The 230,686-nt window shown below is 62.6% G+C and carries 188 protein-coding genes and 2 pseudogenes (2 of these 190 only partly in view); 88 read left to right on the top strand and 102 right to left on the bottom strand.

Annotated features, from left to right (window positions below; all coding sequences use genetic code 11):
- The 6 genes from AC57B1_RS29420 to AC57B1_RS29395 form a co-directional block, all read left to right on the top strand.
- Window positions 1–418, top strand: partial view of an NAD(P)/FAD-dependent oxidoreductase gene (locus AC57B1_RS29420; RefSeq protein WP_496419440.1) — the final stretch only. Its footprint begins 719 nt before the window's first position; only the last 418 of its 1,137 coding nucleotides appear in the window; the start codon falls outside the window, past its left edge; the stop codon is at window positions 416–418.
- Between the two features lie 7 nt (window positions 419–425).
- Window positions 426–797, top strand: a complete 372-nt coding sequence (locus AC57B1_RS29415; protein WP_091804458.1) for a (2Fe-2S)-binding protein — start codon at window positions 426–428, stop codon at window positions 795–797.
- The gene (locus tag AC57B1_RS29410; RefSeq protein WP_408187672.1) at window positions 787–2,205 is read left to right on the top strand and encodes an FAD-dependent oxidoreductase; all 1,419 of its coding nucleotides are present in this window, start codon (window positions 787–789) and stop codon (window positions 2,203–2,205) included. The genes AC57B1_RS29415 and AC57B1_RS29410 overlap by 11 nt, the downstream gene beginning before the upstream one ends.
- A complete protein-coding gene (locus AC57B1_RS29405; protein WP_408348664.1) occupies window positions 2,198–3,370 on the top strand; it encodes an NAD(P)/FAD-dependent oxidoreductase in 1,173 nt (390 codons plus the stop codon). The genes AC57B1_RS29410 and AC57B1_RS29405 overlap by 8 nt, the downstream gene beginning before the upstream one ends.
- A gap of 78 nt (window positions 3,371–3,448) precedes the next feature.
- A complete protein-coding gene (locus AC57B1_RS29400; protein ID WP_496419439.1) occupies window positions 3,449–3,802 on the top strand; it encodes a RidA family protein in 354 nt (117 codons plus the stop codon).
- Window positions 3,803–4,000: 198 nt separating this feature from the next.
- On the top strand, window positions 4,001–5,344 hold the full coding sequence (locus AC57B1_RS29395; protein ID WP_496419438.1) for a TAXI family TRAP transporter solute-binding subunit: 1,344 nt from the start codon (window positions 4,001–4,003) through the stop codon (window positions 5,342–5,344).
- A 69-nt stretch (window positions 5,345–5,413) separates the two neighbouring features.
- Here AC57B1_RS29395 and AC57B1_RS29390 read toward each other — a convergent pair whose 3' ends face one another.
- Entirely contained in the window at window positions 5,414–7,084 is a 1,671-nt protein-coding gene (locus tag AC57B1_RS29390) for an electron transfer flavoprotein-ubiquinone oxidoreductase (RefSeq protein WP_496419447.1), read from the bottom strand.
- Between the two features lie 701 nt (window positions 7,085–7,785).
- Between AC57B1_RS29390 and AC57B1_RS29385 the strand changes: the two genes are divergently transcribed.
- The 4 genes from AC57B1_RS29385 (at window position 7,786) to AC57B1_RS29370 (ending at window position 13,372) form a co-directional block, all read left to right on the top strand.
- Window positions 7,786–9,075 carry an MFS transporter gene (locus tag AC57B1_RS29385; protein WP_496419437.1) on the top strand — a complete coding sequence of 430 codons (1,290 nt, stop codon included), beginning with the start codon at window positions 7,786–7,788 and terminating at the stop codon, window positions 9,073–9,075.
- Window positions 9,076–9,153: 78 nt separating this feature from the next.
- Window positions 9,154–10,842: a GMC family oxidoreductase gene (locus tag AC57B1_RS29380; protein ID WP_496419436.1), complete on the top strand. Its 1,689-nt coding sequence runs from the start codon at window positions 9,154–9,156 to the stop codon at window positions 10,840–10,842.
- 153 nt (window positions 10,843–10,995) lie between these two features.
- Window positions 10,996–11,916, top strand: coding sequence for a TauD/TfdA dioxygenase family protein (locus AC57B1_RS29375; RefSeq protein WP_408348676.1), 921 nt, complete (start codon window positions 10,996–10,998; stop codon window positions 11,914–11,916).
- Between the two features lie 34 nt (window positions 11,917–11,950).
- Entirely contained in the window at window positions 11,951–13,372 is a 1,422-nt protein-coding gene (locus AC57B1_RS29370; RefSeq protein ID WP_496419435.1) for an aldehyde dehydrogenase family protein, read from the top strand.
- Between the two features lie 74 nt (window positions 13,373–13,446).
- Here the strand turns inward: AC57B1_RS29370 and AC57B1_RS29365 are convergent, their stop codons facing one another.
- A complete protein-coding gene (locus AC57B1_RS29365) occupies window positions 13,447–13,797 on the bottom strand; it encodes a BON domain-containing protein (RefSeq protein WP_408183816.1) in 351 nt (116 codons plus the stop codon).
- Between the two features lie 99 nt (window positions 13,798–13,896).
- Window positions 13,897–15,060 (bottom strand): porin, encoded by a 1,164-nt coding sequence (locus AC57B1_RS29360; RefSeq protein ID WP_408348680.1) that lies wholly within the window; start codon window positions 15,058–15,060, stop codon window positions 13,897–13,899.
- A gap of 384 nt (window positions 15,061–15,444) precedes the next feature.
- Between AC57B1_RS29360 and AC57B1_RS29355 the strand changes: the two genes are divergently transcribed.
- The 9 genes from AC57B1_RS29355 to AC57B1_RS29315 all read left to right on the top strand — a co-directional run bounded on the left by AC57B1_RS29355 (window position 15,445) and on the right by AC57B1_RS29315 (window position 26,512).
- Window positions 15,445–16,062, top strand: coding sequence for a DUF2889 domain-containing protein (locus tag AC57B1_RS29355; protein ID WP_496419434.1), 618 nt, complete (start codon window positions 15,445–15,447; stop codon window positions 16,060–16,062).
- 130 nt (window positions 16,063–16,192) lie between these two features.
- The gene (locus AC57B1_RS29350; protein ID WP_496419433.1) at window positions 16,193–19,039 is read left to right on the top strand and encodes a winged helix-turn-helix domain-containing protein; all 2,847 of its coding nucleotides are present in this window, start codon (window positions 16,193–16,195) and stop codon (window positions 19,037–19,039) included.
- A gap of 210 nt (window positions 19,040–19,249) precedes the next feature.
- Window positions 19,250–21,130: a feruloyl-CoA synthase gene (locus tag AC57B1_RS29345; protein WP_496419432.1), complete on the top strand. Its 1,881-nt coding sequence runs from the start codon at window positions 19,250–19,252 to the stop codon at window positions 21,128–21,130.
- Window positions 21,131–21,175: 45 nt separating this feature from the next.
- Window positions 21,176–22,315: an acyl-CoA dehydrogenase family protein gene (locus AC57B1_RS29340; protein ID WP_091804502.1), complete on the top strand. Its 1,140-nt coding sequence runs from the start codon at window positions 21,176–21,178 to the stop codon at window positions 22,313–22,315.
- 31 nt (window positions 22,316–22,346) lie between these two features.
- Window positions 22,347–23,531: a lipid-transfer protein gene (locus tag AC57B1_RS29335; protein WP_091804505.1), complete on the top strand. Its 1,185-nt coding sequence runs from the start codon at window positions 22,347–22,349 to the stop codon at window positions 23,529–23,531.
- A 27-nt stretch (window positions 23,532–23,558) separates the two neighbouring features.
- Window positions 23,559–23,999, top strand: coding sequence for a MaoC family dehydratase N-terminal domain-containing protein (locus AC57B1_RS29330; RefSeq protein WP_408348695.1), 441 nt, complete (start codon window positions 23,559–23,561; stop codon window positions 23,997–23,999).
- A gap of 12 nt (window positions 24,000–24,011) precedes the next feature.
- Complete coding sequence (locus tag AC57B1_RS29325) at window positions 24,012–24,428, top strand: MaoC family dehydratase (RefSeq protein WP_496419431.1); 417 nt, start codon at window positions 24,012–24,014, stop codon at window positions 24,426–24,428.
- Window positions 24,429–24,453: 25 nt separating this feature from the next.
- The gene (locus AC57B1_RS29320; protein ID WP_091804514.1) at window positions 24,454–25,278 is read left to right on the top strand and encodes an SDR family NAD(P)-dependent oxidoreductase; all 825 of its coding nucleotides are present in this window, start codon (window positions 24,454–24,456) and stop codon (window positions 25,276–25,278) included.
- Between the two features lie 157 nt (window positions 25,279–25,435).
- Window positions 25,436–26,512: an MBL fold metallo-hydrolase gene (locus AC57B1_RS29315; protein ID WP_496419430.1), complete on the top strand. Its 1,077-nt coding sequence runs from the start codon at window positions 25,436–25,438 to the stop codon at window positions 26,510–26,512.
- Between the two features lie 72 nt (window positions 26,513–26,584).
- Here the strand turns inward: AC57B1_RS29315 and AC57B1_RS29310 are convergent, their stop codons facing one another.
- The 15 genes from AC57B1_RS29310 to AC57B1_RS29240 all read right to left on the bottom strand — a co-directional run bounded on the left by AC57B1_RS29310 (window position 26,585) and on the right by AC57B1_RS29240 (window position 46,897).
- Window positions 26,585–27,529, bottom strand: coding sequence for an electron transfer flavoprotein subunit alpha/FixB family protein (locus AC57B1_RS29310; RefSeq protein ID WP_496419429.1), 945 nt, complete (start codon window positions 27,527–27,529; stop codon window positions 26,585–26,587).
- A 10-nt stretch (window positions 27,530–27,539) separates the two neighbouring features.
- Window positions 27,540–28,289, bottom strand: coding sequence for an electron transfer flavoprotein subunit beta/FixA family protein (locus AC57B1_RS29305; protein ID WP_496419428.1), 750 nt, complete (start codon window positions 28,287–28,289; stop codon window positions 27,540–27,542).
- A gap of 40 nt (window positions 28,290–28,329) precedes the next feature.
- Window positions 28,330–29,490: a CaiB/BaiF CoA transferase family protein gene (locus AC57B1_RS29300; protein ID WP_496419427.1), complete on the bottom strand. Its 1,161-nt coding sequence runs from the start codon at window positions 29,488–29,490 to the stop codon at window positions 28,330–28,332.
- 206 nt (window positions 29,491–29,696) lie between these two features.
- Complete coding sequence (locus tag AC57B1_RS29295; RefSeq protein WP_496419426.1) at window positions 29,697–31,265, bottom strand: AMP-binding protein; 1,569 nt, start codon at window positions 31,263–31,265, stop codon at window positions 29,697–29,699.
- A 152-nt stretch (window positions 31,266–31,417) separates the two neighbouring features.
- Entirely contained in the window at window positions 31,418–32,776 is a 1,359-nt protein-coding gene (locus AC57B1_RS29290; protein ID WP_496419425.1) for an MFS transporter, read from the bottom strand.
- A gap of 415 nt (window positions 32,777–33,191) precedes the next feature.
- Window positions 33,192–34,748 carry an acyl-CoA synthetase gene (locus tag AC57B1_RS29285; protein WP_496419424.1) on the bottom strand — a complete coding sequence of 519 codons (1,557 nt, stop codon included), beginning with the start codon at window positions 34,746–34,748 and terminating at the stop codon, window positions 33,192–33,194.
- Window positions 34,749–34,837: 89 nt separating this feature from the next.
- Complete coding sequence (locus tag AC57B1_RS29280) at window positions 34,838–35,923, bottom strand: NAD(P)H-dependent flavin oxidoreductase (protein WP_496419423.1); 1,086 nt, start codon at window positions 35,921–35,923, stop codon at window positions 34,838–34,840.
- On the bottom strand, window positions 35,916–36,710 hold the full coding sequence (locus AC57B1_RS29275) for a crotonase/enoyl-CoA hydratase family protein (protein ID WP_408348722.1): 795 nt from the start codon (window positions 36,708–36,710) through the stop codon (window positions 35,916–35,918). Before AC57B1_RS29275 ends, AC57B1_RS29280 begins: the two co-directional genes overlap by 8 nt.
- A gap of 87 nt (window positions 36,711–36,797) precedes the next feature.
- Window positions 36,798–37,796 carry an acyl-CoA dehydrogenase family protein gene (locus AC57B1_RS29270; protein WP_496419422.1) on the bottom strand — a complete coding sequence of 333 codons (999 nt, stop codon included), beginning with the start codon at window positions 37,794–37,796 and terminating at the stop codon, window positions 36,798–36,800.
- Between the two features lie 26 nt (window positions 37,797–37,822).
- Window positions 37,823–38,980 (bottom strand): acyl-CoA dehydrogenase family protein, encoded by a 1,158-nt coding sequence (locus AC57B1_RS29265; protein WP_408183777.1) that lies wholly within the window; start codon window positions 38,978–38,980, stop codon window positions 37,823–37,825.
- Window positions 38,981–39,028: 48 nt separating this feature from the next.
- Complete coding sequence (locus tag AC57B1_RS29260) at window positions 39,029–40,597, bottom strand: acyl-CoA synthetase (RefSeq protein ID WP_496419421.1); 1,569 nt, start codon at window positions 40,595–40,597, stop codon at window positions 39,029–39,031.
- Window positions 40,598–40,633: 36 nt separating this feature from the next.
- Window positions 40,634–41,569: an SDR family oxidoreductase gene (locus AC57B1_RS29255; protein ID WP_408183773.1), complete on the bottom strand. Its 936-nt coding sequence runs from the start codon at window positions 41,567–41,569 to the stop codon at window positions 40,634–40,636.
- A gap of 75 nt (window positions 41,570–41,644) precedes the next feature.
- The gene (locus AC57B1_RS29250) at window positions 41,645–42,832 is read right to left on the bottom strand and encodes a lipid-transfer protein (RefSeq protein WP_496419420.1); all 1,188 of its coding nucleotides are present in this window, start codon (window positions 42,830–42,832) and stop codon (window positions 41,645–41,647) included.
- A gap of 26 nt (window positions 42,833–42,858) precedes the next feature.
- Window positions 42,859–43,998 (bottom strand): acyl-CoA dehydrogenase family protein, encoded by a 1,140-nt coding sequence (locus tag AC57B1_RS29245; RefSeq protein ID WP_408482224.1) that lies wholly within the window; start codon window positions 43,996–43,998, stop codon window positions 42,859–42,861.
- Window positions 43,999–44,152: 154 nt separating this feature from the next.
- Window positions 44,153–46,897, bottom strand: a complete 2,745-nt coding sequence (locus AC57B1_RS29240; RefSeq protein WP_496419419.1) for a winged helix-turn-helix domain-containing protein — start codon at window positions 46,895–46,897, stop codon at window positions 44,153–44,155.
- 330 nt (window positions 46,898–47,227) lie between these two features.
- Here AC57B1_RS29240 and AC57B1_RS29235 point away from each other — a divergent pair, with 330 nt between their 5' ends.
- On the top strand, window positions 47,228–48,247 hold the full coding sequence (locus AC57B1_RS29235) for an SGNH/GDSL hydrolase family protein (RefSeq protein ID WP_408183766.1): 1,020 nt from the start codon (window positions 47,228–47,230) through the stop codon (window positions 48,245–48,247).
- Between the two features lie 215 nt (window positions 48,248–48,462).
- Window positions 48,463–49,134: a hypothetical protein gene (locus AC57B1_RS29230; protein WP_496419418.1), complete on the top strand. Its 672-nt coding sequence runs from the start codon at window positions 48,463–48,465 to the stop codon at window positions 49,132–49,134.
- 16 nt (window positions 49,135–49,150) lie between these two features.
- Here the strand turns inward: AC57B1_RS29230 and AC57B1_RS29225 are convergent, their stop codons facing one another.
- On the bottom strand, window positions 49,151–49,726 hold the full coding sequence (locus tag AC57B1_RS29225) for a cytochrome b (protein WP_408348742.1): 576 nt from the start codon (window positions 49,724–49,726) through the stop codon (window positions 49,151–49,153).
- Between the two features lie 241 nt (window positions 49,727–49,967).
- Between AC57B1_RS29225 and AC57B1_RS29220 the strand changes: the two genes are divergently transcribed.
- The 3 genes from AC57B1_RS29220 (at window position 49,968) to AC57B1_RS29210 (ending at window position 52,532) form a co-directional block, all read left to right on the top strand.
- On the top strand, window positions 49,968–51,284 hold the full coding sequence (locus AC57B1_RS29220) for a PQQ-dependent sugar dehydrogenase (RefSeq protein WP_496419417.1): 1,317 nt from the start codon (window positions 49,968–49,970) through the stop codon (window positions 51,282–51,284).
- Window positions 51,285–51,593: 309 nt separating this feature from the next.
- Entirely contained in the window at window positions 51,594–51,863 is a 270-nt protein-coding gene (locus tag AC57B1_RS29215; RefSeq protein ID WP_408348747.1) for a hypothetical protein, read from the top strand.
- A gap of 18 nt (window positions 51,864–51,881) precedes the next feature.
- On the top strand, window positions 51,882–52,532 hold the full coding sequence (locus AC57B1_RS29210; RefSeq protein WP_408348750.1) for a hypothetical protein: 651 nt from the start codon (window positions 51,882–51,884) through the stop codon (window positions 52,530–52,532).
- Window positions 52,533–52,572: 40 nt separating this feature from the next.
- On the opposite strand, the gene AC57B1_RS29205 is transcribed toward AC57B1_RS29210, so the two are convergent.
- The 5 genes from AC57B1_RS29205 to AC57B1_RS29185 form a co-directional block, all read right to left on the bottom strand.
- Window positions 52,573–53,226, bottom strand: coding sequence for a response regulator (locus AC57B1_RS29205; protein ID WP_408348753.1), 654 nt, complete (start codon window positions 53,224–53,226; stop codon window positions 52,573–52,575).
- 334 nt (window positions 53,227–53,560) lie between these two features.
- On the bottom strand, window positions 53,561–54,943 hold the full coding sequence (locus AC57B1_RS29200; protein ID WP_408348756.1) for an MFS transporter: 1,383 nt from the start codon (window positions 54,941–54,943) through the stop codon (window positions 53,561–53,563).
- A gap of 239 nt (window positions 54,944–55,182) precedes the next feature.
- The gene (gene glyA / locus AC57B1_RS29195) at window positions 55,183–56,442 is read right to left on the bottom strand and encodes a serine hydroxymethyltransferase (RefSeq protein WP_408348759.1); all 1,260 of its coding nucleotides are present in this window, start codon (window positions 56,440–56,442) and stop codon (window positions 55,183–55,185) included.
- 79 nt (window positions 56,443–56,521) lie between these two features.
- The gene (locus AC57B1_RS29190; protein WP_408348762.1) at window positions 56,522–57,736 is read right to left on the bottom strand and encodes a M24 family metallopeptidase; all 1,215 of its coding nucleotides are present in this window, start codon (window positions 57,734–57,736) and stop codon (window positions 56,522–56,524) included.
- 137 nt (window positions 57,737–57,873) lie between these two features.
- On the bottom strand, window positions 57,874–58,884 hold the full coding sequence (locus tag AC57B1_RS29185) for a GlxA family transcriptional regulator (RefSeq protein WP_408348765.1): 1,011 nt from the start codon (window positions 58,882–58,884) through the stop codon (window positions 57,874–57,876).
- A 304-nt stretch (window positions 58,885–59,188) separates the two neighbouring features.
- On the opposite strand from AC57B1_RS29185, the gene AC57B1_RS29180 reads away from it, so the two are divergent.
- Together AC57B1_RS29180 and AC57B1_RS29175 are read left to right on the top strand one after the other, a co-directional pair.
- A complete protein-coding gene (locus AC57B1_RS29180) occupies window positions 59,189–59,539 on the top strand; it encodes a DUF4148 domain-containing protein (RefSeq protein ID WP_408183746.1) in 351 nt (116 codons plus the stop codon).
- A 142-nt stretch (window positions 59,540–59,681) separates the two neighbouring features.
- Entirely contained in the window at window positions 59,682–60,467 is a 786-nt protein-coding gene (locus tag AC57B1_RS29175; protein ID WP_496419446.1) for an alpha/beta hydrolase, read from the top strand.
- Window positions 60,468–60,576: 109 nt separating this feature from the next.
- Here the strand turns inward: AC57B1_RS29175 and AC57B1_RS29170 are convergent, their stop codons facing one another.
- Window positions 60,577–60,966, bottom strand: a complete 390-nt coding sequence (locus AC57B1_RS29170) for a hypothetical protein (protein ID WP_496419416.1) — start codon at window positions 60,964–60,966, stop codon at window positions 60,577–60,579.
- A 430-nt stretch (window positions 60,967–61,396) separates the two neighbouring features.
- Here AC57B1_RS29170 and oxlT point away from each other — a divergent pair, with 430 nt between their 5' ends.
- The 8 genes from oxlT (at window position 61,397) to AC57B1_RS29130 (ending at window position 71,898) form a co-directional block, all read left to right on the top strand.
- Entirely contained in the window at window positions 61,397–62,728 is a 1,332-nt protein-coding gene (gene oxlT, locus AC57B1_RS29165; protein ID WP_408183740.1) for an oxalate/formate MFS antiporter, read from the top strand.
- 64 nt (window positions 62,729–62,792) lie between these two features.
- Complete coding sequence (oxc, locus tag AC57B1_RS29160) at window positions 62,793–64,535, top strand: oxalyl-CoA decarboxylase (RefSeq protein ID WP_408348775.1); 1,743 nt, start codon at window positions 62,793–62,795, stop codon at window positions 64,533–64,535.
- A gap of 25 nt (window positions 64,536–64,560) precedes the next feature.
- On the top strand, window positions 64,561–65,811 hold the full coding sequence (gene frc / locus AC57B1_RS29155) for a formyl-CoA transferase (RefSeq protein ID WP_091804609.1): 1,251 nt from the start codon (window positions 64,561–64,563) through the stop codon (window positions 65,809–65,811).
- 104 nt (window positions 65,812–65,915) lie between these two features.
- The gene (locus AC57B1_RS29150; protein ID WP_091804612.1) at window positions 65,916–66,347 is read left to right on the top strand and encodes a PAS domain-containing protein; all 432 of its coding nucleotides are present in this window, start codon (window positions 65,916–65,918) and stop codon (window positions 66,345–66,347) included.
- Window positions 66,348–66,516: 169 nt separating this feature from the next.
- A complete protein-coding gene (locus tag AC57B1_RS29145) occupies window positions 66,517–67,443 on the top strand; it encodes a LysR family transcriptional regulator (protein WP_496419415.1) in 927 nt (308 codons plus the stop codon).
- A 354-nt stretch (window positions 67,444–67,797) separates the two neighbouring features.
- Entirely contained in the window at window positions 67,798–69,015 is a 1,218-nt protein-coding gene (locus tag AC57B1_RS29140) for a YbfB/YjiJ family MFS transporter (RefSeq protein ID WP_496419414.1), read from the top strand.
- A gap of 201 nt (window positions 69,016–69,216) precedes the next feature.
- Window positions 69,217–70,446 carry an MFS transporter gene (locus tag AC57B1_RS29135; RefSeq protein ID WP_496419445.1) on the top strand — a complete coding sequence of 410 codons (1,230 nt, stop codon included), beginning with the start codon at window positions 69,217–69,219 and terminating at the stop codon, window positions 70,444–70,446.
- A 411-nt stretch (window positions 70,447–70,857) separates the two neighbouring features.
- Window positions 70,858–71,898 carry a CHAD domain-containing protein gene (locus tag AC57B1_RS29130; RefSeq protein WP_496419413.1) on the top strand — a complete coding sequence of 347 codons (1,041 nt, stop codon included), beginning with the start codon at window positions 70,858–70,860 and terminating at the stop codon, window positions 71,896–71,898.
- Between the two features lie 60 nt (window positions 71,899–71,958).
- Here AC57B1_RS29130 and AC57B1_RS29125 read toward each other — a convergent pair whose 3' ends face one another.
- Window positions 71,959–72,996 carry a transporter gene (locus AC57B1_RS29125; RefSeq protein WP_496419412.1) on the bottom strand — a complete coding sequence of 346 codons (1,038 nt, stop codon included), beginning with the start codon at window positions 72,994–72,996 and terminating at the stop codon, window positions 71,959–71,961.
- 306 nt (window positions 72,997–73,302) lie between these two features.
- On the opposite strand from AC57B1_RS29125, the pseudogene pstS reads away from it, so the two are divergent.
- Window positions 73,303–74,322 (top strand): annotated as a pseudogene (gene pstS / locus AC57B1_RS29120) (phosphate ABC transporter substrate-binding protein PstS); the annotation flags it as partial.
- 65 nt (window positions 74,323–74,387) lie between these two features.
- Here pstS and AC57B1_RS29115 read toward each other — a convergent pair.
- Window positions 74,388–76,982 (bottom strand): DNA-binding protein, encoded by a 2,595-nt coding sequence (locus AC57B1_RS29115; RefSeq protein WP_496419411.1) that lies wholly within the window; start codon window positions 76,980–76,982, stop codon window positions 74,388–74,390.
- A gap of 389 nt (window positions 76,983–77,371) precedes the next feature.
- Between AC57B1_RS29115 and AC57B1_RS29110 the strand changes: the two genes are divergently transcribed.
- Window positions 77,372–78,004, top strand: a complete 633-nt coding sequence (locus AC57B1_RS29110; RefSeq protein ID WP_496419444.1) for an arylsulfatase — start codon at window positions 77,372–77,374, stop codon at window positions 78,002–78,004.
- Between the two features lie 378 nt (window positions 78,005–78,382).
- Window positions 78,383–79,015: a helix-turn-helix domain-containing protein gene (locus AC57B1_RS29105; protein WP_408183711.1), complete on the top strand. Its 633-nt coding sequence runs from the start codon at window positions 78,383–78,385 to the stop codon at window positions 79,013–79,015.
- A 31-nt stretch (window positions 79,016–79,046) separates the two neighbouring features.
- Here the strand turns inward: AC57B1_RS29105 and AC57B1_RS29100 are convergent, their stop codons facing one another.
- Both AC57B1_RS29100 and AC57B1_RS29095 read right to left on the bottom strand, forming a co-directional pair.
- Window positions 79,047–82,046 carry an FAD-binding and (Fe-S)-binding domain-containing protein gene (locus AC57B1_RS29100; RefSeq protein WP_496419410.1) on the bottom strand — a complete coding sequence of 1,000 codons (3,000 nt, stop codon included), beginning with the start codon at window positions 82,044–82,046 and terminating at the stop codon, window positions 79,047–79,049.
- 40 nt (window positions 82,047–82,086) lie between these two features.
- Window positions 82,087–83,124 carry a DUF1338 domain-containing protein gene (locus tag AC57B1_RS29095; protein ID WP_496419409.1) on the bottom strand — a complete coding sequence of 346 codons (1,038 nt, stop codon included), beginning with the start codon at window positions 83,122–83,124 and terminating at the stop codon, window positions 82,087–82,089.
- 165 nt (window positions 83,125–83,289) lie between these two features.
- On the opposite strand from AC57B1_RS29095, the gene AC57B1_RS29090 reads away from it, so the two are divergent.
- On the top strand, window positions 83,290–84,222 hold the full coding sequence (locus AC57B1_RS29090; RefSeq protein WP_177205131.1) for a LysR substrate-binding domain-containing protein: 933 nt from the start codon (window positions 83,290–83,292) through the stop codon (window positions 84,220–84,222).
- A gap of 19 nt (window positions 84,223–84,241) precedes the next feature.
- Here the strand turns inward: AC57B1_RS29090 and hppD are convergent, their stop codons facing one another.
- Together hppD and pcaQ are read right to left on the bottom strand one after the other, a co-directional pair.
- A complete protein-coding gene (gene hppD, locus AC57B1_RS29085) occupies window positions 84,242–85,375 on the bottom strand; it encodes a 4-hydroxyphenylpyruvate dioxygenase (RefSeq protein ID WP_091808987.1) in 1,134 nt (377 codons plus the stop codon).
- 259 nt (window positions 85,376–85,634) lie between these two features.
- Window positions 85,635–86,630: a pca operon transcription factor PcaQ gene (gene pcaQ / locus AC57B1_RS29080; protein WP_091804659.1), complete on the bottom strand. Its 996-nt coding sequence runs from the start codon at window positions 86,628–86,630 to the stop codon at window positions 85,635–85,637.
- Between the two features lie 108 nt (window positions 86,631–86,738).
- On the opposite strand from pcaQ, the gene pcaH reads away from it, so the two are divergent.
- On the top strand, window positions 86,739–87,443 hold the full coding sequence (gene pcaH / locus AC57B1_RS29075; protein WP_408348810.1) for a protocatechuate 3,4-dioxygenase subunit beta: 705 nt from the start codon (window positions 86,739–86,741) through the stop codon (window positions 87,441–87,443).
- A gap of 3 nt (window positions 87,444–87,446) precedes the next feature.
- Window positions 87,447–88,034 carry a protocatechuate 3,4-dioxygenase subunit alpha gene (pcaG, locus tag AC57B1_RS29070; protein ID WP_091804667.1) on the top strand — a complete coding sequence of 196 codons (588 nt, stop codon included), beginning with the start codon at window positions 87,447–87,449 and terminating at the stop codon, window positions 88,032–88,034.
- Window positions 88,035–88,193: 159 nt separating this feature from the next.
- On the opposite strand, the gene AC57B1_RS29065 is transcribed toward pcaG, so the two are convergent.
- Entirely contained in the window at window positions 88,194–88,457 is a 264-nt protein-coding gene (locus AC57B1_RS29065; RefSeq protein ID WP_091808990.1) for an H-NS family nucleoid-associated regulatory protein, read from the bottom strand.
- A 465-nt stretch (window positions 88,458–88,922) separates the two neighbouring features.
- Here AC57B1_RS29065 and AC57B1_RS29060 point away from each other — a divergent pair, with 465 nt between their 5' ends.
- The 3 genes from AC57B1_RS29060 to AC57B1_RS29050 all read left to right on the top strand — a co-directional run bounded on the left by AC57B1_RS29060 (window position 88,923) and on the right by AC57B1_RS29050 (window position 90,575).
- Window positions 88,923–89,558 carry a LysE family translocator gene (locus AC57B1_RS29060; RefSeq protein WP_408348813.1) on the top strand — a complete coding sequence of 212 codons (636 nt, stop codon included), beginning with the start codon at window positions 88,923–88,925 and terminating at the stop codon, window positions 89,556–89,558.
- 298 nt (window positions 89,559–89,856) lie between these two features.
- Complete coding sequence (locus AC57B1_RS29055; protein WP_007178877.1) at window positions 89,857–90,060, top strand: cold-shock protein; 204 nt, start codon at window positions 89,857–89,859, stop codon at window positions 90,058–90,060.
- Window positions 90,061–90,350: 290 nt separating this feature from the next.
- The gene (locus AC57B1_RS29050) at window positions 90,351–90,575 is read left to right on the top strand and encodes a hypothetical protein (protein ID WP_091804673.1); all 225 of its coding nucleotides are present in this window, start codon (window positions 90,351–90,353) and stop codon (window positions 90,573–90,575) included.
- Window positions 90,576–90,707: 132 nt separating this feature from the next.
- On the opposite strand, the gene AC57B1_RS29045 is transcribed toward AC57B1_RS29050, so the two are convergent.
- Window positions 90,708–92,339, bottom strand: a complete 1,632-nt coding sequence (locus tag AC57B1_RS29045; RefSeq protein ID WP_496419408.1) for an acyl-CoA synthetase — start codon at window positions 92,337–92,339, stop codon at window positions 90,708–90,710.
- 167 nt (window positions 92,340–92,506) lie between these two features.
- Between AC57B1_RS29045 and AC57B1_RS29040 the strand changes: the two genes are divergently transcribed.
- Window positions 92,507–93,253 carry a Crp/Fnr family transcriptional regulator gene (locus AC57B1_RS29040; RefSeq protein WP_091808992.1) on the top strand — a complete coding sequence of 249 codons (747 nt, stop codon included), beginning with the start codon at window positions 92,507–92,509 and terminating at the stop codon, window positions 93,251–93,253.
- Between the two features lie 200 nt (window positions 93,254–93,453).
- Window positions 93,454–95,013 carry a methyl-accepting chemotaxis protein gene (locus AC57B1_RS29035; RefSeq protein ID WP_496419407.1) on the top strand — a complete coding sequence of 520 codons (1,560 nt, stop codon included), beginning with the start codon at window positions 93,454–93,456 and terminating at the stop codon, window positions 95,011–95,013.
- A gap of 111 nt (window positions 95,014–95,124) precedes the next feature.
- On the opposite strand, the gene AC57B1_RS29030 is transcribed toward AC57B1_RS29035, so the two are convergent.
- The 11 genes from AC57B1_RS29030 to AC57B1_RS28980 form a co-directional block, all read right to left on the bottom strand.
- A complete protein-coding gene (locus tag AC57B1_RS29030; RefSeq protein ID WP_496419406.1) occupies window positions 95,125–95,478 on the bottom strand; it encodes a transposase in 354 nt (117 codons plus the stop codon).
- Window positions 95,479–95,773: 295 nt separating this feature from the next.
- Window positions 95,774–96,907: a porin gene (locus AC57B1_RS29025; RefSeq protein ID WP_091804688.1), complete on the bottom strand. Its 1,134-nt coding sequence runs from the start codon at window positions 96,905–96,907 to the stop codon at window positions 95,774–95,776.
- A gap of 913 nt (window positions 96,908–97,820) precedes the next feature.
- Window positions 97,821–98,015: a hypothetical protein gene (locus tag AC57B1_RS29020; protein WP_408348825.1), complete on the bottom strand. Its 195-nt coding sequence runs from the start codon at window positions 98,013–98,015 to the stop codon at window positions 97,821–97,823.
- A gap of 202 nt (window positions 98,016–98,217) precedes the next feature.
- Window positions 98,218–98,424: a hypothetical protein gene (locus AC57B1_RS29015; RefSeq protein ID WP_408348828.1), complete on the bottom strand. Its 207-nt coding sequence runs from the start codon at window positions 98,422–98,424 to the stop codon at window positions 98,218–98,220.
- A 321-nt stretch (window positions 98,425–98,745) separates the two neighbouring features.
- Window positions 98,746–99,276 carry a c-type cytochrome gene (locus tag AC57B1_RS29010; RefSeq protein ID WP_408348831.1) on the bottom strand — a complete coding sequence of 177 codons (531 nt, stop codon included), beginning with the start codon at window positions 99,274–99,276 and terminating at the stop codon, window positions 98,746–98,748.
- A 226-nt stretch (window positions 99,277–99,502) separates the two neighbouring features.
- Window positions 99,503–100,366: an NmrA family NAD(P)-binding protein gene (locus AC57B1_RS29005; RefSeq protein WP_496419405.1), complete on the bottom strand. Its 864-nt coding sequence runs from the start codon at window positions 100,364–100,366 to the stop codon at window positions 99,503–99,505.
- A 605-nt stretch (window positions 100,367–100,971) separates the two neighbouring features.
- A complete protein-coding gene (gene rpoD, locus AC57B1_RS29000; protein ID WP_408183680.1) occupies window positions 100,972–103,374 on the bottom strand; it encodes an RNA polymerase sigma factor RpoD in 2,403 nt (800 codons plus the stop codon).
- A 92-nt stretch (window positions 103,375–103,466) separates the two neighbouring features.
- Window positions 103,467–105,332, bottom strand: a complete 1,866-nt coding sequence (gene dnaG, locus AC57B1_RS28995; protein ID WP_091804703.1) for a DNA primase — start codon at window positions 105,330–105,332, stop codon at window positions 103,467–103,469.
- An 82-nt stretch (window positions 105,333–105,414) separates the two neighbouring features.
- Window positions 105,415–105,861 carry a GatB/YqeY domain-containing protein gene (locus tag AC57B1_RS28990; protein WP_091804708.1) on the bottom strand — a complete coding sequence of 149 codons (447 nt, stop codon included), beginning with the start codon at window positions 105,859–105,861 and terminating at the stop codon, window positions 105,415–105,417.
- A gap of 223 nt (window positions 105,862–106,084) precedes the next feature.
- Window positions 106,085–106,297, bottom strand: a complete 213-nt coding sequence (gene rpsU, locus AC57B1_RS28985; protein ID WP_028196180.1) for a 30S ribosomal protein S21 — start codon at window positions 106,295–106,297, stop codon at window positions 106,085–106,087.
- Window positions 106,298–106,365: 68 nt separating this feature from the next.
- Window positions 106,366–107,583, bottom strand: a complete 1,218-nt coding sequence (locus AC57B1_RS28980) for a BaiN/RdsA family NAD(P)/FAD-dependent oxidoreductase (RefSeq protein WP_091804711.1) — start codon at window positions 107,581–107,583, stop codon at window positions 106,366–106,368.
- 122 nt (window positions 107,584–107,705) lie between these two features.
- On the opposite strand from AC57B1_RS28980, the gene tsaD reads away from it, so the two are divergent.
- A complete protein-coding gene (gene tsaD / locus AC57B1_RS28975) occupies window positions 107,706–108,734 on the top strand; it encodes a tRNA (adenosine(37)-N6)-threonylcarbamoyltransferase complex transferase subunit TsaD (RefSeq protein WP_408183676.1) in 1,029 nt (342 codons plus the stop codon).
- A 72-nt stretch (window positions 108,735–108,806) separates the two neighbouring features.
- On the opposite strand, the gene folE2 is transcribed toward tsaD, so the two are convergent.
- The 4 genes from folE2 to AC57B1_RS28955 form a co-directional block, all read right to left on the bottom strand.
- The gene (gene folE2, locus AC57B1_RS28970; RefSeq protein WP_091804716.1) at window positions 108,807–109,613 is read right to left on the bottom strand and encodes a GTP cyclohydrolase FolE2; all 807 of its coding nucleotides are present in this window, start codon (window positions 109,611–109,613) and stop codon (window positions 108,807–108,809) included.
- A gap of 255 nt (window positions 109,614–109,868) precedes the next feature.
- Entirely contained in the window at window positions 109,869–111,776 is a 1,908-nt protein-coding gene (gene dxs / locus AC57B1_RS28965; protein ID WP_091804719.1) for a 1-deoxy-D-xylulose-5-phosphate synthase, read from the bottom strand.
- Between the two features lie 85 nt (window positions 111,777–111,861).
- Complete coding sequence (locus AC57B1_RS28960) at window positions 111,862–112,743, bottom strand: polyprenyl synthetase family protein (protein WP_408348843.1); 882 nt, start codon at window positions 112,741–112,743, stop codon at window positions 111,862–111,864.
- Entirely contained in the window at window positions 112,740–113,048 is a 309-nt protein-coding gene (locus tag AC57B1_RS28955; protein WP_007178839.1) for an exodeoxyribonuclease VII small subunit, read from the bottom strand. Before AC57B1_RS28955 ends, AC57B1_RS28960 begins: the two co-directional genes overlap by 4 nt.
- A 287-nt stretch (window positions 113,049–113,335) precedes the next feature.
- On the opposite strand from AC57B1_RS28955, the gene AC57B1_RS28950 reads away from it, so the two are divergent.
- Window positions 113,336–114,442 carry an aromatic ring-hydroxylating oxygenase subunit alpha gene (locus AC57B1_RS28950; RefSeq protein ID WP_091804723.1) on the top strand — a complete coding sequence of 369 codons (1,107 nt, stop codon included), beginning with the start codon at window positions 113,336–113,338 and terminating at the stop codon, window positions 114,440–114,442.
- Between the two features lie 120 nt (window positions 114,443–114,562).
- Window positions 114,563–115,432 (top strand): sulfurtransferase, encoded by an 870-nt coding sequence (locus tag AC57B1_RS28945; RefSeq protein ID WP_091804726.1) that lies wholly within the window; start codon window positions 114,563–114,565, stop codon window positions 115,430–115,432.
- Window positions 115,433–115,556: 124 nt separating this feature from the next.
- Here AC57B1_RS28945 and AC57B1_RS28940 read toward each other — a convergent pair whose 3' ends face one another.
- The 3 genes from AC57B1_RS28940 to polA all read right to left on the bottom strand — a co-directional run bounded on the left by AC57B1_RS28940 (window position 115,557) and on the right by polA (window position 120,792).
- On the bottom strand, window positions 115,557–116,429 hold the full coding sequence (locus AC57B1_RS28940) for a dienelactone hydrolase family protein (protein WP_408348846.1): 873 nt from the start codon (window positions 116,427–116,429) through the stop codon (window positions 115,557–115,559).
- 103 nt (window positions 116,430–116,532) lie between these two features.
- On the bottom strand, window positions 116,533–117,882 hold the full coding sequence (locus AC57B1_RS28935) for an NAD(P)/FAD-dependent oxidoreductase (RefSeq protein WP_408348849.1): 1,350 nt from the start codon (window positions 117,880–117,882) through the stop codon (window positions 116,533–116,535).
- Between the two features lie 168 nt (window positions 117,883–118,050).
- Window positions 118,051–120,792, bottom strand: a complete 2,742-nt coding sequence (polA, locus tag AC57B1_RS28930; RefSeq protein WP_496419404.1) for a DNA polymerase I — start codon at window positions 120,790–120,792, stop codon at window positions 118,051–118,053.
- Window position 120,793: 1 nt separating this feature from the next.
- On the opposite strand from polA, the gene AC57B1_RS28925 reads away from it, so the two are divergent.
- A complete protein-coding gene (locus AC57B1_RS28925) occupies window positions 120,794–121,537 on the top strand; it encodes an LOG family protein (RefSeq protein ID WP_091804736.1) in 744 nt (247 codons plus the stop codon).
- 65 nt (window positions 121,538–121,602) lie between these two features.
- On the opposite strand, the gene AC57B1_RS28920 is transcribed toward AC57B1_RS28925, so the two are convergent.
- Window positions 121,603–122,520, bottom strand: coding sequence for a transcriptional regulator GcvA (locus AC57B1_RS28920; protein ID WP_408348855.1), 918 nt, complete (start codon window positions 122,518–122,520; stop codon window positions 121,603–121,605).
- Between the two features lie 97 nt (window positions 122,521–122,617).
- Here AC57B1_RS28920 and AC57B1_RS28915 point away from each other — a divergent pair, with 97 nt between their 5' ends.
- On the top strand, window positions 122,618–123,187 hold the full coding sequence (locus AC57B1_RS28915; protein ID WP_408183664.1) for a chromate transporter: 570 nt from the start codon (window positions 122,618–122,620) through the stop codon (window positions 123,185–123,187).
- Window positions 123,184–123,714, top strand: coding sequence for a chromate transporter (locus AC57B1_RS28910; protein WP_091804741.1), 531 nt, complete (start codon window positions 123,184–123,186; stop codon window positions 123,712–123,714). Before AC57B1_RS28915 ends, AC57B1_RS28910 begins: the two co-directional genes overlap by 4 nt.
- A gap of 54 nt (window positions 123,715–123,768) precedes the next feature.
- Here the strand turns inward: AC57B1_RS28910 and AC57B1_RS28905 are convergent, their stop codons facing one another.
- On the bottom strand, window positions 123,769–125,295 hold the full coding sequence (locus tag AC57B1_RS28905; protein ID WP_091808998.1) for an AMP nucleosidase: 1,527 nt from the start codon (window positions 125,293–125,295) through the stop codon (window positions 123,769–123,771).
- Between the two features lie 199 nt (window positions 125,296–125,494).
- Between AC57B1_RS28905 and AC57B1_RS28900 the strand changes: the two genes are divergently transcribed.
- The 7 genes from AC57B1_RS28900 (at window position 125,495) to AC57B1_RS28870 (ending at window position 131,147) form a co-directional block, all read left to right on the top strand.
- Window positions 125,495–125,890, top strand: coding sequence for a hypothetical protein (locus AC57B1_RS28900; protein WP_091804744.1), 396 nt, complete (start codon window positions 125,495–125,497; stop codon window positions 125,888–125,890).
- Window positions 125,891–126,115: 225 nt separating this feature from the next.
- Window positions 126,116–127,111: a homoserine kinase gene (locus AC57B1_RS28895; RefSeq protein ID WP_091804746.1), complete on the top strand. Its 996-nt coding sequence runs from the start codon at window positions 126,116–126,118 to the stop codon at window positions 127,109–127,111.
- Window positions 127,102–127,908: a BPSS1780 family membrane protein gene (locus AC57B1_RS28890; protein WP_091804748.1), complete on the top strand. Its 807-nt coding sequence runs from the start codon at window positions 127,102–127,104 to the stop codon at window positions 127,906–127,908. The genes AC57B1_RS28895 and AC57B1_RS28890 overlap by 10 nt, the downstream gene beginning before the upstream one ends.
- Window positions 127,909–128,077: 169 nt before the next feature.
- On the top strand, window positions 128,078–128,530 hold the full coding sequence (locus tag AC57B1_RS28885) for a MarR family winged helix-turn-helix transcriptional regulator (RefSeq protein WP_091804751.1): 453 nt from the start codon (window positions 128,078–128,080) through the stop codon (window positions 128,528–128,530).
- Window positions 128,531–128,704: 174 nt separating this feature from the next.
- On the top strand, window positions 128,705–129,124 hold the full coding sequence (locus tag AC57B1_RS28880; RefSeq protein ID WP_091804754.1) for an organic hydroperoxide resistance protein: 420 nt from the start codon (window positions 128,705–128,707) through the stop codon (window positions 129,122–129,124).
- Window positions 129,125–129,365: 241 nt separating this feature from the next.
- Complete coding sequence (locus tag AC57B1_RS28875; protein WP_496419403.1) at window positions 129,366–130,865, top strand: cryptochrome/photolyase family protein; 1,500 nt, start codon at window positions 129,366–129,368, stop codon at window positions 130,863–130,865.
- 54 nt (window positions 130,866–130,919) lie between these two features.
- Window positions 130,920–131,147, top strand: coding sequence for a hypothetical protein (locus AC57B1_RS28870; protein ID WP_177205132.1), 228 nt, complete (start codon window positions 130,920–130,922; stop codon window positions 131,145–131,147).
- Here AC57B1_RS28870 and AC57B1_RS28865 read toward each other — a convergent pair.
- Together AC57B1_RS28865 and AC57B1_RS28860 are read right to left on the bottom strand one after the other, a co-directional pair.
- A complete protein-coding gene (locus AC57B1_RS28865; protein WP_074766744.1) occupies window positions 131,144–131,320 on the bottom strand; it encodes a DUF3563 family protein in 177 nt (58 codons plus the stop codon). The two genes, AC57B1_RS28870 and AC57B1_RS28865, sit on opposite strands and share 4 nt — an antisense overlap.
- A gap of 106 nt (window positions 131,321–131,426) precedes the next feature.
- Window positions 131,427–132,623 (bottom strand): extracellular catalytic domain type 1 short-chain-length polyhydroxyalkanoate depolymerase, encoded by a 1,197-nt coding sequence (locus tag AC57B1_RS28860; protein WP_408348868.1) that lies wholly within the window; start codon window positions 132,621–132,623, stop codon window positions 131,427–131,429.
- Window positions 132,624–133,016: 393 nt separating this feature from the next.
- Here AC57B1_RS28860 and AC57B1_RS28855 point away from each other — a divergent pair, with 393 nt between their 5' ends.
- The 4 genes from AC57B1_RS28855 (at window position 133,017) to AC57B1_RS28840 (ending at window position 136,043) form a co-directional block, all read left to right on the top strand.
- A complete protein-coding gene (locus AC57B1_RS28855; protein WP_408482273.1) occupies window positions 133,017–133,718 on the top strand; it encodes a phosphatase PAP2 family protein in 702 nt (233 codons plus the stop codon).
- Between the two features lie 148 nt (window positions 133,719–133,866).
- Window positions 133,867–134,637: a molybdate ABC transporter substrate-binding protein gene (modA, locus tag AC57B1_RS28850; protein WP_408348874.1), complete on the top strand. Its 771-nt coding sequence runs from the start codon at window positions 133,867–133,869 to the stop codon at window positions 134,635–134,637.
- Window positions 134,638–134,659: 22 nt separating this feature from the next.
- A complete protein-coding gene (modB, locus tag AC57B1_RS28845) occupies window positions 134,660–135,334 on the top strand; it encodes a molybdate ABC transporter permease subunit (protein WP_012428598.1) in 675 nt (224 codons plus the stop codon).
- A 1-nt stretch (window position 135,335) separates the two neighbouring features.
- Window positions 135,336–136,043, top strand: a complete 708-nt coding sequence (locus AC57B1_RS28840) for an ATP-binding cassette domain-containing protein (protein ID WP_496419402.1) — start codon at window positions 135,336–135,338, stop codon at window positions 136,041–136,043.
- Window positions 136,044–136,134: 91 nt separating this feature from the next.
- Here the strand turns inward: AC57B1_RS28840 and AC57B1_RS28835 are convergent, their stop codons facing one another.
- The gene (locus tag AC57B1_RS28835; RefSeq protein ID WP_408348883.1) at window positions 136,135–136,971 is read right to left on the bottom strand and encodes a TOBE domain-containing protein; all 837 of its coding nucleotides are present in this window, start codon (window positions 136,969–136,971) and stop codon (window positions 136,135–136,137) included.
- A 204-nt stretch (window positions 136,972–137,175) separates the two neighbouring features.
- Here AC57B1_RS28835 and AC57B1_RS28830 point away from each other — a divergent pair, with 204 nt between their 5' ends.
- Window positions 137,176–137,970 carry an SDR family NAD(P)-dependent oxidoreductase gene (locus AC57B1_RS28830; protein ID WP_091809000.1) on the top strand — a complete coding sequence of 265 codons (795 nt, stop codon included), beginning with the start codon at window positions 137,176–137,178 and terminating at the stop codon, window positions 137,968–137,970.
- An 84-nt stretch (window positions 137,971–138,054) separates the two neighbouring features.
- Here the strand turns inward: AC57B1_RS28830 and AC57B1_RS28825 are convergent, their stop codons facing one another.
- Complete coding sequence (locus tag AC57B1_RS28825) at window positions 138,055–138,438, bottom strand: tautomerase family protein (protein WP_091804777.1); 384 nt, start codon at window positions 138,436–138,438, stop codon at window positions 138,055–138,057.
- A 104-nt stretch (window positions 138,439–138,542) separates the two neighbouring features.
- Between AC57B1_RS28825 and AC57B1_RS28820 the strand changes: the two genes are divergently transcribed.
- A complete protein-coding gene (locus AC57B1_RS28820) occupies window positions 138,543–139,394 on the top strand; it encodes a LysR family transcriptional regulator (protein WP_496419401.1) in 852 nt (283 codons plus the stop codon).
- A 134-nt stretch (window positions 139,395–139,528) separates the two neighbouring features.
- Here the strand turns inward: AC57B1_RS28820 and AC57B1_RS28815 are convergent, their stop codons facing one another.
- Window positions 139,529–140,212 carry a hypothetical protein gene (locus AC57B1_RS28815; protein ID WP_496419400.1) on the bottom strand — a complete coding sequence of 228 codons (684 nt, stop codon included), beginning with the start codon at window positions 140,210–140,212 and terminating at the stop codon, window positions 139,529–139,531.
- A gap of 112 nt (window positions 140,213–140,324) precedes the next feature.
- Between AC57B1_RS28815 and AC57B1_RS28810 the strand changes: the two genes are divergently transcribed.
- Both AC57B1_RS28810 and AC57B1_RS28805 read left to right on the top strand, forming a co-directional pair.
- Complete coding sequence (locus tag AC57B1_RS28810) at window positions 140,325–140,762, top strand: MbcA/ParS/Xre antitoxin family protein (protein WP_177205133.1); 438 nt, start codon at window positions 140,325–140,327, stop codon at window positions 140,760–140,762.
- Window positions 140,759–141,460, top strand: a complete 702-nt coding sequence (locus tag AC57B1_RS28805; RefSeq protein ID WP_496419399.1) for an RES family NAD+ phosphorylase — start codon at window positions 140,759–140,761, stop codon at window positions 141,458–141,460. The genes AC57B1_RS28810 and AC57B1_RS28805 overlap by 4 nt, the downstream gene beginning before the upstream one ends.
- Before the next feature lie 41 nt (window positions 141,461–141,501).
- Here AC57B1_RS28805 and AC57B1_RS28800 read toward each other — a convergent pair whose 3' ends face one another.
- The 4 genes and pseudogenes from AC57B1_RS28800 to AC57B1_RS28785 form a co-directional block, all read right to left on the bottom strand.
- Window positions 141,502–142,239 carry a metallophosphoesterase gene (locus AC57B1_RS28800; RefSeq protein WP_177205134.1) on the bottom strand — a complete coding sequence of 246 codons (738 nt, stop codon included), beginning with the start codon at window positions 142,237–142,239 and terminating at the stop codon, window positions 141,502–141,504.
- A gap of 145 nt (window positions 142,240–142,384) precedes the next feature.
- Window positions 142,385–143,809 (bottom strand): annotated as a pseudogene (locus tag AC57B1_RS28795) (c-type cytochrome).
- Window positions 143,810–143,828: 19 nt separating this feature from the next.
- Window positions 143,829–145,430, bottom strand: coding sequence for a GMC family oxidoreductase (locus AC57B1_RS28790; protein WP_496419398.1), 1,602 nt, complete (start codon window positions 145,428–145,430; stop codon window positions 143,829–143,831).
- A 157-nt stretch (window positions 145,431–145,587) separates the two neighbouring features.
- Window positions 145,588–146,181: a sugar dehydrogenase complex small subunit gene (locus AC57B1_RS28785; protein WP_496419397.1), complete on the bottom strand. Its 594-nt coding sequence runs from the start codon at window positions 146,179–146,181 to the stop codon at window positions 145,588–145,590.
- Window positions 146,182–146,540: 359 nt separating this feature from the next.
- Between AC57B1_RS28785 and AC57B1_RS28780 the strand changes: the two genes are divergently transcribed.
- From AC57B1_RS28780 to treY, 8 genes are all read left to right on the top strand, one after another.
- Window positions 146,541–147,203: a DUF1345 domain-containing protein gene (locus tag AC57B1_RS28780; protein WP_496419396.1), complete on the top strand. Its 663-nt coding sequence runs from the start codon at window positions 146,541–146,543 to the stop codon at window positions 147,201–147,203.
- Window positions 147,204–147,670: 467 nt separating this feature from the next.
- Entirely contained in the window at window positions 147,671–151,123 is a 3,453-nt protein-coding gene (locus AC57B1_RS28775; RefSeq protein WP_496419395.1) for a maltotransferase domain-containing protein, read from the top strand.
- Window positions 151,120–154,584, top strand: a complete 3,465-nt coding sequence (treS, locus tag AC57B1_RS28770) for a maltose alpha-D-glucosyltransferase (RefSeq protein ID WP_496419394.1) — start codon at window positions 151,120–151,122, stop codon at window positions 154,582–154,584. The genes AC57B1_RS28775 and treS overlap by 4 nt, the downstream gene beginning before the upstream one ends.
- Window positions 154,577–156,787: a 1,4-alpha-glucan branching protein GlgB gene (gene glgB, locus AC57B1_RS28765; RefSeq protein ID WP_408348917.1), complete on the top strand. Its 2,211-nt coding sequence runs from the start codon at window positions 154,577–154,579 to the stop codon at window positions 156,785–156,787. The genes treS and glgB overlap by 8 nt, the downstream gene beginning before the upstream one ends.
- A 105-nt stretch (window positions 156,788–156,892) precedes the next feature.
- Complete coding sequence (glgX, locus tag AC57B1_RS28760) at window positions 156,893–159,112, top strand: glycogen debranching protein GlgX (protein WP_408348920.1); 2,220 nt, start codon at window positions 156,893–156,895, stop codon at window positions 159,110–159,112.
- A 130-nt stretch (window positions 159,113–159,242) separates the two neighbouring features.
- Window positions 159,243–161,165: a malto-oligosyltrehalose trehalohydrolase gene (gene treZ, locus AC57B1_RS28755; RefSeq protein WP_496419393.1), complete on the top strand. Its 1,923-nt coding sequence runs from the start codon at window positions 159,243–159,245 to the stop codon at window positions 161,163–161,165.
- Entirely contained in the window at window positions 161,162–163,372 is a 2,211-nt protein-coding gene (gene malQ / locus AC57B1_RS28750; protein WP_496419392.1) for a 4-alpha-glucanotransferase, read from the top strand. The genes treZ and malQ overlap by 4 nt, the downstream gene beginning before the upstream one ends.
- The gene (gene treY, locus AC57B1_RS28745) at window positions 163,369–166,227 is read left to right on the top strand and encodes a malto-oligosyltrehalose synthase (protein ID WP_496419391.1); all 2,859 of its coding nucleotides are present in this window, start codon (window positions 163,369–163,371) and stop codon (window positions 166,225–166,227) included. Before malQ ends, treY begins: the two co-directional genes overlap by 4 nt.
- A gap of 119 nt (window positions 166,228–166,346) precedes the next feature.
- On the opposite strand, the gene AC57B1_RS28740 is transcribed toward treY, so the two are convergent.
- From AC57B1_RS28740 to AC57B1_RS28730, 3 genes are all read right to left on the bottom strand, one after another.
- Window positions 166,347–167,069 (bottom strand): sulfite exporter TauE/SafE family protein, encoded by a 723-nt coding sequence (locus AC57B1_RS28740; RefSeq protein ID WP_091804832.1) that lies wholly within the window; start codon window positions 167,067–167,069, stop codon window positions 166,347–166,349.
- Between the two features lie 99 nt (window positions 167,070–167,168).
- Window positions 167,169–168,512 carry a hemolysin family protein gene (locus AC57B1_RS28735; protein WP_496419390.1) on the bottom strand — a complete coding sequence of 448 codons (1,344 nt, stop codon included), beginning with the start codon at window positions 168,510–168,512 and terminating at the stop codon, window positions 167,169–167,171.
- A 92-nt stretch (window positions 168,513–168,604) separates the two neighbouring features.
- A complete protein-coding gene (locus tag AC57B1_RS28730; protein ID WP_496419389.1) occupies window positions 168,605–169,411 on the bottom strand; it encodes a sensor histidine kinase in 807 nt (268 codons plus the stop codon).
- A gap of 188 nt (window positions 169,412–169,599) precedes the next feature.
- On the opposite strand from AC57B1_RS28730, the gene AC57B1_RS28725 reads away from it, so the two are divergent.
- Window positions 169,600–169,941 (top strand): FKBP-type peptidyl-prolyl cis-trans isomerase, encoded by a 342-nt coding sequence (locus AC57B1_RS28725; RefSeq protein WP_027803023.1) that lies wholly within the window; start codon window positions 169,600–169,602, stop codon window positions 169,939–169,941.
- Between the two features lie 38 nt (window positions 169,942–169,979).
- Window positions 169,980–170,759, top strand: coding sequence for a helix-turn-helix domain-containing protein (locus AC57B1_RS28720; protein ID WP_496419388.1), 780 nt, complete (start codon window positions 169,980–169,982; stop codon window positions 170,757–170,759).
- A 310-nt stretch (window positions 170,760–171,069) separates the two neighbouring features.
- Here AC57B1_RS28720 and AC57B1_RS28715 read toward each other — a convergent pair whose 3' ends face one another.
- From AC57B1_RS28715 to AC57B1_RS28600, 24 genes are all read right to left on the bottom strand, one after another.
- The gene (locus tag AC57B1_RS28715) at window positions 171,070–172,260 is read right to left on the bottom strand and encodes an O-succinylhomoserine sulfhydrylase (protein ID WP_091809005.1); all 1,191 of its coding nucleotides are present in this window, start codon (window positions 172,258–172,260) and stop codon (window positions 171,070–171,072) included.
- 306 nt (window positions 172,261–172,566) lie between these two features.
- On the bottom strand, window positions 172,567–174,117 hold the full coding sequence (gene purF, locus AC57B1_RS28710; RefSeq protein ID WP_091804841.1) for an amidophosphoribosyltransferase: 1,551 nt from the start codon (window positions 174,115–174,117) through the stop codon (window positions 172,567–172,569).
- A 163-nt stretch (window positions 174,118–174,280) separates the two neighbouring features.
- Window positions 174,281–174,775, bottom strand: a complete 495-nt coding sequence (locus AC57B1_RS28705; protein WP_496419387.1) for a CvpA family protein — start codon at window positions 174,773–174,775, stop codon at window positions 174,281–174,283.
- Between the two features lie 7 nt (window positions 174,776–174,782).
- The gene (locus AC57B1_RS28700) at window positions 174,783–175,703 is read right to left on the bottom strand and encodes an SPOR domain-containing protein (RefSeq protein ID WP_496419386.1); all 921 of its coding nucleotides are present in this window, start codon (window positions 175,701–175,703) and stop codon (window positions 174,783–174,785) included.
- Between the two features lie 29 nt (window positions 175,704–175,732).
- Complete coding sequence (folC, locus tag AC57B1_RS28695) at window positions 175,733–177,043, bottom strand: bifunctional tetrahydrofolate synthase/dihydrofolate synthase (RefSeq protein WP_496419385.1); 1,311 nt, start codon at window positions 177,041–177,043, stop codon at window positions 175,733–175,735.
- Between the two features lie 314 nt (window positions 177,044–177,357).
- The gene (accD, locus tag AC57B1_RS28690; RefSeq protein ID WP_091804851.1) at window positions 177,358–178,230 is read right to left on the bottom strand and encodes an acetyl-CoA carboxylase, carboxyltransferase subunit beta; all 873 of its coding nucleotides are present in this window, start codon (window positions 178,228–178,230) and stop codon (window positions 177,358–177,360) included.
- Between the two features lie 81 nt (window positions 178,231–178,311).
- Window positions 178,312–179,124, bottom strand: a complete 813-nt coding sequence (gene trpA / locus AC57B1_RS28685; RefSeq protein WP_496419384.1) for a tryptophan synthase subunit alpha — start codon at window positions 179,122–179,124, stop codon at window positions 178,312–178,314.
- Between the two features lie 46 nt (window positions 179,125–179,170).
- Window positions 179,171–180,076 (bottom strand): DNA-methyltransferase, encoded by a 906-nt coding sequence (locus tag AC57B1_RS28680; protein WP_091804853.1) that lies wholly within the window; start codon window positions 180,074–180,076, stop codon window positions 179,171–179,173.
- Window positions 180,077–180,087: 11 nt separating this feature from the next.
- Window positions 180,088–181,281: a tryptophan synthase subunit beta gene (trpB, locus tag AC57B1_RS28675; protein ID WP_091804856.1), complete on the bottom strand. Its 1,194-nt coding sequence runs from the start codon at window positions 181,279–181,281 to the stop codon at window positions 180,088–180,090.
- 60 nt (window positions 181,282–181,341) lie between these two features.
- Window positions 181,342–182,055, bottom strand: a complete 714-nt coding sequence (locus AC57B1_RS28670; protein ID WP_496419383.1) for a phosphoribosylanthranilate isomerase — start codon at window positions 182,053–182,055, stop codon at window positions 181,342–181,344.
- Window positions 182,052–182,864 (bottom strand): tRNA pseudouridine(38-40) synthase TruA, encoded by an 813-nt coding sequence (gene truA, locus AC57B1_RS28665; RefSeq protein WP_408348951.1) that lies wholly within the window; start codon window positions 182,862–182,864, stop codon window positions 182,052–182,054. Before truA ends, AC57B1_RS28670 begins: the two co-directional genes overlap by 4 nt.
- The gene (locus tag AC57B1_RS28660) at window positions 182,861–185,437 is read right to left on the bottom strand and encodes a FimV/HubP family polar landmark protein (RefSeq protein WP_496419382.1); all 2,577 of its coding nucleotides are present in this window, start codon (window positions 185,435–185,437) and stop codon (window positions 182,861–182,863) included. Before AC57B1_RS28660 ends, truA begins: the two co-directional genes overlap by 4 nt.
- 139 nt (window positions 185,438–185,576) lie before the next feature.
- The gene (gene asd, locus AC57B1_RS28655) at window positions 185,577–186,698 is read right to left on the bottom strand and encodes an aspartate-semialdehyde dehydrogenase (protein ID WP_027805102.1); all 1,122 of its coding nucleotides are present in this window, start codon (window positions 186,696–186,698) and stop codon (window positions 185,577–185,579) included.
- 360 nt (window positions 186,699–187,058) lie between these two features.
- Entirely contained in the window at window positions 187,059–188,126 is a 1,068-nt protein-coding gene (gene leuB / locus AC57B1_RS28650; RefSeq protein WP_408183577.1) for a 3-isopropylmalate dehydrogenase, read from the bottom strand.
- A 71-nt stretch (window positions 188,127–188,197) separates the two neighbouring features.
- Window positions 188,198–188,851, bottom strand: a complete 654-nt coding sequence (gene leuD, locus AC57B1_RS28645) for a 3-isopropylmalate dehydratase small subunit (RefSeq protein ID WP_408348957.1) — start codon at window positions 188,849–188,851, stop codon at window positions 188,198–188,200.
- 87 nt (window positions 188,852–188,938) lie between these two features.
- Window positions 188,939–189,097, bottom strand: coding sequence for an entericidin A/B family lipoprotein (locus AC57B1_RS28640; protein ID WP_040124161.1), 159 nt, complete (start codon window positions 189,095–189,097; stop codon window positions 188,939–188,941).
- Window positions 189,098–189,103: 6 nt separating this feature from the next.
- The gene (leuC, locus tag AC57B1_RS28635) at window positions 189,104–190,513 is read right to left on the bottom strand and encodes a 3-isopropylmalate dehydratase large subunit (RefSeq protein WP_091804879.1); all 1,410 of its coding nucleotides are present in this window, start codon (window positions 190,511–190,513) and stop codon (window positions 189,104–189,106) included.
- Window positions 190,514–190,842: 329 nt separating this feature from the next.
- The gene (gene gltA / locus AC57B1_RS28630; RefSeq protein WP_011490488.1) at window positions 190,843–192,144 is read right to left on the bottom strand and encodes a citrate synthase; all 1,302 of its coding nucleotides are present in this window, start codon (window positions 192,142–192,144) and stop codon (window positions 190,843–190,845) included.
- 81 nt (window positions 192,145–192,225) lie between these two features.
- A complete protein-coding gene (locus tag AC57B1_RS28625) occupies window positions 192,226–192,498 on the bottom strand; it encodes an FAD assembly factor SdhE (protein WP_091804882.1) in 273 nt (90 codons plus the stop codon).
- A gap of 1 nt (window position 192,499) precedes the next feature.
- Window positions 192,500–193,204, bottom strand: coding sequence for a succinate dehydrogenase iron-sulfur subunit (locus tag AC57B1_RS28620; RefSeq protein WP_012428644.1), 705 nt, complete (start codon window positions 193,202–193,204; stop codon window positions 192,500–192,502).
- Between the two features lie 24 nt (window positions 193,205–193,228).
- Window positions 193,229–195,004 (bottom strand): succinate dehydrogenase flavoprotein subunit, encoded by a 1,776-nt coding sequence (gene sdhA, locus AC57B1_RS28615; RefSeq protein ID WP_496419381.1) that lies wholly within the window; start codon window positions 195,002–195,004, stop codon window positions 193,229–193,231.
- Between the two features lie 4 nt (window positions 195,005–195,008).
- Window positions 195,009–195,377: a succinate dehydrogenase, hydrophobic membrane anchor protein gene (gene sdhD, locus AC57B1_RS28610; RefSeq protein WP_091804890.1), complete on the bottom strand. Its 369-nt coding sequence runs from the start codon at window positions 195,375–195,377 to the stop codon at window positions 195,009–195,011.
- 3 nt (window positions 195,378–195,380) lie between these two features.
- Window positions 195,381–195,797 carry a succinate dehydrogenase, cytochrome b556 subunit gene (gene sdhC, locus AC57B1_RS28605; protein ID WP_091804894.1) on the bottom strand — a complete coding sequence of 139 codons (417 nt, stop codon included), beginning with the start codon at window positions 195,795–195,797 and terminating at the stop codon, window positions 195,381–195,383.
- A 168-nt stretch (window positions 195,798–195,965) separates the two neighbouring features.
- Entirely contained in the window at window positions 195,966–196,766 is an 801-nt protein-coding gene (locus tag AC57B1_RS28600) for a GntR family transcriptional regulator (protein ID WP_091804898.1), read from the bottom strand.
- A gap of 495 nt (window positions 196,767–197,261) precedes the next feature.
- On the opposite strand from AC57B1_RS28600, the gene AC57B1_RS28595 reads away from it, so the two are divergent.
- From AC57B1_RS28595 to acnA, 7 genes are all read left to right on the top strand, one after another.
- On the top strand, window positions 197,262–198,245 hold the full coding sequence (locus AC57B1_RS28595) for a malate dehydrogenase (protein WP_496419380.1): 984 nt from the start codon (window positions 197,262–197,264) through the stop codon (window positions 198,243–198,245).
- A gap of 270 nt (window positions 198,246–198,515) precedes the next feature.
- Window positions 198,516–199,532: an HpcH/HpaI aldolase/citrate lyase family protein gene (locus tag AC57B1_RS28590; protein ID WP_496419379.1), complete on the top strand. Its 1,017-nt coding sequence runs from the start codon at window positions 198,516–198,518 to the stop codon at window positions 199,530–199,532.
- Entirely contained in the window at window positions 199,529–199,696 is a 168-nt protein-coding gene (locus AC57B1_RS28585) for a hypothetical protein (protein WP_496419378.1), read from the top strand. The genes AC57B1_RS28590 and AC57B1_RS28585 overlap by 4 nt, the downstream gene beginning before the upstream one ends.
- On the top strand, window positions 199,693–200,880 hold the full coding sequence (gene prpC, locus AC57B1_RS28580; protein WP_091804904.1) for a bifunctional 2-methylcitrate synthase/citrate synthase: 1,188 nt from the start codon (window positions 199,693–199,695) through the stop codon (window positions 200,878–200,880). Before AC57B1_RS28585 ends, prpC begins: the two co-directional genes overlap by 4 nt.
- Window positions 200,881–200,983: 103 nt before the next feature.
- A complete protein-coding gene (locus tag AC57B1_RS28575) occupies window positions 200,984–201,490 on the top strand; it encodes a hypothetical protein (protein ID WP_091804907.1) in 507 nt (168 codons plus the stop codon).
- Between the two features lie 25 nt (window positions 201,491–201,515).
- Window positions 201,516–202,967 carry a bifunctional 2-methylcitrate dehydratase/aconitate hydratase gene (locus tag AC57B1_RS28570; RefSeq protein WP_496419377.1) on the top strand — a complete coding sequence of 484 codons (1,452 nt, stop codon included), beginning with the start codon at window positions 201,516–201,518 and terminating at the stop codon, window positions 202,965–202,967.
- 40 nt (window positions 202,968–203,007) lie between these two features.
- Window positions 203,008–205,725, top strand: coding sequence for an aconitate hydratase AcnA (gene acnA, locus AC57B1_RS28565; RefSeq protein ID WP_496419376.1), 2,718 nt, complete (start codon window positions 203,008–203,010; stop codon window positions 205,723–205,725).
- A gap of 105 nt (window positions 205,726–205,830) precedes the next feature.
- Here acnA and AC57B1_RS28560 read toward each other — a convergent pair whose 3' ends face one another.
- From AC57B1_RS28560 to AC57B1_RS28525, 8 genes are all read right to left on the bottom strand, one after another.
- Window positions 205,831–206,892 carry a hypothetical protein gene (locus AC57B1_RS28560; protein WP_496419375.1) on the bottom strand — a complete coding sequence of 354 codons (1,062 nt, stop codon included), beginning with the start codon at window positions 206,890–206,892 and terminating at the stop codon, window positions 205,831–205,833.
- Window positions 206,889–207,905, bottom strand: a complete 1,017-nt coding sequence (locus AC57B1_RS28555) for a sensor histidine kinase (protein ID WP_496419374.1) — start codon at window positions 207,903–207,905, stop codon at window positions 206,889–206,891. The genes AC57B1_RS28560 and AC57B1_RS28555 overlap by 4 nt, the downstream gene beginning before the upstream one ends.
- Before the next feature lie 12 nt (window positions 207,906–207,917).
- Window positions 207,918–208,526 carry a response regulator gene (locus tag AC57B1_RS28550; protein ID WP_496419373.1) on the bottom strand — a complete coding sequence of 203 codons (609 nt, stop codon included), beginning with the start codon at window positions 208,524–208,526 and terminating at the stop codon, window positions 207,918–207,920.
- A gap of 191 nt (window positions 208,527–208,717) precedes the next feature.
- Window positions 208,718–209,785, bottom strand: coding sequence for an OmpA family protein (locus tag AC57B1_RS28545; protein WP_496419372.1), 1,068 nt, complete (start codon window positions 209,783–209,785; stop codon window positions 208,718–208,720).
- A 152-nt stretch (window positions 209,786–209,937) separates the two neighbouring features.
- A complete protein-coding gene (locus tag AC57B1_RS28540) occupies window positions 209,938–210,777 on the bottom strand; it encodes an ABC transporter permease (RefSeq protein ID WP_091805049.1) in 840 nt (279 codons plus the stop codon).
- A 15-nt stretch (window positions 210,778–210,792) separates the two neighbouring features.
- The gene (locus AC57B1_RS28535; RefSeq protein WP_177205196.1) at window positions 210,793–212,061 is read right to left on the bottom strand and encodes an ABC transporter permease; all 1,269 of its coding nucleotides are present in this window, start codon (window positions 212,059–212,061) and stop codon (window positions 210,793–210,795) included.
- 176 nt (window positions 212,062–212,237) lie between these two features.
- Window positions 212,238–213,287, bottom strand: coding sequence for an ABC transporter substrate-binding protein (locus AC57B1_RS28530; protein ID WP_091805055.1), 1,050 nt, complete (start codon window positions 213,285–213,287; stop codon window positions 212,238–212,240).
- Window positions 213,288–213,397: 110 nt separating this feature from the next.
- A complete protein-coding gene (locus AC57B1_RS28525; protein WP_091805058.1) occupies window positions 213,398–214,495 on the bottom strand; it encodes an ABC transporter ATP-binding protein in 1,098 nt (365 codons plus the stop codon).
- Window positions 214,496–214,624: 129 nt separating this feature from the next.
- Here AC57B1_RS28525 and pdxR point away from each other — a divergent pair, with 129 nt between their 5' ends.
- Window positions 214,625–216,172, top strand: coding sequence for a MocR-like pyridoxine biosynthesis transcription factor PdxR (pdxR, locus tag AC57B1_RS28520; protein WP_496419371.1), 1,548 nt, complete (start codon window positions 214,625–214,627; stop codon window positions 216,170–216,172).
- 19 nt (window positions 216,173–216,191) lie between these two features.
- Here the strand turns inward: pdxR and AC57B1_RS28515 are convergent, their stop codons facing one another.
- Together AC57B1_RS28515 and AC57B1_RS28510 are read right to left on the bottom strand one after the other, a co-directional pair.
- Window positions 216,192–219,965, bottom strand: a complete 3,774-nt coding sequence (locus AC57B1_RS28515; RefSeq protein ID WP_496419370.1) for a DUF748 domain-containing protein — start codon at window positions 219,963–219,965, stop codon at window positions 216,192–216,194.
- A 261-nt stretch (window positions 219,966–220,226) separates the two neighbouring features.
- Window positions 220,227–221,645, bottom strand: a complete 1,419-nt coding sequence (locus tag AC57B1_RS28510; protein WP_408294517.1) for a DUF1254 domain-containing protein — start codon at window positions 221,643–221,645, stop codon at window positions 220,227–220,229.
- A 297-nt stretch (window positions 221,646–221,942) separates the two neighbouring features.
- Between AC57B1_RS28510 and AC57B1_RS28505 the strand changes: the two genes are divergently transcribed.
- The 3 genes from AC57B1_RS28505 (at window position 221,943) to AC57B1_RS28495 (ending at window position 227,227) form a co-directional block, all read left to right on the top strand.
- A complete protein-coding gene (locus AC57B1_RS28505) occupies window positions 221,943–222,614 on the top strand; it encodes an FMN-binding negative transcriptional regulator (RefSeq protein ID WP_496419369.1) in 672 nt (223 codons plus the stop codon).
- 139 nt (window positions 222,615–222,753) lie between these two features.
- On the top strand, window positions 222,754–225,090 hold the full coding sequence (locus AC57B1_RS28500) for a heavy metal translocating P-type ATPase (RefSeq protein WP_496419368.1): 2,337 nt from the start codon (window positions 222,754–222,756) through the stop codon (window positions 225,088–225,090).
- Between the two features lie 163 nt (window positions 225,091–225,253).
- Complete coding sequence (locus AC57B1_RS28495; protein ID WP_496419367.1) at window positions 225,254–227,227, top strand: methyl-accepting chemotaxis protein; 1,974 nt, start codon at window positions 225,254–225,256, stop codon at window positions 227,225–227,227.
- Between the two features lie 85 nt (window positions 227,228–227,312).
- Here AC57B1_RS28495 and AC57B1_RS28490 read toward each other — a convergent pair whose 3' ends face one another.
- Window positions 227,313–227,966 (bottom strand): glutathione S-transferase family protein, encoded by a 654-nt coding sequence (locus AC57B1_RS28490; protein ID WP_408352411.1) that lies wholly within the window; start codon window positions 227,964–227,966, stop codon window positions 227,313–227,315.
- A gap of 218 nt (window positions 227,967–228,184) precedes the next feature.
- Between AC57B1_RS28490 and AC57B1_RS28485 the strand changes: the two genes are divergently transcribed.
- On the top strand, window positions 228,185–229,645 hold the full coding sequence (locus AC57B1_RS28485; protein ID WP_408352409.1) for a polyhydroxyalkanoate depolymerase: 1,461 nt from the start codon (window positions 228,185–228,187) through the stop codon (window positions 229,643–229,645).
- 111 nt (window positions 229,646–229,756) lie between these two features.
- Here AC57B1_RS28485 and AC57B1_RS28480 read toward each other — a convergent pair whose 3' ends face one another.
- Window positions 229,757–230,191 (bottom strand): cupin domain-containing protein, encoded by a 435-nt coding sequence (locus AC57B1_RS28480; protein WP_408467987.1) that lies wholly within the window; start codon window positions 230,189–230,191, stop codon window positions 229,757–229,759.
- Between the two features lie 169 nt (window positions 230,192–230,360).
- Window positions 230,361–230,686 carry the 3' portion of a flavin reductase family protein gene (locus AC57B1_RS28475; protein ID WP_496419366.1) on the bottom strand. Its footprint extends 286 nt past the window's final position, so 326 of the gene's 612 nt are visible here — the last part of the coding sequence; its start codon lies beyond the right edge, outside the window; the stop codon is at window positions 230,361–230,363.

The raw sequence follows: 230,686 nt of genomic DNA, 5'->3' as shown, positions 1-230,686 counted from the left end.
CGAGCGCGTCGCACCGTTTCTCGAGTATCCGACGCTCAATGTACGCCAGACCGACGAAGGCAGCGTGCAGTTCGGCGATTCGATGGAAGAAGTCGGCTTCAACGATTTCACGACCACGCATGTGCTCGCCGACATCGCCCGGCGCGGCGTGCGCGCGTTCCCGATGTTGCATGACGTGCGGCTCGTGCGCATGTGGGCCGCGTTGCGCGTCTACAGTCCCGACGGTTTTCCGATCTATGACCAGTCCGAGGCACACCCCGGCGCATTCGTCGTCACCTGCCATAGCGGCGTGACGCTGGCGGCCGCGCATGCGCTGCGCGTCGCGCCGTGGATCATGGGCGCGCCGATGCCCGAGGAATTGCCCACTTTCTCCGCGCGCCGCTTCGAGCACGCCGGAGAACTGACTCCCGCTCATTGAATTCGACATGACTACCCAATCGACTCACACACTCTTCAAGCCGCTGCCGGACGCGCAAGGCGCAGCCGTTGCGAGCGTCGACATCTGGTTCAACGACCGGCCGCTGTCCGTGCCGGGCGCCCGCTCCGTGGCGGCGGCGCTGCTCGCCGCAGGCGTATCGCGCTTTCGTGCGACGCCCGTGTCGGGCGCAGCGCGCGCGCCTTTCTGCATGATGGGCGCGTGCTTCGAATGTCTCGTCGAAATCGATGGCGTGCCGAGCCGCCAGGCCTGCATGGTCGAAGTCAAAGCCGGCATGCGAATCCGCTCGCAGGAAGGCGCGCGCGACCTGCCGCCCGCAAACCTGACCGACGCACCGTTGGAGAACGCCCATGGCCGCTGATTTCGCATCCGATTTCGCTTCCGAAGCCGTCGACGTGGTCGTGGTGGGCGCCGGCCCCGCGGGCATGAGCGCGGCGACGCGCGCGGCGCGTGCCGGCCTCAAAACCGTGCTGATCGACGAACAGGACGCCGTGGGCGGCCAGATCTATCGCGGCATCGGCCGCGCCGATGCGCGCCGCAAGGAGATTCTCGGGCCGGACTACGCAGCGGGCTCCGCCATTGCCGATGCGTTCGCCGCCTCCGGCGCGCGCCACGTGACCCATGCGACGGTGTGGCAGGTCACGCGCGAGCGCGGCGTCAATTATCTGAAGGACGGCAAGATCGGCAGCGTCGACGCGCAATGCGTGATTCTCGCGAGCGGTGCGTTGGAGCGGCCCTTCCCGATTCCGGGCTGGACGCTGCCCGGCGTGCTGACGGCGGGCGCAGCGCAAATTCTGTTGAAGAGCGCGGGCGAAGTGCCGGCCGCGCCGCCGGTGCTGGCGGGCTGCGGGCCGCTGCTGTATCTGCTCGGCTGGCAGTATGTGCGCGCCGGCGTGCCGATCCGCGCGCTGGTCGATACCACGCGTCACGAGGACCGCTGGCGCGCGAAGCGTCACGCGCTGGCGGCGCTGCGCGCGTGGCCGTTTCTGAGTAAAGGCTTGCAACTGATCCGCACGCTGCGCGAAGCGGGTGTGCCGATCTTCGAGGCGGCGGACGATCTGCGCGTGGAAGCGCGCATCGGCACAGATCACGTCGAGCGCGCCGCCGCGCTTCACTTCACGACACAAGGCACGGCGCATCGTATCGAAGCCGATGTGATCCTGCTGCACCAAGGCGTCGTGCCGAACACGCAATTCACGCAAGCGCTGCGCGCGTCGCACCGCTGGGACAACGCGCAGCTCTGCTTCACCCCGAAAGTCGATGCATGGGGCGAACTGGACGTGCCCGGCATTTTCGTCGCGGGCGATGGCGCGGGCATCGGCGGCGCGCAGGCAGCGGCCTTGCAGGGCACGCTCGCAGGTCTCGCGGCGGCCGCGCAACTCGGCGCGATCACCCCGGCGACACGCGACGCGGAAGCCGTCGCGCATCGCCGCGCACTGGCGGGCGTGATGCGCATCCGGCCTTTTCTCGACAGCCTGTATCGTCCGCGCGACGTCAATCGCATTCCGCGCGACGAGACTATCGTGTGCCGTTGCGAGGAAGTCACCGCGGGCGAGTTGCGCAAGTTCGTCGAACTCGGCTGTGTCGGACCGAATCAGGCGAAGTCGTTCGGACGCTGCGGCATGGGTCCGTGTCAGGGACGCATGTGCGGCCTCACCGTGACGGAAGTGATCGCCGACGCGCGCCGCGTCTCGCCCGCCGAAGTCGGCTACTACCGCATCCGTCCGCCGATCAAGCCGCTCACGCTCGGAGAACTCGCTGGTGAGTGACACGACCGAGATTCAGGAAGCCGATGTCCTCGTGGTCGGCGGCGGGCTGCATGGCACGAGCAGCGCGTTCCACATGGCGCGGCGCGGCGCGAAGGTGATCGTGCTCGAAGCCGACTACGTCGCGCGTCATTCGTCGGGCGTGAATGCAGGCGGCGTGCGCACGCTGGGCCGTCCATTGCCCGAGATTCCGCTTGCGCTGATGTCGCGGGAAATCTGGCACGGCATGACCGATCTGCTCGGCGAGGATGGCGGCTTCGTTCCTTCCGGTCAGTTGAAGATCGCCGAAACGGATGACGAACTCGATGCGTGCCGCGAGCGCGTCGCCCTGCTCGAATCGCATGGATTCACGCACGAAAAGGTCATCGACCGGGAGACCGTGCTCGAACTCGAACCGGCGCTCGCGCGGCATGTCACTGGCGGAATCTGGGTGGAGCACGACGGCTACGCACTGCCCTATCGAACCACCACGGCATTCCGGCTCGCCGCGCAACGACTCGGCGTGCTGTTTCTGGAAGGCACGCCGGTGCGCCGCATCGAACAGCGTGGCACGCGATGGTTCGCCGTCACGTCACACGGCACGTTCAGCGCGCAAAAGCTGCTCGTCACCGCGGGCGCGTGGTCCGGCGAATTGGCGAAGCAGATCGGCGAGCCCGTGCCGGTGCACCCCGAAGGTTTGATGCTGATGGTCACGCATCGTGTTGCACCGTTCTGCTCCGCGACGCTCGGCGCAACGGGCAGGCCGCTGTCTTTCAAGCAGTTCGACAACGGCACCGTGGTAATTGGCGGCAAGCTGATCGGCATTGCGGATCTTGCCAATCGTCACGGCGAAGTCGATTTCGTTCGTCTCGTGCGCAGTGCGCGCACCGTGACCGATCTGTTTCCTCATCTGCGCAATCTTGGCGTGAACCGCGCGTGGGCCGGCGTCGAAGCGTTTACCGAAGATGAACTGCCGGTCATCTCCGCGAGCCGCAAGGCGTCGGATCTGTATTACTCGTTTGGCTATTGCGGCAGCGGCTTTCAGCTCGGGCCGGGCTGCGGCAAGCTCGTGTCCGAACTGATGCTCGACGGCGCGCCGTCGATTTCGCTCGATGCGTTTGCCATCGATCGCTTTGGCCGCACCGCGGAGTCGTCCTTTAGCGGTGCTTCGTCTCTAGCGACGCATTAAACGCTGTTATTTCTTTGCGCCGTCGTGCGAGCAATCAGCGCGCGGCGACTTCGTTCGACTTCAACTGGAGAGAGTGTCATGACCGATATCGTTCGTATCGAAACCAATCAACGCATGAGCCGCGTCGTCAAGGCGGGCGGCCTCGTATTCGTCGGCGGCCAGACTTCCGCCGATCACACCCCTGACGTGAAACTCCAGACCGCTAAGGTGCTGGAGAAGATCGACAATTTTCTGGAGAAGGCCGGCATCGACAAGACGCGACTCGTCTCCGCACAGATCTGGCTCGCGGACATTACCCGCGATTTCGCGGGAATGAACGAGGTATGGGACGCATGGGTTCCGCAAGGTAGCGCACCTGCGCGCGCCACGGTGCAAGCGAAGCTTGCCGCGCCCGAGTTCCTCGTCGAAATCGCGGTGGTGGCACTTGCCTGAGAGGCGCTGCTGGCGCGGGTGTTTATCTGGCGCCTGAGGGTTCGCCGACAAACGCCTTCTACCTGGTTGATTGCCGATACAGCGCAGGAAGAAAGCGCCTGCCGGATTGTTGACATGAAGCCGGGTAGCCTGCAGTCTACGCACGTTAGGGCAGCGTTGTGCTCCTCCCGTCCGGAGGACTGACCAAAGAGACCAAACGTGCCAAGGAACAGCCCCGTTCTCCATCGCGCCCGGAAAGGACCCATCAGGCCAAGGCGCCCGTGGCTCTTCATCACGGGTGCGATTCTGCTGGTGGCCGTGTCGGGCTGGTTGCTGGCGATCATTCTCGAACCCGCGTTTCAACATACGATCGTCATTACATCCGGAGCGGACGAGGGAATCTATCGCGGCTTTGCGGACCGCTACGGCCCGATCCTGAAACGCAAAGGCGTGACGCTCGATATCCGCAGTTCTTCCGGTTCGATCGAAAATTATCAGCGGCTGAAGGATCCAGACAGCGCTTACCAGGTCGGCTTTATCCAGTCAGGCACGACGAGTCCGAAAGAGACCGACAACCTCAAAACGATCGCCGCGGTCTCGTACGAACCGATCTGGGTGTTCTATCGCGGCGACACCACGATTGACCGGTTGGCGCAATTGCGTGGCAAGCGGATTTCCATTGGCGTTCCTGGCAGTGGTCTGCTCAACGTCGCGCTGCAATTGCTCGCCTACAGCGGTGTCTCAGGCGACGACGCCAAGCTGTTGCAAATGGACGCTACCAAAGCGTATCAAGGTCTCGAAACGGGACAACTCGATGCGGCGTTCTTTATTGGCAGGCCGGATGCCGATATGCAACGAACCCTGCTCAACAGCAATCTGAAGCTAATGAGCTTTGCTCAGGCCGACGCGCTAGCCCAAAAATTTCCGGCACTCTCCAAAGTCATTTTTCCGCGCGGCTCGACGAGCATTGCCAATGATCGTCCGTCGGCGGATGTCACCCTGCTCGCCGCAACGGCTTTGCTCGTGGCGAAAGACTCGTTGCACCCGGCCTTCGTCTATCTGTTGCTGGATGCGGCCAGCGCTGTCCATGGCCGCGAAGATTACTTCACGCCACTCGGCACGTTTCCCAACGTCAACACCGACGAATTTCCCGTTTCCGACGAAAGCATTCGCTACTTCAAATCTGGCCGTCCGTTCCTGCAACGCTACCTTCCGTTCTGGCTGGCCAGTTTTATCGAGCGGCGTCTTCTGATTCTTCTGCCCTTCGCGGCTTTGCTGCTTGGCGTGCTTCAGGCGTTGCCCCGAATCGCGGAGACACGGATCAAAAACCGCCTCGTAGTCTGGTATCGCGAAGTGAAACTGCTGGAAGATGAGATATGGCGAAGTGAACGGCCGAGCCAGGAACAGATCTCGCAATGGAGCGCCGAGATCGAACAGATCGACGCGAACGCTAACCAGATACGCATGCCGCAGCGTTATCTTCCAGATGTGTACGCCCTCAAGCTGGCAATTGAAGTCGTTAGAGGGCGGATTTCCCACATGGCTGCGCAGATAAATAAATAGCCTGACAGGAAAGTCGAAGGGCTCGGATCCCACGCGAGGCGGCCATGTTCGGTCGCCCTGCGAGATCGACTACATGTTCGGATAATTCGGACCGCCGCCGCCTTCAGGCGTCACCCACACGATGTTCTGCGTCGGGTCCTTGATATCGCAGGTCTTGCAGTGCACGCAGTTCTGCGCGTTGATCACCAGGCGCTCGGTGTTGTCGTCGTTCTTCACGAACTCATACACTGCTGCCGGACAGTAACGTGACTCCGGGCCGGCGTAGGTCTGCCAGTTCACGTTCACTGGCACCGAAGGATCTTTCAGCGTCAGGTGAGCGGGCTGGTTCTCTTCGTGGTTCGTGTTCGAGATGAACACTGAAGAGAGCCGGTCAAACGTCAGCTTGCCATCGGGCTTCGGATAGACGATCGGCTTGCATTGCGAAGCCGGCTTCAGCATCTCGTGATCTGAATGTTGGTGATGCAGCGTCCACGGCACATTGCCGCCCAGCAGCTTCTGCTCGATGCCCACCATCAGCGTGCCGAGGTAGAGACCCTTGCTCATCCACTGCTTGAAGTTGCGCGCACGATGCAGTTCGGTATGCAGCCACGAGGTCTTGAAGCTCTCCGGATAGGCGGTGAGTTCATCACTGGTGCGTCCAGCCTGCACAGCTTCAAAAGCGGCGTCGGCGGCCAGCATGCCGGTCTTGATCGCCGCATGTGAGCCCTTGATCCGCGATGCATTCAGGAAGCCCGCATCGTCGCCGACCAGTGCGCCGCCCGGGAACACCAGTTTCGGCAGCGACATCAGACCACCGGCCGTGATTGCCCGTGCGCCGTACGACACCCGCTTGCCGCCTTCGAGCACAGCACGGATTGCCGGATGCGTCTTGTAGCGCTGGAATTCCTCGAACGGCGACAGGTACGGATTCGTGTAGCCAAGTCCGACCACAAAACCCACCACCACCTGGTTGTTATCCATGTGATAGAGGAACGAGCCTCCGTACGTGTCGTTCTCCAGCGGCCAGCCGGCGGTGTGCATCACCAGACCCGGCTTGTGCTTCGACGGATCGATCTCCCACAGTTCCTTGATGCCGATACCGTAGACCTGCGGATCGACGCCTTCGCGCAGTTTGAACTTGTCGTTCAGCTGACGGCCGAGGTGCCCACGCGCGCCTTCGCAGAACAGCGTGTACTTCGCGTGCAGCTCCATGCCGAGCTGGAAGTTCTCGGTCGGTTCACCGTCCTTGCCGATCCCGAGGTTGCCGGTGGCGACGCCTTTGACCGAACCGTCGTCGTTATAGAGGATTTCAGCCGCAGGAAAGCCCGGGAAAATCTCCACGCCCAGCGCCTCGGCCTGCTGACCCAGCCAGCGCGTCACATTCGCGAGGCTGATCACGTAATTGCCGTGATTCTTGAAGTTATCCGGCAATGCCCACACCGGCACGCTCTTCGAACCGGTTTCGGTCAGGAACAGGAACTTGTCTTCGGTCACATCCACGGTCAGCGGTGCGCCTTTTTCTTTCCAGTCCGGAATCAGCTCGGTCATGGCGCGTGGATCCATGACCGCGCCCGAGAGGATATGCGCCCCGATCTCCGAGCCTTTTTCCAGTACGCACACGCCAATCTCGACGCCTTGTTCCGCCGCCAGCTGCTTCAGGCGAATCGCCGCGGACAGGCCGGCCGGGCCGCCGCCGACGATCACGACGTCGTATTCGATTGCTTCGCGGGCGAACTCATCGTCGCCCAGGAATGTCGGGATTGACACAGCACCGATCTCCAATATTTTCTAGTTGATAACGCAACAACATGCCGCGCCTGAGCAAACGATTCAAACCCGTCGATCTCCGGCGTCCACCTCGAAGAGGACGCCGCTCAACCTGGCGACGCAACCGGTCCTGCCGCGCCGGGCAATACCGGCATGCGCGCCACGTTCATTGACGGCCGCTTTGTTTCCGGGGGGAACACCGACCACGAACCATCGTCGTGGCGGAAGAAAAAAATCGACAGCTCACCGGTCGCCCGCCTCGACGCCACGCACACATAACGCCACCGGCCGGCACGGGAGTGACTGAAAAGCGTCACCCGTGCCCGCATTTGCGATTCAGGTCCAAACCACTTTTCGACGAGACCGCGCAACGATGTTTCCCGGGTATTCACTGCCTCTCCTCTCATGAAGGCTGACACGGATCGGAACCGCGATCCCGCTCGATACTTCATGGACTCACAGTAAGGCAATGCGCTTCCCGTGCCACCACCCCGGTGGGGTAGAACGCCTTTCCTCCGCGGCAACACCACATGAATAACGGGACATTTCCCCATCCAGGGCAACAAGGTTTTCCCTAGCCTACCTGTTCCGGGTGGTTGCCCACCCTCGCGCACCCTTTACCGTGGCGCTACAAAGTCCGCATTACCGGCCAGGACAGCGAAGTCCGCCGGGAGCAGGACTACCGGAGACAACCTATGACCGCTTCCCCTGATTTCCAGGTAAAGTCCGCGTGGACGATGACCTTCCTGCTGACGGGGCTCGCCCTCATCAATTTCCTGGACAAGATCGTGCTCGGTCTAGTGGCCGTGCCGTTGACGGCCGAACTGCACCTGTCTCCGGAAAAATTCGGACTTGTCGCCGGCAGCTTCTTCTGGCTCTTTTCCATTTCGACAGTCCTCGTGGGGTTTCTTTCGAACCGCTTCCAGACCCGCTGGCTATTGCTGGCAATGGGTCTCAGTTGGGCGGTACTTCAATTGCCGCAGGCCATGGCGACGAGCGCGCTGGGGCTGCTCATCTGCCGCGTGATCCTGGGCGCCGCCGAAGGCCCGGCGTTTCCGGTTTCCGTGCATGCGTTGTACAAGTGGTTCCCCGACCGCAAACGCAATCTGCCCGTCGCCATCATCAACCAGGGCGCGGCTTTCGGCATGCTGCTGGCCGGCCTGCTGATTCCGCTCGTCACGAGACAGTGGGGATGGCGTATGAACTTTCTGCTCCTCGGCGCGATAGGCGCGACGTGGAGCGTACTGTGGGCATGTTTCGGGCGCGAGGGCGGCCTCGGTAAGCAGCAAGCCGCGCCGATCGCGCGAAACCGCACGTCGCGGCTACCATATCGGAGAATCCTCACGGACCGTTCGGTCCTCTCGGTGTTCGCACTCGGATTCACCGCCTACTGGACCTTGGGCCTGAGCCTGACCTGGATCCCCACCTACCTCGAAAAAGGGCTCGGATTCAGCGGTGTCGATGCGGGTCGTTGCTTCGCCGTGGTGGTCGCGACCGCCACTCCGGTCAACGTGGGCCTGAGCTGGTTATCCCAACGCATGCTCGGACGCGGCGTGTCCACACGCAAGGCGCGTGTCCATCTGATCTGTTTGTCGGCGGTTGCCGGGGCTCTGCTGTATATCACCCTCATGCTGCTTCACCTGCCGCCGTTGCAGAAAGTGGCGCTACTCGCGGTGGCCGGCGCATTGCCGACGTTGAGCTTCACGCTGGCTCCCGCGCTGCTCGCCGAAATGGTCCCGGACATTCAGCGCGGGGCGCTCGTCGCCATCCACACGGCACTCGCAAGTCTTGGCGCCGCATTCGCACCGGCCGTGATGGGACGGATCGTACAGGTCTATGGCGGCGGCAACAGCCATGCCTATGAACTCGGCTTCACGGTCAGCGCCGTCCTGCTGATCGCGGCCTCTCTCGCCGCCGTGCGCTGGCTTCATCCTGATCGCTCGCACAGAACACTCAATCACTTCGCAACGCAAGCCGCGACTTGATCGATCTGGCTATGGCAGCAGCGATAAAGACAACAGCCGCTGCGCGTGCACACATTCCTTTCAACGAACAGAGGCGCCATGATCAGACCTGGTAACAACGCTCGCAGCAGCATGATCGCGGCCGAGTACGACTATATCGTCGTCGGCGCAGGCTCCGCGGGCTGCGCGGTGGCCGCCAGACTGGCGGAGGATCCATCAGTCACGGTCGCTCTGCTCGAGGCCGGTCCGCATGACCATCACATGAGCGTATGGGTGCCGATCGGTCTGGCATCGACTGTGCAAAAGGCCGGTCCGCGCAACTATGCTTATTTCACGGAACGTCAGCCCGGCCTTAACGAACGCCCGTCCTTTCAGCCGCGAGGACGCGGACTGGGCGGCAGTTCGTCGATCAATGGCATGGTCTACATTCGTGGACATCGCAACGATTACGACGAATGGGCCGCTCTGGGTTGTACGGGTTGGGGCTACGACGACGTCCTGCCCTACTTCCGCCGCAGTGAATGCAACCAGCGCCACGCCGGACGTACTGACGATCCGTGGCACGGTGGCGACGGTCCGCTGCACGTGAGCGACCTGCGAACGCCCAACCCGTTCTCGCATCGTTTCGTGAATGCCGCGCTGCAAGCCGGATTGCCGCTGAACACGGACTTCAACGGCGCGGAGCAGGAAGGCGCCGGCCTCTATCAGGTCACGCAGTTCAATGGCGAACGCTGGAATGCCGCGCGTGCCTACCTGCACAACGGCAATGCGAAAGATCCGGACCTGAACGGCGGCCGCCCGAACCTGCACGTGCTCCCGGACACGCAGGTGTTGCGTCTTGTCATCGAGAACCAACGTGCGCGCGGCGTCAGCGTGGTGCGGGCAGGCGTCGAGCAAACCTTGCGGGCGCGGCGCGAAGTCGTGCTCAGTTGTGGCGCCTTCAATTCGCCGCAGTTGCTGATGGCCTCGGGCATCGGTGCGGCCGGGCATCTGCGCAGCCACGGTATCGAGGTCGTGCAGGATCTGCCCGGCGTGGGCGAGAATCTGCAGGACCACCTCGACGTGATCGTCAACAAACAGGTCAAATCCAACGACCTCTATGGCTACTCCGCAGGCGGCTTTCTGCGGCTCGCATCCGGCATGTGGCGTTACCGGCGCGATCGCAGCGGCATGGTCAGTTCCAATTTCGCGGAGGCAGGCGCCTTTGTGAAAAGCCGCCCCGACCTGGCCATACCGGACGTGCAGTTAGCTTTCGTTCTCGCCCTGCTCGGCAATCGTAACGTGGCGAAACGCCGCAAACTCGGACATGGCTATTCCTGTCACGCCTATATTCTGCGGCCGCAGAGCCGCGGTCACGTGCGTCTACGTAGCGCGGACATGCGCGACGCGCCGTCGATCGATCCACGCTTTCTGTCAGCGGAAGCCGACATGGAAGCGCTGGTCGCCGGTGTCAGGATCGTCCGCCGTATTTTCGCGCAGCCGGCGCTGGCCGAAGCGGGCGGAAAGGAACTGTTGACGGACGATTTCGGACCGGACGATTCGAACGAAGAAGCGATCCGGGCGTTCGTGCGCAGCCATGCCGACAGCGTCTTTCACCCGGTGGGCACCTGCAAGATGGGAATCGACGCAATGGCCGTGGTCGACCCGAGCCTGCGCGTGCGCGGCATTGAAGGGCTGCGCGTGGCCGACGCGTCGATCATGCCGACGCTGATTGGCGGCAACACGAATGCACCGGCCATCATGATCGGCGAGAAAGCCGCTGATCTGATTCGCGCCGACCACCGCTAGACGGCCGCCCCGCGCGCTGAAGCGGCGCGCAAACGGCGTCGCACGAAACCAGAACCCGGCATACGCGCCCCGCGTGCGCCTGTGAAACCGTCCCAACTGCCGCGAGCCCCACGCGCCGCGGCACATGCGGGCCCTGACAAATGGAGACATGACATGCAAGCAACAGAGATCGCGCCCGATTCGACAGCGGTGCACGCCAATTCCGACAACGCCTGGCCGTTCGCCGTCGAACGCTATACACCGACTATCGGCGCGGAGATTCGCGGCGTCGATCTGCGCGATCCGCTCGACGACGACACTTACGCTGCATTGCGCCGCGCACTGCTGAAGTTCAAGGTTCTGTTTTTCCGCGACCAGGACATCAGCCCAGCCCAGCACGTCGCCGTGGCAAAGCGATTCGGTGAACTGGAGATTCATCCCGCGTTTCCGCATCACCCGGAGCATCCGGAACTGGTGATCCTCGGCCGCAACGATACCAAGCGCGGCCGGGAGAACCTGTACCACTCCGACGTATCGTGGCGCGAGATTCCCTCCATGGGCTCCATGTTGCGATGCGTGCAATGCCCCGAGGTCGGCGGCGACACCATGTGGATCAACATGGTCGCGGCCTACGAGAATTTGCCCGGCGACGTGAAGGCGAAAATCGCCGGCCTCAAGGCGGTCCACGACTTCCTTCCGCTATTCGGCATTGCGGTGCCCGTGGACCAGCACGCAACGATGCGCGCGAAGTTTCCGCCCGTCGAGCACCCGGTCGTGCGAGTCCACCCCGAAACTGGCGAGAAGATCCTCTACGTCAACGAAGCGTTTACCACGCATCTGTCGAATTACGGCCATTTGACCGCGAAGGAGTATCGCGTCGGCTTCGACTACAAGCTCGCCGAAATGGAACTGCTGCAGTACCTGTTCCGCCAGGCCCAGGCGCCGGAATATCAGGTCCGCCTCAAGTGGCGCCCGAACACGATCGCCTTCTGGGATAACCGCTCGTGCCAGCACTATGCGGTCCAGGACTACTTCCCGGCGCCGCGCCACATGATGCGTGCGACGGTGATCGGCGATCGTCCGGTGGCAGCCTGAGTTCGACGCGCCCCACAGAATCCCAGGAAACGAAATGAAAACGCTGAACACCTTCTATATCGGCGGCCAATGGGTCGAGCCGTCCGCCGGCAGCACGCAGACGGACATCGTCAATCCGGCCACCGAGACGCTGACCGGCCAGCTCACGATGGGAACCGCGCAAGACGCGGATCGCGCCGTCGCCGCGGCGCGATCCGCCTTTCCGGTCTGGTCGGAATCGAGTCGCGCCGAGCGGGTCGCGCTGCTCGAGCGGATCATCGAATGCTACCGCGCGCGGCTCGACGACATTGCCGAGGCGGTCCGCATCGAGATCGGCGCGCCCATTACGCTATGCAAGCATCTGCAGGCCGCGATCGGCCTCTCGCAGCTTCAGGCCGCAGTGGAGACGTTGCGCCATTTCGAGTTCGAGACTCAACACGACAAGAGCTACGTGCGCCGCGAAGCGGTCGGCGTCGCGGCGCTGATCACGCCGTGGAACTGGCCGTTGAACCAGATCGCCGCCAAAGTCGCGCCGGCCCTGGCAGCGGGCTGCACCGTCGTGCTGAAGCCTTCCGAAATCGCTCCGCTCGACGCTGTGATCTTCGCCGAAATCATGCACGAAGCGGGCACGCCGCCCGGCGTCTTCAACATGATCTTTGGCGAAGGGCGCATCGTCGGCGCACGGCTGTCGTCGCATCCCGACGTGGACATGGTGTCGATTACCGGCTCGACGCGTGCCGGCGTGGAAGTGGCGGTAAGCGCTGCGCCCACGGTCAAGCGCGTGGCGCAGGAACTCGGCGGCAAGTCGCCTCTGCTGATTCTCGACGACGCCGATCTGCAGGCCGCTGTGACGAGCGGCGTGGCCCAGTGCATGGTCAATTCCGGACAGACCTGTGTTGCGCCGACCCGCATGCTGGTGCCACGCGAACGATACGACGAGGCCATGGCGATTGCCGCGGCGGTCGCCAATGGGATCGTTGTCGGCGATCCCGCGGACCCGGCCACCAAGATGGGCCCGATCTCGAACCGAGCGCAATACGAGAAGGTGCAGCACATGATCCGGGCCGGCATCGAGGAAGGCGCGAGGGTAGTTGCCGGCGGCCCCGGCAGGCCCGAAGGAATCGCGCAGGGCTTCTACGCGCGCCCGACTGTTTTCGCGGATGTTCGCAACGACATGAAGATCGCGCGCGAGGAAATTTTCGGACCGGTGCTGGTGATGATTCCATACGACAGCGAGGAACACGCCATTACGATGGCCAACGACACGGAATACGGACTCGCCGCCTATATCGCCACCAGCAACCCGGAACGCGCCCGCCGTGTGGCCGCGCGCCTGCGCGTGGGGTCGGTGCGGATCAACGGCGCGATGCTGGACATTACGGTTCCCTTCGGCGGCTATAAGACATCCGGGAACGGACGCGAGTATGGTCGAGAAGGGTTGGCCGAGTTTCTCGAATGCAAATCGGTGACAGGCTAAACCCCTGAACAAAGGGCCCGCTCACACACCGCGAGCGGGCCCCGACCTCACTGCAGGAACGCAAGAAATACGCTTTACAACGTGGATAACGTCAACGCGTTCGTGACTGAGGCCACGCCTTCAACCCCTTCAGCAGCCTGAGTCGCCAGACCGACCTGCGACTGTTCCGGCACCGTTCCTTCCAGTATTACCACGCCGTTATGCGCCCGCACCGTAATCGTGGTGGCCCTCAGCCCTTTCGTTTTGCTCAGCGCGCGAACCACGTTCTTCTGAAGCGCGCGGTCGGCGGCCTTGACGGCTTTCGCGTCCGACGCATATGACCGGCCGGATGCAGGGGCCGCAGCGCTGCTCTGCGCGTGCACGTCGAGTGATGCCAGAACGAGCAGCGCGCTGCCTACCAGCGTGAATACCTTGTTTTGTTTCATCGATGTTTTCCTGTTGTGATATCGGACCCGCTGAAGACCGTGACACAGTGCTCACGAACGACGCCGCCTCGCGGCGTCTTTCGTGAACGCATGCTGTCGTCAGAAACGATGTGTCATGCCGAGCACCGCAAGAACCTGCTTCGAACCGCTGGCGACGCCCGTCACACCAGGCCAGCTCATGTTCGCACTGCCATTGTTCTTCAGGTAGCCCGCGCGCATGTAGAGACTCGTACGCTTTGACAGACTGTGGTCGACGCCGACTTCGATACCCGGCGTATTGTCGTGAACGCCACGCACATCCCGTTCGATGCCGGCGATTTCGATCACGTCCGCGGGTGTGGCCTGGATCGTCGCGCCCAGCTCGATAATGCTGTACGAGTGAACCAGCGAAGCGAGCGGCAACTTGACTGCCGGCGTGATGGTGACGAGCGAGCCGGCAGGTGCATCCTTCGGCCGGTTATACGAATAGTTGAACTGGAAATTCACGATGCCCAGCCGGTATGCCAGCGCGCCGGTGAAGTGCTCCGTTCCCATCAGATCGAATGTGGTCAGCAGCGTCGGCGCGGTGGGCACCAGCGGCGCACTCTCCTGCGATCCGTGCTGATACTGGTAGCCCACGCCCGCATAGAAGCCGTAGCCCGAATAGTTCGCGGCCACGTCGACCATCGCGCCGGAGCGCACGGGCACGGGTTGCGTGACGGTGCTTGGCATCGCGTACATGGCGTAGACGTGCACGCCTCGCATGTCGGGTGACGAATAGAAGATCGAATTGCTGGTTCGCCCGGACACGTACTGCGTTGCGAGCGTGGAGCGGTCGGTTGCGCCGGCGAGGTCGGCCGCTGCCAGCGGCGACATGACTTCGTTACCGCGGAACGGGTCGGTGAAGTAGACGGCCCAGAAGCTCGGTTGATACTGACGCCCAAAGCTCAGTTGGCCATACGAATCGTGCTTCACTCCCACCCACGATTGCCGGTAGAACATCGCCGTGCTGTCCGCGAAGAAGCCTCCGTTGTTGATGTTGAAGCCGGTTTCGACGTCGAACACCGCCTTCAGACCGTTACCGAGGTCTTCGGATCCCTTCAGGCCGAACAGGGAACCCGTGGAGCCGCCACTTCGTTCGGAAAACGAATGTTTTCCGCCGTTATCCAGGTACTGGACGAACACGTCCGCCACCCCGTATAGCGTCACGCTCGACTGGGCCGCCGCTCCTCCGGCGGCGAGAATCAATGTAGCTCCGCAAATGCTCTGACTCATGAAACGCATGCATGTCTCCTCTTTGTGTTTGCCGTGCCCCACGGACACGGGTAAAGCAAACTCATGCAGATGTGCGACGGGACGACGGCCGGCACCAGCCCGGCCGGTCGTTGCGAGGCCATATTGCAGGGACGTCCGGGCAGATGACCTACCCAAACAGAGGGGGGACGGGAATACCCCGAGCGGTGAAAGATGTGGCGACATGCATCGAACTCGCCCCCCCGGTGCAGGGGGCGGCTGGCGTTCGGCGCTCAAATAGGCTCCGTGATATCGATCGCTCAAGGGCCCACGTGCTCCTCTCGCTGAACCACGAGATGTCCGTGTGTTTCGATCAACACCCGGCCTGATTCGTCTTCCATCAATCGAATGACTGCTTCTGTCAACGAGGTACCTATGCCTGCCATCCCATCGAATCCTTTAACGCGGCGGCTCGTTCACACCCGCCGGGTCGAGTGCATGGGCTTCGAACGAAGCGACGGCCTGTTCGATATCGAAGGTCGCATCCGCGATACGAAGGCGGAAGATGCCGATCTGCTCTTCAAGACCGTGCCGGCCGGCTCACCGATTCACGACATGCGCATCGTGGTCACGATCGATTCAAATCTCCTGATCCATCGCATCGAGGCGCATACCGACTCCTCGCCGAGCCGCTACTGCACGGAAATCAACGAGGCTTATGCCGGCTTACAGGGCGTGACCATCGGCGCGGGCTTCATGAAGGAGGTCAAGAGCCGCCTTACCGGTCCGAAAGGCTGCACGCATCTGACCGAGCTGCTCGGTCCCATTGCCACGACAGCTATCCAGACGCTGATGGGTTGGCGCAAAGGCGCCCCCGCCAACGCCGAGTCCGCCGACGGGGCAAACAACGTTCAGGCTCATCCCATGACCGACACCTGTCATGCGTGGCGCGCGGGTGGCGACGTCGTGCAATTCGTGTCGCGGCGCAAGCAGGAATCCGTGCGCGATACAGCACACACCGCCGGCGCGACCCGCCTGCCGGACCCAGGCTGATCCGGGAAGACACTCCCCTGTCCAACGTGAAAACGCTGCGAGCGCTGCGCTACAATGTGCCGATTATCATTTCGCCCTTTGGCCCTCGCCGACCCGGCGCGAAGCCAGGGCGCGCAAGGCGCAGGTCACGATGTCGCAGAATTCCCCTCCCGTGGACCCACGCCGCTCCCAAGGCGGCTCCGCGGACTCCCGAGCTGATCCCCGATTGATTCCGCCACGTAATACCGCCCGCGTCGTCGCGCGCGAACGTCTGCTGGCCCAATTACTCGACGCCCGGCGCAACCGTTGCGTCGTGCTCCAGGGCCCGGCCGGCTGCGGCAAGACGAGCCTGCTGATCGCGTGGCGCGAAGCCTTGCTTTCGCTCGGTTTCGACATCGCCTGGTTGACACTCGCACCGGAAGACAACGAACTCGCGCACTTTCTCGACTACCTCGTCGCGAGCCTCGCCCAGGTCGACCCGGCGATGTGCCATGAAGCGGCTCTGCTAGGCGGCCGCGGCATGGACGACGAAGCGGTCGAGCGCACGATCATCGCGCTCGTGCGCGGTATCGCCGCTCATTCGAACGACGTCACGCTGGTGCTGGACGACCTGCATCACGTTGCCAATGCGCGCAATCACGAAGCATTGCAATGGCTGCTCGACTACGCGCCGGCGAATCTCCATCTCGTGCTCGTCTCGCGTGGCACCGTGCCGCTTTCGCTGGGACGCCCGCGCGATCAGGGCCTCGCCCTGGAACTGGACATGCGCGATCTGCGCTTCACGGCCACCGAATCCGAGGCGTTTCTCAAAGCGCAGCTGGGCGAGATCGGCCAGCGCGAAGCGCGCCATATGCATGAACTGACCGACGGCTGGGTGGCGGGGCTGCAACTCTTCGCGATGCGTCTGAAGAGAAAAAAACAGGGCGCAACGGACCTCGCGCCGTCAGACCCGCTCGCGAACGCCCAACTGCTGGACGCCCGCGGGTTTGCAACGTATTTCGAACGCGAGGTGTTGTCGCGCCTTGCGCCTTCCGAAGTGGAAATGCTGGTCCGCATGGCAAGTTGCACGCGCGTCTGCGCGCCGCTGTGCATCGCCTTGATCGGCGACGAGCAGTCGCCTGCCGAAGTGCGTGCGTTGCTGACGAGACTGGAAAACGACAACCTGTTCATCGCCCCGATCGAGAGTTCGGGCAGCGAGACGTGGTATCGGCTGAACCCGCTTTTTCGCGAGACGCTGCTCGAGCGTTTTCGCGCGCGCAGCGAACTGCACCAACGCGAGGTGCATCTGGCGGCGTGGATCTGGTTTCGCGACCACCGCCAGCACGACGACGCCGTGCGGCACGCCTTACTCGCGGGCGAGTCGGCGGCGGCCGCCGATCTCGTGCTACGCGTCGCGCGGACCATGCAGATCGAAGGCGACCTGCGTAAGCTCGTCGGGCTGATCCGCCTGCTCCCGCTCGCCGAAGTCCAGGCGCGCATCGGATTGCGCCTGTGGATGGTGCACCTGCAACTGTATGCACGCGAATTCGACGCGTGCGCCGCGGCTATCGCGCGCCTGCAAACCGATATCCCCGAAAGCGATGCGAATTCGCGCTATCGCCTCATCCTGTTACGCGCAGCGCTCGCCGTTCAGCGCGACGACACGGACGAGGCGATATCGGTCTTGCCGGACATGCGGCAAATTCCCGCTCACGCCGACAGCCTCACCGTGGGCGGCCGCAACAACCTGCTCTCGTGGATTCACATGCGCCGCGGCGAGTACGATGAAGCGCGGCGTGTTCAGAGCGAGGCGCCGCAACTTCTCGTGGACGGCGCGCCGCTCATGGGCACCTCGGCCGGCACGCTGAACGGCCGCTGCATTGCGGGGTTCAGCTATGCGTTGGAGGGCAAGTTCATCCAGGTCGAGCGCATCAGTCGCGACGTGCTGTTCGAGGCGGATCAACACGGCAGCGCCACCGCCGAAGCGGCATGTTTCGCGGCAGCGCTGCTCGGCGAAGTGCTGTACGAATTCAACGAACTGGACGCGGCACGCAAACTTCTGGAGGACCGCGTCGACGTGCTCGAACGCGTGTCCATTCCGGACTCCGTATTGCGCGTCCTGACCGTGCTGTCAGCGGTCCATTGGGCCGCGGGACACCGGCTCGATGCCTTCGCCTATCTCGAACGTCTCGAAGAATACGCGACCCAATACGGTTTGCAGCGGCTCATCGCGCATAGTGTGGCCGAGCAGATTCATCGCCATCTGCTGAGCGGTCAGTTCGACGCAGCGGAAGCCGGGCTCGCGCGGCTCGACATGATCGTGGCGCGCGTGGTGAGCACACCGGTGGCCAGCACGGCGGGCACCGCTGCGGAAATCCACGCGATGGCGGAAAGCTCGCACATCAACTGGTGTATCGCTCACGAGGATTTCGAAGGCGCCGCGAGCCGTCTTCAGGCGCTGATTCCGTTCTGCGAGGCGCGCGGCTGGCAACGGCACCTTGCGCACTTCCAGATGCAAGCTGCGGTGGTCGACGCCCGTCGAGGCCGGGCCGAAGCCGCGCGCGAAGCCGTGCTCGCCGCGTTGCGCCGGGGCCACCGGCTGGGTCTCGTCCGCAGCCTGCTCGACGCCGATCCCGGCGCGCTGGACCTCATTACCGCCGTGGTGCAAGGCGAAGCGCACGATCCGGTCTTGTCCTTCTATGTGAGCCGGCTCCAGGCCGCGCACAAGGCCACCTCGGCGAGCGACGCGGAACCGGCTTTCAAACCCGCCAACCGTAACTCGCAGCCCACCGCCGCCGAAACGCTGAGCGAGCGCGAAGCCCGGGTTGTGGGCCTGCTTGCGCAGGCGTTGCCCAACAAGAAAATCGCCCGCACGCTCGGCATTTCGCCTGAGACCGTCAAGTGGCATCTGAAGAACATCTACGGCAAACTCGGCGTGACCAGTCGTGACGAAGCGGTCGCACGCGTCCGCGACCTCGAACTGGGCTCGACGCCCGTTGCCGGCGAAGAGACCGACTGACGCACCCGCGTCCTGACGTGCTCCGCCGGGTAGTCCTTCCTCGTTCGGCTCCATCCCTCCTCGCCACCCACCTCGGGTGGTTCGCTCGTCGCCACGAGCCACTATGCTCTAAGTCAAGGGGTCGCGCGCAGCCGTTCACGGCGTGCGCGCCTCACACAACAAACGCCGGTGCGCACCCTGTCGCGCGCTGAAGCTCAGGAGACAAGCGTAATGAGTACGCTCATGGCTAGTGAATACACGGCAGCCCCTTACCGTCCCGTACGCTTTCCGGAACGGCGTCCGCTCGTCGAACGCCGCGCCGACGGCACGTTGATGCTGAGTTCCGCCAGTCCGCCCCCCGACATCGCACACAACAGCTTCGCCGATTTCATCCCCGAATGGGCCGAGCGCCGCGGTGATAGTCCGGCATTCTGCGAACGCGATAGCAGCGGCGCCTGGCGCACGATCAGTTGGCGCGACCTGTGGCATCAGGTGCAAACGGTCGCTGCCTGCCTGCTGGAAATGGGCCTCGGCCAGCAGCACCCGCTGGTTCTGCTCTCGGGCAATTCGATCGAGCAGGCCGTGCTTCTGCTCGCAGCCGAGTATGTAGGCATTCCCGCTGCACCGGTTTCGCCCGCCTATTCCACGCTCAGCAAAAACTTCGCACGTCTGAAGGGCGTGCTCGAACTGGTGCCGCCGGCGGCGGTGTTCGTGCAGGACGCGGCGTCGTTCGAACGCGCGCTCACGATCACCGAACTGGCGGCAACGCCGGTCATCGCGGTACGCAACGCCCAGCCTTCACAACACGCATGGGCCGACCTGCTTGCCGTCGACATGACGCCGGCACGCGCCGCCGCCGTTGCCGCAGCGCACGCGGCGATCCGCAAGGACGATACCGTGCGCGTCCTCTTCACGTCGGGTTCGACTGGAACGCCGAAAGGCGTGCCGCTCGCTTACAGCAACTTCAAGGCAGTCGCCGCCTATTACGCCGACAATCTCGGCTGGCTGGGCGAATCGCAGCCGGTGTTCCTCGACTGGCTGCCGTGGCACCACGGCCTTGGCGGCGTGCTGAACATCGGCCGCTCCGTCCAGTTCGGCGCGACGCACTATATCGACGACGGACGCCCGCTGCCTGGCATGATCGAGCGCACCGTGCGCAACCTGCGTGAAGTGTCGCCCACGGTCTTTACCAGCGTCCCCTCCGCATGGGCCGTGCTGGCCGGCGAACTCGAGCGCGACCCCGTGCTCGCGCGCAGCCTGTTCGCCAATGTGCAGTACTTCGGCTATGGCGGAGCAAGCTTGCCGACGGACGTGTGGCATCGCATCCAGCGCGTGGCGGTGGACACGATCGGCAAGCGCATCGTCTTTTCGACAGGCCTTGCCTGCACCGAGACGAGCGGAATGGGCACCTACTGCGGCTGGCCCGCGACCGATCTCGGCAACATCGGCGGCCCTGTGCCGGGTTCGGAAGTGAAGCTGCTGCCGCTCGAAGGCGGCGACGGCCGCTACGAAATCCGCATGCGCGGCGCGAACGTGTTCGGCGGCTACATCGGCAATGCGGCGCTCACCGCCGCCGCTTTCGACGAAGAAGGTTACTTCCGGCTCGGCGACGCCGTGCGCCTCGCGAATCCGGACGATCCGGCGCAAGGCCTGCTGTTCGCAGGGCGGGTGGTCGAGGACTTCAAGCTGACGAACGGCACCTGGGTTCGAACCGGCGCGGTGCGGCTCGGTTTGCTCGATCAATGCGCCCCGCTCATTTCAGATGCCGTGATCTGCGGCCATGACCACGAATTTCTCGCCGCGCTCGCCTGGCCTAACGTGGCCGCCTGCCGGCGCCTCGCGCCCGAACTCGCCGAGCTCGACGCGGCTGCGCTGGTCGAGCATCCGCTCGTGGTCGCCGCGCTGCGCGAACGCCTCGCCGGCCACAAAGGCGGCGGCGCGAGCCGCACGATCGAACGCCTGATGCTGATGGCCGAGCCCCCGTCGATCGACGCCAATGAGATCGCCGAGAAAGGCTACGTGAACCAGGCCGTGACCCGCGCGCGCCGCGCTCATCTGATCGAACAGCTCTACCACACCGAACCTGCGGCACATATCGCCTGCGCGCGATAACGCCATCTATCCGCTCATGCCGCACTCATCCTCAGGAATTTAGTGATGCAAATTACCCGTACTGTTTTTCGTGACGATCATGAAATGCTACGCACCACGGTGCGTCGCTTCCTGGAACGGGAGTGCGCTCCCAAACAGGCCGAGTGGGACAAAGCCGGGCGCGTCGACCGCGAGACGTGGCTGAAGGCAGGCCGCGAGGGTCTGCTGTGCCTGACGCTGCCGACCGAATACGGTGGTGGCGGCGGCGACTTCGGCCACGCGGCGATCCTCAATGAGGAAACCAATCGCGCCGGGCTGAGTGGCCTCGGCTTCGGCGTGCACTCCGACGTGATTGCACCGTATATCGCGCGCATCGGCAATGAAGAGCAGAAGCAGAAATGGCTGCCGAAAACGTGTACCGGCGAATCCATTCTCGCGATCGGCATGACCGAGCCCGGCACCGGCAGCGACCTGAAGGCGATCCGCACCACCGCCTTGCGCGACGGCGACGAGTATGTGATCAACGGCAGCAAGACCTTCATCAGCAATGGCCTGAACGCCGACCTCATCATTCTGGTGTGCAAGACCGATCCTAGCGCGGGCTCCAAGGGCGTCAGCCTGATCGTCGTCGAGGCGACCCGTGAGGGATTCCGCCGTGGCCGCAAGCTCGACAAGGTTGGCATGCACTCGCAGGACACCGCTGAACTGTTCTTCGACAACGTGCGCGTGCCGGTTGGCAATCGTCTCGGTGAAGAGGGCAAAGGCTTCGCTTATCTGATGGGCGAACTGCCGCAGGAGCGTCTTTCGATTGCGATCGGCGCCGCCGCAAAACTCGAAGCCTGTCTCGAGCACACGATCAATTACGTCAAGGACCGCAGGGCCTTCAATCAGACCGTGTGGGACTTCCAGAACACCAAGTTCAAGCTGGCCGACATCAAGGCGCAGGCAACCGCGGTGCGCGTGCTGGTCGACCACTACCTCGCTGAACACGTGCGCCGGCGCCTGACGCTGGAGGAAGCCGCGATCGCCAAGCTGTTCGCCACGGAATCGCTCGGCAAGGCACTCGACGACATGGTGCAACTGCACGGCGGTTACGGCTACATGCTGGAGTACCCCGTGGCCCGCGCGTTCGCCGACGCCCGCGTCAACCGCATCTATGGCGGCACGAGCGAGGTCATGCGCGACCTCATCTCCCGCAAGCTGTAATTCGAACATTCCATTTCCAAGGAGCAGTGATATGACTCGTAACGTGTTCGTCGCCGGCGTCGGCATGATTCCGTTCAAGAAGCCCGGCACCAGCGACCCCTACGACGTGATGGGCGCGGGCGCCGTGCGCGAAGCACTCGCCGATGCCGGAATCGACTACGCGGATGTGCAGCAGGCCTACGCCGGCTATGTGTACGGCGACTCGACCTGCGGTCAGAAAGCGCTTTATCACGTCGGCATGAGCGGCATTCCCGTCATCAACGTGAACAACAACTGCGCGACGGGTTCGTCGGCGCTGTTCCTCGCGCGTCAGGCGGTGCAAAGCGGCGTGGTCGATTGCGCGCTCGCCGTCGGATTCGAATTCATGCAGCCGGGCGCGTTGTCGTCGAAGTGGAGCGACCGTGCGCCGGCGCTCGAACGTGCGCTGAATCTGGTCAACGAACTGGTGGATCGCACCGATCTGCCGAGCGCGATCCGTCAGTTCAGCGGCGCGGGCCGGGCTCACATGGAAAAGTACGGCACGAAGCTGGAAACGTTCGCGAAGATTCGCGCGAAGGCGAGCCGGCACGCGGCGCGCAATCCGCTCGCCGTGTTCCGCACCGTCGTAACGCCGGAAGAAGTGCTCGCCTCGCCGATGATCTGGGAAGGCGTGCTCACGCGTCTGATGGCCTGCCCGCCGACCTGCGGCGCGGCCGCGGCCATCGTGGTGTCGGAGGAATTCGCCCGCAAACGCGGCCTGCGCACCGACGTGCTGATTGCGGGCCAGTCTCTCACTACCGATCTGCCCAGCACGTACGACTCGCGCGACATGATCCGTGTGGTCGGCTTCGACATGACACGCGCCGGCGCGAAGCTCGCTTATGAGCAGGCCGGTGTCGGCCCGGAAGATATCGACGTGATCGAACTGCACGACTGCTTCGCGCAAAACGAGCTGCTGACCTACGAAGGTCTGGGTCTGTGCGGAGAAGGCGAAGCGGAAAAACTCGTCAACGATGGCGACAACACGTATGGCGGCAAGTGGGTGGTCAACCCGTCGGGCGGTTTGCTGTCGAAAGGGCATCCGTTGGGCGCGACCGGTCTTGCGCAGTGCTACGAACTGACGCATCAGTTGCGCGGCACGGCCGAGCAACGCCAGGTGGAAGGCGCGAAGGTCGCGCTTGCGCACAATCTGGGGCTCGGCGGAGCGTGCGTCACGACCGTGTACAAGGCCGCGTAGTGCGCCACCTCTATCGGAGTGTCCGACATGATCGATAAAAAACACATCGGCAAAGTCATTCCCGCGTTTCGCACCGTGACCGACGCGGCCCGCCTGCGGTTCTTCGCCAAGGCAACCGGCGAAACCAACCCGGTCTACTTCGACGAATCCGCTGCCCGCGACGCGGGTCACCCGGGTCTGCCATTGCCGCCCACGTTCCTGTTCTCGCTCGAACTGGAGCAGCCGGACAAAAGCTGGCGCGACGAGATCGGCATCCAGGTTGCGCGCATCCTGCATGGCGAACAGTCGTTCACCTATCACCGGATGGCCTACGCCGGCGACGTGCTGCTCTTCGAATGCCACATCGCCGACATCTACGACAAGAAAGGTGGCGCGCTCGATTTCGTGGTGCGCGAAACGCGGGTGACCAACCAGAAAGGCGAGCATGTGGCCGACATGCGCAGCGTGCTGGTCCACCGCAACGGCTGAGAGGAGACACGAATGAGCACATTGAGCTTCGACGACGTCAAGGTGGGCGACACGCTGCCGCCGCTGACGCTCGCGCCGATCGACCGCACGACGCTGGCGCTTTTTGCCGGCGCTTCGGGCGATCACAACGCGGTCCACATCGACCTCGACTTCGCGCGCCGCAGCGGCATGCCCGACGTCTTCGCCCACGGCATGCTGTCGATGGCGTATCTCGGACGCTTGCTGAACGCCTGGGTCGATCAGCGGCAACTGCGGCAATTCGGCGTGCGCTTTGTCGGCATCACGCATCTCGGACACCGGATCACGTGCAGTGGCCGGGTCGTCGAGAAGTTCGAAGCCGACGGCGAGCGCCGCGTGAAAGTAGAGATCCAGACGGCCAATCAATATGGCGAACCGCGCGTCCTCGGCGACGCCGTGATCGCTCTGTAATCCGCATCAATCAAGGAGACAACACATGGGAAAGCTTGACGGCAAGGTTGCGCTGGTCACCGGTTCGGGTCGCGGCATCGGCCGCGCGATCGCCGAGAAACTGGCGAGCGAGGGCGCACGCCTCGTGATCAACGACCTCGACGCCGATCCGGCGCATGAAACGGTCGAAGTGCTGAAGAAGATGGGCGCGGAAGCCGTAGCGTGTCCTGGCAACGTAAGCGCACCGGATTTCGCTGAGCGTTTCGTCAACACGGCGATGAGCACGTTCAAGAGCATTGACATCATCGTCAACAATGCCGGCTATACGTGGGACGACGTGGTCCAGAAGATGACCGACGAGCAGTGGTACGCGATCATCGACTGCCACATGACGGCGCCCTTTCGCATCCTGCGTGCGGCGTACCCGCACATCAAGGCACTGCATGCCGCCGACAAGGAAGCCGGCCGCGACGTGTACCGCAAGATCGTCAACATCTCGTCGACGTCCGCGCTTAACGGTAATGCCGGGCAGATGAATTACTCGTCGGCCAAGGCCGGCGTGATCGGCATGACCCGCGCGCTGAGCCGCGAATGGGGGCGCTTCAACGTCAACGTGAATTGCGTGGCATTCGGTCTGATCCACACCCGCATGACCTCGGCTGATGCGAAGGCAGGGGCGACGGTCTCGATCGAAGGCCGGGATATCCGCGTCGGCCTGAATCCTGAATTGCTCAAGTCGCACGCGCAGCGCAATCCGCTCGGTCGCGGCGGCACGCCCGAAGAAGCAGCCGGCGGCGTCTACCTGTTCTGCTCGCCCGAGTCGAACTACATCACCGGTCAGACCATCGCGGTCGCGGGCAATCTGCAGTAATCCCACACGGTCCCGGCATTCGACCGGGCCTCGTCTGCGCTGGCATGTGTCGTCAAGCATGCCGGCGTTTGCATTTCAACGACCGGGTGTACGGACATCGCGCCGTCTGCTTACTCGCCCTGTCGATTGGCCGACGTCTTCCGGAGCCAAACCAATCATGACCGATGACACTCGCATCGCGCCGACCGGCAGCGCGCTTCCTTCCGTGAGCTATCCCTTCGAGTCGCCGCCAATGTCCGGCAACGTGTTGGAGGTTGCGCCAGGTGTGCAATGGATTCGCATGCCGCTGCCCTACTCGCTCGATCACATCAACGTGTGGACGATCGCGGACGGCGACGGCTGGGCTATCGTCGACACGGGAGCACGCACGGATGCCGCCACGGCCTTATGGCGTCGCCTTTGCACCGAGTCTTCCGCGAGCCGCCCTGTCACGCGCGTGTTCGTCACGCACATGCACCCCGATCACGTGGGAATGGCAGGCTGGCTCACGCGGACTTTCGACTGCCGTCTGTGGATGACGCGCCTCGAATACCTCAATTGCCGCGTCGCCGCGTCGGACACCGGCCGCGAGGCGCCCGACGACGGCGTGGCGTTCTACCGCCGCGCCGGCTGGAGCGCGGCGGCGATTGAACTCTATCGCGCACGCTTCGGCCGCTTCGGGCAGCATATTCATGCGCTGCCGGACAGTTTTCGGCGCCTGCATGACGCGGAGGAAATCATGATTGGCCGGCACACGTGGCGGGTGATCGTCGGCACCGGCCATTCGCCGGAGCACGCCTGTCTGTATTGCCCGGAGTTGAAGGTGTTGATTTCCGGCGATCAGGTGCTGCCGCGAATCTCATCGAATGTCTCGGTGTATCCGCTCGAACCGGACGCCAACCCGATGGCGGACTGGTATGCGTCGATCGCAAAACTGAAGGAGCAGGTCCCGGACGACGTGCTCGTGCTACCCGCTCATAACGACTGTTTCCGCGGCCTGCATGCGCGGCTGGATCATCTGCGACGCAGCCAGGACCGCAGCCTCGATCGGTTGCGGCAAGCGCTCAGCGAACCGCGGCGCGCCGTCGACGTGTTTGGCGCGCTGTTTGCGCGCAGGGTCGGCGAAGAGGATATGTCGCAAATGAGCCTCGCGACCGGCGAAAGCCTCGCGTGCCTGAACTACCTGATCGGGCGTGGCGAAGTTCGGCGCGAACTTCGTGATGACGGGACCAACTGGTATTCGCTGGTGTCGTAACAGTGCAAAGGGGGCATCGCCGCGCGACGCGGCGATGCCCCCTTCTTGCCTTCCATGCTGCGTTGAGAAGCCTCAGATCGCGCTGACCAGTTGCGGCACGGCATCGAACAGATCGGCTTCCAGGCCGTAATCCGCGATGCTGAAGATCGGCGCCTCCGGATCCTTGTTGATTGCGACAATGACCTTCGAATCCTTCATGCCCGCCAGATGCTGAATCGCCCCCGAGATTCCGCACGCCACATACAGTTGCGGCGCGACGATCTTGCCCGTCTGGCCCACTTGCCAGTCGTTCGGCGCAAATCCCGCGTCCACCGCCGCGCGGCTCGCGCCCAGCGCGGCACCGAGCTTGTCGGCGAGCGGTGTGAGGACTTCGTTGAATCGATCGCTGCTGCCAAGCGCACGCCCGCCGCTCACGACGATCTGTGCACCGGCAAGTTCGGGCCGGTCGCTTTTCGCGACCACGCGTTCGACGAAGGTGGACAAACCACTGTCCGCAACCGCGTCGACCGTTTCAATGTGCGCCGCGCCGCCTTCGGCCGGCAAGGCATCGAATCCCGTCACGCGCACGGTCAGCACCTTCACCGGGTCGCTGCTTTGCACCGTCACCAGCGCATTGCCCGCGTAGATGGGACGCTGGAACGTGTCCGGACTCACCACCCGAACGATATCCGAGACCTGCGCCACGTCGAGCAGCGCCGCGACGCGCGGCGCGACGTTCTTGCCAGCGCTAGTGGACGGAAACAGGATATGGCCGTAACCCGCGGCGAGCGCGACAACCTGAGCCGCGATATTCTCGGCGAGACCGTCGCTGAGATGCGGCGCGTCTGCGTGGAGCACGCGCGTCACGCCTGTGATCGCAGCGGCGGCTTTTGCCGCACCGGTTGCTTCATGCCCGGCTACGAGCACATGAACCTCGGCGCCGCATTGCAAGGCGGCCGCAACCGTGTTCAGCGTGGCGGTCCTGATCGAAACCTGATCGTGTTCGGCCACGACCAGCACTTGATTGGATGCAGTCATATCGATTTCCTCAGATGACTTTCGCTTCGTTCTTGAGCTTCGCGACCAGCGCCGCGACATCGGGCACCTTCACGCCCGCACTGCGCGCGGCCGGTTCCGTCGTGCTGAGCGCCTTCAGACGCGGCGCGACATCCACGCCGAGTTGTTCCGGCGTGACGACATCGAGCGGCTTTTTCTTCGCCTTCATGATGTTGGGCAGCGTCGCATAGCGCGGTTCGTTCAGGCGCAAGTCGCTCGTAACCACCGCAGGCAGCTTGAGCCGCAACGTCTCGAGCCCCCCATCGATTTCGCGCGTCACCGTCGCGCAATCGTTCGACACCTCCACCCGGCTTGCAAACGTGGCCTGCGGAAAGCCAGCGAGCGCCGCCAGCATTTGCCCGGTCTGGTTGCAGTCGTTATCGATCGCCTGTTTGCCGAGGATCACCAGCTGCGGTTGCTCCTTGTCGACCAGCGCCTTCAGCAGCTTGGCGACGGCGAGCGGCTGCAATTCTGCATCCGTCTCGACCAGAATGCCGCGATCCGCGCCGATCGCCATCGCCGTGCGCAAAGTCTCCTGAGAGGCGCTCGTGCCACACGACACCGCGATCACTTCGCTGACCACGCCTTTTTCCCGCAGACGCACCGCTTCTTCGACGGCGATTTCATCGAACGGATTGATGCTCATCTTGACGTTCGCCAACTCGACGCCCGAGCCGTCCGACTTGACTCGAACCTTGACGTTGAAGTCCACCACGCGTTTCACCGCGACCAGTACTTTCATCTTTTGTCTCCAAACCCAACTTGTCTTTTCTGATGGCGCTTTACGCTTCAGTCCGGTAGCCCAAGCCGTGATCGCGCATGCGTGCAACAGCGGCTTCGTCGAAGCCCCAATCGCGTAATGCGGCCAGGCCGTGTTCACCGCGCTGCGGGGCCGGCTGCGCGATCTTCGAAGGCGTCGCGGAAAAGCGCGGCGCAGGCGCCGGCTGCACGACGCCCGCTACCTCGACGAAGCTGCCGCGAGCACGGTGTTGCGGATGCGCCGGCGCTTCCGAGAAGCTCAACACCGGCGCAACACATGCATCGCTGCCTTCGAACACCGCACACCATTCGTCGCGCGTACGCGTAAGAAAGGCCGCTGTGAAGCGTTCGCGCAGCACGGGCCAGCCGCTGCGATCGTGCTGTGCCGGCAGGCCCGCTTGCGCGAGGCCGAGCTTCGACAGAAGCTCCGCGTAAAAGCGCGCTTCGACCGCGCCAACCGCCATGTAGCCGCCGTCTTTCGTGCGATAACTGTCGTACCAGGGCGTGCCGCCATCCAGCAGATTGCTGGCGCGCTCTTCCCGCCAGTTACCCGAGGCGAGCAGCCCCCAGATCACCGAGCCCAACTGCGCCGCGCCTTCGATCATCGCGGCGTCGACGACCTGGCCTTCGCCGCCGCGCTGCACGTTGAACAATGCCGCCACCACACCCAACGCCAGCAGCATGCCGCCACCGCCGTAGTCGCCCACGAGGTTCAAAGGCGGCACGGGCGGCTCACCGGCGCGACCAATACCCGACAACACGCCGGACAGTGCGATGTAGTTCAGATCGTGGCCTGCCCGCTCGGCGAGTGGCCCGGTTTGCCCCCACCCCGTCATGCGCCCGTACACGAGCCGGGGATTGCGAGCCAAAGCGGCTTGCGGTCCAAGCCCGAGACGCTCCATCGTGCCGGGGCGAAACCCTTCGATCACGACGTCGGCGCGCGACATCAGATCCAGCGCGGCCTCGATCGCCTGCGGCTGCTTCAGATCGAGCGTGACCGAGCGACGGCCGCGCCCTGTGACGTCCGCACGCTTGCCGTTGGTCTTCGGACCCAGATCGGCAGGTGGAAGCGGCCGGTCGATACGCAAGACATCTGCGCCCATATCGGCCAGCAACATGGCGCCGAAGGGCCCCGGTCCGATCGCCTCGAATTCCAGCACGCGAATACCGCTCAAAACACCCATCGTCCCTCCACTCTGCGTTTTGCATGACGGTGCGCCGCGCGCACCGTTATTGGTTGGCACCCACCGTTGAAGTCGGCCCTGCCTGAGTAGAAGTAAGCCAGAATGCGCGCAAACCGGCACCACCCCGGTCGGGTAGCAGGGCGGATCAATCTAACGGCCACTGATACAGCGCGGGCTCTTTTTGACAGAACGCTGAACCGCTGTCGCTAGCTGACCTGACGATCCTGACCCACCCAGTACTTTGCGCGAATGGCTTTCTTGTCGACCTTGCCGATCGCCGTCAGAGGCAAAGCAGTTTCGAAGAATAGAGTCTTCGGCGCCGACACAACGCCCTTGCGCGCAGCAACGAACTCGATCAGCGCGCGTGCGCTCACCGTCGCCTGTGGTTTCAGCACGACCACGGCGGTCACCGCTTCGCCCCACTTCGGGTCGGGCACGCCAATTACGGCAGACATGGCCACCGCCGGATGGAGCGCGAGACAGTTCTCCACTTCGCTGGAATAGACGTTGAAACCGCCGGAAATAATCATATCCTTGGCCCGGTCGACCAGATACACATAGCCCTCGGCATCCCTACGTGCCATGTCGCCCGTGTGCAGCCAGCCACCCGCGAAGGCTTTATCGGTTTCGTCAGGCCGGTTCAGGTAACCCGACATGACCAGCGATCCACGCACGCAAAGCTCACCGACCTCACCGGCCGGCACTTCCGCGTGATCGGCGTCGAGCAGTTTGACTTCGTTGCCGGGGAGTACACGGCCACAAGAAGCCAGCAGATGCGGCCTCGCAGGATCGTGCTCGTCCGAGCGCAGATAGCTCACCGTCATGGGGGCTTCAACCTGACCATAAATCTGCCCAAAAATCTGACCGAACTTCTGCAGTCCCTCCTGCAGACGCGCGGGCGTGATGGGAGACGCCCCGTACCAGAGGCGTTGCAGACTCGCCAGGTTGTAGTCGCCGAGGACCGGCGACTCGAGCAGCCCGTAGATCTGGCTGGGAACAAGAAACGTGCAATTAATGCCGTGGGTCTGAATAGTCTCGAGGAATCGCTCCGGGTGGTACTTGTCCATAAAGAAGACCGTGCCGCCGCGTAGAAAGGTGGGCAGGATGAACGCGCCCGCTGCGTGGGAGATCGGCGTTGCCGCGAGGAAACGAGGCTGCGCCGGCCATTCCCAGCACGCCAGTTGCTGCAGTGTCATCGTTACGATTGCGCGATGCCGTTGAAGCACGCCCTTGGATTGCCCAGTTGTGCCTCCGGTATAGGAGATCTTGGCAATGTCGTCGGGTTGGGCGTCATATTCCGCCTCGGAAGGGTCCATGCTGGCCGAGGCCACCTGGATATCTGTACCAAACGCGGACGGGCCCAGCGTGAGCACGTGCCCGACGATACCCAGGCGTGCCAATGCGGCCCCGCGCTCGGCATAGCGGGCGGTGTCCACCACCAGCGCTTTCATTCCGCTATCGCGCAGCACATACGCATGATCATCCTCAGAGCCAAGCGGATGCAACGGGATAAGACGCAGTCCGAACAGTTGCGCGGCGATCAGCACGACCACCGCATCAGGACTGTTGCCTGACAATAGCCCGATGCCATCCTGGGGGCGAACTCCGATGGACTCGAAATACGCCACCATACGCTTGCAACGGCAAGCAAGCTCTTCATAACTTAGCCGCACGCCATCACCCACGAGGGCTTCGCGCGACGCAAAGGCCTTAAAGGCCGAACGGTACAGCGCGCCTACCGTGGCGCCTTCATGGGGGGCAATCTTGCTGGGCATTTCAACGTCCTTTTTGCTGTAGTGCTCGGGCACACGGGAGCTGACCGGTGCCCGGGATCGTTGCGCTGCCTCGCGGGAGGCAGCTTATACAATCGATCCACGCCTGAGCGCGCGACGGTTCACGCGAGGTTCACGCGAGGTTCACGCGAGGTTCACGCGAGGTTCGACGGGTATTCGACCGGTGCGGAGCCGTCGGTTGCGGAACGTTTCAGCCACAGCGCCACCGCCTGGATCAACAGTGGAATCGCCAGCAGCGAAAACACCGTGCTCACGTCGAGGTTGAATTTCAGCATCAACCCGCCTGCAACCGGACCCAACATACCGCCGAACCGGCCCATGCCGGTCATCCACGACACGCCGGTCGCGCGGCCACTGGTTGGATAGAACGACGCTGCCAAAGCCGCCATCGACATCACCGCGCCATTCACGCACACGCCGGCAGCAAACGTACTGAGCGCGAGAAGCATGAGACTGCCCTTTTGCTCGCCGAGTAGCCAGATGGCCAGCGCCCCGCCGGCAACGGCAATCGCCACGACGCTGTTCTTCTCGAAGCGCCCCATCAACCACCCCAGGCAAAGGGTGCCTGCCATTCCGCCTAGCGAGAACAGCCCGGTAATGAAGGAAGCCTGACTAGTGGTAACGCCGCTGCCCCGAAGCAACAGCGGCATCCAGCCGTTCAACAGGTAATACACAAACGCAGCACAGAAGTAGGCGCACCACAGCATCAGCGTACCGAACCGGAAACCGCGCGACAAAATCACTGACACGCCCTGCTTTCCCCGGGTTTCCGCGTCCTCTGAAATCACGAAGTGAGCCCCGTCGAAGGATGTATCGGGGGCGATGCGTCGCAGCACAGTTGCCACGCGCTCAGACGGCAAGCCTCGCGATACCATGAATCGCAGCGGCTCGGACAGCACGAATATCGACACTACGGCGAGGACAAGCGGTACCACGCCGCCGACGACAAAAATGCTCGCCCAGCCAAACGCGGGGACCAGGACCGCCGCAATCAGTCCACACGCCGCCGCGCCCAGCATGACGCCACAATTCACAAAATTGACGAGAAGCGGACCGCGGCGAGTCGGGGTGTATTCGTACACAACCGTTAAAGCCACCGGCATCGCCGCCCCCAACCCCAGGCCGGTGATAAAGCGCAGTGCCGCGAGTGCGGCAACGCTGCCGGCCAACGCGGTCAGGATGCTCCCGATTGCGGACGTCATCATCATGATGATCAACACCCGTTTAGGGCTGCTCCAGTCTGACAGCGCCCCCCCGAGTAGCGCGCCAGCCGTCATTCCCAGCACTCCCGCACTCATTGCAGTGCCCAGTTGAGCTTTCGTGATATGCCACTCGCCAATGAGTGATGGCGCCGCATAGCCGATGGCGGCAATGTCATACGCGTCGACTGTGAGAATCAGAAAACACAACGCGATGACGAGCCATTGATAGTGCGAGAAGCTTCGGTTGTCGATGAACTGCTTTACGTCTATTGTCTGCGATGGCAAATGCATGCCCGCCTCCTATTCTTACCGGTCCGCAACATTCACGGAGTTTTAGAAATATCGTCATTCATGGCACGCGGAATGAGTGAACTGCCGACATCATTCGACTGCTACCGGGAACATCAAGCAGGCAATTCGATTCCGCCTGGAAGGTTTGTCACATCCCTGGATCCACGCCCGTCGCTCCGCCTGCCAATGTCCATCGGCGTCATTGCCAGAAACGACTTCCTCACACATTTGCCTCCTCTTGAATTAGTTATACTTATTTAATAAACAACAACTCATCGTTAAAACCAGAATATTCTCGTGATCAGGCAAGCCTCGGATCGTTGCACCTAACCCGCGTAGTGGCCGGACATTCGGTACGGGTAGTACCGGTGTCCTCAACCACATCGCACGCCATGGCGCGGGATGGCGAGGCTGGTCAATTAATGTTGCGTTGCCTGCCCGCCCAGTACGGCGCACGGATGTCCCGCTTCAGAACCTTGCCGGCAGCCGACAACGGCAGTTGCTCCCGGAACTCGACGGTCCTCGGGCACTTATAGGCGGCGATGAACAGGCGGCAATGTCCGCGAATATCGTCTTCGCCGAGCGTCACGCCAGGCTTGCAGACCACCACGGCATGCACGGCCTCGCCCCACGTGTCGTGCGGAATTCCGATGACCGCGCAGGCGGCGACCGCGGGATGCCGCGCGATCACGCTCTCCACTTCGGCGGAGTAAACGTTCTCGCCACCGCTGACGATCATGTCCTTGATGCGGTCCACAATGTAGAGATAACCCTGCGCGTCCATGTACGCGCCGTCGCCGGTATGCAGCCAGCCGTCGCGAACGGCCTGCGCGGTCTCCTCGGGCTTCTTCCAGTAGCCGGCCATGACGTTCGGCCCGCGCACGACGATCTCGCCGACCGTGCCGCGCGGCACTTCCTCGCCGTCGCAATCGACCACCTTCACCATCAGTCCCGGCAAGCCGCGACCGATCGAGCGGTACAGGCCGCTTTTGCGGCCCGCTTCATCGTGGTTGGAAGGTGAGTTCGCCGAAATGCTCGGACACGCCTCGGTCATCCCGTAAGAATGCGCGAGCTGCAGATTTGGCAAGGCTTCGATCAGCCGGTCCAATAGCGTTTCCGGGATCGGCGACGCGCCGTAGGTAAGGCGCTTCAGGCTGGTCAGATCGGTGCGGGCAAAGTCGGGATGATTGAGCACCGTCTGGATCATGGTCGGCACGAGCAGCGTGTCGCTTACGCGCTCCTCGCCGATCGCCTTGAGCACCTCGCCCGCGTCGAAGGCCGGAATGACGACGTGCGCCTCGCCGGCGATGAACTGCACGAGCGCGCGTCCGAGCCCGGCGACATGGAAGAACGGCGCCGCATGCAGAACCGCGCTATCGGGCAGGGGCGCGGACTCGGCAATCCGCATGATGCACGACGACCAGACGTTCAGATGCGTCTGCATCACGCCCTTCGGAAAACCGGTCGTGCCACCGGTGTACATGATGCACGCGAGATCGGCGCCACCACGGCCGGCGTCAGGCATCGGCGCAGCGGCCGCGATCAACGCGTCGAACGAGAGCATGCCGGGCGGCGCCGCGCCGTCGCCGGCATGAATCAGGATCGGCGCGGTCCGGGCGAGCGCGCACACTTCCGGCGCGATATCGGCGAAGTGGTCGTCGACGATCAGGATGCGCGTGTCGCAATCGTTCAGCGAATAGGCGATCTCCGCCACGCTCCAACGAATGTTGACCGGGTTCAGCACGCCACCGCCCCACCACACGCCCATTACGTATTCGAGGTAGCGGTCGGAATTGAGCGCGAGCATGCCGATGCGATCATCCGCTGTCATGCCGATTCCACGCAACGCGGCCGCCAGACGCGCGGTCCGATCCGCGAACTCGCGAAACGTCCGCCGACGTCCCTTGAACGAAATCGCCACCCGGTCCGGGTTCTGCTGAAGCGAGCGATGCAGGCCCTGGGTCAGATACATGCTGGTCTCCTTGGCTGTGTATGAGCGTTTAAGGCCGCCGTGCTGCGAACCTCACCGGATCTCGCGCACGCACGCGAGGCAAGAGGTGTTCAGGCCACGGACATGGACGCAGGACACGAGCGCGCGTCCGCGCCGACAACACGCTGCGCGAACGCGCGCGCTGCCTGCGCCGCGTCGCTGATCAATTGCTCAACGATCTGCGCGGCCGGAACAATCGCGTCCGCGAAGCCGCCTGCCGGTCCGAGCGACACGATGCCGGCCTCCACGTCGCCGTCCTGATAGACGCGTTGCCGCGTCCGCGACGACAGGATCAGATCGCCGAAGTCACTGTGCCGGCGAGCACCCGCGGCTTCGAGCCGCTGGACCTCGCGCGCGGCCTCGTTGTCCAGCACGCGCCAGGTGTCGCCGAGCGATGCGAGGATCGCGGTCGAGCAATGCGCGTCGGCGGCGACAATGCGCTGCTTCAACGCATCGTGTGCGGCGATTTCCGAGGCGACCATGAAGCGGCTGCCCATCACCACGCCGTCGGCGCCTAGCGCAAGCGCGGCGGCAATCTGACGACCGTTGCCGATACCGCCGCCGATCACGAGCGGAACATGAATCTTCTCTAGTGCATATGCCCCGTTCACGAATGCGGAAAGCTGATTGGCGCCGGGATGGCCGCCTTCTTCAAGGCCGACCAACGCGAGTGCATCCACACCGAGGCGCTGCGCGCTCACCGCATGGCGCACGCTCGGGCATTTGTGGATCAGCACACCGCCGCCCTGTCGAATCGGCTCTACCAACTGCTCAGGCGACGCGCCCGCGCTTTCAAAGTGACGCACGCCTTCTTCGAGCGCGATCCTGATCCAGTCGGCGACGTCGCGATTCAGTTCTGCGCGGCGCGACAACGTCAGATTCACGCCGAAGGGCCGGCCCTCGCTCAGGGCTCTGCAACGGCGCAGATCGCTGCGCAGTGCATCCGCACTGCTGAACGAGCGCGCGGTGATAAAGCCCATCGCACCCGCGTTCACCACCGCCGCGACAATGCCCGACTGGCCGAGGTGATGCATGCCGCCGAGCAGGATCGGATGGCGAATGCCGAAGCAATCGGTAATGCGTGTGCGAAAGCGCTGCGTGGTTGCCGGCTCGCGAGCGCCTTCGCATGCCAGACGATCGGCGGCCGCTCTATCCATTGAACGACGGCGACCGTTTCTCGATGAACGCCGCAACCGCCTCGCGATGGTCTGCCGTTTGATGCGAGAGCGCCTGATAAGCCGCCGACATTTCCAGTAGCGTGTCCAGCCGGCAATGCATGCCTTCGCGCAGTAAGCGCTTGGCCAGCCGTACTGCGTGAGGCGGGTTGGCGGCGATCGAACGCGCGAGGCCTTGCGCGACGGTGAGAAGTTCGCCGTGCGGCACGACGCGGGAAACCAGATTCCATTCGAGCGCCTGTTGCGCGTCGATCATCTGGCCCGTGAAGGTCAACTCCGCGGCGCGCGACAAACCGATGATGCGCGGCAGCAGCCACGCGCCGCCGTCGCCGGGAATGATGCCGAGCTTGACGAAGCTCTCGGCGAATTTTGCAAGCTCGGACGCAATGCGGATATCGCACATGCAGGCAAGGTCGAGTCCCGCGCCGATCGCCGCGCCATTCACGGCGGCAATGACCGGCACCTCCAGATTGAACAACGCCAGCGGGAGTTGCTGAATGCCGCGCCGGTAATCCTGGCGAATCTCCATGCCGGGCAGCGTGCCCGACGCATGCCGTTCCATGTCGTGGATATTGCCGCCCGACGAGAACGCCGTGCCGGCGCCCGTCAGGATAACGGCCCGCACGGAACGGTCGGCTTCGATGCGCGCGATCGCCGTCAGAAACTCCTCCACCGCTGTGTTGCCGGTGAGCGGATTGCGCCGTTCCGGTTCGTTCATCGTCAGCGTGACGATGTGTCCGTCCTGTTCGTAGTTCAGAAATTGGCTCATAGGATGTCTAATCGTCTCCGCTGCTGTATAGGTTTTCCGCTGACGCCGGAGCGGCGTGAGCAGATGCGCTGTCCGCCTTTCACCTCTTCATGCGGCGGCGCATGGCGCGGTTCGCGCGAAGTCCGCGAACGTGCCGTGCTCCTGCGCGAGCACCGCGCTCCCCACCATGCGATTCCAGAATGCCTCCGAGCCGTCCGCCATGCGCCATTCATGCAGCCTGCGCGTGTAGAGCTGGAGATCGTATTCGGCAGTCACGCCGATTGCGCCATGCAACGCATGCGCCGTCGACGCCACCAGCGGCACCGCCATGCTCGTGCGCGCTTTGGCGATCGCTGTCGCGAGCCGCTCGGGCACGGCGCCCGCGCCCGAGAACGCCAGTTCGGATGCCATCCCGGCCGACGCCACGTGCTGGGCCATCACGCTCAACTGATGCTGCACCGCCTGAAATTTGCCAATCGACTTGCCGAATTGCGAGCGATCGTTGCAGTACTGCAGCGTCATTGCGAACACGCGATCCATCGCGCCGGCGATAGCTGCCGCATGGATCGCAGCGCTGAACCGCAGCACCTCTTCGCCGTTCGCGCCGAGCGGCGCGGGCACGGCATTGATGCCCCAACTCAGCGTGCCGCTAAAGCTGCCGTGCACGCCGCAGGGTTTGCGTTCGGCTCGCGCGGCGTCAAGCAGCAGCAAATCACCGTCGACATTGGCCAGTACGTGGTCACAGGTCATGCCGAACGGCACCTGAGGCGCCTCCAACGCGCCATTCTCGCGACGGCGGCAAGCGCCCGCGAGCGTCGTCATGCCGGCAGGCGCCGCGACTCCGGTGCCGCGCAGGAGCGCACGCGCCGCGATGCTCTGTGCGAGCGGCACGGGGACCGCATAGCGCCCAAGGGCCGTGAAAACCGGCGCGCTTGCCGGCAACGACAGTCCGGCGCCGCCGTCGCTTTCCGGCGTCAGCAACTCCAGAAAGCCGGCCTCCTCCACTGCGTTCCAGATAGACGCGGGCGTGCCGCCGTTCTCGATCGCGCGGATCGCTTCGGGTGTGGCGCGGTCGCGCAGAATAGCTTCAATGGCTTCGGTGAACATGCAGGTCTCTTCCTCGTCCAGATGGGTTAGCGCAAACCAAGACCGCGCGCGATCATGCCGCGCAGCACTTCGCGCGTGCCGCCGCGCAGCGAGAAGGTCGGCGAGATCTGGCTGAGGTAGGCCACCGTGCGATACAACTCGGGATCGATGGTCTGGGCAGGGTCCGCGCTGATCGCCGCTTCCAGTTGCGCGGGAATGGCCTGTTCGAACTCGGTGCCGATGTCCTTGACGAGCGCAGCCTCGACCACCGGGCTTTCGCCATGCGCGAGTCTCGCGGTCACCGCGATCGACAGGCAGCGCAGCGTGGCCAGTTGCGTTGCGAAGCCGCCGAGCAAGGCGAGGTCGGCGTCGTTCGCGCCGTGGCGGCGCAGTTGCGCGCGCCAGCAGTCGAGCAGCACCACGCTCGAATAAAGCCGCTCGGGGCCGCTGCGTTCGAAAGCCAGTTCGGCTGTGACCTGCTGCCAGCCGGCACCCTCGTCGCCGATCAACGCGTCGTCGGCGAGGAATACGTTGTCGAACGTCACTTCGGAGAAGTGGGCGTCGCCAGTGAGATCCACGATCGGCCGCACGTCGACGCCGGGCAGCGACAGATCGACGATGAACTGCGACAGCCCCTTCTGCCGATCCTCCGGCACGCCCGACGATCGCACCAGCGCAATCATGTACTGGCAATGCTGCGCGTTGGTCGTCCAGATCTTGCGCCCGGTCAGACGCCAGCCGCCGTCGCAGCGCACCGCACGGGTTCGCACGCTCGCGAGATCGGAACCCGAGTCGGGCTCGCTCATGCCGATGCAGAAGAACGCGCTCGCGGCACAGATGCGCGGCAGGTAGAAGTCCTTCTGCGCCTCGGTGCCGTAACGCAGAATCAACGGCCCGCTTTGACGGTCGGCGATCCAGTGTGCCGCGACCGGCGCACCCGCGGCCAGCAGTTCCTCGACCAGCACGAAGCGTCGGAACGCGTCCATGCCCGCGCCGCCGTAACTCGCCGGCAGGGTCAGCCCGATCCAGCCGCGCGCCGCGAGACGTCGGCTGAACTCCGCGTCGAAGCCCATCCAGGAACGGGCACGAACATCGTCCGGCGCCGCTGGCAGGTGCTCGTCAAGAAAGTGCTTCACGTCCGCACGGAACGCTTCGGCCGCGGCGGGCAGCGCCGTCAGGTGGAAAGCATCCAACAGGTTGTTCACGTCTCACTCCAGATTTTTGTAGTCGCCTCGCCGCTGCGGGTCTGCGGGTTATGAATCCGCACGCTCCGCTCGTGCGTCATAGCGCTCACGCAGTGCCTGCTTGTACAGCTTGCCGGTCGGCAGGCGCGGCATCGCGTCGATGAAATCGATCGAGCGCGGCACCATGTAGCGCGCCACTCGCGTGCGCAGGTAAGCCAATAGCCGTTCCGCGAGCGCGTCCGACGGCACCACGCCGGGCATCGGTTCGACAATCGCTTTGACCTGCTCGCCCATCTCGGCGTCGGGCACGCCGATCACCGCCGCATCCTGCACATCGGGATGCACGGCCAGCGCGTCTTCAATCGCTTGCGGATAGATGTTGACTCCGCCGGAGATGATCATGAACGCCTTGCGATCGGTCAGATACAGATAGCCGTCGCTATCCACATGACCTATGTCGCCGACCGCCGTCCACGCCGGATAGCGGGGATGCTGTGCGGCACGGGTCTTGTCGGGATCGTTGTGGTAGTGAAACGGCAACTGGTCCCGCTCGAAATAGACGGTGCCGGTTTCGCCGACCGGCAACTCGTTGCCGTCGTCGTCGCAGATATGAATGACGCCGAGCAGCGCGCGGCCAACCGAACCGGGATGCGCGAGCCACTCCTCGGTGCTGAGCGTGGTCACGCCATTGCCCTCAGTCGACGAGTAATACTCCTCGATGATCGGCCCCCACCAGTCGATCATCTGCCGCTTGACCTCCTGTGGGCACGGTGCGGCCGCATGAATCGCCACCCGGTGGCTCGACAGGTCGAATGCATCGCGCAGCGAGGGGCCGAGCTTGAGCAGGCGGATCAACATGGTCGGCACCCACTGGCTGTGCGTGACGCGATAGCGCTCGATCGCCCGCAGCGCTTCGAGCGGATCGAACTTCTCCATGAAGACCACGGTGCCACCGCCAAACTGCGTCTCGATTCCGTAGCCGAGCGGCGCGGTGTGATAGAGCGGCGCCGGCGACAGATACACCGTTTGCGCGTCAAAGCCATAGCGCTCGAACTGCGGGCGGCGCGCGGAACCGGAACCTTCGGTCACCCGGCCCTGAGGCTGCGCGCGAATAATGCCCTTCGGACGGCCGGTCGTGCCCGAGCTATAGATCATCATGGCGCCCAGCCAGTCGTCGTCAAGACGACTGGCGGGATAGCGGCCGGTCACGGCTTCATAGCTTTCCCAGCCGGAAATGGTGCCGTCGACCATCAGCCGCAGACGGCACGTCGGCATCATGCTGGTCAGTCCGGCCGCGAGCTCGCGCATTGCATACGAACTGACCACCACTTGCGCGTTGCTGTCCTCGATGATGCCGGCTGCTTCCGCCGCGGTCAGGTAGCGATTGACCGGCGTGATCATCAAGCCGGAACGCAGCGCCGCCCAACACACCTCGAAGCAGCGCATGTTGTTCTCGAGCACCATCGCGATATGGTCGCCGCGCCGCAGCCCCGCTGCGTACAGACACTGCGCGAAGCGATTCGAACGCTGGTCGAGTTCGCGATAGGTCAACACCTCGCCGCTCGTGCTGTTGATCGCGGCGGCCTTATCCGGCGTCAGTTCGGCATGGTCGCCGAGGTACTTTGGGGTTCCGCTCATGCAGACTCTCCTGCGATGCGTGAAGGTTTCGGGCGCTTACGCTACCGTCTCCGGAATTTCGCCGGAGGTCAGCGCATTCGGCGCGGCCTGCTCCACCAACCCCGGTATCAAAGCACCGAGTTCCGCCGCATCCCAACGCCCGTCCTTCTCGATGCGCGGGCCGGCATGCCAGCCTTCGGCCACCGTGATACGGCCACCGCGCACGCCAAACACACGCCCGGTGATACCGCTCGACGCACTGCTGCCCAGCCATGCCACGAGGGGCGCGACATTGCCGGCATCCAGCGGATCGAAGCCCGGTGCGGCGCCCGCGGTGAATTCGTCGCGCCGCTTCGCGAAGATGTCTTCGGTGAGGCGGCTCATTGCGGTCGGATAGATCGCATTCACGGTCACACCATAGCGCTCCAGTTCGCGAGCCGCAATCACCGACATGGCGGCGATACCGGCCTTTGCCGCGCCATAGTTGGCCTGGCCAGGATTGCAGTACAGACCCGACGACGAACTGGTGTTGATGAGCCGCGCCACCCGCTCGCGACCCGCCTTGGCCTCCTCGCGCCAGTATGCGGCAGCGTGGCGCGACGGCGCAAAAGTGCCGCGCATGTGTACGCGAATCACCGAGTCCCAGTCTTCCTCGCTCATGTTGACCAGCGTGCGATCGCGCAGAATGCCCGCGTTGTTGACCAGCACGTCGAGTCCGCCGAAAACGGAAATGGCCGTGTCGATCATGTTCTTCGCGCCCTGCCAGTCGGCCACGTCGTCGAAGTTCGCGACAGCTTCGCCGCCGAGCGCTTCGATTTCGGCGACCACGTCAAGCGCCGGACCGCTCGCCGCGCCCGAACCATCCCCCTTGCCGCCGAGATCGTTGACGACGACTTTCGCCCCCTGACGGGCGAACTCCAGAGCGTATTCACGTCCGAGGCCTCGACCGGCGCCGGTGACGACCACAACGCGATTCTTGCAAAGTTGCTGCATGGGAAATCCTCAGTGCTGTTTGCTATCCAGACGTTTGCGCAGGAGACGACTTGCCGCCGGCCTGCGCTCACGCGTTCAGTGCTTGCCGTACAGCGTCACGACACACGCGCCGCCCAGGCCCAGGTTGTGTTGAAGCGCGAGCTTCGCGCCTTGCACCTGGCGCTGGTCAGCGGTGCCGCGCAACTGGTGGGTCAACTCATAACACTGCGCGAGGCCGGTCGCGCCCAACGGATGCCCCTTGGAAAGCAGGCCGCCCGACGGATTGACCACCACCTTGCCGCCGTACGTGTTGTCACCGTCGTTGACGAACTTCTCGGCGCCGCCTTCCGGGCAGAACCCAAGCGATTCGTAGCAGATGACTTCGTTGTGCGCGAAACAGTCGTGCAGTTCGCACACGTCGATGTCTTCCGGTCCGATACCGGCTTTTTCGTAGACCTTGTTCGCGGCCGAACGCGTCATGTGCGTGCCGACGTAGTTCAGCATCGACGGCGGATCGAACGAAGCCGGCGGATCCGTCGTGAGGGATTGCGCAACGATCTGCACACCCGTGCGCAAGCCATGCTTCTTCGCAAACTTCTCGGAGACGAGGATCGCCGCCGCGCCGCCACAAGTCGGCGGGCAGGCCATCAGACGCGTCATCACGCCGGGCATCAGCACCGTGTCGTTCATCACGTCTTCGGTCGTCACCTGTTTGCGGAACAGTGCGAGCGGGTTGTTGGCCGCGTGGCGGCTCGCCTTCGCGCGCACCGCGGCGAAGGTTTCCATGCGCGTGCCGTAACGCTGCATATGCTCGCGGCCCGCGCCGCCGAATGTGCGCAGCGCCTGCGGAAGATGCGCGAGGTCGGCGGTCAGGCCGTGCATGATCGGCACGAAACGCGCACGCGTCACTGGTCGGTCGTCCCAGTGCGATTTCAATGCACCGGCCTGCATCTGCTCGAAACCGAGCGCGAGCACGCAGTCGGCGTCGCCGGTCGCGATTGACTGGCGCGCGAGATAAAGCGCGGTCGAACCCGTCGAGCAATTGTTATTGACGTTAACGATCGGAATGCCCGTCATGCCCACTTCGTACAGCGCGGTCTGGCCGCACGTGGAGTCCCCGTAGACGTAGCCCGCGAATGCCTGCTGTACGAGGTCGTACGCAATGCCCGCATCGGCCAGCGCGCGGCGGGTCGCCTCAGCGCCCATTTCGGTGTAGCTCTGGCTCGCGCCGGGTTTGGCGAACTGGATCATGCCGACGCCCGCTACCAGTACTTTTTCGCTCATGATGCTGCCTCAAAAGGTAAGGAGACTTAAAGCTTGCGCGAGATCAGATCCCGCAGAACCTCGCTGGTCCCGCCGAAAATGCGCGTGACGCGCATGTCGGCAAAGGCACGGGCAATCGGATACTCCAGCATGTAGCCGTAACCGCCATGCAACTGGACCATTTCGTCGATGCACTTCCACATCGCTTCGGTCGCGAAGAGCTTGGCGATGGCCGCTTCCTGCAGCGTGAGCTTGCGCTCCATGTGTTCGCGGATGTAGTAATCGACCAGCGTGCGGACCGCGACGGCTTGCGCCTTCACATCGGCCAGCTTGAATTTGGTGTTCTGGAAGTCCCACACGGTTTGATTGAAAGCGCGACGGTCCTTCACGTATTGCAACGTCAGTTCGAGTTGCCGCTCCAGCTTCGCGGCGCAATACACCGCGATGATCAGGCGCTCTTGCGGCAACTCTTCCATCAGGTGAATGAAGCCGCCGTTCTCGTTACCGATCAGGTTGCTTGCCGGTACGCGCACGTTGTCGAAAAAGAGTTCGGCAGTGTCAGCCGCGGCCTGCCCGACTTTCTCGAGCTTGCGGCCACGGCGAAAACCGGCACGGTCGGTTTCGACCATGATCAGGCTCACGCCCTTCGCACCCGCCGACGGGTCGGTCTTGCAGACCACCACCACCATGTCGCAGTTCAGGCCGTTGGAGATGAAAGTCTTGCTGCCGTTGATCACGTAGTCGTCGCCATCGCGCACCGCTGTGGTACGGATCGACTTCAGATCAGAGCCCGTGCCGGGCTCGGTCATCGCGATGGCGAGAATCTTTTCGCCGCGGCAAATGGGCGGCAACCAGTTGCGTTTCTGCTCTTCGGTGCCGAGGCGCACGATGTACGGCGCGGTGATATCGGAGTGCACGGAATAGCTGAAACCCGACACGCCGGCACGATGCAGCTCTTCCGCGACGATCGCCGAATGACCGAAATCGCCGCCACCACCGCCGTATTCTTCCGGGACGGTCACACACAGCAGACCTTCCCGCCCCGCCTTCAACCACGTCTCGCGATCGACACAGCCGGCCTCGTCCCACTTCGCCTGACGCGGCAGGCATTCCCGTTCGAAGAAACGCCGCGCGGTTTCACGCAGCATCTCGTGATCCTCGCGATAGACATTACGTTTGACTTCCACCGCACGCTCCTTATCGATTGAATGCGTTGGCAGCGCTGACCGGGGTTGTCGGTCGGCTGCTTCCATAAACGCATTGTGCGTGGCGGGGGTGGGGAGCGAGCCTACCCCCGTAGAGTGGGGGTAGGCGGATGGAGGACTGCGGGTGAGACGGCGGTTATCGCGCGCCCGCGTCGCGCATCCTGGCGACGGCGCCGTCGCGGCCCGACACTTCGAGCTTTCTGTAGATGTTCTTCAGGTGCCATTTCACCGTATCGAGCGAAACGTCCATGACCCGCGCAATCTTCTTGTTGGGCAATGCAAGAGCAAGCAGACCCAGGACCTCGTTTTCGCGTTCGCTGAGCGACTGGATCGGCATGTGCATCGCAGGCGTCTGTGGCGCGGCAGGCGCCGTTGCCTGCCCGGCGTCGATCAGCCGTTGGGCATAGAAAGCGAGAACGGGATCGAAGCCCTGTTCCGACGGCAGCGGGTCGAGAATCTGCCGGCAGGGTCCAAGCTCGTCCAGCAGGCTGCGCATCAGCCCCAGCCTGTGCCCGAGACGCAGCGCCTCGACCAGATGCTCACGCGCCGCTCTCTCGTTGTGGCGCCCCATCTCGGCAATCGACATCTGCAACCGCAACCCGGCTACGCGGCACCACCGCCCTCCCGCTTCGGACAGCGCGCTGAGGGGCTTGAGCCGATTCATCGCGCCGTCGAAATCGTTCAGATGCAGGCACATGCGAATGCGCGCAAGATCGGCGCAGACGCTGATTTCCCATGCCGTGCTGCGTGCCGCGCCGGCATAACGCGCCGCGAGCGCTTCGCAGCGCAGCAGCGCCGCCTCGGCTTCATCGAGACTGCCTTCTTCCAGCAGCCAGCGCGAGCGCAAACAGAGTGCGTTGGCGAGGAGACGATCCACACCATGACGCTTCGCGTAGTCTTCGAGCCGATCGAGATAGTCGCGCGCCTCGAGCCGCCGGCCCGCGAACCAGTGCGCGCCGGCGAGCACCACCAGCGCCCGCAACACGGTGTCCGGAATCGACACACGCTCGAGCACGTCGATGCGTTCGTCCAACAGACCGAGTGCGGCATCGACATCGTTCAGTTCGTAGAGCGCTTCGCCAAGCAGCGCCGCGGCCATACACGCAATGCCGACGTAGGCCGGCCCCTGTTTTTCCGCTTCCGCCAGCACGTCGCAAAAGACCCGCTCGGCGAGCAGCACCTGCCCCTCGGCGGCGTGTGTCATACCGCTCATGCACCGGCCAAGCAGGATGCCGCGCGGCGCGCCGCCATGCGGCGCACCTTCCTCCAACACCTTGCGCGCCTGTTCATATTCACCACGATGGATGAACATCCACGAGAGGATATTGCCGCGACCCGCACGGGTGAAATCGTCCGCGTCCGCGGGAACGCGCTGCAGTTCAGGCAATAGCGCGACGACCGAATCCGTGTCGTCGCGCTGTAGCGCGAGGCCGCCGCGAAGCAGCGCGAGCGCGTAGCGCTGACGCGGGTCTGGCCGTTCGCTGCGCGACGCTATCTGCTGGATGCTCTGCATGAGCGCATCGGTTTCCCCCGCATACATTTGCAGATAGGCCGTGATCACGCGCAGATCGAAACGCGCCGTGATCTGCGCCGGAGGCAACCGGCGCACCAGGCCCGCCAGCTGCCGGAGTTCGCCGCGCGCGAGCAGATCGTGCGCGCAGCCCTCCACGAGGTCGGCGGCAGCCTGTGCGTTGTCGGCCAGCACGGCGTGATGCACGGCTTCGTCGACATAACCTTGCTCACTGAGCCACAGCCAGGCCGCCGCATGCAGTTCGCGCAATTCCGCGGCCGGCAGCCCGGCGACCCGGCGCTGCAGCACCTCGCGCAGCAGAGGATGCAGGCGATACCAGGTTTCGCCGTCCTGTCCGACACCAATCTGGCTGATGAACAGATTGTCGCCCTCCAGGCGACTGAGTCGGGAGGCGACGTCTGCAACCGCATCTGCATGCTGCATCAAGCTCGCGCAAAGACGTGCGCAAAATCGTTCGCACAACGCCGCGCGAGTGAGCAGAAGCAGATCGTCCGGCGCGAGGCGCACCAGCACTTCGCGTTCGAAGTAGCGCGCGAACGTCTCGGCGTCGCGCACCGTTGCAGGCGCGAAGGCCGCGCCTTTGCGGGTCTTCAGGTCGATCGCGAACAATTGCAGGCCCGCCGCCCAGCCGTCGGTCAGTTCATGCACGACCTGCGCGTCCCGTTTGGCGATGTCGCCGAGTTGTTCGCGCAAGAACCGCTCTGATTCTTCGGCCGAAAAGCGCAAATCCCGTCGATCGAGTTCGGTCGCGAGACCCTGCGAGCGCAGGCGCGCCAGCGAAACGGGCAACGCCCGCCGCGAAGCCAGTACGACATGAAGCTGTGGTGGCGCGTAATCGAGCAGCCAGCGCATCGCTTCGAGAATCCGGGCGTTCTGAAGGTAATGAACGTCGTCGAGCATCAGCACCAGCTCGCGCTTGCGGCGCGCAATCCCGCGAACGAGCGTGATCACCCAATGCTCGACCGCCGTCTCGTCGCTTTCACGGCCGACCAGCAATTCCGCTTCGCGCGCGATCGCCGGATCCACACTGGCAAGGCTCGCGAGCAGACCGTGAAAGAACGCGGTCAGGTCGTCGTCTTCAGGTGCGAGCGACAGCCAGGCCACGTCGAAATCCAGCGTCAGCATGGCTTGCCGCAGGGCCAGCATCGTGCTGGTTTTGGCGCTGCCGGCCGGCCCCTGAATCACCACGCAACGCTGCCGCCGCGCTTCGAGCAGGCGCGCCATCAAGGCTTCGCGCGGCATGAGCTGGCGCGCCGCCCGAGGCGGAATCAATCTCGTACCGGTGACGGGCTCGATAGCGAGTCTGGGGGAGACGCGCACGTCTCCTGAGTGTTCATTGGATTCGGACATACGGGGAAAGCTGAGAAACCGGATAACGTGAGAGAAGTCTCGCGACGCGTACCGTCACGCCGGAACGCGCTTTGCCGAGTATAGGAGTGCGACGCCACCCGTCGGGCAATTTAGCGCCCACCTACCCGATTCGGGTGGGTAAAAGGCGCAGGGAGGGTTCGACTCTATGGAAGCCGTGGGTCGCTTGTGCCGCGCTCAGTGAGCCAGCCATCCGCCGCCGCAGGCGCAATAGCGCATGCTTCTTGCTTCGGCAATGTGCTTGTCGGGAAGGCGACGCGCGATCATCCCGCAACGTGGCCGGACCTCCCCGCCAGTTCAGGGAGAGTCGTTATGCGAGGAATGAATGACACGGTACGCGCTGCAATTTTTGCCGTCGCGGTCTCACTGCTTTCGGCGTGCGGTGGGCACGATGGCAGTTCGAATAATGGCAGCACGGCGACGCCGGCAGGCGGCGTCCATCTGCAAATTGTCTCGTTCGGAGACAGCCTTTCGGATGTCGGAACCTACGCGCCAATCGCCGGCGCGGTTGGCGGAGGGCGTTTCACGACCAATCCCGGACAGGTGTGGACTCAGAATATCGCGCAATACTACGGCGACACGCTAAATGTCGCGTACACCATCGACATCACGCATAAGCTCAGCGCGCAAGGCGGCCTCGGCTATGCGGAGGGTGGCGCCACCGTGGCGACGCCGGCAAACCAGTCCGATTTTCTGACCAGCGTGATCGGCAACATCGAAATGCCGGTGAATCAGCAGGTTTCGAGCTATCTGGCCGCTCACGGGAGTTTCAACTCGAATCAACTGGTGCTCGTCTGGGCGGGCGCGAACGATGTGCTCCGCGCCGGGGCGCTGCCAGCTGCTGCGCAGACGATCAACACGGCGGCTGCGACCCTCGCTCAGGTTGTCGGTCAGATCGTCCAGAACGGCGCCACGCATGTCGTGGTGGTCAATCTGCCGAACATCGGACTGTCGCCGCACGGCATCGCCTCGTCCGATGGCGGGGCTAACTTGACCCAGTTATCGCAGCTGTTCAACAGCAGCCTGAACGCCGCGTTGCAGACCGATGGCCTGCAGGGCAAGGTCATCCAGATCGATTCCTATACCTGGCTGAATGGAATCATGGCGAATTTTCAGGCCAACGGCTTCGCCGTGTCGAACACCGGCGTTGCTTGCGACCCCAAGAAAACGCCCGACGACACGGCACTGCTGTGCTCGCCGCCAACCTACGTGAGCGCCAACGCGGACCAGACGTACATGTTCGCCGACGACCTTCATCCGACCACGCACCTGCACGCGCTATTCGCGCAGTACGTGGAGCACCAGATCGCCAGCACCGGTTTGGGTCATTGACGCAGCGCCCGGAGGCTGTCGATCCGATGAGCGCGGAGAAGTCCGCCGCGCAGCCCTTTTCGCCGATGCCTTGGGGGAAGCCGCTGGCCGCGATAGACCGTTCCCGCCCAATGTGCCGAAGCGGCCCTGTCGAATCGTTACAATGGCCAGATGACCTCCCCTAACAGCATCAAGTGCCGGACATACTGACTTCCCATTTCTGGAGTGGCGACGCCATGCGCAGTCGACGCGTGAGCGACATCGTGCTCTCAGGCTCGCTCGACGTACCTGTCCCACCTGTACGCCTGCTTGCGGATTGGGAACGGGAAATAGCGTCGCACATGGTCCTCGAACCCGGAGACGTGGAAGCCATGCCTCTTGCGCGAGCGCGGATGCGCTGGCCCGACTATTCGCGCTGCGTGCAGGCCGTGTCCGACTGGACCTCCGCGCTAGGAATACCCGCGGTGCTTGCCGCCAGCGACGTCGCCCTGATGGCCTGCCGCGGCGCGCGGTATCACCATGACGCCGAGCAATATGGCAGTGCGGCCTTCTGCAATCTCTTCATGAGTGAGGACAAGGGGCTGGACCTGCATTTCCCGTCTTTGGGCCGGCGCATTCCTCTCTCGCGAGGAACGGTCGTGATATTCGACACGGGCCAGCCTCATGGCGTCATTCAGCGCCACAGCAGCGGTTTTGATGCGGCCGAGTTCGCGCCTGATCGGGATTGCACCCAGATCTTCCTGACCTGGGAGCTCCCCATCGAAAATACCCATGTGGCGCATGCACTGGGTGTCGCCTTCGACACCGCCCCTTCGACCTCATTGCACCTGGATGCGGAACAAATCCGGGTGAACGGCGAACAGGCCATTGTGTGCCCCGATTCCGGCCGCTGGTGCCGGGCTGACTGATCGTCGGGGCCAGACCTCAGCGGTTTCGCGGAGAATTATTCGACGGCCCCGCCTGGGGCAGCATGCGTTGCAGTACGTGGTCTTTCAGGACAACGCGATGGAACACCGCCGCGGCGACATGCAGCGCAATCAGCGCGAACAGCACCCATGCGAGAACGCCGTGCACATCACCCATTTCGTGGCCAAAAGCCGAGCCCTGTTCGCTGAGTGCCGGATATGGCACAAGGCCCAGCAAACTGACTGTCCAGCCGCGTGAAGACGCGTTGATCCAGCCAAGCAGCGGCACCACCACCAGCGCAGCGTAAAGCAGAAAATGCGTGATTCGCGAGACGACGCTCAATAGCGGCGGCAACTCGTCCGGCGTCGGCCAGTGAGTCAAACGCCAGAGCACTCTAATCACCATAACGGCGATCAGCGCCGAGCCGACGCCGAGATGCCAGGCAATCAGGCCAACGGGCTGTGTGTCCTTGTGTATGTCCGGCATCGTCCAGCCGATCACGAACTGCACCGCGATCAACAGGACAGTTAGCCAATGTAGCGTGCGTGCGACTGCGTCATAGGCCGGACGCGTACCTTGCTGAACTTTAGCCACTCCCTCTCCTCGATGTTTCCCGTACCGCATTGAATTGATAAAACGCGTGGCCGGCAACCCAGATCCACTGCCGACAAACAGCTATCCATTCTAAACAATCCTAACGGCCTTATCTTAAGGAAATCTGATGCCGCGCATGGAACCGGAAAATTGGCCAATGCCGTGTCCCGCCACCTGATAGGCAGGCTTCTTGCTGCACAGCTTCGAGCAGCATCCCCAAAGCCGATCGCCAAGAGAAAAAATGCGCCTATTCAAACATCTGGTAGTTTTACTATTCTTGCCGCTGACCGCGTGCGCGATCGGCCCAGCGAGTTCTGCTGATAACGGTTTCGGTGCCTCGCCCGCTATGCCGGCTCCGCAATCGACGCTGCTTCCGATGGTCAACATCGCACCTGTTCAGGCGCGCCCAGATGGCTCTATGCCGAGCGCCCCCGACGGTTTTTCCGTCACCCGGTTCGCCGGCGGCCTCGCGCACCCACGCTGGATTTACACGCTGCCCAACGGTGACGTGCTCGTGGCGGAAAGCGATGCGCCGAAAGAACACGACGAAGGAAGCGGCCTGTTCGGCTGGGTCAGACGGCAGGTGATGAAGCGCGCGGGCGCGGGCTTGAGCAGTCCCGATCGTATCGTGCTACTACGCGACGCGAACAACACGGGTGTTGCCCAGATGCAAACCGTGTTTATTGGCGGCCTGCATTCGCCGTTCGGAATGGCGCTGATTGGCAATGAACTCTACGTGGCCGATACGGACGCTCTCCTGCGCTTCGACTATGTCGAAGGCGCCACACAGATCACCGGCCCCGGGGTCAAGGTCGCCGATTTGCCCGCCGGTCCGATCAACCACCACTGGACCAAGAATATTCTCGCCGACCGCTCGGGCAAGCACCTCTACATCACGGTGGGATCGAATAGCAACGCGGGCGAAAATGGCATCGACGCCGAGCAGGACCGCGCACGGATACTCGAGTTCGACGTGAAAACCGGCGGTTTGCGTCCGTATGCGACGGGACTGCGCAATCCCAATGGCCTCTCGTGGCAACCCGACAGCGGCGCATTGTGGACGGCGGTCAACGAGCGGGACGAGCTGGGCAACAACCTCGTACCGGACTACATGACCGCGGTAAAAGACGGCGCGTTTTATGGCTTTCCCTACAGCTACTACGGGCAGCACGTCGACCTGCGAGTCAAACCTCAACGTCCCGACCGGGTCGCTGCCGCGATTGCACCGGACTATGCGCTCGGCAATCATACGGCTTCGCTAGGTCTCGTCTTTTACGACCGAACGCTGTTTCCCGCGCACTATCGAGGCGGCGCATTTGTCGGCCAGCACGGTTCGTGGAACCGCAAGCCGCACGCTGGTTACAAGGTCGTGTTCGTGCCTTTCGCCGATGGAAAACCTGCTGGCGCCCCTGAGGATTTCCTGAGCGGCTTTCTGACCGCGGATGGCCATGCGGTAGGACGGCCCGTTGGCGTCGCACTGGATGGGCACGGCGCGTTGCTCGTGGCGGACGACGTAGGTAACACCGTCTGGCGAATCGCGCCACGTGGCAGCATGTAACGGACGCGTACTTGTGCGAACGGGCTGCGGGAACGACCAAGGTCGATGCTGACGTTCAGACGTGCCCGATTTACAGCCCGACTCACAGCCCGATTCACAGCCCGATCGCATTACCCATGTCAAACCAGTTGATCCTGGTCAACAGCCTCCAGCACCCAAGGCGCCAAATAGACGTTGATGACCCCACTGCACCATCTGCCATGTCCCTTTCAAAGATCGGGGCGGGAGAGTGGTCGCCAATGGCCGTCAATCCGCGTCACTAGCGGACAGAACTTTTCTTTGACACCTTGACCTTCTGGAGGTACCAGCATGAAAAGAATTCTCCCGGCCCTATTGATTGCGCTCGCGTCTGTCGGCACGACGCAGGCTTGGGCTCAAAACGCCGCACCGTCCGGCGCAAAGAGCGCTGAATCCAGCGACACCATAGTGCAAATGAGAAGCGAAATCCGTGCGGCAAATGAAACTTACCGCGCGAAAGTACGCGCGGCGAACAAAGTCCGCGATCGTGAAGTTGCCAAGGCGCAGGCCGAGCGGAACAAGGCCATCGAGGCGGCCCAGTCGGGGGGAGGTAGTAGCTGAAGTGGTCAGAAGCCGACTGTGGCGTACGTCGCAGTCGGCGGTTTTATTGCGCCACTTCTCATCCAAACCAACGGAGTTCCTGTGGAAGAGCGGATAAAGCATCTCTTGAACCAGATCAGCGAACTTGAATCCGAACTGCAAACGGAGCTGCATCAACGCGAAATCAAGCTTTTCTATCGAATCACCGGCAAACGTGTCGAATTCGACGAAGCGGTCGGCAAGGTCCACCGGGAATTGAAAGTGGGCATTGTTAGCTGGATTCTTTCCAGCCGTCCACAGAACTTTCTCGCGGCTCCGTTCGTTTATGGGCTCGTTTTCCCTCTGCTATTTCTCGATGTTTGCATTTCGGCCTACCAGGCGATCTGCTTCCCGATCTACGGTATCGTCAAAGTCAAACGGGCAGACTATATCGTGATGGACCGCTGGCAACTGCGCTATCTGAACTTTATGGAACGATTCCATTGCGCGTATTGTGAATATGCCAACGGCCTCATCGCTTACGCTACAGAAATCGCCGCGCGCACTGAGCAGTACTGGTGCCCCATCAAACACGCTCGCAAAGTGTTAGGCACTCATGCAAGGTATGAGCGATTTCTGACTTATGGCAAAGCAGAACAGTATCAGGCACATCTTGCGCAGTTTCGCGACGCACTGCGTAAGCAGGAATAGTAGCGCGTGGCGGGCTGGCCTCCTGAAGTGCATGGATGGTTCAGATTGCTTCGAGACCACCATCCTCAAGGAGGTTGTGGTGCACCGCGTATCGCACAAGGGCCGCGTCGTTAGGAAGGCTCGATTTCTCCAGAATCTTCGTCCTGTGGGTGCTGACCGTTTTCGCGCTCAACCCTAGTTTCTCGGCGATAGCAGTCACAGATTCGCCTGCTGCAATCAGAAGAAACACTTCAAATTCCCTCGCCGACAACCGCTGGTGAGGCAATGCAGAACACGTATCGGCGAGGCCGTGGGCGAATTGATCGGCCATTGCAACACTCACATATATACCGCCTGTGCCAACCTTTCTTGCGGCGTCGAGGAATTCCGCCGCCGAGCAATTTTTGGTGATATACCCGGATGCTCCCGCTTTGAATGCACGAGCCGCAAATGATTCCTCCGCGCGCATGGTGACCACGAGAACACGCAGTGCGGGATTTTCGCTCTTGATCAGGGAAATGAGATCAAGTCCGTGGACGCCAGGCATGAGCAAGCCGAGCGTCAGGACGGCCGCATCGGTTGTTCTCGCAAGCGAGAGCGTGCTTGCGCCATCAACGGCCTCGCCAACGATGCTGAAGTCCCCCGCGCAACGGAGAATCGCGCGTAAACCCTCCCGCACGACACCGTGCGCATCGGCTATTGCTACCTTGATCATGGAAAACTCTCATGGAAAGGGAGCGTGATTACCCTTTCATCATGTTCCGTTGACTGCGCATGTCGAACGCTATTTTGTAACTGTCCGGACCTTCCGGTTTGTTTCTTGCAGAGAGAGGATTTCACCTGTGATCGCGTCGAACCGGGTAGTTATGTTTTAGAACATGGCAGCCTTGTTTGCGATGTGTTGAAAACATGTTTCGAATGAATCGAATGTCAAAGGCTAATGAACCGCTATCGACCCGGCCAGGACGCTCAACCTGAGCGAGTCGACAGTCTTCGTCTTCCTCATTGGCGACGATATATCAGCAATCTTCCTCCCACGCTACCGCTACTCAATCATCTGCCAGCGGACTGCGCGACGTCTCCTTACTCGCGAGCATGGCCACCAGTGCAACGCCTGCCGCGCCAACCAGATACCACGCCGGCGCGAGCTTGTTGCCCGTCACGCCGATCAACCACGTGGCGACCAGCGGCGCCGTGCCGCCGAATAGCGCATTCGCCGCATTGAAGCAGAACGCAAATCCGCTATAGCGTACGCGCGTCGGAAAGATTTCGGACAGAAAGCACGGCAGCGTACCGTCGTTCATCGTTAGCAACGCGCCGAAGGCAATCTGAATCATCACAATCGTCACGAAGTTCGCGCCAACCAGGCTCTTGAAAAGCGGCACGGTCAGCACCGCGAACAGAATCGACGCGCCAATCAACATGGTCTTGCGGCCGACGCGATCGGACAGCGCCCCCATCAGGAAGATGAGCCCGATGTATGCGGCAAGCGAAATCGTTGCGGCGATGAACGACTCCGTTTCGCCCACGCCCATTTCCGTCGACAGATACGTCGGCATATAGCTGAGCACCAGATAAAACGCCACCGCATTCAGGCAGGTCACGCCGAAAGCGACCAGCATCTTGCCGCGATGTACGCTCATCAACTCTTTTACCGGTGCGCGCGGAACGTGATGCGACGCTTCCATGGCCTTGAACTTTGGCGTGTCTTCGAGACGCACGCGAATATATCGCCCAATCAGTCCGAATGGCGCGGCAAGGAGGAACGGCAAACGCCAGCCGAACGAGTGCAGTTGTTCTGTCGTCAGCACGCCGTGCAACACCGCCACGAACACCGAGCCGAACAGCAGCCCCGCCGCGGTGCTCGCCGGCACGATGCTCGTATAGACGCCGCGTTTGCCCTCGGGCGCGTACTCGGCGAGGAAAGCGGACGCGCCGGCATATTCTCCGGAAGCCGAAAAGCCCTGCACCACGCGAACCAGCAGAAGCAGGACCGGCGCGAGCACGCCGACTTGCGCGTACGTAGGCAGAAACGCGATGACGAATGTCGAGCAGGACATGATCAGGATAGAAAGCGAGAGTGCCGTTCTACGCCCGATCTTGTCGCCGAAATGGCCCCAGACTATGCCGCCAATCGGCCTGACGATAAATGAAATCGCGAACACGCCGTACGCGGCAAGCAGTCCTGTCGCCGAATCCGTCTTCGGGAAAAAGACGACCGCAATGATCGTCGCAAGATAGCCGTACGACGCGTAATCGAACCATTCGACAAAGTTGCCGATAAAGCTCGCCGTCGCTGCGCGTTTGAGCAGACGTCCGTCGGCATGGTTACGCCCCTCTGCGGCGCCCGATCCTTGCAATGGGGCGACGCCACCCGGCGCCATCACGCCGGCACCTGCTGAATGACCTGAAACCGCTTTTCTGGTACTCATCTACGATCTCCAAACGTGAAAGCATGAGACTGCCGGGTTGTGTTGACGACTCTTGCGACGGTCTCTACGGGTCTCGTTTGCTCGACACACGCGTAGGCCGTTTGCGCCAATCATCAGTAGCCAAGTGCGCTGTGGTTCCGGTCAGCTTGACGCCGAGCGCCCGCACCGGTTGGTAGGGTTAGCGTCAATCGGGGCACGAGCAAATTCGAAAGTGCTGCCGCTCACCTCGCGGCTTACGCTCAAAAACCCGCATACACCGGAAAGCGTGCGCACAATTGCGACACCTGTTCGCGCACACGGTTTTCGGTTTCTGCGTCGTTAAGGTTGTCGAGCAGGTCGCAGATCAGCGTCGCGGTCAGTGCCGCTTCCGCCTCTCCGAATCCGCGCGTCGTGATCGCGGGTGTGCCGATGCGGATGCCGCTTGTCACGAAGGGCGACTGCGGATCGTTCGGCACCGCATTCTTGTTGACCGTGATATGCGCGCGCCCGAGCGCAGCGTCCGCGTCTTTGCCGGTGATGCCGTTTGCGATCAGGCTCACCAGGAACAGATGATCGTCGGTCCCGCCGGACACGACGTCGTAGCCGCGCTCGTTGAATACGGTCACCATCGCACGTGCATTCGCCAGCGTTGCCTGTTGATAGGCCCTGAATTCCGGGCCCGACGCTTCCTTGAACGCCACCGCCTTGGCTGCGATTACGTGCATCAATGGGCCACCCTGCGTGCCGGGAAACACCATCGAGCTCAGCTTTTTCTCGATCGCGTCGTTCGCCTTCGTGAGAATCAGGCCGCCACGTGGCCCGCGCAGTGTCTTGTGCGTGGTCGTCGTGACCACGTCCGCAAACGGCAGCGGGTTCGGATAAAGGCCTGCCGCAACCAGTCCCGCCACATGCGCCATATCGACGAAAAGATAAGCGCCCACACGATCCGCAATCTGCCGGAAACGCGCAAAGTCGAGTACACGCGAGTAAGCGGAGAAGCCGGCCACGATCATTTTCGGCTGATGTTCGACGGCCAGACGTTCAATCTCGTCGTAGTCGATCAGACCGGTTTGCGGATCCACGCCGTATTGCACGGCGTTGTAGAGCTTGCCCGAGAAGGACACCTTCGCGCCGTGTGTGAGGTGGCCGCCATGCGCGAGACTCATGCCGAGAACCGTGTCGCCGGGTGCGAGGAGTGCCAGATACACCGCCGCGTTGGCCTGAGAGCCGCTATGTGGCTGCACGTTTGCATAATCCGCACCGAAGAGAAGCTTGGCGCGCTCGATAGCCAGCGACTCGACCACGTCCACGTGCTCGCAGCCGCCGTAATACCGCTTGCCCGGATAGCCCTCCGCGTACTTGTTCGTCAGCACCGAACCCTGCGCTTCCAGCACACGCGGGCTCGCGTAGTTTTCCGACGCAATCAGTTCGATATGCGCTTCCTGACGCTTGCGCTCGAAGCGCATTGCGTCGGACAACTCCGGATCGAATCCGGCGATGGTCTGTTCTTTTGAAAACATCGAAACGTCTCCTGCAACATCATGTTTACGCCTGCGGCCCCAGCCGCAGGACCAGGTCGCGACTGATCCGGTTCAGCCCCTAGCGAGCTTTGATGATGTTGTGGTCCGGGCCGTACTTGAAACCGGTGATGTTGGTCGCGTCTTTTTCGCCCACCACCAGGATGTCGTGCTCGCGGTAACCGCCCGCACCGGGCAAGCCTTGCGGCACCATGATCATCGGCTCCATTGAAACGACCATGTTCGGTTCGAGTACGGTGTCGATGTCTTCACGCAGTTCGAGCCCCGCTTCGCGGCCGTAGTAGTGCGAAAGCACACCGAACGAATGGCCGTAGCCAAACGTGCGGTATTGCAGCAGGTTGTATTCCGCGTAAATCTTGTTCAATTCGTGAGCGATATCGCTGCAACGGGCACCGGGTTTGATCAGCTTCAAACCGGCTTCATGCACTTCGACGTTGACCTTCCACAACCGCAAATGCGCATCGGAACAGTGATCGAAGAACATGGTGCGCTCGAGCGCCGTGTAGTACCCGGCAATCATCGAGAAGCAGTTCAGGCTGAGAATGTCGCCCTTCTGCACTTTGCGCGTAGTGACCGGATTGTGGGCACCGTCCGTGTTGATTCCGGACTGGAACCATGTCCACGTATCCATCAGTTCGGAATCGGGGAAACGTTCGGCGATTTCGCGCACCATCGCCTGAGTCGAGGCCAGCGCGACTTCATGTTCGGGCACGCCTTCGTGCACGGCCGCCGCGAGGGCCGCGCCGCCCACGTCGCAAACGTTGGCACCGTGCTTGATGACTTCGATTTCTTCGGCCGACTTGATCATGCGCATGCGCATGGTCTGCGCGCTGATATCCACGAACTCCACGGACGGTAGCGCCGCTTTGAGTTTCTCCAGCACCTCCACCGGCACGTGATCGAACTCGATGCCGACGCGCCCCCTGTTAGCGATTTCCTGCTGCACGCCGCGAAAGAAGTTGTCGCGCTGCCAGTCTGTATAGACCACGTTGTAGTCGCCAACCGTTCGACGCCATGGCTGGCCACCGTCGATATTCGCCGAGATGGAGACCACTTTCCCCGGCGTCACGACGAGCCCGTACTTACGGCCGAACGAGCAATACAGGAAGTCCGCGTAGTAGTTGATGTTGTGATACGACGTGAATAGCACGGCGTCGATATTCTCGTTGGCCATCAACGCGCGCAGCTTGCCTTGGCGGTTCGCATATTCCGCATCCGAGAAGGTGTGTTTTACCTTTTCGCCATTCTCGATTCGAATCAGATTTTCCAGCTTCATGCGCTCGCTCCTTGGTGAAAACGCCAGTAGGTGTGAGCGAATGGTAGGAGTTCGGTGGTTTCGAAAGTTTTCTAAAGCGACACTACATTTATTGATTTCGACATCGAGGGTTTACCACGGCGGGGGGCCTTACGGCTTTACAGTGCGTTCTGGTAGCGCCGGCGGTCCGCCATCGGCGAGATCTGGAACTGCGCCTTGTAGCGCGTCGCGAAGTGCGTCATGGAAGCGAAGCCAGTGCGCGCGCACACTTCTTCGAGCGGCTTGCCGGTGCGATAGAGCAACTGCCGGGCACGCAGCAGCCGGATCTCCAGATACGCTTGAGCCGGCGTCTTGCCGAGCCGCTCACTGAACCAGCGCTCGAGCTGGCGTTGCGAGACGCCCAGATAAGAAGCGACTTCCGCCACGGAGAGTGGCTCTTCCACGTTGCTCTCCATGATTTGCAGCGCCTCGTCGAGCTTGACATGTTCGGCGCCCATGTATTGCCGCAGCGACGTACGTTGCCGCTGCTCGTGACTGCGCCGCTCGGCAACCAGCAATTCGAGCACGCGCGCAGCAAGTGACCGGCTGCCGGGCGCCATGCCGAGCAGATGCACCATCAGGTCCAGTGGCGCGACGCCGCCGCTGCAGGTATAGCGGTCACGATCCACCTCGTAGAGACGGTTGGAGACGATCAGTTTCGGGAATTGCCCTAGCAATACATCCTGATCTTCCCAGTGAATCGTGCAGCGGTAGCCATTCAGCAAACCCGCACGGGCGAGAAAGTAGCTGCCCGTGTCGAGACCGCCTAACGCCGTGCCGCTGCGTGCGTGCAGACGGAGCCAGTCAAGCACCGCGCCAATGCCCTTGCGTGGAATCGGATTGGGGCCGACCACGAACACGGCGTCGAACGACCCCGAGTCGGCGATCGTTGCATCGGGCAGGACCTTGATGCCGTCGCTGGACTGCGCATAGTCCCCGCCCGTTCCGATCAATTGATAGTCGTAGACTCTGCGCCCAACGATCATGTTCGCGATTCGCAAAGGATCGACTGCGGCGCCGAGCGCGATCAGGGAGAAATTGTCTAGCAGCAGAAATCCATATTTTCTGACGCCAAGGTCATGCAGCCCGTTCGGGTTGGATTCTTCAGACGCGACCACAGTGGCTGGCATAAATGGAGTGCGGACGGGACGAACAATGGAAGGCGCTTGATGGTGCAGCCACCATCATAACGGCGTTTCCTTCGACTGCCGCAGAGATCAAAATCCCCGCCGAACAAGGCCTCGGCGCTTTCTGTCAATCTTGTAATCAAGCGGTGGGCGTCACGTCACCTTCAAAGTCGCAATATGGTGTCCAGACGTTCACGGAAAGCGAGCCCGGAGCGCCTCTCTCCGAAGACAGTTCGACATGCAGCCCCAAGTATTCTCGCAAAATGCTCGCCAGTTAAACATCGCATTTATTTAGGAGTATCAAATCATGAAGAAAGCTCTTGTTTGTCTCGCCCTCGCCGCAAGCGCCCTGTCCGCACCGATGCTCGCCCTCGCGCAATCAAACGCGCCGGTGACACGCGCCGAAGTTCGCAGCGATCTCGTGAAGATTGAAAAGGCAGGCTACAACCCGGCCGAACGTGATGACGCCACCTATCCGGCGGACATCCAGGCCGCAGAAGCGAAGGTAGTGGCGCAAACCAGCCAGCAACAGGCGACGCAGGGTTATGGCGGTTTGGCGCACAGCGGCAGTTCGTCCTCGGGTTCGCGCTCGTACGCCGCGACGCATTCCAACTGCGTCGGTCCGGCCAGCTTCTGTACGCCGTACTTCGGCAGCTGAATGGTGCCGTCTCAGGTCTCTTTCAGGTCTCGTGCCGTCACTGAGCGCACGGGGCCTGACTGGATCCTGATGTGATCTTCGCCATTTGATTTTCACCACCACTCACTCGCTTTCGCCGAAAACGGAGTCTCTCGTGAGATTGATGCCCCTCTTAGCCTCAGCCTTGTCATTGTCAGCCGGTCTTCTCGCGTCGAGCGGCGCAATGGCACAAAGCGCCCCGCCCAAAACCGCTGCGATCAAGAATATCGTTCTGGTGCACGGGGCGTGGGTGGACGGATCCGGCTGGAAACCGGTGTACGACATTCTGACCAAGGACGGGTACCACGTCAGCCTTGTGCAGGAACCGTTGACGTCACTTGAAGACGACGTAGCCGCAACGAAGCGCGTTCTCGATTTGCAGAACGGCCCGACCATCCTCGTGGCTCACAGCTATGGCGGCTCCGTCATCACGGAGGCGGGCGTTCATCCGAATGTGATCGGACTGGTCTATGTCGCCGCGCATGCGCCGAACATCGGAGAAGACGAAGCGGCACTCGGCAAAGGCATGCCCAGCTACACGTCGCAACAGGCCGGCGCGATCAGGAAAACCGACGACGGCTACACGTACCTGAACCCCGCGGATTTTCCGAAGGACTTCGCCGCCGACCTGCCGCTCAAGACAGCGACATTCGAATCGAATGCTCAGATCCTGACTGCGGCGAAGGTGTTCTCGACCCCGCTGACGGCCGCCGCCTGGACGACCAAGCCGAGTTGGGGCATCGTGGCCGCCGACGACAAGATCATCAATCCCGATCTCGAGCGCTGGTACTACGCGCGAGCGCATAGCCACACGACGGTCATTCCCGGCGCGAGCCACTCGGTGTATGAGTCGCGTCCGAAGGAAGTGGCGGCAGTCATCGAAGACGCCGCACGGCACGCGCACGACTAACGCGCGCCACAGTCCGGAATCCGCCCGCAATAGGCGTCCGGACAACACGTCCGACCATCCCTCGCTGCCCGCGTCCCGGCAAGGAACGCGGGCATGCCGCACTGCGCGCCTATACCCCCGCCAGCGCAGGCAGATCTATCTCGAACGAAACGCGCTCGCGTCGGCCGCTTACCTCATGCGAACGTAACACCTGCGTCGAACGCGGCGCGTCCTCCATGCGTCGAGGCAAAGGCGCTGGATAGCGCGCGCGTTTTTTTCCGAGAATGGCCTGACTCAGAAACTCGGCGCTATAGGCGCTCAGCAAGTGCCCATGGTGCGCTTCGATATACGCGGCGATCTGCGCCTGTTCGCCGTCGATCATAGCCAGCGACGCCAGCGTTTGCGCATCCCAGCGGAAGCGCAGGCCGAGTTCGTCGAAAGCGGCGTTGTAAGCGCATAGTTGCGCCTGGATTTCAGCTTCATGCGCGCTGTCGCCAGCGGTAGATTGGGCGGGATTCACGGTCTTCTCCTTCAGGCAGGTAGCAGGACGAAGAGTAGAAGCACGCACGAATAAACAACAGTTAAAGTTATTTCGAAAAACAATAACCTATCGTTTATATTTTGGTTTACCCCAACCCGCAAAAAGCGATCGAAATCCGTCCGTCCGCAGAGGGATTCCCACCCCAGATCGCCCTATGGATAAGGGCTACGCCCCATCCATTATGAATACCTAATGCAAACCATAAAATGTTTTAACTTTCCCTTATTCCTGTTCTCGCGCAGCATCTTCTCAGACGTGCTGCACCTACGGTTAGGGTTTTCATTGGTGCAGTTCCTTCTGGCCGACCATTGGCGCTTCACTGCCTGACAACCAACCGGCGACGAAGCGATTCGATCATGTAAGTCCAGCGTGCCGCTCGAGCGCGACGGAAGAGACAGGAGACGGAGACATGGGACATTCCGACGTATCGGACAGAGGCCGTACCGCGTTCACACATCACCGCTGGGTGCAACTCGCCATCGGGATTGTCTGCATGGGGCTCGTCGCGAATCTGCAGTATGCGTGGACGCTGTTCGTCGTGCCGATGGACAACGCCCACCATTGGGGACAAGCGGCGATCCAGAGCGCGTTCACGATCTTCATCGTTACCGAAACCTGGCTCGTGCCAGTCGAAGGCTGGCTCGTCGACAAGTTCGGGCCGCGCCCGGTTGTGATCGGCGGTTCGGTATGCGCGGCGCTCGGCTGGATCATCGACGCGCATGCCAGCAGTCTGACCGCGCTATACGTTGCCGCGGTCATTGCCGGGATCGGCGCCGGCTGCGTGTACGGCACGTGCGTCGGCACGGCGCTCAAATGGTTTCCGGACAAACGCGGTCTCGCGGCAGGCTTGACCGCAGCGGGTTTCGGCGCAGGCGCGGCAGTCACCGTGATTCCAATCGCCGACATGATCCAGCGTTCGGGCTACGAGCACACGTTCATGTTCTTCGGCATTTTCCAGGGTGTTTGCATCCTGTTGCTCGCCACCATGCTGATTCGGCCGAAGCCGCCCGCGACCGCGGTCGTCGCCCGGCGCGTGGTGGCAAGCAAGATCGACTACACACCTGGCGAAATGATCCGCTCGCCGCTCTTCTGGGTGCTGTATCTGATGTTCGTGTTCGTCGCCGCTGGCGGCATCATCGCGACCGCGCAGCTCGGGCCGATTGCGAAAGAATTCGGCTTTGCCAAGCTGCCGGTGAGTCTCATGGGCATCACGCTGCCGCTGCTCACCATGACGCTCTCGATCGACAACCTCTGCAACGGCTTCACCCGTCCCCTGTGCGGCTTTCTGTCTGACCGCATAGGCCGCGAGAACACGATGTTCATGATCTTTCTCGGCGAAGGGGTCGCGTTGCTGGGATTGATGCAGTTCGGCCATAACCCCTACGCATTCATGTTCTTCGCAGCCGCTGTGTTTCTGTGCTGGGGCGAGATCTTCTCGATCTTCCCCGCCACCTGCGCCGACACGTTCGGCAGCAAATATGCCGCCGCCAACGCCGGAACGCTTTATACCGCGAAAGGCACCGCTTCGATGCTGGTGCCGATTGCCTCGGTGTTGTCGGCGAACGGCGGGTGGAGCACGGTGTTCATCTCAGCTGCCGTGGTGTCGATCGCGGCAGCCGTGTCCGCCAAGTTCGTCCTCGCCCCCATGAGAAAGCGCTGGATCGAAAACTCGGGTGCGCGAGCCGGCGTGGTCATCGCCGAAGCGCGGCTGCAGCCGTCGTCCGGCGGCTCCCCCGAATAACCGACACCGTGAGCATCCAGCTCGCGACACACCCCACAACGCCCCGCCAACAAGGAGAGATGTCATGGCAGAAGCCGACCAGCCCACAACAGACGATACGTTGAAACAACAGGCGACCGAAACGACCGACGGATTCCATCTCGTCATCGATGCGCTGAAACTGAACGACATCGACACGATCTTCGGCCTGGTCGGCATTCCGATCACCGACCTGGCGCGGCTGGCACAAGCGGAAGGAATGCGTTTCATCGGCTTTCGCCATGAACAACACGCAGGCAACGCGGCGGCCATTTCCGGCTATATGACGCAGAAGCCGGGGATTTGCCTGACGGTCTCGGCGCCGGGCTTTCTGAACGGCCTGACCGCGCTTGCCAACGCGACCACCAACTGCTTCCCGATGATCCTGATCAGCGGCTCCAGTGAACGCGAAATTGTCGACTTGCAGCAAGGCGATTACGAAGAAATGGATCAGTTGAACGCGGCCAAGCCTTATGCGAAGGCCGCTTATCGCGTGCTGCACGCGGAGGATATCGGCATCGGCGTAGCGCGGGCCATTCGAGCCGCCGTGTCAGGACGACCCGGCGGTGTGTATCTGGACTTGCCCGCCAAGTTGCTCGCACAAACACTGGATGCCGTGAAGGCGCAGCAGTCGCTGGTACGAGTGGTCGACGCGGCGCCGCGCCAGTTGCCGGCACCGGAGTCGGTCAAGCGCGCAATCGATGTCCTCAAGAGCGCCAAACGGCCGCTGATTCTGCTCGGCAAGGGCGCCGCATACGCCCAGGCTGACGCGGAGATTCGCGCGTTCGTGGAAGAAAGCGGCATTCCGTATCTGCCGATGTCGATGGCCAAAGGCCTGTTGCCGGACACGCACGAGCAGTCCGCCTCGGCGGCGCGATCGTTCGTGCTGCAGGAAGCCGACGTCGTCGTGTTGATCGGCGCGCGTCTGAACTGGCTGCTGTCGCATGGCAAGGGAAAAACGTGGGGCGCGGCACCGAAGAAGTTCGTTCAGGTGGATATCTCGCCGACCGAAATCGACAGCAACGTGGCGATTGCCGCGCCGGTGATCGGCGATATCGGTTCGTGCGTGGCGGCGCTGCGCGCCGGTATCGCTGCGGGTTTCACGAAGCCGGCCACGGAGTGGACCGGTGCAATCGCGGAGCGCAAGAACAAGAATCTCGCCAAGATGGCCGCGACGCTCGACAAGAACCCGTCGCCGATGAATTTCCACAGCGCGTTGCGCGCGATCCGCGATGTGCTGAAAACACGCCCTGACATCAACGTCGTGAATGAAGGCGCGAACACGCTCGACTACGCGCGCAGCATCATCGACATGTATGAACCGCGCAAACGCTTCGATTCGGGCACGTGGGGAATCATGGGCATCGGCATGGGCTTCGCGATCGGCGCGGCGGTCACGAGCGGCAAACCCGTCGTCGCGATCGAAGGCGATAGCGCATTCGGCTTCAGCGGCATGGAGCTCGAAACCATCTGCCGTTACGAGTTGCCGGTCTGCACGATCGTATTCAACAACAACGGCGTGTATCGCGGCACGGACGTGAACCCGACCGGCGGCAAGGATGTCGCGCCGACCGTGTTCGTGAAGAACGCGCGCTACGACAAGATGATCGAGGCATTCGGCGGCGTCGGCTATCACGCCACCACGCCGGAAGAACTGACGAAGGCACTGCTCGAATCGATCGCCTCAGGCAAACCGAGCCTGATCAACGCCGTCATCGACGAAGCGGCCGGCACCGAAAGCGGTCGACTGACCAATCTGAATCCGCAAAGCGCGGCAATGAAAAAGTAATCTGGGCAACCACGGAGATTTCAACATGACCAAACCTCTCGAAGGCATCAGGATCATCGACTTCACCCATGTTCAAGCCGGTCCCGCCTGCACCCAGTTGCTCGCCTGGTTCGGCGCGGACGTCATCAAGGTGGAACGGCCAGGTTCGGGCGACGTGACACGCAATCAGTTGCGCGACATTCCCGACGCCGACGCGTTGTACTTCACGATGCTCAACAGCAACAAGAAGTCGCTGACGTTGGACACAAAGAAGCCCGAAGGCAAGGAAGTCCTCGAGAAGCTGATCCGCGAGTCCGACGTGCTGGTGGAGAACTTCGGCCCGGGCGCGCTGGACCGGATGGGCTTTTCGTGGGAACGCCTGAACGAACTCAATCCGAAGATGATCGTCGCCTCGGTGAAGGGCTTCAGCGACGGTCACCACTACGACGACCTGAAAGTCTACGAGAACGTGGCGCAATGCGCGGGCGGCGCGGCCTCCACTACCGGCTTCTGGGACGGTCCGCCGACTATCAGCGCGGCCGCGCTCGGTGACAGCAATACCGGCATGCATCTGGCCATCGGCATTCTGACCGCGCTTCTCGGCCGCGACAAAACGGGCAAAGGCCAGAAGGTCGCCGTGTCGATGCAGGATAGCGTGCTGAATCTGTGCCGCGTGAAGCTGCGCGACCAGCAGCGGCTGGAGCGCGTCGGCTATCTCGAGGAGTACCCGCAATATCCGCACGGCGAATTCAGCGACGTGGTGCCGCGCGGCGGCAATGCGGGCGGCGGCGGCCAGCCGGGTTGGGTGCTCAAGTGCAAAGGCTGGGAAACGGATCCGAATGCGTACATCTACTTCACGATTCAGGGCCACGCGTGGGAGCCGATCTGCAAGGCGCTCGGCAAGCCCGAGTGGATCGATGACCCGGCCTACAAGACGGCGGAAGCACGTCAACCGCATATCTTCGATATCTTCCAGACCATCGAAGCCTGGCTCGCCGACAAAACCAAATTCGAGGCGGTCGACATCTTGCGCAAGTTCGACATTCCGTGCGCGCCGGTGCTGACCATGAAGGAACTGGCCAACGACCCGTCGTTGCGCGCGAGCGGCACGATCGTCGAAGTGCCGCACAAGAAACGCGGCACGTATCTGACTGTCGGTAGCCCGATCAAGTTTTCGGATCTGAAGCCGGAAGTCACCGCGTCGCCGCTGCTCGGCGAACACACCGAGGAAGTGTTGGCGAGCCTCGGCTACAGCCAGCAGCAAATCTTCAACCTGCGCGAAGTCAAAGCGGTTTGATGGTGCTACGCTAGCCCGGCCATCGGCTCGGGCTTGCGGATACGGCGTCGCTGGCGACGCCGTATCCCATTCAGGCATCCGTGTTTTCACAATCGGGGGGCGTCATGCAACATGCCATCGACTTCGAGCAACTTGCCAACGCAATCGGCGACGCGATCGTTATTTCGGATGCTCAAGGCAGCATCACATTCTGGAACCCCGCGGCCGAACGCATGTTCGGGTTTGCGCCAGGCGAAGCGCTCGGCAAGTCGCTCGACCTGATCATTCCGGAACGGTTGCGCGGCCGCCATTGGGACGGCTATCACAAGACCATGGCAACGGGCGAAACCCGCTATGGCAACGACGTGCTGCGTGTGCCCGCGGTGCACAAGGACGGGCGGTCCATGTCGATTGCCTTTACGGTCGCGTTGCTGCATTCGCCGCAACACGAGCTCACCGGCATTGTCGCCGTGATCCGTGACGAAACCAGCCGCTTTCAGGAGGATCGTCTGCTGCGCAAACGGCTCGCGGAACTGGAGGCGTCCGCCGGCGCATGAGCACGCGCATTGGCACACGCACACACGCATAATCCGATACCCACAGACCCACTGAAGGCCGGCGCGAGCCGCATCACCTGCGCCGGCTTCAACCCGTTCTCGCCGCTGCCCGCGTCCACGCTGTAAAGTCTGCCGAATCCCGCTCTCAATCACGCCCGGATCAGGCAACATGGACCGCATCGACGCAATGAAGGTGTTCGTCGCCACGCTCGACGAAGGGAGCCTGGTCGGCGCGAGCCGTCGACTCGGCCGCTCGCCCGCGGCGGTGAGCCGGGCTATCGCGTTCCTCGAAGAACATGTCGGGACGGCTCTGCTGCATCGCACGACGCGGACGATCAGACTGAGCGAAGCCGGCGAACGATACGCCGCCGCTTGCCGCCGCATTCTCACCGACCTGGAAGAAGCCGATCTGCTGATCGCCGGCGAGCGCTCCGCACCGCGCGGGCTGCTCACGATCACCGCACCGGTGGCGGCCGGTCAGGACATGCTGCGGGCGATCATCGACGATTTCATCGATCGCTATCCGGCCGTCTCGGTCCGGCTGGATATGCTCGACCGCCCAGTGAGCCTGATCGACGAAGGAATGGACGTGGCGCTGCGCATCGCTCACCTGCCCGATTCGACGCTCGTGGCGATCCCGGTGGGCGAAACGCGGCGGGTCGTCACGGCGTCGCCTCGCTACCTGGCCAAGCACCCGCCGATCGTCGAACCCGCCGATCTTGCGAGGCATCAGATCATCTCCATGAGCCACTTCGGCCTGGATTCATGGAGCTTTCCGCCGCCGGATGGCTCGACGATTCCACGTGTCGTACAGTTCACTCCCCGCTTCATTGTCAACAGTATTCAGGCGGCCGTGGCTTCGGCCGTCGCGGGACATGGCGTCACCCGCATGTTTTCCTATCACGTCGCCGAGCAGGTCAAGGAAGGATCGCTCGAGATCGTCCTGAGCGACAACGAACCCGCCCCGCTACCAGTCCACCTGTTGACGCCGCAAGGGCGTCTCGCGGTTCCCAAGGTGCGAGAATTCGTCGATTTCGCGGCGCCGCGCCTGCGCCGCCACTTCACGCAACCCCTGCGGACCGCGAAGCGCAATTGAATCGACTCCCGGAAGAATGTCTGCCGATCAGCGTGGATTCTCTCTGCAATCGGTTCAATCTAGACTGTGTTCATCGAGAACGCACAGCTCACGCCTTCGGGCCGTACCGGCGAATTCACTGACACGCCCCTCCCCGCACCCGACTCGAACCGGCATTCCTCGTAACGGGCATCAGCCCACGCAGAGACGGCGGCAACGGCGTCGACGCCCAAGGCACTGCATGTCACGTTGCAACTCATTGTGGATTTGATTTGCGATCCTCATGAAATGCATGGCGAGCTGTGAGTTTCGCGCTTATCGCGTCGCGGCCGCCCCGCGGCCGGGTCGGCGCGTAACGGAACAGTGGAGGCAGTCATGCAACGAGCAGTCGCCAATGGATCGATCGCGCCCGCATTCAATGTCTGGCGCGGCACGCTGGCGGGAGCCAGCGCGAGCCTTGTCGGGATAGGCCTCGCGCGTTTCGCCTATACCCCGTTACTGCCGGCTATCGTCAGCGCGCACTGGTTTCCGGCGTCGACTGCAGCCTATCTCGGCGCAGCCAATCTCGGCGGCTATCTGGCCGGCGCGCTTGCAGGCGGCTGGCTGGCGCGGCGATTCGACGCCGCGTCCGTGCTGCGCGCGATGATGCTGCTCGCGACCGTTGCGTTCGTCGCCTGCGCCTTTCCGGTTTCGTTTCTCTGGTTCTTCGTCTGGCGCTTCGCATCCGGCTTGTCGGGCGGTGCACTGATGGTGCTGGCCGCGCCGACGATCCTCGCTCATGTGATCCCATCGCGCAGAGGCTTTGCGAGCGGCGCGATTTTCAGCGGTATCGGTTTGGGTATCGCGGCGTCCGGGACAATCGTGCCGCTCCTGCTGCGTCAAGGTCTGAGCCAAACGTGGCTGGGTCTTGCCGCGCTCTCTCTGGCGCTGACAGCCGTCGCATGGAACGGTTGGCCCGGGCGGGCCGAACCTGCCGTGCAGCATGCTGTGCCACACGCCGGCCACAGCCGCGCCTATCCGGCGGCCTCGATGCGCGCGCTGTACGCCGAGTATGCGTTGAATGCCGCGGGCCTCGTCCCGCACATGATCTTTCTCGTGGATTTCGTGGCGCGCGGTCTTGGCAAGGGTCTCGATGCCGGCGCGCAATATTGGGTGCTGTTCGGACTGGGAGCGATCGCAGGCCCTCTGCTGACCGGTCACCTGGCCGACCGTGCCGGTTTCGGTCCCGCGCTGCGCGTGGCCTATGTCCTGCAGATCGCCGCAGTCGCGTTGCCGGCTGTCGTACCAGGACCCGTCGCGCTGATCGTGTCGAGCGTCGTGGTCGGCGCGTTCGTGCCGGGCGTCGTGCCGCTCGTGCTCGGCCGGGTCAATGAATTGCTCGCGCACCATCCCGCTGCGCAAAAAGGCGCGTGGAGCGCGGCGACCACCAGTTTCGCGGTATTGCAGGCCGTCGCGGCGTATGGCCTGTCATTTCTGTTCGCGCACGACGGTGGCAATTACACGAGCTTATTCCTGATCGGCGCGACCGCCTTGGCGCTTGCGCTGGTGGTCGATCTGTTCACGGCGCTTCGCGACGCTCCGAAGCAGCAATAGCGTTGGCGTCACCCCGTTTTCAGCCGACGGCATCCCTCACTCGAACTGGGAGAACCCCATGATCCCGACACACGGTCCCCGCAAGGACTGCGCACCCGTGAACGAACTCGCAGACGCAAAGGCGCGACTGTACGCACATTCGTTGTTGGAGAAGGCGATATGAGCGCGCGTCCCAATCTCGCTTTGGAAGCCGCGGCTGACATGCGCGGCCTCGACTATTCGGCGCGACACGAGCGTTACTGGCGCCGTAATCTGGCCGTCTGCGTGTTCGGCTCATTCACCACGCTCGTCAGCCTGAGCATGCTGCTGCCGTTTTTGCCCATTTACGTCCAGCAACTCGGCGTGCAGTCGCAGTCCGCCGTCATTCAATGGTCGGGAATCGCATTCGGCGCCACGTTTCTCGGTACGGCCGTCACCGCGCCTTTGTGGGGACGCCTCGCCGATCGCTATGGCCGCAAGCCGATGCTGGTGCGCGCGGCCGTCGGCATGGCGGTGGTGATGTCGTTGATCGGCATCGCGCACAACGTGCACGAACTCGTCGGCCTGCGCTTGCTGGCTGGACTCGTGGGTGGCTATTCGTCGGCTTCGACCGTAATGGTCGGCACGCAGGCTCCGAAAGCGCGCGCCGGCTGGGCGCTGGGCATGCTCTCGACCGGTGCGCTCGCCGGCAATCTGATCGGCCCGCTCGTCGGCGGTTTTCTGCCGGGATGGCTCGGCATTCGCGGCACGTTCTTCGCAGGCGGCGCCATGATCGCGGTTGCCGCTTTGCTGACGATTTTCGTCGTCAAGGAAGACTTCGACCCGGCCACGCATTCCAGCCGGCGACCTGCGGGACATGCGCCGGCGAGCACGCATCGCAACGACTATCCAGTGGTCGCCGCATTGCTGGTCACGGCGATGATGGTGCTGCTCGCCAACATGTCGATCGAACCGGTCATCACAGTCTATGTCGGCAGTCTCGGCGTGCCGTCGCTTCATCTCTCCCGCGTGGCGGGTGTCGTGATGGCCTGTTCGGCTTTCGGCAGCATGCTCACGGCCGCGCGCCTCGGCGCGTTGGCCGATCGGATCGGCAGCTGGAACGTGATCGTCGCTTGCCTGGTGCTGACCGGTCTCGTGATGGTTCCGCAAGCGTTCGTTCACGCGTGGTGGCAACTGGCCGGATTGCGCGCGCTGATGGGCATGACGTTAGCCGGCCTCCTGCCTGCGATTGCGAAACTGGCGCGCCACGCAGTGGAAGAACACAAGACCGGTCAGATGCTCGGTTATCTGCAGTCGGCGCAATTCAGCGGACAGGTGGTCGGTCCGATCATCGGCGGCGCGATCGCTGTTCATCTCGGGCTGCATGCCGTGTTCTTCGTGACCGGTTCATTGCTGGTGGCGTGCGCCGCGCTCGCACACTGGGCGCGTACCCGTCAGCGCGCGGTGCTTTGATCGGGGCGATCGCCCACGTCATTGACCTGCGACGGCTCCGCCCGACGGATTCCTGACCCTTGCGTGCAACTGCGCGCGAACCTCGTTCCCCACCGCTGGCGGCAGCGGGATATAGTCCAGGTCCTCTGCGGCCTGGTCGCCGTTGGTTAGCGCCCAGTCCAGGAATTTAAGCGTTGCCTCACCGCGTCGGCGCGCCGATCACACCGGTCAACAGTGTTTGTGTATAACTCACGAAAGACCTCACTTTAAGTTTGTTGTTGAGGCTTATGAAGTGAAGCTCGCCCAGTAACGAAACCAGTTCTCCCCTTTACAGGATGCTGAAGCTCAGGAGGCAAATTGAATCGCTCTATCACAGCCGCATTGCTTCCAACGCGATGCCGGCGTGGTTTTGAAAATTGATACGCTGTAGGATTGACATCGCAGTTTGCAAACCGCCTGACCCGCGCCACCTTACGTTCACCTCACTACCGTCCGCTTCGGGGACTCAATCGATTTCAGGCGATGAACTCCACACCACCCATGCGCGACGTTGCATCCGCAGACGAGCGGATTCCCGACAATTCCGGCAAACGCGGCGGGACGGTTTTGCCGGACATGTCGCCGGCCGTGGCCTTCTCGACACTGGTCACGCCAATGGTCGCGCAGGTGGCGCAACGCGTGGGCACGCTATGCGTTAGTGCCGATCCGGAAAGTCTGCACAAACTCCGTGTCGTGCTGCGTCGTCTGCGCTCGCTGTGGTGGGCTTACGATCCGCTTATCGACGGATCGCGAGCGAGGCGACAGCGGCGCGAATTCAAGGCGCTGGCCGACTCAGCAGGTCAAACACGTGACTGGGATATCCTGAAACACTTACTGGCAGAAGACACGGCAATACCGCGTTCTTTTGCGGCGCTGATCGAAGGTGTCGATTTATTGCGCGGCGATGCGCTTTTGCACAGTCGCGCAACGATCGCCGACGCGAACGTTGAAGCAGTATTGAACCAGGCAATCGCGGGCGTGATGCAGCAACTCGAACCTCGCTCGTTCAATGAATCGCTTTCGGTATTCGCTGCGAACCGTATTGCAACAGCCCGGAAGGCGTTGCGAAAACGAATGAAGTGTTTGCTTAGGGATCCCAATTCCGGATACGCGGAGTTTCACGAAGTCCGAATCGCCGCGAAAAAGGTGCGCTACCTGCTGGAGTTTTTCGCGCCCCTGATCGAGAGCGGAAACGGGATAGGCGTCGTCGAACTCACGCAAATGCAGGACGAACTGGGAAAACTCAACGACGCCGTTGCGAGTGAATCGCTGCTTGTTACGCATGAAGTTCGCCTCGGCGAGCGCGGTATTGCAGACGATGCAATCGCGTATCTGAGGAATCTCAAAGGCGATCGCATGCAGAGCGCCGAAGCATTGTTACGCGCGCTCGGCGATAGGCTCGCTGACGAGCGTCCCGGCTTAGGCATCAACTAGCGGACTGCGCGCAGCGCCACGAACGCTGAAAACGGGCGCATTGCTTCGCTCTGACTTACCCTACCGTTCCTTGCGCCGGCGAAATGCCCACCATCCGGCCAGCCCTGTAAAACCGGCCACGAGTAACACCATCACCCAGAAGCCGTGCCGGTTTTCAGCGAGCGGAATACCACCCACATTCATTCCGAAAAAACCCGCAACGATATTGATCGGCATAGCCAGTACCGTCACCAATGTCAGCGTGAAGAGCGTGCGATTGTTCTGCTCTTCCAGACGGGAGATGATCTCCTCCTGCAACAGCCTGACCCGTTCGATCAGACCGGCCACATCCGAGAGAACCACCGAAAACTCCTCGGTCGACTCGCGCAGATCCTGCACGTCATCTGAATGAAGCCAGCGCGGCGGTCTCGCCAGTAGCCGGAAGATCGCACCAGGTTCAGGCGCGAGCATGCGTTGCAAACGCGTCAGCATACGACGCATCGCGCCCAGATCGATGCGGTTCTGCGTCGGCCGTTGCGACAGAAATCGATCCTCTATCCGGTCGACGTCGGCGCTGGTTCGGCGCACGATCTGCACGAGCAGGTCGGCCTGGTCGCGCATCAGGTGAACCAGCAATTCCGCCGGAGACCTGAAAAGCTCGCCTTCCCGAACCGACGCGCGCAATCTGTCGACCGAACGCAGTGGCTTCAGACGCGCGGTCACGATAATCCGCTGGTTCGCGTAAATCCACAGCGTCGCTATTTCGGAGGGAATGAACTCGAGATTGAACATGACGTCGTTGACGACCGCGCGCAGCGCGCCGTCCGCATGCTCGATACGCGTCGAGTGCGAGCCTTCGCGCAAGGCATCGAAAAAAGTCTCGGGTAGATCGAGTTGCGCTCTCATCCAGCGTTCGCTCGCACTATGCGCCAGATTGAAGTGAAGCCAAAGAAACTCGCAACCCTCTCTTGCGTCGCCGTTCGCGTCGTGCGCCTGTAACCATTCGACGACTTCATCCGCGTCGATGGGCCGGCCGGCATGAGTCGAAGAAAAGAGAAAGCCACAGACCATGCCGGACGAGTCGGCGCCATAGGTTTGCAAGAGCAGGTCAGATTTCATAGGTCATTCAGCGTTTGCTTCTCATGCGGGTTTGGCATATCCAGTAATTGCCGGCCGATAGTGGAGCATGACGATCGCCAACCGCTGCCGGCCGCAGGCGTCGCACGGATTGAACTGGATGCAAAGGCCCGAGCATATCGCGACCCATCAAAAGAAGGTTAACGTGGTCGTTCTCGCTCGATCGACTTGGATGATCCTTATGATTCCGCAGTCCATCATTTAACCTGAACGGTCACGAGAACGTCATATTTCAGCCTTAAGTTGCAGCCCATCGAAGGCGACCTCATCGCCACAAGGAGTCTCGACATGAAACTCAAGCAACTTACGCTGTTTCTGTGTGCGCTGTGTGCCAGCGCCGCGCACGCCGCCGACATAACCGGCGCCGGCAGTACTTTCGCCGCGCCGATTTACACGAAATGGGCCGATGCCTATCAGAAAACAGGCGGCGGCAAGGTCAACTATCAGGGCATTGGTTCGTCGGGCGGCATCAAGCAGATCATCGCGAAGACCGTGGATTTCGCCGGTTCGGACGCGCCGCTGAAAGACGACGAATTGGCAAAGAACGGCCTGTTCCAGTTCCCCACAGTGGTCGGCGGTGTGGTGCCGGCGATCAACGTGCCGGGTCTGAAGGCCGGCGAACTGGTGCTGTCGGGTCAAGTGGTCGGCGACATCTATCTGGGCAAGATCAAGAAGTGGAACGATCCCGCGATCGTCGCGCTGAACCCGAAAATCAAACTCCCTGATACCGACGTCGCGGTGGTGCGCCGCGCCGACGGCTCAGGCACGAGTTTCATCTGGACGAACTACCTCTCCAAGGTGAATCCGGAGTGGAAAGCGAAAGTGGGCGAAGGCGCCACGGTGAACTGGCCGACCGGCACCGGCGGCAAGGGCAACGACGGCGTGGCCGCATTCGTGCAGCGTTTGCCGGGCGCGATCGGCTACGTCGAGTGGGCCTATGCGAAGCAGAACCACATGACCTACGCCGCGCTGAAAAATGCATCGGGGACCGTGGTCGAGCCGTCAACCGACACGTTCAAGGCGGCAGCGGCGGGCGCCGATTGGTCGAAGTCGTTCTATCAGATCCTCACGAACGAGCCGGGCAAAAACGCGTGGCCCGTGGTCGGCGCGACGTTCGTGCTATTGCATACGACGCAGGACAAAGCACCGCAAGGCGCGGAAACGCTGAAGTTTTTCGATTGGGCATTCAAGAACGGCGGCAAGGCAGCCGACGATCTCGACTATATTTCGCTGCCCGAGTCCGTGACGGCCGAAATCCGCTCGCAGTGGAAACAGAAGGTCAAGGACGCGTCAGGCAAGCCTGTCGCGCCCCAGGCTGCGGATAAATTCGGCGCGCGCCGTTCCTCACCACGCAACCGACCATTCGGCGCCCGTCAGGTCACGACCTTCGACATCACCGCCGTGGCCGGGTCATAGCGGTAGCCCTTTTGCGCGAGCTGGTGGCTCATCGTCGAGCTGATCAGCTTCTGCTGCGTCTCTCTGGCGATCAACTCGTGATCCGGCTTGAGCCGTTCCAGTTCGGATGAAAGCCGTCTGACGAGCGCCACCTCACCGGTGCTGCGTGCGTCGATGAACAAGATCCTCTCGCTTGCCAGACCAAGCCGCTGTTTGAGGTCTTTCGCGTGGGCGACCCATTGTTCCGCCGTGCCGCGAAGCTCGCTGAGCGCCTTTGCATGAGCTTTGGCCTGCGCTGATATTTGGCGTTGCAACGCCGCGATCTCCTCCGCGCCCTCAGCCTCGTCGGTTCGAGCTTGTTGTGCAATGGCTTCGGCTTGCGCGGCCAGCCGTTGTTCCAGTTGCGCAACCTGCTGTTCGGCGGCCTCTGCGCGGTCTCTCGCGGCAGACGCATCCTGCGATAGTCGAGCCAGGTCAGCGCTCGTGGCCACCTTCGCCTCGTTCATGCTCTCGATCTGCCGCCGCGTCTCTTCCAGTTCCAGAGTGACGCGCTGCAGTTCGTTAAGGTGAACCGACATTTCGTCGGCCCGCGCCGCGGCTGCCTGATGCTCCGCTGCCAGCGCAGCGCGAGCTTGCTCCAGTTCGCCCTCCAGCGTTGCGAGTTGTGTGAGGCGCTCGCTTGCCTGCGCCTCGGCGGCTTTCGCGTGCGCCAAGGCCGCGTCCAGCTCCGTCGACAACTGTGCCGCTTCTTCCGTTTTGGCTTGATGGGCGTCGTTCAAACTGAGGAACTGCTGCTGCGCCTGGTCGCGTTCCTGAGTGGCGCGCGCTATTTCTTCGTTCTTGCTCGACACAGTTGCGGACAACTCGGCTCGCGCCTTGCGCTCTTCGTCCAGCAATGCCGCCGTGGCTTGCTGATCGGCAGCGTGTGCCGTTGCGCGCTGCGTGAGTTCTTCAACACGTGCCTGTGCCGCTTGCGCAAGTGCCGTCGCCGCGTTCAGTTCGTCGGCGAGTCGCGTCAGTTCTTCTGACTTTGCCTGATGGGCGTCACGCAGAGTGGCGATCTGCTGCCGCGCCTGCTCGTGCTCCTGAGTGACTCGCGTGATTTCGTCGTTCTTGCCGGAGATGACCGCGTTCAGTTCATCACATGCTTTGCGCTCTTCTTCCAGCGACGCATTGACCGCGGTCAGATTGGCCTGATCCACCGCCGCACGCCGCACGAGTTCTTCTACACGTACCTCGGCTGCCTCGGCGCGTGACGTCGCCGCATTCGCTTCCTGTGACCAGCGCGTCGCTTCCTGCGAGCTTGCCTGATAAGCGGCGTCCAACGTCGCGACCTGCTGCAACGCCTGATCGCGCTCGTGCGTGACTCGCGTTACTTCATCGTTCCTGCTCGAAACAATTGCTGCCAATTCTTCACGAGCCTTGCTCTCTACTTCGAGCGATGCCTTCGTCGCTTCGAGCGATGTCGTCGTCGCTTCGAGGCTGGCATCTTGCGACGCTACGCGCTGCGCAAGTTCTTCCACGCGCGCTTGCGCGACCTGTGCACGCGATGCAGTCGCGCTTGCCTCTTGCGACCAGTGCGCGACTTCTTGCGACTTGGCCTGATAGGCGTCGCGTAGAGTGGCGATTTCCTGCTGAGTCTGATCGCGCTCCCGAGTGACGCGCGTGACTTCATCACTCTTGCTTGCGACATCCGCCGACAACTCTTCACGAGCTTTGCGTTCTTCTTCGAGCGATGCGTTCGCCGCTTCCAGATTGGCGTGGTCCACCGACGCACGCTGCGCGAGTTCTTCAACGCGCGCCTCGGCCGCCTCAGCACGCAATGCGGCCGCGCCTGCCTGCTCCGACCAGTGCGTCGCTTCTTCTGTCTTCGCCTGACAGGCATCGCTCAATGTTGCGATCTCCTGCCGCGCCTGATCTCGCTCCTGAGCGACCTGAGCAACTTCATTGTTCTTGCTCGCGAGCGCCGTGGCCAACTCTTCGCGCGCGAGGCGTTCCTCGTCGAGCAATGCCCTCATGGCCTCCAGATCGGCGTCTTGGGCAGACACACGCTGAGCGAGTTCTTCGACATGAGTTTCAGCCGCCTCCGCGCGGCCCGCAGCGGTTGCGAGTTCCGTTTCGAGGCGCAGAGCGGTACTTTCCGAGGCACTCAGCGCCTCCGTCAGCGCGACGACCCGATTGCGCCCCGTTTCGACGTCATCGATCGTTTTCTGATACTCGGCGAGGGCTTCGTCCCGTTCCGCGCGGGCCGCTTCGAGGTCATGGTTCACTGCGGCCAACCGCTGATTGAAGGCCCGTTCGGCGTCGTGCTGGGATGCCGTCCAGATGCGATCCGCCGCGCTCATCACTGTCTCAGCGAGGCCCTCCGGCAACCCGGGCTGGACCTGCGGTGCCGGCGTTTCGGCCTGCCGCGCTTCGCGCCAGCGCTGCAAGGCCGCGACGATCGACGCAAGCGAACCGCCGCGAACCTCTTTCCAGATCGTCACCGGCGAAACTCTTCTGCCTTCTTCGACCATGCGATCGGCGATGGCGGCGATCTCTTCATCGGTGATTGTGTCTGCGTCCGTGGACATAAGCGCCTCAAGAATCAATGTAACGGGGCGAAAGGTTAAATCTTCAATACGTTACTACGTCTGCGGACGTCCGGCGACGTTTGCGATACAAGGTAAATGACAGGTAGCCTGACGCGGATGGCATCTTATAGCTCAATGACTTTTTCGAATGCGGGGAACAACGGACCATAACGCGGCCAAATCGCCGCGCAATGCCTGTCCGAGACGGGTACTGGCGATACTGGTAGAGGCTCCCGCCTTGTTGGCGTACGGCGACGTTGCAACAATGCAGACGAATCGATTGGCGTAGCCCGTGGGCGTCAAAGCCACGAACCGGCATCGGCACGATGCATCTGATTCACGCAACTTCACCGAGGCATACGGCAATGCGTATTTCGTTTTTGCACACGATGGACGGGAACCGGCAAGTCTTTGAGCAGGCAGCAAAAGCACTCGGCATGCGTGCTGATGATCTTCACCACGAAGTGAGAGCGGATCTGCGCGAGGCGGTTAGTCAGGCGGGGACGTTCTCACACGAGTTGAAAGCCGAGACAAACCAGCGTCTTCTCGCGCTAGCAGCCCATTCCGACGCCGTTATTCTGACTTGCGCCACGCTTGGGGCGGCCGTGGCGGATATCGAGAGTCAACCGGTGCCCATCGTCAGGGCGGATATCGCCCTGGCCGCCGCGGCAGCGGAACTGGGCGGGAAAATCGTCGTGTTATGTGCCGCTGACTCTGCAATCGAATCCACCAGAATGTTGTTTGCGGAGCACAGACGCGGAACCGGTGCGTCAGTGGAGGTCGTTCACCTTCCTCAGGTTTGGGCACGGTTCAAAGCGGGTGATCTCGACGGTTGCCTCGCTGCAAGCGCATTGGCCGCGGAAGACGCATACGAGGCCGGCGCAACGGTTGTCGCATTCGCTCATCCGTGGATGGCGCCCGGCGCGGACCTCGTTCGAAAGGGAAGGCGGCCGCTCGATAGTCCGAGCGCGGCGCTTCGCGCTGCAATGCAACGGTTCGGCGAACACCCGAGCGACGCCTGACCACGAGCGGCACTCAATCCGCGATCAGAGGCTCAAGCCCGCAATAGCTTCGCCAATCAAAAGAAAACTAAAGGCGAAGCGATTATCTCGCCGAGGGCATGAAAGAGACGCGCCGCCGAACTGGTCGGGCGACACCTGCAATGCGCGACCCAGTCTGCACCCGCCGAAGTTTCCGATGAGAAAAGCACCCGAACGCTTCTCCGCCACCGGTCAACCTCAACAGCGCCGTCACTCAGGCCATGCACAAGCGATCCAGGCATTTTCCGCAGGCGCGGCGGCAGATGTCCCACCGCCTTCCGATCGGGACCCATCGCGCCAAATGTTATTATCGGAAACAACACCGTCCCCTCAAAGCGTGCATTCGAAGCATCAAGCCCTATGGACACCCATCTCGCCAAATCCGCCGACCCGTCCACCACCGACCTCGGCCGCCGCGTCCGCGCCGCCCGCCAGGCGCAGGACCTGACGCTGGAAACTGCCAGCCGCCTCTGCGGCGTTTCGCGCTCGACGCTCTCCAAGGTCGAAAACGGCCTGATGTCCCCCACGTTCGATGTTCTGCAGAAAATCGTCCTCGGACTGAAGATCGAGATCGGCGAGCTGTTTGGCTCGACGCCGAAAGTCAGCGCCAGCGGCCGCCGCGCGCTCACCCGCAAGGACGAAGGCCAGCGTCATGCCTATCGCGGCTACCAGATGGAACTGCTTGCCACGGACCTCGCGCACAAAGCGATGCTGCCGTTTCGCATCCGCATCTCCGCGCACACGCTCGACGCCTTCGACGACTGGGGCCGTCACGAAGGCGAGGAATTTCTGTATGTGATCAGCGGCAGCGTGTGCCTGTATTCGGAGCTGTATGCGCCGACGCACCTGAACGCCGGCGACAGCCTCTACTTCGACAGCCGCACCGGCCACGCGGCGGTCTCCACGAGCGAAGAAGACGCCGAAGTATTGTGGATGGCCACCAGCGCCGACATCCCGCACACCCCGCCCGCCACCGAATCGACAAAGAAGTAACGCACGCCCCCACACCGCGCAGCAAGCGGGCTTAACGAGCCGCCAACGCCCGCTGCGCGAGTTGCGCAATATGCATTGCGTGACGCCCCGTGCCTTGCTCGATCTGTTCGCGGCAACTGAAGCCATTGGTCAGCACGATCGTGTCCGCGGCCGCCTCGCGCACCGCCGGAAATAGTCTGTCTTCGCCGATCTTTTCGGAAAGCGCGTGGTGCTCTGCGTTGAAGCCGAACGATCCCGCCATGCCGCAGCATCCTGTATCGAGAAGCTTCCATTTCACGCCGAGCCTGTTCAGCAACGCCGTGTCGCCCTGCATGCCGAACAGCGCCTTTTGATGACAATGCCCATGCACGATCACGTCAGCGGTCAGCGTCGGCCAATCGAACGGCTGCCGCGCGACGAAATCGGAGAACAGGAAGGTCTGCGCGGAGAGCTTCTTCGCTAACGCATGACCGGGCAGTTGCTTCAGCAATTCGTCCTTGAATACCGACAAACAACCCGGTTCGAGACCGACCAGCGGCACGCCCGCGGCGATATCGTCCGCGAGGTCGTCAAGGATGTGCGCGAGAAGTTCGTGCGCACGTTCGAGCAGGCCAAAGTCATAGAGTGGACGCCCGCAGCACAGCCGGTTCTTCGGCAACACGACGTGCCAGCCCAACTGCTTTAAAACGTCGGCGGCGGCTTCGGCAATCTCGGGCGTGAAGTGATCATTGAAAGTATCGACCCACAGAATGACCTTTTTTGCTTCGCCGCGAGAGGCGGGCGCTGTTTGCGGCGAACGCCGTGCGATCTGCCTGTAGGTTGCGCCCGCGAATCGTGGCAGTTCACGTGCTTGCGCCACGCCTGTCACCCACTTGCCGAACGAAGCCAAACCCGGCGCCGACGTCATGAAGTTCGTCAAACGCGGGAAGCGCGCCGCCCACGGCGCCCATTCACCGATGCGCCCCATGAACAGCGCCTGCCGTGGCCGGCGATTCGTCTCGTAGTAATGCGAAAGAAATTCGGCTTTGTATGAAGCCATATCCGTATGCGTCGGGCAATCGGATTTGCAGCCCTTGCACGCAAGGCATGTATCCAGCGCTTCTTTCACTTCGCGGCTTTGCCAGCCATCGACGATCACGTCGCCTTGCAGCATTTCCCAGAAAAGATGCGCACGGCCACGGGTCGAATATTTCTCTTCACGGGTCGCGCGATAACTTGGGCACATCGTGCCGCCTTCGAGCGAACGGCATTTGCCCATGCCGATGCATCGCTCGATCTCGCGCTGAAAGCCGTCGCCTTCCTGGCTGGCAAAGGTGAGCCTGGTTTGCAGCGTGACAGGTTGATAGGCGGGACCCATGCGCAGATTCTCGTCGGCCCGATACGCATGCACGACCTTACCCGGATTCAGACGATTGGCCGGATCCCAGATCGCCTTGAACTGTTCCATTGCCTGCATCAGCTCGGCACCGTACATGATCGGCAGAAACTCGGCTTTGGCCTGGCCGTCGCCGTGTTCGCCCGAGAGCGAGCCGCCGAATTCGACCACCAGCTCGGCCGCTTCGCGCAGAAACTTTCGCCAAGTCGAGATACCTTCCGCGCTGCGCAGATCGAACGTGATGCGCGCATGCACGCAGCCATCGCCGAAATGACCATAGAGGCTCGTCTCGTAGCCGTAGCGATCCACTAGCGACTGGAACGCGCGCAAATAATCGCCGAGACGCAGCGGATCGACCGCCGCATCTTCCCAGCCGACCACCGGGTCAGGCGTGCCGGAATCGACAGACAACGCCACCGCCGAGGCGCCGGTCTCACGAATCGACCATACCTTGGCCTGTAATGCGCGATCTTCGACGAGCATCGCCGAGACATTCGGCCCCGCCTCGCCCGAGCGAAAATAGGTGGCAGCGGCTTGCGCTTGTAGCATCACCGCCTCTTGCGTGTCCGCGCCGAATTCGAGCACGACCCACGCATCGCCTTCGGGCAGCAACGCGATCTCATCCTTCTTCAACCCGCGCGCCTCCAGCCCGCGAATGATCGCGCGGTCGAGTCCTTCGATAGCGATCGGCCCGCAGCGCATGAAATGCGGCACGGCATCCGCCGCCGTGTAAATATCCGTGAAGCCGACCACGACGATCACGCGCTTCGCAGGACTCTTCACGAGGCGCACTTTCGTTTGCAATGTCACCGCGCAGGTGCCCTCGGTGCCGACCAGGGCACGCGCCACGTTGAAGCCGTTTTCCGGCAGCAGTTGATCGAGATTGAAGCCCGACACGCGCCGTTTGATCTGCGGGAATTTCGCGCGGATCTGGTCAGCGTAGGTATCGCGCAACCGTTTCAACGCGGCGTAGATTTCGCCTTGGCGGCCGCCTGCCGCGATGATGCGTTCGAGTTCGCTTGCGGATGTCGGACCGACCCAGAAACGCGCGCCGTCGAAGGTCGCGATCTCCAGCGCCTCGACGTTTTCGACGGTCTTGCCGGCCATCACCGAATGCGCGCCGCACGAGTTGTTGCCGATCATGCCGCCGAGCGTGCAGCGGCTGTGCGTAGCCGGATCGGGTGCGAACGTGAGGCCATGCTGTTCAGCGGCATCGCGCAAGGTATCGCAGACCACGCCCGGCTCGACGATCGCGACGCGCGCGACAGGATCGACCGACACGACACGGTTCACATATTTGCTTGCGTCGACCACCACCGCGACGTTCACGCATTGGCCGTTCTGCGAAGTGCCGCCGCCGCGCGCGAGAAACGGCACGTCGTTGCGACGACAGGCGGCGAGTGTCGCCAATAGATCGTCGACATCCGCGGGCACGACCACGGCGAGCGGCACTTGCCGATAGTTCGACGCATCTGCCGCATACAACGCTTTGGAGCCCTGATCGAAGCGCACTTCGCCGCGCACATGGCTGCGCAAATCGGCTTCGAGCGCCTGCATCACGGCGGCACTGCTCGCGAAAGGCGTGGCAACGCGCGATGCACTCTTCAGCGCGCGACGGCCGGCATCGTCCAACCCGTTCAGGCCCGCGCCCTGCTGTTCATCCAATGACGTTCCCACCGCGCTCCCCGTTTCTCGTGCCTGGACCGCCGCCCTGCGCTCAGGCGGCCTGGCTCGCGGTCATCTTGAAGATGCCCTGTGCGTTGCCCGCGTCGAAACGCAGGTCCGTTTCCCAGCGACGCGCGTCCTGATCGAAAGTCCGCTTGCGCGTGATGAACTCGTAGAACGAGCCCGGCACTTCGCGCGTCACCACGCTTGCGTCAGCCGCACGAAACTCGCGCAGCACCGTGTCCGCGCGATACGCCGTCTGAAACACGCGGCCCGAGCGCGAACGCTCTACTTCCGGTTTCATCGGACGGCCCTTGGCCTTCTCGTCGTCGGAGAGTTGAAAGACGTCCGCGACGCGATCGGTGGCGTGGTTAAACGCATTGCCTTCGGTCGCGATCCACGCCATTTCCGGCGATTCCTTCAACAATACTTCGTAATCGGCTTCGCGTGGCGTCTCGTGCTGGCGCGCAAATGCGCCGACGATGACCGGCAGCAGTTCATGGGCCGCCTTGAGCGGCAGCACGCCGTCGCGCTCGAGCTCCCACAACTGGCCGACAGCGCGCGGCGTCAACGGATCGCGCGACTGGCCGATCACGTTGGTCACCGCCTGTTGAAACTCCGCCGAGAACCGCTCGGGATGCAGCTCGCTCACGAAGAACTGGGCGATCTCATCGGACGCGTCGTCATGCGCCCACGCGCGCCCGGTCATGCCGAGACGATCGAGCGGATACCGGCCGTTGATGCTGAAGCCGAGCGGACGCAGAATGCGGGCAAATGCGGCTTCGCCAGTCGGCAGCGCGCCGCTGTGCGGCCAGCGCACCGTGCGCAGCGCGCCGTGGTCGAAGTACACGCTGCCGCCCGCCGCGACCGTCTCTTCCGTGTAGCGGCGGCCATTCGCCGAGCGCGCCAGCAGATCCTCGAAGAGCGCCATGTTCATTGCCTGCGCGAGTTCGGCGCGCGTGACGATGCCGTCTTCCCATTCGTTGAGGACCTGCGGATGATTCAGCGTCGCAAAGAGCCGGGCGGTTTTGTCGGCGCCGAGCAGCGTCAGCAGCAGTTGTTCGAGATTCGCATTCTTGATGTTTGGCATATCGGTTCTCTAGGTGACTCTACGCGCGCTATCTGATGTGCTGAATTGCCGCGCCGGTCGGCGCGCAAGGCACAGAACGGCATGATCAAAGGCGTGATTATTCAAAACGCCAGGGTCGCCGTAAAGCGAGATAAAATCGCCACTTAATGCGTTTTTGGAATCAACGTGCGAAAGTTCAAGATCCCCAACATGGGTGCGCTGCTCGCTTTCGAAGCGGCCGCACGGCACGAGAGCTTCACGCACGCGGCGCGCGAACTCTTCCTGACCGAAAGCGCCGTGTCGCGGCAGATCAACACGCTGGAAAGCAACCTTGGCGTGCGGTTGTTCGTGCGCGTCAAACAGCGCGTGGTGCTGACCAAGGCAGGCAAGGTTTATAGCGCGCAGGTGCGGCGCTCGCTGGAACAGCTCGATCGCGACACGCTGTCCATCATCGCGCATGGCAGTGGCGGCGGTTATCTGGAACTGGCTGTTCTGCCGACTTTCGCGTCGCAATGGCTGATTCCGCGGCTCGCGGCATTCAACGCGCAGTATCCGGACGTGCGCGTGAACATGGGCGTGCGAACCGGCACGTTCCCGTTCGCCGAGACCCATTTCGAGGCCGCGATTCATTACGGCAAGCCCACATGGCCGGGCACGTCGGCGGATTTTCTGTTCAGCGAAGAGGTCGTGCCGGTGTGCGCGGCGAGTCTGCTGAAGCGGCCTGTGCAGAACGCCGCCGATCTTCTCGACTATCCGCTCGTCCACTCCACTACCCGGCCCGACGGCTGGGCAGCATGGTTCGCCAACATGGGCGTCGAGGACAACCGGACCATGCAGGGCGTGCGCTACGAACTCCACACCATGCTGATCAGCGCGGCGGCCGCCGGCCTCGGTATCGCGCTGGTGCCGCGCTTTTTCGTCGACGCGCAGCTCGAACAACTAGGGCTCGTGATCCCGCTCGATGCCCCCGCGGTCGCCGATTCGGCGTACTACCTCGTCTATCCGACCGAGTTGAGTCACGGCAAGCCGCTGGCGAGTTTCCGCGAGTGGCTGTTGCACGAAGCCGCGGCCTACAGCGCGGTGAATCCCGAGTTGGCCGCCCCGCCCGATACCGATTGACCGCGTATCGGATGAAGCATCACGCGCCGGTTTGTTCGCGCGCCTGGGCCAATGCGCTCAGATTGCCTTCGCCGAAGCCGTGGTGACCCTGGCGCTGCACGATCTCGAAGAAGATTTCGCCGGCTCGGCGGCGCACGAAGGTCTGGAAGAACAGCAGCGGCACACCGTCGGCGCCGATTTCGCCGTCTACCAGAACGTGCGTGCGCTTGAGCCGCTCGACGTCGAGCCCGTGGCCCGGCAAGCGCGCGTCGAGTTGATCGTAATAGCGCGGCGGCGGTTCGACGAACTCCACGCCGTTCGCGAGCAACTGCTCGACGCACGCGAAAATGTCGTCGGTTGCGAGCGCGATATGCTGCACGCCTTCGCCCGGATGGTCCGGCAGATACTCGTGCATCAGGCTGGTCCGGCGCGTGCCTTCCTCATACAAGGGCACGCGGATCGCGCCGCACGGCGACACCATCACGCGCGATTCCGCCGATACATGCCAGTTGGCGTGCAGCTCGTGAATCTCGCGGAAGTTGAGCAGGTCGCGATAGAAGTCGAGCCATTCCTGCATGCGGCCCTCGCCGACCGTTTGCGTCAGATGATCGACGGCGACCAAGCCCGTGCCCGTGTGGCTCAAGTCGGCCTGCGCCGTGTCGATCTGAATGGGCCGGAAGTCGATATCGAAGATCGAGATGTCGCCCAGGCCGCCGCGCTGACCGCCGCGGCCGCGCCAACGGTCGACGAAATAGATATGCGAGTCGCCTATGCCCTGAATAGCCGGAATCAGCAACTCGCCGGCGCCGGTCTTCTCGCCTTCGAATGCCCATGCGCCGAGTTCGATCGCACGGTCGAAAGCGCGCTGCGCGTCGGCCACACGAATGCCGATCGCGCAGATGCCCGCGCCGTATTCCTCGGCGTAGCGCGCGGCGAACGAATCCGGCTCCGCATTGATGAGGAACTGCATCTCGCCCTGGCGATACAGCGTGACGTCTTTGCTGATGTGGCGCGCAATCGCCTTGAAGCCGAGTTTGGTGAAGGTTTCGCCGAGCGCTTGCGGATCGCGCGCGGCAAACTCCACGAATTCGAGGCCGGCGGTGCCGAGCGGATTGTGCTCAGGTGCCGACACGGCGCGCAGCGCGGCGTCTGGAGTGGGCAAGTCGCTGGGCATGGCAATCTCCTTTACAGTCTTTCGACGCTGTTTCCGGCGTTTCCGATGTTCGATGCTGATCTTCGCTGCAAGCCGCCGATGATCGGCATGCGCCGCAGCAACGCGGGCCGCGACGGCTTTTGCACCGTGTTTGTACACCGGCTAGCAGTCCGTTCGCAACCTTCATTTTGTACTGGATAGTTCACAGGGCGCGTAGCAGCTCATCCGGCCGTCCCACCATGCTCGTGCCCAACCACACACCGACCTGAAGCGGGACGCCCTATTTGCGGCCCCGTTTCCGCACTCCTTTACCCGCTGCCTCGTCCGCCGCCTTGTCCGCATTGGCCACCATGCGCTGCTGCGCGACCTCGCGCACCGCATCGATAAACGCCCGTCCAGCCGGCGACGGCTGCGTGTCCGAGCGCCGGATCAAGCCGACCGGCTCGCCGGTGCCGGCAAAGGGCAACGGCAAACGGACCAGCATGCCGTGCGCCAGTTCATATTCGACCGCGCTCAGCGGCACGAACCACACCGCGCTGTTCTCCAGCGCCAACGCGCGGCCCGTGGAAACCGACAATACCTCCACGAACGCCGACAACGGCGGCACGCCCCAGGCGCTCAGCAGACTTTCCGCCGACTGCCGGATCAACGTGCCGAACGGCGGCAACACCACCGGAAATTCTTCGAGCGAGGTGGCCGGCAAACCCGCACCCAGCGCCAGCGGATGCCCGGCCCTGACCACCGCGATCAACGGCTCGCTGAACAGTTGCTCGAAACTGAGCCCGACCATCCGCTCGGGATCGGCCAACCGACCGATCGCAAATTCGATCGTGCCCGCTTTCAGGCGCTCGAGCAATTCCGGGTTGGCGCCGGTCGCGAGGCGCACGATCACACGTGGCCAGAGCGCGGCAAACTGCTTCAGCACCGGCGGTATCAAAGCCGCCGCGACGGTCGGCAGAATGCCGATTTCCAGCGTGGCCGCGGCCGCGCCTTCCGCACGCGCGAGCAGATCGACACCCTGCCGCAGCGCGCTCACACAGGCGCTCGCGTGCGGCATGAAGAGCTGGCCCTCGCGGGTCGGCACGGCGCCGTGACGGCCGCGCTCGAACAGCTTCACGCCGAGAATCGCTTCGAGTTCGGCGACCGTCTTGGAAACGGCGGGCTGCGTGATCGACAGGCTGTCGGCGGCCCGCTGGACGCTGCCGAACTGCGCAACGGCCAGAAAGCACTGAAGATGACGGAATTTGACGCGGCTATCCGCGAGACTGCGTTGCATAACGGGAGGTTATACGAAAAGGGCGAAAACGTCATTTTGCATAACCGCTCAGCTTGGATAAAGTCTCTCCATCAACCGGTATTTCACAATTCCTCCAAGGAGACACTGATGGACGATTCCTTTCTCACCGCGCGTGATTTCGCGTCGCATCCTCCCTATATCTATCCCGGCTACGGTTCGTCGGTCAAACGCGGCCCGACGCGCCCGCTGATTCCGCTGAAGGAAAAGCTGCGCGACCAGCGTGTGCCGGTCTACGGCACCGAAGACCTCGGCGCGCTCGATCACGATCTGACGCGCAACGCTGTGCGCAACGGCGAGCCGCTTGGCGAGCGCATCATCGTGACGGGTCGTGTGCTCGACGAAGGCAACCGCCCCGTGCGCAATACGCTGGTTGAAATCTGGCAAGCCAACGCCGCCGGCCGTTATGTGCACAAGGCTGACCAGCACGACGCGCCGCTCGACCCGAATTTTCTCGGTGCGGGCCGCTGCATCACGGACAACGAAGGCCGCTACCGTTTCCTGACGATCAAGCCGGGCGCGTATCCGTGGGGCAACCATCCGAACGCGTGGCGCCCGAACCATATCCACTTTTCGCTGTTTGGCGACCACTTCGGCTCGCGCCTAGTCACGCAAATGTACTTTCCCGGCGACCCGCTGCTGGCGTTCGACCCGATCTTCCAGGGCACGCCCGAGGATGCCCGTGACCGCCTGATCGCGAACTTTTCGCTCGACACCACGCAGGAAGCCTATGCGCTCGGCTACGACTTCGACATCGTGCTGCGCGGCCGCAACGAAACTCCGATGGAGCGCTAAGCCATGACCACTCTCAAGCAAACGCCTTCGCAGACGGTTGGACCCTACTTCGCGTACGGTCTGTGTCCGCAGCAATACGATTTCGACTTCAAGAGCCTGTTTACGCCCGTTCTGGCCGACCGCGAAGCGGCCGGCGAGCACATCACGATTGTGGGCCAGGTGTTCGACGGCGACGGCAAGGTAATCGGCGACGCCATGCTCGAAGTGTCGCAGGTGGACGCAAATGGGCGCTTCCCGGAGTCGCGTGAGGAAATTCTGAAGACGGGCTTTCGTGGCTTCGCGCGCGTCGGCACCGGCACGGATCCGCACAAGCGCTTTGTGGTCGAGACGGTCAAGCCCGGCCGCGTCGGCCCGGATGAAGCACCGCACCTCAATGTGATCGTGACGATGCGCGGCATGCTGCTGCACACCTTCACACGCGTCTATTTCGAAGACGAAGCCGCGGCGAATGAGAAAGACCCGGTGCTGGCAGCGGTTCCGGCGGAGCGCCGCAACACCCTGATTGCACGCCGCGAGCCGAATGTAGCGAACGTTTACCGTTTCGATATCTACATGCAGGGCGATAAGGAAACCGTCTTTTTCGACCTGTAATACGGTTTTTCTACACTTTCATATTGCTTTCACATACACTGAGCATGATCCTTCTAGCGACTGGATCGCGAAACTCCGAGTAGTTGAGCCCGCCTTGCGCGGGCTTTTTTTTGATCTTTGGATACCGAAGCAATCGGCACGCATACGCCACGCACACCCTCAGCAGCGGAAGTGATCGATGTTCTGTCCAGCGTAAATCGCCCGCGCGAGCCAGTCCGGTTTATCGCCGTGACCGTCCCATGTATGGCCGTAGGCGTCGCGATACATCACGGCCCGGGTCGCGGCCGCATCGGCTTCAATCGATTCCGCGAGCGCTTCCATCGTAATGCCGTATTCATCCATTCGCCTGTGGATCCACACGATCAGGCGCTCACGTGCGTTTCCATCGAGGTCGAACAACCGTTGTTCTTCTCGCTCTTTTATCATGTGTCGGTATCGCGGCTATTAATGCTCGCGTTAGAAAAAACAAAGGCTTCGCTAAACAACGCGAAGCCTATGCGTGATTCAGATAGCTCGAGTGCGGATCGAACTCACCATGCCTCTTCCCATGCGTAAGCACTCGCACCTGGAAAACATGCCCGATAAATCTTGGATTATGGGGATTCGCCGGCAACTGGATCAATTGCATTCGTGTCTCGCCCGTCGTTCAGGGCTGCTTCAGCGTATGGAAAGGAATTCTAGCATCCAATTTCTGCTGCTCGCAGCAATGGGTTGTTAGTCCGCGAAGCAAGGCTTTTCAATTCCGGCCGGTTTAATCAATGTAATGTCGCAAACCCACGCGAATAGGCCTCGTCATGAAATGAGTTGGCAACAAACTCAGAGCGCCAACCTCCGCGCTCTCATGCTATGTTCCACTGACTAACACGCCTGCACATAGGAGAGCCGATCATGTCCGCTTCAACCGCCATCGTCACCATCCTCGCCGCACTCCTGTTGGGCGCGATGAGTCCGGGGCCGAGCTTCGTTATCGTCGCCCGCAATGCGATTGGACTGTCGCGCGGCGATGGGCTCGCCACCGCGATCGGCATGGGCGTCGGCGGCGTTTTCTTCAGCGGCATCGCGCTGCTCGGCCTCTACACGTTGCTGGCCAGTGTCGAATGGCTCTACGTGGGACTGAAAGTGGCTGGCGGCCTCTATCTGATTTACCTTGCGTCGAAAATCTGGCGCGGCGCCGCCAAACCGCTCGCCTTCGATACGACGCAAGCCGTCCCGGCCAATGCACGCAAATCTTTCTGGATCGGATTGAGCACACAACTCAGCAATCCGAAGACAGCCGTCTATTACGGCAGTATCTTCGCGGCGCTGCTGCCGCAACATCCGCCGCTGTGGTGCTACTTTGCATTGCCGCCGGCGATCTTCGCTATCGAAGCCGGCTGGTACACCGTCGTCGCGTTGTGTTTCTCGAGCAAGCGCCCGCGAGAAATCTATCTGCAATGGAAAGCCTGGGTCGATCGCGTCGCCGCGAGCGCGGTCGCCGCGCTGGGATTGCGCCTGATCCTGACAGCACACAAAGTGGGCATCTGACACGTGCGGCGGCTTCCCCGCGCTCGCCGTGCCGCAAGACACGGCGAGCGCGGGGAAGCCGCGCGTTTCAGCCGAACGCCCGCAGCAAGCCATTCATGGCGCGCAGCCAAACAGTTACAAGTTAAGTGTTGACGCTGACACCACCCGGCGGTTACTGTGGCACCCGAAGTTCAAGAAGTTCGATTGCTGTTCATCAATGTCTCGCTCCCTAAGCGGTATTCGTTGTCCTCTCCCTCCTTGACGCTTCACGCGCTCTCTCACAGAGCAAATCTTTCTATTTTTACCTCAAGGATTCTTCATGGATACCGGTACCGTTAAGTGGTTCAACGACAGCAAAGGCTTTGGCTTCATCACCCCGGACAAGGGCGGCGACGACCTGTTCGCGCACTTCTCCGAAATCAGCGGCGACGGCTTCAAGACGCTGGCTGAGAATCAGAAAGTGAGCTTCGAAACGAAGCAAGGCCCGAAGGGTCTGCAAGCGGCTAACATCAAGCCGATGTAAGTTTGAAGGGCTCGGTGTCCGGCAACGGACATCGGGCTGCAGCGACACCCTCGCGGAGCATTTGTCTCCCACAGTTGGCGCGATCGCTTTGAGCTGCATGCCATTCAAGCAGCTTGCCTAAGCGCCAAACGCCTCGTTGCACCTCATTCTCCCCTCCGGCTTCAACGCCCATTTTTCGCTTTCCGACTGCGTCAGGATTCGGCTCGCAATGGCTTGAATCAGCTTGGCCGCGCGACTCTCATAGGGGTCCGCAAGGCAGGCGCGCACTCGACAATTATTAAAAAATTAAAATGCAAAACAAACATATTCATCACTACAACGGCTATGCCGTCAAACCCTCGGCGCACCGTTTGCCCGATGGCACATTTTCATCCAATCTGCTGCTCGAACGCGCCGACAGCGCGCGTGCCGAAGGGCGCTACCAGTTCTATTCGCTCGATTACTTCACGAACGAAGAACAGGCCTTGCAGCACTCGGCACGCTGGGCTCGTCACTGGGTCGACACGCGAGGCTAAGCTCGCGACAGGCATGCGAACCTGCGCAATGAGGCGCACATCATCCGCGCGCTCATGCGCGTTCGCCTGCGGCATGAACTAGCGGCGTTGGCGTGCCATTCGGCACGCCACACCATCGAACGCGCGACTCGGTTACCGGTTTTCTTCGCTCTTGATGCGCGCGCGTAGTTCGAACTTCTGAATTTTTCCCGTCGATGTCTTCGGCAATTCGCCGAAGCGCACCGCTTTCGGCAACTTGTATCCCGCAAGAAATAGCCGGCAGTGCGCAATGATCTCTTCCGCGCTCACCTGAGCCCCTTCCCTAAGCTCGATGAACGCGCAGGGTACCTCACCCCATTTCGGATCATCCATCGCCACCACGGCCGCAACGGCGACCGCAGGATGGCGATACAGCGTGTCTTCGAGCTCGATGCTCGAGATGTTCTCGCCGCCTGAAATGATGATGTCCTTGCTGCGGTCGCGAATGCGGATATAGCCATCGGGCATCCGTACGCCGAGATCGCCCGTATGGAACCAGCCGCCTTCGAAGGCCGCTTCCGTCGCGCGCTCGTTCTTCAGATAGCCCTTCATGCAGATGTTGCCGCGAAACATGATCTCGCCGATCGTCTCGCCATCGTTGGGAACGGGCGCCAGCGTCTGCGGATCGAGCACGGTCACCGCTGCCTGCAAGTGGTAGCGCACGCCTTGGCGCGCGTTCAGTTCGGCGCGCTCGGCGTCGTCGAGCGTATCCCACTCTTCCTGTTTCGCGCAGACTGCAGCCGGTCCGTAAGTCTCAGTGAGTCCGTACACGTGCGTGAGATCGAAACCGATCTCCTTCATCTTCGCAATCACCGCCGGCGCGGGCGCCGCACCCGCCACCATGGTCGACACGCGCTGCGTGATGCCCTCGCGCCATTCGGCCGGCGCGTTCGCAAGCGCGCTCTGCACGATCGGTGCGCCGCAGTAATGCGTGATGCCTTCGCGGCGGATCAGATCGAACACCGTCTTCGCATCGAACTTGCGCAGGCAGACATTGACGCCGGCACGCGCGGCCACCGTCCATGGAAAACACCAACCGTTGCAGTGGAAGAGCGGCAAGGTCCAGAGATAAATCGCGTGCTTGGGCATATCCCATTCGAGGATATTGCTCACCGCATTCAGATAGGCGCCGCGATGGTGATAAACCACGCCCTTCGGATCGCCTGTCGTACCCGAGGTGTAGTTCAGCGCAATGGCGTCCCATTCATCGCGAGGCATGGTCCACGCGAATTCGGGGTCGCCGGATTGCAGGAACGCTTCGTAGTCTGTTGCGCGGATAAATTGATCGGGGTCGGCAGGCATCGCGTCCGCCACGCTGATCACGCGCAGGTTCGGGAATTCGAGCGCGGCGCGGTGCGCGAACTCGCCATATTCCGTATCGACGATCAGCGCCTTGGCTTCGCCATGGCGCAACATGAACAACAGCGACGAAATGTCGAGCCGCGTATTCAGCGTATTGAGTACGGCGCCGGCCATGGGGACGCCGAAGTGTGCTTCTATCATCGGAGGAATGTTGGGGAGCAAGGCCGCGACCGTATCGCCGCGCTCGATGCCGGCGCGCTCCAACGCACTGGCCAGCCGCCGGGTGCGTTCGTAGGTTTCGCGCCAGTTGCGGCGAATCTCCCCATGGACGACTGCGAGCCGCTCACCGTAGACTTCTGCCGCGCGAACGATGAAATCGATCGGCGTCAGCGGGACATTATTGGCTTCACGGCGCTCAAGGCCTGCTTCGAACATATGTTTCATCGCGTTGTCTCCTGAGGCGCTCGCCGCGCCATCAACTATTCTGATTGATAAACTAGGCTAACAATGGTCATGGTGAACTGTCTGTCATTCAAATGACAGAGTGGCACGCCTTGGCGCTTTCGAACCTCGATTCGATCAATAAGTCCCCATCGATCCCGCCATTCGCCATGAACGACGCCCCGCTCATCGCTCCCGCAGATGCCCGTCCGAACCGGCTGGAACGGGTCGCGCGCGCCGACCTGCCGGCCCTGTTCGCCACTTGCGCGTGGTTTCGGGCGCTCGCCGCGGAGCATCAGGCCATGGTGATCGCCAGCGCGCATGCCGAGCATCTGGAAGGCGGCGCGTGGATCGCGCGCCGCCAGGAACCCTCGGATTACTGGATCGGCGTGCATTCCGGCCTTCTCAAGCTGGCCATCTACAACGCTTCCGGACGCAGCTGCACGCTGTCCGGCGTGCCGCCTGGCGGCTGGTTCGGAGAAGGCAGCGTGATCAAGCGCGAACTGCGCAAATACGACGTCGCGGCAATCCAACCTTCGCTCGTCATGTTCGTGCCGTCGGATACGTTCCACGCGCTGCTGGAGTCGAGCCTGCCGTTCACAGGCTTCGTGATCCGGCAGCTGAACAACCGCATGGGCGAATTCATCGCGTCGATCCAGAATAGCCGGCTGCTCGATGTCGACGCGCGCGTCGCACAGTCGCTCGCGCAGCTGTTCAACCCGGACCTCTATCCCGATACCGGCCGCACGCTGGCCATTTCGCAGGAAGAAGTCGGCTTGCTGGCGGGCGTCTCGCGTCAGCGGATCAATCAGGCGCTGCAAAACCTCGAACGACTGCAGATTTTGCGCCTCTCCTACAACCAGATTCATGTACTCGACCTTGAGCGCCTGAGCGCGTTCGGCCGAGAGCAGATCTAGCGCCAACCTCCGGCCGTGCCTGCGGCCACGCCACCCTTCCGGGCGCCGCCGACGCGCGGCCAGCCCGACTATCGGCCCATCCGTCAGCCCGTTTTTTGAGCAACCGGATCAAGAAAGCGCCGCGCGCGCCGTTATGCGAGCTATGCAGCGTAGATTGCAGCCCTCCCTATTCCGAGCTCAACGTATTGTCGAATCCGATAATGAACCGTCTGACACTAAAACAGAAACTGTGGGTGCCGTTGCTGCTGTGCTGGGCTGCGCTCCTGATCGTGACCGTCGTAAACGCGTACGAGGCGCGTAACGCGCAAATGGACGCACGGCGTGCGGATCTGGCCGATGTCACCGATATGGCGATATCCATCGTCGCGGACTATGCGAAACAGGCCGACGCCGGCAAGCTCTCCGTCGACGAAGCAAAGCAACAGTCGATTGCCCGCGTCAGCGCGCAGCGCTACGGCGCATCCGGCTACGTGACGATCGTGCGCAGCGATTCGGTCATGATCGACCATCCAATGAGCCCGAAGCTGAACGGCAAGGACATGAGCGGCTTTCGCGACGCCAAAGGCAACGCGCTGTATCAGGATATCGCCCATACCGGCGCCTCGGCGGGCGGTGCCGGTTACCTGCGCTACTGGTGGCCGAAGCCCGGCGAAACGACGCCCAGCGAAAAGATAGGCTATGTGAAGCGCTTCGCGCCTTGGGGTTGGGATTTCATCGCCGGCGCCTATATGGACGACATTCAGGCCCAGTTCTACGCGACGCTCACGCGCTCGGCGGGCATGCTGGTGGTATTGGGCGTGATCGTGTCTTTCGTCGCTTCGCGCGTGGTACGCAGCGTGTCGCGCTCGATTGGCGGCGAGCCCGCCACGGCCGCGGCGATCGCCATGCAGATCGCCCGCGGCGATCTCGCCACCCGCATCGACCTGCGCCGCGACGACACCTCGAGCTTGCTGTTCTCACTGCGTGAGATGCGCAATCAGCTTGCGTCGACAGTCGCGCGCATCAAGACCTCGGCGGAGACGATCACCACCGCGTCGAAGGAAATCGCCGCAGGCAATCTGGATCTGTCGAGCCGCACCGAAGAGCAGGCCGCTTCGTTGCAGCAGACCGCCGCCAGCATGGACCAGCTCACCAAAACCGTCACGCAGAACGCCGACAATGCGGCGACCGCATCGGAACTGGCGCGCGACGCGTCGAACATCGCCGCCCGCGGCGGCCAGGTGGTCAACGACGTGGTCGAGAAGATGGCGGGTATCACCGATAGTTCGAGCAAGATCGGCGAGATTATCAGCGTGATCGAGGGTATTGCCTTTCAGACCAATATTCTGGCGCTGAACGCCGCAGTGGAAGCCGCGCGCGCCGGTGAAGAAGGCCGCGGCTTCGCGGTGGTCGCGGGCGAGGTGCGCAATCTCGCGCAGCGCAGCGCGACGGCGGCCAAGGAGATCAAAGTGCTGATCGATCAGTCCGTCGCGCAAGTCGGCGAGGGCTCGGCGCTCGCGGGCAAGGCCGGCAGCACGATCGGCGAGGTGGTCGACGCGGTGCGCCGCGTGACGGCCATCATGAACGAGATCTCGGCGGCTTCGAAGGAACAGAGCTCAGGTATCGGCGAAGTCAATCTCGCGATTCGCCAGATGGACGATGTGACGCAGCGCAATGCCGCACTCGTGGAACAGGCTGCGGCCGCGGCCGGCTCCCTCGATGAGCAGACGGATCAACTCCGAGATGCCGTTGCCGTGTTCAGGGTCGAACAACCTGCATGATCGAGTGGCGCACTGACAGACCTGCGGACCTTCAGGCCGGTTGTGGTTGAAAAAGGCTGTCACCGGAAAACCGGTGACAGCCTTTCTGTTTGCCATTGCGAAAGCTACGGGCTACGCGGCGCGCACACCGCCTCGGCGCGCGACAGGCCGCTCGAGGAGCGAATCGGTCTCGAACAGCGCGAGAACGATGTTGGCCAGCACGCCGGACTTCTTCCAGCGCAAGTAGTAGCGATGCGCAGTCTGATACGGCGCGTAGCACTTCGGCATGGCGCTCCATGGCGCGCGCGCGTGCAGCACCCACATCACGCTATTCACCACCCAGCGGATATCGATGCAGGGGCGACCGCGCCGGGGCCCGTGCTCCTTCATTTCGGGTGGCAGCGGCACGATGCGGCGCCATTGCTCGTCGGTGAGATCGTAAGCGGGCGGCGGAGGAGGCTGCGACTTCGAAGCGGAAGTATTCATGCGGTAAGAAGGCACAGCCGCAGGACGCATGCTGGCGCCGTCACGAAATAGGGTCTATCCATCAATGAATTTGAGACTAACCCAGGAAGGCTTTCGCGAAGGTTAACTCTTGTCAGATGGCGAGGCGCAATCGTCAGAAAATGCGAGACGAGTTCTGGAACAGCACACGGCCGCTGGGGCCGGGCAAAGTGTGCGGCATCAGGCATGGACGCCGGGTGCCGGCCAGCGAATCGCCCGCGCATAAAAAAAGGTGCCGCGAACGGCACCTTTTTGTACAACCGGCTTCTGCTGAAGCTTAGAAGCGGTGACGCAGACCGACCGTAGCAGCCGTCTGGTTCTTCGACGACGACGGCAGTTGCGTGTTGTCGCCGCTGTAGATCGAAGCGACACCGCCGTCGCCCATTGCGTGCTGGTACACGGCTTGAGCGTAGACGTCCGTACGACGCGACAGCGAGTAGTCAGCTTGCACGCCGATCTGGTGGTAACGCACCGACTCCGAACCACCGTTCGCGCCAACGCCGTAGCCCTTGCCGTCCGTGAACGTGTAAGCAACGCCCAGACCCAGAGCCGGCGTCAGGTTGTACTTGCCGTTGACTTCGTAGTTGTTAGCGCGCAGCGATTGCTGACCGCCCACGAAGTTGTCCGAACGCGATTGCGTCCATGCCAGACCGACGGTTGCCGGGCCGAATGCATACGAACCAGCAACGCCGAATTCACGCTGACGGAAGTTGCCGACGTTGCCTGCCAATGCGTTGACGTACGAGCTATCCGAAGCACCGTTGTTGCCGGCGCCCGGGTTGTTCTGCTGTGCGTAAGCAGCGCCCAGGTGCAGACCTTGCCACTGGTATGCAGCACCAACGCTGTATTCGCGGTTGTTTGCGAATGCGCCAGCCTGGTTCGAGAAGCCGTACGTGCCGCCGAACGTGAAGCCAGCGTAGTTAGCGCTCGAGTACTTGATCGAGTTGTTGACTGCGTAGCCGCCGTTCGTGTTCAGGTTGTCGTTGTTGAACGGGTGCGCGAAGTACGTACCGCCCCAGCTGCCCGTTGCGGTCAGCGGTGCCAGGTAGTCTTGAGCTGCGTCGTATTGACGGCCCAGCGTGACCGTACCGAATTGCGCGCTCGACAGACCGACGAACGCTTGACGGTTGAACATGCCGTTGTTGTTAGCGAACTTGCCGTTGTTGATGTTGAAGCCGCTTTCCAACGTGAAGATTGCCTTCAGACCGCCGCCCAGGTCTTCCGAACCGCGCAGACCGAACATGCTTTGATTGATGCCGCCGCTACCAGCTGCCCACTTCGAGTTGTGGTTGACGTTGCTGGTGTACGTCAGGCCGGCGTCGAGCAGACCATACAGGGTCACGCTGCTTTGTGCGTGAGCGACGGAAGCGAACGATGCGGCAACCGCAACGACGATGAGACTCTTTTTCATGCTGGGACTCCTGTTCGATAAATTTACGCGGGGAGCGGGAACTGCCTCGGCAACGCGTGCTTTGCACCCATTGCCGCCCTGTTCACCGACCCGTTTCGGATCGGCCGGGCACCCTTGAAACGAAGCGTGAGTGTAGGGGGACACCCTGATAGGGATGTTGGCAATTCACACAACAGGATTTTCCAGATTCAGCAACAATCCATACGCCACTGGCGTTAAGTCTTTGTTTATTCATTACTTATCGCAAAATAAAGGGGCTGTCGCACCTGCTTTATTCATAAGTAATTGGCAACTTTTCAATATTGCGAGTTGCGTGTATGCAACAGCGTTTAATATGCGTGACGTAATCGGGTCGGAACGAAACGAAAAATACAAAATGTTTGATTGCTCGCAAATGAGGCAATAGAAGGTATGCGTGAAAGCAGAAGTAAATTTATTTTATAAAACCGGGAACTTATTTTAATTAAGACGATCACGTTTGGTCGCGCTTAATGACTGCCCCACTGAATTCGGCGATTAACTCTTTCTTGTTGCGAGGGAGTGGATCAAATAGCCCGCTTGTACGCTATACGCTAAAGCGGAACGGTTGCGCCAGCGCGCGGCTGCTTGAATTGTAGGCGAGTCGGCCACAGCGGGGCTGCATACGTCGTTAGATCGACGTTGTGGCACTCGGTCCAGGCAGAATTCTTCCAAGAGGCCGTCGTCACCAAGTCAACGAGACACTTCTGGCACGACTTCACGTTCCGTCTGCTGAAGAGGAGGAAAGTCTTCAGCACGGGTGTTGTCCGGAGGTAATATGCGGCGCCGACCGCCGCGTGACAAAAACCCGTGCTGAAAACGGATGGCAAACTTCCGAACCGCCTTCCGTAACCATTAAACGGCACGGCCGTGCGTTTTTTTACACGGAGTTTCCCTAATTACGGCCAACCACGACGTTATGGCGTGTCTCGCGAGGACGCGGCGCCGCTCCGTCCTCGGGCACAGCGCCCGGTGCGAGCGGATCGGTTTCAGGCGGCACGCCGGGCAATGGCCGCGGCTGCTCGCCAGGTTCATCGAGTGGCTGGTTGGCAGGGTCGGCGACGGGGTCGATGGTGGGATCGGTTTGCATGATGAGCGTCCAGAGGTTGGGAATGGCTCCCACCCGCTCTCGCGCAACCACTATTCCTGCGACTCGGCGCCAAAGTGACACCTTTCGAGGCCTGCGAGCCCGCCTCGATTCGCCTCTTTCCCGATGTAGAAATTGCCCTGTTGCGTGGCGAAAGTTTCAACGTCTGTTAGGGCGGCCCGGCATGTCGCGCAAACAGGTGACGTCAATGGCGATCGAGTCGCGAGCGAGGCCGCTCGTCGACCGATCCCGTCAGGAAAGGCTCAAGCCCGAAAAGCCACGCGAAGCAGAAGGTGACTCGCGCGAAAGCGTTGATCTGCCGTTGCGGCAAGGTTTCGCCGCCGCTTTCCAGCGGCGTGGCGAGCAAAGATGGAGTCTGGGCAAACTCGGTCGCGGTGTGGTCGGGTCGCATGGTCGTTCTCGTTATTGATATGGTCCGGAAGCCGACCTTACGCAAACGACGTGCCACTCCATGGAAAAAGCGTCATAAGGAGACTCAGTGCTGAATCGCCCACGATAACCCGGTCGATCGGAACGGCGACCAGTCGCTGATCGTGCGAGCGGCCACTAGCGGCCTGGCATCGAATGGGATGAGCGTAGCCGTCGACGAGACTGCTTTTCCTCGGTAGTTCCATTCGGCCATCTTCGTCGCCACGTCGATCCCTGGGATGGCGTGCACGGGTCCGTCATTGCGGCCGAAAGTGAAGTTCAGACTGCCAAAGAAAACAACCCCCTACTTAGCCCCATGTACAAGCGTCTCGTATCGCTCCGGAGTGATACCCCTTGCGTCGTAGAGAAACGCGGCCGTTTGCCATATCGTCTGATCGGCTTGCGTCTTTCCGAAGCTCGGCATGGCCGTCATGTTCACGCCATGTTTGATGACCCAGAACATCAGTTTGGGATTGTTGCGGCGACTGGCGGCGAGTAGCGCAGGCGCAGCCGGCTGAATCCCCTGTCCAATGAAGCTCAGCGGCTTTCCTGGCACACCGTGGCAAGCAGCGCAGGTCGAATCGTAGAAGCGCGCGCCGGCCTCGATATTCTTTAGCGACATCAGATCGCCGGGCGGCACGTCTTTACCGGCGTGATGATGTAGTGACGCCTCATAGGTCGAGTGCAACATCCATGCAATGATCGGGCTGTCTTTCGAGCTTGCGGATACGTCGTAAAGGCCCGAAGAACTGAACAGAAACGCGCCGACTGCCAGCAGGATGAGGGTGACAACGATCGTCGCAGCCACGCTGGCGACGGGATGACGGAGTGGCATGGATAACGCTCCTGGGTCGCGCTGAGCGCGCAGAGTGGTCGTACCGTCTCATCGCCTGTTCAAACGCCGGACGAGCGATGGGGATGAGCGACCGATCGTAGCGCGCACGCCGTTACCGGACTCCGTCGCCTGGATTACCGTCTTGTCATGTTGGCTGGACGGCCTCGCAACACTGCGTTGGCGAGGCCCGAAGCTCGCAATCGATGAGCGGTTGGCCGACAGACACTCATGCAAGCCGTTCGATTAGCGACTGCAACACTGTTTCCAGCGCCACATTGCCTTTTATCGTCTGGCCGGGCTCCTCGAACTCGATCCAGCCCTCGTTAAAGCCATCCAGCATCTGCATGCGGGGAGTGGGATTTTTCATGCCCTGCGATTTGAAGAGCGCTTGCCACGTATCACGCGGCACCGGCTCCATGCGTACGTCCTTGCCAAGCAACTGCGCGAACGCACTCGCAATATCGTTTGGGGTGACACGCCGCGGACCTTCCAGTTCAACGATCCGCGTACCGGTCCATTGCTGTTGCAGCATGCTGGCGGCGACCCGGCCGACATCGGCGGTAGCCACCATCGGAACCGGTTTATCGAGCGGCTGCAGGAAGCTGGGGATGACGCCCGCCGTGCGTGCGGGTTCCACGTCCCACGCCGTGTTTTCGATGAACCAGCCAGCGCGCAGGAAAGCGACCGGCATGGGCAGCGAGCCCAGTTCCCGCTCCATGTGTCCGAGTTGCTGCAAGAGGTTCGGCTGAACACTCTGAGCGCCAATCGTCGACAGGCAGACCACTTTCGCCGGATTGGCTTGCTTCAATGCGTCGCGCACCGTCCCGATCAGGCGGCGCGACTCCGAAAAGTCCGGCGACGGATCGAAGTTCGGCGGGAGCAAGATAAACACGCCGTCGGCTCCGGATAACGCGGAGCACAGCGCTTCTGTGTCGGACATCTCCGCGATAGCGATTTCACAACCGTGCTCATTCCAATCGGCACCCTTCGCGGCGCTGCGAACCACGGCGCGAACGTCCTCTCCAGCCGCTAGCAATGCACGAGCAACAACGCCACCGACCTGACCTGTGATACCAGTAACTGCAAACATTCCACTCTCCGGTTGAATGCGGCACGAACCGCTTGAGGAGAATTGTGGAGGTGCGGCTATGCCGCGTGAATAGCATGAATGTCATTTCATATATGCTGATCACGCATGAAGCCGAAAAAAAGAAAGCCACTCCTAAGAGTGGCTTTCTAGAATTTGGTGGGCCTCCCGTGAGTCGAACACGGCACCAACGGATTATGCTTACCAGCTACGGTTTTCACCGTCCCTTTCGGGTTTGTGGTCTGGACTGTCTCTTGTCTTTACGACCTGCCCGTTCAGTCTCTACACGTTCTCTCGAGGAGAGCTTCGCTCGGGATTGCCACGCCGCCGAAGCAGCAGAGGGTTCCCCGAATTTGAGCAGTTCTACCAAGGAGCAGAGCTAACTTACCCCAAGGCAACCCATTCATGACTCACCGTGCCATGCTGCGCGGTTTAGGTGAGTCGTTGCTAAGTCCGCTGCTCTAACCAAGCATGAGCTAGAGGCCCTAAAACCTTGATTGGCCGACATACTACACGAAAAAGGAGCCTTCGCAACCGCTTCGATCCGCCGAAACAACCGCGAGGCTCCTTCAAACTACTGCGTCACTACAGTGAATGACCGACCTCGATCAATTCCCTTCGAGGAACGACTTCAGCTTGTCCGAACGGCTCGGGTGACGCAGCTTGCGCAGCGCCTTCGCCTCGATCTGACGGATCCGTTCACGCGTCACGTCGAACTGCTTGCCGACTTCTTCGAGCGTGTGATCGGTGCTCATCTCGATACCGAAACGCATGCGCAGCACTTTCGCTTCACGCGGCGTCAGCGAGTCGAGCACGTCCTTCACAACGTCGCGCATGCTGGCGTGCAATGCGGCGTCGGCCGGTGCAACCGTGTTGTTGTCCTCGATGAAGTCGCCCAGATGGGAATCGTCGTCGTCGCCGATCGGCGTTTCCATCGAGATCGGCTCCTTCGCGATCTTCATGATCTTGCGGATCTTGTCTTCCGGCATTTCCATCTTCTCGGCCAGCGTTGCCGGATCCGGTTCGAGACCGGTTTCCTGCAGAATCTGACGCGAGATACGGTTCATCTTGTTGATCGTTTCGATCATGTGAACCGGAATCCGGATCGTGCGCGCCTGGTCTGCGATCGAACGCGTAATGGCCTGACGGATCCACCACGTTGCGTACGTGGAGAACTTGTAGCCGCGGCGATATTCGAACTTGTCCACCGCCTTCATCAGGCCAATGTTGCCTTCCTGAATCAGGTCGAGGAACTGCAGACCACGGTTCGTGTACTTCTTCGCAATCGAGATCACGAGACGCAAGTTCGCCTCGGTCATTTCGCGCTTCGCCTGACGCGCCTTCAGTTCGCCCGCCGCCATCTGACGGTTGGTTTCCTTCAGGTCTTTCAACGGCAGCACGACGCGCGCTTGCAGATCCAGCAGACGTTGCTGCTGTTCGCGAATGGCCGGAATGTTACGCGTGAGGATCGCGCTATACGCGTGACCTTCACCGACGATCTTGTCGGCCCACTCCAGATCCGTTTCGCTGCCCGGGAAACGCGCGATGAATTCCGCTCGCGGCATGCCGCACTTGTCGACCACCGTGTGCAGGATCTGACGCTCGACCTGACGCACTTCGTCCACCTGTGCGCGAAGCGTGTCGCACAGACGCTCGACGGTGCGCGCGGTGAAGCGGATCGTCATCAGCTCGTTCTGGATCGTTTCCTGCGCCTTCAGATACGACTTGGACTTGTAGCCTTCCTTCTCGAACGCGCGACGCATCTTGTCGAACCATTCACTGATCATCGCGAATTTTTCGAGCGACGCACGCTTGAGCGCTTCCATCTGCGCAGCGTTGGCCGTGGCTTGCGCCGTGCCGTCGTCTTCTTCCTCGTCTTCTTCCGACTCTTCTTCGACTTCCTCGTCTTCGCTCTCGATCGCTTCCGCTTCTTGCGCGGAAAAGCCGTCCGCGTCTTCCGCGTTCGCGTCGATCAGGCCGTCGACCAGTTCGTCGATGCGAATTTCCTCATTCGCGACGCGCTCGGCCATGGCCAGAATGTCGGCGATGGTAGTCGGGCACGCGGAGATGGCCATCACCATGTGCTTCAGGCCGTCTTCGATCCGCTTCGCGATTTCGATTTCGCCTTCGCGCGTGAGCAGTTCGACCGTGCCCATTTCACGCATGTACATGCGGACGGGGTCGGTGGTGCGGCCAAATTCCGAGTCGACGGTGGAGAGCGCGACTTCCGCTTCCTCTTCCACTTCGTCGTCCGAAGAAGCCGCCGGCGCGTTGTCGTTCAGCAGCAGCGTTTCAGCGTCCGGGGCCTGCTCGTACACAGCCACGCCCATGTCGTTGAACGTGCTGATGATGCCTTCGATCGCCTCGGTCTCAGTGAAGTTGTCCGGAAGGTGGTCGTTGATTTCAGCGTACGTCAGGAAGCCGCGCTCCTTGCCGAGCTTGATCAGCGCGCGCAGTTTGGAGCGGCGCTCCTCGAGTTCCTCGACCGTGCCAGGCTGTGACGACGCGAAAGCGTCTTTCAGCAGCGCTTTTTCCTTTGCACGACGGTCGCGAGCCTTGGCCTTTTCCACCTTGGCTGGAGCAGCCGTGGGGGTTTCTTCGCTTTGGGTTGCGTCGTCATCGACGGGTACTTCGTTCAGCTTTTTCGTCATGGAGTTCGCCGTACCGGCTGTAGTCTCGACTCGCGGCTGGTGGACGCCAGCCGGTTGAACCGTGGATACTGGAACCTCGCGCACTACCGCATCGTCCTGCGCGGCAGCCGCTTCCCTTGCGCTTCTGACACCCGACCCCTTCGTGGCCGGTACTGCTACAACTTTCGCCGCCCTGACCGGCTCCGCTCGCGCAGCCGAAGTGGTCGTGGACTTCTTCCCGGCACCCGGTGCAATGCTGGCAGAAGACGCTCTTCTGGCGGAAGAAACTAACTTGGCCTCAGTGACCTTTCTGGTCTGCTCCGTGGAGTTCGTGCCTGTTGCTTTCTTGCCGCCCGCAGTTGCGTCTTTAGTCTTTGCCATCGCATCGCCTTTTCGCCTTTGCTAGGAAAACCCTTTTAAAAACAAACCGCTGGAAACTTTTTATTATAGCACCCAGGCTTCCTTCATTCCGCCTACAGCCCGAGCCGGCGCTTCATGTCGGCCCGCTTCCGATTGAGCTCCGACAGCTCCGCGAATTCCTCCGGCGTGTGCCGGGATTGCCGCGAAAGCTGCTCTAGCCGATCGCAGTATGCGTCGTACCGCATCTTCAGGATCGCCGCCTTCAACTCCTCTCCTACAATCCGTTCCTGCTCGCGCCGTTCCTCGATGACGGTCGCATCCTCCGGGTCTTTCAGCAGCAAATCTCGGACATTTTCATCATAGTCTAGAATTTTGCGAAAGATTTCCTCGAAAGTTGGGGCGTTTGCGCCGTTTCGCAATAGGTCGGACAACAACTGAAACTCCGCCGAATCGCCCAGCGCACGCGCGTGCGTCGTCACTTCTTCGAATAGCTCGCCATGCCGCGTAACCGTAAGGAGCGCCTGTTCGGCCTCCTCGTCCAGTACCGCCACCGTGCGCGGATGCATCACCAGATTGCGCAGCGTTTTTTCCTCGATTCCCGTCACACTGCGCCGGTCTTTTCGGGCCGGCGCGGCGCGAGCGGCCGCCGCGATGCGTGAATCGACCTCGCACAGCGCGGCGACTTCGTCGAACGGCACGTCGAGCCGGTCGGCGAACATATGCATGATCTGCGCGCGCAGCGCATTGGCCGGCAACGCCTGCAGCAGCGGCTTGGCGTCGAACAGCGCGCGGGCCTTGCCCTCCGGCTGATCCAGCTCCTTGCCGGTCAGCACCTCGTTGAGCATGAACTGCGACAGCGGCATGGCCCGCTCGACCTGCTCGGCGAACGCCTCGGTGCCGTATTCGCGCACGTAGCTGTCCGGATCGTGCTCGGACGGCAAGAAGAGGAACCGGATAGTGCGGTTGTCCGCCGCGTGCGGCAAACAGGCGTCCAGCGCGCGACGCGCGGCACGCCGGCCCGCCGAATCGCCGTCGAAACTGAAAATGACCGTGTCGGTCTGGCGCATCAGTTTCTGCACATGAATCGGCGTACAGGCCGTGCCGAGCGTGGCCACCGCGTTCTGGAACCCTAATTGGGCCAGCGCGACCACGTCCATGTAGCCTTCCACGACAAGCACGTAGTGCTGCTCGCGAATCGCCAGACGCGCTTCGAACAGCCCGTACAGCTCGCTGCCCTTGTTAAATAGAGGCGTCTCGGGCGAATTCAAATATTTCGGCTCGCCACCGTCCAGCACTCGGCCGCCGAAGCCAATCACCTGCCCCTTCACATTGCGTATCGGGAACATGATCCGCTCGCGAAAGCGGTCGTACCGGCGGTTCTGACCCTGTGCGTCAGATTTTTCGCTGACGATCACCAATCCCGATTCGACCAGCGAATCGTCACGGTAGTTCGGAAATGCCGCTTCGAGGTTCTGCCAGCCGTCCGGGGCGTAGCCCAGCCCGAAACGGGCCGCGATCTCGCCGGTCAAGCCGCGTTTCTTCAAATACTGGATCGCGACCGGCGCGCTGCGCAGTTGCTTGCGGTAAAAGTCGCAGGCGGTCTGCATGACGTCGGAAAGCGCCGTGGTGACCGCTTTGGACGCCGCCGGCGCATAGCCGCCGGAACCGCCGCCATATCCCGGCGAAGGTTCGTTCGGCACGGTCAAGCCGACCGACTGCGCCAGTTCGTTGACAGCTTCCGGAAACGACGAGCCGACGTGCTCCATCAAGAAACCAATGGCCGTTCCGTGCGCGCCGCAACCGAAGCAGTGATAGAACTGCTTAGTCGGACTAACCGTAAACGAAGGGCTTTTCTCGTTGTGGAACGGGCAAAGCCCCATGAAGTTCGCGCCGCCTTTTTTCAACTGCACGTACCGGCCCACCACGTCGACGATATCGACGCGGTTGAGCAGGTCCTGCAGGAATGACGGAGGAATCACAGTAAATGACGCTACCTGAAAGGCCCGAGGCTGCGCGCGCCGCCCGTCGAGCGGCGGCACGCGCAGACCGGAAAAACAGAGCTTACTTCGCGAGCGCGGCTTTGACCTGCGCCGAGACGGCGGTCATGTCCGCACGGCCGGCCAGCTTCGGCTTGAGCACGCCCATCACCTTGCCCATGTCCTGCGGACCCGCTGCGCCGGTTTGCGCGACCGCCGCCTGCACTTCGGCGACGATCTCAGCCTCGGACATCTGTTCCGGCATATAAGCCGACAGGATCGCCAGTTCGGCCTTTTCCTTGTCGGCCAGATCCGTGCGGCCAGCCGCTTCGAACTGGCTGATCGAATCTTTGCGCTGCTTGATCATCTTGTCGATCACAGCGGTGATCGCGGTGTCGTCGAGCGTGACGCGCTCGTCGACTTCGCGCTGCTTGATCGCGGCGAGCAACAGGCGGACCGTGCCGAGACGCTCGGTTTCACGTGCCCGCATGGCGGCCTTCATATCGTCGTTGATCCGGTCCTTGAGACTCATCACTCACCTGAATGCGTTGGAATTTGAAAAACCGGCCGGCCTAACCGCATCAACACGAATACCCGCTTGGGACTGCTTCCTCAAGCGGGTTGGCACAATGTGCGTTGTGGGTGCGACCCTGCCGGCTGGCCCGAAGGGCCTTGTTTTCCGTGATGGCGCCTGCTGTGCCGTCACCGGTTGGATGTCGCCGCTCCGTTCGACCGGAACCGCGGCAACGCCAGAATCAGTAGAACTTCTTTGGCAGCATCTGGCCACGCAGACGCTTGAAATGACGCTTCACCGCAGCCGCCTTCTTGCGCTTGCGCTCAGCCGTAGGCTTTTCGTAAAACTCGCGAGCGCGAAGTTCCGTCAACAAGCCGTTTTTCTCCATGGTGCGCTTGAAACGGCGCATGGCAACTTCAAACGGCTCGTTGTCTTTTACGCGGATGGTCGTCATTTTTCAATAACGGAACTTTGTAAAGGTTCAGGAGTATAGCAGAGCTTTCTCACAAAGCCAGAGCGCCGTCAAGCCCCTCTGGCATACTCCGCAGCCGCCTGGCCGGCGGCCACGCCCGAGGCCCAGGCCCACTGGAAATTGTAGCCGCCCAGCCAACCGGTGACGTCCACCGCCTCGCCGATGAAGTACAAGCCCGGCGCGCGCGCGCTCATCATCGTCGATGACGACAGGTCGCGCGTGTCGACGCCGCCGCGCGTCACTTCGGCTTTGCGATAGCCTTCCGTGCCGTTGGGGGTGAGCGTCCAGCGCGACAGGGCCTCGCCGACCCGGCGCAGGGTTTTATCCGGCAAATCGGCCACACGGGCTTCGGCCGGAATCTGATGAGCTTCCAGCCAGACATGGGCGAGCCGCTGCGGCACCCACTCGGACAACAGATTGGCGATCTGGCGCTTCGTGCCGGTCTTGGCTTCCAGTAAAGCGGTCGTGGCATCCTGCTCGGGCAACAGGTTGATGTGAATCGGCTCGCCGGGCTGCCAGTAGCTCGAAATCTGCAGCACACCCGGGCCGGACAGGCCGCGGTGGGTGAGCAGCAGATCTTCGTTGAATTGCGCGCCGGTCTTCTTGTCGCCGGTCGCGAGTTGCACTTCCAGTGAGACGCCGGACAGCGCCGAGAACGGCTCCCAGTCCGCTGCGGCGAAGGTCAGCGGGACCAGCGCGGGGCGCGTATCGATCAACTTGTGACCGAACTGCTTGGCAAGACGGTAGGCGAAATCCGTGGCGCCGATCTTCGGAATGGATAGCCCACCGGTTGCGATCACGAGCGCACGCGCGCTGATCGGTCCCGACTGCGTATCCAGCGTGAAGCGCCCTTCCGCGTCTTGCCGCACCGCTTCCACGGACAGCGGCGTACGCCATGCCACACGGCCCGCGTCGCATTCGTTCTTCAGCACGTCGATGACGGCGTCGCTCGACTGATCGCAGAAGAGCTGGCCTTTGTGCTTCTCGTGCCACGTCACATGATGGCGCTTGAGCAGCGCCATGAAGTCGCGCGGCGTGTAGCGCGCGAGCGCCGAGCGGCAAAAATGCGGGTTGGCCGACAGGTAGTTGGCCGGGCCGGCATACAGATTCGTGAAGTTGCAGCGCCCGCCGCCGGAGATGCGGATCTTCTCCGCGAGGCGCTGCGAATGGTCGATCAGCACCACGCGGCGGCCGAGCTGCCCGGCCACGGCCGCGCACATCATCCCGGCCGCGCCTGCGCCGATCACTGCGATATCGAAGGATTCCATGCGGTCGCATTGTACCTGTGCGTCTGCGGCCCTTCTGGCGCACTGCTATACTTTCAGGCTTGCTTTTTCACTTTCGGGCGCCGCAGTGTCATTACGCGTGCGTCCGCCCAGGCCCACCCATCATGCTCGTTCTCGGCATCGAAAGCTCCTGTGACGAAACCGGTCTCGCGCTCTACGACACGGAGCGCGGCCTGCTCGCGCACGCGCTGCATTCGCAAATTGCGATGCATCGGGAGTACGGCGGCGTGGTGCCGGAACTGGCGTCGCGCGATCACATCCGGCGCGCGCTGCCGCTGCTCGAAGAGGTGATGGAACGCGCCGGCACGGCCCGCGGCGACATCGACGCAATCGCCTACACGCAAGGCCCGGGGCTCGCGGGCGCGCTGCTGGTTGGCGCGAGCGTTGCCAACGCACTGGCCATGGCGTGGGACAAGCCGACCATTGGCATTCATCATCTGGAAGGGCATTTGCTCTCGCCATTGCTGGTGGACGAGCCGCCGCCATTTCCGTTCGTCGCGCTGCTCGTGTCCGGCGGTCATACGCAGTTGATGCGCGTGACGGACGTGGGCGTCTACGAGACGCTCGGCGAAACGCTGGACGATGCCGCCGGCGAAGCCTTCGACAAAACCGCCAAGCTGCTCGGCCTCGGTTATCCGGGCGGCCCGGAAGTCTCGCGCATGGCGGAATTCGGCACGCCCGGCGCGGTGGTCCTGCCGCGCCCCATGTTGCATTCCGGCGATCTCGATTTCAGCTTCAGTGGCCTGAAAACCGCTGTCCTTACGCACGCCAAGAAGCTTGGCGGCGCCAACATCTGTGAGCAGGCGAAAGCCGATCTGGCGCGCGGTTTCGTCGACGCGGCGGTCGACGTGCTGGCCGCGAAGTCGCTGGCGGCGCTCAAGAAAACCAAACTCAACCGGCTGGTCGTCGCGGGCGGTGTCGGCGCGAACCGGCAACTGCGCGAGGCGCTGTCCGCCGCCGCGAAGAAGCGCAATTTCTACGTGCACTATCCGGACTTGTCGCTATGCACGGACAACGGCGCGATGATCGCGCTGGCCGGCGCTTTGCGCCTGCAACGCTGGCCGGATCAGTCGGGCAAGGACTACGCGTTCACGGTGAAACCACGCTGGGATCTGACGTCCCTCGCACGCTGAGTGCCGTCATCGTTGAATTGAAAAAGCCGCTTCAAGAAGCGGCTTTTTTCATGCAGTCGGCAAACCCGCGCATCAACCGGCGCGCTTATCCCGCTCGATCACCGCATAGGCGCTGTGATTGTGAATCGACTCGAAGTTCTCGGCTTCGAGCACATAGGCGACGATCCGCTCGTCCGCATTCAGTCGCTGCGCGACGTCACGCACCAGGTCTTCGACGAACTTCGGATTTTCGTAGGCGCGCTCGGTGACGAACTTCTCGTCCGGGCGCTTGAGCAAGCCCCACAGTTCGCACGAGGCTTCTTCTTCGGCGATACGGATCAGCTCTTCCACGGCGACGTCGCCGGCCAACTCGGCGTTGATCGTGACGTGCGAGCGCTGGTTATGCGCGCCGTACTGCGAGATCTTCTTCGAACACGGGCAGAGGCTGGTAACCGGCACCTGCACTTGCAGGAACAGGCGCGTTGCGCCGTTGCGGGTCTCACCCGTCAACGTGACTTCGTAGTCCAGCAGACTTTGCACACCCGACACCGGCGCGGTCTTGTTCACGAAGTAAGGGAAAGACACTTCGATGCGGCCCGCCTCGGCTTCGAGCTTTTCGAGCATCGCGGCGAGCATGGTGCGGAACGTTGCGGGCTCAAGCGGCGCCTTGTTCTCTTCGAGCAACGCGACGAAACGCGACATGTGCGTGCCTTTCTGATCAGCCGGCAAATGCACGTCGAGATTCCATGTGCCGACCGTCGGCTGAACCTCGCCGGCTTGCGTGCGCACTGTCAAAGGATGGCGCACGGCCTTCACGCCAACCCGTTGAATCGGGATCTGGCGGGTGTCGGGCGTGCTTTGCACGTCGGGCATCACAAAGGCGGGATTCATCTGGTTCATTGTCTTGTCCTTTCAGGAAACGCCGGGCCGCCCCGAGTCTTCCGCCCCGGAGAAAGTCACTTTGGGGGCTTGCGCCTTTGGGAGCTGCCGCAAGGCAACAGCCTTCGGGGCGCTCAGCGGCCGCGCGAATCCAGGCGCGCAACGGCAAACGCCGGCCCCTGCCGGCGTCGAATAATGGGCCCGAAGGCCCACCGATTCAAGTTGGAGATTGCTATGGCCGCCATAGCATGACGGCCGCGCAGCAAGCAGCGCCGCTTAAGCGACGCGCTTCACCGACGACTGGCCGCCGACTGCGCCGCTCAACAGAAAACGCTCGCGGATCGACTTGGCAATGCCCGCGGCGTCGAGACCGCACGCGGCGAGCAGCTTGGCCGGATCTCCGTGATCGATGAACTGATCGGGGAGGCCCAATTGTAGTACCGGCCGAGTAACCCCACTGGCGAGCAGGGCTTCCACGCACGCCGAACCCGCGCCGCCCATCACGCAGCCTTCTTCGACTGTGACGATAGCGTCGTGCGTTTCGGCCAGTTGACGGACCAGATCAGCGTCCAGCGGCTTCACGAAGCGCATGTTCGCGACCGTCGCGTCCAGTTGCTCGGCCGCTGCGAGCGACGGCGCGACCATCGTGCCGAACGCCAGGATCGCAATGCGCTTTCCAGCCGGCTGCGACGTTTCGCGACGAATCTCACCCTTGCCGATCGGCAGCGCGGCCATTTGCTTGACGGTGGCAACACCCGTGCCGGCGCCACGCGGATACCGCACCGCGGTCGGATTCGGCTGCTGCAATGCCGTGTACAGCATCTGGCGGCATTCGTTTTCGTCCGACGCGGCCATCACCGTCATGTTCGGGATGCAGCGCAGGAACGCCAGGTCGTAAGCGCCGGCGTGCGTTGCACCGTCCGCGCCGACGAGCCCCGCGCGGTCGATCGCGAACACCACCGGCAGGTTCTGCAGTGCGACGTCGTGAATCAGTTGGTCGTAAGCGCGTTGCAGGAAGGTCGAGTAGATCGCGACGACCGGCTTCATGCCGTCCGCAGCGAGGCCACCGGCGAACGTCACTGCGTGTTGCTCGGCAATGCCGACGTCGAAGTACCGATCCGGGAAGCGCTTCTCGAACTCCACCATGCCCGAGCCTTCGCGCATGGCCGGCGTGATGCCGACCACGCGCGCGTCCAGCTCGGCGGCGTCGCACAGCCATTCGCCGAACACCTGCGTGTACGTTTTCTTCGACGGCGTGGTGGCCGGCTTGATGCCCTCGGCCGGATTGAACTTGCCCGGACCGTGGTACAGCACCGGATCAGCCTCGGCGAGCTTGTAGCCTTGGCCCTTCTTCGTCACCACGTGCAGGAATTGCGGACCGCGCAGTTCCTTGATGTTCTGCAGCGTCGGGATCAGCGAATCGAGATCGTGACCGTCGATCGGGCCGATGTAGTTGAAGCCGAACTCTTCGAACAACGTGGCCGGCACGATCATGCCCTTCGCGTGCTCTTCGAGCTTACGCGCGAGATCGAGCATGGGCGGCGCGACACGCAGCACGCGTTCGACGCCCGCACGCGCGGCGGCGTAGAAGCGGCCCGACATCAAACGCGCCAGATGGCGATTCAGCGCGCCGACCGGCGGCGAAATCGACATGTCGTTGTCGTTCAGGATGACCAGCAACGGCACGTCGTCTTCGACGCCGGCGTTGTTCATCGCCTCGAACGCCATACCGGCCGTCATTGCGCCGTCGCCGATCACGGCGATGCCCATGCGGTTGTCGCCCTGCAGCTTGCTCGCGACCGCCATGCCGAGCGCCGCGGAAATCGACGTGCTGGAGTGCGCCGTGCCGAAGGTGTCGTATTCCGACTCGTCACGCTTCGGGAAGCCCGAGATGCCACCCAACTGACGCAGCGTGTGCATCTGGTCGCGGCGACCCGTCAGGATCTTGTGCGGATAAGTTTGATGGCCCACGTCCCAGACGATCCGGTCGTGCGGCGTGTCGAACACGTAGTGCAGCGCAATGGTCAACTCGACTGTGCCGAGGTTGGACGAAAGATGGCCGCCCGTCTGCGATACGCTGTCGAGCACAAAGGCACGCAACTCGTCGGCAAGCGGTTGCAATTGGCGGCGATCGAGGCGGCGCAGTGCTGCCGGGTCGTCAATGGTTTTCAGCAAGTCGTACATCGTCGTTCCATTGTAGGAAAACTTACGCGCCCGCACTTCATACATGCGCCCCATGACGGAGGCGCGCGGCGGCGGGCTTTCGCGTTCAGCTAACCCGGTTCACCACCAGGTCGGCCAATTCGGCAAGACGCTGTGCGCGTGCGCCAAACGGCGCCAGCGCAGCGTGGGCATCGCTGCGCAGCTGTGCCGCGAGCGCGCGCGACGCGTCGAGTCCAATAATCGACACGTAGGTCGGCTTGCCGTCCTTCGCGTCTTTACCAGCCGTTTTGCCGAGCGTCGCGGAATCGGTCGTGACGTCGAGAATATCGTCGACGACCTGAAACGCGAGGCCGACAGCGGCCGAATATGCGTCCAGCGAACGCATGGCTTCCGCGCTCGGCGTTTCGCCCGCGAGCGCGCCCATGCGCACCGCGGCACGCAACAAGGCGCCGGTTTTCATGCGGTGCATGGTTTCGAGTTGCACGCGCGTCAGCGTGTGGCCGACGCTCGCCAGATCGATGGCCTGCCCGCCGCACATGCCGATCGAGCCGCTCGCCAGCGCCAGTTCGCGCACGAGCGCGGCCTGTTGCGCCGGGGCCAGCACGTCCGATGTCAGCGCGACGAACGCCTGCGATTGCAGCGCATCGCCGACCAGCAATGCCGTGGCTTCGTCATACTTGACGTGTACCGTGGGCTTGCCGCGACGCAGCGCGTCGTCGTCCATGCACGGCATGTCGTCGTGGACGAGCGAGTACACATGAATCATTTCCAGTGCCGCCGCTGCCGCGTCGAGGCATTCGGCGCGCGCGCCGGTCAGCTCGCCGGCCGCGTGGCACAGCAGCGGGCGAACCCGCTTGCCGCCGCCCAACACCGCGTAACGCATGGCTTGATGCAGCGTGGCGGGCTCGGTTGCCTCAGTCGGCAGGTAATGTTCTAGTGCCGTTTCGACGCGCTCCAGCACCGAGCGCATCCATTGTTCGAATGTCATAGGTCGTCCCCGCTCTCAGTAGCGGCTGTGCCTGCGGTATTCATGGGCAGCGGCTTGAGCGTCTCGCCGTCGAGCACGCGCACCTGCTGCTCGACCTTCTCGAGCTGCTGCTGGCAAAACGCCACGAGGGCCGCACCACGCCGGTAGGCGGTAAGCGACTCCTCGAGGCTGAGATTGCCGCTTTCCATGCGCGCAACCAGCCCCTCCAGCTCCGCCTGAGCGGCCTCGTAATTCTCGGGCAGCGGCGTAGTGTCGACGCCTTCGGCTGGCGTGGCAGCAGTATCTTTCGACGCGGTCTTCGCCATGAATAGTCGCAAAATTAAAACAAGTCGGACATTCTACGGCAAAAGCGACATTTCCGATCCGCTCGCCGGCCTACGCCCCGCCTTCCGGCTCTCCGCTGCCCTACCAGTCTCGCAGAAAAAAAGTGATCGGTCTGCGGCGAAAAGGTCGAACTTACTTGACATTTTTGACCCAAATCAGGCACTTAAGCGCCCCAAGAAAGGCGAAACGGGTATAATCGCGGGCTCCCTAAATCGAAACCTTCGATGGTTGGGTTGTTCACTGCTTTCACGTCTTCACGGGAGTGGGAATGTCCAATCTGAGCAATGCATTGCAGTTGCGGTCTGTCCACAGCCAGCTGCCAGTCACGGCTTACTTTGACGAAGCGCTTCTAACGCGCGAAATCGACACCCTTTTCAAGAAAGGTCCTCGCTACATCGGCCACGATCTCATGGTGCCCGAAGCGGGGAATTATTTTGCTTTGCCGAGCGAGAGCGAAGGGCGTGTGCTCGTCCGTAACCAGCAGTCACAAGTCGAACTGCTGTCGAACGTGTGCCGCCACCGGCAAGCCATCATGCTCAACGGCCGCGGCCAGACGGAGAATATCGTCTGCCCCCTGCATCGCTGGACCTACGACCTGAACGGCCAGCTCCTCGGTGCGCCGCATTTCGCGGATAACCCCTGCCTGAACCTCGGCGCCACGCCGCTGCAGAACTGGCAAGGCCTGCTGTTCGAAGCGCAGGGGCGCGACGTCGCGCGCGATCTGGCGCGTCTCGGCACCAAGGAACATTTCGATTTTTCGGGCTTCATGTTCGATCACGTCGAAGTCCACGAGTGCAACTACAACTGGAAGACCTTTATCGAGGTCTATCTGGAGGACTATCACGTCGCGCCGTTCCATCCGGGCCTCGGCAGCTTCGTCAATTGCGACGACCTGACGTGGGAGTTCGGCGACTGGTACAGCGTGCAGACGGTCGGTGTGCACAAGGATCTGGAGCAGCCGGGCAGCCCGACGTACCGCAAGTGGCACGACGAAGTGCTGCGTTTTCGCGGCGGCAATCCGCCGGAATTCGGCGCGATCTGGATGGTGTACTACCCGGGCATCATGATCGAGTGGTATCCGCATGTGCTGGTGGTGTCGTGGCTGATTCCGCGCGGTCCGCAGAAAACCACCAACGTGGTGGAGTTCTATTACCCTGAGGAAATCGCGCTGTTCGAACGGGAGTTCGTCGAAGCCGAGCGCGCCGCCTACATGGAAACGGCCCGCGAAGACGACGAGATCGCCGAACGCATGGACGCTGGCCGCCGTGCGCTGATGAATCGCGGCGAATCGCAGGTCGGCCCGTATCAGAGCCCGATGGAAGATGGCATGCAGCACTTCCACGAGTTCCTGCGGCGTGAACTCGGCACGATCTGATTGGCGCCTGCCCGGATTCCTCAGGCAGCACGCGCGCATGGAAAGACGGACTTCGGTCCGTCTTTTTTGTTTAGACTAACAACATAGCTCGGCCGCCATCGCCAGTATCGAGGAGACGTCATGCCCCACACTCATTACACCACTCTGATCTCCGCGGCCAATCTCGCGGAACGCCTCGCCGCCGCGCCGGGCAGCGTGTTCGTCATCGATTGCCGTTTCGATCTGGCCGACCCCGAAGCGGGCGAAAAAGCCTATCTGGCCGGACATCTGCCCGGCGCCCATTACCTGCACCTCGATCGCGACCTGTCGGGGCCGAAGAACGGCCAGAACGGCCGCCATCCGTTGCCGGATCGTGCGCGGCTGGTGGAGACGCTGGAGTCGCGAGGTCTGAAGCAAGGACAGCAAGTCGTCGCCTATGACGCGCAAGGCGGCATGTACGCCGCCCGTGCATGGTGGCTGCTGCGCTGGCTCGGTCACGACGCGGTCGCGCTGCTCGACGGTGGACTGCAAGCATGGGAGGCCGGTGGCCATCCGCTGACGCAGGACGCGCCCGCGCAGAACACCGGCGACTTCAAAGCCGGCGCGCCGCTGTCCGTCACGGTCGATGCGCAAACGGTCGAGCGCAATCTGGGCTCGAAGGAACGAGTCGTGGTCGACGCGCGCGCGGCCGACCGCTATCGCGGCGAGAACGAGACGCTGGATCGTGTCGGCGGCCACATTCCCGGCGCGCTCAACCGCTTCTTCAAGGACAACCTCACCGCCGACAGCCGCTTCAAGCCGGCTCATACGCTGCGCGAGGAATTCCACGCGCTGCTCGCCGACACGCCGCCGGAGCACGTGATACTGCAATGCGGTTCCGGCGTGACGGCCTGTGTGAATGCGCTGGCGATGGAAGTCGCCGGCCTGCACGGCGCGGCGTTGTATGCGGGATCGTGGAGCGAGTGGAGTTCGGATCCGAAGCGGCCCATCGCAACGGGCCCGAATCCTTGAGCGTCAAGGTCGGCGCCCAATAGACGAGAAGTTGGAAAAAGGCCGTTCAACCGCGCTCAGGCAGCAACGGCCTTCTTGAACCGCGAGCGCGAGGGCTCGCCGGTCAGCGTAAAAAACAGGCGGTTCAGGCTACGCCATGCTGCTTGAACCACGCCAGCGTACGGCGCCAGCCGTCTTCCGCGTCGGCCTTTTTGTAGCTGGGGCGGTAATCCGCGAAAAACGCGTGACCCGCATCTTCATACACGACGAACTGCGAACCGCGTCCCACTTGCGGACCTTGCGCGATGGCCTGCTTCATCTGTTCGAGCGTGTCCTGCGGAATGCTCTGATCCTGCAACCCATAGAGTCCCAGAACCGGCGCATGAAGCTGCGCGACCTCGTCGAGAGGATTGGCCGGCGTGATCGCGTTCTTTGCGCCCGTTACTCGCCCATACCAGGCGACGCCCGCCTTCAGTCGCGGGTTATGTTCGGCGTACAGCCATGCAATGCGCCCACCCCAGCAGAAGCCGTTCACGCCTAGGCGGTTCAGATCGCCGCCGTGCTCGCCCGCCCAGGCAACCGTCGCGTCGAGATCGCCGATGACCTGATCGTCCGGCACCTTGCTGACCAGTTGCTCGTTGAGCTGCTGCATGCTCGTATAAACGGTCGGATCGCCCTGCCGCTCGTACAGATTCGGCGCGATCGCGAGATAGCCCTGCTTGGCGAAGCGCCGGCACACGTCGGCGATATGCTCGTGCACGCCAAAAATCTCGTGCACGACGATGATCACCGGCAAGTGCGTTTTACCCTTCGGCTGCGCGCGGTACGCCGGCACCAACGTGTCGCCGGAACGCACCGCCACTTCGCCGGCTTCAAGACCGTCGCTGTCCGTATGGATGGTTTGCGCGGATACCGGCAGCACGGCGGCGGCGAATCCGGTGCCGAGCGCTGCTTTAATGAAAGTGCGACGGTCGAAGGGGACGTGCGGGACCAGACTGTCGATCTCGGGTTTCAGCATGCAGCGCTCCTCGGTTGAACGTTAGAGGCAACAGGATACGCCTGACACGCATCCTGTTGCAGAAGCAACGTTTCCGGGCGCCGACCGGGCGCGGCAGCCCAAGTCAGTGGAGCTTGACCCGCGGCAGCGTTGTCCGGCGTAACCAGTGCGCGAACGTATCGAGCACCATCCGCGCGTAGCCGTGCAGCGCGGCGATATGCAGCCGGTACAGCGACATGTACATGAAGCGCGCGAACAGCCCTTCAATCAGCATATTGCCGCCGATCACCCCGCCCATCAGGTTGCCGACGGCGCTGAAATGCCCGAGCGACACCAGCGAACCAAAGTCGCGATAGGTAAATTCCGGCAACGGCTTGCCATCGAGCCGCGCCGCCAGCGCCTTCATCAGGAAGCTTGCCTGCTGGTGAGCCGCCTGCGCGCGCGGCGGCACGTTGCGCTCATTGCCCGGCCACGGACAAGCGGCGCAATCGCCAAGCGCGAAAACGTTGTCGTCGATTTCGGTTTGCAGCGTGCGGCGCACGACGAGCTGGCCCAGACGATTCACCGGCAGGCCGTCGAGCTGGCTCAGCACCGCCGGCGCCTTGATACCCGCCGCCCACACCGTCAAATCGGCGCGCACGGTTTTGCCGCTTGCGGTGCGGATCAGGCCCGGCGCGACTTCGGCCACGGTTTCGCCGATCATCAGCTTCACACCGAGCTTGGTAAGCAGTTCGGCCGTAGCTGTCGAAACCCTTTCCTGCAGAGCCGGCAGAATGCGCGGCCCCGCCTCGATCAGCACGATCCCGACGTCATGCCGCGGATCGAGCTTATGCAGGCCGTATGCGGACAGCACCTGCGCGGTGTTGCGCAATTCCGCCGACAGTTCCACCCCCGTTGCGCCGCCGCCGACAATCGCCACCTGAATGCGCGGCTCGCCCGTGGACGACGTGCCCGGACCCGATTCGACGGGCTCGTGCACCTGATGTTCGGCGCGCATGCACGCCGCGATCAGGCGTTTGCGGAAACGCTCGGCCTGGCTGACCGTGTCGAGCGCAAGGGAGAATTCGGGCGCACCCTTTACGCCGAAGAATGCGGTCGTGCTGCCGATCGCGATGATCAGCGTGTCGTATTCAAGCTCTCGTTCGGGTAGCAGTTCGGCGCCGTCGTCGTCGAGCACGGTTCCAAGCGTGAGGCGCTTGTTCGCGCGGTCGAGGCCCGTCAGTTCGCCCTGCTGAAATTCGAAGCCATGCCAGCGCGCTTGCGCCGCATATTCGAGTTCCTGCGTGAAGGGGTCCATGCTACCGGCCGCCACTTCGTGCAACAGCGGCTTCCAGATATGCGTCGGATTCCGGTCGACGAGCGTGACCTGCGCCCGCACGCTGCCCTTGTTCTTGTGGGGTGCGTAGCGATCGCCCAAACGCGTCGCCAGTTCCAGTCCCCCCGCGCCTCCGCCAACGACGATAAAACGATGCATTGAACTCTCCGTGTTTGCCGATGGGTTATGCGTCGCCGCGACGCGCACGAGATCTCACCCGAGCGCGCCGCCTTTGAGCGATTGTCCGCGAGCAACACGGGTTGTCACAAGCCATCAATGCGCATGTGTGACATGCGCACGACGATATCGCGCCCCGTCATACGCAAGTCAATGCGCTTCTTCCCAGTTCAGGCCGGCGCCCACTTCGGCGACCAGCGGCACCTTCAGGTCCGCGACACCGCACATCAACTCGGGCAAGCGCTTGCGCACGTCGGACAATTCCGCGTCCGGTACTTCGAGAATCAGTTCGTCATGCACCTGCATGATCATGCGCGTACCGATCTTCGACTCTTCGATCCATTTCTGCACCGCGATCATCGAGAGCTTGATCAGATCGGCGGCCGTGCCTTGCATCGGCGCGTTGATCGCGGCGCGCTCGGCGGCCTGACGGCGCGGACCGTTGCCGCCGTTGATCTCGGGCAGCCACAGGCGGCGGCCGAACACCGTTTCGACATAACCCTTGGCCTTCGCGCTCACGCGTGTTTCGTCCATATAACGCGCCACACCCGGATAACGCGCGAAATAGCGGTCGATATAGAGCTTGGCCGCGTCGCGCGTGATGCCGAGGTTCGAGGCGAGCCCGAACGAACTCATGCCGTAGATCAGACCAAAGTTGATGACCTTGGCCACGCGGCGCTGGTCGTTCGAGACTTCGAGCGGCGTTACGCTGAATATCTCCGCCGCGGTGGCGCGGTGAATGTCTTCCCCTTGCGAGAACGAACGCAGCAACGATTCGTCGCCCGAAATGTGCGCCATGATGCGCAATTCGATCTGCGAGTAGTCCGCGGAGACCAGCTTGTGCCCCGGCGGTGCAATAAACGCTTCGCGAATACGGCGGCCTTCGCCGGTGCGCACGGGAATGTTCTGCAAGTTCGGATCGTTCGATGCCAAACGTCCCGTCACCGCCACGGCCTGCGCATAGTTCGTATGCACACGGCCCGTGGCGGCGTTGACCATGCGCGGCAGCTTGTCCGTGTAGGTCGATTTCAGCTTCGACAGGCCACGATGTTCGAGCAGGATCTTCGGCAGCGGAAAGTCTTCAGCGAGTTTTTGCAACACTTCTTCGTCCGTGGACGGTGCGCCGCTCGGGGTCTTCTTGACCACCGGCAACTCCAGCTTCTCGAAGAAGATCTGCCCGATCTGCTTCGGCGAACCCAGATTGAATTCGCCGCCGGCCAGCACATACGCCTCGCTTTCCAGCTGAATGAGACGCGTGGCGATTTCGCTGCTTTGCTGACGCAGCTTCTCCGCGTCGATCAGCACGCCCGTGCGTTCCATCTTCCGCAGCACGCGCGAGGTGGGCAGTTCGATGTCGCGATAGACGTACTCGAGCGTTTTCTCCGCCGCCACCTGTGGGTACAGCACCTGGTGCAGCCGCAAGGTGATGTCGGCGTCTTCCGCTGCGTATTCCGCGGCCTTGTCCAACGCGACTTCGTCGAAGCCGATCTGCCCCGCGCCCTTGCCCGCCACCTCTTCGTACTTGATCGTCTTCACACCGAGATGACGCAGCGCGAGGCTGTCCATGTCGTGCGTGCGATGCGATTCGACCACGTACGATTGCAGCAGCGTGTCGTGTTCGATACCGCGCATTTCGATGCCGTAGTTCGCCAGCACCTGCTCGTCGTACTTGAGATGCTGGCCGACCTTCTTGTGCTGCGCGCTTTCGAGCCACGGCTTGAGCTTTGCGAGCACTTCGTCGCGCGGCAATTGCACGGGAGCGTCCGGGCCGCGATGCGCGAGCGGCACATAGGCCGCACGGCCTGCCTCGACCGACAACGACAGCCCCACGATCTGCGCGACCATGGGGTCGAGCGAGGTGGTTTCCGTATCGAAGGAGGTCAAGTCGGCCGCGTTGATCCTCTCGAACCACGCGTCGAACTGCTCCCACGTCTGCACGGTGTCGTAATGGCGCTCGTGATCCACCGACAAAGCAGGCGCCACGTCAGTTTCCGGACCTTCCACGGCGTCCGCGATTTCCACTTCGCGCAGCCACGTCTTGAAACCGTGGCGCGTGAACACCTCGCGCAATTCCTCGCGCGATTCCGGCCGGCTTTGCAGGCTTTCCTCGATCGACACGATATGGTCGGTCATATCGCAGTTGCGATCCACCGTGACGAGTTTCTTCGCCATCGGCAGAAAATCGAGCGCACGGCGCAAATTGTCTCCTACCGCACCTTTAATTTCGTCCGCATGTGCGACGATGCCATCCAGCGACTCGAATTGCGTCAGCCATTTGATCGCTGTTTTCGGCCCGCATTTCTCGACGCCCGGCACGTTGTCGACGGTATCGCCGATCAACGACAGGTAGTCGATAATGCGCTCCGGCGGCACGCCGAACTTGGCGAGCACACCGGCGCGGTCGAGCGTTTCGTTAGTCATCGTATTGATGAGGGTGACATGATCCGACACAAGCTGCGCCAGATCCTTGTCACCCGTCGACACGATCACATTCATGCCACGCTTTTCCGCTTCGGTGCTGAGCGTGCCGATCACGTCGTCGGCCTCGACACCTTCTATCATCAGCAACGGCCAGCCGAGCGCGCGCACGGCCACATGAATCGGCTCGATCTGGCGCGAGAGATCGTCCGGCATGGACGGGCGATTCGCCTTATAGTCCGGATACCAGTCGTCGCGAAACGTTTTGCCCTTGGCGTCGAACACGCACGCGCTATACTCTGCTGTGACTTCCTTGCGCATGCGCCGCAGCATGTTGATCATCCCGTAGAGCGCCCCTGTCGGACCACCGTCGGGGCTGCGCAGATCAGGCATCGCATGGTAGGCCCGGTACAGATAACTCGAACCGTCGACCAATAGCAGGGTCTTACCTTCAAGGCTTCGTTCTTCAGGCATTATGACTAAGAGAAAAGTGATTCCGAGTCTGCGATCACTCGCAGATCAAGAGCGCGCAACGGCCAAAAAGGCCCGCGCATCGTGGCAGATGTTCACGATTATGGCAGAGTTTATCGAGGCGACCGAGTACCTCTCGGAGATTCGCCCGGCGGTCAGCATCTATGGTTCGGCTCGCCTGAAACCGAACTCGCCCTACTACAAACTTGCCACGCAAATCGCGCGCAAGCTGTCCGACGCCGGCTTTGCGGTGATCTCGGGCGGCGGCCCGGGCATCATGGAGGCGGCCAACAAGGGCGCTCATGCGGGTAAGGCCCCGTCGGTCGGTCTGAACATCGAATTGCCGCACGAGCAATCGGGCAATCAATGGCAAGACATCTCGCTGCGCTTCCGCCATTTCTTCACGCGCAAGGTCACGTTCGTGAAGAACTCGGACGCCGTGATCGTCATGCCCGGCGGCTTCGGCACGCTGGACGAACTTGCCGAAGTGCTCACGCTCATCCAGACCAAGAAGTCGCGTCATGTGCCGATCATTCTGGTGGGCGCGGAGTTCTGGGAAGGCCTGCTTGCGTGGTTCAAGAACTCGCTCACGCCCATGGGCCTGATCAACCCGGCCGACATGGACCTGATGCAGGTCATCGACGATCCGGACCAGGTGCTCGAAGCGGTGCTGAAGTTCTATGAAGACCGCGAAGAAACCGAGCCGCAGCCGACCAAGTCGGATGAGGACCGGATGTTCTATCTGTGAGTCCGCGCGCTTCGCGCTGCGGCGCGAAGCGAATGCAACTCCATGCGCCATGAACACGCAGATCACTAACGGGTAGCCTCGAGGCTGCCCGTTTCCTTTTCGCGGGTTTGATCGCCTTGCGCTTGCAACCATTCGCAGAACTGCTCGACTAGCGGCGCATGCGCGACCTCGCGCCGTGCGACCCACCAATAGCCGCGTGCATCGATGCGCGGGCCCGCCAGCGGCACCACGAGCCGACCCGACGCCAGTTCATCCGAGAGCAGGGGCAGCGGACCGAGCGCGACACCAAGGCCGTCCACCGCGGCCTGCAAGGCCAGATAGAAGTGATCGAACGATTGCTTCTTGCGGCATTTCACCATCACTCCAGCCGCCGATAACCAGTTGCTCCAGGCATCCGGCCGCGTGTCGGAATGCAGCAGCACGTGCCGTGCGAGATCGTCGGCGACGTTGATCGGCGAGCGCTGCAATAGCGCCGGACTGCACACGGGAATCTCGCTTTCGCCCAGAAAATGGCCGCTCATGCAGTTGGGCCAGTGTGCGGGACCCCGACGAACCGCGACGTCGAAGCCGTCCAGGGTGTCGACCGGCGCGTTGGAGGTCGACAGTCTCAACTCCACATTCGGCACCTTGCGCTGGAACTGATGCAGGCGCGGCAGCAGCCATTTCATCGCGAACGTGGGCAACGCATTCACGCGCAGCACATGGACCACGCCGGTGTCGCGCAATTGGTCCGTTGCACGCGCGATGCTGTCGAACGCGGCCTGAACGGTGGACAGGTAGCGCCGCCCTTCCTCGGTCAGGCGCACGCGTTTGCCGCGACGATGGAACACCTGCACGCCGAGCCACGTTTCAAAAGCCGCGACCTGCCGGCTGATTGCACCATGCGTCACATGCAGCTCGGTCGCCGCGGCGGTGAAGCTTTCATGCCGCGCCGCGGCTTCGAAGGCGCGCAGCGCCGGAAAAGGAGGAAGGTTACGAGCCATGCTTGTGATTCTAGATCACAAGCCGGCGCTCAAAAATCGTTTTGCCCGCCGCGGGTTCGGCGCTAACCTCCTGAGCTTGAACTGGAAGCGAACCGATATGGACCACGATCTCACCTTGTCCGAGCCCGCGCTGGCGCCCACGCCCACCGTGCGGGAAATCTTCGGCGGCTTTCTCGGCCTCGGGCTGATCTCGTTCGGCGGCGCACTGCCGCTGGCGCGGCGCGCGCTGGTCGAACAACGCCGCTGGCTGAGCGCCGACGAATTCACCGACCTGCTCGGCCTATGCCAGTTTTTACCGGGCGGCAACGTGATCAATCTCTCGGTAGCAATGGGTATGCGCTTTCGCGGCGTGCCGGGCGCACTGGCCGGCCTGCTCGGACTGATCGCGGGACCGTCGCTGGTGGTGATCGGCCTTGGCGTGCTGTACGAACACACGCAGAACGACCCGCACGTTCGCCATCTGTTTGCCGGTCTTGCCGCAGCGGCTGCCGGCCTGCTGATCTCGATGGCCGTGAAAATCCTGCTGCCGTTACGGCATAGTCCGATGGCCGCGCTTATCGCGGCACTCGGCTTCATTGCGATTGCGATCATGCGTCTACCGCTTCTGCCCACCATGCTCGTGCTGACGCCGCTCAGCATTTACATCGCCTCGCGGAGCGCACGATGAACGACACGCTCATTTCCCTCGCCGTTATTTTCAGCCAGCTTTCGCTACTGGCGTTCGGCGGCGGCAACACGATTCTTCCGGAGATGCAGCGGCAAGTGGTGGATGTGCATCACTGGATGCCGGCCAGCGAATTCAGCGCCCTGTTCGCGCTCGCGCAAGCGGCGCCCGGTCCGAATCTGATGATCGTCACGCTGGTCGGCTGGCATGTGGCCGGTTGGGCGGGCATGCTGGTGACCTCGGTGGCAAAGTTCGGGCCGTCGTCGCTCGTGACGATCCTTGCCATGCATGCGTGGGAGCGATTCAAGGACCGCCCGTGGCGTCGTTACGCGCAATTGGGACTGGTGCCGGTGACTGCCGGCATTGTCGCCGCGAGCGCGGCGCTGATTGCCGAAGCGTCGAACCCGACGGCCATTGCGTGGGCGATTACCGCCTTCACCGCCGTGATGGCGATGAAGACGCGCATTCATCCGCTGTGGCTGCTGGCAGCCGGCAGTTTGATCGGGCTGACCGGCTTCGGGCAGCTTTGATCGAACAAAGGCGAGCCGAACCTGCGCTCGCCTTGCCCGCCTGTGAAAAGGCGTTTACTGGAACGCCACTTCCGCGAAGCTGCGCAGCTTGCGGCTGTGCAAACGATGCAGCCCGTTCATCCGCAATAGCTCCATCGCCTTCACGCCGATCTGCAGATGCTGATCGACCTGCGCGCGATAGAACTGATCGGCCATGCCGGGCAGCTTGAGCTCGCCATGCAAGGGCTTGTCCGACACGCAGAGCAAGGTGCCGTAAGGCACGCGGAAACGGAAGCCGTTGGCGGCGATCGTCGCGCTTTCCATGTCGAGTGCAATCGCGCGGCTTTGCGACAGCCGCTGCACCGGCTCGCGGTGATCGCGCAATTCCCAGTTACGGTTATCCACACTTGCCACCGTGCCCGTGCGCATCACACGCTTCAATTCGACGCCGTCCAGTTGCGTGACCTGCGCGACCGCGCGTTCCAGCGCGACCTGCACTTCGGCGAGCGCCGGAATCGGCACCCACAGCGGCAGGTCGTCGTCGAGCACGTGATCCTCGCGCACGTAGCCGTGCGCGAGCACATAGTCGCCGAGACGCTGTGTATTGCGCAGGCCTGCGCAGTGGCCGAGCATGATCCACGCATGCGGACGCAACACGGCGATGTGATCCGTAATGGTCTTCGCATTCGACGGACCCACGCCGATGTTGACCATCGTGATGCCGCTGCCGTCGGCGCGCTTCAGGTGATACGCCGGCATCTGCGGCAGGCGCGGCGGAGCGGTGCCTTCCTGCGCCTGCTCGCCGAGGTTCTCGTTGTACGTGACCACGTCGCCAGGCTCGACGAACGAGGTGTATTCGCTGCGATAGGCGCGCAGTTCTTCGTCGTCGGTATGGGCCATCATCGTGCGGCCGAGTTTGACGAACTCGTCGATATAGAACTGGTAGTTCGTGTACAGCACGTAGTTCTGGCAATGCGTGGGCGACGTGGCCGTGTAGTGCTTCAGCCGGTGCAGCGAGAAATCGACCCGCGCCGCCGTGAACAGCGCGAGCGGATGCGGCTCGCCCGGCTGCGGCTCATAGGTGCCGTTGACGATGCGGTCGTCGAGCAGCGCGAGGTCGGGCGTGTCGAACACATCGCGCATCAGGAACAGACGCTCGCGATCCAGATCGCCTTCGAGGTGGATGCCCTCGGCGAACGCGAAATGAATCGGAATCGGCTGATCCGACACGCCGACTTCGATCTTCACGTGATGGTTCTTCGCCAGCAGGCGCAATTGCTCGCGATAGTAATTGCCAAACAGGTCAGGGCGCGTAACGGTCGTCTCGAACACGCCCGGACCCGCGACGAAACCATACGAGCGGCGCGAGTCGATATGCGTGTTGACCTCGGTGCACACGCGCACGAACGGGTAGCAGGCGCGCACGCGGCTCGGGAACAGTTCGTTGCGGCGATAGCGCGCGAAGGCGTCGCGCAAGAACGAAGTGTTCGCTTCGTAGATCGCCGAGAGGCGGGTAACGGCCTCGGTCGCGTCGTCGAAGGATTCGGTCGGGAAGCTGTTGGCGGGAGTCTGCACCGCGCGTTGATTGGTATCGTTGTTCATCTTCATTCGCCTCGATTGATGAGGCGACATTACCACGGAACGCGTGATCGCCAAATGACCTGGCGGCGTCGCAACACACGCTCGCACGCGGCTCGCAAGATTGCGGGCACGCCGCGCGAAAGCGGCGCAAAATAAGGCGATCGCGCCCGACGGGCAGGCTGGATTTGCTAGAATCGGGGCACCTTATCGGAGAATCACCATGAAGCCGCTCCTTCCCGTCGCCGTTGCACTGGCCCTCGCCTTTGGCAACGCCGCGATGGCTGCCCAGCCTGTCGATGACACTCCGCCCCCCGGCGCGCCCCAGTCCGCCAATGAACGGGCGGGTCTGCCGGACCTGGAGAAGATCAATCGTCCGGCCGCCGAGGTCAGCTCGAAGGTCGAAATCAATGTTCCGCGCACGCCGAGCTTTTACGAGCGCAGCCCGAACGGCACCGAAATCACCGAATACCGCGACAAAGGCAAGCCCGTCGAAATCAACGTGCATTCGAACCTCGGCACGCGCTACCAGATGAGCGCGCCGCTCGACACGTCGCCCACCGTGCGCGACAACGGCCGCGCAAGCACGCGCTTGCCGTCGGTGAACCTGACCTATTGATGCATGCCGGCACGGCGGCCCCGGAGTGGGCCGCCGCCCGGATACACGCCGCCCGCAAGGTGTCGCCTGGCCTTAGGCCTGCTTGCCGGATTCCAACCTGGGCGGTTCGGCATTGAAATGCCGCAGCGCTTCACGGTCCCAGAGAACACGTTTCGTACCGCATTTGCCTCACATCGCACTGGCCGCACTGCGCCAGCCCGACCAACCTGACTCGACGTTTCCCGCATGGCTGTCTTCACCGCTGTCACTGAACCCCAACTTGCAGAATGGATGCGCCATTACGATCTCGGCGACGTCGTCGAATTTCGTGGCATCTCCTCCGGTATTGAAAACAGCAACTTCTTTCTGACGACAACGCGCGGCGAATACGTCCTCACGATCTTCGAAAAGCTGACAGCCGAACAACTGCCGTTCTATCTCGACCTCATGCGGCATCTGGCCGCGCACCGCGTGCCGGTGCCGGACCCCATGCCACGCGAAGACGGCGCGCTGTTCGGCCTCCTGCAAGGCAAGCCCGCCGCGATCGTGACCAAACTCGAGGGCGCGCCGGAATTGGCGCCGGGCGTCGAGCACTGCATCGAGGTCGGGCAAATGCTGGCGCGCATGCATCTGGCAGGACGCGATTACCCGGCCTATCAGCCCAATCTGCGCAGCCTGCCGTGGTGGAAGGAAACCGTGCCGACCGTTCTGCCGTTTCTGGAAGGCGAGCAACGCGACCTGCTTTCGTCCGAACTGGCGCATCAGGAAGCCTTTTTCGCCTCGGCCGATTACGCCGCGCTGCCCGAAGGCCCGTGCCACGCCGATCTGTTCCGCGACAATGCCATGTTCGCCCACGCCGATCCGGACACGGGCCACGAGGTACGCCTGGGCGGTTTCTTCGACTTCTATTTCGCCGGCTGCGATAAATGGCTGTTCGACGTGGCGGTGACGGTCAACGACTGGTGCGTCGACCTCGCCACCGGCAAGCTCGACGACGCGCGCACCGAAGCCATGCTGCGCGCTTACCAGACCGTGCGCCCGTTCACCGCAGAAGAAAACCGTCATTGGGGCGACATGCTGCGCGCGGGCGCATATCGTTTCTGGGTCTCGCGCCTGTATGATTTCCATTTGCCGCGCGCGGCCGAGTTGCTCAAACCGCACGATCCCGGCCATTTCGAGCGCATTCTGCGCGAACGCCTGTCCGGCGTTGCACTTCCAGGCATTCATACCTCATGCAACTGATCGAAGTCCCCGCGAAAACCGGCTATGTGTGGTTCCGGCAGGGTATCTGGCTGTTCCGCAAGAACCCGCTCGCGTTTCTGACGCTGTTCTTCACCTATCTGCTGGTGATGACGCTCGTGTCGCAGATTCCAGTGATTGGCGGCGTGTTGCCCTTGGCGTTCATTCCGGGCGTCGCGGTCGGTTTCATGGCGGCGTGCCGCAACACGATCGCGGGCAAGCCGGTATTCCCCACCATTCTGGTCGACGGTTTTCATTCGTACGGCCCGGTGGTCGCCAAACGGCTGCTGGTGCTCGGTGTGCTCTATGTCCTCGCGATGGCGCTGGTGCTGGCCGGTTCGGCACTCGCCGACGGTGGCATGCTGCTCAAAGTGATGCTCGGCGGCGCCACGATGGACCAGGACGCAATTGCCAACAGCAATATTCCGCTAGCGGTAATCACGGCTTTGGCGCTCTACCTTCCGGTCGCCATGATCTTCTGGTTCTCGCCGATTCTCACGGCATGGCATGACGTGCCGCCCGTCAAGGCGATGTTCTTCAGCATCGTCAGTTGCTGGCGCAACCGCGGCGCGTTCATTGTGTTCGGCGCGCTGTGGTTCGCAGTAGCGATCACGGTGTCGCTCGGCTTGTCCGCGCTGATGCAGGCGCTGGGTGCGGGCGACTTCGCGTTCGCGGTTCTGATGCCCGCCACGATGATCGTGACAACCATGCTGTACTGCTCGTTCTACGCAACGTATCGCGGCTGTTTCGGCGTGCAAACGCCGGAAACACCGGACTTGCCGACCACCCCGGCGGCTTGAATTCCGTTCAGGTCCGGCGCGGTTCTAGCGCCGGACCCTGCGCCGCCTTCATCGCGGCGTCTGTCTTCCCGCTTCAGCCATCCCCAACCGCACTCGTCAACGTGCGTCGATTTGCGGCACAATGGTTTGCGCGCAATCGATTTGCACGCTATTTTTTGCGAGATGCATCATGACCCAGCGCCCCGCTTTGCCCTTCACCCTCGACGAGCAACTCTGCTTCGCCCTCTACTCCACCTCGCTCGCCATGACCAAGGCGTACAAGCCGCTGCTCGATAAACTCGGCCTGACGTACCCGCAATATCTCGCGATGCTGGCACTGTGGGAGAGCGACGACGTCACGGTCAAAGACATGGCCGCGCGCCTGAACCTCGATTCGGCAACGGTCACGCCGCTGCTCAAGCGCCTCGAGGCGCAAGGGCTGGTGGAGCGCGTACGCGGCACCGACGACGAGCGTCTCGTCTACGTCCGGCTCACCAAAGCCGGTTCGGCACTCAAGCGCCAGGCGCGCGAAGTGCCCGCGGAAATCTTCTGCGCAACGCAGCAGACACCTGAATTCCTGCTGCGCTTGCGGGATGACCTGACGCGCCTGCGCGGCACCCTCAACGATTACATGGACCACTAGACGGTCCGTCTCCAGATCATGCGCTATCGCCTTCATGCAAAAAATCATTTGCACACAAATGATTTGTGCACTATCTTTGTCACATGCCAAGCGATGAGTGCTCTGCCGGAACGGCAGGCCAGCAAAGAGCGGCAAACACGCAAATCCTGATAACCCGGACAAAGGAGCAGCACCATGAACATCCTCTACAAAGCAAGCGCAACGAGCACCGGTGGCCGCGACGGCCGTGCAGTGTCGTCGGACAATGCGTTGGACGTTAAGCTGGCCGCACCGCGCGAACTGGGCGGCACCGGCGCAGCGGGTACGAACCCGGAACAACTTTTCGCAGCGGGCTACTCGGCGTGTTTCCTGAGCGCAATGAAGTTCGTCGCCGGTCAGCAGAAGAAAACTTTGCCGGCAGACACGCAAGTCACGGCGGAAGTCGGTATCGGCCCGAACGACAAGGGCGGCTTCGCGCTCGACATCGACCTGCGCGTTTCGCTTCCGGGTCTCGACGCAAGCGCGGCCAAGGAACTGGTCGACGCCGCGCATCAGGTCTGCCCGTATTCGAACGCCACGCGCAACAACGTCGCGGTTCGTTTGCAAATCGCCTAAGCTGCCTCTTCGGCGCATCGCCAAAGAAGCGTTGAACAATCGCTGAAGCGACGCTGAAAGCCGCGCCACCACTACACACACAGCGCCCGCACCCTGCACAATAGGGGCGGGCGCTGTCCCAATTTGCGGACGCGGCATGCAATGTGCAAAACGGGTCCGTGCCACCGCTTGCCAGGCTTGTTACGCTTGCGGCCGGAAATAGCGCCACCATCCGTCCTGGTCCAACAATCCATATTTCCTGATGACACGCGTCCGACGACTGAACGACACCTTCGATACCGGGCTGGTCTGGCTTCGCCGCGACCTGCGCAACACGGACAACGCCGCGCTCTACTACGCGCTCAAGCATTGCGAGCGCGTGTGGTGCGTGTTCGTGTTCGATACGACAATTCTGCAACCATTGGTCGACGTGTGGCAGGCTCGTCATCCGGACACGCAGCCGCAGGACCGCCGCATCGAGTTCATTCTCGCGGCGCTGGGCGAACTGGACGAGGCGTTACGCGTGAAGGGCGGCGGTCTGATCGTGCTGTACGGCAATCCGGCCGATCTGATACCGAAGCTGGCCGACGAACTCAGCGTAGACGCCGTGTTCGCCAATCACGACTACGAGCCGGTCGCTATCGAGCGTGACGAGACGGTGCGCGAGCAGCTCACCGATGCCGGCCGCCAATGGCTGACGTTCAAGGATCAGGTGATTTTCGAGCGCGACGAGGTGCTCACCGGCCAGAGCAAACCGTTCACGGTGTTCACGCCGTACAAGAATGCCTGGCTCAAGCAACTGAACGCCTTCGATCTGAAGCCGTATCCCGTGGAAACGTACGCGAAGCATCTGGCCGCGCCGCCATCGAAGCTGGACCGCCAGCTGCCGTCGCTCGAACAACTCGGCTTCGCGCCGAGCAATCTCGGTGAACTCAAGCTGCCCACGGGCATGAGCGGCGCGCAAACCCTGCTCGACGATTTCATGACCCGCATCGACGGCTACGCCGACCGGCGCGACTTCCCCGCAGCCAAGGGCCCGAGCTATCTGTCGATGCATCTGCGCTTTGGCACCGTCTCGATCCGCACGCTCGCGCGACTTGCCCATGAGATGTCGCTGCAACCCGATGGACAAGGCTCGGCAACATGGCTGTCGGAACTGATCTGGCGGGACTTCTACTTCATGATTCTGGCGCATCATCCGCGGCTGGCTAGCGGTGCGTCGTTCAAGGAAGAGTATGACGGGCTGCGCTGGGAGCAAGGCCCGGAAGCCGACGAGGCGTTCGCCGCGTGGTGCGACGGACGCACGGGCTACCCGCTGGTCGACGCCGCCATGCTGCAACTGAACCGCACCGGCTACATGCACAACCGCTTGCGGATGGTGACGGCGAGTTTTCTGGTGAAGGATCTCGGCGTGGACTGGCGCCTCGGCGAGCGGTACTTCGCCGAACAGCTCAACGACTTCGATTTCTCGGCGAATAACGGCGGCTGGCAGTGGGCGGCATCGACGGGATGCGATGCGCAGCCTTACTTCCGGATTTTCAATCCGGTCACGCAGTCTGAAAAATTCGACGCCGAAGGACGCTTCATCAAACGCTATCTGCCTCAACTGGCAAAGCTGCCGTCGAAGTGGATTCATGCGCCTTGGCTAGCGGGCGCGGAGCGGCTCGCCGATTGCGGTGTGGTGTTGGGTAAAGACTATCCGGCGCCGATCGTGGACCATGCCGAAGCACGGGCGCGCACGCTGGCCCGTTTTGGCAAGTGAGCACCTGCTCACGTCGCTTTGCGTGGCTTCAGCACGTAAAAAGAAGACTCGTTGATGAGTCGATTGCCGTCGCTGCTGGCGTTGCCTGAAATGAACGGCCGGGCAGGCGGACTTGTTGATGCGCTACAGAGTTTGGGTGGCGTTCGCCGCGGTGTTGAATCACGCGTGGTGGCAATCGAATCCGGCTGTCTGTGCACGTGTGCGAGTTTGCGACAGCTTGGGCGCTTCACCCAGAACATCGACGTTTCAATGCGCGCCGATGTTTTGATTCGCGCAGCTTAGTGCTGGCTCATCCACGACGGCTGGCGGACATTCGCCTCGCGGTCCAGCTTGCGCATGCGGAATTCCAGATCGTAAAGATCCGTTGCTTCGGCGAGGAACGCGTCAGCGCGTTCTTTGGCGAGTTGATCGGGCGACTTGGTCAAAAACAGGAAAAGGCGGCTAAGCAGATACATGGTCAACCTCGAAATGAGTTTAGGCGTTAACGCCTAAGGGATAACCCCTATTATAGGGAAAACACTAGTTTCACGCCAGCACTCATTTCGAATTGTTGTTCCTACGTCACCGGGAGCCTGCGGAGGCCGCTGTGGCGGCTGCTTCCGCAATACGGCCCGTGCCCGTGCGGCGCTGATGCTTGAAGAACTCCCACACCATGGCGCTTGCGTCCGGTCCTTTGGCGGAATGAAACGGCACCGCCTCGTCGCCGCCGCTCCAGGCATGAGCGAGCCCTTGCACGCGACACAGCCGCACCACGCGCCGCCCGCCGCGCAGGTAGTCACGCATGACCACGCCGCCCTTGCGCTCTTCGCGCACTTCGCCGGATTTGCGCGCGCCGTTCTGGTCGACGACACGGTTCAGACGGAGAAACTGCACCGCCAACTGGTCCGCGTTGACCGGCGAAACCACATGGTCGGCGTCGCCGTGGATGATGATGGCCGGCATGCCGGGATAATTGGCGACGTCGGCGGTCTCGTCGACCAGTTCGGCCGGCTCGCGGCGAGCGCCGCGCCGCATCACGTCCATCGCTGTAATGCCGGAGCGCGCCTCGCCAAAAGCGGGGCCGGAATGCAGCGCGACCGCCGCGAAGTGCTCCGGATAGTTGACAGCCAGCAGCGCCGTTAGTCCCGCACCGGCGGAGATTCCGGCGACATACACGCGCTCGCTGTCGAAACCATGCTGCGCGACCAGCGCGTCCACCAGCGAAACGACTGCGCGCGCTTCGGCACCTCCTGCGCTATCGCCGGCGTCGTACCAATGCCAGCAGCGATGCGAATGCACGTGCTTCGACTGTTCCGGATAGACCACGGCAAAGCCGAACCGGTCGGCCAGCACATTCATCCGCGTGCCTTCGGCGAATTCATCGATCGACTGTGTGCAGCCGTGCAGCATCACCACCAGCGGCATGGCCTCGAGCGCATGACCCGTCGGGATGTACAAGCCGTACTGAAGATGATTGACGAGCCGGCCGGGCGCAGCAGGCGCGGAGTGGAACGAGCGCGTCCACGAGCCGCTTGCCCATGCCGACGCCCGTGGGCGCACGCGCGATTCGCGGGCCGTGGCGCGCGGCACTTCGCGCTTGGCGGGCGCGCGCACTGCCGCCGCCGGCTTGAGCGGGCGAACTTTGGTGGACGCCTTGGGAGCGGCGGGCCGGGCCGGTCGTGTCGTGGTGCGCTTGGGGGTTTTGCGAGTTTGCTCGGTTTGGATCGCGAGCAACCGCTTAAGACCGCGCAGCCACAGTTTCGATAAACTTTTTGCCATTGGCGCATAACCTCGCAAAAAGGGACAGGGTCCGTCCGGTAGAACGGCAATTCGTTGTGCATTGCACAATAACACCAATCCTCATGCGATGCTGGAACCTCGGCACGCCATTCTGTAACCAAATTTCCGTTCGGCGAACCTTGCCGCGAAGCTGGCATCAAACCCTTGCACTATTCGTGCGCAGGTCGTCCGCCGAGTGCTCGCCGCTTGTTCGGCAACCCACGTCCGGCGGCAAAAAGCCTCGCCCGCGGCGCGACCGGCCTGCAACACCCGTCTATACTGGCGGTTAGCTCTGTGACCTGCGGGTCTGCTCCGGTCGGCGACTTGTGCCGCTCGCGCGTTAAATTCTCATTACCAACCCGATTCTACGCGGCCTCGGTCGCGCTATTTGCCATGCTCGATTTACCTGCCCACCTTTGGTATTCGATCACCAGCCTCGGCGGCGCCGGCATGACGCTGCCGCTCGCGTTCGCCATCGCGCTGTGGCTGGCGGTCGGCTATACGTGGCGCATGGCTGCGGGCTGGCTGCTGCTTCTGGGTGCGGCGATCGGCGTGGTGACCGTGACAAAGCTCGCGTTCCTGGGCTGGGGCGTCGGCGTGCGCGGGCTGGACTTCACCGGGGTCAGCGGCCACGCCATGCTGTCCACCGCCGTCTATCCGGTCGTGCTGTTCCTGATGCTGTTGCCGGCGCGCCCGGCGATTCGTCTGATCGGCGTCCTGCTCGGCCTTGCGGCGGGGATCGCGGTGGGCTTGTCACGCGTCGTGCTGAGCGCTCACTCCCCTTCTGAAGCCATTACCGGCTGTCTGACCGGCGCCGTGGCGGCGCTGGTGTTCGTCCGTCTCGCGTGGCATGCGGAGCCGGGCCGGCTGTCGGCGCTGCCCGTCGCCCTCAGCATGATGGTCCTCGCGGTGCTGATGCACGGCGTCCATGTGCCGACGCAGCGCTGGGTCACGCACATCGCGCTGAAAGTGTCCGGTCATGACCGGCCGTTCATACGCGCAAAGTGGAGAGCCGTGCGCGATGTCCGTCCGGCCACCGCGCCGCTGTCGCAGACACTCAATACGCTGGCGCCGCCGCATTCGTCCGACGCCTGAATCCGCGCCTGTACCTTTTCCCCGCTGTTCAATGAGGCGCTTCATGCGCACGGCTGAATAATTGTCATGGCTTACCGCTATAACCTTTCGTATATTACGATAGCGTTTTAACCCGCCGATCCGGCTCCTGCCGGTCTTCACAGCCTTCATGACACTCCGCCGCCATTTGAAGCAAGCGCTGTTCGTCGCCAGCGCCATCTCCATCGTTCTCAGCGCCAATGCGCGCGCCGACGAACTGGTGGTCTCCGCCGCCGCCAGCCTGACCAACGCGTTCAAGGCGGTCAGCGAAGTCTTCGAGCAGCAGCATCCGGGCACCAAAGTGTTGCTGAACTTCGGCGCCTCCGACGTGCTCATGCAGCAGATCGTCAAGGGCGCGCCGGCCGACGTGTTCGCGTCCGCGGATCAGAAGGCCATGGACAAGGCAGCCGCCGAAAAGGTGATCGTGCCGGCCACCCGCAAGGATTTCGCCGCCAATTCGCTGGTGCTGATCGTGCCGACGGACAGCCGTTTCGCGCCGACAAGTCTGAACGATCTGGCATCGGCAAACGTGAAGCGGGTCGCGTACGGCGATCCGGCTTCCGTGCCGGTTGGCCGTTACACGCAGGGCGCGCTGCAGTCCGCGGGCGTATGGGACGCCGTGAGCGCGAAGGCCGTGCTGGCGGCGAACGTCCGTCAGAGCCTCGACTATGTGTCGCGAGGCGAAGTCGACGCCGGTTTCGTGTTCAGCACGGACGCCGCCGTCATGCCGGACAAGGTCAAGGTCGCGATGAACGTGCCGACGCAAACGCCGATCACCTATCCGATCGCGCAAGTGGAAGGCAGCCGTCACGCGGCGGACGCCCAGGCGTTCATGAACTTCGTGCTGTCGCCGGCCGGCCAGGCCGTGCTCGCCAAGTACGGCTTCAAGCCCGCGCACTAACTTCAGAGGACGGCGCACGCTCATGCAACAGGCCTGGATTCCGCTCCTGCTCTCGTTGAAAGTCGCGGGCTGGGCCACCGCGCTCAATCTGGTATTCGGCGTCGCGGCGGCCTTCGGTCTGTCGCGCTGGCGCTCCGGCGCGCGCGACGTGATCGATTCGCTGCTGATGCTGCCGCTCGTCATGCCGCCCACCGTTCTCGGCTATTACCTGCTCGTCCTGCTCGGACGGCGCGGGGTGATCGGCGGCTGGCTCGACCGTTTCGACATTCAGTTGGTGTTCACCTGGCAGGGCGCGGTGATCGCGTCGACGGTGGTGGCCTTTCCACTCGTGCTGAAGTCCGCGCGCGCCGCGTTCGAAGCCGTCGATCCGCAACTCGAACGGGCCGCGCGCACGCTGGGCGTCAGCGAAACGGCCGTGTTCTTCCGCGTGACGCTGCCGCTCGCCGCGCGTGGCATTCTGGCCGGCGGCCTGCTGGCGTTCGCCCGGGCGCTCGGCGAATTCGGCGCGACGCTGATGATCGCCGGCAACCTGCCGGGACGCACGCAGACGCTCTCGGTGGCGGTCTATTCAGCCGTGCAGGCCGGGGACGACAGCACCGCGAACTTCCTCGTGCTCGTAACCTCGGTGACGTGCGTCGTGATCCTGTTGCTCGCGGGGCGACTCGTGCCGCAGCACACGCTTTTGAAGTCCGGTTGATATGCTGCTCGCCGTCGACATCCGCAAGACCTTCCAGAGCGCCGAGCGCCGCTTCACGCTCAACGTCGCCTTTCAGGCCGCCTCGCAACGCGTCGTGATGTTCGGCCCGTCGGGCGCGGGCAAGAGTCTGACGTTGCAGGCTATCGCAGGTCTGCTGCGCCCCGACGAAGGCACGATCACGCTGCATGGCAACGCGCTGTTCGACAGCGCGCGCGGCATCGATCTGAAACCGCAAGCGCGCAAGATCGCGTATCTGTTTCAGGACTACGCGCTATTTCCGCATCTGAACGTGCGGCAGAACATCGGCTTCGGCTTGCAGCACGGCTGGCTCAATCCGCGTGCGCGAATCGCGCATCCGCAGATCGATTACTGGCTCGATGCGCTGGAATTGAAGAGCGTCGCGGGTAATCATCCGGCGCAGCTTTCCGGTGGACAAAAGCAGCGTGTGGCGCTGGCGCGAGCGCTCGTCGCGCAACCTCAGCTGCTGTTGCTGGACGAGCCGTTTTCCGCGCTCGACAGCGCATTGCGTCAGCGCATGCGCCGCGAACTGTCCGAACTGCAAACGCGGCTCGATATTCCGATGGTGTTGATCACCCACGATCCCGACGATGTCGCCGCCTTCGGCGATCAGGTCGTGCAGGTCACCGACGGCCGCGTGCGCGAGAATCATTCGTTCGCCGGCTATGCGCGCAGCGAGCCTCGAGCCTGAACAGCAAGGCTTCGCTCGCTCATTCCTTTTACGCCGAGGCGAGCGCTTGCCGCGCTCGAACTTTCAAAGCGGGCGCGAGCGTTTCGCCCGCTCAGTCTTTCACGCCGAGTATCACACTCGACGCCTTGAACGCCGCGACAGCGCGCCCGCCTTCCACGAGGCCGAGCGTATCGACACTTTCATTGGTGACGACCGCCGTCATCACCGTGCCGCCGTCCAGCACCAGCGACACCTCGGCATTGACCGCGCCGCGCTTCACGCTCTGCACCGTGCCGCTTAACTGATTGCGCGCCGAGAGTTTGAGCGGCGCGCCGCTTTCGTCACCGACGAGCAGCACGACCCACGAGGCCTTGATCAACGCGAACGCCGCCGCGCCCTCGACGAGGCCGAGTGTCTCGGTGCTTTCATGCGTAATGACGGAGACGATCGCCTGGCCGCCGGGCAGCGCCAGCGTGACTTCGTCGTTGACGGTGCCGCGCATGATCGCCGACACCGTGCCATACAGCTGATTGCGCGCGCTCGTCTTCACGCCAATGCGGCCGATCAGATCCCAGTCCGTCGCAAATCCTTCGATCGCCGCGCCCGCGCGTTCGAGAAAGCGCCGATGCTCGCGCTCCACCGCGCGAAACGTCTCGATCAGCTTCACGGCGCGCGGCGTCAGCGTGGTGCCGCCACCGCCTTTGCCGCCGGTCAGGCGCACCACGAGCGGCTCGCCGGCGAGGTTGTTCATGGTGTCGATAGCATCCCACGCGCCCTTGTAGCTCATGCCGACGGCTTTGGCCGCGCTGGTGATCGAACCGGTCTCGCCGATCGCCGCGAGCAGCGCGATCCGCGACGCGCCGCCCAGCGTCTGCGCGCCTGCCTGAAACCACACGGAGCCGCCGAGTTCGAGGGTTTCGCGGGAAAGATCGGTGCGTTCGAATGACATGGCGGGGAAGCGGTCGCTAACCGCAAAAAGAACGACGGATCATTATAGCGACGCCAACCCGCGCCACCTTCCTGGCACCGAGCCGGACTTGCGCGTGGATAGATGGGATACTTTCCGCTCGACGCTTCGAACACCAGGCCCTTTGTATTTTCCGGCGCGGCCAGCCTCGGCCGCTTCGCCGTAACTTCAACGAGGAGCAAGACAGTGAACATCGATCTATCCGGCAAGACTGCGATCGTCAGTGCATCCACCGCGGGCATCGGCATTGCGATCGCCACCGGCATCGCCGCATCGGGTGCGCAGACCATCATTAACGGACGCAAGCAGGACGCGGTGGACCGCGCTATCGAAACGATCCGCAAGACGGCGCCGCAAGCGAAATTGCAAGGCTTCGCGGGCGACCTCGGCACGGCGCAGGGCTGCGACGCCTTGATCCAGGCCGTGCCGCAGGCGGACATTCTGGTGAACAACCTCGGCGTCTTCGGCCCTGGCGACATCTTCTCCACCGAAGACGACGACTGGGAGCGCTACTTCCAGATCAACGTCATGTCGGGCGTGCGGCTCACGCGCCACTATCTCAAAGGGATGATGGAGCGCAAATGGGGCCGCGTGGTGTTCATCTCGTCCGAATCGGGACTGAATATTCCGCCGGACATGCTCGCTTACGGCTTTTCGAAGACCGCGCAGTTGAGCATTGCGCGCGGCATCGCCAAGCAGGCGGCCGGCAGCGGCGTCACCGTGAATGCGGTGCTGCCGGGGCCGACCCTGTCCGACGGCTTGCGGGCAATGGTGGAAGAGACAGCCAAAGAACAAGGCAAAACGGTCGAACAGGTTGCCACGGAGTTCGTGCGCGCGCATCGCAGCAGTTCGATCATCCAGCGCGCCGCCACCACCGAGGAAGTGGCGAACATGGTCGTCTACGTGTGCTCGCCGCAGGCGTCGGCGACCACCGGCGCGGCGCTGCGCGTCGACGGCGGCGTGGTCGATACGATTGCCTGAGCTTGCCGCGCATCTGACGACCGACGGGCGGCATGGCCGCCCGTTTTCGTCTCCGAAGCTCGCGCTAACGGGCCGGCGTGGCGCTTACAGCGCGTACTGCGCAATCCCATTGCCGAACGACCAGTTTTCCTTCAGCACCTCGACGAGATTGATCAACACATCCTCTCGTCGCAGCCCCGGCGACTCCGCCAATTCGTCCGCCATCCGCTTGTATAGCGCCCGCTTCTGCTCGAGCGTGCGCGTGTTGTTCAGCGTGATCTGAATCATCACGAGATCGTCGCTTCGCTCCACGTTCAAATACTGGTTGTCGTACACAAAGTTGCCGGCCTCGTGCTCGGTGATCAGCATGAAGATGTCGTCCTTCGGCACGTTGAACGTCGCCACCAGCGCGCGTTGGATGCTGTCGGTCAGCGCCTTCCGGTATTCGACGGGCTTGCCGGCGCGTAAAGCGATTCGTGTGAGCGGCATGATGAACCTCCTTCCCTGGTTGTGTTGATGCGGTAAGGACAGCTTAGGCGCGCTCAGTCATAATAAACAGACATCAATGGTGATTTCATCTATATTCATTTGAAATGAAAGTTCTCGATCTCGATGCGGTCCGGGCATTCGTCCTGGTCGCCGATCTGCACAGCTTCACGCGTGCCGCGGACGCGCTCGACACAACGCAATCGGCCGTCAGCCTGAAGCTCAAACGGCTGGAGGCGCATCTGGGCAAGCAATTGCTGGAGCGCACGCCGCGCGTCGTGCGTCTTTCCGCGGACGGCAACGCGTTCCTCGGCGCCGCACGCGACTTGCTCAACGCGCATGAACGCGCGCTGGGGTCGCTGTCGGTCGAGCGTCGGCGGCTCGCGTTGGGGCTCAGCGAGCACGTGGCGGGACCGGACTTGCCGCTTCTGCTCGGCAGGCTCAATGCGCACGATCCGGGTCTGGTAATCGAATTGCATCTGGGCACGTCTTCCGCGCTGCTTGCGCAATTCGACGAACGCCGCCTCGACGCGGTAATCATCCGCTATGGCGCCGACGAACCGCCGCGCGACGACGCGCAGGTGCTGTTCAGCGAACCGCTCGCCTGGCTCGCCACGCCGGCGTGGCTGCCGCGAGTCGGCGAACCATTGGCGCTGGCGCTGTTGAGCCCGCCATGCAACGTGCGCGACGTGGCGCTGCGCACACTCACGCAGGCGGGCATTGGGTGGCAGGAGGTGTTCGTCGGCGGTGGCGTGGCGGCCGTCGGCGCGGCGGTGGCGGCAGGTCTGGCGGTGTCGCCGCTGGCGCGCCGCGTGGCGCCGCGCGGTCTGATCGACGTCGGCCCGCGGCTGGGCTTGCCGCTGCTGCCGGAATCTCGCGTCACGCTGCATTCGCGGGTGAGAGATGCGCGGTCGTTGGAAACGTTGCGGTTGGTGACGAATGGGTTGGCGACACAATGACGAAGCGCCTCGTCATGTTGATCCACAAATGAAAGTCGACGCCTTTCTTTTAACCCAGAAAAATCCTCGTCCGCGGCATAAAGGCGGAGGTCGACCAGCCAGCCGAAGCGCGAACGCGCGCTCCGGTTTCGAGATCAGTGAATGATCGGCGGCAGCGAGCCGCTGCTGGCGGTAGCGGGATTGCTCGTTGCGCTCGCCGGATTGGCGCCAATGTTTGCGGATGGCGCCGTATTGACGGATGACGAAGGCGAATTCACCAGGGACGCAGCCGGTTTGGTCGCACCGGGTTTCGCCGCAACCTTGACCTTCTGCGGATGCGTCGAACGGCTCGCGACCAGGTTGGCGTGCATGACCTTGCCGTGTCCCGGCTTCGCCTGAACGACTTGCGCATGCGGCTTTTTACGCTGCGTCACGACCGCCGCTTTCGATTGGGTCTTGTTCGCGCCTGCTGCCTTGGTTCCGCTCTTCGTGACGCCCTTGGCCGCCACCTTGCTGACGCTGCCATGCGCCGACGGTTTACCGCCGTGTCCCGACGCTGATGCAACGTGCGACGTGGCATGCCCCGTACCCGACGCATGCTTCGGAGCAGACCTTGCGGCGGACTTTGAAGCCGACTTCGAAGCGGACTTTGAAGCGCCTTTCGAGCCAACGCCAGACTGTCCGTTGCCGGCTGCCCCCGTCTTTGTCCCAGCCTGCTTCGTGACATGCCCGCTCTGTTCGGACGGGTTCCACACTTCCGTATAACCCGCGGCCATGACCGGTCCTGACATACACCACACGGCGAACGCCGCTCCCACTGCTACTGCTCGCACGCCCATCTCCTGCCTCTCCTGATCTTCGACTTTATAACGAGCCTGGATTATATTCTCTTGCAAAAATCCATATTTAGACTAACATTAATTTCAAGTACACATTAGGACTTTTCCACTCATGGCTCACGCTGCTCGTGCCACCCAACCTGAAGAGCCGATTCGCCGGCCGCCTTCAGCACCCACGCTAACGGAAATGTCCGCGGCAGGGCTGCGCGCGTTCTTCAACATCGCCCGCGACTGGGACTTGAGCGCGGAAGAGCAGATCGTGCTGCTAGGCTCGCCGGGCCGCTCGACTTATTTCAAATGGAAGGCAGCGCCCGAAACGGCCCGCCTCGGGCGCGACACGCTCGAACGCCTGTCGCTGCTGCTCGGTATCTATAAGGCGCTGCAAATCCTGCTGCCGCAGGCCAGCATCGCCGACACCTGGATCAAACGTCCCAACAGCGCGCCGCCGTTCGGCGGCCGCCGCGCGCTGGACCGCATGCTGGCGGGCAACATTAGCGACCTCGTGGCCGTGCGCCAGTATCTCGACGCAATGCGAGGCGGCTGGGCGTGACACAACCGCATTGGCAGGACCGCTGGCGTACCACGCCGCTCGATTGGTCGCCCGCGTATCGCGTGATTCCGACGCGCTTTCCGGCCGTCAATCTGTTCGACCGGGTTGCCTCGCCGGAAGACTTCGACGCGCTCTACGCGCTCGAAGCCATGACCAACGACCGTCTGCGCACCGAAGTCGGCGAACTCGATCTGGTGCCGCGCGAAGAGCGTCGCTTCGGACCGGGCTATGGGCCGATCATGGCCGCGCTGACCCATTTGAACCCGCTCGGCAGCCGCTTCTCCGACGGCACCTATGGCGTGTTTTATTGCGCCCGTTCACGCGCCACCGCGATCGCGGAAACGCGCTATCACACGGGGAAATTTCTGGAAGCAACGGCCGAACCGCCCATGCGCCAGCAGATGCGCCTCTATACCGTCGTCGCGCTAGGCAACGTGGTGGACATTCGCGCCGACAAGTCGATGGATCCCGCGGTGCTGTCGCCGGATGATTATCTGGCCGGACAATCCCTCGGCCGGGCGGTCCGCGAGGCGGGTGCGCCGGGTATCGTGTATCCATCGGTGCGGGACGACGAAGGCGAATGCCTCGCCGCGTTCAAAACCACGCTCCTGCGCGACTGTCATCACGCTGCGTATCTGGAATACAACTGGAACGGCAACGAGGTGGATATGGTTTTCGAACTCAACCAGGTGGGCTAGGCTGACAAGCCCGCACGCGGGCGCAAGCCGTCAAGGCAGTGTCAAGGCAGCGCCAGCGCTGCCGCCCCTTCCGCGCGAGCCTCTTCGACCGAGATCGACCAGCGCCGCAGCGCCAGCGGCTCCACGATCGTGAGCTTGCCTTCCGGGCCGAACGCGCCAGTGTCGATAAACACCTGCGAGCCGACCTGCTTGATGTCACGCATCGGCGTGTGGCCGCAGTAGGTCAGCGAGAGACCGCGCTGCCGCTGCGGATCGCCATTGCCCAATGCCAGTTCGCGTCCCCACAGCAATTGCTGGCGGGTTTCGGCGGAGAAATTCCCCGCATCGAGCTCGGCATCCGTGCCGAAGAATTCCCCATGCAGCACGTTGAAGCGCTCCTTGCCACTGCCGATCACGCGCGCAAGCGGCAACCCGCGCAGGATTTCGGCGTAGTGTTGCAGGCGTTCGTCGGAAAGTTGCGCCGCCCATAGGCCCCCGATCCCATACCACGACTGACGCCGCAAGCGTCCATCGGCGACGGCGCACAGCATGTCTTCATGGTTGCCGAGCACGGCGAAAAACCACGGCTTGTCGAGCAGAGCCAGAGCGAGTTCGGAATGCTCGCCGCGATCCACCAGATCGCCGACCGAAAAGAGCCGGTCGCGCGCCGGGTCGAACGTAATCACGCGCAGCAGATAGCGCAATGCATCGACGCAACCATGCAGGTCGCCGACCACGAAGTCGCGACCGCTCCGGTTGGCCGGATGATGTTCAACGGAATTGACGAGTACGGAAGCCATGGGTCCATGATAATGCGGCATCCGGGACGCGTATGCGCGCTGCCCATCGTATCCTAGCGCCGCAGCGAGCTGAAACGACGCAAATCGACGCAAAACTGGCATTTTTCCGGCAGCCCTTACCGGAAATACACACCTAACGCGGTCACTATTGCTGAGTGCGCAGTTTGGTGACCTGATCGGCCGTCACGGTCGACTGCGGATTGCCGAACTGTCTGGTCACGTAGTTCGTAATGGCGGCCACCTGATCGTCGCTGAGCTGGGTGCCGAATGCCGGCATCAACACGTCCGCCTGTTTCGTCGTACGACTGACGCCGCGCAGGATCACCAGCGCCAGATTGTTGGCGTCGCTCGCGCCCACCGCCGAGTTATGGATCAGCGACGGATACGCCCCGGGCGCGCTCGCGCCCACACCCTGCCCCGTCCAGCTATGGCAGCTCGCGCAGTTCGCCACGAACAATTGCGCGCCGTTCACGGCATGAATGGCAGTGCCGCGCAGTGCCGTCACGTCGTCGGCGGGATTGCCCCACTGGTCGCGCGGGCGCGATTCGCCACCGTTGATCGGCGGCACGGCGCGCAGATACGCGACGATCGAGCCGAGATCTTCGCGCGTCAGATATTGTGTGCTGTCGGCCACCACTTCGGCCATTGGGCCGGCCGCGTTCGCACGGCCCGGCGCCGCGCCGGTCGATAGATACGACACCAGCTCGTCGTCGCTCCAGTTGCCCACGCCGCTCGTCTTGTCAGACGTGATGTTGTACGCGTGCCAGCCGGCCTGCACGGCACCCGAAAGACGTGAGCTCGACTTCAAACCCTGCGTGACGTTGCGCGGCGTATGGCATTCCTCGCAATGGGCGAGTCCTTGCACCAGGTAAGCGCCGCGATTCCATTGCGCGCTTTGCTTCGGATCGGGAACGAAGCGGCCTTCGGTGAAATTGAACAGATTCCAGAACACCATCAATCAGCGCTGATTGAATGGGAATGTCAGGCTGTTGCCCGGCGGCGAATAGTGGATCGGCGTGAGCGTATTCAGATACGCGCGAATGGCCAGCACGTCCTGATCCGTGACCTTGGTGTACTCCGCGTACGGGAAGGCCGGATACAAGCGTTGGCCACTTCTGCCGATGCCTTCATGCATGGCTCGCAGAAAATCGACGTCGCTCCATTGGCCGATGCCGGTGTCCGGATCGGGCGTGATGTTCGGCGTCACGATCGTGCCGAACGGCGTGTTGATCGGCAGGCCGCCCGCGAACGGCCGCGCTTTGTCCGCCGTGTGGCAGGCCGCGCAATCGCCGGCGCGCGCGAGGTACTCGCCGCGCTTGACCAGATTGCCGCCGGCCACCTCAGCCGGGACGACCTCGCCATTGGCCGACTGCGAGGCGTCATCCGCGCGGGCCTGCGCAATAGGCAACTCGTCGTTGCGTTGCACCTTGGGGCCGTGTGCCTCATACCAGGCGACATAGAGCGCGAACAGCGAAAAGATCGCTGCGAGCGTCGCGACCCCGAAGTGACGGCGCCGGGCGTTCCGCACAAGCGCATCAACCGGCTGCACGCGAGAGGTGTTCTTCTTCATTGTGGTGCTCCGTTCAGGCTCAGATTTCACGCTTGAGCTTGTCGGCCAGTTTCAGCGACAAGGCCGCGATCGTCAGCGTGCAATTCACCGATGCCGCGCTCGGCATCACGCCGCTGCTGGCAATGAACAGATTGGAGTGATCGTGCGTGCGGCAGTCCGCATCCACGACCGAATTCGCCGGATCGCTGCCCATGATCGTCGTGCCCATGATGTGATTGTTGGGAGCGAAGGTGTCGTCGAACGAGACCTCGACGCCGCCGAACAGCGCGGCGATCTGCCCGTACAGTTCGTGCGTATTGGCTGCGCTTTTCTTCACGTAGTCATTGATCGAGTAATAGATCTCCGGCTGCGGGATGCCGAGCGAATCCTTGTGATCCGCCGAAGGCAGCACGCGGTTCTGCGGCTCCGCCAGATGCTCATGGAAGCTGTTGATACTCAGCGTGCGCGACGCACGGTCGCGAATCTGCCGGTCGAGCTCGGCGCCGGTAAGGCCCTGCTTCAGCAGTGCGGCGGTCACGGCCATGGTCGGCACGCCATTCGAGAGATGCAGTTTCTTCGCCGCGTAATCGGAGCGGAACGCGCCGTCGCGGAAGTTCACGATCGAGGTCATTTCCATCGGCCCGCGTCCGGGCCACAGCGGTTCATTGGCAAGAAACGTGACGCCCGTGCCCGGATGATCCATCAGGTTGCGACCCACCTGATCGGAACTGTTGCCCACGCCGTGCGGGAATTTATCGGAAGTGGACATCAGCATCAGCTTTGGCGTTTCGATGCCGTTCGCGGCGAGCACGAACAGCTTGCCGGTCACGCGCGTGCTGTTGCCGTTCGGGTCCTTGTAGTGAACCGCTGTAATCAGCCCTTTGTTGTCCGCTTCGACGCGGTACACCACCGCCTCGGGAACCAGCCTCGCACCGGCCTGTTCGGCCTTCTCCGCATGCACCACGCCGTTGTACATCGCGGCGATCGGGCAGATCGGCATGCAGTTGTTGTTGCCGCAACAAGTGGGCCGCGCATCGTAAGGACGGCTGTTGCGCGCCACCGGCTCGGGCACGACCTTGAAGCCGTGCGCATTGAGCACGTCGCTAAAGCGCTGATCCATATAAGAGAGGGGAAGCTGGCTCATCGGATACGGCTTCGAGCGCGGCGAACCGAGATCGATCGAATTGTCGGGCCCCGACACGCCGAGTTGTACCTCCGCCGCCGAATACCACGGCTCCAACGTTTCATAGGGATAGGGCCAGTCGCGCCCCACGCCGTACAGCTTGCGCAACTGGAAATCTGACGGCAACAGCCGCCATGCCGCGGCCGCCCAGTGCCAGGTCGTGCCGCCTACCAGCCGGAGATACTGCGAGTTGTACGGATAGTCGCCCTTCTGGATCAGATAATGGTTGGCGGGGGCGTACTCGGGATGCGGAGCGTAAGGCGTCGACGGATAAGGCGTCGCGAAGTCGGACTTGACCGGCGAATTGCGGAAGTTCTCGACGATCTGCCAGCGCGGAATGCGCGGCCCGGCTTCGAGCAGAATCACCGACGCGCCGGCCAGCGCCATCTGATGCGCAACCAGTCCGCCTGCCACGCCCGAACCGACCACGACGATATCGGCAGAGTTTGCGTTTGCCATTGTTGCCCTCTCTCTTCTTTTGTGTCGACCTGAGTTCGCTTGAACGCGTCACGCGGGTCCAGTGCAGAGCACTTTATGCTGGCTTGCTGTACGCGCGTGCCCGAGCTGCGTCGAACGATTCGATCGAACGCTGCGGCACACGCAAGAGAAACGACGTTCAGGCATTCACCGGTTTCTTTGTCCAGTAGAACGGCACGTCGCGGCAATAAGACGGAATCGTCAGTACGTCCTTCACGGGCTCGAACATCAGCGCCTTTTCATAAGCGACCACTTCCACATGCGGCGTGTCGCCCACGAGGCCGAGATACCACGCGCGCATGATCGCGCCGACGGATTTCGCGAGCGCGGGCTGATCAGCCTGCAAGGCTTGTGTGACGGTATCTGATGGCACACCGCCGTGGCCCTGCAGCCATGTGTTGAGCGCGGCAACGTTCTGGTCGAAATGATTGTCGGATTTGGCCAGGGCGTCATAGACGCGTTTGCCGAGCGTGGCGTCGAAGCCGGTGCGGCCTGTGAGGCGCTGCGAGAGCGCGAGGAAGGCATCGAGCCCGGCGCCTGCGGGCGCATCGGCCCATGCCGGGGCGATCCATGAAAGTGAGCGGCCGGCGCCGGCAAATGCGAACGCCGCGGCCGCGGCGCACGCACCGAGCACCCACGCTCTACGCGACGCTGAAAACGAAGCTGATGACGACAAGCCTGCGGGATGCGTCACCTCGTGGTGCGCATCATTATTCTCGGGAACATCTGTCATGGGGACTCCAGATGGTGAGTCGTTCTCAACTTGCCACACGGCCCCGGCGGTGTGCCGTTCGCGCGTGGCGTCGATCTTCTACCCCAAACCTGGCCTGAAGCCGCTTAAGCGGTCTGTCTTGTTAGCCCGCACGAACCCCATGCGAGCCGAGCTACGTTGTGCTGAAGACATCCGTATGAAACGGTGCGCACTGCATGGCATGAACGGGCAAAAAACTGCCGCCTGCCAATCGCCTTTCAATTGAAAGCGGCACGCAAGCGCGTTGCGAAAGACTATAGCCTGTGACCCGCCCATTCGACAAATACAGGTCGAAGCCCGGGTAGAATCCGCGAAACCGAGAGTCCTTCACACGCCATTCCATGCTGACAAAATATCTTCCACAAGTTCTTCGGAATCGGCCACGCATGCTGGTCGGCCTTGCGCTCGGCATCATCGCGGCGCTGGCCGTGCCGGCGCACACGCGCCCGATGGTTCGCGTGCTGGTCGGCTGGGACGCCGCCATCTGGAGTTACCTGGCGATGATCTGGGTCTACATGGCCCTTGCCGACGAAGGCGGCGTGCGCGAATCCGCCCGGCGCGACGACGAGAACGCGGGCGTCGTGCTCATGGTGATCTGCGTGGCGACCATTGCGAGTATTGCGGCCATCGTGCTGGAATTGGCATCGGCAAAGGGAACAGCGGGCGCTTCCACGGTCTGGCACTACACGCTGACCGGACTGACGATGTTCGGCGCCTGGTTCCTGATCCCGACCATCTTCACCCAGCACTACGCGCGCCTTTACTACGACCCGGATGCCCCGGAGACGCCGCTGCAGTTTCCCGACAAGGGGCTTCACCCGGACTACTGGGACTTCCTGTATTTCTCGTTCACGATCGCCGTGGCCTCGCAGACGTCGGACGTGATGCTGCGCTCGCGTTCGGTTCGCCGCGCCGCCCTCGCGCAATCGGTCCTGTCGTTTTACTTCAACGTCGCTGTGTTCGGGTTGTGCGTGAATATCGCAGCGGGCCTGCTCGGCTCGTGAACCTGCCGGCACGAGCGCGCCCTCGCGCCGCCTCCGCCGCATAGAACTCCGCCTTTTGCGGGCAATCGCGCAGTCCCTCACCCTTCGCGTGTAAATCCCGGGCGCCTCCCGCCCGTTTTACACGCGGCGGCCGTTCGCGGCCTCGCGCCAATGCCTCGCGTCTGCCGTCGCATCTTCCGGCCAGGCCCACTGCGGGACGCCCGGCCCTCCCATCCCTCGCTGCGCCCGAGCCGCACTGGCACAGCGTTTGCTGCGTCTTCCGAATCGATCTGGCCAGCCCGTGCAATCGACGCCTGGCGTCAAAGCACCCCTTACTGGCCAGCGGCGTGACGATCTTTGCACTACATTGACCAGTACGCGCCCTCGCTTCTTGCATCGCGCGGTATCCGGCTCTGGAAGCCCAATGAGCGCTGTGATCGCATGCCAATTGCATCCACACCGCAGCAGGACGAATCTGGAAACGACCGATGGAATCTCCAAACGGGTACGCGCCGCGGATTTACTTTTTTCATTCACTTCTGGTTGGGCCGCTCGATGCATGGCCTGCGCAGTTCGCGCATGCAGCCGCACTGGGCTTCGATCACGCGCTGATCGGCAGCCTTTTCGAGCCCGGACGAGCTGGCCACGGACAGGTGGTCGGCAGCCATGACCGTCTTCATCCGGTATTCGAGGCCCAACAGCCCGCCGCCGAGGCGATTCGCACGCTCGCCAACGGCGCCGCGCAGAGCGGGCTGACCTTGCTGGTCGATCTGGTGATCGACCGGATGGCCGCCGATGGCGCGCTGTACGCCGAACATGCCGACTGGTTCCACGCATTCGAGTCTGAAGAGGCGCGGCTCGACCCGCGTCATGTGCATCGCGAGGACAACGTCGCCTATGCCAACTTCAACGACGCCGGCAGCAGCGCCGCGCTGGTCGAATGGTGGACCCGGCAGTTGCTGGCGCTCGCCGACGCCGGCGTGGGCGGCTTCCGATTTGATTCGCCGCACCGCGTACCGAGCGGCGTTTGGCGGCAGTTGGGCGACGCGGTTCGCGCGAAGCATCCCGACGTGCGCTTTCTCGCGGCCACGCCCGGCCTTGCTCGCGCTGATCTGGCCGGCCTCGACGGCGCTGGCTTCGACAGCGTGTTCTCGTCGGTGCGCTGGTGGGACTTCCGCTCCAGCTGGATGGTCGAAGAACACGCTGCGCTCGCGCGCCTTGGCACACCGATCGCGTTTCCGGAAGCGCCTTATGGCACCCGCCTCGCCGCCGAGTTGGGCGATGCTCACGACGCCGCCATCGTCGAGCGGGCTTACCGGCGCGCGCTGTACACGTCGGTTTCGATCGGCACGGGCTGGATGATGCCGATGGGCTTCGAATACGGCATCACCGAACCCATGTCGCAAACGCGCGGCGATGCTTCGCAGTTCGCTCTCGCTGTTCAGGCCAAACCATTCGATCTCTCGGAACACGTCACGCACGCGAACCACATTGCGCGCGATACGAATACGCTGCACGCCAACGGCGAATTGCGCCCGCTGAGCGGGCCCGGCGTACCTGCAGCGGTCTTGTTGCGCGCCGACCAACGCGACCTGCGCGATGCCGACGAGGCCATCCTGATCGCGATCAATCCCGACCTCGGCGCGCCGGTGCGCGTCGATCCTGCGCGCTTCCTCGCGGGCGTGCCGGGCAACTTCACGCGCTTCGTGCCGCTCGACGCCTCCGCCAGCGCTTCGCCCGCCACGCTCACGCCGTTCGCGCTCGCACCCGGCGCGGTTCGCCTGTTTCGCGCCATCACGGAGAAACCGATCCGTCTCGCGCCGCCCATCGACAAAGCGAACAGCAAGCGCAGCGGCCGCAAGACCGTGGTCGAAGCGATCAACGCGCCGCGCGTGGCGATCGAAAGCGTGACGCCTTCGGTCGATAACGGCCGCTTCGCGGCCAAGCGCACCGTGGGTGAACGCGCCGAAATCACCGCCGCGATTTTCGCCGAAGGTCACGACAAGATTGCCGCCGCCGTGATCTGGCGCGCCGCCGACGAAACCGCGTGGCATGAAGTGCTGATGACGCCGGCTCAACCCGCCGGGCTCGACATCTGGAAAGCGCGCATTCCGCTCGACCGCATGGGCCGCCACGAGTTCACCGTGATCGCGTGGCGCGACGACTTCGCTTCACTGGTCGAACATATTCAGAAGAAGCTGAAGGCGGGGCAAACCGTCGAACTCGAACTCGACGAAGCCGCGCATCTGTTCGCGCTCGTGCTTGCAGAAGTGGAAACCTCGGAAGGCGCGCTTACCGCGCCGCTCGAACATATCGTCAAGGAGTTCACCAAAGCCGACGCTGAAACGAAGCTCGCGCTGCTGCTCGCGCCGACCACGGCGAGGGCGATGACCGCTGCGCGCCACCGGCCGTTCCTGAGCCGCGATCCGGTCATCTACAAGATCGACGCAGACCGCACCGCAGCGCGCTTCGCGAGCTGGTACGAGATCTTCCCGCGCTCGATGAGCGACGACGAATCGCGCCACGGCACCTTCGCCGACGTGACGAAGAAACTGCCGCGCATTCGCGACATGGGTTTCGACGTGCTGTATTTCCCGCCGATCCACCCGATCGGCGTGGCCAATCGCAAAGGCCGTAACAACACGCTGACCGCGCAGCCCGGCGATGTCGGCAGCCCGTATGCGATAGGCGGAGTCGAAGGCGGCCACACCGCCGTGCATCCGCAGTTGGGCACGCTCGACGACTTCAAGGCGATGCTCGCCGCTGCGCATGAGCACGGCCTCGAAATCGCGCTCGACTTCGCAGTGCAGTGCTCGCCGGATCACCCGTGGCTCAAGGAGCATCCAACGTGGTTCGCGTGGCGCCCCGACGGCACGCTGCGCTACGCGGAAAATCCGCCGAAGAAGTATCAGGACATCGTCAACCCCGACTTCTATGCGCACGACGCCAAGCCGGATTTATGGCTCGCGCTGCGCGACGTGTTCCTGTTCTGGATCGAAGCGGGCGTGCATATCTTCCGCATCGACAACCCTCACACCAAACCGCTGCCGTTCTGGGAATGGGTGATTGGCGATGTGCGCGCGCGCTATCCGGACACCATCTTCCTTGCCGAAGCGTTCACACGGCCGCGCATGATGAACCGGCTCGGCAAGATCGGCTTCTCGCAGTCGTACACGTACTTCACGTGGCGGGAATCGAAGCGCGATTTCATCGAGTACATGACCGAACTCACGCAAACCGGCGCGCGTGATTCGTACCGGCCGAACTTCTTTGTCAATACGCCGGATATCAACCCGCGGCATCTGCAATCGCAGGGCCGCACGGGGTTTCTGATTCGCGCCGCGCTCGCCTCGACGCTAGCCGGGTTGTGGGGCGTGTATAGCGGTTTCGAGTTGTGCGAAGCCGCTGCTCTGCCGAACAGCGAGGAATATCTCGACTCCGAGAAGTACCAGCTACGCGCGTGGGACTGGAACCGGCCCGGCAACATCGTTCCCGAGATCACTGCGCTGAACCGGATTCGCCGTGCGAACCCGGCATTGCAAACGCATCTCGGCCTGACATTCCTGCCCGCGCATAACGACAACGTTTTGTTATTCGAGAAGGCCACCGAATCACGCGACAACGTGATTCTCGTCGCGATCAATCTCGACCCGTTCAACGAACAGGGCGCGGATATCGAATTGTCGTGGGAGACTTTCCAGAAATGGAATCTGCACGATCATGGCCCGCTGGAAGTCACCGACCAGATGACCGGCGCGCGCTTCGAATGGCACGGCCGTTGGCAGCACGTCCAGCTCGGGTCGGGCCAGCCGTTCTCGATCTGGCGCATCGCGCCGCTCGGCGGCCTGCCCGCCGAACGGCCGGATGAAGCCGACAGCGACTCCGACAGCGTTCATCACGCAGACGCTGGCAACCCAACCCCAACGGAAGGTGCGACATGAAGCGTGACGATCCAGCTCAAACCACCACACAGTCACCCGTGGGCAACGCCCCTGGCAACACGGCCAGGCCGCGCACGAATCGGCGCGGCAAACCTGCGGCGTTGAGCGACGATCCGCTCTGGTACAAAGACGCGATCATCTATCAGGTACACATCAAGTCGTTCTTCGACGCGAATAACGACGGCGTCGGCGACTTCCCCGGCCTGATTGCGAAGCTCGATTACATTGCCGAACTCGGCGTGAATGCAATCTGGTTGTTGCCGTTTTATCCGTCGCCACGGCGCGACGATGGCTACGACATCGCCGATTACCGCAATGTGCACCCCGACTACGGTCAGATCGCCGATGTGAAGCGCTTCATTCAGGAAGCGCACGCACGCGGCATTCGCGTGATCACCGAACTGGTGATCAACCACACGTCGGACCAGCACCCGTGGTTTCAGCGCGCGCGCCGCGCGAAGCCCGGTTCGAACCATCGCAACTATTACGTATGGTCGAATACCGATCAGAAGTACCAGGAAACGCGGATCATCTTCATCGACTCGGAGCCGTCCAACTGGACGCACGATCCGGTAGCGGGCGCGTATTACTGGCACCGTTTCTACTCGCATCAGCCCGATCTGAACTTCGACAATCCGGCCGTGCTGAAGGAAGTGCTGCAGGTCATGCGCTTCTGGCTCGATATGGGTATCGACGGGTTGCGGCTGGACGCAGTGCCGTATCTGGTTGAACGTGAAGGCACGAACAACGAGAACCTGCCGGAAACGCACGCGGTGCTCAAAAAGATCCGCGCCACCATCGACGCCGAGTATCCGAACCGGATGCTGCTCGCCGAAGCCAACCAGTGGCCGGAAGACGTGAAGGAATATTTCGGCGACGAAGACGAATGCCACATGGCGTTCCACTTCCCGCTGATGCCGCGCATCTACATGTCGATTGCGAGCGAGGACCGTTTCCCGATTACCGACATCATGCGGCAAACGCCGGACCTTGCCGCCACGAACCAGTGGGCGATTTTCCTGCGCAATCACGACGAACTGACGCTGGAAATGGTCACGGATTCCGAGCGCGACTATCTGTGGAATACGTACGCGAGCGATCGCCGCGCGCGGCTGAATCTCGGCATTCGACGCCGTCTCGCGCCGCTGATGGAGCGCGACCGCCGCCGCATCGAGCTGATCAATTCGCTGCTGCTTTCCATGCCCGGCACACCCGTGATCTATTACGGCGACGAACTCGGCATGGGCGATAACATCCACCTCGGCGACCGCGACGGCGTGCGTACGCCGATGCAGTGGTCGTCGGATCGCAACGGCGGCTTCTCGCGCGCCGACCCTGAGCAACTGGTGCTGCCGCCGGTCATGGGCTCGCTGTACGGTTTCGACGCGGTCAACGTGGAAGCGCAAAGCCGCGACCCGCATTCGCTGCTGAACTGGACCCGGCGCATGCTCGCCACGCGCCGCGCGAAACAGACTTTCGGGCGCGGCACGATCCGTTTCCTGAAGCCGGAAAACCGCAAGATTCTCGCGTATCTGCGTGAGATGCCGGGTGAGCCGCCCATTCTGTGCGTGGCGAATCTGTCGCGCGCACCGCAAGCGGTCGAACTCGATCTGTCCGAGTTCAACGGTTCGGTGCCGATCGAAATGACCGCGGATTCCGTGTTCCCGGCGATCGGCCAGTTGACCTATCTGCTGACGTTCCCGCCGTATGGCTTCCTGTGGTTCATGCTGTGCCCCGGCGGCCAGCGTCCGACGTGGGCTCAGGCGCATTCGGAACCGCTGCCGGAATTCGTCACGATCGTGATTCGCGAAGGCCAGGTTGGCCCGACGCCGGAGAACGTGCGCCTGCTCGAATCGGAAGTGTTGCCTTCGTGGCTGAGCCGACGCCGCTGGTTTGCGTCGAAGGATCAGAAAATGCATGCCGTGCGGCTGGCGGCATTGACCACGATCCCGAACGGCGGCTTCGCCTTCACCGAGATCGAAGCGGACGTGGGCAATCACACCGAGCGCTACGTCGTGCCGATCGCGATCACATGGGGCGGCGAAACGACTTTCCCGCTGTTCATGCAGTTGGCGCTTGCGCGCGTGCGGCGAGGCCGCAATGTCGGGCATCTGACGGACGCGTTTGCGTTGCCGATCTTCGCGCATGGCGTGATGCGCAAGCTGCGCGAGCGCGCCGTCGTGCCGACCGTGCAGAAGAGCGAGATCAGATTCCTGCCGACCGAACGTTTCGCCGAACTCGAAGGGCTGGGCGAGCGGCCGGAGATTCGCTGGCTCGCGGCGGAGCAAAGCAACAGTTCGCTGATCATCGCCGATGCCGCCGTGCTGAAACTGGTGCGCCGTCTCGTCAGCGGCGTCCATCCCGAAGCCGAGATCAGCCGCTACCTGACGCAATTGGGCTACGCGAACACCGCGCCGCTGTATGGAGAAGTGGTGCGCGTCGATCCGGAAGGCGTGCCGCACACGCTCTGTATTCTGCAAGGCTTCATCGACAATCAGGGCGACGCGTGGAACTGGTCGCTCGACTATCTGCGCCGCTCGGTGGACGAACTCGCCATCGCCGTCGATACCGAAGCGCAGTCGGCGCCGGACCGTGCCAATGAATCGATCCTGATGGAGGGCTACAGCGCGTTGGCCGGCATTATCGGCAGGCGGCTCGGCGAACTGCACGTGGCGCTTGCCTCGCCGACGGACGACCCGGCGTTCGCGCCGGAATCGGCTAGCGCGGAGCAGGTGAAGGCGTGGATCGACGGCACGCAGGCAATGCTCGCCAGCGCGCTGGATCTGCTCGCGCCGCGCATCGAGCAGATGAGCGATCCCGAAACCAAGGCGCTGGCGCAAAGCCTGATCGACCGCCGCGCTGCGTTGGTTGCCGCCATCGGTTCGCTCGTTTCCGCCAACGCCGGCGCGCTGCGCATTCGTATTCACGGCGACTTCCATCTCGGCCAGGTGCTGGTCGCGCAGGGCGACGCTTATCTGATCGACTTCGAAGGCGAGCCGGCACGCACGCTCGAAGAGCGTCGTCAGAAGTCGAGCCCGCTACGCGACGTGGCCGGTCTGCTGCGCTCGCTGTCGTATGCGAGCGCAGCGGCGCAATCCACCACGGAAGCCGCGCCGCAACAGACCGCCGACCGCAAGCGGGCGTTGTTCGAACGTTTCCGCATGCATGCCGCCGAAACGTTCCTCAGCGAGTACCGCACGGCTGCCGCGGAGGCGCCGACGCCGCTCGTCGCGCCCGAAGCCGAACAGGCCTTGCTCGATCTGTTCCTGATCGAAAAGGCCGCCTACGAAATCCGTTACGAAGCGGCCAACCGCCCGACGTGGCTCAGCTTGCCCGTGCGCGGCCTCGCCGCGCTCACCAGCCGCCTGCTCGGCGATACTGGCACGCAGGCACACGATTCCTCAACCCAGGCGCCAGGCGCCGCCACACCGCCTAATCCGGCCGAGGGCGACTATGAGTGAGCACGATCCGGCCGCGGGCCTCCAACCGCTCGATATCGACGCGCTCGTCGAAGCGCGCCACCCCGATCCTTTCTCGCAGCTCGGGTTGCATCACACGGACGCGGGTCCGGTGGTGCGCGCGCTGTTGCCCAACGCCGCGCACGTCAGCGTAATTTCGCGCGCCGATGGCGCGCTGCTCGGCGAGCTCGAACAGTTGCGGCCGGGGCTCTTTGCCGGCCGCGTCACGTCCGCGGCGCCGTACCGTTTGCGGATCGACTGGCATGGCGTGGTGCAGGAAATCGAGGACACGTATTCGTTCGGTCCCGTTCTCGGCGACGAGCCGCTGGGGCGCCTCGCCGGCGGTGATCCCTACGCGGTGCTCGAATGCCTCGGCGCCCGTCCGATGGAAGTGGACGGCGTGCCGGGTGTGCGCTTCGCAGTGTGGGCGCCGAACGCGCGGCGCGCCTCGGTGGTGGGCGACTTCAATGCATGGGACGGCCGCCGGCATCCGATGCGGCTGCGGCACCAGGCCGGCGTGTGGGAATTGTTCGTGCCGCGTGTCGGTCCCGGCACGCGCTACAAATACGAACTGCTGTCGCGCGACGGTCACCCGCTACCTCTCAAGGCCGACCCGTGCGCGATGCAAACGGAGAAGCCGCCGGGCACTGCTTCCGTCGTGGCGCACGTCGACGAGGTCGAGCAGTTTCCGTGGACCGACCACGAGTGGATTCAATCGCGCGCCGACAAGCAGACTCCGCGCTCGCCGATTTCGATCTACGAAGCACACGCCGAATCCTGGTTGCGCGTCGCGGAAGAAGGTCAGCGCGGACTCGATTGGGACGAACTCGCGGAGCGGATGATTCCGTACGTGAAAAGCATGGGCTTCACGCACGTGGAGTTCATGCCGATTGCCGAGCATCCGTTCGGCGGATCGTGGGGCTACCAGCCGCTCGGGCAATTCGCGCCGTCTGCGCGCTTCGGCAAACCCGAACAGTTCGCGCGCTTCGTCGACAAGGCGCACGAAGCCGGACTCGGCGTGATTCTCGACTGGGTGCCCGCGCATTTTCCGAACGACGCGCATGGTCTCGTCGATTTCGACGGCACGCCGCTCTACGAGCACGCCGACCCGCGCGAAGGCTATCACCAGGACTGGAACACGATGATCTACAACCTCGGCCGCAACGAGGTGAGCGCGTTCCTGATCGCCTCCGGGCTCGCGTGGCTCAAGCGCTATCACGTCGACGGTTTGCGCGTCGATGCGGTGGCGTCGATGCTGTACCGCGACTATTCGCGCGCCGCTGACCAGTGGGTGCCGAACATTTACGGCGGCCGCGAGAACCTCGAATCGATTGCGTTCCTGAAGCGCCTGAATCACGAAGTCGGCTATGTGCCTGGCGTGCCGGGCGCGATCACGATCGCCGAGGAATCGACTGCATGGCCTGGCGTGACGGCTCGTGTCGAAGACGGCGGCCTCGGTTTCCAGTTCAAGTGGAACATGGGCTGGATGCACGACACGCTGCACTACATGGAAGAAGACCCGGTCTACCGCCAATACCATCACCACAACATGACGTTCGGGATGGTGTACGCGTATTCGGAGCGCTTCGTGTTGCCGCTGTCACACGACGAAGTGGTGCACGGCAAAGGCTCGTTGCTCGGCAAGATGCCGGGAGACAGGTGGCAAAAGTTCGCCAACCTGCGCGCGTATTTCGGTTTCATGTGGACGCATCCGGGCAAGAAGCTGCTGTTCATGGGCGGCGAATTCGGCCAGATGGCGGAATTCGACCACGATACGTCGCCGCATTGGCATCTGCTCGACGATGCGAACCACCACGGCCTGCAGAAGCTGGTGCGCGACCTGAATCGTCTGTATAGCGACGAGCCCGCGTTGTATCTGCTCGACTGCGAACCCGGCGGCTTCGAATGGCTAATCGGCGACGACAGCGGCAACAGCGTCTTCGCCTATCGCCGCACCGATGGCGCCGGCCGCGAACTCGTCGTAGTCTGCAACATGACGCCTGTGCCGCGAGTCGGTTACCGGATCGGCATGCCGCGCGCCGGGCGCTGGACAGAAGTGCTCAATACGGACGCCGGCGTGTACGGCGGCTCGAATATGGGCAACGGCGGACTGATCCACACCGATCCGCAATCGAGCCACGGCTGGCCGCATTCCGCCGCACTGACGCTGCCGCCGCTCGCGACGATCGTATTGCGCGCGGATTGACGCAGGTGCTGTAAGGCGAGCGCGCGGCGTGCGACATTTCGCGCCGCGCGCTCGTTGCATGAAGACCCACGATAGCGTTCAACAATCAGAACAGGAAGGGGAATCATGTCGCATGCAATGCCCGACCGGCTTCTGCCCGGCTCGCCCTATCCGCTCGGCGCCAGTTGGGATGGCCTCGGCGTCAACTTTGCGGTGTTCTCCGCGAACGCGCAAAAAATCGAGCTTTGTTTGTTTGATCCCACTGGCCGCAAGGAAATCCGCCGTTACACGCTGCCCGAATGCACCGACGAAGTCTGGCACGGCTATCTGCCTAACGCGCATCCGGGCACCGCTTACGGGTTTCGCGCGCACGGGCCGTATCAGCCGCAACATGGGCATCGCTTCAATCCGCACAAGCTGCTGCTCGATCCGTACGCGCGCAAGCTGGTGGGACAGTTTCGCTGGTCGGATGCGCTGTTCGGCTACCGGGTGCATTCGAATCGCGCGGACCTTTCCATCGACCGGCGCGACTCGGCGCCGGCCATGCCAAAGTGCGTGGTGATCGACGAGGCATTCGACTGGTCGCACGACAAGCGCCCGAATGTGCCTTGGGGTGAAACCATCGTCTACGAGACGCATGTGCGTGGTGCGTCCATGTTGCGTGCGGATTTACGCCAGCACGAACGCGGCACGTTCGCGGCGCTGGCTTCGCCGGAGTTCATCGACCATCTGCTGAAACTCGGCGTGACCGCGGTCGAGTTACTGCCCGTGCATGCGTTTCTCAACGACCGCTTTCTGGTGGAGCGCGGCCTGCGCAACTACTGGGGTTACAACACGGCGGCGTTTTTCGCGCCGGAACCGTCTTACCTCAGCACGCACCGGCTCGACGAAATGCGCATTGCCGTGCGCCAGTTGCACGCGGCCGGCATCGAGGTCATTCTCGATGTGGTCTACAACCACACCTGCGAAGGCAACGAGATGGGCCCGACCGTGTCGTGGCGCGGGCTCGATAACGCCAGCTACTACCGGTTGATTCCCGGCGACGAACGTCACCATATTAACGACACCGGTTGCGGCAATACCGTGAACCTGCCGCATCCGCGTGTGCTGCAAATGGTGATGGATTCGCTGCGCTACTGGTCGACGGCATTCAATATCGACGGCTTCCGTTTCGATCTCGGCGTGACGCTCGGCCGCGAGCAACACGGCTTCGATCCAGGCTCCGGCTTCTTCGACGCGTTGCGCCAGGACCCGATCCTGTCGCAACGCAAGCTGATTTCGGAGCCGTGGGATATCGGGCCGGGTGGTTATCAGCTGGGTAATCATCCGCCGGGCTTCGGCGAATGGAACGATCGGTTCCGCGACACCGTGCGCCGTTTCTGGCGCGGCGACGCCGGCTTGCGGCCCGATCTCGCCGCGCGTCTGACCGGCTCGGCCGATCTGTTCAACCGACGCTTCAGGAAGCCGTGGGCGTCGGTCAATTTTGTCACGTCGCATGACGGATTTACGTTAGCCGACGTCACCGCTTACGAGCAGAAGCACAACGAAGCCAATCGCGAAGACAACAACGACGGCCACAACGAGAATTGCAGCCGCAATTGGGGTGCCGAGGGCCCGAGTGACGACCCGGCGATTCTCGCTACCCGCAAACGCGTGGCCCGTTCGCTGATCGCCACGCTGTTGATGGCGCTCGGCACGCCAATGGTGCTGGCCGGCGACGAATCGCTGCGCACGCAGAACGGCAACAACAATGCGTACTGCCAGGACAACGAAATATCGTGGCTCGACTGGGAACGCGCGGAGTCGCCGGACGGACGCCAGATGAGCGCGTTCGTCGCGCGCGTGATCGCGCTGCGCAAGCACCATCCGCTGCTGCGTGAAACGCGTTTTCTGTTCGGCGATCGTGAAGTGCTGCCGGGCCTGTTCGATGTGGGCTGGTTCGACGAACGCGGCGATCCGCTCACCATCGAAGCCTGGCAGGACCCCGAAGGCCGCGCGTTCACACTGCGTCGCGCAGGGCCAGGCTTAAACGGCGAAACAGAAGTATTGTTGATGATGCTCAACGCCAACGAGAAAACACTGCGGTTTACGCCGCCCGCACCGCATCTGGAATGGCACGTGCTGTTAGACACTGCTGAACCGGAGAGCGCGCCGCATCGGCTGGCGGTTTCAGAGGTCGAAGTGGCCGCGCATAGCCTCGTGATGCTGGCCGCGCAGCCGGTGGGCGAAGCCGACTGGCAGGCAGGCTGGAAACCCGGCCCGCAACACGGGCCGCGGCTCCTCACGGCGCTTCCGCCCGATCCGGGTGCGCATCCGCCCAGTAACGATCCGTCGCCGACCACTTAGGCGGCAGCGGCGGCGAAGCACGGCGAGGCACGGCAACATGCAGGGCGGCCGCTTCATGGTGCGTCGGGTATCGCGGCGCGATCGACGCGTCACAACGCGGCTCGAAAGTAAAACTGAATGGTGACGAATCATGTCCGAAAGTCCGATTGATCCCCACGCGCATCATCACGCGCATTGTCTGCCTTTCGGCGCGCAACTCATCGGCGCGGCGGGCACGAAGCCGCGCACGCGGTTTCGTTTCTGGGCGCCTTCCTGCAAGCAGGTTCAGGTGGAAATCGAGAACGGACCCGCTCAAGGCACGCATGACATGACACCCGCCGGCAATGGCTGGTTCGAAGCAAGCGTCGATAGCGGCGCGGGCACGCTGTACCGCTTCCGGCTTGACGGCGAAGATGCGGTGCCCGATCCGGCATCGCGCTTTCAGCCGCAAGACGTGCATGGACCGAGCGAAGTCATCGATCCACGCGCGTACCGGTGGGAACAGACGGGCTGGCACGGCCGCCCTTGGGAAGAAACGGTGCTGTACGAGTTGCACGTTGGCGCCATGGGCGGCTATGCGGGCGTGCAGAAGCGCCTGCCTGCGCTCGCCGCGCTCGGTGTCACCGCCATCGAACTGATGCCGCTGAACGACTTTCCCGGCAAGCACAATTGGGGCTATGACGGCGTGCTGCCGTATGCGCCTGATTCCGCCTACGGCCGCCCGGAAGAGTTGAAAGCGCTGATAGACACGGCACACGGCCTCGGCCTGATGGTGTTCCTCGACGTGGTCTACAACCACTTCGGACCGGACGGCAATTATCTGCACCAGTACGCCCGCTCGTTTTTCCGCGAAGGCACACACACGCCGTGGGGCCCGGCGATCGATTTCGAGCGCAGTGAAGTGAGCGATTTTTTCACGGATAACGCCGTGTACTGGATCAACGAATATCGCATCGACGGTTTGCGTTTCGATGCGGTGCACGCCATCGACAATCATGCGTGGCTGCGCGAATTGTCCGATCATATCCGCGCCAAAGTGCAGCACGGCCGGCATGTGCATCTGGTGCTGGAAAATGAGCACAACAGCGCGAGCCTGCTGGAAACGCATTTCGACGCGCAATGGAACGACGACGCGCACAACACCTTGCACGTTCTGCTGACCGCCGAAACGGAAGGCTACTACCACGCGTATGAGGACCAGCCTATCCGCCGCCTCGCGCGCGTACTGTCGGAAGGCTTTGCCTATCAGGGCGACGCGTCGCCGATTCATGACGGCAAGCCGCGCGGCGAAGCGAGCGGACATTTACCGCCCACGTCTTTCGTGATGTTCCTGCAGAACCACGATCAGATCGGCAACCGCGCGTTCGGCGAGCGCTTGCGCAAACTGACCTCGGACGAAGCGTTGCGCGCCGCCACCGCCCTGCTCCTGCTGTCGCCGCAAATCCCGCTGCTATTCATGGACGAGGAATACGGCTCGACGCGACCCTTCCTGTTTTTCACCGACTACACCGGCGAACTCGCCGACGCGGTCCGCGAAGGAAGGCGCCGTGAATTCGCGCGCTTTTCGTCGTTCAGCGACGAGAAGCGGCGCGCCCAGATTCCCGACCCGAACGACGTGAAGACGTTCGCGGCATCGTCGCCGCCCGCGCCGGATGAAGCGCCACAGTACAGCGACGACGAAACGAGAGACCGGCTCGACTGGATGCATTTCTACAAATCCGCGCTGGCGGTGCGGGCCAAATTGATCACACCGCGTCTGAAACACAGCAAGGCGTGCGGCGTGACCGTGCTGACCGCCGCGAACGGCGGCGATGCCAATGCGCTCGTCGCTCGCTGGAAACTCGCCGACGGCGAGACGTTGTCGATTGCGCTGAACCTCTCGAAAGAGAATGTCGCGTTGGCCGAAAGTCCAGCCGGCAAGGTCATTTTCGAAACGCCGCCGCGCGTGCGCGAACAGGTCGATGTCAAGGTCTTGCCTGCATACGCGTTCGTCGCATGGCTGACGGGCGACGTCAGCGACTATGCGATCCACCACGACGCGCGCATTGCGGGTCAACAGGAGCGCCACGCGTGACAACCCGACGCCATCACGACACTGTCGTCACTCTCGCCTCGCGCGCCGGCTTCGAGGTGGAGTGGCAGGACGCGCACCATACGACGCAACATGTGCCCGAGACCACGCTCGCCGTGCTGCTCGAGCGGATGGGTTTGCCGTGCGGCAACGCTACGCAAATCCGCCAGAGTTCGGCTGCTCTGGAGGCCGAACTTTCGGGCCGCAAACTCCCGCCATTGATGACCGCGGAAGTCGGGCGCGGCATCGCCCTGCCCGCCGCAGCGATCAAGTCGGGCAGCCATTATCGGATCGAACTCGAAAGCGGCTCCATCATCGACGGCCGGTTCACGGCGCCCAAAGGCGAGGAAGCTTTGCTTGCACCGATCGACGAACCTGGCTATCACACGCTCGTGATCAACGAGCAACGGGTGACGCTCGCCGTCGCGCCGCCGCGCTGCTACACCGTCGCCGACGCCTGGCGCACGCTGCACGATCAAGACGCCGGCGACGACACGCCCGCGCCGCCGCTGTGGGGCATCGCGGCGCAGTTGTACGGCTTGCGCCGGATCGGCGACGGCGGCATCGGCGATTATTCCGCGCTGGCGCAGATCGCCGTTGAAAGCGCGAAGCGTGGCGCGCACGCGCTCGCCGTCAGCCCGACTCACGCCATGTTCAGCGCGGAGCCGAACCGCTTCAGTCCGTACTCGCCGTCGTCGCGTTTGTGGTTGAACGTCACGCATATCGACGCCGCCGCCGTGTTCGGCGCGAATGCGGTCCACGCCGCGCTCGAAGCCGCACAGGCCACCGACACCTGGTCGAAACTCGAAGACTTGCCGTTGATCGACTGGCCGAACGCGGTAGTGTTGAAACTGAAGGTCTTGCGCGCGCTGTACGAGCAATTCTGCGCGAACGATCGCGCGCAGAACACGGCGCGCGCGCTGGAATTTCACGGCTTCTGCGAACGCGCCGGACGCGCGCTCGAAGATCACGCACGCTTCGAAGCACTGCAGGCAGCGCAGTTGTCGCAGGAAGGCGGCAATGGACATTGGCGTAACTGGCCCGAGGCGTTGCGCGATCCGCGCAGCCCGGAAGTCGAAGCCTTCGCCGAGGCCCATCGTCACGAGGTCGATTTCCATCTGTTTCTGCAATGGCTCGCCGCCAAGGGCTTGTCGCACGCGCAGCATGCGGCGCGCGATGCCGGCATGTCCGTCGGGCTGATCGCCGATCTCGCAGTCGGCTGCGATAGCGCAGGCAGTCACGCATGGTCCTACCGTGACGACATGCTGCAAGGCGTATCGGTCGGCGCACCGCCAGACCTGTTCAACCAGGCCGGGCAGGCATGGGGGCTCACCACGTTCTCCCCGCGTGCCATGCGCATGCAGGGCTTCTCCGCCTTTATCGACATGCTGCGCGCGGCCTTCGCGCATGCCGGCGGCATCCGCATCGATCATATTCTCGGCTTGCGGCGGCTATGGCTCGTGCCGGAAGGCGAAAGCGCGCGTAACGGCGCCTATCTGCGCTATCCGCTCGAAGACTTGTTGCGTCTGATCGCACTCGAATCGTGGCGGCATCGCTCCATCGTGATTGGTGAAGATCTCGGCACCGTGCCGCCCGGCTTTCGCGAGCGGCTCGAAGAGCACGGCATTGCCGGCATTCGTGTGCTGTGGTTCGAGAGCGCGCACGACGGCAAAGGGTTCAAGCCGCCCGCCGCCTGGGATCGCAATGCAGTCGGCACGACGACCACGCATGATTTGCCGACTGTCGCCGGCTGGTGGCGCGGCAGCGACATTACATGGCGCAACAAGATCGGCCAGACGATGGCGCGCGCCGACGGCCGCGATCCCGAGGAAGCCGCCCAGGAAGAGCGCGCGAAAGACCGTGCATTGTTGTGGCGCGCGTTCCAGCAGGCCGGCGTGGCCGCGCACCACGTCTCTGCGCCGCCGCCCGACAACGCGCCGGTGGACGAAGCGCTCGCCTTCGTCGCCGCAACGCCCGGCCCGCTGGTGACATTCCCGCTCGAAGATCTGCTCGCGCAGGTCGAGCAGCCGAACCTGCCCGGCTCGATCGACGAGCATCCGAACTGGCGGCGCCGCGTCGCCTTGCCGGTCAATGAACTGTTCGAGAACGACGCCTTCTGCGACCGCCTGCTCGCGGTCGATCGCGAGCGCCGCGCCGCCACTGCCTCTGTTCCTTCTTCCAACGCTTCTTCGGAGCCTGATACGCCATGACCGTCCCGCGCTCCACGCTTCGCCTCCAGTTCCATCGAGGCTTTACCTTCGACGATGCCGCGAAGCACGTCGAGTACTTCGCCGCGCTCGGCATCAGCCATGTGTACGCTTCGCCCATCACAACGGCCGAGCCGGGTTCCATGCATGGCTACGACACCGTCGACTACACCCAGGTCAGCGCCGAATGCGGCGGCGAGGCGGGCCTGAAACGCCTCGTCGACAAATTGCGCGCGCACGACATGGGGCTGATCATCGACACGGTGCCGAACCATATGGGCGTTGGCGGCTCCAGCAACGCATGGTGGCTCGATATCCTCGAATGGGGGCGTCACAGCGCTTATGCGCGTCACTTCGACGTGGACTGGCATTCGCCCGATCCGGCGTTGCGCGGCAAGGTGCTGCTGCCCACGCTCGGTGCGTCGTACGGCGAGGAACTGGCGGCTGGCCGCATTGCGCTGCATTTCGCCGCCGACCTGGGGCGTTTTTATATCGGCTACGGACCGCACGTGTTTCCGGTGTGTCCGACCGACTACGCCTCGATCCTGCAAAGCGCCGACCGCTCCGATCTCAACGCGCTCGCCGAGCGTTTCCACGGACTGACGACCCAGCCCACCGATCATCCGCGCGCAGCCGAAGGCCGCGACATGCTGCGCGAGTTCGTCGCGCAGAACGGCGGCTCGGCGATCGAGTTCGCACTCGAAACGTATTCATCGGGCGACCCGGTGACGCGTGACCGCCTGCATCGGCTGATCGAGCGGCAGCACTTCCGCCTTGCGTGGTGGCGCACCGCGTCCGACGAAGTGAACTGGCGGCGTTTCTTCGACATCTCGACGCTCGCCGGTGTGCGCGTGGAACGGCCCGAAGTGTTCGAGGCCGTCCATGCGCTGCCTTTCCGCCTGTATCAGGAAGGCGTGGTGGACGGCTTGCGGATCGACCATGTCGACGGCCTCGCGGAGCCGCGTGAGTACTGTCAGCGTTTGCGGCAGCGGCTCACTGAACTGCGCGACACCGCGCCGTATGTGGTGGTCGAAAAGATTCTCGGACGTGGCGAACCGCTGCGCGACGATTGGCCGGTGGACGGCACGACCGGCTATGACTTCATGAACGACGTGGGTGCGTTGCTGCACGATCCGGCCGGCGCCGAGCCGCTCGCGCAAACGTGGGCCGAACTGACTGGCCGCAGCCCGCGTTTCGCCGACGAAGCCCTCGCCGCGCGCCGCAAGATCCTCGCGGAAAACCTCTCGGCGGAACTGGACCGCGCGGCGCGCGCCTTGCATCGCATTGCACGCGATTCGCTGACCACGCGCGATTTCACGTTCACCACGCTGCGGCGTGTGCTGACTGAGCTGGTCGTGCACTTTCCGGTATATCGAATCTATCCGCAGAACGGTCTGCGCAGCACGGCGGATAACGTCTATTTCGAGCAGGCCTTGGAGGGCGCGCGACGCTCGCTTGCGCGCGCGGACCATGTCGCACTCGAACGCGTGAATGCGTGGCTTGGCGGCAGCGTCGAAGAAGCGCCGGCCGGACGAAGCGGCGTGCCGCAGCAGCAAAGCCCGAACGGCGCGCCGCCGAGTCATGCCGGTTCCGCGCGGCGCACCGCGCAGACGCTGTTCTCGCAATTGACCGCGCCGGTTGCCGCGAAGGCTGTGGAAGACACGGCGTGCTATCGCTATGGCCGGTTGCTGTCGCGCAATGAAGTCGGTGCGGACCCGGGCGAGTTCTCGTTGTCGGTCGAACAGTTTCATGCGTCGAATCTGGAGCGATCCCAGCGCTTCCCACACGCCATGCTCGCGACCGCTACCCACGATCACAAACGTGGCGAAGACGTGCGCGCGCGGATCGCTGTCTTGAGTGAGATCGCGCAAGACTGGAGCGCGACGCTGCGTGCGTGGTCCACGCTGAATGCGCCGCATCGTCGTGCGCTCGACGGCAAGCCGGTCAGCAGCGTCGGCCAGGACACGAGCTACGACTGGGCGCCCGGCCCCGCCGCCGAAGCGATGCTGTATCAAACGCTGGTGGGTTGCTGGCCGCCCGACCTGCGACCGGACGACGAAGCCGGCGTGAAGGAACTGGCCGAACGCGTTGCGCAATGGCAATTGAAGGCGTTGCGCGAAGCCAAGCTGCAAACCAACTGGCTCGCCCCGGACGAAGCCTACGAAGCTGCCTGCCGTGAGTTCCTGTTCGACATCCTGGCGCCGCAGCGGCGTGACGGATTCCTGAAGGAATTGTCCGCGTTCGTCGAGCGAATCGGCCGTGCCGGTGCGCTCAATAGCTTGCAGCAAACGGTGTTGCGGTTGGCGTCGCCTGGGATTCCCGATCTTTATCAGGGCACCGAGTTGTGGGACTTCAGTCTGGTCGATCCGGACAACCGGCGGCCTGTCGATTTCGCCAAACGCGAGGCATGGCTCGCGCAAACGCCGCCGTCCGAATTCCTGTCGAGTTGGCATGACGGACGCGTGAAACTCGCAGTGGTGCAACGCGTGCTGGCATTGCGGGCGCATTTGCCCGAGTTGCTGAGCCACAGCGAATATCTGCCGCTCGCCGTGCGCGGCAAGCATGCGTCGAATGTGATCGCGTTTGCGCGCCGCCATGGCAATGCATGGGCCGTGGTGGTGGCGAGCCGGCTCGCTGCCGGTTTGCTCGGCGAGGAAGGCGATTTGCCGATGGTCGATCCCGAGAAATGGGAGAACACGGCGGTAGAGATGCCGCCCGACCTGTCCGCGAGAGCGCTGTTCGATTGGCTAAGCCCCGCGGCGCCCAAGGTCGATGAGAACGGATTGTTGTATCTGCGCGATGCATTGGGCGCCATGCCGATCGCGGTATTGGTGGAGGACGGCGTGCCACGCAGTTGATCCGCGAGATTGGCAGAGCGAAGGAGGTTTGAGCGGACGCGCTCAAACCCCCTTCTTATGGGTCTTTTATCGGAGGCAGAAGCGCAAGCGGCGTGATTTTCGGAAGCCGTCTGCCGGGCCTAGCGCCCCGCCGCCCAAAGCAGCGACAGCCCCGACGACAGCATCAACCCGTCGACCACCAGTTTGAACGTCGTGGGACTCATCCGAACCACGATTGTCCGGGCGGCAAACGAGCCGGCCATCAACGCGGAGCCGGTAATCAGGCCATCGATCACCACGTGTAAAGGCAAAGCGCCGAAATGATTGAAAACCGCGACTTTGGCGGCATAGACGGTCAGCGAGCCCGCCGCTTCGGTCGCAAGGAAAGCGCCCTTCACGAGACCATAGGACATGAAAACAGGTACCGTAATCGGGCCGGTAGACACGACGATTCCGGTGAGAAAACCCACCGCGCCACCAATCAGGGAAAGCTGCCACAACGAGAACTTGATGGCGCGCCGCGCGAGCCAACGCCGCGTGGGCACCATGGCGACAAAGAACAAACCCAACGCAATTTCGACCGCGTGCGGCGGCAACGCGAGCAGCGTGCGCACGCCCAGTGCCGCACCCGGCACGGCGGTCACACAGTAGGCGCCGCACGCACGCCAGTCGATCTCGCGCCACCACGCGAGAACCTTGCCGAAGTTGCCCATGATTGCCGCGATCGCCATGATGGGCACTGCCTGTTGCGGACCGAACAGCATCACGAGGACAGGCATCAGCATCATCGACGAGCCGGTGCCGACCACGCCGCTCAATGTGCCGGCCAGCAATCCGACGCACAGCACCAGCAGATATCCCATGTCGCCCCCAATGGTGTGGACGCCAATTCTACCTGCGCGACGCTGCAGCGCGCTCCTTCGGATATTGCCTCTCGCTGAGTTGGGCGGCGCAATTGCGCGTTAACCGCCTTCGTCGTCGAAAGTTTTCGGATAGACGCGCACGAGCACAATACGCGGCCCTTTCATCTTCTTGACCACCACGTCGAAGCGGTCGAACTCGATTCGCTGCCCTTCGGTGGGCAGATCGTTGAGCGCCTGAATGACGAGGCCGCCGACCGATTCGGCCTTGCCCTCGTCGATGTCGATGCCCAACGCACGTTCCAGCGACACCACCGGCAAGCTGCCCTTGCCCATCAAGGTGCCGTCGTCCATGCGGGTCCAGTCGGCGTCGCCCTGACGGAATTCGTCGTGGATCTGGCCGACCAGTGCACCTAGCAGATTGTCGAGCGTCAGGAAACCGATCGGCTTCTCGCGCTTATGGCCGACCAGCGCGAAGTGCGGCGCGCCCTTGCGGAAGCGTCGAAACAGTTCGAGCGCCGGCAAATCCGGCGTGACGTACTGCACCGGGCGCGCGTATTTGGAGAGATCGTCGAGCGTGCTGCCCGCGTGGCGGGCCAACAGCAAGTCCTTCAAATGGATCATGCCGGCCACGCGTTCGCCGGATGCGTCTTCGAACAGCGGATAGCGGCTGAAGCGGTGCCGCGCCACCACCTGCATGTTTTCGCGCAACGGCAGATCACGGCGCAGGCCGATCATCTCGTAGGCCGGACGCATGAGGTCCGATACGGTCATACGCGAAAAATCCAGCGAGTGCGCGATCGTGTTCCACTCGTCCTGGCTGTAGGCGCCGTCCGGCGAACCCAACTCCGTCGCGACGTTGGCGCGCCGGCCGCGCAGGATCAGCTTGAGTTCGTCGGTCGAATAGTGCGAGTCGTGGCCGTGATCGGCGTCGAGCCCGGCCAGTTTGAGCACAGCGTTGGCGCTCGTATTGAGCACCCAGATCGCCGGATACATGGCCCAATAAAAGCTGTACAGCGGCGTGGCGGCCCATAGCGAGACCTTCTCCGCTTCGCGAATCGCCAGCGACTTCGGCGCGAGTTCGCCCACCACGATGTGCAGGAACGATATGCACGAGAACGCGAAGAAGAGCGAGATGCCGTGGATCAGTTTCTCCGATTCGACGCCGAGAAGGCTGAAAACCGGCGTGAGCAATTCCGCGAACGCGGGCTCGCCGATCCAGCCAAGCCCGAGTGACGCCAGCGTGATGCCGAGCTGACATGCGGAGAGGTAAGCGTCGAGGCGTCCGTGCACCTTGCCCAGCAGACGTCCGCGCATGCCGTGTTTGGTGGCAAGGCTTTGCACGCGCGTCTGCCGCAGTTTGACGAGTCCGAATTCAGCGGCAACAAAGAAGCCGTTGAGGGCGACGAGAAACAATGCACCGATAAGGGCGACAACCTGGATCAAAGCGAAAGGCTCCGGCAACAAAAGTTGTCAGTATAGAGGGTGAAAGCTCGGTGAAAACTTTTCGCGCGGAGCACGCAGCTATGTCGAACCGCTCATTTCGCAGCCGTTGCGTTCAGCGGGACACGCAGCGCGAGCGTGGCCGTGGTGCCGTCGGTCGCGTCGCCTTGCTCGAAACTGCCGCCGTGCGCTTCCGCAATGCGCTTGCACAGCGCGAGCACCCACGCGATCCGCTTCGCTTCGCGCGGCTCGCGCGCCTGCTTGCGGGCAAACGCTTCGAGAACATGCGGCAGGGAGGGGGCTTCCAACGCGGCGCTGTTGGTTTCGTACGCGACGCTGGCGTGCCATGCGCTCGTATCCGCTTTCGTGACTAGCGTGACCGTGGCGCCTTCCGCGCTCGTTTCGACCGCGAACGTAAGCATCAGCCACAGCGCGGCCGCGAGGCGTTCGCGGTCGCCATTGAGCTGCTGGGTGGCAAGTTGCGAATCGACCGTGACTTCCACGCCGCGCGCGCGAGCGAGGCCCGAGCGGACTTCTTCGGCCGTCTCATCGAGTAACGGATGCAGGGAAAATGGCGCGTAGGCAAGCGCCAGGGATTTGGTTTCGGCGCGCGTGGCGTCCACGATCGTCTCGAGCAGCTTGACCTGCTGATCCACGCCATTACGAATGCCGGTGACGGCGCGTTGCGCGTTGGGGTCGTTCGCGTCGAGCTTGCGCTCCAGCACGTAGGCCCAGCTATGAATGGCATTCAATGGACCACGCAGGTCGTGCGACACCAGTGACAACACATGGTCACGCATGAACAGCGCGGTTTCAGCGCGCAGATGCGCGGTGCGTTCGGAGACGGCGAAGCCGGAAGGCACCAGCTTTGCGCCAGCATTTCCGGTTGAAGACGTTGTCACGATCGAGCCCTCTCAGGCGGTGCATGATGATTGAAAGAAGCCCCATTATAGGCACGCGATCCGGCGCGTTCAGCCTGGCCGGACGACCAGTGTTCACGCAATCCGCGTGCCACGCGGCATTCCTGGGCGACGCGGCGTCAACACGCCTACAATGTCGGTTTTTACGTTTTTGATCCAAGGAGCGACACATGTCGACTGTGACTACCGAATCCGGTTTGAAGTACGAAGACATCGTTGAAGGCACCGGCGCCGAGGCAGTGGCCGGCAAGACCGTCAGCGTTCACTACACCGGCTGGCTGACCGATGGTCAGAAGTTCGACTCGAGCAAGGACCGCAACGACCCGTTCGCTTTCGTGCTGGGCGGCGGCATGGTCATCAAGGGCTGGGACGAAGGCGTGCAAGGCATGAAGGTCGGCGGCACCCGCAAGCTGACCATCCCGCCGCAACTCGGCTACGGCGTGCGCGGCGCAGGCGGCGTGATTCCGCCGAATGCGACGCTCGTATTCGAAGTCGAACTGCTCGGCGTCTAAGTTTTTTCGCCGTTCTGTTGCCGCGCACCGTCTCGGCTATGAGTCACCCCGCCGTCACCGCACCTAGCGTTTCATTGCGCCGCTACGGCGCAATCGAAGCGTCGGACGTGCACGACTTTCATCAGGTCGTGCTGGGACTCGACGGCGCGATGGTAATGGCGGTAGGCGGCGTCGCGCACCGGATCGACGCCGGCTCCGCGTGGCTCATTCCGGCGGGCGCGCGACACGATTACGCGGGCGTCGGCGAGAACCGGCAATTGGTTCTGGACTTGCCGGCGTCGTCGCTCGCGGTGCCGGAACGGCTGTTCGACCGCGCGCGGGCCGTCACGGTGGACGCCTCGCTGACGCAGCTTGTACATCGCATCGCCGCGCACGCCACCGGCGGCGCTCAAGGCGACGATCTGGACACACGACGTTTTCATTGGGACGCAGCAGCACGCCTCGGCGCCGCGCTGGTGGCCGACGCGGGCATGACGGCCGGCGCACAGGAGGCCGGCGCCGGTCTCGACTTTGCGCGTATTGACCGCTGGTTGCGCGCGCATCTGTCAGAACCTGTGCGGATCGCCGACCTTGCCGCCCATTGCGGGTTCGGTATGCGGCGCTTTCATCAGCTTTTTATCGAGGCCTTCGGTGAAACGCCGCATCGCTATTTGCAGCGTCTGCGTCTGGATACGTCGCTCACATTGCTCGCCGATCCGCGCCTTTCGTTGACCGATATCGCGTTGGATATCGGCTTCGGCGATCAGAGCGCGTATACGCACGCGTTCACGCGACGTTTCGGGCTGGCGCCCGGTCAATGGCGGGCGTTGCGCCATTGAGTTTTTAGCGCGGTGGAGTTTGCTGCGCCGGGTTCTGCAGCGTGGCGTCTTGGCGCGCTGGATCTTCACGCGTGGCGGCGTGCCGCGTTGAGTCTTAGCGCAACGAGTTTTACTGCGCTGGGTCTTACTGCGTTGAGTCTTACTGCGTTGAGTCTTACTGCTTTGAGTCTTACAGCTTTGAGTCTTACAGCGCTGAGTTCTACTGCGCTGAGCCTCACCACACCGAATTTCAGCGGACATATTCACTGCGCGAGCCGCCCGGCAGAGCGGCCCGCTTGTCCCGCATCGAGCTTTACGCTCACATCTTCGTTCAACCCGCCAGACCGCGCTCCAGATCGCCCCGGATATCGCCGGCGTTTTCCAGACCGACAGCCAGACGGATCAAACCTTCGCTGATACCGGCCGCCGCGCGCGCTTCCGGCGTCACGCGACCGTGCGTGGTCGTCGCCGGATGCGTGATGGTGGTACGCGTATCGCCGAGGTTGCCGGTGATCGAGCAGATCTTCGTGTTGTCGATCACTCGCCATGCATTCGCGCGCATCTGCTCGGGCGTGTCGCCCTTCAGTTCGAACGATAGGATCGCGCCGCCCGCCTTCTGCTGACGCATGGCCAGCGCGTGCTGCGGATGCGATTCCAGCCCCGGATAGAACACACGATTCACAGCCGGATGCGTCTCCAGCCAACGCGCAATTTCGAGTGCATTCGCCGACTGCTTTTCAACGCGCAGCGACAGCGTTTCCATGCCTTTGAGCAGCACCCACGCGTTGAACGCGGAGAGCGTCGGCCCGGCGCTACGCACGAACGGGAAAACCTTTTCCATGATGAACTGCTTCGAGCCCACCAGCGCGCCGCCCAGCACGCGACCCTGACCGTCGAGGAACTTGGTGGCCGAATGCATCACGACGTCCGCGCCGAGTTTCAGCGGCTGTTGCAAGGCCGGGCTGCAGAAGCAGTTATCGACCACGAAAATCGCGTTCGACGCCTTGGCGATCTTGCTGATCGCTTCGATGTCGGCGACTTCGGTCAGCGGATTCGACGGCGTTTCGAGGAAGAACATCTTCGTCTCCGGACGCACGGCGTTCTTCCATGCGTCCAGATCGGTCGGATCGACGAACGTTGTCGTGATGCCGAACTTGCTGAAGATCTGCGAGAACATGCCGAGCGTCGAGCCGAACAGCGCCTGCGAGCTCACCAGATGGTCGCCCGCCTGCAACGCCGACATCACCACGGACATGATCGCGGCCATGCCCGACGCCGTCGCCATGCAGGCCTCGCCGCCTTCGAGCGCGGCCAGGCGATCCTGGAACATCGAGACGGTCGGATTCGTGAAGCGCGAATAGGTGTAGTTGTCTTCGGAATTCTTGAATTTTTCGGCGGCGTCCGCGGCACTCGCGAACACGAAGCTCGAGGTCAGGAAAATCGCTTCCGAATGTTCGTTGAAGTCGCTGCGCACCGTGCCCGAGCGGACTGCCAGCGTATCGAAGTTCAGGGAGTCGTCCATGTTGGTTCTGGTTTCCAATGTTCCATGGCTGCGTTCGGCGTGTGCGTCCCACGTACGGGAGACGCTCGTGCTGCCGAACGGCAGCGACAAAAAAGCCCGCTTTTGCGTCGGCATAAGCGGGCTTCATGTGCGGGGGAAAGCTGGAGCGGAGGTAGATGAATGCGGCTTGTCCACCATTCGCTTTAGCTGTTTCGGGTTGCCCCGCGTCCGCAAGCTGAGTTCAAATCGACGCAAGCCATCATGCTAACACGCTCGCGGCGTGGCGTGCAGCGTGCCACGCCGCGAGCGGCATCGTTCAGGCCGCGTTCAACCCACCGACAGTTGCAGATGCAGTTGCGAACGGGCCGGCGCGCCACCGTCGATCGCTTCGCTCGCGGCGTCGCGGTCCGACTGCGACGACGGCGCGAGACGCGCGGTCTCGATGCGGTCGAGGTACTCGGTAGTGACGTCGCCGGTCACGTAGTTGCCGTCGAAACACGACGCTTCGAATTCCTTCAGCGCCGGGTTGATGTCGCGCACCGCTTGCTTCAACGCATCGACGTCCTGATAAACGAGATGGTCCGCGCCGATCATGCGCGCGACTTCGTCGTCCGAGCGGCCGTGGGCGACCAGTTCACCGCGCGTGGGCATGTCGATGCCGTAGACGTTCGGGAACTTCACCGGCGGCGCCGCCGAAGCGAAGATCACCTTGTTCGCGCCGGCGTCGCGCGCCATCTGCACGATTTCGTGCGACGTGGTGCCGCGCACGATCGAGTCGTCGACGATCAGCACGTTCTTGCCCTTGAACTCGATGCCCATGGCGTTCAGCTTCTGGCGCACCGACTTCTTGCGCACAGCCTGGCCCGGCATGATGAAGGTACGGCCGACGTAACGGTTCTTGAAGAAGCCTTCACGGTATTCCACGCCCAGCTTCTTCGCGACCTGCATCGCGGCCGGACGGGACGAATCGGGAATCGGCATCACGACGTCGATTGGAACGTCGGGCAGTTCGCGCTTGATCTTCTCGGCGAGGTAGTCGCCCATGCGCAGGCGCACGTTGTAGACCGGCACGCCGTCGAGCACCGAGTCCGGACGCGCGAGATACACGAGTTCGAAAATGCACGGGTTCAGGCTCGGGTTCGTCGCGCATTGCTGCGAGTGCAGATTACCTTCGATGTCGATAAAAACCGCTTCGCCCGGCGCCACGTCGCGCACGAATTCAAAGCCGATACCTTCGATCGCCACCGATTCCGACGCCAGGATCCACTCGACGCCTTCGGCCGTTTCCTGCTTGCCGAGGCACAGCGGGCGGATGCCGAACGGGTCACGGAAACCCAGCAGGCCGTAGCCCGCGATCAGCGACACGATTGCGTACGAACCGCGCACCCGGCGATGCACGCCCGACACGGCGTTGAACAGCGCGGCCGGATCGAGTTGCAGGCCCGAGCTGGAGAGCTGCAGTTCGTGCGCGAGCACGTTGAGCATCACTTCCGTGTCGGAATTGGTATTGATGTGGCGCCGATCGATGCGGAACATCTCATCTTTCAACTGCTGCCAGTTGGTCAGATTGCCGTTGTGCGCGAGGATGATGCCGAACGGCGCGTTCACGTAGAACGGCTGGGCTTCTTCTTCGCTCGACGCGGAACCAGCGGTCGGGTAGCGGACCTGGCCGATACCGGTCGTGCCGGGCAGGCTGCGCATGTTGCGCGTGCGGAACACGTCGCGCACCATGCCGTTGGCCTTGTGCATGTGGAAATTGCTGCCGTTCGCTGTCGCGATGCCGGCGGCGTCCTGACCGCGATGCTGCAGAAGCAGCAGGCTGTCATAGATCAGCTGATTGACCGGAGAGTGGGAAACTACGCCTACGATGCCGCACATGGCATGTCCTTCAAAGGTACGAAATTCGTCATGGCGACCGCTGCCTGCAACGGAGTCCCCGAGGGGACCTGCTTCGGAGCGTATGCAAGTTACGCGACCGAACGTAACGGCAGCCGGTTTGCGCCGGAGTCCTGCTGCGTTTCCCTCATCACTCGCCTGATCGTCACACTCGGACGTAGGCAGCAAGCGTCTCGGGAAGCAGCGGTTTCATTACGTGCACGCCCTCGACCGCATAGGGCCGAAGCAAGGCGTTGCGCCAGAATTCCTGTTGGGGCAGTTCGGTCAAGCCAGCCAGGGCGACCAGAATCAGCACCAGAATGACCCCGCGCACGAGGCCGAACATCAAACCGAGCGAGCGGTCCACGCCGCTCAAGCCGGTTGCCTGCACGATGCGGCTCAAGAGGGCGTTCAGCACGCTCGCCACCAGCACCACACCGACCACCACCAGCGCGAACGCCAGCAGCCACTGGGTCAACGCGCCGCCCGGCCAACTGGACGGGATAAACGGCACGACGTAACCGACAAAGCGGCAAGCAATGAAAAATGCCGCGATCCAGCCGATCAACCCGAATATCTCGGACAAAAACCCGCGCCATGTGCCGCGCAACGCCGACAAACCGATCACCGCCATTACAGCGTAGTCGAAGGCAGTGAACATCGCCGACTTACTGTGCGGCGCCGCTGTTCGCGCCCGACATCAAGCCGGCCTCGCGAACCTTTGCAATGGCGGCGCTAGCCGCTGCACGGTCGGCGAACGGGCCGGCCCGCAGTAACGTAAGCGTGGAGCCGTCTGCCTGCTTACGATGTTCGGTATATGTGGGCACACCTGTCGCTTTCAACTTGGCAGCCCAGTTTCGCGCGTTGGCGTCGTTCGCGAACGCGCCGAGTTGCACGGCGAAACGGCTGCCGGCCGGCGAAGCTGGCGTGCCGGAATTCGCGTCCGCGCTGGCGGCCGTGTTCGTGTCGTCGGAACTCGTGGCCTGAGCGGTCGGCGCCGGAACGGTCGCGGCGTTATGCGTAACCGGGGGCTTGGCTGGCGCTGCGGGCGCCGCCGGCGTGGTGTTGGCAGCAACGGACGGCGCCTGCGGTTTCGTCGCCGGCTTGACCGCGGAGGCTGCCGCGGCGTTTGCTTCCGCGCTCGATTGTTTCGTGACGCCAGGTTGGGCTTGCTTGGCTGCTGCCGTGGCCGGCGCGAGACCGGATGCGGCGAGTGCTGAGTCTGGCGTGGGATTGTCGGGTGCTACACCGGCCTGCGTGTCTTCCTCGGCTTTGGCGAGCTTCGGCGCGGGACGGCTTGGAATGTCGATGGAGATGTCGTCTGTGACGGGCTTGGGGTGCGAGTCCAGCACCATCGGCAAGATGACGACCGCGGCCACGACCATTGCGATCGCGCCCACCAGGCGGCGACGCGCACGCTGCTTTTCCGGCAACGTAGGGTCGAGCAGCATCGCATCGGCGTCGACGGTGCGCTCCGTGCGGCGGGTTCGCCGCTCCACGCGCTCGCCACGGGCGGCCCGGGTGGAACTGGTATTTGCGCCGCGCCGGTTGGGCGCGTCGTCTTTCTTGCCGAACGAGAAAATTCCCATGAATCGCTTGGTTCGAGCCTGGCGCCCGTTCAGTGTTGCTGCGATTTACGGTAGGCCATGACGCCTGCTACCGTATAGAAACTGCCGAAAACCACGATTCTATCATTCTCTGACGCTCGTTTTAGCGCGTCTTGGAAAGCCTCTGCTGGTGTCGCGTAGCGCGTCACGCTGCTGTCGGCGCCCTCGCCCACGCCCTGCTCGCGCAATGCCGCTTCGAGCTCCTCCGCTGACGCCGCCCGCGGCGTCGGCAAATCGGTCACGCACCAATGGTCGATTTCGCCTTTCAGATGCGCCAGTACACCGGCTATGTCCTTGTCGCGCATTGCGCCGAACACCGCGTACGTGTACGGGAAGAAGCCCATGTTCCCGAGGTTTTGCGTCAGCACGGCGGCCGCATGCGGATTGTGACCGACATCGAGCACAATGGCAGGTTTGCCCGGCAGCACCTGGAAACGCCCGGGCAGTTCTACATTCGCGAGGCCGAGGCGGATGTCCTGGGCCGACACCGGCAAGCGGTCACGCAGCGCTTCGAGACCAGCGAGCGCCGCTGACGTGTTGATCAACTGATTCGCGCCGCGCAGCGCCGGATAGGCCAGCGCTGAACGCCGCATGGTCGGGCCGACGTAGCTCCATTGCTGGCGTTCGCTGCCTGCCTGGCCTTCGTAACGAAAATCGCGGCCGAACAGCCACAATTCCGCGCCGATTTTTTCAGCGTAATCGATCAGCGATTGCGGCGGCACCGGGTCCGCGCAGATCGCCGGCTTGCCCGGCCGGAAAATGCCGGCTTTTTCGAAGGCAATTTTCTCTCGCGTATCGCCGAGATAGTCCGTGTGATCGATATCGATGCTGGTGATGATCGCGCAATCCGTATCGAGGATATTGACCGCGTCGAGACGGCCGCCCAGGCCGACTTCGAAAATCACCGCATCCAGGCCGCGCGAAGCGAACAGGCTCATGATCGCCAACGTCGTGAATTCGAAGTAGGTCAGCGTGACCGGTTCGGCGAGGCTCAGCCGCGCCGTTTCGACGGCCTCGAAGTGCGGCAGCAGATCCGCGTCGCTGGCCATTTCGCCGTTCACCCGCGCGCGTTCGTTAAACGACAGCAGATGCGGTGACGTGTGGCAGCCGACCGTGAACCCAGCGTGCAGCAGAATGGATTCGAGGATCGCGCACGTGGAACCCTTGCCATTCGTGCCGCCGACCGTGATGACCGGGCACGCGAACGACAATTGCATCGCGTCACGCACCTGGGTGATGCGGGCCAGACCCATGTCGATGCCGACCGGATGCGCGGATTCGAGGTGCGTGAGCCACGCGTCGAGGGTGGGGAATGTGGTCATCGGGTGAATCGCGAGTGAATCGATTTGGCAGTATTGCGAATGTGCGCCGCGAGCGGTCGGCTGCGGCTGCGGCTGCGGCTGCGGCTGCGGCTGCGGCTGCGGCTGCGGCCAGAGCCTAGTCTCTGGGGCGGTTTATGCGCGGAAACTCACCGCCTCCGCCGGCCTTCGTCGGCAACCGGCGCTGCGTTGCGAGACCGTGATTATCCCGGAAATGACAGCGCGCCGCTTGATCCCTCACGCGGCGCGCTATTTTTACTGCTTTTTTTGACGGCGGGCGCGCTCGACAAAGCGCGCCACTCCACCGCGCAGCCGGCTTACGCCACCGCGTCAGCCGGCTGATGGCTCAACAGCGCCATCAATTGAGCGATCTCTTCACGCAGCTTGCGGCGGTCGACGATCATGTCGATCGCGCCCTTCGTGAGCAGGAACTCGGCGCGCTGGAAACCTTCCGGCAGCTTCTCGCGCACGGTTTGTTCAATCACGCGCGGGCCGGCAAAGCCGATCAGCGCCTTCGGCTCTGCGATCACCACGTCGCCGAGAAACGCGAAACTGGCCGACACGCCGCCCATGGTCGGATCGGTCAGCACGGAGATGAACGGCAGCTTGGCTTCGGCGAGCTTGGTCAGCATGGCCGTGGTCTTCGCCATTTGCATCAGCGACAACAGGCTTTCCTGCATCCGCGCGCCGCCCGATGCGGTAAAGCAGATGAACGGCACCTTCTGTTCGAGCGCGTTCTGCGCGCCGCGCGCGAAGCGCTCGCCGACCACCGAGCCCATCGAGCCGCCCATGAACGAGAACTCGAAGCAGGCCACCACCACCGGCAGCGTATGAATCGCACCGCCCATGACGACCATTGCGTCGGTTTCGTCGGTGTCGTCCATGGCTTCTTTCAGACGATCCGGATACTTGCGGCTGTCTTTGAACTTGAGCGCGTCGACCGGGACGATTTCCTGGCCGATTTCGTAGCGACCTTCCGGATCGAGCAGGCCGTCGAGCCGCTCACGCGCGCCGATGCGCATGTGATGATCGCACTTCGGGCAAACGTGCAGATTGGCCTCGACGTCGTTGCGGTACAGCACTGCTTCGCACGACGGGCACTTGATCCACAGGCCTTCCGGAATCCCCTTGCGGTTCTTCGGGTCGGTTTGTTTGATTTTCGGCGGCAGCAGTTTATCGAGCCAGCTCATATTGAATCCTTCTGGGGTCTACGATCGCGCAAACGGCGGGACAAGCCCGCCGCTCACACTACAGAAGACAAAAATTAACTGTTATCGGGCAGTCGCGATGCTATCCAGCGCCTCGCGCACCTCCGCGACGAAACGCGTGAGCGTCTCGGCGGCGGTGTCGGGCGCCGCTTGTTCCAGCAATTGCACGATACGGCTGCCGATCACGACGGCATCGGAAACTTCGGCCACCAAACGCGCGGTTTGCGCGTCGCGAATGCCGAAACCGACGCCCACCGGCAAGGGGACGCGCGACTTGATGGCCGGGATTTTACTCGCGATGCTGGAAACGTCCAGATTCGCCGCTCCGGTCACCCCTTTCAACGACACATAATAGACGTAGCCGCTGGCGATTTTGCCGACTTCCGCGATACGCTCGTCGGTGGACGTGGGCGCAAGGAGGAAAATCGGATCGATGCCGGCAGATCGCATCTGTTCGGCGAAGTTAGCACACTCTTCGGGCGGGTAGTCGACAACCAGCACGCCGTCCACGCCAGCTTCCTTGGCGGCCTTTGCGAAAGCCTCGGCCCCCATGCGCTCGATCGGATTCGCGTAGCCCATCAGCACGACGGGCGTCGTGTCATTGGTTTCGCGGAAGCGTTTGACGTCGGCGAGCACGCGGCGCAGCGTCACACCGTGCGCCAATGCGCGCTCCGACGACTGCTGGATCACCGGGCCATCGGCCATCGGGTCCGAAAACGGCACGCCGAGTTCGATCACATCCGCGCCGCCGGCGGCGAGCGCATGCATGAATTCGACCGTACGGGCAGGATCCGGGTCGCCGGCCGTCATAAACGGAATGAGGCCTTTCTTGCTTTGGGCGGACAGCGCAGCAAACGTGTTCTTGATACGGGACATGGAATTTTCTCGAATTGAGTTACTGCGCAGCGTGCTTATTGCACGCTCATTGCACTTCGGTCTGCCGTTGAGTTTTGGCTTTGACCCGGCGCGCCACCGGCGGAGCGGCAGCAGCGCTGACCCGCTCACGCGCGATCGCGCAGTAACTTTCATTGATCTCATAGCCGACGAATTCGCGCTGCTGACGGGCGCAAGCGACTGCGGTGGTGCCGCTGCCCATGAAAGGGTCGAGCACGCGGCCGCCCTTCGGACAACTTGCCAGCACCATCCGCTCGACAATTTCCAGAGGCTTCTGGGTGGGATGCGCGACGCGCTCGGCATGTTGCCGATGCAGACGCGAAACCGACCAGACATCCTTTGGATTATAGCCAACCTCGAGCCACTTACTGCCTTCGAACAACTTACGCGAACGCGCCTTCTTCGTGGCGGCATCGTACGGGATGCGGACGGGATCGAGATCGAAGAAGTAATCCTTCGATACCGCGAAAAAGCCGATGTTGTCGTGCACCGAGGTAAAACGGCGCACCGTTCCGCCCATGCTCGGCACACGCCGGTCCCAGATGATTTCATTGATCATCGTGAGTTTTGTCTTCAGGAAGCTGAAGATTTCCGGGGCGTACTGCCACGTGCAGAAAATGTAGAGCGAACCCGACGGCTTGAGCTTCGGAATAGCCAGCTCGAGCCAGCCACGCGTCCAGGCGAGAAAGTCTTCGCCCGTACGCATGTCGGAGTCGTTGCCGTAATCCTTGCCGAGCCCATAAGGCGGATCGCACAGGATCAGGTCGATCGACCCGTCGGGAATGTTCGCCACATCGGACAGGAAATCGCGGTTCAACAGCTGAATGCCGGCGGGCACCTGCGGCAACAGCAGTGCAGGCGCCTCGGCCGCCGGTACATCGGCGGCCGGCGTGGTTTCAATTGCCGGCTGCGGCTCGTCGAACTCGTCACGCATCGTCGCGGCGCTCAGAACTGAATGCCCGATCGCTCGGCGACCGTATGCATGTCCTTGTCGCCGCGGCCCGACAGATTGACCAGAAGGTATTTATCCTTCGGCAACGTCGGCGCGAGTTTTGCGGCATAGGCCAGCGCATGGCTGGATTCCAGCGCCGGAATAATGCCCTCGATGCGGCAGCAGTCGTGAAACGCTTTGAGCGCTTCTTCGTCGGTGATGCCGACATATTCCGCGCGCTTGCTCTCTTTTAACCACGCGTGCTCAGGACCGACGCCCGGATAATCGAGGCCCGCCGACACCGAATGCGTCTCGATGATCTGCCCATCTTCATCCTGAAGCAGGTAGGTGCGGTTGCCGTGCAGGACGCCGGGACTTCCGCCAATCAGCGAAGCAGCGTGGCGGCCGGTTTCGATGCCGTCGCCGGCCGCTTCCACCCCGATCAATTTCACCGATGTGTCGTCGATATACGGGTAAAAGATACCCATAGCGTTCGAACCGCCGCCAACACACGCGATCACGGCGTCCGGCTGACGGCCGACCAATGCAGGCATTTGAACCTTGCATTCGTCGCCGATCACGCGCTGGAAGTCGCGCACCATCATCGGATACGGGTGCGGACCTGCCACCGTGCCGATAATGTAGAACGTGTCTTCGACGTTCGTCACCCAATCGCGCATGGCTTCGTTCAACGCGTCTTTCAGCGTGCGCGAGCCGGATTCGACTGGCACGACGGTCGCGCCGAGCAACTTCATACGGTAGACGTTGGCGGCCTGGCGGCGCACGTCTTCTACTCCCATGTAGACCACGCATTCCATGCCGAAACGCGCGGCGATGGTGGCCGTGGCTACGCCGTGCTGGCCGGCGCCGGTTTCCGCGATCACGCGCGGTTTGCCCATGCGCTTGGCGAGCAGCGCCTGGCCGATCACGTTGTTGATCTTGTGCGCGCCGGTGTGATTCAGATCCTCACGCTTGAAGAAAATCTGCGCGCCGCCGAGCATCTCGCTCCAGCGCTGGGCGTGATAAATCGGCGAAGGACGGCCGACGAAATACTTCAGTTCGCGCTCGTATTCGGCGACGAAGTCGGGGTCTTTCTGGTATTTCTCGTAGGCTTCGCGCAATTCGTCGAGCGCGTGAACCAGCGTTTCAGCGACGAACGAGCCGCCAAATTGGCCGAAATGGCCTCTTTCGTCAGGCAAGTTATACATGGTGATCACTCTTCTCAGTGTGGCGCGCGGCTCTCGTGCGAGAGCATCGCAGCGCCGGAATCATTCAGCGTCCGCTGCGCGCACTGCGCGTACGAACGCCGCCATCCGGGCGTGATCTTTCACACCCTTGGCGCCCGGCGTTTCGATGCCGCTCGAGACATCGACCGCATACGGGCGCACGCGATGGATCGCATCACTGACGTTTTGCGCGCTCAACCCACCACTCAAAACGGCCCGACGCGCGAGCCCTGCTGGAATAAGTGACCAATCGAAGACCTTCCCGCCGCCGCCGTATCCTTCGACATGGGTGTCGAACAGAAGGCCGCTGGCTGCTGAATAGCTAAGAGCCGATTTTACCAAATCGGCCGGCTGAGTATCCGCCGCAACACGTAACGCACGCAACCAAGGCAAACCCGCAACGCCGGCAAGCGATTCGCACTGCTCCGCGGTCTCGTCGCCGTGAAACTGCAAGAGCGTGAGCCCGACGTTGCTCACCACTTCGCGAATCCAGTCCGGCGTAGCGTTGACGAACAGGCCGACCACCGAGACGAACGGCGGCACGTCGTGCACCAGCTCGACGGCCTGCGCGATGCTGACCGAACGCGGGCTCGGCGGGTAAAACACGAGGCCGATCGCATCGGCGCCGAGGTTGATCGCGTGGGCCACGTCGTCCGGTTTCGACAGGCCGCACAGCTTGATGCGCGTGCGATGCGGCATGGCCTGCTGGTCCGCACCGGTATTGGATTCGTTCGCGAAGTTTTCAGTTGATTTCATGTTTGCGCCTGCTCGGTCCATACGGTACTCCACGGCACGCTGCCCGTCTGCGGCGCGGGCACGGCGAATTGCTCAGGATAGCCCACCTGCGCCAGATACAAGCCGTCGGGCATGAAGGTCGGTGCGGCGACCTCGCGATCGCGGCTCGCCAGCACCTCGGCCATCCATTCGACCGGGCGACGGCCACGGCCGATGTAGACGAGACAGCCCATCAGGTTGCGCACCATATGGTGCAGGAACGCGTTCGCCCGAAAACGGAAATGGACGAAGTCGCCCTGCTGCTGCACGTCGATCTGATACAAATGCTTGACCGGCGTTTTCGACTGACATTGCGACGAGCGGAACGCCGAAAAGTCGTGTTCGCCGATCAGATGAGCGGCGGCGGCCCGCATCGCGTCGACGTCGAGCGCCGCATGCACCCAGCCGGCGCGCGTCGCCAGCATCGGCGAGCGCACCGGATGGACGTAAAGCACGTAGTAATAGGTCCGCTCGAATGCCGAGAAACGTGCGTGGAACTCGTCTGGCATCGGCTTGGCCCACTGCACCGAGATCGTCTTCGGCAGAAACGAGTTGGTGCCGCGAACCCAGGAAACGTCCGCACGGTCGAGTTCGGTATCGAAATGCACGACCTGGCCGAGGCCATGCACTCCCGTATCGGTCCGGCCCGCAACCACGGTGGGCACCGGCGTTTGCGCGAACTCGCGCAGCGCCCGTTCGAGCTCGTCCTGGACGGTGTTGCCATGCGGTTGCGACTGCCAACCGCAGAATGCCGAACCGTCGTATTGGACGCCTAGAGCGATACGCTTCACGACAACGGGGCGAGCGTCGAGAGCAACGCGCGGGCCTCGGTGCGCGTACCCGGATCGTTCGCCTCGATCACTTCGTTGATGAGCGCGCGCGCGCCGGACAGATCGCCGAGTTCGATGTACTCGGCAGCCAGATCGAGCTTGTTGCGGGCGATGCGGGTGAGATCGGCCGGCGTGAATGCCGGCAACGGCTCGGCCGGGCTGGGCGGCAACTCGAGGTCGAAATCGAGCTTCAGCGCGCCGAAGCCGGACGCACCGAAGCCGGCGCCGAAACCGGCGCCCAAGCCGGCGACGGACGCGTGACCTGCGGTACCGGCTGCGATCTCATCGGCGACGTGCGGTGTGTCGTTCGGGTGGTGCTCGGCGGCGGACTGTTTCGCCGTGGCTTCCGGCGATGCCACCGGTTGCGTCGACAGCGAAGCGGGGGCATGCACGCGGTCAGCGGATGACTCGACGCGCGGTGGCAACGGCATGTCGAGGCTGCCGAAGGCATCGACGGCATCGCGCGGAAACTCGGTCGGCACCGACGGCGCGTGCTCAGTCTGCGCCGATTGATGCAGTTCGACCGACGGTTCCTGCGGTTCGGCGGGCACATCGTCCCATTGCAAACGATGAACGGGTTCCTCGTGCGGGAAGGCTTCGTCGAGGGGCTCGGGCGGCGCCAGCGGCAGTGCCTCGGCGCCGAGTTCCGCGGCGGCGGCAAGGCTCGCGGCCATGGTCGCGTCATCGAAGTGATCGAGCGGGGGCGCAGGAAGGGGTTCGGGCGCGAAATCGCTCTGAGCGGACGGCGCGCTGTTCGGCTCGACGTGCGCGGATTCGGCGGATGCCGATGTTGTGTCGTGTTCGTGCCAGACGTGCTGGGGTGCGATGGGGTCTTGTGCGGGTGACGCTGCGTGGTTGGTGGATGCGTGGCTCGATGCGGATTGTTCAGTTGCTGCGCGGTCTGCCGCTGCGTGTTCGGCTGCTGCGTGTTCGGCTGCTGCGTGTTCGGCTGCCGCTTGTTCGGCAGCTGCCGCTTGCTCTGCCGCTGCCGGTTCTGCGGCTGCATGATCTGCGGCTGCACGGTCTGCTGCGGCCTGTTCTGCGGCTGCGGGCTCTGCCGCGGCCCGCTCTGCGGCCACACGTTCCGCCGCGCCCTTTTCTGCGGCCATACGTTCCGCCGCAGCCTTTTCTGCGGCTGCGCGTGCCAAAGCCTGCTCTTCCGCCTCCCGCGCCGCAGCCCGGCGAATTTCCGCGTCGCGTTCTGCTGCTACTCGCTCCGCCATCTCACGCGCCGCCGCGTCACCTTCCGCGGCCTCACGTTCAGTCGCCGCCAGCGCCGCCGCATTTCGGGCCGCCACCTCGTCGTCCGCGTCCGGCGTTTCGTGTACCGACGGAGTCTGCGCGCGCGCCTCAACAACCTCCTGCGGGCCCACTGACCGCCCGGACGCCGCCAAATCGCTCCCCTCCGACGCGGCTTCAGCCGCAGCGGCGCGCTCGCGCTTCCGGCGCCCCATACGCAACGCCGCGAGCAGCGCAACCAGCGCCGCACCAACCGCAGCCGCCACGCTCAGTTCCGTCTGCGACATGCCGACATCTTTCGACGTCGAAGCTGCCGGCGTAACGGCGTGACCGGGCGCAGCCGCCACCGAGGACGCGCCGGGCGCCGACGGCGCGACGCTGTTCGACGCGCCGCCCTTAACCGCCGGCGTACCGCCAATGCCATGCTTCTGCAATTCCATCAGCACGCGGTTTTTCAATGCGAGCAATTGCTGCAAACTCGAGACTTGCACACGCGGCTGCGAAGCCGGTTGTGCGGCGCTCGCCCCGCCAATTGTTCCGGCGCCAGCCGCCGAGGCGCCTTCAACAGGCTCGCTAGCTGAGGGCTGAATCGAGCCGGTCCATTCATGAGCGGTGCTGGCCGGCGATACTGCTGCCTGCGATCCGGCGATCGGCGCAGAGGACGCCGTACCGCCCGCCGTCGCAGAGCTTGCCTCGGCAACTGCACTGGCCGGCGCCGACATGGCAGGAGTGGCTGTCGTCGCAGACACGGCAGGGACGGCTGGCGTCGCCGCGCGAGCCGCGGCGCTTGCAGCGCTTGCCGCACTTACCGCCGCCGCATTGACCTGCGCGACGCCGCTCGCCGCAACTGTGCTCGGTGTCGAAGCGGGCGCAGCTGCTGCAGAACCAGCCGACGCAACACCCGCCGACGACGCAGCCAGCGCCCCCGAGGCGTCCAGCGCCGGCACCGTCAACACCGCACCCACGCGCATCCGGCTCGGGTCATGGCTCATGAAGGCGTTAGGATTCGCCTCGAACAGCGCGCGCGAGGCGCGTGCGAGGGTCGCCCGGTCGTGCGACTGCGTGACGGCAATCGCCACGTCGTTCAGCGACTGCCCTGGACGAACCGTGAATTGACCACCGTTCGCGTAGGAAACGGAGGCCGCGTCCGGCGCGCTCGCGGCGTCGCCCGGCGCAGCGACCGCGCTGCCCACGGCGGCGCTACCCAGCGCGAGAGCCAAAGCGGCGGCGGCCGTCAGTCGGCGCGCACCTTGATGAACGAACATAGCCCGAAGGGATGAGAGTCGAAGGTTCATCGGGACTCCTGGCGCGTCAGCGCGCAGCCCTTTTTTGCGGTTGGAGAAAGACAAGATAATCGGAGCACACAATGAAAAAAGCGCCGCGCAAGCGCGACGCTTCTTGAGTTTTCTACGCGTCGTGAGCGCGTAGTTTACTTTACTTGTCGAGCACAATGCGAAGCATGCGACGCAGCGGTTCCGCAGCACCCCACAGCAGCTGATCCCCGACCGTGAAAGCGGACAGATATTCGCCGCCCATCGCCAGTTTGCGTACGCGGCCGACCGGCACCGTCAGCGTACCCGTCACGACCGCCGGGGACAGATCGCGCATCGACGCTTCACGTTCGTTCGGCACCACCTTAACCCAGTCGTTGCCCGACGCGAGGATGCTGTTCACCTCGTCCAGCGGCACGTCCTTGTTCAGCTTGATGGTCAGCGCCTGCGAGTGGCAACGCATTGCGCCGATCCGCACGCACAGGCCGTCGACCGGAATCGAACCCGGCGTGCCCATGGCCGGCTTGCCGAGAATCTTGTTGGTTTCAGCGCCACCCTTCCATTCTTCTTTCGACATGCCGTTGCCGAGATCCTTGTCGATCCACGGAATCAGCGAGCCGGCGAGCGGCACGCCGAAGTTGTCGGTCGGCATGCGGTCGCTGTTCATCGCGCTCAAAACGCGACGGTCGATATCGAGAATCGCCGACGACGGATCAGCCAGATCTTCCTTCGCCGCACCGTACAGCGTGCCCATTTGCTGCAGCAGCTCGCGCATGTTTTGCGCGCCCGCGCCCGAAGCGGCCTGATACGTCATGGCCGTCATCCAGTCGACGAGGTTTTCGCGGAACAAGCCGCCGAGCGCCATCAGCATCAGGCTAACGGTGCAATTGCCGCCGATGAAATTCTTCTGGCCCTTGACCAGCGCGTTCTTGATCACGTCGAGGTTGACCGGATCGAGAATGATGACCGCGTCGTCCTTCATGCGCAGCGACGAAGCCGCGTCGATCCAGTAACCGTTCCAGCCCGCCGCGCGCAGCTTCGGGAAGACTTCGTTCGTGTAGTCGCCACCCTGGCACGAGATGATCGCTTCGCACTTCTTCAGGTCTTCGATGCTTGTCGCATCTTTGAGCTTGGTCTCGTTTTTGGCGAACGACGGCGCGTTGCCGCCCGCGTTGCTGGTGCTGAAAAACACCGGTTCGATAAGATCGAAATCGCCTTCCTGCTGCATACGTTGCATCAGGACGCTGCCGACCATGCCGCGCCAACCTACGAGACCTACGTTCATGACTTCATACCCTTCGAATGGAAACTTCCCCGCATCTTTGCCCGCAGTGACCGCGCGGGGAAGATGAGCGGGCACGACGGACGATCAGCGCTTCGTGATCGTTTTCGGGGTAATCGTTTTAATGGAAACTTTGGCGGTAATGGCGAGCTCAACCACACGGGCCGTTTTGCCGTGCAGTGTCGAAATCGAGGAGATTTGAGCTGTGTGCGCCATCGCTACAATATACACGAAAACCGGAATCTGGCGACGTCAATGTCCGCCGCTGTCGCCCGTATTACGCGCGAATCGGCCTCATTCGAGGCCAATTCGCGTTTTAAAGGCCGTTTGACGACCTGACTTCTGCTTGCTTCGCGCGCTTTTTTACAGTGCTGCGACGACCGCGTCGCCCATGGCAACGGTGCCGACCTGCTTGCAACCCGGCGTGAGAATGTCGCCGGTGCGGAAGCCCTGTTCGAGCACCTTTTTCACGGCATTTTCGATGCGATCGGCTTGCTCGGCCTTATTCAACGAATAGCGCAGCATCATGGCAGCCGACAGGATGGTAGCCAGCGGATTCGCGACGCCCTTGCCGGCGATGTCCGGTGCCGAACCATGCGACGGCTCGTACAAGCCCTTGTTGTTCTTGTCGAGCGAGGCCGACGGCAGCATGCCGATCGAGCCCGTCAGCATGGCCGCTTCGTCGGAGAGAATGTCGCCGAACATGTTGCCGGTAACAACCACGTCGAACGCCTTCGGCGCCTTGACCAACTGCATTGCCGCGTTGTCGACGTACATGTGCGACAGTTCGACGTCCGCGTATTCCTTCGAAACGTCGATCATCACATCACGCCAGAACTGCGAGGTTTCAAGCACGTTCGCCTTGTCCACGCTCGTCAGCTTCTTCTGACGCTTTTGCGCTGCCTGAAACGCGACGTGCGCAATGCGGCGCACTTCGGGTTCCGAATAACGCATCGTGTCGAAACCTTCCTTGGCGCCTTCGAACAGGCCGTCGGGCGACGAACGCACGCCGCGCGGCGCGCCGAAATAGATGTCGCCGTTCAGCTCGCGCACGATCAGGATGTCGAGGCCCGAGACGATCTCTTCTTTCAGCGACGATGCGCCGGTGAGCTGCGGATAGCAGATTGCCGGGCGGAAGTTCGCGAACAGTTGCAGATGTTTGCGCAGACCTAGAATGGCCTGCTCCGGGCGCAGCGCGCGTTCGAGCGAGTCGTACTTCCAGTCGCCAACGGCGCCGAACAGGATCGCGTCGGCTTCTTTTGCCAGCGCCAGCGTCGAATCAGGCAGCGGATGGCCCTTCGCTTCGTAGCCCGCGCCGCCAACCGGCGCTTCTTCGAGTTCGAATTTCTCGCCGAGTACATTCAGGACCTTGACGGCTTCCTTGACGATTTCGGGACCAATGCCGTCGCCCGGCAACACTGCGATCTTCATGCGAATTCCTTGAGATTTTCTTCGAGACTTTTGAGCTTGAATCCGTAAGCGGGTGCTACGCCCTTACGCCTTCAACCGACGATTCGGTGCGCGAGCCACGGCTGCTTCGCGATCCGCTCTGCTTCGAACTGGCGAATCTTGTCCGCGTGGCGCAGCGTGAGGCCGATGTCGTCGAAGCCGTTCAGCAGGCAGTACTTGCGGAACGCCGCGACTTCGAACGGATACTCCGTGCCGCCGTCCGACGTGCGCACGACTTGCGCTTCGAGATCGACCGTCAGCTTGAAGCCGTTGAACGCATACGTTTCGTTGAACAGGTGATCGACTTGCTGTTCGGTCAGCACGATCGGCAACACGCCGTTCTTGAAGCAGTTGTTATAGAAAATGTCGGCGAAGCTCGGCGCGATCAGCGCGCGAAAACCGTATTGCTCCAATGCCCACGGCGCGTGCTCGCGCGAGCTGCCGCAGCCGAAATTCTTACGCGCCAGCAGTATCGACGCGCCTTGATAACGTGGCTGATTCAGTACGAAATCCGGGTTCAGCGGACGCTTCGAATTATCCTGACCCGGCTCGCCGTGGTCGAGGTAGCGCCATTCGTCGAATGCGTTCGGGCCGAAACCCGTGCGCTTGATCGACTTCAGGAATTGCTTCGGAATGATCGCGTCCGTGTCGACGTTCTCGCGATCGAGCGGCGCCACGACGCCGGTGTGTACGATGAATTTATCCATGACGCTTGGCACCTGTTTCAAGACCGGGCGATGCGCGCGGCGGCCGCAAAGCCGCTCGGCGCATGGCCGGCAAAAATCAAAAACCGCTTATTTATCAGCGTGATTGCTGATCGAATTGCCGAGGTGCGACATGTCCTCGCCGAATCCGTGCACCGTGTTGCAACCGGCTAGACCGAGCAATAGCCCAGCCAGGGAACCGAGCGCGAAGCGACGCAATAGAGTGGTGCGATTCATGTTCTTCATCATGCGTATTTATCCAAGCTTGCGAATATCGACGAAATGCCCTTCGATGGCCGCGGCCGCAGCCATCGCGGGGCTCACGAGGTGGGTACGCCCACCGGCGCCCTGACGACCTTCGAAATTACGATTCGACGTGGACGCACAACGCTCGCCCGGCTCCAACCGGTCGGCGTTCATGGCGAGACACATCGAGCAACCTGGTTCACGCCATTCGAACCCGGCGTCGGTAAAGACCTTGTCGAGGCCTTCACGTTCCGCCTGTGCCTTCACGAGACCCGAACCCGGCACGACCATGGCCAGACGGATGTTCGGCGCCACGCGGCGGCCCAGTTTCTTCACGACGTAAGCCGCGGCGCGAATGTCTTCAATACGCGCGTTGGTGCACGACCCGATAAAGATTTTATCCGGCTTGATCGATTCGATCGGCGCATTCGGTTCGAGCGCCATGTATTTCAGCGCGCGCTCCATGGCGTCGCGCTTGACCGGATCTTTTTCACGGTCCGGATCCGGCACGCGGCCGTCTACGGCCGTGACCATTTCGGGCGACGTGCCCCACGTGACTTGCGGCACGATATCCGCGGCGTTCAGTTCGACCACGCGATCGAAGTGCGCGCCCTCGTCCGTCTTGAACTGCTTCCAATACTCGACCGCGTGATCCCACTCCACGCCTTCCGGCGAGAACGGGCGGCCTTTCAGATACTCGATGGTGGTGTCGTCGACCGCGACCATGCCGGCGCGCGCGCCCGCCTCGATTGCCATGTTGCAGACCGTCATGCGGCCTTCCATGGAAAGCGCGCGGATGGTCGAGCCGCCGAATTCGATCGCGTAGCCGGTGCCGCCTGCCGTACCGATCTTGCCGATGATGGCGAGCACGATGTCTTTCGCGGTACAGCCGCGCGGCAGCGCGCCTTCCACCTTCACCAGCATATTCTTGCTCTTTTTCTGCAAGAGCGTTTGCGTGGCCAGCACGTGCTCGACTTCCGACGTGCCGATGCCGTGCGCGAGCGCACCGAACGCGCCGTGCGTGGACGTGTGCGAATCGCCGCAGACGATCGTCATGCCCGGCAGCGTGGCGCCCTGCTCCGGCCCGATGATGTGCACGATGCCCTGGCGCAGATCGTTCATCTTGAACTGCGTGATGCCGTAGGCGTCGCAGTTCGAATCGAGCGTGTCGACTTGCAGCTTGGAAACCGGATCGGCAATGCCGTGGCTGCGGTCTGTGGTCGGCACGTTGTGGTCCGATACCGCCAGGTTCGCGCTAATGCGCCACACCGGACGCTCAGCCAGCTTCAGACCTTCGAACGCCTGAGGGCTGGTGACTTCGTGCAGCAGGTGACGGTCGATATAGAGAATCGTCGTACCGTCTTCTTCCGAGTGGACCACGTGTGTGTTCCACAATTTGTCGTAGAGAGTCTGTGCCATGGTATGCGGGGTAGTAATGACTGCGGGCTGACCGTGTCGGTCGATTATGCCACGCAGAATCCCGCTTTGGGCCGCTCAATCAGGAAGAAAACCGATAAAAAACAGGGAGTTGGGTGGTAGTGCCGATACCTGTATCGACGTTACCCGGCACGCCTGCGCGCGCTTGCAGCTTGCTGCACCGCCGCGTGATCCCATGCTCGAACGCGCGAAATCGAATCTGAAAACAAAATGCCCCGGCGGGAAAACCCGTCGGGGCATTTCTTATCAACCACATTCCGCGTCAGCTCGCAGCAGAACCGACTACTGCGAACGATGCGGACTTAAACCAATCAACGTTGCGCGATCGGCTTGGCTTCACGTTGCGTGTCGCCGATAAACAGCTGACGCGGACGGCCAATCTTCTGTTCAGGATCGGCGATCATTTCGTTCCACTGCGCAATCCAGCCGACCGTACGTGCCATCGCGAAGATACACGTGAACATCGAGGTCGGGATGCCCAGCGCGCGCTGCACGATGCCCGAGTAGAAGTCGACGTTGGGGTACAGCTTGCGCGACACGAAGTATTCGTCTTCCAGTGCGATCTTTTCCAGTGCCATGGCCAGCTTGAACAGCGGGTCGTCGTGCAGACCCAGCTCTTCCAGCACTTCGTGGCAGGTTTCGCGCATCAGCTTCGCACGCGGATCGTAGTTCTTGTAGACGCGGTGACCGAAGCCCATCAGCTTCACGCCCGAGTTCTTGTCCTTCACCTGCTTGATGAACTCAGGAATGTTGTCGACCGAGCCGATTTCTTCCAGCATGTTCAGCGCGGCTTCGTTTGCACCACCGTGCGCCGGGCCCCACAGACACGCGATACCGGCTGCGATACACGCGAACGGATTCGCACCCGACGAACCGGCCAGACGCACGGTCGAGGTCGATGCATTCTGCTCGTGGTCCGCGTGCAGGATCAGGATACGGTCCAGAGCGCGCACCAGCACGTCGTTGACCTTGTACTCTTCGCACGGGTTCGAGAACATCATGTGCATGAAGTTCGCGCTGTACGACAAGTCGTTCTTCGGGTACGCAAACGGCTGGCCGATGCTGTACTTGTATGCCATGGCGACGAGCGTAGGCAGCTTCGCGATCATGCGAATGGCCGACACTTCGCGGTGACGCGGATTGTTGATGTCGAGCGAGTCGTGATAGAAGGCCGACAATGCGCCGACTGCAGCGACCAGAATCGCCATCGGGTGTGCGTCGCGACGGAAACCACGGAAGAAGAAGTGCATTTGCTCATGCACCATCGTGTGGTTCGTGACTGTCTTCACAAACTCGGCGTTCTGCTGCGCGTTCGGCAGTTCGCCCTTCAGCAGCAGATAGCAGGTTTCGAGGAAGTCCGCGTTTTCCGCGAGGTTGTCGATCGGGTAGCCGCGGTACAACAACTCGCCCTTATCGCCGTCGATGTAGGTGATCGCGGAATTGCACGCCGCCGTCGACATGAAGCCCGGGTCGTACGTGAACTTGCCGGTCTGGCCGTACAGTTTGCGGATGTCGATCACGTCCGGGCCGAGAGTGCCCTTGTAGATCGGCATTTCAACGCTCGGCGAATTGTCGCTGAACGATAGCGTGGCTTTAACATCTGACGGGGTCATAGCAGATCCTCAATCGAAGTATGGAAACAGGTTTTCGATAATTGCACGCCTGGAACAACGGACAAGCGGCACACGGGCCGCTCAGGCATTCCGCAGCAACTCCAGCACCCGGATCACATCCGGGTCGGCAAGGTCGCCTTCCGGTTCCTTGCGCGCGAGCAGCAAGTCCATCAGGTCGTTATCGCTCAGCTCGAGCAGGCGCGTGAGAGCGCCCACGTCGGCATCGCTGAGGTCATGCTCATATCGGCCGAAAAAACGTTCAAAGATCAGATCGTTTTCCAGCAGGCCCCGCCGCGCGCGCCAGCGAAGGCGCGCGCGGCGGAGAGGGTCGGACTGATGCGATGTGTCGTCCATCTCAAACAGCGCGGCGAACCATCAATTCCTTGATCTTGCCAATCGCCTTGGTCGGGTTCAGGCCCTTCGGGCAAACGTCGACGCAATTCATGATGGTATGGCAACGGAACAGACGGTACGGATCTTCCAGGTTGTCGAGGCGTTCGCCCGTCGCTTCGTCGCGGCTGTCCGCGATGAAACGGTAGGCTTGCAACAGGCCGGCCGGACCAACGAACTTGTCCGGATTCCACCAGAAGCTCGGGCACGAAGTCGAGCAGCTAGCGCACAGAATACATTCGTACAGGCCGTCGAGCTCGTCGCGTTCTTCCGGCGACTGCAGACGTTCCTTTTCCGGCGGCGGCGTATCGTTGATCAGGTACGGCTTGATCGAGTGATACTGGTTGAAGAACTGCGTCATGTCGACGATCAGGTCGCGAATGACCGGCAGTCCCGGCAGCGGACGCAGCACGATCTTTTGCGGCAGATCGTTCATGTTCTGCAGGCAGGCCAGACCGTTCTTGCCGTTGATGTTCATGGCGTCCGAACCGCACACGCCTTCGCGGCACGAGCGGCGGAACGACAGCGTTTCGTCAACTGCCTTCAACTTCAGCAGCGCGTCGAGCAGCATGCGTTCGTGCGAGTCGATTTCGATCTCGTACGTTTGCATGCGCGGCGCTGCGTCCTTGTCCGGGTCGTAGCGATAAATTTCAAATGTACGCTTTGCCATTTCTGAATTCCTTTGACTTGTGCCTTAGAAGGTCCGCGCTTTCGGCGGAACCGATTCGACCGTCAGCGGTTGCATGTGAACCGGCTTGTAGTCGAGGCGATCGCCTTCGCTGAACCACAGCGTATGGCGCAGCCAGTTTTCGTCGTCGCGATGTTCGAAGTCGTTCTGCGCGTGCGCGCCACGGCTTTCCTTGCGCGCTTCGGCCGAAACCATCGTGGCGCGTGCCACTTCGATCAGGTTCGCCACTTCCAGCGCTTCGACACGTGCCGTGTTGAACACCTTCGACTTGTCCTTCAGATGGATGCTGTCGACGCGGTCAGCCACTTCGCGGATGCGCTCGACGCCTTCCGACAGCAACGCCGAGGTACGGAACACGCCAGCGTGTTTCTGCATCGTGCCGCGGATGTCGTTTGCGACCGATTGCGCGTACTCGCCCGACGAGGAGCTATCCAGCTTCGCCAGACGCGACAGCGCGAAATCAGCGGCGTCGGCCGGCAGCGGCTTGTGCTCCTTGATTTCCTTCACGTGCTTGACGATGTGATTGCCGGCCGCGCGGCCGAACACCACCAGGTCGAGCAGCGAGTTCGTGCCGAGACGGTTTGCACCGTGCACCGACACGCACGAGCATTCGCCCACTGCGTAAAAACCGTTGACCGGCTCTTCGTGACCCTTCGACGTACCCACGACCTGGCCGTGAATGTTCGTCGGAATGCCGCCCATCTGATAGTGGATGGTCGGCACGACCGGGATCGGCTCCTTGATACAGTCGACGTTCGCGAACTTCAGCGCGATTTCGCGGATCGACGGCAGACGCTTCATGATCGTCTCGGCGCCGATGTGCGACAGGTCGAGCAGCACGTGATCCTTGTTCGGACCCACGCCGCGGCCTTCCTTGATTTCCTGGTCCATCGAACGCGAAACGAAGTCGCGCGGCGCCAGATCCTTCAGGGTAGGCGCGTAGCGTTCCATGAAACGCTCGCCGTTCGAGTTACGCAGAATGCCACCTTCGCCGCGCACGCCTTCGGTAATCAGCACGCCCGCGCCGGCCACGCCGGTCGGGTGGAATTGCCAGAATTCCATGTCTTGCAGTGCGATGCCCGAGCGCGCCGCCATACCCAGGCCGTCACCGGTGTTGATGAACGCATTGGTGGACGCCGCGAAGATGCGGCCCGCGCCGCCCGTGGCGAACAGCGTGGTCTTGCCTTCGAGAATGTAGACGTCGCCGGTTTCCATTTCCAGCGCGGTCACGCCGAGCACGTCGCCTTCGGCGTCGCGGATCAGATCCAGCGCCATCCATTCGACGAAGAACTGCGTCTTGGCCTCGACGTTCTGCTGATACAGCGTGTGCAGCAGCGCGTGACCGGTACGGTCAGCCGCCGCGCAAGCGCGTTGCACCGGCTTTTCGCCGTAGTTCGCGGTGTGGCCGCCGAACGGGCGCTGGTAAATCGTGCCGTCGGCATTACGGTCGAACGGCATGCCGAAGTGTTCGAGTTCGTAGACTGCGTTCGGTGCTTCGCGGCACATGAACTCGATCGCGTCCTGGTCGCCGAGCCAGTCGGAGCCCTTGATCGTGTCGTAGAAGTGATAGTGCCAGTTGTCTTCGCTCATGTTGCCGAGCGAAGCGCCGATGCCGCCTTGGGCAGCGACCGTGTGCGAACGCGTCGGGAACACCTTGGACAGCACGCAAACCGACAGACCAGCGCGCGCGAGTTGCAGCGAAGCGCGCATCCCCGAGCCGCCTGCGCCGACGATAACCACGTCAAACTTGCGACGCGGCAGAGAATTCTTGATTGCAGCCATTCTTTTACACTCTCCAGAGAATCTGCGCAGCGTAGCCCGCACATGCGAGCAGCCAGACGATCGTCAGCGCCTGAAGGAACAGGCGCGTGCCAACGGGCTTCACATAGTCCATCCAGATGTCGCGGATACCAACCCAGGCGTGATAGAACAGCGAGAGCAGCGTGACGAACGTGGCGAGCTTCATCCATTGCGTCGCGAAGATCGACGCCCAGCCTTCATACGAAAAATCGCGCGCGCCGAAGAACCAGACGAGCAGGATCACCGTGTAGATCGCCATGATCGTGGCGGTAATGCGCTGGGCGAGCCAGTCGCGCAGACCGTAATGCGCGCCGACAACAAGACGCTTCGAACCGATTCGGTTATTAGCTGACATTTTTTAGAATGCTCCGAACAGTTTTGCCGCGAATGCAATGGTGAGCAGCGACGACACGACGAGAACCACGATAGAGGTCGACTTGCCTTTTTCCTTCGTGACCGCATTGTGGTTCGTGTCCATCAACAGGTGACGGACGCCGGCGCAGAAGTGGAACAGGAAGGCCCACGCGAGAACGAGCGTGATGAGCTTGACGACGATGTTGGAGAGGAAGCCTTTGAAGACTTCGAAGCTGAGTTCAGAAGTCAGACTCTGATCGAAGAGGTACAGCAGGAACGGAAGAAAAACAAAAAGCAGACCACCGCTCACGCGGTGCAAGATCGATACTCGCCCCGCTAGCGGGAGACGGTACGCCGTCAATATCTGCCCGATACCGATGTTCCGGAATTCCGGCCTCGGTTTTTTTACGGCTTCAGCCATGCTAGACCCCTACTATGTAGTCACACTAATCCGCAATTTTAGCGCCTTTTTATATCGCGCTGCAGCGAAAACCACGAGTAGTCCGTTGCAGCCTGCGCGATAAAGGCGCCGTCAAACAGGCACGCGCGTGGGACGCGGCGCCCTCATTCAAACCGTTTCAAACCCGTTTCAACTTAGATCGTTCTGATAGTAGTACCCGGTTGTGACATACCAACCACGGCGTACTTCGACCGGCCGGTCTCCGTATGTATAGGACACGCGCTCGACCGATAACAGCGGAAAACCCGCGGGCACGTGCAGCAGGTCGGCCACGGCGGGCTCGGCCGCCACCGCGCGGATCTTCTCCGTCGCGCGGATCATGCGCGTGCCGAATTCCGTCTCGAACATCGCGTAGAGTGGACCTTTATACTCCGACAACCGCTCGAGCGTGAGCCCGCGAAACACGGCGCCGGGCAGCCAGATTTCGTCGAGCACGGTGACTTCGCCGTCGAACTGCAGCAATCGCTTGATCAATACAACCGGATCGGCGGGTTTCAGGTCGAGTTGCCGTGCGATGTCAGCCGAAGCGCGCAAACGCCGGCACTCGAGCAGGCGGCTCACGTGCGGGTGCTCCGCTCCGTCATCGGCCAGCAATCGGAGGAAGCGAAACTGGGCGCGATCCTCGTTGTGCGTTGCAACAAAAGTACCCTTACCCTGCCGGCGCACCAGCAGGTTGTCGGCAGCAAGTTCGTCGATCGCTTTGCGCACCGTTCCCTGGCTGACCTTGTATCTAGCCGCCAATTCGACTTCACTAGGAATGATCTCGCCGGGCTTCCACTCGCCGCTTTCAAGGCTCTGCGTGATCAGCCCCTTGATCTGCTGATACAACGGGCTGAAAGTGGGCGACGTGGCCGGGGCGGCAGCGGGTACACCCTCGCCTGCGGCGCCTTGGCCGTTCGGATTCGTGGTGTTCGCCGGGTTCGAATTCATCCGCGCATTTCATCATAAAGGGCTGGGCCGCGTCTAGGGTTTTCCCCTCGATAGATATGTCTTATATAAGACATAAGATAATGTTGACTTTGTGTCTAGCGACTCCTACACTCCTTGTCGAACAAGGGTTTGCGGGTTTTTCGGAGGCTGTTTCGCGCAGCGCCGCGACGCCCCGGCAGCCACCCTGCACCATGCTGTTCCCACGCAGTTCAGGTTTCGATTTCGCCGCCATTCGTTGGCCAGACGCTTGCCGAAACGCGCTGTTTGCAGGAGCCCGCACCGTGCAACGGCTACCCGGCGCTTCGTATTCCCGCTCCCATGCAGTTGTACAGGTTTCCGGCACGGCGGTCTCGCCGCAACGCGCCGCTCGCCCTCGGCAGATTACGAGGCAGTCCGCGAACAGTGAATTCCGCCGTGTTTCATAACGCTTCGCTGAACGCGCATATAGAATGGCGTTTTCCCTAGCGTCTAACGCATCGTCCTGGAGATTTCTCAATGGCTAAGCCCGCAAAGCGCGTTGCCGTCACCGGCGCCGCAGGTCAAATTGCTTACTCCCTGCTGTTCCGCATCGCCAATGGCGACCTGCTCGGCAAGGATCAGCCGGTTATCCTGCAACTGCTCGACCTGCCGCAAGCACAAGGCGCCGTCAAAGGCGTCGTGATGGAACTGGATGATTGCGCATTCCCGCTGCTGTCGGGCGTCGTGATCACCGACGATCCCAAGGTCGTATTCAAGGATGCAGACGTGGCCCTGCTGGTCGGCGCCCGTCCGCGTTCGAAAGGCATGGAACGTAAGGACCTGCTGTCGGCGAACGCCGAAATCTTCACGGTTCAGGGCAAGGCGCTGAACGAAGTCGCCAGCCGCGACGTGAAGGTTCTGGTGGTCGGCAACCCGGCCAACACGAACGCTTACATCGCCATGAAGTCGGCGCCGGATCTGCCGAAGAAGAACTTCACCGCCATGCTGCGTCTGGACCACAACCGCGCGCTGTCGCAACTGGCGGCCAAGTCGGGCAAGCCGGTCGCGTCGATCGAAAAGCTGGCCGTTTGGGGCAACCACTCGCCGACCATGTACCCGGACTTCCGCGTTGCAACGGCAGAAGGTCAGGACCTGACCAAGCTGATCAACGACGAAGAATGGAACCGCAACACGTTCATCCCGACTGTCGGCAAGCGCGGCGCGGCGATCATCGAAGCACGCGGCCTGTCGTCGGCAGCGTCGGCGGCTAATGCGGCAATCGACCACGTGCGTGACTGGGTGCTCGGCACGAACGGCAAGTGGGTCACCATGGGCATTCCGTCGGACGGTTCGTACGGCATCCCGGAAGACATCATCTACGGTGTGCCGGTTACGTGCGAAAACGGCGAGTACAAGCGCGTCGAAGGTCTGGAAATCGACGCGTTCTCGCGCGAGAAGATGGACGGCACGCTGCAGGAACTGCTGGAAGAGCGCGACGGCGTTCAACATCTGCTCGGCTAAGCGGCTGATGCAGACAAACCGGAACTCCTGAGAAAACGCCGGGCATCCCCCAAGTTTGTTATCCCGCTTGGGAGCCTGGCGCGACGCGACAGGTCTGGGGTGCTCCCAGACATCAACGTGGCGAGTTCCGGTTTTTTTTGTGCGAACGCAGTTGTTCGCATCTGATTCGAGCGCGTTTTGCGTAGTTGCCGCGACGGTCTGGCAGAGCGCGCCCGAATCAGATTTCTCCAAACAGTTTTTCCAAACCCTACCCACGCCCTGACGCCGAAGATGCGCGCCCTCACACCCGCCGAAGTGCTGTTTGACGGCGAAGTGCCGCCCGCTGTGCTGCCTGCCTGCGATCACTACGCCGGCAGCGAAAAGCTGATGCTGAAATCGCTCGCGTTGCAGCAGCAGCTGGGCCCGGTGTTCGATATCACGCTCGATTGCGAAGACGGCGCGCAGGTCGGACGCGAAGCACAGCACGCGGAACTGGTCGCCTCGCTGCTCGGCAGCGAACATGACCGCTTTGGCCGCGTCGGCGTGCGGATTCACGACTTCGACCACGCGCACTGGCGAGACGACGTCCGCCTCATTCTGCGTGCCGCGAAGCGAGCGCCTGCTTACATCACCCTGCCAAAAATCCGCAACGTCCCCGATGCCGCCGAAATGGTCGCGTTCATCGAGGCCACGCGCCGCGAATTCGGCATCGAGCAACCGGTGCCGGTGCAATTGCTGGTCGAGACGCACGGCGCGCTGACGCGCGTGTTCGATCTGGCCGCACTACCCGGTGTGGAAGCGCTGAGCTTTGGGCTAATGGACTTCGTCTCCGCGCACGACGGCGCGATTCCCGACACGGCCATGCGCTCGCCCGGCCAGTTCGATCATCCTCTGGTCCGGCGTGCGAAGCTGGAAATCTCGGCTGCCTGCCATGCGTACGGCAAAGTTCCGTCGCACAACGTCAGCACGGAAGTGCGCGACATGAGCGTGGTGGCAAACGACGCCGCGCGTGCCCGCAACGAGTTCGGCTACACGCGTATGTGGAGCATCCACCCGGCGCAAATCGAGTCGATCGTCGCCGCGTTCGCGCCGCGCGACGAAGAGATCGCCACGGCCACCGAAATCCTGCTGGCCGCGCAGTCCGCCCAATGGGGCCCGACGCGCCATCACGACACGCTGCATGATCGGGCGAGCTATCGCTATTACTGGTCGGTGCTGCGTCGCGCGCAAGCCACCGGTCGCACCGTCCCGCAAGACGCCGCGCCGCTCTTCGCGAAAGTGGGCACTAACGTGCAAGCCGCATCATGAGCATGCGCGTCGATGCGGCGATCGGCACGGCGGCGCTGAATGGTGTACCTGTACACCGTCTTGCAATCGAAACACTGAATCATCTGGCGCTGCGGGCGAGCGACGTCGAACGCGTAGGTCAACCAGAAGCAATGAGCAGGCACAAAGGAGATTGCGGGAGATGAGCGAGACAACGCAAACCGCCGGTGCACAAGGCGGCAACGAACCCCAAAGCGGCTTCAAACCGAAGAAATCGGTCGCCCTGTCCGGCGTGACGGCAGGCAACACCGCCCTCTGCACGGTCGGCAAGACCGGCAACGACCTGCACTACCGCGGCTACGACATTCTCGATATCGCGGGCGCCTGCGAGTTCGAAGAGATCGCGTACCTGCTGGTCCACGAAAAGCTGCCGACCCAGGCCGAACTCACCGCGTACAAGACCAGGCTGAAGGCGCTGCGCGGCCTGCCCGCGAACGTCAAGGCCGCGCTCGAGTGGATCCCGGCCGCAGCACACCCGATGGACGTGATGCGCACCGGCGTATCGGTGCTGGGCACCGTGCTGCCGGAGAAAGACGATCACAACCTGCCGGGCGCGCGCGACATTGCCGACAAGCTGATGGCCTCGCTCGGTTCGATGCTGCTCTACTGGTACCACTATTCGCACAACGGCAAGCGCATCGAAGTGGAAACCGACGACGACTCGATCGGCGGCCACTTCCTGCATCTGCTGCACGGCGTGGAGCCGTCGAAGGCGTGGGTCGACGCAATGCACGTGTCGCTGAACCTGTACGCCGAGCATGAATTCAACGCATCGACCTTCACGGGCCGCGTGATCGCGGGCACGGGATCGGACATCTATTCGGCGATCACCGGCGCGATCGGCGCGCTGCGCGGTCCGAAGCACGGCGGCGCCAATGAAGTCGCGTTCGAGATCCAGTCGCGCTACCAGACGCCGGACGAAGCCGAAGCGGACATCCGCCGCCGCGTCGAGAACAAGGAAGTGGTGATCGGTTTCGGCCACCCGGTGTACACGATTTCGGACCCGCGCAACAAGGTCATCAAGGAAGTCGCGAAGAAACTCTCGAAGGAAGCCGGCAACACCAAGCTGTTCAGCATCGCCGAGCGGCTGGAGTCGGTAATGTGGGAAGCGAAGAAGATGTTCCCGAATCTGGACTGGTTCAGCGCGGTCTCGTATCACATGATGGGCGTGCCGACGGCGATGTTCACGCCGCTCTTCGTGATCGCGCGAACGGCCGGCTGGAGCGCGCACATCATCGAGCAGCGCATCGACAACAAGATCATTCGTCCGAGCGCGAATTACACCGGACCCGAGAATTTGAAGTACCTGCCGCTAAATAGGAGAAAATAGCGGTCGCTGTGCGCTTTCAAAGCGCGTGCAGTTTAACCACGCGGTCGCCAGGACCGGTAGCCCGCGGGATGTTTAACTGAAACTAGATAGAAAGGTTTTCTCCATGAAAAAGCTGATGATCGCCGCCGTGATTGGCGCCCTGTCCACGACGATGCTGGCCGTCGCGACTGACGCCGTCGCGCAACCGGCGACCACCACGAAGCCGGCAGCCAACGCTGTCCCGAAAAAACCGCAGCCGAAGCGCCTGATCAAGCGCAAACCGAACCCGGCCAAGGAAGCGAAGGTCGATCCGGTGCCGGAAGGCGCGGAAAAGTGGTCGTGCAACGAAGGCCTCGCGTTCGAACTGAAGGGCGACATGAAGCGTGACCAGATCGTCACGGTTCACTGGGCTAACAAAAATTACAATCTGCCGCGCGAAGCAACCACCACGGGCGCAGACCGTTTCCACGACGCCGCAACGGGCATGGATCTCGTCGTGATCCCGACGAAGGCCATGTTGTTCTCGGACAAGGACAGCTCGCGTCTGGCCGACGAGTGCAAGACGGCAGCCATGGTCGAAGGCGCTCCGGCTCCGACGCAATCGAACGCGATCAACAAGAGCAGCAACTAAGTATCGTCATCAGGAAAACGTCCCGATGTCCGCTCCGATTTCCAACGTGCGACCCGACCCGGATCAAGTCCTCGTCGATATCGTCGATTACGTGCTGGAGTATCAGATCGACAGCACGCTCGCGCTGGAAACAGCGCGTCACTGCCTGATCGATACGCTCGGTTGTGGACTCGAGGCGCTCACCTACCCAGCCTGCACCAAGCTGATGGGACCGATCGTGCCGGGCACGATCGTCCCCAACGGCGCGAAGGTGCCCGGCACGTCGTTCCAGCTGGATCCCGTTCAGGCCGCCTTCAATATCGGCGCCATGATCCGCTGGCTCGACTTCAACGACACATGGCTCGCCGCCGAATGGGGCCACCCGTCGGACAACCTCGGCGGCATTCTCGCGACAGCCGACTGGCTCTCGCGCAGCGCCATCGCAGCCGGCAAAGAGCCGCTGGCGATGAAAGACGTGTTGGTCGCCATGATCAAGGCGCACGAAATTCAAGGCTGTATCGCGCTCGAGAACTCCTTCAACAAGGTTGGGCTCGACCATGTGCTGCTGGTGAAGCTGGCGTCGACCGCGGTGGTCGGCCAGTTGCTCGGTCTCACGCGCGACGAGCTGATCAATGCGGTCTCGCAGGCGTTTGTCGATGGGCATGCGCTGCGCACGTACCGCCACGCGCCGAACACCGGTTCGCGCAAGTCGTGGGCCGCGGGCGATGCGACATCGCGCGCGGTGCGTCTCGCGCTGATCGCGAAGACCGGCGAGATGGGCTATCCGTCGGTGCTGACGGCGAAGACGTGGGGCTTTTACGACGTTCTGTTCAAAGGCAAGGCATTCAGGTTCCAGCGTCCGTACGGTTCGTATGTGATGGAAAATGTGCTCTTCAAGATTTCTTTTCCGGCAGAATTCCACGCACAAACGGCGGCGGAAGCCGCGATGAAGTTGCATGCGCAACTCAACGCAGCCGGAAAGCATGTGGACGACATTCGCAAGATCACGATCCGCACGCATGAAGCCGCGATTCGCATCATCGATAAGAAAGGCCCGCTGAACAATCCGGCCGACCGCGATCATTGCATTCAGTACATGATCGCCGTGCCGCTGATCCACGGCCGCCTGACGGCCGCGGACTATGAAGATTCGACCGCACAGGACGCGCGCATCGACGTGCTGCGCGCAAAGATGGAATGTGTCGAAGACCCGCAGTTCACGAAGGATTACCACGATCCGGAGAAGCGCTCGATCGCCAATGCACTGACGATCGAATTCAACGACGGTTCGACATTCGACGAAGTCGTAGTCGAATACCCGATCGGTCATAAACGTCGTCGCGAAGACGGGATTCCGTTGCTGGTCGAGAAGTTCAAGACCAACCTCGCGCGCCGCTTTCCGGTCAAGCAACAACTGGCGATTCTCGACGCGTCGCTGGATCAGGCAAGGCTCGAAGCCATGCCGGTCAATGAATACGTCGATTTGTACGTCATCTAGTCAGGTACAGTAGTTCCGCGATCAAACCAAGGAAAACACCATGGCCCACAACCTCCACAAAACGCTCAAGGAATTCGACAGCGGTTCCGGCAAAGGCAAGTTCTACTCCCTGCCGCAACTCGGCAAGGCACTGAACATCAAGATCGACCGCCTGCCGGTTTCGATCCGTATCGTGCTGGAATCGGTGCTGCGTAACTACGACGGCAAGAAAATCGCCGAAGAACACATTGAGCAACTCGCGAACTGGAAGCCGACCGCAGCGCGCGTCGATGAAATTCCGTTCGTGGTGTCGCGTGTCGTGCTGCAAGACTTTACTGGCGTGCCGCTGCTCGCCGACATCGCCGCGATGCGCGGTGTCGCGAAACACATGGGCAAGGATCCGAAGTCGATCGAACCGCTGGTCCCGGTCGATCTGGTCGTCGATCACTCGGTGCAGATCGATCACTTCCGCGAAAAGAATGCGCTCGACCTGAACATGAAACTGGAATTCCAGCGCAACAACGAGCGCTACCAGTTCATGAAGTGGGGCATGCAGGCATTCGACACGTTCAAGGTCGTGCCGCCGGGCGTCGGTATCGTTCACCAGGTGAACCTGGAATACCTCGCACGCGGCGTGCACAAGAAGGCTGAAGGCGCGGACACGGTGTACTATCCGGATTCGCTGGTCGGCACCGATAGCCACACCACCATGATCAACGGTATCGGCGTGGTGGGCTGGGGCGTGGGCGGCATCGAGGCGGAAGCCGGCATGCTCGGCCAGCCGGTGTACTTCCTGACGCCGGACGTGGTCGGCGTCGAACTGAAGGGCAAGCTGCGCGAAGGCCTGACGGCAACCGACCTGGTCCTGACCGTCACCGAACTGCTGCGTAAAGAAAAGGTCGTCGGCAAGTTCGTCGAGTTTTTCGGCGAAGGCACGAAGTCGCTGTCGCTGCCGGATCGTGCAACGATCGGCAACATGGCGCCGGAATACGGCGCAACGATGGGCTTCTTCCCGGTCGACGAAAAGACCATCGACTATTTCAAGGGCACGGGCCGCACCGACGCAGAAATCTCCGCCTTCGAAAACTACTTCAAGGCGCAAGGTCTGTTCGGTATTCCGAAGGCCGGCCAGATCGACTACACCAAGGTCGTCACGCTGGATCTCGGCACGGTGACGCCGTCGCTGGCAGGTCCGAAGCGTCCGCAAGACCGCATCGAAATCGGTCATGTGAAGTCGACCTTCAGCGACCTGTTCTCGAAGCCGGTGGCGGAAAACGGCTTTGCGAAGAAGGCGGAAGACCTCGACGCGCAATACACCACGAGCAATGGCGTCGACGTGAAGAACGGCGACATCCTGATCGCGGCCATCACGTCGTGCACGAACACCTCGAACCCGAGCGTGCTGCTCGCCGCCGGCCTGCTGGCGAAGAAGGCTGTCGAAGCCGGTCTGACGGTCGCTCCGCACATCAAGACGTCGCTGGCGCCGGGATCGCGTATCGTCACGGAATACCTGACGAAGACCGACTTGATGAAGTATCTCGACAAGCTCGGTTTCACGCTGGCCGCTTACGGTTGCACGACCTGTATCGGTAACGCGGGCGATCTGACGCCGGAACTAAACGAAGCGATCACGAAGAACGACATCGTCGCGGCAGCGGTTCTGTCCGGCAACCGTAACTTCGAAGCGCGTATTCACCCGAACATCCGCGCCAACTTCCTGGCCTCGCCGCCGCTGGTCGTCGCTTACGCGATCGCCGGCAACATCACGCGCGACCTGATGACTGAACCGGTCGGCAAGGGCAAGGGCGGCAAGGACATCTACCTGGGCGACATCTGGCCGACCAGCGAAGAAGTCAACGCACTGCTCAAGTTCGCGCTGGACGCCGACGCGTTCCGCAAGAACTACTCGGCGCTGACCAAGAAGGGCGACCTGTGGAGCAAGATCGAAGGCGAAGAAGGTCAAGTCTACGACTGGCCGAAGTCGACCTACATCGCTGAGCCGCCGTTCTTCGGCAGAGACTTTTCGATGACGCCGGCCGACAGCATCGCTGCCGTGACGAACGCGCGCGCACTGGGCATCTTCGGTGACTCGGTCACGACCGACCACATCAGCCCCGCTGGCTCGATCAAGGAAGACTCGCCGGCAGGCAAGTGGCTGAAGGAAAACGGCGTGCAGAAGGCCGACTTCAACAGCTACGGCTCGCGCCGCGGCAACCACGACGTGATGATGCGCGGCACGTTCGCGAACGTGCGGATCAAGAACCTGATGATCCCGGCGAAGGCAGACGGCTCGCGCGTGGAAGGCGGCCTGACGATTCACCAGCCCAGCGGCGAACAACTGTCGATCTATGACGCAGCGATGAAGTACATCGACGCCGGCACGCCGACCGTCGTGTTCGCGGGCGAAGAGTACGGCACGGGCTCGTCGCGGGACTGGGCTGCAAAGGGTACGCAACTGCTGGGCGTGAAGGCTGTGGTCGCACGCAGCTTCGAGCGGATCCACCGTTCGAACCTGGTCGGCATGGGCGTTCTGCCGCTGCAGTTCAAGGGCTCGGATAGCGTGCAGTCGCTCGGTATCACCGGCGAAGAAACGTACGACATCGAAGGCCTCGGCGCTGACTTCAAGCCGCAACAGGAAGTGACGCTGGTGATTCGCGGCAAGGACGGCAAGGAGAAGCGCGTGCAGGTACTGCTGCGTATCGACACGCCGATCGAAGTCGACTACTACAAGCACGGCGGGATTCTGCCGTTCGTGCTGCGTTCGCTGCTGGCTGCTTAAGGCTGGCGATAGCGCAAACAGCTTGGCTGTTTTGCAGGGGCTGCGTCCTGTGGAGGACGTGGCCGACTTTGAAGCCCGACCATTGGTCGGGCTTTTTTTTCGCCACTACTTCGGGATGCGACCTGTCTGGAACGCGTCCGGGTTGTCGGTGATCCTGCGCTGGGTCATGTGGACGCTCCAGTCGGTATCACCCGGCGTCGGCGCGCCGGCGCGCGTTGTGATTGTCGCGCGACGCATCTGCGCCGCCCAATCGAGCAGCGCCGCGCGCTCGGCCGTTTCGTTTGCGGACGAGGAGCGTGCAGTCCACTCGGGTGACTTCGACGCGGAGGGCCGCGTGGCCGGGTTGGCTGTGCGGCTCAATGCGAGGCGCCCGTCGACTTGCGCTTTGCTGAAGCGCACGATCGGAAGCGGGTGATCCGCCTTCGCGGGACGGCTTGGCGCCGTTCGATGCGTTGGCTCTCGCAGCTCGGCATGTGACGCGATCTGTTCGACACGTTGCGGCTTCGCAGTCGGGACATGGCCAAACGCCGTGCGCGGGGACGTATTAGTGGGCGTAGGCACTCCGGACGCTGCGGCCTTTGGTGTCGCATTGGTCTGCGCGGGCGCTCCGGACACAGCAGCCTTTGGTGTCGCCATTGAACTAGCCGCCAAGGCTTCGTCTTGCGCAATCGTTCCGGCGAATTCAGCTGGCGGACGAAGCGCCGCCGGCCGTGTTACCGCCGTGGCCACCAGCTTGCCGGCGTCGTGCGTCGTACAGGTGGTCAGCAGCCAGGCTAGCGCAATGCTGCAGCCCGCGAAGATCGCCGCTCCGAGCACATGATCCGACCGCGTCGAACGCGGGCGCACACGCCCCATCTCCAGGTAATACCTCGCTTCGGCCAGCTGTTCGTCGAAGCGGCGCGAGTGGTCGCGCCGTTGAGGCAGTTTATAGAACAACAGAAACTTCACGCCCGGTGGAAACGGCCCGCGACGTGCCGCCGACGCCCCGCGTTGTACCGCATTCTCGATTACCTGTTGCGCGCCGGTGCGTGCTCCGGGTTGCGGTTCGCGTTGCGCCGCGGTCTGCGCCGGCCGCCGCCGCGATCCGAAGGGCGGCGGCAACGCATCGAACGGCCGCGCGACCGGAAGCGCCAGATCGCCTTCGATCAAAGCCAGCGGTCGGCTCATCGTGAGGTGCTCCGGTATACGCAGGCCGTTGCTTCGAGTTGCGTGACGAGGGTTCTTGCGCGCGCCATTAGCGCGTCGGCTAAGGTGGCTCTGTGCTCACGAGGCGATACGCTCGCGCGCCGCAACGCGTCCATCAAATCTAGCGCGCCGACGAGACCCACCGCGCCACTCAACCGGTGCAGCACGCCTTGGAGATGTTCGAAGCGACCTTCACGAAGCAGCCCGCTGAGCCGCCCGAGGTCGTCGTTCATAGCCTCACGCCAGTTGGTGATAAACGCTTGAAGATCGACGCCCTCTTCAGACAAGGCATCCAGATAACGGCAGTCGAAGGGCTCGAAGGAGCCGCTCGTTGCGCGATCCAGTGACTGCGCGGCTCTGGAGAAAGGAGGCGTCTCGACGTTGACGCAAGTCGCTTGCGCGGACCACACCGATTGTTCGACGCAAAACGGCGCGTTGAAGATTGCTCGAGGGCCTTCCTCAAGACCGCTCGAGACGCAGAGTTCGCCGCACATACGCTGCGCCAATATTCTGCAAAGCGACAAACATGCTTCGGCGTCGCCAAGCCATCTGGCCATCTGTGGGTCTTCAATCGTTGGAGCGTAAAGTGGCTGCGGGACAGCGGGCGCGTGTTTGACGGGCGCATCGACCACGCTGATAAAAATTCGTTGCGAGTTCGAACTCAACGGCTGTGCCCGCACGACGAGCGAAATCTCTCCCTGCATGGCGAGTTGAATCGTTCGATTGAGCAAATGGAAAACGAGCTGACCCAGGCGGCCACCGTCGGCAAGAATCGTTTCAGCTACCGCTTGATCGACACACAGGCGCAAACGCAAATCGCGACGACGTGCGAATGGAGTGAGCAGAGCGATAACACCACCTATCACTTCGCGCAGATCCGTCATGCTCTCGTCGAGAACGAAAGCGCGGGATTCCAATGGCGAGGCGTCCAGCAGATCGTTAAGCGTTTGACTCCACGTACACGCGGAAGAACGGGACAGGCTCACAATGGTCATAGCCCACACAACCTAATCGACCAAACGATGCGAAGTCGCGAACTCGATGAGTCCGGCCAATGAAGAAAGACCGAGTTTTTCCTGGATGCGGCTCTTGTAGGTGCTGACAGTTTTGTCGCTCAAGGATAGGCGGCCGGCAATGTCCCGATTGCTCACACCGCGCGCCAGATATTGCAACACCTCCACCTCTCGCGCTGACAAGGCGCTCAGTCCGCTCACGGCCTCAGCTTCGGCGCTGTCAGCCGGGAAGCAGTCGTAGCCAGCCAGCACCGCCTCCACGCCGCGCATGATCTCTTTCATTTCCTGCGATTTGCCGACGAAACCGTGGACGCCCGAGCGCATTGCGCGCGGCGCGAACGTGGCCGGGTCGTGGCCCGACAACACCATCACTCGAATGGGTGGATGAACGAGCCTGAGACGGGGAATCACATCGAGCCCACTAATGCGCGGAATGTCGAGATCCAGTATGGCGAGTTCCGGGGTGTGCACCCGGGCCATCTCCACGGCGGTCTGGCCGTTGTCGGCCTCGATCACTTCTTCCACGCCGAGCAATTGCATGAGCTGCATTTTGATGACCATACGGAACGCCGGATGGTCATCGATAACCAGAATAGTTGACATATCTCCTAATCCTTCTGAACACGCGTTGCGACGCCGATTGTTGTCAGCGTCAAGCTTGAGAACGCACGTATGTGTGCGGGCACAATTGCCCGTGGCGAATGGTGGTACGACACGGACTCGTCGAAACGATCGACCTTCTGCGCGCTGTTGTTGGCACGCCGGAACGCAGGATCGTGTTAGCTGCAAGGGCACTAGGAACGCGCCGAGACAAGTTCGATCTCGACGCGGCGATTGGGCGCGAGGCATCGCCTCAAGACATCACGCCTGGTCTGCCGGCAATCGACCAGCGGGTCCGCACTGCCTCTGCCCAGCGCGGTCATCGGCAAGCTCACGCCATGCGCTCGCAGATATCGCTCGACCGTGCGCGCACGTCGCAACGACAAGCCAAGGTTGTATGACTTGTCGCCGAGGCGGTCGGCGTAGCCGGTGATTTTCAGCGCGTGCAATGCGGGAACGTCTCTAAGGTCTGTCGCCACGTCATCAAGCTGGCGCTTGCCGGCAGGCAAGATGGCGGCTTCTTCGCCGCCGTTGAAGCGGAAAAGCGAATCGGCCTTTAGCGTGATCTTTTGCTGCGACTTTGCAGCAGAGGCAAGAGCCGATGCGGGGGTTGGTATTGGCTGCCCGCATTGCAGAGCCCGTTGCGCCGATTGGCGCAAGTTGTCCTGCACCTCCGGCAAGCGCTTCTCGGCGTTGGTGAAGCTGCGGCGCCATGCGTCATGCCCGGCTTGCATCAGTTCGACCTCAGCGCACGCGAGCGGCAGCTGCGCCGGCGGACATGAAACGACGGCGGGATCCGACTTGATGGTATTAACGATTTTCCACAGATCGGGGCGCACCGTGGACACCGTGCGCAGGGCGGGATTGGCTGCGGATAACGGCGTGCCGTTTTCCAGACTCAGCGTGATCGTGGCCGCCTGGCCGATCGCTTCTTCGACGAAGCCCCAGTGGTCGTTAGCTTGGCGCGCCTGTTTGGCGGCAGTGATCCAGCATTGCGCCTTGGCGTGAAAATAGCCGTTCTTGTCGCCCGGCAACCGATCGAGCCGCGCTTGCAGACTGGTCAGCGCCGCACTACTGCTTGCGATGGGTGCGTAGGTGCTGACCCATTGCGCGTTGACCGCGCCTGCGGCTTCGTCTTGCGTGGCGCCGAAGCCGGTTTGCAGCAACGTGGCATCCTGGATGCCGAGTCGTTCACGCGCGGCGTGGTCCGCGCAGGCTGTCAAGGCCAGCGCGCACACGAGCACCGTTAGCTGGTGTTTCATTGATTCTCTGCGACGAGCGCATCTTCTTATCGACGGCTACGAGTATGAAGAGACGCAGATACGCAGGGAATGGGAACAATCTTAGAATATCGTCTGAAATTTGTTGCGCATCATGCGTTGCAAACAACAACGCGTTGCCGTTCGCATTGCATTCAGGCCTTGACCGCCCGTGCTGCATTTCGCCCACGCAGCCACTCGAGCGCCAGCAACAGGCTGGTCGAGAACACAATCAGAATTGTCGCCAGCGCCGCGATAGTCGGGCTGATGTTTTCCCGAATGCCGGTGAACATCTGACGGGGCAACGTAGTCTGATCCGCGCCCGCAAGGAACAGTGTCACGACGACTTCGTCGAATGAAGTCGCGAATGCGAACAGTGCACCCGAAATCACGCCCGGCGCGATCACCGGCAACGTGATGCGGAAAAACGTCTTCAACGGATTCGCGCCAAGCGACAAACTCGCCCGCACCAGGTTGTAGTTGAACCCCTGCAACGTCGCCGCGACAGTCGTCACGACAAAGGGCACACCGAGCGACGCATGCGCGAGAATCAGCCCGATGTACGTATTGGCCAGCCCGAGCGGCGCAAAGAACAGATACATGCCCACGCCGACCACCACCACCGGCACGATCATCGGCGAGATCAGGATCGCCATGAGCAAGCCTTTGCCGCGAAAATTCGCTTTGGTCAGTCCGATTGCCGCGAGCGTGCCGAGCACGGTTGCGACCACCGTCGCCGAAGGCGCGACGATAAAGCTGTTCTTGGCGGCCATGCGCCATTCATCGGATGCGATCAGGTTCTGATACCAGCGCAGCGACCAGCCCGGAATCGGATACACCAGGAACGTGCTCGACGAAAACGAGAGCGGCACGATCGCCAGCACAGGCAAGATGAGATACAGCAACGTCAGCACGGCAAGACCGCGCAGCGCGAAATACCAGACGCGCTCGACCCATGACGTATGCGGCGCGAACAATGGCTTGGCAAGTTTCATCGCAATAAACTCCGTTCAGCCGAGGCTCAGTGACGAACGCGTGAAGCGCCCGTAAATGACATACAGCACGAGTGTCGCGGCGAGCAGCAGACCGCCGAGCGCGCACGCCATGCCCCAGTTGATCGTCACGTTGGTGTAGTACGCGACGTAGTAGCTGACCATCTGATCGTTCGGTCCGCCGAGCAAGGCCGGCGTGATGTAATAGCCGATTGCCAGAATGAAGACCAGCAGCGCACCCGCGCCGATGCCCGGATAAGTCTGCGGCACATACACGCGCCAGAACGCGGCGAACGGATGGCTGCCGAGCGAGACCGCGGCGCGCTGATAGGTTGGCGGGATCGACTTCATCACGCTATAGAGCGGCAGGATCATGAACGGCAGCAGAATATGCGTCATCGAAATGTAGACGCCGGTGCGGTTGAACAGCAGCGACAGCGGATCATGCAACAGTCCGCTGCCGATCAACGCTTTGTTCACCAGCCCCTCGCTTTGCAGAATCACGATCCATGCCGCCACGCGCACGAGGATCGAGGTCCAGAACGGAATCAGCACGAGAATCATCACCAGATTCGCGCGACGTTCGGGCAGCGTGGAAATCCAGTATGCAAGCGGGTAGCCGAGCAGCAGCGCGAAGACCGTTACCGCGGCGCCGATAACAAAGGTGCGGCTGAACACGGCGAGATAGATCTGTTGATCGGGATCGGTCGGGATGATGTGGCCGAACGCGTCCTGTTTGTGATCCAGTGAAGCAAGCAAATAGAACGGCGAATACGCGCCGGAGTTTTTGGCTATCGCTTGCCAGTACGTAATGTCGTTCCAGCGTTCGTCCAGTTCGACGAATTTGGCGTGGACCTGGGCGGGCGTCAGCTGCAAGGGTTTGCTGTTGTCGTCGACGAACGGCATGGCGTGCGCGGATTTGGCGATCAGCGAGCGATAACCCGGAATCTCGACGTTCAGGCGTCGCGCGAGTGCGCCCATGCCGTCGCTGTCGGCGACTGCGGCGAGGTCGACGGCCAGGGCAGTATAGGCGGCGTCTGGTGGCGTGCTCTTGCGATCCCAGGCGCTCAACGCCGCGAGGGTATGCGGCAGCGCGTTGACCACTTCGGGATTCTGCGCGGCACGCGTGAGCAGCGCGCCGATTGGCACGACAAAGATCAGCAGCAGAAAGATCGCGAGCGGCGCGATCAGCAGCAGGGCCATGGCCCGCTTTCTGGATTCCGCGGCCTTCAGCTCGCGCTTGAGCCGGCCACTTGATTCAGGCGTCGAATCGGCAGCAATGGTCATCGAGGTCAAACCCGTCTCCTTTGTCGACCCGAGTTAGCGCTTTAGCGCTTACTCGGGTCCCATGCAAGGCTGTCGACCCGAGTTAGCGCTTTAGCGCTTACTCGGGTCCCATGCGTTCACTACAACAACCCAGCGCGGGTTCACCCCAAGTCAACCCGCGCCTTCACACCCACTCCCTACTTCGAAGCCCACGACGAAAAGCGTTGCTCCAGTTCATCGCCATGATCGGTCCAGAACGCGAGGTTCTGCAGCACCGCGTTCTTGCCGTTAGCCGGCGAGTTCGGCAGATTGGAGAGCGTCTTCGGATCAAGTGCCTTGATAGCCGTCACGTTCACCGGACCGTACGCAATGTTGTGCGCGTAGTCCTGTTGCGGCTTCGACGAAATCGAATAGGCGATGTACTTCTCGGCCAGCGCCTTGTTCGGCGTGCCCTTCGGAATCGCCCAGTAGTCGAGGTCGTAGATGCTGCCGTTCCACACCACCTTCAGGTTCTTGCCTTCCTTCTGCGCGGCATCGATCCGGCCGTTATACGCGGTGGACATCACCACGTCGCCCGCCACGAGGAATTGCGGCGGCTGCGCGCCTGCTTCCCACCACTGAATGTTCGGCTTCAGTTCGTCAAGCTTCTTGAACGCGCGGTCCTGGCCTGCCTTGGTGGCGAGCACCTTGTAGACTTCCTTCGGCGGCACGCCGTCGGCCATCAACGCGAATTCGAGGTTATAGCGCGCGCCCTTGCGCATGGCGCGCTTGCCCGGGAATTTCTTGACGTCCCAGAAATCGGCCCAGCCGGTCGGCGCCGTTTTCAGTTTGTCGGCGTTGTACGCGAGCGCCGTCGACCACACGAAGAAGCCCACGCCGCAGGTTTGCGGTGCTTCGGGAATCAGATCGGACTTCTTGCCGATCTTCGACCAGTCGAGTTTCTCGTACAGCCCTTCATCACAGCCGCGGCCGATATCGCCCGATTCGACTTCCACCACATCCCAGTTCACATGCTTGGCTTCGACCATCGCTTTCACTTTGGCCTGCTCACCGTTGTATTCGACAGCGGTGACTTTATTGCTGGTCTCCTTTTCGAACGGCTGGTTGAAGGCGACCTTTTGCGCGTCGCCATTCGCGCCGCCGAAATTGACGACCGTCAATTCGGCCGCATTGACTTGCGCGGCGCCCAGCGCGAGCGCCACAGCACCGACAGCGATGGCGCAGCGCGATTTCCCGATCTTGCTCATGGTGTGTTGCTCTCCTTTGGTGGTGTGCTTCCAGCTCAATACAGTGCGACTTTGTTATGTGCTGCCTGATCTGACCTGCCCGCGTCGAACACAGTGCGTATCCGGCGCATTCACGCCCCTGCGAATACCCGCAGATGCTCGGGTGCGAACTCCAGTGCGACCGGCGCGCCGGGCGCGAAGGTGTCGAGCGCGTCGGTGCCGAGCGGCACCTTGACGAAGCACTCGTCCTGTTCATGCAAACCACAGCGCATGCGCACGTGGTCGCCGAAATAGATCAGCCCGCGTGCCTCGCCGGCCAGCGCATTGGCGCCTGGCCGTGACAGGCCGTTGGCGAGCTTCATGCGCTCGGGGCGAATACACGCGACCGCCGGCGTACCCGCCCGCGCGCCGCCGATATTGCGACCGGTGAGCCGCGTGCCGTCGCTCAGACGGAATTCGCAGAACTCACCCTCGACATTCGCGATCGTGCCGCGCAGCTTGTTGCTGTCGCCGATGAAGTTCGCCACGAACTCATTGCATGGCGATTCGTACAGCCGATCGACGGTATCGAGTTGCTGCACGATGCCTTTATCGAACACGGCGACGCGGTCGGACATGGTCAGTGCCTCGCCCTGATCGTGCGTGACGTACACGAACGTCACGCCGAGTTTCTCGTGCAATGATTTAAGTTCGTACTGCATGTGTTCGCGCAACTGTTTGTCCAGCGCGCCGAGCGGCTCGTCCATCAGCACGAGCTTCGGTTCGAACACCAGCGCGCGGGCGAGCGCGATGCGCTGCTGTTGTCCGCCTGAAAGTTGCGCCGGATAGCGCTTTGCGAAGCTCTCCATGCGCACCATCTTCAACGCGTTATGGGTGCGCTCCGCGCGCTCCTGCGCCGAAATCTTGCGCACGGTCAATGGATAGGCAACGTTCTGTTCGACTGTCAGATGCGGAAACAACGCATAGTTCTGAAACACCATGCCAATGTTGCGCTTATGCGGTGGCACTGTGTTGAGCAGCGTGCCGTCCAGCCAGATCTCGCCGCCGGTGGGAAACTCAAAACCCGCCAGCATCATCAGGCAGGTGGTTTTCCCGGATCCGGACGGCCCGAGCAGGGTCAGAAATTCGCCCTGATAGATATCCAGATCAAGTTGTTTGACGACCAGCGTTTCGCCGTCGTACGTCTTGCGCACACCCCGAAAGCTGACGATCACGTCATCGGTTTTCATCGGTTAAGTCTCCTCTGCGGTCCGGCTGGCTCCCCCGCAAAGCAGCGGGATTGCATCCATTGCGTGGCTCACTATAGACCGTTACGGTTCTACAATATGGAACCATTTCATTATTCCGGATAGAACCACTTGGACACCGTGATCTTGTCGGATTGGCTGGCCGCGAGGCTCGACCGCACGGCCGCCGAACCGGTCTACAGGCAGACGTTGCGGCTCATGCAGCAAGCCATTCTGACCGGCCAATTGCCGCCGGGCACCAAACTGCCCAGTTCTCGCACGCTCGCCGAAGACCTCGGCATTGCGCGCAACACGGTCCTGCACGTCTACGATCAGTTGACCGCTGAGGGCTACGTGATCTCGACCACCGGCAGCGGCACTTACGTCGCCGACACGAGGCCGGACACGGCAGCCGTGAATACGCGCAAGAAGCCGGCGGTGGCGAGCGTCGACAAGGCAGGCAGTACGGCCACGGCAACCCCGAAGCCGCCGAAGCGCGATCTGGGCGACCTGTCGACTCGCGGACGGCGCCTGATCGATAAAGCCGGCGTGTCCGCCAAACAATGGGGCGCGTTCATGCCGGGCGTGCCCGACGTCGCGGAATTTCCAGCGCGCACGTGGAGCCGCTTGCAGGCGCGTTTGTGGAAGGAGGCCAATCCCGATCTGCTGACCTACGCGCCCGGCGGCGGCTACCGGCCATTGCGGCGGGCATTGTCGGATTACCTGCGCGTCGCGCGCTCGGTGAATTGCACGCCGGATCAGATCATCATCACCACCGGCATTCATCAATCGATCGATCTGGCTGTGCGCCTGTTGACCGATGTCGGCGACCGCGCGTGGGTCGAAGAACCCTGCTATTGGGGTGCGCGTAGTGTGCTGCAGTCATCGGGGATTACCCTTGTGCCGGTGCCGGTGGATGACGAAGGCCTGAATCCGCGCGACCAGGATTTGCAACAGCCGCCGCGCCTCGCACTCGTTACGCCGTCGCATCAATATCCGCTCGGCATGGTGATGAGCCTCGCGCGCCGCCGCACGCTGCTCGAATACGCGCGCCAGCACAACGTGTGGATCATCGAGGACGATTACGACAGCGAGTTCCGCTACGGCAGCCGTCCGCTCGCCTCGCTGCAAGGACTCGACGATGCCGGCCAGGTGATCTACGTCGGCAGTCTGGGGAAGATGCTGTTTCCGGGCCTGCGGATCGGCTACATGATCGCGCCGGAGCATCTGGTGGACACGTTCCGCACGGGCGTGGCCGAGTTATACCGCGAAGGTCAGTTGATGCAGCAAGCGGTGATGACCGACTTCATCATGGACGGCCACCTCACCTCGCACGTTCGGCGCATGCGTGCGCTATACGGCGAGCGCCGGCAGATTCTGATCGACGCGATCACCGCGCGTTTCGGCACCGAGTTGCCGGTAATGGGCGATGAAGCCGGGCTGCATCTGGTGCTCGGCTTGCCGGATCACGCGAACGATCGCGCGGTGACGGCCGCCGCTTTCGACGCCGGCGTGATCGTGCGGCCGCTCGCAAGCTACTACAGCAGCGACCCGCCCGCGCGGCGCGGACTGCTTCTCGGCTATGCCTGTGTGCCGAACGACAAGATTGGTCCCGCGTTCGACACCCTTGCGCGAGTCATCGAGCAAACCGCATTGAAGACGCCGACGCGCGCCGCTTGAGCGCCGGGTCTGAGTTCACTCACTTCAGGCCGAAGTCGACTCGCGTCGTCGCGCCCTTGTCCTTGATGCCCTCCGCGGTCAGCTTCGGCGCGACGATGAACACGCGGCTGCTGTCGATCTTGCCGTCCAGATACTGCTGCACGCTCTGCGCCCGCTGTTGCGCGAGCTGGCGCAGGCTGGCGTCATCGATCGGTGCGTTGGCGGCGAGCGCGCTCTTCATGTCGTCGTCCGGCAAGCTCTTGGTCAGGCCGACAAAGTTACGCGGTTTCTTGAAGTCCGCCGATTTGTAGGCCTTGCTCAGGTACTTGTCGTACTCCTTCGGATCAACGGTGACGGTCGAGAGATCGACGCTCTCGCCATTGCCCACCACGTCCTTGATCTTTTGCTGCTTGACGAGGCGGTCCACATAGCCGGTGCGCAACGCGGGTTCGTCCACAGCCGGATCGACGCGGCCAATCAGGTCCATGCGAATCGACGGCTTGTCGCTCAACGCCTTCACGATCGTGTCGAGCTTCTGGGTGTCGGCGTCCGTGAGTTTTGCCGAGCCCGGCTCGAACTCGACATAACCCAACTCCTCGCCCTTGCCCCCGAACGCATTGGCGATCAGAGAGAACGGCGCAGTCACCGCTTTTTCGAGCAGATTGAGCACCGCATGCCAGATCAGGCCGCCAATGCTGAATTCCGGATTCGACAGCGAGCCGGACACCGGCAGGTTCACGTCAATTTCGCCGCGCGAGTTCTTCAGCAGCGAAATCGCGAGACGCACGGGCAGTTTGGTCGCCGTATTGTTGTCGACGTGATCGCCGAACGTGAGTTGATCGATGAAAATGTGATTGTTCGCGTTCAGTTGATCGTTTTCGAGCTGGTAGTGCAGATCGACATTCAGCTTGCCCTTGGTGATCGGATAACCGGCGTATTTCGCCGAATACGGCGTGAGATTGGTCAGCTCGATATCGTGCGCGACCGCCGTGAGATCGAGCGCCGGTTTCGCAATCAGCGGATTGACCGTGCCGCGAATCGACAGCGGACCGTTGGCGGCCAGTTTCGCGGCGATGTCGACCGGCGCGGATGTGGTGGATTGCGTGCCGAACGCGCCGACGGTGCCCTGAATGCCGACCAGGTTCGCCGTGAAATTCGGCTTGATGAAATTGTCCGTGTATGTCACGCGGCCCTGTTGCAGAACCAGTTGGCCGAAGTGCAGCTTGACTGGGCTTTGCGGCGGCGTAGCAGCCGTGACCGTGGCGTTTGCGGCCGACGCCGGCGGCGGTGCGGATGCGGCCGACGCCGGCGGCGGTGCGGATGCGGCCGCCACCGTCGATGCCGCTTGCGGCGTCAGCGGCACGGGTTCGGCGCCACTCTTGTCACGCGTCAGCGATTGCGCGGCGCCGGATTCGTGCGCGACGACGTCCTTGAGGTTGAGCTTGCCCTGCGCGTCGAGCAGCACGCGCCCATAGAACTTCGTGAACGTGACGCGGCCCGCGTCGACCACGGTGCCATGCTCGTCGTAATCGGCTTTCAGGTTGGACAACGCGAGCGAGCCCCATCCCGCGAATGGATCCGAGGTCGCCTTGTCTAGCATGCGGACTTCGACGAGCGCCATGTCGCCGTGATAGGTCGCCTTCAGCGACTTCGCCTGGCTCAACGCGAGATCGCCGTCCGCATTGAGCAGCGCGCTCGCGATCACCGCATTCAGCTTGCTGCCGAAGTACGGTTCGAAGGCCGCCGCGTCGAGCCGGTTGGCATTCACTTTGACGGCCACCTTGAGCGGCGTCGCCGTCACATCACCCTTGACGCCCAGCGTGCCCTTCTTGTTCAGCGTGGCCTGCAGATCGACCGGCAGCGGACGGCTCAGGTCGTCGCTGATGTTCTGCACCTTCAGTTGCAGCGGCGTGATGTTCAGTTTCACCGGCTGCGGCGTGCTGTTGTCCGTGAAATTGGCGGTGGCGTCCTTCAGGATCAACTCGCCGATCTTGTAGCGCCACGCGGGCCCTTCCGCGTGTGCCTTCTTGACCGCATGGATCGCGGTGCGCTCCGGCGTGGCTTCGTGCTGTCCGCCAAGCGCGGCGAGGTTGATGCTGCCGTCTTTCAGACGCTGGGCATCGACCGCGAGCCCGGTCGTGTCGATGCTGGCCACTTCGGCGGTGCGCGCCGTCACATCCACCTGCTTGACCTTTGCGCTGCCTTGCGTGAGCGCAATCACCGGATCCTTGCTGCCGCGCGCCGCGAGCTTCAGCGACTGCAGATTCACTTGGGTGTCGGTGACCATCACGGCCGCCGGCAACTTCGACCAGTTCGCGCCGACATTGGCCGTGGCGGAGAGCGTGCCGTCCATGACTTGCGCCGCGGTCGCGGTGTCGAGGTACGGTTGCAACCTGGGCAGGTTCAACGACTTCAGGTCGAGCTTCGCGCTCGCCGTTTTCGCCACGAAGCCGAACGCGCCGGCCACACCGAGCGATCCACCGCTGTCCTTGAAATCGGTATTGAGCGTGTAATGGGCGGGTGCGGTGGCGAGCGTCGAAAAATCGGTCAGCGTCACGGCCAGTTTTTGCATGCCGGCATCGACGGGGCGCGACGCGGCGTAGTCGCGAACGTTGACTGTGCCGTCATTGAGCACGAAGCGCTTGATCGCCAGGTCCAGTGGCGGCGCGGCCTTCGCGGCGGCGGCATTGGCGGCGGATGCGGCAAGCGGCGCGCTTGCGGCCGGTTGTGCGGCAGCAGCAGCCGGTTCCGGCGCGAACATCTTCTCGACGCTCAGCACGCCGTCTTTATCACGCGCGAGATTGGCGGTGGGCGCGTCGATACGGATTTCGTCGAAGTGATAGAGGCTCTTGAGCGGCTCCAGCGTGGCGGCGGCCACATGCACGGCGCGCGCCGCGAAGAACGGCGCCTTGCTTTGATCCTGCACGTTCACGTCGTTCATATCCACGGTGCCCGCCACGCGCAGCGAAGGCGCGTCGTTGGAGACCACGAAGTTGAGCTTGAGATCAGTGGACAGTTTGCCGGACTGCACGATCACCGGCAGTTTGGTCGGCACGTAGGAGATGAGACGCGGCACATCGAGCCCGTCGAAGCGCAACGACACCTCCGACTCACGCGACGCGGCAAACGGCTTGGTCTTACCGTCGATGGCAAGCGGACTGCCGTCGATGCGCGCCCGCAGCAGCGGCTCGACGAAGATATCGGTTTTCGAAGGCAGCGTAGCGATGAACGGAATGCCGAGCTTCCATTGATCGATTACGTGCGTGGCGCCGAGGAGTTTGTCGTCGAATGTGATCTGGCCGTTTTCGAGGCGAATATTCGATACGGAAAATAGCGTCGGTTTGCTATCCGGCTTGGCCGGCTGCTTGGAGAATTTCTCGATCAGATCCGTGAAATTGAAACGCTGCGCGTCGTAACGAACAATATGGAAGCGCGGCGAATCGAGCTGCACTTCGTCGATGATCGGCGCCGCGCGAAACAGCGAACTCCATGACGGCTGCACGATGAGCCGCGAGATATCCACGAAGTCGCCCGCGCCGCCGCGCTCGCCGATATGCACGCGATCGGCTTCGAGCCGGAGCGTATACGGATTGAGCGCAATGCGGCCGATGGTGGCGGGACGGTCGAGTTGTTTGCTGAGCTGTTGCTCGGCAATGTGGCGAATCAGCGGCGGTGCAGCAAAGAAGCCCAGCAGACCGAACAATACAAGGAAGATCAGCAGGCCGGTCATGACACGCCGGGTGCGGCGTGACTGCGCGACATCGCGCACGGTCTGCATGGACGATGCTAGTGATGCTTTATTAAGGCTTGCCATGCTCGGTCTTGGGTAGTGCGGCGGCAAGCCCGCCGCGAAAACGAAAATCCCGCAAGCGGCAGTATAAGTCTTGAATGTTTCGCGGGATATAAATGTAAGACGAGGCTTACACATTCCCCTGCGCGATAGCGCCGCATGTCCGCCGGTCAATTGGCGGACATGTTTTGCTCGATGCGTTAGCGGGTTCTTAGCGGGTAGTCCGCGTGTGTCTCTAGCCGGCCGTCATTGAAGCACGGCTGTCACGTCACGGACACGCTGCTATCACTGACGCACGACGGCCGGCGGTTGCCAACTGCCGTCGGTGGCTTGCGCCTTGGGTGCGTACAGACGCAGCACGAGTTGCAGATCGGCGCGCGGCGCCGGCAGCCAGTTGCCGCTCTTGCTGCGAGCGGACGAGACGGTCACGTCGAGCGAGCCATCGCGATTGCGGCGCGCGCCATTGCGGTCGCCGACCGCGAGACGCGCCGGCGCGCTTTCGCCCAACGCGCCGTCTTTCGTGTAGGCGGTGATCGACCAGAAGCCACGCACCGGCGGCAACTGATTCGGCGCGAAGTGGATCACGTAACGGTTTGCGCCGTTGAGCGCACGGCCGTCGCTGTCCTGGGTGACGACAGCGCGAACTTCGTCGTCTTTCGTGCCGATACCCGGTTGCGCGTATGCGGCATAGGCGCGCAGCGCGTAGTCGGGACCGTAGGTGCCCACGCCGTCGCCGAACCAGCTCCAGCCGTTGCCGTTCAGCAGATTGGACGGCGGCGTGACGACGCGCTCATGACCGTCGGCAAGACCCGCCGTAATGGCTTCTGGCGCATTCGGCAGCTTGACCGGCTCGCCGGGCGTCACGCCGAGGTCGGAAAGGAATTTGAGCGCGTGCGGATCGGCCGGCGTCGGCGGATTGTCGGGCAAGGCCTGCGCGAGCCGGTTGAAGAACCCATTGGCATCGAGCGCGGCGACTTGCGCGGCCGGCGTGCCGGAAGCAGGCACGGCGGCGTCGGCGGCATTGCTGCGCGCGGGGGCGATGGAGGCAGAACGCGTGTCGCCCGCGTAGACGCTCAGCGGCGCGACGCGAATGGCGCGCTGTAGCTTGCGAACTACCGTCAGATCACGTGTGCCGTTCGACTGAATACGCACGCTCACCCATGCATTGCGAGTCGGCACGTCGACCCGCTTCACGCCTTTGGGCAACTCGCCCTGCCAGCCCGGGCCGACGAAGGCAATCGCCTGCGGCTTGATGCCAGCCGCACGAGTGGCGAACTGCGAACTGGTCGACCAGACCACGTTAGTCCACATGTCGAGCACGCGGGCATCCACGTAGCGGCCGTGCGAGTCGGGCAGCGCCACGATCACCGGTTCACTGCCGAGGTCCAGCCAGCCGGTCGAATCGAACGTATCGAGGCTCGGCTGCATCGGATTGGCTGCGCCGATCGGCGGCAATGCCTGAGCGTGGCGCAGGGTATTGAGCGGCGCGCGGCCCGGATCGGTGCCGACCGCCGCGTCGCGCGCGACGCCCATCAGCACCAGCGGATAGCCGAATACGTACGAATCGGCGACTTCGTCCTTGATCCAACCGGTGGATTTCTGCGTTGCGGTGGGAGTCGACGCGCAACCCGCCAGAAATACGAGGCCTGCGAGCGATGCGCAGGTCCAATGACTCGAGTACAGCTCTCGGCGATTTTTTATCATTCGTTCAGGTGGCGGAACGTGTGGTCCTAAGGGAGACGCCGGTGCGCGACGAACCCTGCTTGCGCGGCCTCCCAAAGCCCAACGCATCCAGTCCGCGGTTCGCGATGCCGACAACACCGGGTTGTATCGTATCCTTGGTCACCAGGCAAGCGCAAAGGCAGCAATAGCGCCGGTTCGCGCGCGCATACAGTCCTTTTTGCAGTACCGTTGACGTTTTTTTATTACATCCGCCCGGGCGTCGAAGCCTCGGGCGACTTTCATCGCTGCTCTTTCGCCCCCTCGTATCCGGAGCGCTTCATGTACATGCCTGCCCATTTCGAAGAGAACCGTTCAGAGGTTCTCCACCGCCTGATCGCCGAGCAGCCTTTCGGCGCGTTGATTACCCACGGACCGGCCGGACTCGACGCGAATCATTTGCCGTTCGAATTCGAAGCGCCCGCTGCGGGGAGCCAGTCCGATGCGGCGACGGGTGAGACGCACGGTATCCTCCGCGCTCACGTCGCCCGCGCCAATCCCGTGTGGCAGGAAGCCGCGGCGAACCCGGAAGCGCTCGTGATCTTTCAGGGCCCGGCCGCCTACATCTCGCCGAACTGGTATCCGAGCAAGCACGAGGCGCATCGGCAGGTGCCGACTTATAACTATATGGTGGTGCATGCGCACGGCCGGATCGTCGTGCGCGACGACGAGTCGTTCGTGCGCGGCCTCGTCGCGCGCCTGACCCGCAAGATGGAAGCCGGCGAACCGGTGCCGTGGAAAATGGGCGACGCTCCCGCCGACTTCATCGCGCAGATGCTCGGTGCGATCGTCGGCATCGAAATCGAGGTGACGCGCCTCGTCGGCAAGTGGAAACTCGGTCAAAACAAGGCGGCGGCCGACCGGCGCGGCGCGGCCGACACCCTGCTCGCGCGCTCAAGCGACGAACAGCAGGCGGTCGGCCAAGCCATGCTGGACGCGCCGCCCGCGTACTGAGCGGACGTTTCCGCGATAAATCAGCGCCATACCGGCGCCGTTGAAGCACGCACTGCAATTCGTCCTTGACCTTCCCATTATGGGAAGGTCAATACTGGCCTCATGATGCGGCCTGATGCCGCCACGAGCCTTGCCTACCATGACCGAACTTGCCACCGCCCGGCGCCCCGCGGATGCCGCCGACGCTTCCGCCCACACCACCGAACTCGACATCGGCGGCATGACTTGCGCCTCGTGCGCGATGCGCGTCGAAAAGGCGCTCGCCAAAGTGCCGGGCGTCGTGAGCGCGTCGGTGAATCTGGCGACTGAAACCGCGACTGTCGATCTGGACGGCGCAGCCGCCGGCCCGGACGCGCTGATCGCCGCCGTCAGGAAAGCGGGCTACGAAGCGACGTTGAGCGCACCGCCGGATACCTCCACCGCCGCCGACGAGGCCGCGTCCGCCGACCGCAAGCGCGACCAGACCCGCCGCGAGCTGGCCGCCGTGCTCGGTTCCGCCGCGCTGACGCTGCCGCTCGCCGTGCCGATGGTCGGCGAATGGTTCGGTTTGCACGCAATGCTGTCGCCCTGGCTGCAATTCGCGCTCGCCTCGATCGTGCAGTTCGTGTTCGGCGCGCGCTTCTATCGCGCGGCCTATCGAGCGGTGCGGGCCGGCGCGGGCAACATGGACTTGCTGGTGGCACTCGGCACATCGGCGGCGTATGGCATCAGCGTCTACGAACTGGCGACCCATCCCGGCGACATGATGCATCTGTATTTCGAAGCGTCGGCGGTCGTGATTACGCTGGTGCGCTTCGGCAAGTGGCTCGAAGCACGCGCCAAACGCCAGACCACCGACGCCATCCGCGCCCTCAACGCGCTGCGCCCCGATCGCGCGCGCATTCGTGTCGGCGCCGACGAGCGCGACGTGCCGCTCGCGCAAGTGCGGGTCGGCACGGTGGTGCTCGTGCGTCCTGGCGAGCGCGTGCCGGTCGACGGCGCGGTGCTCGAAGGCCGCACGCATATCGACGAATCCCTGATCACCGGCGAAAGCCTGCCGGTGCCGAAGCAGGTGGCCGACCCGGTCACTGCCGGCTCGATCAACGGTGAAGGCGCGATTGCCGTGACGACCACGGCGATCGGCGCGGAAACCACGCTTGCGCGCATCATCCGCCTCGTGGAAAGCGCGCAGGCCGAGAAGGCGCCGATCCAGCGGCTGGTCGATCGGGTCAGCGAAATCTTCGTGCCGGCGATCCTGGCGATTGCCGCGCTCACATTGGTGGGCTGGCTGATCGCCGGCGCGGACGGCGAAACCGCGATTCTGAATGCGGTCGCCGTGCTGGTGATCGCGTGCCCGTGCGCGCTCGGACTGGCCACGCCGGCGGCCATCATGGCCGGCACCGGCGTAGCGGCGCGGCGCGGCGTGCTGATCAAAGACGCCGAGGCACTGGAAACCGCGCATCGGGTGACGATTGTCGCGTTCGACAAAACCGGCACGCTGACGCTCGGCCAGCCGTCCGTCACCGCGTTCGAGCCGATTGGCGGCATCAGCCGCGCAGAGGCGCTGGAGCTTGCGGCAGCGGTCCAGCGCAACAGCGATCATCCGCTGGCTCGCGCGGTGGTTAAAGCCTATGAAGCAGCTGCGACGCAGCCCACCGACATGCCCGCGGCGATTGGCGAAGCCGTTGCGGCGCCCACGCAGACGCGCGCGCTGCACGCCAGCGCCGCACGCGCGGTCGCGGGCCGCGGCGTCGAAGCGGAGGTCGACGGCCGCACGCTCGCGCTGGGCAGCGGACGCTGGCTCAACGAACTCGGCATCGAATTGCCGCCTGAACTCGCCGCGCGGGCTCACGAACTCGAAGCCGCCGGCAACACCGTCTCCTGGCTCATGCAACGCGATCCGCAAGCGCCCGCGGCACTGGCATTGATCGCATTCGGCGACACCGTCAAACCGACGGCGCGCGCGGCCATTGAACGGCTGGCACGCATGGGCATCACGAGCGTGCTGGTCACCGGCGACAACCGCGGCAGCGCGGCGAGCGTCGCCAAGGCGCTCGGCATCGACGAATTCCACGCGGAAGTGCTGCCCGATGACAAAGCCCGCGTTATCCGCGACCTGAAAATTCGCAGCGCCGGCATTGTCGCGATGGCCGGCGACGGCATCAACGACGCGCCCGCGCTCGCCGCCGCCGACATTGGCATTGCCATGGCGACCGGCACCGACGTCGCCATGCATGCAGCCGGCATCACACTGATGCGCGGCGATCCGGCGCTGGTGGCCGACGCCATCGACATCTCGCGCAGGACCTGGCGCAAGATCCAGCAGAACCTGTTCTGGGCCTTCGTCTATAACCTGATCGGCATTCCGCTGGCCGCCTTCGGCCTGCTGAACCCGATGCTGGCCGGCGCGGCGATGGCGTTTTCGAGCGTCAGCGTAGTTACCAATGCGTTGCTGCTGCGCACGTGGCGCGGTGCGCAGGATGGTTCGGCACGCTAAGCGAGTACGAGCCTAAATACCCCGTACGCCGTACGGTTATTACGAACTACTTTCGAATTTTTAAAGAAGGCGGACGCAGCGGCCGTAAACCAGCCATCGATGCCGGTCATGCCTATGCATGGACCAGGCATTCCGCTTGTGCTTCTTTACTCCGCAACCGCCCATGGAATTTCTCTCTTTGCGCCGTGCCAGCGTTGGCGCGCGGCTCGCTATCCTGTCGTGCGTGCTGGTCGCGTTGATCTTCGCCGCGTTCACTTGGGCGCTCACCCGCACCGCCGGCAAGCAGATCAGCGACCAGGTGCTCGAACGCATCGCCGATAAAGACCGCTCGATCGCCGCGATGATCAAGTTGTTCGACAAGGCCTTATCGAACGAAGTCGACCGCTCGATGTCGCTGTTCGCGAGCTTCCTGCCCACCGGCTACACGCTCGACGAGACCCAGAAAGTCGATATCGGCGGTGTCGCCACGCCGACCATCAAGGCGGGCGACAAAGTCCTGAACCTGGACTTTTCCATCCCCGATCTGTTTCTCGAACGCAGCGGTGCGGTCGCCACCGTATTCGCGCGCAATGGCGACGACTTCGTGCGCGTTACCACTTCGCTGAAGAAACAGGACGGCTCGCGCGCCATCGGCACGCTGCTCGACCGCAAGGCACCGGCCTACGCACTGCTCCTCGCGAACAAACCCTATACGGGACTCGCCGCGCTCTTCGGCAAACGTTTGATCACCCAGTACCGCCCGATCACCGACGCGAGCGGCCGCGTGATCGGCGCGCTGTTCGTCGGCGTCAATGTGGACAAGGAAATTCAGTCGGTCGAAGACGGGATTCGCAATCTGAAGATCGGCGACAGCGGTTACTACTTTGTTGTCGATGCGTCGAAGGGCGCGGAGCGCGGCAAGCTGATCGTGCATCCGGCAGCGGCCGGCCAGAACGCCGACAACGCGAACGCACCGTATCAGCAGATGCTCGACATGAAGGACGGCCAGCTCGAATACAGCTCGGCCGACGCCACGCTCGGCGAGCGCGGCTCGCGCGACAAGTTCGTGTCGTTCGTTACCGTGCCGGAATGGCAATGGCTGGTTGGCGGCGTCGCGCCGCGCGACGAAGTGATGGCCGACGTCGTCGCCACCCGCAATGAATTTCTACTGCTCGGCTTCATCCTCGTGGGCGTGTTCGCGGTGGTGTTCCTGATAGCGGTGCGGCGCCTCGTGAGCCGTCCGCTTGAAGAAGCCGCCAAGGCGTCCGAACGTTTCGCCTCGGGCGATCTGAGCGTGCGCGTGGCGAATGGCGCAAACGCGCGCGCCGATGAAATTGGCCGCCTGATGCAGTCGATCGACGGCATCGGCGAAGGACTCGCGCGCATTGTTTCGCAAGTGCGCAATGCGTCGACGGACATGTCCCACGGCACCGAAAAGATCGCCACCGGCAGCGGCAACATCGCGGCGCGAATCGCCACGCAGGCGAGCAGCCTCGAAGAAACAGCGGCGAGCATGGAAGAGATCACCTCGACCGTGCAGCAGAACGCCGACCATGCCGCGCAAGCGAACACGCTCGTCACGCGCGCCGCCGACGCCGCGCTCGAAGGCGGCCGCGCGGTTGAACGCGTGGTGTCGACCATGGGCGAGATCAGCCGCTCGTCGCAGAAAATCGCCGAGATCACGACCGTGATCGAGGGCATCGCCTTCCAGACCAATATCCTCGCGCTGAACGCCGCCGTGGAAGCGGCGCGCGCCGGCGAGCACGGCAAGGGCTTCGCGGTCGTGGCCTCGGAAGTGCGCGCGCTGGCGCAGCGCAGCGCGGCCTCGGTGAAGGAGATCGAGAGCCTGATCGCGAGTTCCACGGCGACCGTGCAAAGCGGCTTCCGGATCGCCGAAGAAGCCAGTTCGACGATGCAGGGCATCGTTCAACAGGTCGGCCAGGTTCGCGCGATCATGGGCGAAATCAGTGTCGCTTCGCGCGAGCAATCGGGCGGCATCGAACAGGTGAATCTCGCCGTCACGCAGATCGGCGAAGCCACGCAGCAGAACGCTACGATTGTCGGCGAAGCGGAACTTGCAGCGGCCGAGTTGCGCGATCAGGCCGCGCGCCTTGCGCAGGTGGTCAGCGTGTTCAAGCTGGAAAGCGCGCGCAATTGAGGGTGAGCATCGCGGCACGGCGTTGCGTGCCGCAGCGCGCCGCGCGCCGTTGCAGCAGCAACAGCGTTTCTTCAATGCACCCGCTTCAGAATTCGACGTCCAGCTCGTCGATCTCTTCCACTTCCTGTTGCGCGTCGGCGATCCACTCCCGCATCTCGGGCAGCGCCATGATCCGCTGTCCGTATTCGACGATTTCCGGATCGAGCTTGACGTCGTAGGTGACGAATCGCGTCACCACGGGTGCGTACATCGCGTCCGCCGTGGTCCGCTCGCCGAACAGAAACGGCCCGCCATACTGCTTCAGGCATTCGCTCCAGATCGTCACGATCCGGTCGATGTCCGATTGAGCCCGCGCCCACACCTTGAAGCCTGGAAAATGCGCTTTGAGGTTCATCGGCAAGGCCGAGCGCAGGGAGCCGAAACCCGAATGCATCTCACCGCAAATCGAGCGGCAATGCGCGCGTGCGCGAATGTCTTCTGGCAGCAGCTTCGCGTCCGGTTTGAGTTCGTTCAGATATTCGGCAATCGCCAGCGTGTCCCAGATCTCGATGCCGTCGTGAACGAGGCACGGCACCAATATCGACGGCGACAGCAGCAGCAGTTCGGCGCGTGCCGCTGGATCGTCGATCGGCATGACGACTTCTTCGAAAGGCAATCCGCTGAACCGGGTCAACAGCCAGCCGCGCAACGACCACGACGAATAATTCTTGCTGCTGATAGTGAGCGTGGTATTCGCCATACGATTCTCCTCCAGATGAGGCGTTCGGTCGGCGCCTGACGCCATGCGTGCACGTTGCCGTGCGCGCGCGCACCAAAGCGCGGCAATTTCGGCCCGTTGCCCTGACTCGCGCAAATGCTATGCCAACGTGCAGGCAGGGCCGTCCCCGTGCTTATGCTGATTGGCACATGACTTGCCTCTATTTGGGTTCCATCCTCTTCAGCATTCGTGCGAAGGTTATGAACCTGTTCGCATATCCCACATATCAGGCTTTCGCCGACATGATGCTGCCCATGCGACACGGCGCAGCACTGATGAATCATTCGCTCGACGCATGGCCTGCGTTCGGCGAAACGTCGCATGGCCGATCGATCCGCGCCGCCTGCGAATTGTTGACACTCGCCGGTCTCACGCCCGTGCGGCCGCCGTTCGACATCGATAGCGTGGTGTCAGAGGGCAAATCCGTGGCGATCGTCGAAGAAGTCGCGGCGCACACGCCATTCTGCTCGCTCCTGCATTTCCGCAAGCAGACTCCGCCGTCGGTGCCGCAGCCCCGTGTACTGGTGATCGCGCCCATGTCCGGTCACTTTGCGACACTGCTGCGTGGCACTGTGCGCACCATGCTGACCGAACACGACGTCTACATCACCGACTGGCACAACCCGCGCGACGTTCCATTGAGCCAGGGCCGCTTCGGCTTCGACGAATTCGTGCAGCACGTGATTGACTTCACTGAAGCGATCGGGCCCGGCGCGCATCTGCTGGCCGTGTGCCAGCCGACAGTCGCCGCGCTGGCCGCGGTCGCGCTCATGGCCGCCGACGATCATCCCGCGCAGCCTGCCAGCATGACGCTGATGGCCGGTCCGCTCGACACCCGCATCAACCCGACGCGCGTCAACGACCTCGCGAAGAGCAAGCCGATCGAATGGTTCGAGCAGAATCTGATCAGCGCGGTGCCGTTCGGTTTTGCGGGCGCGCACCGGCGCGTGTATCCGGGCTTCGTGCAGTTGACCGCGTTCATGGCGATGAATCTCAACCGCCATCTCGATTCGTTCGAGACGATGCATTACGAACGCGCCAAAGGCGATCCTGCGAAAGCCGACACGATTCACACGTTCTACGAAGAATACTTCGCGACGATGGACCTGACGGCCGACTTCTATCTGGAGACTGTCGATACGGTTTTTCAGCGGCATGCGCTGCCGTTGCATGCGCTCGAAGTTCGGGGGCGTCTCGTCGAGCCGTCGAAAATTCGCCGCACGGCCTTGCTCACGGTGGAAGGCGAGAAGGACGATATCTGCGCCGTCGGGCAGACGCTCGCGGCGCAAGACATGTGCGACAAGCTGCGGCCCTATCTGAAGACGCACCACGTGCAGACCGGCGTCGGGCATTACGGCGTGTTCAATGGACACCGCTGGGAGCGGCAAATCTATCCGCGTGTACGGGCCGTAATTTACGACAATGAACCGCGCGCGGTGTTGGTCGGTTCGCGGGCGCGCACCATTCAGCCAGTGCCCGCGGCCAAGGCTGCCGAGGTCACGGCGGCAGCGCCGGCCGCGACGGCGGTGGTCGATGTGGAAGTGGATGCGGCGGTGAGGGTCGGGTCGAATGGATCGGGTGCTGCGCCGGGTGAAAGTTCGGCCGCTGCCATCAAGCCGCAGACGCCACGCGCTCCGCGCAGGCGGCCGCCTGCAGCGTAATGCACGTTTCCTGGTGCTTTCCCAGCGCCTGTAGCGGCGCTGTGTCGATGGGAGGTCTGCGTGCGTGGCCGCGCGTTGATACGCGCTGCACACGCAGACGCTTTCCCTTCGCTATGCCGCGACGCTCTTCCAGGGCGTCACCGCCGGCACGTCACACGGCCCTTCGACGTCGATCGATTTGAAATCGGCCGGTGAGACGATTTCGATGTACTCCATATCTTCCGAATAATCGAACAGATAGTGAACGATGCCCGGCGCCTGATGCACGCAATCGCCGGCGGCAACGAGCGTCTCCTTGTCGCCGTACATGAAGCGCGCCCAGCCCTTCAACATGATCACAATGTGGAAATCGGCCTCATGACGGTGCCAGCCGGTGCCTTGCTCTGGTGCGTGATTCGCCTTGACGAGTTGCGCGAGCACCTTGCCGCCGGTCGCCTGCGCGATGCCTAAATCACGGTACAGAAAAAAGTCGCGTAAGCCCTGATCCACGTATGACGTGTCTTGCGGACGGACATGGCTGAATTGCGTGGCGAATTCGGTGGACATGATCGCGCTCCTCGCGAGTGAGCCGGCAGTTGAAAACGACGCATTGGAGCGTCGGTTGCAAGCATCAAGCGGGCCAGTCCACTGGAGCCGGTTTTGCACGATTTGCAGGCGCTGCGCTGATTGCCGCGCCGCCTCGCGCGGCGCGATCTGGTTTCAAACGCTGCGGTGCTTAGGCGCTCGGGCGGAACATCTGGAACATGTCGCCGATTTCCGCATAGTCCCCGCGATAGCCGGCGCGCATGATCGGCTGCGCCGCATGCGTGTCGAACAGGCCGTCTTTCAGATAGGCCTCGTTGATGTGCACGCCGACCACCTGGCCGAGCGACAGGTAGTTGTCCATCGCTTTGCCGTCGAGTGTATGCAGACGCACCACTTGCAGCAGCTTGCACTCGAGCGCGGCCGGCGATTCGGCGACGTGCGGCACGGCGACGTTACGACCCGGCGCAGGCGTGAGACCCGCGAGTGCGAATTCGTCGACAGACGGCGCGACCGGCG

The organism is Paraburkholderia sp. BGA-UO-ETr-F21, from assembly GCF_059567925.1.
The sequence above is the reverse complement of the archived record's forward strand: the minus strand, read 5'-3'. Positions and strand labels throughout refer to the sequence as shown.

Coding starts and splice junctions, on each gene's coding strand:
- AC57B1_RS29315 (WP_496419430.1), top strand. CDS start 25,436: ATGACCGATGACACTCGCATCGCGCCGACCGGCAGCGCGCTTCCTTCC.
- leuB (WP_408183577.1), bottom strand. CDS start 188,126: ATGAAGATCGCAGTGTTGCCGGGCGACGGCATTGGTCCCGAAATCGTC.
- oxlT (WP_408183740.1), top strand. CDS start 61,397: ATGGGACATTCCGACGTATCGGACAGAGGCCGTACCGCGTTCACACAT.
- AC57B1_RS28980 (WP_091804711.1), bottom strand. CDS start 107,583: ATGGAATCCTTCGATATCGCAGTGATCGGCGCAGGCGCGGCCGGGATG.
- AC57B1_RS28530 (WP_091805055.1), bottom strand. CDS start 213,287: ATGAGCAAGATCGGGAAATCGCGCTGCGCCATCGCTGTCGGTGCTGTG.
- AC57B1_RS29380 (WP_496419436.1), top strand. CDS start 9,154: ATGATCAGACCTGGTAACAACGCTCGCAGCAGCATGATCGCGGCCGAG.
- AC57B1_RS29050 (WP_091804673.1), top strand. CDS start 90,351: ATGCAAAACAAACATATTCATCACTACAACGGCTATGCCGTCAAACCC.
- AC57B1_RS28670 (WP_496419383.1), bottom strand. CDS start 182,055: ATGAAATCAACTGAAAACTTCGCGAACGAATCCAATACCGGTGCGGAC.
- leuC (WP_091804879.1), bottom strand. CDS start 190,513: ATGGCACAGACTCTCTACGACAAATTGTGGAACACACACGTGGTCCAC.
- AC57B1_RS28485 (WP_408352409.1), top strand. CDS start 228,185: ATGAACCTGTTCGCATATCCCACATATCAGGCTTTCGCCGACATGATG.
- AC57B1_RS28495 (WP_496419367.1), top strand. CDS start 225,254: ATGGAATTTCTCTCTTTGCGCCGTGCCAGCGTTGGCGCGCGGCTCGCT.
- AC57B1_RS28480 (WP_408467987.1), bottom strand. CDS start 230,191: ATGTCCACCGAATTCGCCACGCAATTCAGCCATGTCCGTCCGCAAGAC.
- AC57B1_RS29010 (WP_408348831.1), bottom strand. CDS start 99,276: ATGCCACTCCGTCATCCCGTCGCCAGCGTGGCTGCGACGATCGTTGTC.
- folC (WP_496419385.1), bottom strand. CDS start 177,043: ATGACCACATTCCCCACCCTCGACGCGTGGCTCACGCACCTCGAATCC.
- AC57B1_RS29020 (WP_408348825.1), bottom strand. CDS start 98,015: ATGCAAACCGATCCCACCATCGACCCCGTCGCCGACCCTGCCAACCAG.
- AC57B1_RS28525 (WP_091805058.1), bottom strand. CDS start 214,495: ATGAAAACCGATGACGTGATCGTCAGCTTTCGGGGTGTGCGCAAGACG.
- AC57B1_RS29300 (WP_496419427.1), bottom strand. CDS start 29,490: ATGGGTGTTTTGAGCGGTATTCGCGTGCTGGAATTCGAGGCGATCGGA.
- AC57B1_RS29235 (WP_408183766.1), top strand. CDS start 47,228: ATGCGAGGAATGAATGACACGGTACGCGCTGCAATTTTTGCCGTCGCG.
- AC57B1_RS28935 (WP_408348849.1), bottom strand. CDS start 117,882: ATGCATCGTTTTATCGTCGTTGGCGGAGGCGCGGGGGGACTGGAACTG.
- AC57B1_RS28620 (WP_012428644.1), bottom strand. CDS start 193,204: ATGGCAAAGCGTACATTTGAAATTTATCGCTACGACCCGGACAAGGAC.
- purF (WP_091804841.1), bottom strand. CDS start 174,117: ATGTGCGGCATCGTAGGCGTAGTTTCCCACTCTCCGGTCAATCAGCTG.
- acnA (WP_496419376.1), top strand. CDS start 203,008: ATGGCCCACAACCTCCACAAAACGCTCAAGGAATTCGACAGCGGTTCC.
- AC57B1_RS29325 (WP_496419431.1), top strand. CDS start 24,012: ATGAGCACATTGAGCTTCGACGACGTCAAGGTGGGCGACACGCTGCCG.
- AC57B1_RS28810 (WP_177205133.1), top strand. CDS start 140,325: ATGGCTCACGCTGCTCGTGCCACCCAACCTGAAGAGCCGATTCGCCGG.
- AC57B1_RS28920 (WP_408348855.1), bottom strand. CDS start 122,520: ATGGCTCGTAACCTTCCTCCTTTTCCGGCGCTGCGCGCCTTCGAAGCC.
- AC57B1_RS28835 (WP_408348883.1), bottom strand. CDS start 136,971: ATGTCATTCGAACGCACCGATCTTTCCCGCGAAACCCTCGAACTCGGC.
- glgX (WP_408348920.1), top strand. CDS start 156,893: ATGTCGCATGCAATGCCCGACCGGCTTCTGCCCGGCTCGCCCTATCCG.
- modA (WP_408348874.1), top strand. CDS start 133,867: ATGACACTCCGCCGCCATTTGAAGCAAGCGCTGTTCGTCGCCAGCGCC.
- sdhD (WP_091804890.1), bottom strand. CDS start 195,377: ATGTCAGCTAATAACCGAATCGGTTCGAAGCGTCTTGTTGTCGGCGCG.
- AC57B1_RS29150 (WP_091804612.1), top strand. CDS start 65,916: ATGCAACATGCCATCGACTTCGAGCAACTTGCCAACGCAATCGGCGAC.
- AC57B1_RS28560 (WP_496419375.1), bottom strand. CDS start 206,892: ATGAGCCGACCGCTGGCTTTGATCGAAGGCGATCTGGCGCTTCCGGTC.
- AC57B1_RS28940 (WP_408348846.1), bottom strand. CDS start 116,429: ATGCTGAAACCCGAGATCGACAGTCTGGTCCCGCACGTCCCCTTCGAC.
- rpsU (WP_028196180.1), bottom strand. CDS start 106,297: ATGACGACCATCCGCGTAAAAGACAACGAGCCGTTTGAAGTTGCCATG.
- AC57B1_RS28800 (WP_177205134.1), bottom strand. CDS start 142,239: ATGGCTTCCGTACTCGTCAATTCCGTTGAACATCATCCGGCCAACCGG.
- AC57B1_RS29415 (WP_091804458.1), top strand. CDS start 426: ATGACTACCCAATCGACTCACACACTCTTCAAGCCGCTGCCGGACGCG.
- AC57B1_RS29025 (WP_091804688.1), bottom strand. CDS start 96,907: ATGAAAAAGAGTCTCATCGTCGTTGCGGTTGCCGCATCGTTCGCTTCC.
- AC57B1_RS28875 (WP_496419403.1), top strand. CDS start 129,366: ATGACACGCGTCCGACGACTGAACGACACCTTCGATACCGGGCTGGTC.
- folE2 (WP_091804716.1), bottom strand. CDS start 109,613: ATGAACCAGATGAATCCCGCCTTTGTGATGCCCGACGTGCAAAGCACG.
- AC57B1_RS28590 (WP_496419379.1), top strand. CDS start 198,516: ATGCGCGCCCTCACACCCGCCGAAGTGCTGTTTGACGGCGAAGTGCCG.
- AC57B1_RS28500 (WP_496419368.1), top strand. CDS start 222,754: ATGACCGAACTTGCCACCGCCCGGCGCCCCGCGGATGCCGCCGACGCT.
- AC57B1_RS29175 (WP_496419446.1), top strand. CDS start 59,682: ATGCCCCTCTTAGCCTCAGCCTTGTCATTGTCAGCCGGTCTTCTCGCG.
- AC57B1_RS29115 (WP_496419411.1), bottom strand. CDS start 76,982: ATGTCCACGGACGCAGACACAATCACCGATGAAGAGATCGCCGCCATC.
- AC57B1_RS29205 (WP_408348753.1), bottom strand. CDS start 53,226: ATGATCAAGGTAGCAATAGCCGATGCGCACGGTGTCGTGCGGGAGGGT.
- AC57B1_RS29135 (WP_496419445.1), top strand. CDS start 69,217: ATGCGCGGCCTCGACTATTCGGCGCGACACGAGCGTTACTGGCGCCGT.
- glgB (WP_408348917.1), top strand. CDS start 154,577: ATGAGTGAGCACGATCCGGCCGCGGGCCTCCAACCGCTCGATATCGAC.
- AC57B1_RS29285 (WP_496419424.1), bottom strand. CDS start 34,748: ATGTATCTGACCCAGGGCCTGCATCGCTCGCTTCAGCAGAACCCGGAC.
- leuD (WP_408348957.1), bottom strand. CDS start 188,851: ATGGATAAATTCATCGTACACACCGGCGTCGTGGCGCCGCTCGATCGC.
- polA (WP_496419404.1), bottom strand. CDS start 120,792: ATGCCTGAAGAACGAAGCCTTGAAGGTAAGACCCTGCTATTGGTCGAC.
- AC57B1_RS29345 (WP_496419432.1), top strand. CDS start 19,250: ATGAGTACGCTCATGGCTAGTGAATACACGGCAGCCCCTTACCGTCCC.
- AC57B1_RS28535 (WP_177205196.1), bottom strand. CDS start 212,061: ATGACCATTGCTGCCGATTCGACGCCTGAATCAAGTGGCCGGCTCAAG.
- AC57B1_RS28725 (WP_027803023.1), top strand. CDS start 169,600: ATGTCGACTGTGACTACCGAATCCGGTTTGAAGTACGAAGACATCGTT.
- tsaD (WP_408183676.1), top strand. CDS start 107,706: ATGCTCGTTCTCGGCATCGAAAGCTCCTGTGACGAAACCGGTCTCGCG.
- AC57B1_RS29385 (WP_496419437.1), top strand. CDS start 7,786: ATGACCGCTTCCCCTGATTTCCAGGTAAAGTCCGCGTGGACGATGACC.
- AC57B1_RS29095 (WP_496419409.1), bottom strand. CDS start 83,124: ATGCCAAACATCAAGAATGCGAATCTCGAACAACTGCTGCTGACGCTG.
- AC57B1_RS28680 (WP_091804853.1), bottom strand. CDS start 180,076: ATGCGTGACGAGTTCGACGAGCCGCAGCCGGCAATTGAAACCACGCCG.
- AC57B1_RS28595 (WP_496419380.1), top strand. CDS start 197,262: ATGGCTAAGCCCGCAAAGCGCGTTGCCGTCACCGGCGCCGCAGGTCAA.
- AC57B1_RS28905 (WP_091808998.1), bottom strand. CDS start 125,295: ATGAACAACGATACCAATCAACGCGCGGTGCAGACTCCCGCCAACAGC.
- AC57B1_RS29305 (WP_496419428.1), bottom strand. CDS start 28,289: ATGAAAGTACTGGTCGCGGTGAAACGCGTGGTGGACTTCAACGTCAAG.
- AC57B1_RS29230 (WP_496419418.1), top strand. CDS start 48,463: ATGCGCAGTCGACGCGTGAGCGACATCGTGCTCTCAGGCTCGCTCGAC.
- AC57B1_RS28775 (WP_496419395.1), top strand. CDS start 147,671: ATGGAATCTCCAAACGGGTACGCGCCGCGGATTTACTTTTTTCATTCA.
- AC57B1_RS28780 (WP_496419396.1), top strand. CDS start 146,541: ATGCTGACAAAATATCTTCCACAAGTTCTTCGGAATCGGCCACGCATG.
- AC57B1_RS29370 (WP_496419435.1), top strand. CDS start 11,951: ATGAAAACGCTGAACACCTTCTATATCGGCGGCCAATGGGTCGAGCCG.
- sdhA (WP_496419381.1), bottom strand. CDS start 195,004: ATGGCTGCAATCAAGAATTCTCTGCCGCGTCGCAAGTTTGACGTGGTT.
- AC57B1_RS28990 (WP_091804708.1), bottom strand. CDS start 105,861: ATGAGTCTCAAGGACCGGATCAACGACGATATGAAGGCCGCCATGCGG.
- rpoD (WP_408183680.1), bottom strand. CDS start 103,374: ATGGCAAAGACTAAAGACGCAACTGCGGGCGGCAAGAAAGCAACAGGC.
- AC57B1_RS29015 (WP_408348828.1), bottom strand. CDS start 98,424: ATGCGACCCGACCACACCGCGACCGAGTTTGCCCAGACTCCATCTTTG.
- AC57B1_RS28870 (WP_177205132.1), top strand. CDS start 130,920: ATGAGTCGATTGCCGTCGCTGCTGGCGTTGCCTGAAATGAACGGCCGG.
- AC57B1_RS28840 (WP_496419402.1), top strand. CDS start 135,336: ATGCTGCTCGCCGTCGACATCCGCAAGACCTTCCAGAGCGCCGAGCGC.
- AC57B1_RS28915 (WP_408183664.1), top strand. CDS start 122,618: ATGGACCACGATCTCACCTTGTCCGAGCCCGCGCTGGCGCCCACGCCC.
- AC57B1_RS29310 (WP_496419429.1), bottom strand. CDS start 27,529: ATGACTGCATCCAATCAAGTGCTGGTCGTGGCCGAACACGATCAGGTT.
- AC57B1_RS29060 (WP_408348813.1), top strand. CDS start 88,923: ATGTCCGCTTCAACCGCCATCGTCACCATCCTCGCCGCACTCCTGTTG.
- AC57B1_RS28925 (WP_091804736.1), top strand. CDS start 120,794: ATGACTAAGAGAAAAGTGATTCCGAGTCTGCGATCACTCGCAGATCAA.
- AC57B1_RS29350 (WP_496419433.1), top strand. CDS start 16,193: ATGTCGCAGAATTCCCCTCCCGTGGACCCACGCCGCTCCCAAGGCGGC.
- AC57B1_RS29410 (WP_408187672.1), top strand. CDS start 787: ATGGCCGCTGATTTCGCATCCGATTTCGCTTCCGAAGCCGTCGACGTG.
- AC57B1_RS29355 (WP_496419434.1), top strand. CDS start 15,445: ATGCCTGCCATCCCATCGAATCCTTTAACGCGGCGGCTCGTTCACACC.
- AC57B1_RS29145 (WP_496419415.1), top strand. CDS start 66,517: ATGGACCGCATCGACGCAATGAAGGTGTTCGTCGCCACGCTCGACGAA.
- prpC (WP_091804904.1), top strand. CDS start 199,693: ATGAGCGAGACAACGCAAACCGCCGGTGCACAAGGCGGCAACGAACCC.
- AC57B1_RS28740 (WP_091804832.1), bottom strand. CDS start 167,069: ATGGGATATCTGCTGGTGCTGTGCGTCGGATTGCTGGCCGGCACATTG.
- AC57B1_RS28900 (WP_091804744.1), top strand. CDS start 125,495: ATGAAGCCGCTCCTTCCCGTCGCCGTTGCACTGGCCCTCGCCTTTGGC.
- AC57B1_RS29295 (WP_496419426.1), bottom strand. CDS start 31,265: ATGCCCAGCAAGATTGCCCCCCATGAAGGCGCCACGGTAGGCGCGCTG.
- AC57B1_RS28510 (WP_408294517.1), bottom strand. CDS start 221,645: ATGATAAAAAATCGCCGAGAGCTGTACTCGAGTCATTGGACCTGCGCA.
- AC57B1_RS29185 (WP_408348765.1), bottom strand. CDS start 58,884: ATGCCAGCCACTGTGGTCGCGTCTGAAGAATCCAACCCGAACGGGCTG.
- AC57B1_RS28855 (WP_408482273.1), top strand. CDS start 133,017: ATGCTCGATTTACCTGCCCACCTTTGGTATTCGATCACCAGCCTCGGC.
- AC57B1_RS29040 (WP_091808992.1), top strand. CDS start 92,507: ATGAACGACGCCCCGCTCATCGCTCCCGCAGATGCCCGTCCGAACCGG.
- AC57B1_RS29140 (WP_496419414.1), top strand. CDS start 67,798: ATGCAACGAGCAGTCGCCAATGGATCGATCGCGCCCGCATTCAATGTC.
- AC57B1_RS29335 (WP_091804505.1), top strand. CDS start 22,347: ATGACTCGTAACGTGTTCGTCGCCGGCGTCGGCATGATTCCGTTCAAG.
- AC57B1_RS29365 (WP_408183816.1), bottom strand. CDS start 13,797: ATGAAACAAAACAAGGTATTCACGCTGGTAGGCAGCGCGCTGCTCGTT.
- oxc (WP_408348775.1), top strand. CDS start 62,793: ATGGCAGAAGCCGACCAGCCCACAACAGACGATACGTTGAAACAACAG.
- glyA (WP_408348759.1), bottom strand. CDS start 56,442: ATGTTTTCAAAAGAACAGACCATCGCCGGATTCGATCCGGAGTTGTCC.
- AC57B1_RS29200 (WP_408348756.1), bottom strand. CDS start 54,943: ATGAGTACCAGAAAAGCGGTTTCAGGTCATTCAGCAGGTGCCGGCGTG.
- AC57B1_RS28895 (WP_091804746.1), top strand. CDS start 126,116: ATGGCTGTCTTCACCGCTGTCACTGAACCCCAACTTGCAGAATGGATG.
- AC57B1_RS29255 (WP_408183773.1), bottom strand. CDS start 41,569: ATGCAGCAACTTTGCAAGAATCGCGTTGTGGTCGTCACCGGCGCCGGT.
- accD (WP_091804851.1), bottom strand. CDS start 178,230: ATGAGCTGGCTCGATAAACTGCTGCCGCCGAAAATCAAACAAACCGAC.
- AC57B1_RS29030 (WP_496419406.1), bottom strand. CDS start 95,478: ATGAATACTTCCGCTTCGAAGTCGCAGCCTCCTCCGCCGCCCGCTTAC.
- AC57B1_RS28540 (WP_091805049.1), bottom strand. CDS start 210,777: ATGAAACTTGCCAAGCCATTGTTCGCGCCGCATACGTCATGGGTCGAG.
- AC57B1_RS29340 (WP_091804502.1), top strand. CDS start 21,176: ATGCAAATTACCCGTACTGTTTTTCGTGACGATCATGAAATGCTACGC.
- asd (WP_027805102.1), bottom strand. CDS start 186,698: ATGAACGTAGGTCTCGTAGGTTGGCGCGGCATGGTCGGCAGCGTCCTG.
- AC57B1_RS28705 (WP_496419387.1), bottom strand. CDS start 174,775: ATGTTCACTGCCTTCGACTACGCTGTAATGGCGGTGATCGGTTTGTCG.
- AC57B1_RS28490 (WP_408352411.1), bottom strand. CDS start 227,966: ATGGCGAATACCACGCTCACTATCAGCAGCAAGAATTATTCGTCGTGG.
- AC57B1_RS29260 (WP_496419421.1), bottom strand. CDS start 40,597: ATGAGCGGAACCCCAAAGTACCTCGGCGACCATGCCGAACTGACGCCG.
- AC57B1_RS29360 (WP_408348680.1), bottom strand. CDS start 15,060: ATGCGTTTCATGAGTCAGAGCATTTGCGGAGCTACATTGATTCTCGCC.
- AC57B1_RS29275 (WP_408348722.1), bottom strand. CDS start 36,710: ATGAGCCAATTTCTGAACTACGAACAGGACGGACACATCGTCACGCTG.
- AC57B1_RS29180 (WP_408183746.1), top strand. CDS start 59,189: ATGAAGAAAGCTCTTGTTTGTCTCGCCCTCGCCGCAAGCGCCCTGTCC.
- AC57B1_RS28715 (WP_091809005.1), bottom strand. CDS start 172,260: ATGGACGACTCCCTGAACTTCGATACGCTGGCAGTCCGCTCGGGCACG.
- AC57B1_RS28720 (WP_496419388.1), top strand. CDS start 169,980: ATGAGTCACCCCGCCGTCACCGCACCTAGCGTTTCATTGCGCCGCTAC.
- treZ (WP_496419393.1), top strand. CDS start 159,243: ATGTCCGAAAGTCCGATTGATCCCCACGCGCATCATCACGCGCATTGT.
- dxs (WP_091804719.1), bottom strand. CDS start 111,776: ATGTACGACTTGCTGAAAACCATTGACGACCCGGCAGCACTGCGCCGC.
- AC57B1_RS29280 (WP_496419423.1), bottom strand. CDS start 35,923: ATGGATAGAGCGGCCGCCGATCGTCTGGCATGCGAAGGCGCTCGCGAG.
- pcaH (WP_408348810.1), top strand. CDS start 86,739: ATGGACGATTCCTTTCTCACCGCGCGTGATTTCGCGTCGCATCCTCCC.
- AC57B1_RS28555 (WP_496419374.1), bottom strand. CDS start 207,905: ATGACCATTGTGAGCCTGTCCCGTTCTTCCGCGTGTACGTGGAGTCAA.
- AC57B1_RS28785 (WP_496419397.1), bottom strand. CDS start 146,181: ATGACAGATGTTCCCGAGAATAATGATGCGCACCACGAGGTGACGCAT.
- AC57B1_RS28660 (WP_496419382.1), bottom strand. CDS start 185,437: ATGAACCTTCGACTCTCATCCCTTCGGGCTATGTTCGTTCATCAAGGT.
- AC57B1_RS28570 (WP_496419377.1), top strand. CDS start 201,516: ATGTCCGCTCCGATTTCCAACGTGCGACCCGACCCGGATCAAGTCCTC.
- AC57B1_RS29215 (WP_408348747.1), top strand. CDS start 51,594: ATGAAAAGAATTCTCCCGGCCCTATTGATTGCGCTCGCGTCTGTCGGC.
- AC57B1_RS29240 (WP_496419419.1), bottom strand. CDS start 46,897: ATGTCCGAATCCAATGAACACTCAGGAGACGTGCGCGTCTCCCCCAGA.
- AC57B1_RS28700 (WP_496419386.1), bottom strand. CDS start 175,703: ATGGGAATTTTCTCGTTCGGCAAGAAAGACGACGCGCCCAACCGGCGC.
- AC57B1_RS28860 (WP_408348868.1), bottom strand. CDS start 132,623: ATGGCAAAAAGTTTATCGAAACTGTGGCTGCGCGGTCTTAAGCGGTTG.
- AC57B1_RS28960 (WP_408348843.1), bottom strand. CDS start 112,743: ATGACATTCGAACAATGGATGCGCTCGGTGCTGGAGCGCGTCGAAACG.
- pcaG (WP_091804667.1), top strand. CDS start 87,447: ATGACCACTCTCAAGCAAACGCCTTCGCAGACGGTTGGACCCTACTTC.
- sdhC (WP_091804894.1), bottom strand. CDS start 195,797: ATGGCTGAAGCCGTAAAAAAACCGAGGCCGGAATTCCGGAACATCGGT.
- AC57B1_RS29125 (WP_496419412.1), bottom strand. CDS start 72,996: ATGAAATCTGACCTGCTCTTGCAAACCTATGGCGCCGACTCGTCCGGC.
- AC57B1_RS28625 (WP_091804882.1), bottom strand. CDS start 192,498: ATGGACGACACATCGCATCAGTCCGACCCTCTCCGCCGCGCGCGCCTT.
- AC57B1_RS28515 (WP_496419370.1), bottom strand. CDS start 219,965: ATGGCAAGCCTTAATAAAGCATCACTAGCATCGTCCATGCAGACCGTG.
- AC57B1_RS29190 (WP_408348762.1), bottom strand. CDS start 57,736: ATGAAGCTGGAAAATCTGATTCGAATCGAGAATGGCGAAAAGGTAAAA.
- AC57B1_RS29320 (WP_091804514.1), top strand. CDS start 24,454: ATGGGAAAGCTTGACGGCAAGGTTGCGCTGGTCACCGGTTCGGGTCGC.
- AC57B1_RS29400 (WP_496419439.1), top strand. CDS start 3,449: ATGACCGATATCGTTCGTATCGAAACCAATCAACGCATGAGCCGCGTC.
- AC57B1_RS29270 (WP_496419422.1), bottom strand. CDS start 37,796: ATGTTCACCGAAGCCATTGAAGCTATTCTGCGCGACCGCGCCACACCC.
- AC57B1_RS28885 (WP_091804751.1), top strand. CDS start 128,078: ATGACCCAGCGCCCCGCTTTGCCCTTCACCCTCGACGAGCAACTCTGC.
- AC57B1_RS28950 (WP_091804723.1), top strand. CDS start 113,336: ATGTCCAATCTGAGCAATGCATTGCAGTTGCGGTCTGTCCACAGCCAG.
- AC57B1_RS28545 (WP_496419372.1), bottom strand. CDS start 209,785: ATGAAACACCAGCTAACGGTGCTCGTGTGCGCGCTGGCCTTGACAGCC.
- gltA (WP_011490488.1), bottom strand. CDS start 192,144: ATGACCCCGTCAGATGTTAAAGCCACGCTATCGTTCAGCGACAATTCG.
- AC57B1_RS29110 (WP_496419444.1), top strand. CDS start 77,372: ATGGACGGGAACCGGCAAGTCTTTGAGCAGGCAGCAAAAGCACTCGGC.
- trpB (WP_091804856.1), bottom strand. CDS start 181,281: ATGTATAACTTGCCTGACGAAAGAGGCCATTTCGGCCAATTTGGCGGC.
- AC57B1_RS29005 (WP_496419405.1), bottom strand. CDS start 100,366: ATGTTTGCAGTTACTGGTATCACAGGTCAGGTCGGTGGCGTTGTTGCT.
- AC57B1_RS28550 (WP_496419373.1), bottom strand. CDS start 208,526: ATGTCAACTATTCTGGTTATCGATGACCATCCGGCGTTCCGTATGGTC.
- AC57B1_RS29105 (WP_408183711.1), top strand. CDS start 78,383: ATGGACACCCATCTCGCCAAATCCGCCGACCCGTCCACCACCGACCTC.
- AC57B1_RS28910 (WP_091804741.1), top strand. CDS start 123,184: ATGAACGACACGCTCATTTCCCTCGCCGTTATTTTCAGCCAGCTTTCG.
- AC57B1_RS28890 (WP_091804748.1), top strand. CDS start 127,102: ATGCAACTGATCGAAGTCCCCGCGAAAACCGGCTATGTGTGGTTCCGG.
- AC57B1_RS28585 (WP_496419378.1), top strand. CDS start 199,529: ATGAGCATGCGCGTCGATGCGGCGATCGGCACGGCGGCGCTGAATGGT.
- frc (WP_091804609.1), top strand. CDS start 64,561: ATGACCAAACCTCTCGAAGGCATCAGGATCATCGACTTCACCCATGTT.
- AC57B1_RS29045 (WP_496419408.1), bottom strand. CDS start 92,339: ATGAAACATATGTTCGAAGCAGGCCTTGAGCGCCGTGAAGCCAATAAT.
- AC57B1_RS29220 (WP_496419417.1), top strand. CDS start 49,968: ATGCGCCTATTCAAACATCTGGTAGTTTTACTATTCTTGCCGCTGACC.
- AC57B1_RS28600 (WP_091804898.1), bottom strand. CDS start 196,766: ATGAATTCGAACCCGGCGAACACCACGAATCCGAACGGCCAAGGCGCC.
- AC57B1_RS28815 (WP_496419400.1), bottom strand. CDS start 140,212: ATGGGCGTGCGAGCAGTAGCAGTGGGAGCGGCGTTCGCCGTGTGGTGT.
- AC57B1_RS29055 (WP_007178877.1), top strand. CDS start 89,857: ATGGATACCGGTACCGTTAAGTGGTTCAACGACAGCAAAGGCTTTGGC.
- AC57B1_RS28790 (WP_496419398.1), bottom strand. CDS start 145,430: ATGGCAAACGCAAACTCTGCCGATATCGTCGTGGTCGGTTCGGGCGTG.
- AC57B1_RS28945 (WP_091804726.1), top strand. CDS start 114,563: ATGCCCCACACTCATTACACCACTCTGATCTCCGCGGCCAATCTCGCG.
- pcaQ (WP_091804659.1), bottom strand. CDS start 86,630: ATGCAACGCAGTCTCGCGGATAGCCGCGTCAAATTCCGTCATCTTCAG.
- AC57B1_RS28820 (WP_496419401.1), top strand. CDS start 138,543: ATGAAAGTTCTCGATCTCGATGCGGTCCGGGCATTCGTCCTGGTCGCC.
- AC57B1_RS28505 (WP_496419369.1), top strand. CDS start 221,943: ATGTACATGCCTGCCCATTTCGAAGAGAACCGTTCAGAGGTTCTCCAC.
- AC57B1_RS28865 (WP_074766744.1), bottom strand. CDS start 131,320: ATGTATCTGCTTAGCCGCCTTTTCCTGTTTTTGACCAAGTCGCCCGAT.
- AC57B1_RS29250 (WP_496419420.1), bottom strand. CDS start 42,832: ATGAGCGAAAAAGTACTGGTAGCGGGCGTCGGCATGATCCAGTTCGCC.
- AC57B1_RS29330 (WP_408348695.1), top strand. CDS start 23,559: ATGATCGATAAAAAACACATCGGCAAAGTCATTCCCGCGTTTCGCACC.
- modB (WP_012428598.1), top strand. CDS start 134,660: ATGCAACAGGCCTGGATTCCGCTCCTGCTCTCGTTGAAAGTCGCGGGC.
- AC57B1_RS29290 (WP_496419425.1), bottom strand. CDS start 32,776: ATGCATTTGCCATCGCAGACAATAGACGTAAAGCAGTTCATCGACAAC.
- AC57B1_RS28955 (WP_007178839.1), bottom strand. CDS start 113,048: ATGGCGAAGACCGCGTCGAAAGATACTGCTGCCACGCCAGCCGAAGGC.
- treY (WP_496419391.1), top strand. CDS start 163,369: ATGACCGTCCCGCGCTCCACGCTTCGCCTCCAGTTCCATCGAGGCTTT.
- AC57B1_RS28880 (WP_091804754.1), top strand. CDS start 128,705: ATGAACATCCTCTACAAAGCAAGCGCAACGAGCACCGGTGGCCGCGAC.
- AC57B1_RS29035 (WP_496419407.1), top strand. CDS start 93,454: ATGAACCGTCTGACACTAAAACAGAAACTGTGGGTGCCGTTGCTGCTG.
- trpA (WP_496419384.1), bottom strand. CDS start 179,124: ATGTCCCGTATCAAGAACACGTTTGCTGCGCTGTCCGCCCAAAGCAAG.
- treS (WP_496419394.1), top strand. CDS start 151,120: ATGAAGCGTGACGATCCAGCTCAAACCACCACACAGTCACCCGTGGGC.
- AC57B1_RS28640 (WP_040124161.1), bottom strand. CDS start 189,097: ATGATGAAGAACATGAATCGCACCACTCTATTGCGTCGCTTCGCGCTC.
- AC57B1_RS28575 (WP_091804907.1), top strand. CDS start 200,984: ATGAAAAAGCTGATGATCGCCGCCGTGATTGGCGCCCTGTCCACGACG.
- hppD (WP_091808987.1), bottom strand. CDS start 85,375: ATGCCCAGCGACTTGCCCACTCCAGACGCCGCGCTGCGCGCCGTGTCG.
- AC57B1_RS28825 (WP_091804777.1), bottom strand. CDS start 138,438: ATGCCGCTCACACGAATCGCTTTACGCGCCGGCAAGCCCGTCGAATAC.
- AC57B1_RS29375 (WP_408348676.1), top strand. CDS start 10,996: ATGCAAGCAACAGAGATCGCGCCCGATTCGACAGCGGTGCACGCCAAT.